The following is a 230,686-nucleotide window of genomic DNA, read 5'->3' on the forward strand; positions in this document are numbered from 1 at the left end:
ATTCACTAGCTGCTGGTTTTGAGCACCCAGCGCTAAAGTAACCAAGAAACAGGCAACCAAAACAAGAACAATAAGTATCTTCATCGTGAATCCTTCTCACTTGAACGAAAAATTGATAGTACGAAGCTAAATACAATGAGGCTTAAATTTTAATTAGAAGCACACATTAGCAATTTCAAAATAGCATTGGCTGATTATGCAAGATTTTTAGTCATCAGACCATGATCAATAGACATAAAAAAACGGCATACTATCAGTATGCCGTTTTTTTGTTCTAAACGTGGTTAACTAGCAAGTGCCAAGTTAACACGATCACGTAATTCCTTCCCAGGTTTGAAGTGAGGAACGTACTTGCCGTCCAACTCAACTTTATCACCCGTTTTTGGATTGCGACCTACACGTGGAGCACGGTAATGCAGAGAGAAGCTACCAAAGCCACGGATTTCGATACGATCGCCATCGGCAAGCGTGGTCGCCATGTGCTCAAGGATTTCCTTGATTGCATCTTCTACCTGTTTGGCAGAAAGATGTGTTTGTTGACTACATAGCCTTTCAATTAATTCAGACTTTGTCATAAACACTCCGGTTTTTAGTATGTTTCTCAATAGTATAACCGTTTAGGGAGAAAATGCTAAAACGCTTTTTCTCCCTACGCTCAATTATTCGCCTTTAGCCGCTTTGAAAGCGTCAGCCATAGCGCTACCGAAACCAGCATCGTCTTGCTTGTTCAGTGTTGCCATTGCTTCTTGCTCTTCAGCTACGTCTTTAGCACGAACAGATAGGTTGATTACGCGGTTCTTACGATCAACGCCTGTGAATTTAGCTTCAACAGAATCGCCAACAGAAAGAACTAGAGTTGCGTCTTCAACACGGTCAACAGATGCTTCAGAAGCACGTAGGTAACCTTCAACACCTTCAATTAGCTCAACAGTTGCGCCTTTAGCGTCAACAGCAGTAACAGTACCAGTAACTAGAGCACCTTTCTTGTTAACTGCAACGTAGCCATTGAATGGGTCTTCTTCGATCTGCTTAACACCTAGAGAGATGCGCTCGCGCTCAGCGTCAACAGCTAGAACTACAGCAGAGATTTCGTCGCCTTTCTTGAAGTCGCGAACTGCGTCTTCGCCTGAAACATTCCAAGAAATGTCAGATAGGTGAACAAGACCGTCGATGCCGCCTTCTAGACCGATGAAGATACCGAAGTCAGTGATAGACTTGATCTTACCAGTTACGTGATCGCCCTTAGCTTGCATTTCTGCAAATGACTGCCATGGGTTAGCTTTACACTGCTTAAGACCTAGGCTGATACGACGACGTTCTTCGTCGATATCAAGAACCATAACTTCAACTTCGTCGCCAACGTTAACAACTTTCGATGGGTGGATGTTTTTGTTAGTCCAATCCATTTCAGAAACGTGTACTAGACCTTCAACGCCTTCTTCGATTTCAACGAAGCAACCGTAGTCAGTTAGGTTAGTTACACGGCCAGAAAGCTTAGTGCTCTCTGGGTAACGCTTAGCGATAGCTACCCATGGATCTTCGCCTAGTTGCTTAAGACCTAGTGATACGCGAGTACGCTCACGGTCGAACTTAAGAACTTTAACGTTGATTTCGTCGCCAACATTAACGATTTCAGATGGGTGCTTAACGCGTTTCCAAGCCATGTCAGTGATGTGTAGAAGACCATCAACACCGCCAAGGTCAACGAACGCACCGTAGTCAGTAAGGTTCTTAACGATACCTTTAACTTCCATGCCTTCTTGTAGAGAAGCAAGAAGTTCATCACGCTCAACGCTGTTTTCTGATTCGATAACTGCGCGACGAGAAACAACTACGTTGTTACGCTTCTGGTCTAGCTTGATTACTTTGAACTCAAGCTCTTTGTTTTCTAGGTGAGCAGTGTCACGTACTGGACGAACGTCTACTAGAGAACCTGGTAGGAACGCACGGATGCCGTTAAGTTCAACTGTGAAGCCGCCTTTAACTTTACCGTTGATGATACCAACAACAGTTTCAGCATCTTCGTAAGCTTTTTCAAGCTGGATCCAAGCTTCATGACGCTTAGCTTTCTCACGAGAAAGTTTAGTCTCACCGAAACCATCTTCGATAGCATCAAGTGCTACGTCAACTTCTGCACCAACTTCGATTTCAAGTTCGCCAGCAGCGTTCTTGAATTCTTCAACTGGGATAGAAGACTCAGACTTAAGGCCTGCATCTACAAGAACGTAACCGTTCTCGATAGCTACAACAGTACCTTTAACGATAGCGCCTGGGCGTGTTTCGATTTCGTTTAGAGACTCTTCAAAGAGTAGAGCAAAAGATTCAGTCATTATTTAATCTTCAAATTGATTAACAACCATGGGTATCCTACCTCATGGGGTTGGTAGTAAAGTCAGTTATCTTCCGTGACACCGACGCCATCATACTGATCACTCAGCAGATAATTTTTCTTCAATAAAAGCCAAGGCTTGTGCCGTTACTTGCTCTATTGACATCTCAGTAGAGTCTAGCACCAAAGCATTGTCTGCGGGACGTAACGGAGCAACCGCGCGATTGCGATCACGGTAGTCACGTTCCTGAATTTCTTTCAAAAGGCGGCCAAAGTTAACATCTAACCCTTTCTGTTGCAACTGGTTCATGCGGCGATTAGCACGTTCTTCAGCGCTAGCATCAAGGAAAATCTTCACTTCAGCCTGGGGAAATACCACTGTCCCCATATCGCGACCGTCAGCCACCAATCCCGGCGCTTCGCTAAACGCACGTTGACGGCGTAATAGTGCTTCTCGTACACGCGGAAGGGCTGCAACTTTCGATGCTGCCATACCGGTCTCTTCTTTGCGAAGTTCAGCAGAAACATCTTCGCCTTCGAGAATAACCTTTACTAACTCACCTTCAGCCACGAATTGAACATCTAAGTGAGCCGCTAGCGGAACCAAAGCGTCTTCAGATTCTAATTCAACACCGTGGTGAATAGCAGCAAGTGCCAAAACGCGGTAGATGGCACCAGAATCAAGCAGTTTCCAGCCCAGTTTATCTGCCAATAGCATACACAGCGTGCCTTTTCCTGCACCACTAGGCCCATCGACAGTGATTACTGGAGCGTGAGTAGACATAGATTCTCTCCGAAGTTGTTCAAATATAAGCACGAATACCAACTTGCATCTAACTTAAACCGACAGATGGAACTGAGTATTAGCACTCTTAAACGGGGGCATATTATACGGGAAAATGATTATGATACCAATTGGTAATGGCCATCGTTCTTATAAAAAAATAAACCCGCTGGAAAGCGGGTTTATGGGGGCTGTAATTTATTGGCTTAGCAAAGCCAATTTATCAAAATAGTCGGGGAAGGTTTTCGATGTGCATTTTGGGTCATTAATTGTGACCGCCGTGTCACTTAATGCGACTAATGAAAAACACATCGCCATTCGGTGGTCATCATATGTATCGATGGCGGCATGTTGTAGTTGAGTTGGCGGTACAATCGTAATGTAATCTTCACCCTCTTCCACTTCTGCACCGACTTTACGCAGCTCTGTCGCCATTGCAGACAAGCGATCAGTTTCTTTTACGCGCCAGTTATACACATTACGGATAGATGTTGTGCCTTTGGCAAACAATGCTGCCATTGCTATGGTCATCGCGGCATCTGGAATATGGTTAAAGTCGAGATCTACGGCGTTAAGCTCATCACGGCGTGCGATAACATAGTCATCACCCCACTCAATTTCAGCGCCCATCGCCGCTAACGCATCAGCAAACTGTATATCACCTTGAATGCTCTTTTTGCCGATTCCGGTTACTTTCACTTCACCGCCTTTAATAGCAGCTGCAGCTAAGAAGTACGATGCCGAAGACGCATCACCTTCAACCAAAAACTCACCCGGCGCTTGATACGTTTGGCCGCCTTTTACCACAAATTCTTGATAATCACGGTTTTCAACCTCAACACCAAATTGCGCCATGATATGAAGCGTAATATCTATGTATGGCTTAGAGACCAAGTCTCCTTTGATGCGAATAATCGTATCGTCTTTCGCCATCGGCGCCGACATCAAAAATGCCGTTAGGAATTGGCTAGAGATAGAACCATCAATTTCGACCTCACCACCAGCAAGTCCCGTACCCTTAATATTTAATGGTGGGAAATTATCATTTTCCAAGTACGTGATTTCAGCGCCAGCACCACGCAAAGCGTCAACAAGGTGGCCAATTGGGCGTTCTTTCATGCGCGGTTCACCCGTTAATACGAACTCCCCACTGCCCAAACATAATGCAGCAGCTAACGGTCGCATTGCCGTGCCCGCGTTACCTAAAAATAGTTCTAGCGATTGTTCTGGCTTAAATGCAGCACCCAGACCGATCACTTCACACGTTGTTTTATCTTCCGATAATTGGTAGCTCACACCCAATTGGCTAAGCGCATTTAGCATGTGACGAATATCGTCACTATCAAGCAAATTGGTAAGACGCGTTGTACCTTTTGCTAACGCAGCCAATAGAAGTGCGCGATTTGATACGCTCTTTGAACCCGGTAGGTTCACTGTGCCATTAATCTTATTTATTGGCTGTAACGTTAAACTTTCCATCTGATATTTCTTAATCCTGTTTGGTCGCAGTTCAAGCAGATTAGCGAATTCTGCCTCAGTTCGCTAGTACTGAATAATGTGATCTGCCGAGGATTCTTCTTTAGTCGCTCGCTGGAATAAAAAAAGCGCCCGTAGGCGCTTTAAAAATACCTCGTATCAATTGTTATTAGTCATCGCAGCGATATAAATAAGTGCCGTCAAAATCGCAATCTAGATCGACCCAACGGCCTTCATACTTTTGTAGCGAGTTATCGTTGGCTGAATACCCCCAAATGGCACCAGCTTTAACGAAGCCTTCTAGCTCGATTTCATCATCATCACGGTCTTCACGCTCTATCTCAATGGCAATATATCGACCAGAATTACTACCGTCTAGGATGTAACGACCTTCAACTTCCACCCAGCTTGTATCTAAATTATCGTGGGTTAAGCCATCATCTAATTCAGTATTGTTATTGATTTCAATCTCGATGCCATTAATGCTAAATACACCATTTTGGTATCGAGCTTCACCTACAGCCTGAAACTCTTTCCCTGATACACCATTACCATCATCTTCAAATTCAATTTCAGTTGCTAATAGGCGATTTGATCGATGTACCATCTCTACCTCAACCCAACGACCTGATGCGAGATCCTCTCGGCGACCATCGTCGAATTCAGTATTATTGTTAACCTCAATGCGTAAACGACCATTAAGTTCGATTTGGGTTAAATTACTATTCACCCAAGAAATCACACCTTCGACTTCGGTATCGTCGTAATCACGGTCATCTTCAACATCAATTTCTGTGGCGACAAGCATATTGCCATGCATATCACCATACACTTCAACCCATGCGCTATTTGCGAGCTCATCGTCATCATCGATATCAGCACGGCTAAAATCGACTGTCACTGTGCCAATTTTGAAGGTTTGTGCTACGTTATCTAACTGAGAAACAGGCCCTTCAATTTCAACAAAACCGAGATCGGGTACTTTCTGTACTGATACAACTTCCAAAGTGCCATCAGCCAATGGGTAGGTGGTTACCATCACCCAGTCACCAATATTGATTCCAGCTAAGTCTGAAAATGTCAGGGCTACGCCATTCACTGTAAAGCTGGTGCCATTAATTGCTGTTACTTCGCCAGTCAGTGAAGGATCCAGCTTCATAGACGTGATCAGATTGTCATCAGCATCAACCTGTACACGCATACCATTCGCCACATCATTAAAAGACAATGTCACGCCATTGCGATAGGTCACAGGGGCACCTTCACTGCGCAGTGAATAGCCGTTAACTGTCATGGTCTGGTTAGTATGTGAAATTTTCGCGACTTGACCATCAAGACGACCTGTTTTGGTGTCAGGTGTTGAGTTTCCAGAACCGCCACCACAGCCAACTAGTGTCATTGCTACAACAGTAGCTAGTACCCTTTTTTTCATAATTTTCCTATGATTAATCATGCTTATTTTAAAACTGGCGATATCATATCGCTATCGCTGTGAAGCAAACGTGAAGAAATGCTGAGGGAGTCATAGATCAATTTATGAAAGTGCTAATTGTCGAAGATAACCACCACGTAGCTGAAACCATTGCTGACTATCTTGAATTAGAAGGGTACACCATTGATTGTGCTTATCACGGCTTAGCCGCCATTCAATTAGTAATAGAGAATTATTACGATGTCATTGTTATGGATATTATGATGCCTAAGGTTGACGGAATTTCTGCCGTTAGAAAAATGAGGGAAGAAGTTTTCTGTAATGCCCCTATCCTATTTTTAACAGCTAAAGATAGCCTTGAGGATAAGGTTGCGGCATTTCAGGCTGGAGGAGATGACTACCTCATTAAGCCCTTTGCCATGGAAGAGTTGTCTTTACGGTTACAAGCCCTTGCCAGCCGGGGTTGCCGAAAAGATATTGGACTCATCTGCTTTGCTGATTTAGCCATTAACCAAGCGACAGGAGAGGTACTCAGAGCAGGTAAACAACTGAAGCTTAGTCGCATCCAATTTAAAATTCTTACCCTTCTAGTCAAAAGAGCCCCTGCTATCGTAACAAGACAAGAAGTTGTTAATGCCATCTGGGGCGATGAGACACCGAGTAGCGATGCTTTGCGTAGCCACGTTTACGGCCTAAGAAGCGCCATAGACAAAGACTTTGTTGAATCAAGACTAGAGACCATTCATGGCCAAGGATATAGGCTCAAAGCCTAAAGCATACCCGAGTATTTACCGGAAAATACGTTGGAGTTTTGGCCTTCCTACTTTGGTCATGTTCACCCTCTTTTGGTCTGCTATTTATCTCGCGGAAAATGAATTAGAAATTATCAGCCTTCATCACTGGTTAGACACTGAAGCGAGCCAATATAGTCGCGACTACCAGCGATTTGGCAGTGAGGCGCAACTTCCTAATGAAAGTGAGTTCTACAGTTATTGGAGCAAAGAAAATCCACCTGAATGGCTTAAAAGCTACCAAGAGCCAGGGTTTTATGAACACCTGCTGGGCAAAGAGGATAAACACTTCATTGTAACTGACCACCCTTCTGGCGATGGCCTGTTTTATATTGTTTTCCAAGATGACGCAGACGACTACCTCGATGAATATGAAGCTCGGCTACACTTCATGACCTTTACTTTAGGCGGATTAGTCAGCCTAACAGTACTCATTTATAGCCTGTATTTCGTCAAAAGTTTATCTCGACCTTTGGAAACCATTGAGCACAAAATCCGAAGTATGCCACCTGATCAACCTGATTTCATGGTCGAAACAGAATATAAAGAAACGCGTGAAATTGAACAGGCCTTGCATGACAGCAAAACAAACATTGCGCAATATTTTCAGCGGGAGCATGACTTTAGCCGCTTTGCCTCACATGAACTTCGAACGCCAATTATGGTGATACAAGGCTCTGCGGAATTGCTTGGCAAAATCCCTAACCAGCCGCCCATCGCAACCAAAGCCATCTACCGATTGCTAAAAGCCAGTGAGGAAATGAGAGAGTTGACGGAAGCATTTCTGCTTCTAGGAAAAGAAACCATTGAAGCTCACCATTTTGGTACTTACCAACTGGAACATAGCCTTCGTCAACAACTTGATGCGATGTCGCCTATCTTTGCAAAACAAGACGCTAGTTATGATCTAATTACCGACTCACCCTATTTAGTTTTTGCACCTGAAAGTTTTATTAATATAGTTATTAATAACCTGATAAAAAATGCATTTAGCTATAGCGTGGGGGATATCCATATTCGGCTTACAGATAATCAACTTAACATCGTTAATCGCCATGACGGCAACGAAACATATAATGCGGGTTATGGCTGCGGGTTGGTCATTGTTGAGCGAATATGCGAGCGAATGGGCTGGTCATACCGTAGTGGTGACGACGGTGAAAAATTCAGTACATTGGTGATTTTTAATAACGTATAGAAAGACAAACCGCCCCTAATTAAAATGCCATGGCTAAAGCCGAACACTCAATAAGGGGCGAAAGCTTTACGCGTTTTCTTGTTCGAACTTAGACATAAATTCAACTAAGGCGTGCACACCTTCAATTGGCATCGCATTATAAATAGAAGCACGCATCCCACCGACAGCTCGGTGTCCTTTTAACGCCTTCAAACCAGTGCTGTCTGCTTGCGCTAAGAATCGGCTATCCAATTCTGGATTTTTTAGCTGGAACGGCACATTCATCAACGAGCGGTTTTCGTTATGAACATCATTGTGGTAAAAGTCGGATTGATCGATGTAGTCATACAAAACTTTCGCTTTAGCTTCATTACGTCGCTGCATTTCAGCGATGCCGCCAATGTCCTTCAACCATTTGAACACTTCACCAGCCAAGTACCAAGCAAATGTCGGCGGAGTATTAAACATCGACTCTTTATCAGCCTGTACACTATAATCTAAAATGCTTGGCACAATAGACTTCGCTTTACCTAACAGATCATCTCGTACAATCACGATAGTTAAACCCGCAGGGCCGATATTCTTTTGAGCGCCCGCATAGATCACACCGTATTTTGATACATCGATCTCGCGAGAAAGAATAGTTGAAGACATATCAGCAACGATTGGCTTCTCTGTTTCAGGAAGATCGCGAATCTCAATACCATCAATGGTTTCATTGGGACAAAAATGCACATAAGCGGCATCGTCAGAAAGTGGCCATTCTGAGGCTGGCAAAATGGCGGCTTTACCATCACGCTTACAAGTAATATCAACAGCATTTGGGGTGCAGTATTTCTTGGCCTCAGCCGTTGCACTCTCAGCCCAATAACCACCATGCATGTAATCAGCGGTGTCACTATCGCCTAAGATATTCATTGGTATCGCTGCAAACTGCGCACGAGCGCCACCATGGCAGAACAGGACATGATAATTATCAGGGATCGACATTAAATCACGTAAATCTTGCTCTGACTGCTGCGCAACTTCAATGAACGGTTTACCTCGGTGGCTCACTTCCATTACAGAAGTACCGTGATCATTCCAGTTGATCAGTTCTTGTTGTGCTTTTTTTAAAACGTCTGCCGGGATCATTGCCGGGCCAGCGCAAAAATTAAAAACCTTGTCCATGACGAGAAACCTGCTCCTGCTAGTAAACATGGGGAAGTGTAATAGAGTGCGGCCAAACGGGTTTTAAATCTTAAAACCTGATTGTGACACCGATCAAGTATTTGTTTTTACACCTTTATGACGGCGGTGGAAAGGGTTTCTTGATAAATTGTTTATTTCCGTTCTAACAGGAAAAAAAAAGCGCAGCCTAGTGGCTGCGCTCAATTTAGTTCAAACTACTACAATGCTTATTCTTCTTCAGAAGAACCTTCTGCATCAGTATCAACTGCTGGCAGTTCTGTTGTTGGTGCTACTTCACCTTCAACCACTTCGCCTTCAGCAATTTCCGCATCTTCAAGAAGCACTTCTTCAGGCTCATCGATACGCTGAAGACCAACAACTTGTTCGCCTTCTGTCGTACGGATCAAAGTTACGCCTTGCGTGTTACGGCCCACTCGACTCACTTCAGCAACACGGGTACGAACCAGCGTGCCACCGTTAGTGATCATCATGAACTCGTCGCCATCTTCAACCTGTACTGCACCAACAACGCTACCGTTACGGTCAGATACTTTGATTGATACAACACCTTGTGTTGCACGGCTCTTCGCTGGGTACTCTGCAAGCTCTGTACGCTTACCGTAACCATTTTCAGTTACAGTCAGTACATCACCTTCGTTGTGCGGCACAATTAACGATACGACTTTGTCGCCTTCCGCTAACTTCATACCACGAACACCGGCAGCTGTTCGACCCATACCACGTACCTGCTCTTCCGAGAAGCGAACCACTTTACCCGCTTCAGAGAACAACATAATTTGGTCTGTGCTATTGGTAACATCAACACCAATCAGTGAATCACCATCACGCAGATTCACGGCAATAATACCGGCACTACGAGGACGACTAAAGTCAGTCAATGGTGTTTTCTTAACTGTACCATCAGCTGTTGCCATGAAGACAAACTTGTCGGCTTCATATTCTTTCACTGGCAAGATAGCAGTAATACGTTCACCTTCTTCTAGAGGAAGAATGTTAACGATAGGCTTACCACGTGCTGTTCGGCTTGCCAACGGTAGTTGATAAACCTTCAGCCAGTACATACGGCCACGGCTTGAGAAGCACAGAATCGTATCGTGGGTATTAGCAACTAACAGACGCTCGATGTAATCTTCATCTTTCATGCGCGTTGCTGCTTTACCTTTACCACCACGACGTTGGGCTTCGTAGTCGCTCAGTACTTGATACTTCACATAACCTTCGTGAGAAAGCGTTACAACAACATCTTCTTGAGTAATCAAATCTTCAAGATCGATATCGTGGCTTGCGGCAGTAATTTCTGTACGGCGTACATCGCTAAACTGTTCTTTTGCGGCTTCAAGCTCTTCACGGATCACTTCCATCAAGCGCTCTGAACTACCCAGAATGTGCATTAGCTCAGCAATTTCTTCAAGCAGCGTCTTGTATTCACCAAGAATTTTCTCGTGCTCTAGACCTGTTAGCTTGTGAAGACGTAGGTCAAGAATTGCTTGTGCTTGCTGCTCTGTTAGGAAGTACTGGTTGTCACGGATGCCATAATGGTCTTCTAACCACTCAGGACGAGCCGCATCGGTACCAGCACGCTCTAGCATTGTTGCAACGTTACCAAGATCCCAACCGCGAGCAACTAAACCCGCTTTTGCTTCAGCAGGTGTCGGTGCACTTTTGATCAGTTCGATGATCTCATCGATATTGGCTAGTGCCAGCGCTAAACCTTCAAGAAGGTGAGCACGTTCACGCGCTTTACGAAGTTCGTAAATAGTACGGCGAGTAACCACTTCACGACGGTGGTTAACGAAACATTTCAACATCTCTTTCAGGTTGAATGTCTTCGGCTGGCCGTTATCCAGCGCCACCATGTTGATACCGAACGTCGTTTGTAGCTGAGTTTGTGCATATAGGTTATTTAGTACAACCTCACCCACAGCATCACGCTTACATTCAATAACAATACGCATGCCGTCTTTATCAGACTCATCACGTAGGGCACTGATGCCTTCAACTTTCTTGTCTTTTACTAGCTCTGCGATCTTTTCAATCAAGCGAGCTTTGTTCACTTGATACGGGATCTCGGTAACAATAATGGTTTCTTTACCCTTACTGTCAGCTTCGATATCCGCTTTAGAGCGCATGTAAACTTTACCGCGGCCAGTATGATAAGCGTCAATAATGCCTTTACGGCCGCTGATCATAGCTGCAGTCGGGAAGTCTGGGCCTGGAATGTATTCCATTAGCTGATCAATGGTGATGCTTTCATCATTGATATAAGCCAGACAGCCGTCAATCACCTCACCCAAATTATGGGGTGGGATGTTGGTTGCCATACCTACTGCAATACCCGATGAACCGTTAATTAACAAGTTCGGAATTCTAGTTGGCATTACCGCCGGAATTTGTTCTGTACCATCATAGTTAGGAACAAAATCAACCGTTTCTTTATCTAGATCAGCCAGCAATTCGTGGGCAATTTTCGACATACGTACTTCGGTATAACGCATTGCAGCGGCGGAGTCGCCATCAATCGAACCGAAGTTACCTTGACCATCAACTAACATGTAGCGAAGAGAGAAAGGTTGTGCCATACGTACGATGGTATCGTAAACCGCACTATCACCATGTGGGTGATATTTACCGATTACGTCACCAACCACACGGGCAGATTTTTTATATGCTTTATTCCAGTCATTGCCCAATACATTCATCGCGAATAAAACACGACGGTGTACCGGCTTAAGGCCATCACGCACATCAGGAAGAGCACGACCAACGATAACTGACATCGCGTAGTCGAGGTATGAGCCTTTCAGCTCCTCTTCAATGTTTACGGGCGTGATCTCTTTTGCAAGATCGCTCATGGAGCCAATATCCCTCAGGTAATTTCTGTCGTATACGTATACCAAACAGCATAACTATCGCTAATAAGGGAAGCCCTATTTAATGCGATACCTATAACGTTGGGTACCATACGTGCAAGGTGCGAAAATATAGCATATTTCAGCCTAAATAGGCACACCTTTCACACGTTATGTTGTGAGTAATTTAGCGAAATAAAGAAAAAGCTAAAAGGCAAATTTAAAAAAAACAACTCTAGCCGCTCACTTTTCATTCAACTGCGTTTTTCTAATCGTTTTACATCTGCACAAATTGCAACCAATTGTAAAAATACGACCCAGGTACTATTTATGCACTTATCTCAACATGCTGACTCTTTGCTGAATAGAAAACTGATCATTATCAATATTTGCTTCTGCAACAAGCGTAGAATCAGCTTTAGAAAAAGACGAGAACTTAGTTTTCATAAATAGTACATTTAAGTGAGGTCAATATGTTAGGCAAAGCAATCACTACAATCGGCATGTGTGTTATCGGCGGAAAATACCTTTTAATGCTCATTTTAGCCGCAGTTACTGTTTCAACTGGCGCAGTGCAGGCTGATATGATGCAATTAGCAATGATTGATCCTGTAGAGTAATCAAACATGCTAACAAGGATTGTTTAGAAGGGTCTGTTACACCCCATAAAAGCTGTCGATGTCACAGGCGAGACAGACCCTAACTCCTATTTTAAACACCGAATAAAAACCTTAACTTCCCCGCTTTATTTTAATAACCTTACCTCTCGCAATCTGCTACCTTCCTTCGCTATAATGCCCGTACCTATATGGACAATGGCTACAGAAGATGACCAAGCAGTTGAATGTCGATCCGGCAGAAATCAGTAAATTCGAAGAAATGGCCTCCCGTTGGTGGGATCTTGAAGGTGAATTTAAGCCTTTACACCAGATCAACCCCCTTCGTCTGAATTTTGTTATTGATCATGCCGATGGCCTGTTCGGCAAAAAGATACTGGACGTTGGCTGTGGTGGTGGCATTTTAGCTGAAAGTATGGCGGTTGAAGGTGCCGATGTAACTGGCCTTGATATGGGTAAAGAACCCCTAACAGTTGCCAGACTTCATGCTTTGGAGACTGGAACAAAATTAGAATATGTCCAGCGCACTGCAGAAGAGCAAGCTGAGCTCTATCCAGAGACTTACGATGTGGTTACTTGCATGGAAATGCTAGAACATGTACCAGATCCCGCCTCTGTCATAGCGGCATGCGCAAAAATGGTGAAACCAGGTGGGCATGTGTTTTTCTCTACATTAAACCGTAATATCAAGTCTTACCTTTTTGCGATTGTTGGTGCAGAGCAACTGCTTAAGCTTGTACCTAAAGGTACGCATGACCATCAAAAGTTTATCCGCCCATCCGAGCTACTTTCAATGATCGACCGAACGCCATTGCAAGATCGCCACATAACCGGTTTACACTACAACCCGTTAACGGATAAATACTGGCTAGGTAAGAACGTAGATGTAAATTACATCGTACATACTGTTAAGCCTTAAGCAATTTGAACAAGGGAGTAACCGACTCCCTTGTACACCCCCCCTACCTCGCACTACACTTATTCATATCATTAAAAGGCTCGCTCATTCCCTCATGCATCACGTATGGGGTCTGTTGTAACGTCTCTAAATCACAGCACTTTGAAGCCTTTTGAGTATGCCCCTATTCATTGCATGACAAGGATGCGTCTTATGCCCACAACAATTAAAGCAGTTCTATTTGATCTCGATGGCACTTTGCTTGATACCGCCCCTGATATGGCAGAAGCCGCCAATAAAGTATTAGCCGACTATGATCAGCCTCCTCTTTTAGAGCATCAAATACAGGCAAATACAAGCTACGGAGCAAAAGGCTTACTGACTGCTGGTTTTGGCCAAATTCCTGACTATCTTAACCCACTCGAGCTTCGACAACAGTTTCTCGATTACTACCAGCAGAACATCTGTGTATCTACTTCGTTATATCACGGTATTCCTCAGCTATTGTCTCACCTAGAACAACAGAAAATTCCATGGGGGATCATGACAAATAAGCCTACATTTCTAACCGAAATGCTGCTGCCTTTCTTTCCTGAGCTGATGCGAGCACAAACGGTTATCTGCGGCGATACTCTGAACGTGGCAAAGCCTCACCCAGCGCCATTGCTTCACGCCAGTGAAAAACTAGGCATACACCATGAAGAGTGCATATATATCGGTGATATAGAAAAAGATATGATTGCAGCGAACGCCGCCAACATGCAAGGTTATGTGGCAGGCTGGGGGTATATCGGTGAGGCACATACACCAACCGACTGGCAAGCTGAAGCGATATTAGCGCACCCAGAAGACTTAATCAGCCTCATTAATGCATAGAAGTTACAGGGCTAACTAGCCAATAAATAACCAAAAAAACACCCCTCATTAAACATGTAGAATAAGGGGTGAAAATCAAGTTTTTTTTTTATATTCTCTTTTTTTATTTTCTAAATTTTTTTTGCATTTCTCTATGATATTGTCACACTTGAGCAAATAGGTTAGTAGGTACTAACTTTGTTTTATGAATCCCCATGTTATCCACAGCCGGTTAAAAATTACCACCTTGCATTAACCCCACATCATCACTATCTTGTAACCTTATAAGCTCAACACCCCAATATATAGTGTTTGGAACAGCAAACAGAAATCGAGTTAAGATCACGTTCTTTACCAGTCTGGTTGCTTAAAGTTTCAAAAAACACTGCTATAGACGATTATCTGGGAAAAAGACCAAAAATGAATCAACAGCTCACTGTTACCAAGCGTGATGGACGCAAAGAAAGTATCGATCTGGATAAAATCCACCGAGTAATTACCTGGGCCGCAGAAGGCCTAGAGAATGTGTCGGTTTCACAGGTTGAACTAAAATCACATATTCAGTTTTATGAAGGGATCAAGACTGAAGACATCCACGAAACCATCATTAAAGCAGCGGCTGATTTAATCTCAGAAGAAACGCCAGATTATCAATATCTTGCGGCACGTCTTGCTATCTTCCACTTACGTAAAAAAGCGTATGGCCAATTCGAGCCACCAGCACTTTATACGCACGTTACCACTTTGGTAGAGACAGGTAAGTATGACCAGCACTTACTTGCAGACTATTCCAAAGAAGAATTCGAGTTGATGGACACTTACATCGACCATTGGCGTGATATGAACTTTTCTTATGCAGCCGTTAAGCAGCTAGAAGGTAAATACCTCGTACAAAACCGTGTTAGCGGTGAAATTTTTGAAAGTGCACAGTTCTTGTACATGATGATCGCGGCTTGCCTATTCGGCAAATATCCACGAGATACACGTATGAGCTACATCAAGCGTTTCTATGATGCGGTGTCTCAATTCCAAATTTCACTTCCAACGCCGATCATGTCGGGTGTTCGTACTCCTACACGTCAGTTCAGCTCGTGTGTACTCATCGAATGTGACGACAGCCTTGATTCAATCAACGCAACAGCAAGCTCTATTGTTCGCTACGTATCTCAACGTGCAGGTATTGGTATCAATGCCGGTCGTATTCGTGCATTAGGCTCAGAAATTCGCGGCGGTGAAGCATTCCATACTGGTTGTATCCCATTTTATAAGTACTTCCAAACTGCGGTTAAATGTTGTTCTCAAGGTGGTGTTCGTGGCGGTGCTGCTACGCTGTTCTACCCAATTTGGCATGGTGAAGTTGAATCACTGCTAGTACTGAAGAATAACCGTGGTGTTGAAGAAAACCGTGTTCGTCATATGGACTACGGTGTACAGATCAACAAACTCATGTATACCCGCCTAATCAAAGGCGAGAACATCAGCCTGTTCTCACCATCAGATGTTCCGGGTCTATACGATGCATTCTTTGCCGATCAAGTAGAGTTCGAGCGCTTATATACACAATATGAGCAAGACGAAAGCATCAAACGTAAAACCATTAAAGCCATTGAGCTGTTCTCTTTGCTAATGCAAGAGCGAGCTTCAACAGGTCGTATCTACATTCAAAACGTTGACCACTGCAATACACACAGCCCATTTGACCCAAGCGTTGCCCCAATTCGCCAGTCAAACCTGTGTCTTGAAATTGCATTGCCGACCAAGCCACTGAACAATGTTGAAGACGAGAATGGTGAGATTGCGCTTTGTACGCTTTCAGCCTTCAACCTGGGTGCGATTGAATCACTTGACGATCTAGAAGAACTTTCGGATCTCACAGTACGCGCACTTGATGCTCTGCTTGACTACCAAGATTACCCACTGCCAGCAGCTCGCCGTTCAACCATGAACCGTCGAACATTAGGTGTTGGTGTTATCAACTTTGCTTACTACCTTGCGAAGCACGGTGTTCGATACTCTGACGGTAGTGCTAATAACCTAACGCATGAAGCATTCGAAGCAATGCAATACTACTTGCTGAAGGCATCAGTTGGTTTGGCGAAAGAGCAAGGTGCTTGCCCTGCATTCAATGAAACAACGTATGCACAAGGTATTCTACCTATCGATACTTATAAAAAAGATATCGACAAGGTTTGTTCTGCAGAACTGCGTTACGACTGGGAAACATTGCGTGAAGAAATTAAAACGCACGGTCTTCGTAACTCTACCTTATCTGCTCTTATGCCATCAGAAACATCATCGCAAATTTCAAATGCGACTAACGGTATTGAGCCACCACGTGGCTTCGTATCAGTTAAGGCATCGAAAGACGGCATTTTGAAGCAGGTAGTACCTGAGTACAACAAATACAAAGACAACTATGAGTTACTTTGGAACATTGGCAGCAATGACGGCTACTTACAATTAGTTGGTATTATGCAAAAGTTCATCGATCAAGCCATCTCTGCGAACACCAATTACGACCCAAGCAGCCAGCCGGGTGGTAAAGTTCCGATGAAACTCTTGCTAAAAGACCTGCTTACAGCGTATAAACTCGGCGTGAAGACCTTGTACTATCACAACACCCGTGATGGTGCATCAGATAGCCAAGGCGATGTAGGCGCAGACGACTGCACAAGCTGTAAGATTTAACCAGTTTAAAATAATGGGAGCTCCGGCTCCCATTCATGTTGAGGATAAGATGGCATATAGCACTTTCTGTCAAACTAATAACGATCAACTTAAAGAGCCAATGTTCTTTGGCCAGCCTGTCAACGTTGCCCGTTATGACCAACAAAAATTTGAAATATTTGAAAAGCTGATTGAAAAGCAGCTTAGCTTTTTCTGGCGACCAGAAGAAGTCGACGTGTCTGGTGACCGTATTGATTACAACAATCTGCCAGATCATGAGCGCCATATTTTCATCAGTAACTTGAAATATCAGACGTTACTCGACTCAATTCAAGGACGTAGCCCTAACGTTGCGCTACTGCCTATCGTTTCTATTCCTGAACTAGAGACATGGATTGAAACCTGGTCGTTCTCTGAAACTATCCACTCGCGTTCTTACACTCATATCATTCGTAATATCGTGAATGATCCCGCAACAGTGTTTGACGACATTGTGGGTAACGAGCAAATCACTAAACGTGCTGGTGATATTTCAAAGTTTTATGATGAGCTTATTCAAGCGACGAATGACTACCATCGTCTTGGCGAAGGTACTCATACCATCAACGGTGAAACAGTCATCATTAGCCTTCGTGAGCTAAAGAAAAAGCTGTACCTCTGTATGATGTCGGTTAATGCCCTAGAAGCCATTCGCTTCTATGTCAGCTTTGCTTGTTCATTTGCTTTTGCTGAACGTGAACTGATGGAAGGTAATGCGAAAATCATTAAGCTTATCGCACGTGATGAAGCACTGCACCTAACCGGTACTCAGCATATTCTCAACTTGCTGCGTACTGGTCAGGATGATCCTGAAATGGCTGAGATTGCAGAAGAATGTAAGGATGAGTGCTTCCACATTTTCCGTGACGCTGCTGAGCAAGAGAAAGAATGGGCAGAATACCTATTCAAAGATGGCTCGATGATCGGCCTAAACAAAGACATTTTGTGCCAATACGTAGAATATATTTCTAACCTACGTATGGCTGCTGTGGGTCTTGAGCATGCCTACCCAGGGGCAACTCAAAACCCAATCCCGTGGATAAATTCATGGTTATCATCAGACAATGTCCAAGTTGCCCCGCAAGAAGCAGAGATCAGCTCTTACCTTGTTGGCCAAATTGACAACGATGTAAGTGCCGATGATTTGGGCGACTTCGAACTATGAGTCGAGTCACCATTAACGTTAATGGTATCGAGGTTCACGGCAATAGCCGTGAGCCTCTGCTCAACCAACTTGAAAATGCAGGTTTTCAACCAGAATACCAATGCCGTAATGGTATGTGTGGTGCTTGTCGCTGCAAGTTAACTGCTGGTGCTGTCGCCCAACAAGACAGTATGGCATTCATCGCGCCCAATGAAATTCTCGCTTGCTCTGCGATACCCAAAGCAGATGTCACGCTTGAATTTAGCTATCAACTACCTCAACAGGTACAAGATAAAACAGTTAAGAAAGCCGTCTGATCAGAAGGCTTCTTCTTCTACCTTGCTAGTCTTGCCTACCCTTCGTTTTGCTTTTCGCTAACAATATACGCTTCATCTATTCGCGTTAACGATTCATACTGACCTATTACGTCTTTTCCTGATAGCCAGCGACGCAGCATATCGAGCATAACTGTCGATAAAACATAACGGAAATCTCGGCTGGCATATTGACGCTTAGTAGTGATCACCTGTGCCCAATCACCTTCAGGGGTCGACAGAACAACAGCCACTTGGCCATCATGCAGCTTCCCTGATGCCATAATAATGCCACCTCCCGTTATGTTTTCGCCATTACAGGCATTATCACGCGCAGCGGCAGCAATGGCCAACACAGCCCCTAGCTGCTCATCTTGGGTATGCTCAACGGTCTTTTCATCACCCAAGACCCATGCTTTCTGGATGTGCGCTCTCATCTCTGGGGCATCATGCACCCAGCTCGTTAAAAAGCCACCCGTAGCTTGCTCTGCAATTGTTAGCGAATACTCGGTTTTAGTCAGCAGATTTGAAACTTCCTCAAGCAAAGGTTGCTCAATGCCAACGATGTTGTCGCCAAGTAAGTCTCTTACTTGTTCTTTAATTGCATCGGCTTCAGCGTGCTCTCGAGGGCAAAAAATCTTCACCTCAATGAACGGTAATGATGAACGGTAGCCAAATTCAAACCCATCAGGTAATGCTATATTTTGTAACGTCTGGCCTATGCCTGATTCTGATAGGCCAAAGGTATATAAGCGATGACAGTCCTTCGCTTGATCGCTGGAGAAACTGCCGATAAACCTTGGGATAATTTGCTCATGGGTCATTACTTTAAATTCACTTGGTACACCCGGCGTAAAAAAGATCCAAGCACGGTTTAGGTGCATGGCAAAGCCACACGCCGTTCCCACTGGATTATCAAGCAGCTCAGCACCTTCTGGCAGCATCGCTTGCTTGAGGTTCGTTTCAGGCATCACTCGATTAAGCTTGGCATATTTAGCCATCATTTCAGCTACCCAATATTCAGATAGCTCCAAACCGACATCAGCCGCAATTGCAGCAGCTTGGGCAGTTAAGTCATCCGTTGTTGGCCCTAGTCCACCATTCACCACCACAACATCGGCAGTCAAGCTACAGTGCTCAATCTCTTTAGCCAGCATCTCAAGTTGGTCACCTACCGTTGTGCGCCGAGTCATAGCAAAACCCTGCTCAAAGAACACACGTGATAACCAAGCGGCATTGGTGTCGGTGATATCACCGTGCAGCACTTCTTCTCCGGTACTGATCATTGCTACCTGTAACATACTTCCCTCTGTTTTTATTGGTTTTCTTATGATCTTACATACTAGTCTTATTTAATAAAGCTTTGGCACTTTTACGCGTGTCAATTATCAACACTTCATCACGTTATCATGCCTTCATTCACATAACGCCAAATCGTACATAAATATTTACAGCAAAAAACGCAAAAGTTGACAGTTCATTAGTGGCACTATAAGGTGCACACCCAGTATCAATGATTAATAAATACCTTAAAACTGGTATTTACAACGACAAATAGAGAATTAAGCATGAAAAACCACTTCGTTTACACTCCCTATCGATAGCCACAATGGCTTAATCGTGTGTAAACAATTAATTACACGCATCGATTCCGTCATTGTGGCCAAGACCTTAAAGGGAGTGACCACAGGTGTGCCTATCACCTCCCAAACATAACTACGAATTTTCTGGGAGCTACAACAACGATGTCTACAAATAAAACCTTCGGCAGTATGCTGATCATTGCTGGCACTACCATTGGTGCTGGTATGCTTGCCTTACCGCTGGCCTCTGCTGGACTCGGCTTTACCACAGCCACTATCATTATGTTTAGCATCTGGCTACTCATGACTTACACCGCCTTATTGATGCTTGAAGTACATCAATACGCAGATCAAACAGCCACGCTTAACTCTCTTGCTAACCAATTGCTTGGCCGTAAAGGACAATTTATTGCCAGCTTTGCAGTGGCTTTTTTGATGTACTCGCTTTGTGCTGCATACATTGCTGGCGGGGGAGATCAACTCAATAATAAATTGAACTACTGGATTGGGGTTGAAGTTACAGCACAGACAAGTGCTATTTTGTTCACTGTTGTTATTGCTGCAATCGTGTCTATTGGCACACATTCAGTCGATATGGTAAACCGTGCATTGTTTACTTTAAAAATCATTGCTCTAATTGTCATGCTCAGCTTACTAGTACCTAATGTCGACGGTGGCCACTTAGTCAATATGCCGGTCGAGAAAGGGTTAATTATTTCAGCATTACCGGTTGTATTTACCTCCTTTGGCTTCCACGGTAGCATCCCTTCAGTGGTTCGTTACATTGGTATGGATATTAAATCGCTACGTAAAGTAATGATCACTGGTTCTTCGTTACCGTTAGTTATTTACATCTTCTGGCAGATAGCAAGCCAAGGGGTATTGAGCCAAAGTGATTTGATGGAAAGCAGCACACTCGGCGCTTTTATCAGTACATTAAGCATCATGTTAGATAACCCAATGGTTAGCCAATCAGTCTCTATCTTTGCTGATCTTGCTCTGGCAACCTCATTTTTAGGTGTGAGCTTAGGTCTGTTTGATTTCATCTCAGATAGCTTTAAACGAGATAGTCAAAAACACGGCCGTCTACAAACTGCATTCATTACCTTCTTGCCACCACTTGGTTTTGCTTTGTTTTACCCTCAAGGCTTTATCATGGCATTGGGATTTGCAGCTATTGCACTGGTGATTCTGGCTATCTTTTTGCCCGTTGCTATGGTCACGGTTCAGCGTAAACAACGCCCAACAAATGAATCTGAATACCAAGTTTCAGGCGGTAAGCCTGCTTTAATCGCTGCAACTTCAGCTGGTGTTCTCATTATTTCAGCACAGTTTTTACAAATGGCTGGTCTTATTCCAGCAATTGGCTAAATTAGGCTTACTTTAATTATGCATTAGCTTAGGTGACTAAGCTGATGCATAATGTCTATAATTTAAACACCCTTAAACCCTTCGCTCTTAAAATCAATATTCTTCTGCTAGAAAAACGTAAATGACATTCGATAACCAAATAAAAAATAATATTGCATAAGCATTTAATTACCAGTGAAGCATTCCTATTTAAAACGACTCAACAACCACCATTGCCTGCTACATTCAATATATTACATACACTTTCTCGCCATTAATGAATAAATCTCACGATTTTTCGTTATTAATATATTTATATAACTATTTTTAAGTTAATCTTGAGCCACAATCAAAAAACTAATGTATAAGCACTGGTAATGAACCATACCTTTTCGCTTTTTGAATACCTGCAATCACCGGTTTGGGTTTTCGATTTTCAAAATAAAAAAATAATTTGGGCTAATTCAGCATCGTTACCGTTATGGGAAACATCCTGTCCGAATGAGTTATCATCACGTGACTTAAGTCTCGACATGTCGGAGGCCGTTTGTGCCACGCTTGATGGCTATCAACGTCGCTTCGAAAAAGGTGAGGTAATAAAAACGTGGTGGTATTTCTCTCCGAACAAAATTGCAAAAAAAGCATTATGTCACTTTTCTGGTATTCCGCTGGGTAATGGAAAGCTCGGTATGCTTGTTGAAGTAATATCCGAAGAATCCATCCTCCGAAAAGAGCTTGCCCAATCAAACACGACAAATTTAGCACTACTCTTTAACAAGAGTGGTGAGCTTATCAGCGCAAATGATGCATTTACTCATTCTTATGGCCCACACCTCCAAGATCTAGCCAGCTTTTTGGGTGACATACAACAATCCGACCATTGGCTCCTTAAAAGCCAAAATGGCGAGGCCATCAAAACTAAAAAGCTTTGTTGGGCAGGTAAAACCCACCACTGGTTTAATGTTGAAGGAAAATGGCTACATGAACAGCAGCGGCTATTACTTAGCCTTATTGATATCAGCCAAGAAATAGAGCAACAACATAGAGCGAAGTATAATGCCGAGCATGACTTCATGACTGGGCTACTCAATCGCCGCGGCATAACCAACGCCATTATTAATAACCTACATAATCAACAACCTTTTAGTCTGCTTTTTTTGGACATCGATGGTTTCAAACTTGTTAATGACACCTATGGTCACGCCATTGGTGACAAACTATTACGAGCCATTGCAATTCGCTTGCAAGAGGAGTTGAAGTTTAAGGGGCTACTAGCTCGCTTTGGCGGTGATGAGTTCATCATCCAAGCTGAGCATCGCAAAATTAAAGACCCAGCTCAGTTTGCGAAACAAATTATTACCGCGTTGAATCGCCCATTCCATCTAAATGAAGTGGGAGAGTTGTCTATCGGCTGCAGTATTGGTACAGCAAATTACCCGACTGATGCCAAAGATATTGAAACCTTAGTCACCCAAGCTGACATGGCGATGCATCGCGCTAAACTTCGAGGTCGTAATCGCAGCCACCACTTTTCTCCCGATATGGCCGATGCTCTCTACCGAAAGATGACATTACGCCATCACCTGACCGTCGCGTTAGAAGCCGAAGCATTCGAGCTTTACTATCAACCGATCGTTGATATGAAATCAAAAAAACTAAAAGGCTTTGAAGCACTGATCCGTTGGCATGATGAGGAGCTGGGGCAAGTCTCTCCTGGAGAGTTTATTCCACTTGCGGAAGAAACAGGGCAAATCGTCCCTCTTGGGAAATGGATCATTAAAAAAGCCTGTAAACAACTGGCAAAATGGCGCAAAAAATACAGTGAAGATTTCATTATGAGCGTCAATCTATCAAGGTCACAATTACAATCAAGCCTAGCGCCAACGATTGAGTCTTTCTTACATCGGTATCAAATCCCAGCGTCACACCTAGCCCTTGAATTAACCGAATCCACTATGCTGCAAGATTATGACGAGGCCAAGCAGTGCCTTGATGATCTTGCTTCACTGGGCCTTGAGCTTTATCTCGATGATTTTGGTACAGGCTACTCTTCGCTCTCTCAGCTTCAAGACTTGCCAATTAGCACCGTTAAACTTGACCAAAGTTTCGTGCAAGGTGAACACAAAGGCAGCCAAGCCATCATAGAAGCGACGAGGGCTATCTGTGAAAAGTTGGATTTAAAAGTGGTGGCTGAAGGCGTTGAAACCGAAGCACAACTAAGATACCTCCAACAATGCCGGTTTGACTTCTGTCAAGGGTATTACTTGGGCCGTCCAATGCCAGCATCTGAACATGAAGACAGAAACTTCAGCTTACTCAATGAAATTCCATCTATACATTGATCTGCTTGGTGCTTGATAAAGACCATGCCCCTTCCTCTGATCAATGCACATAAAACGAAAGGCCAGCAGTGAAAACGGCTGGCCTTTCATTTTTCTTGATGACGTTAGTCTTATACCAATCTGGATAAGTAATTGATCTAAGTATTACGCAGGAAAAATTGTTGTTATCAAGGCAGAGATTGCAGTAACTAGTGGTTCTAATTACAAAATCTCTAACGTAGAGAACAACGGTTTTAACCAGTAAGACTGATCAAGTACTTATGTAGGTTGGTATTACACCGTTGTTGGTGGTGAAATACCTTGCCAAATTGAAATGACACCCGCAACAGAACAAAGTACTAACAAGGCATAACGTAGCCACTCTGCTTTAATCAAGTGTTGAATACGATAGGCAAATAACGACGTTAAAACAGGCACTGGCATGATCATCATGCCATATTTAAAATGCCACCAGCTGAAGTGGCCTGTTGCAGATAATGTAATAAGTGACAGCACACAACTGAAAGCAAAGAAACCAGCAAGATTTGCCCGTAATTTACCTGCCTCGGCATGCTGTAGTACTAAAGCCATAGGTGGACCACCAATACTGGTACTCGTCCCCATCACCCCTGACACGAATCCAGCCCAGAATAACGACTTATTGGTTGGCCGAACACGTACTTTTAATAAGCTAATCGCGACAGCAAGTAATACACCAACGCCTAAGACTAACGACAGAGATTCGACCGAGATATAAAGCAACATCACCCCAGCAACAATGGTACCAGGCACTCGGCCAACAAACGCTGCCCCTAACCCTTTAAAAGATAGCATTGAGCGGTACTGCCACATATTGATTAGCGCAAGTACTAAACCAACGAGTGTTATCACCCCGGGAACAAAGCGAGGCTCAAATATGAACACAATGGGGGCTGCAACAATTGCCATCCCAAATCCGACTGTACTCTGGATAAAGCATCCAGCCGCTAATGCCAGCGCACAGTATAAGAGTGTCGTTAGTTCCATTTATTTTTTTAACTCCGCATGTATAAGTAAGTTTCTTGGGGTGATCGGCTTGTCACAAAACGTCCCGACGGTAACGCTGTAACCTGACTCTTCCATAAAGCAAGCACGGTCATAGACCAACCACATTTCAAGCGGGCGACGAAATAGCTGGCGCACAAGCTCAAGACGCTCGACCCAATAATACCGCTGCTCGCCCTGCTGCTGCCAATGTGCGAAATCAATATCGTCTGGCAGGGTGAGTGTCTTTTTCTCTGCCGCCCAATGACAAAATGCTTCAAAACCATCATTCAACAATGCTTTTTGTACATTTGGCACTGGCATATATTCTTCACTTGCGAGTACTTGCTTTTGCAAGCTATCAAAGCCCAAACGAAAACTCACTTCGATAAACCGTAAATTCCTAACCCGATTACCCGCTGTAACCGTTTCTTGCAACGGCAGGCGTAAATCATGCTTAGACAGTGCTAAGTCACTTTGCATTGCCAGAGAGGACATCGGTTGATACATCTGGCTTCGGATTAGGTGGTAACAACAAGGTGATATGCTAACCGCCTTTCCTTGCTTATTCGCCACTCGCTGCAGCAACGACACATGCAAATCGCCACACGCATGAAGCGCTACAGCATGCTGTTGAGGCTGAATAAACTGCTCACTTTCAGAAGAAAAAGCATCGCCCTGTACAAATGTCATCGGTAAGCCTAGCTTCTTCGCCGCAACAGAGCCGCTATCACACAGTGCCTGCTGCCACTCTAAACTGACAACGGGTGCCTGATGTGTTGCGCTTAACACTCGACCTAGGTACCCCTTACCAGCACACCATTCAAGCCAAGGTAATTTCAACGCAGGCAACGCACCATTGAACGCGATTAATTGTTGCCACTTTCGCCCGGGGATCCCAACATCGATACCTTTTTGGGGTACTCGCTCTGTTTGCGATAACTCATTCACCTGTGACAAACGATGAAGTAATGCCGCTTGAGGAATAAAAGGGAGCAAAGCGTTGGCTAATGCCTGTGGATCACTGAGGTAATCAGCGAGCTGCTGATCACTTAACTGACCTAACCATTGGCATAATTCAGGATGTTTTTCTTCCCATTCGGCGTAATGAACCGAAAACGGCATAAACTGCCAAAATTCACGGGTATCAGCTAAGACGGCATCTAGCTGGATAAAAAGCGGGGCAAACATGGTGTACTCTGCGAAGGTCAGACAAATCGCAGGTATTGTATACTAATACCGCATCAATGAGCAGAAAGAGACTGTTTCAATATAAGAAAGAAAAGGTGCCCAGCGGTCACCTTTCTATATGTGTTCTTTTTAAAGAATAAATGAACTATTTAACTGGCAGCTCAATATTCGCAAACATCGCTTCAATTTCAGCGTTAGTTTTTAATTCAACGGCTTGGTCAATAACACTTTTTGACAGGTGTGGAGCAAACCGCGCCATAAAGTCATACATATATGTACGCAAGAAGGTGCCTTTTTTGAAACCAATCTTAGTCGTACTTGCTTCAAAAATATGGCTCGCATCAATCGCCACCAAATCGCTGTCGATCACAGGGTCAATCGCCATGCTGGCAATAACCCCAACCCCAACCCCCAATCGGACATAAGTTTTAATCACGTCCGCATCGGTCGCAGTAAACACTATCCTTGGTGTTAAACCCGAACGGTTAAAGGCGCTATCAAGTTCAGAGCGGCCAGTAAAACCGAAGACATAAGTAACCAAAGAGTAGGCAGCTAAATCATGAATGGTAATTTCAGATTTTTGCGCGAGTGGATGATCAGCTTTTACCACAATAGAACGATTCCAGTGATAACAAGGTAACATGATCATCTCTTGATAGAGGTGCAGCGCTTCAGTAGCAATCACAAAATCAGTTGTCCCTTTCGACACTGCTTCAGCTAACTGCGATGGCGCTCCTTGATGCATATGTAGCGATACTTTCGGATAGCGGTTAATAAAACCTTGGATCACCGATGGCAGCGCATAGCGCGCTTGAGTATGGGTTGTTGCGATGTTTAAAGTACCCATTTCAGGGTGAGTATGTTCACCAGCAACTGACTTAATGCTATCAACCCGAGAAAGAATATCTCGTGAAATTTTAATTATTTCCTGCCCAGCAGGGGTCACTTTCGTCAGATGCTTACCACAACGTTCGAAGACCTGAATACCGAGTTCATCCTCTAACAAGCGTACTTGCTTACTAATACCAGGCTGTGACGTATAGAGGCTTTCAGCCGTTGAAGAAACGTTAAGGTTATGATTAACAACCTCAACGATATACCTTAATTGTTGTAATTTCATGGCACCGCCTAATTGTATAGTCCATTATATCAATGCAAGCATGTATTACATCCCGTTATAGCGCTAAATGTTCTATTTTCATAGCGTTTGTGATTAAAGACACCCACTCCATCCACTTTACATCGCATAACATTATAAATATGGAAGAAACGCATCGCCTCTGTCTTTAGTTATCAATCGCTTGCTACTTAAAGGGCGCAAAAAGCACAACAACACTATGCCCTACTTGGTAGATGGTGTATCTTATAAGGCTTAAATATAAGCACGGATGATCGATGTAACTTATGAGTATGCCACTAATCATAGGCCTAGTAAGTCTACTACTGATCTTGATTGTTGGTTACAACATCATAATTCAGTACCGACAGAAACTAGAAAGCAGTAAACAACAAGAGCTTGCACGGTTTATTGCGATTATTGACGCTACTGAAGACTTGATCGGTAATGCCCACCACCTTCCTTATAGCAAAGAGTTACTGGTTTGCTTAAACCAACGGGTACTTTCTTCGCTAGAAAGCATGTATGAAGTTGATACCTCTGATAAGTCTCTTCCACAACGCATCAAAAATGTTGGTGAACAAATCCGTCAACTGCAAGAAAACTACTCGAACGCAGATGTCGCCAGTTTTAAAGTACCAACAACCGATAAGCAAGCCATTGGCATGCTACAGTTGGTCAAGCGCCTAAAAGTTGTCATTAAAGGCGAACACAGTAAAGGCCGGATGCCCACGCAAGCCTTTGTGGCTGAGAACGCCCGTTTGGAAGGTATTCAGCTTCGGATTAACATTGAAAATGTTATCAAACGCGCCAACGATGCGCGTATTAAACGCCAACTGGGTACATCTAAACAGTTGCTGAAAAAAGGCATTGACGCACTCGCAACTAAAAACGACACCTATGCAAATCAAGCGCGCGAAAAGCTACAACAGATGTTAAACGACATTGACAATAGCCAAAGTCGTAACCATGAGCATGAACGCCAGCAGTTGATGGATAAAGAGCATGATGACATTGATGTGCTCTTTCAACCCAAACGGAAGTGGTAACTCTTCTCCACGCCGCCCAATAACCATAAAAAAGGTCACACAAGGTGACCTTTTTTATACCTACTAAATTCATAAAACCGCACAGAATCTTTAAGCGGCTAAGTCTTCACTTCGAGGCTTTTTTTCGCCACCACCATCACCTCGCCCCATTTTCCCTTGCTCACTCAGTACCTCGGCCAGCGTTGTACGGGATAAATACCCTTCAATTTCACCGTCTGCATTAATCACTGGCAATGGGTGTTTGCTGTCTAGCGTTTCAGGGATCACGGCTTCTAACAAAGCCTTTGCGTGTACTGCTGGCACATTTTCTAACATCAATGGGTCAATGGCATTGCCATAATCCTGTTCGTCCACTTCTTCCAAGCTTTGCTGTGTGATGACACCTTGATAACCATCATCACTAATGTAATAGCCGTAATCCTCTGGTGCCATGCGCATTTGTTTTATCGCCTCACCAATGGTTTCAGCTGAAATGCGCACTACCTGTGGTTTCATAACGGTTTCAACCGTTAAAGCTCTTGCCCTGTTAACATCTTTGACAAAGGCTGCTACATAATCATCAGCAGGGTTTAATAGGATATCGAAAGGCTTCCCCTGCTGAACCACTTCACCATCCCGAAGAATCGCAATTCGATCGCCAAGTCTAAGCGCTTCATCAAGATCATGGGTAATAAACACAATCGTTTTATGCAGCCTCTCTTGCAGTTCAATCAGTTGATCTTGCATCTCGCTACGAATAAGTGGATCAAGCGCTGAAAATGCTTCATCCATTAGCAAAATTTCGGCATCGGTGCATAATGCCCGAGCCAACCCAACCCGCTGCTGCTGACCACCAGAAAGACTTGCTGGATAATGACTTTGATAACCATCAAGCCCCACTGTTTCTAACCAGTACTGAGCCGTATTTTCTCGTTCGGCTTTAGCTACCCCTTGGACATGCAAACCGTAAGCAATATTCTGCAAAACTGTTCGGTGAGGCATCAATCCAAAACGCTGGAAGACCATCGACATTTTATCGCGTCGAAACTGTTGTAATGCCTTTTCATTGAGACTTACAACATCCGTACCCTCGACTTCAATCACACCTTCTGTCGGCTCAATCAAACGGTTAAAGTGACGGATAAGCGTCGATTTACCCGAGCCTGATAGCCCCATAACGACAAAAATTTCTCCAGGGTAAATATCGAGATTAATATCGCTTAGCCCGACGGTATGACCTGTAGATTGAAGGATGTCATCTTTCGATTGCCCTGCTTTTACTTTCTTCAATACGTTTTCTGAATCGGGACCGAAAACCTTAAACAAACCGCGAACACTGATCAGCGGCACGGCTGATGTTTCTTGTTCCTTTGGCTGGCTCATAAGTACTGATCTCCAAGGTGCTGCAGGGTGCCGTGGAATCATCTCGTATACAAAAAAATCACCGCAGGATGGTGCTGAGATGATTTTCCAATTGTCATTTTTGTAGGCGACCCTATATCAATATAGGGTCGTTTCTACTGAGAATGAAAACAATTACAACTCAGATAAAGCTTGTTTCACTTTTTTGGCAACTTCAGGGCTAACCCAAGCTGTCCACGTCGCTTCATTCTCATTCAAAAATTCTTCCATTGCGATTTCACCATCGGCCTGATTATCTTCCATCCATGCCAATAACTCGTTCATCTGGGCGTTAGTAAAAGATCGCGCTTCAAGATAAGCCAGCGCTTTGGGAGCACGCTTAGCGAAGGTTTCAGTCACTATGGTATCAACAGCCGATGGTGGGTACATGGTTACTTTAGGGTCAAGGCAATCAGCATTTGCGGTACAGGCTTTATAATGCTCTTCATCGATACCGGATCCAAAATCAACTTTGACCATTTTGTATTTACCTAAAATGGCTGTCGGCGCCCAATAGTACCCAAACCATGGTTCTTGACGTTCATAAGCCTTAGCAATTGAACCTGCCAATCCCGCGCCAGAGCCCGGATCAATCAAATCAAATCCAGCGTCATCTAGCTTCATTGCCCTAAATAAGTTACCTGCGGTGATTTGACAATTCCAACCGGCTGGACAGCCAAAAAATGCCGAACGATCAGGGTCTTCTGGGTGGATGAATAACTTAGCGTTTGCTTTAATACCAGTGATCGTGGCGAGTGATGGATCTTTTTCAACCATGTAATCTGGTACCCAGAACCCTTCTTCTCCACCGTCCGATAAGCTAGCACCAGCATAACGCAACCGGCCCTCTTCTACGCCGCGATCAAGTGCTGCTTTCATCGAATTGCTCCATAGCTCAGGGGCAATATCAGGCTCACCTTTCTCGATCATCGATGTACCCGTTGGCATCGTATCGCCTGGTACTAGCTCGGCATTACAACCATAACCATGTTCAAGAATAAACTTATCAACATTGGCAATTAAGGTCGCAGAGCTCCAATTCATATCTGCAATAGTGACATCGCCACATTCACTGGCATAACTGTTAAACGATGTACCAGCAATAATAAGGGCAAGCGATAACGGTTTAATCATGTCCATTCCTTTGTTATGAATTCTTTACCTAATCTGCGCGCAGCTGCGTCACAACTTATTAACAAACTCTTTAGTAGACTAAGCATCTTTTCGCTAATAAGCAAAATTAATCATCCAAGTAACAACGCCTCTTATGCCCATTAGGCATGCAAATAATTAGTGCTGTAATGATCTCGCCATCTCCCTGTAACCCAAAAGGCCATTCTCTGCCCCTGCGACTTTTTGTTATAATCAGCCCACTAACAAATCGCAGCTGCTCTTTAGGCATCGCATAAATATCAAGGCTCAACAAAAAAGCATTATGGATAGCACTCAACGCATGATCGATGAACTACTGACCCCGATTATACAATTTTTACACTGCTCAACGCCTGATGAATGGATTGCAGAAGCCACTAAACCAGAAAACTTAGTGCCACTTTTAGTCGATCACTGTAACTGTGAGCTTAAAGCCAGCCAGACTGCCATTTTTCTGATTCGAAAATACGCCGTTGATGCCAAGAGTGGCCAAGCGCTACTGGAATGGGCAAAGCCTTATGAAGACTTTGTTTATGGCAAAGTCCGCCAAACAGGTGCCTTTCATGGTAAAAAGAATGGCTTATCCGCACCATTAACACCTAAATCGGACTGTCCTTTCGGGCAAGAGCTTATCGACAAGATGGTGCGATTAATCAAAGAAGAGTTTCACCACTTTGAGCAGGTGCTTGATATCATGGCAAGTCGTGAGATCCCTTATTCAAACATGACGGCAGGACGCTATGCGAAAGGGCTCATGAAAACCGTTCGTACTCATGAGCCTGCAACCCTGATTGATAAACTGATTATCGGTGCATTCATCGAGGCGCGTTCGTGTGAGCGATTTGCCAAGCTAGCACCTTATTTAGATGATGAGTTAAAGAAGTTTTACATCTCGCTATTACGCTCAGAGGCTCGCCACTATCAGGACTACTTGAAACTCGCAGAGCAAATTGCGGGTACTGATATTTCTGACCGTATCGCACTTATAGGCCGTAAAGAAGCAGAGTTAATCAACACCCCAGACGATGCATTCCGCTTTCACAGTGGTGTACCCGCTTTAATGACAGCATAGTGATTCATATCGTTTTATTGGCTGGCAATATTTAAGCTTCGCTAAGATATAAAAAAACCGCCTTTCGGCGGTTTTTTTTATTTTTCTTCTTTTTCTTTCTTCGGCTTCTTACGCTTATCCGTAATTTCCCACTTACCGTCGATGTATAAGCCCGTCCAGCCTGAAGGTTTACCCTCAATTTCAGAACGAACATAGTTCTCTTTAGTCTTACGGCTAAATCGAACAACGGTAGGACGACCATCTGGGTCTTCCGTTGGCGCGTCAGTTAAATAAGTAAACTTCGGAGACAAACGGTCTTTGAAGCGAACTAATTCTTCAACTAACGGCGCGCGGGTTTCACGTGATTTAGGGAACGTACTTGCGGCCATGAACAAGCCAGACGCACCATCGCGTAATACAAAGTAAGCATCAGTATCTTGAGTACAAGGCAGTTCAGGTAAGTGAACTGGATCTTCCTTCGGCGGTGCAATCTCGCCACTCTTCAAGATCTTCCGTGTATTCTTACATTCTTCGTTAGTACAACCCATGTACTTACCGAATCGGCCATTTTTAAGCTCCATATCAGAACCACACTTATCACATTCGATAAGCGGTCCTTCATAACCTTTAAGCTTAAATTCACCTTTTTCGACAATGTAGCCATCACAACCTGGGTTGTTACCACAAACATGTAGCTTACGATCTTGGTCAATCAAATAAGCATCCATCGCTGTACTACATTTTGGACAACGCTTCTTCGCACGCAGTGCGGCAGTTTCCACGTCTTCCTCAAGCACATTGACGATACCGTCTTCGTCGCCCAAGTTAATGGTTGTTTTACAACGTTCTTTCGGCGGCAATGCATAACCAGAACAACCTAGGAACACGCCTGTTGATGCGGTACGAATACCCATCGGACGCTCACAGGTCGGACATTTAATATCGGTTATTACGATATTATTTGGCTTCATGCCACCTTCAGCTTCATCCAACTCGGCTTTTTCAAGCTCTGATGTAAAGTCGCTGAAGAAATTATCAAGCACGCCCTTCCAACTTGCTTCACCTTCTGCAATTTTATCGAGGTTACCTTCCATACGGGCGGTAAAATCGTAATCCATTAGGTCAGCAAAGCTTTCATCTAGGCGGTCAGAAACAATCTCACCCATTTTCTCAGCGTAGAAACGACGCTGTTCAACATGCACATAACCGCGATCTTGAATCGTCGAGATAATCGATGCATAAGTCGATGGACGACCAATGCCACGTTTCTCAAGCTCTTTAACCAAAGCAGCTTCTGTAAAGCGCGCAGGCGGCTTCGTGAAGTGTTGCTTAGGTTCGAGTGACTCAAGCTTCAAGTTATCACCAACGCTAACCAGAGGCAGTGTGGTATCTTCATTTTTACCAGATGGACGCTGAACATGTGTCCAACCAGCAAAACGCATGGTACGGCCTTTCGCTTTTAAGGTGAAATCGCCAGCTTTAACCGTGATTGTGCTCGAATCGTACTTAGCCGGTACCATCTGACATGACACAAACTGACGCCAAATTAGGTCATACAGTTTGATCGCGTCTTGGTCGACACCTTCAAGGTTTTCTGCTTTCACATCAACACTTGATGGACGGATCGCTTCGTGCGCTTCTTGTGCATTGCCCTTGCTACCGTATACATTCGGCTTGCTTGGCAAATAGTTATCACCGTACTCGTTACTGATGAAATCACGCGCTGCTTCAACGGCATCTTTTGACAAGTTCGTTGAGTCAGTACGCATGTAGGTAATATAACCCGCTTCATACAGACGTTGCGCCAAGCCCATGGTACGTTTTACACCGTAGCCAAGTCGCGTACTCGCCGCTTGTTGAAGCGTCGAGGTAATATAAGGTGCAGAAGGCTTACTGCTGGTTGGGCGGTCTTCACGGTCAATAACCTGATAAGCCGCTTTTTCCAACAATGAGTTCGCCGCCATTGCGTCGGTTTCATTTTCCGGACGGAAAGCCTTGCCTGCTTGCTGAGCAACCATCAAACGCAGCGCATCATCGCCTACGGTTTGGGTATTGGCATGAATGTCCCAGTATTCTTCTGGATCAAACGCCTTGATTTCACGCTCTCGCTCAACAATCAACTTCACCGCGACAGACTGAACACGTCCTGCGGATAAGCCTCGTGCGACTTTTTTCCAAAGTAGCGGAGACACCATGAAGCCCACAACACGGTCTAAAAAGCGACGTGCCTGCTGTGCATTGACACCATCAATGTTCAGCTCGCCCGGCTCTTCAAATGCTTGTTGAATCGCATTTTTAGTGATTTCGTTGAAAACCACTCGTTTGTAACGTGCATCATCGCCACCGATGATCTCACGAAGGTGCCACGCAATAGCTTCTCCTTCGCGGTCCAAATCAGTTGCGAGATAAACATAATCAGCATCTGCGGCTAATTTTTGAAGTTCGTTAACAACTTTTTCTTTGCCCGGCAGCACTTCGTATTGCGCTTCCCAATCGTTATAAGGGTCTACACCCATTTTACCGATTAGCGACTTACGATCTTTTTCTTTCTTGATACGTGCTTTTTCTTCCGGACTCAGACCTTTGCTCGAAGTGGCAGCAGCTTTCTTGCCTGTGCTTCGTGCACCGGTCGGCAAATCACGGACGTGACCCACGCTTGACTTTACGATGAAGTCCTTACCCAAGTACTTATTTATCGTTTTCGCCTTGGCTGGGGACTCCACAATAACGAGAGATTTACCCATAATGACTCTATTCGTCCTCGTGCTCACAAAACTAAATATAAAAAACCAATGGTCGCATGCTAAAAAATGATAACTAACATAGCAACATCAACACACCAAACTGATTAAGTAACTACTCTCTTCATCATACTCAATCTTGTTGAGGACAACGTTTTAGTAACTAGTTACGTAATGCGATTAGTCTTTACATATTGGGCTACAATCGTAGAAGGTCAACTGCTTTTTAACAAAAAGAGGTTGATTGCTCGTACCTTCCCCACTTGTTAACACTTGGTTACATCGCATTTATACAATGTACATCAGCTTGAATTACATCAGTTAAACGTACTATCTATGGTTATATAACGACGCAATTGCCTCTATATATAAGCAGCATACTATCGCGATAGTAGCTTCAAGCCCAACGGGCGGTAATCATTACCACCTCATCAACTGTTTGACTATAAAAAACCACCAATTTTGGTATCGGCTCACAGAAATTCACCTTTTCAACCATGGAATCACCCATTCTTTGAACGATTTTTAACTAACCCCTTATTCAAGCAAGGGAATTGTTATCAAGCCTCAAGTTCAATACACTATCTCCCATCAGCCTTGTGTATTGATAAGGCAACAACATAGATCCAGAGAGCATTCCATGAGCACAAAAAAGACAATATCTTGCGAAGAATTATTGATGATTGCTAACCAATTAATCCAAGATCATGACGCCTACCAAGAAGGCATGCGCGCCACCTCTGTTGAACAACGTGATGATGTGCTGGTATTCAAAGGCGAATACTTCCTTGATGACAGCGGCTTACCAACAGCAAAAACAACCGCTGTATTCAACATGTTCAAATACCTTGCCCACCAACTGTCACCAAAATTCACGTTATCATAAACAAAAAAACAGCCCCATTTTCGGGGCTGTTTTTACGCATGTAATGTTATAAATCAAACATTACATGTCGATTGTCATCGTCTCTTTACGATCACTTTCATCTTCCGGACGCTTATCTGGTGATGATGGTGGTTCACCACGACCTTTTGGATCGTCACCATATTGATTCGGCCCTTTTGTACCATCAAGTATGCCTAAATCAACAATAACAAAGATTGGCCCAATAATTGGTAGTAGGGTTAAGATAACCCACCAAGCGCTTTTATTTCGGTCATGTAACCGTTTTATATTCAACGCCAGCGAAGCCCAAAATACAAATCCAAGAATCAGCATAGATAACAGATTGAGTATCGGGTTATTCGCAACATTTTCAGGCGAACTGTAAATAAAGACGGGTAACGAAACCAATAAAACTGGCACACTATATAGCCAATAATCACGGCGTCGCATTCGGCCTTTAAATGAAAATAGAGCCCATTTCTGGTTCATTATCACACCTATACAATTGGACGCTGTCCACGACTGATCCACTTCAACAATAAGTTATCAGCAGCATCACCCGTAGCACCCGCTAGCTTTTCAGCCAACTTCTTACGTTGTACATAACGCACTTGAAGAACGTCACGATCTTTACATGCTTGTGTAATGAAATCATCACTGGTGCCGATTTCATCAACTAACCCAAGTTCCAATGCTTGCTTACCAAACCAATGTTCGCCTGTCGCGACTTTTTCAAGATCCAGATCTGGGCGGTGAACAGCAATGAAATCTTTGAACAAACCATGTGTTTCTTCAATTTCAGTTTGGAACTTTTCACGCGCCTTGTCTGAGTTTTCGCCGAACATCGTTAACGTTCGCTTAAATTCACCTGCCGTGATTTGCTCAAATTCAATATCGTTTTTCTTCAACAATTTATTGAAATTAGGTAACTGTGCAATCACCCCGATAGAGCCAACTACCGCAAATGGAGCAGAAATAATTTTATCAGCCACACACGCCATCATATAGCCGCCACTCGCAGCCACTTTATCAACTGAAATGGTAAGGCTAACCCCTGCCGCCTTCAAACGGTCAAGCTGTGATGATGCTAAGCCATAGCCGTGAACCATGCCGCCGCCCGTTTCCAAGCGTAGCAATACTTCATCACCTTCCATCGCAACAGCAAGGATAGCGGTCACTTCTTCACGTAATGAATTCACTTCACGCGCATCAAGGCTACCGTGGAAGTCTAAGACAAATAAGCGAGGATCGCGCGAATGGGATAAATCGCCTTCTTTAGCCGCTTTCTTCACTTCATTCTGGCGCAGTTTATGCTTTTCTTTTTCTGCTTTCTTGTCTGCTTTATCACGTGCTTTAAGCAACGGTTTATCAAACAAGTGAGACTCTAATTGATGTACTGTATTTTTATACTGCTCACTTAAGTCGGTAACTTCTAGTTCACCTTTGGCGCTATGATGACCCTTTAAGCTTTTAGCAATAATCAGAATACTAGCAATCGCAATCACCACCGTGGCAATTTTGGCTAGGAACAGCCCATAATCAAACAAAAAATCCAATGTTGAGTCCTCATCTTTTGGCGTTTTTACATTGTAACCAAGTTGTCACCAATCCTGCTACGCCAATCTACCTGATCACCGAAACTAATCCCCTTTCCAGTTCAATAAATTCAGCTTCAAGCAAGAAAATGAAGGGGAGTTGGGTATACTAGGGGCAGACGAAAAAACCAATAAGGAAGTTATACGTGGAATATCAAATTGCTGACAACTCTCTGAAAGATCGTGTCATCTTAGTGACTGGTGCGGGTGAAGGAATTGGCCGTCAGGCAGCTATCAGCTATGCCGCCCACGGGGCAACTGTTATTTTGCTTGGCCGTACCGTGGCGAAGCTTGAAGCCGTATATGATGACATTGAATCGTTGGGGTACAAGCAGCCTGCGATTATCCCTATGGATCTGATGGGGGCAACCAAACAAAACTACCTCGATATGGTTGAAACCATTGAAGGCCAATTCGGGCGTCTTGACGGTGTTCTGCATAATGCTGGACTACTCGGTGTACTAAGCCCATTTGACCAATTAGGTGAAGATACCTTTGATGAAGTCATGCAAGTGAACGTTAAAGCCCAGTTCTTAATGACTCAGGCGATCATGCCATTGGTGAAGAAATCACCGGATGGACGTATCATCTTTACCTCTTCAACGGTGGGTCATGAGGGACGATCTTTCTGGGGAGCTTATTCAATGTCTAAGTTTGCGACTGAAGGCATGATGCAAATCGTTGCCGATGAAATGAGCAACACTGCAGTGCGTGTCAATGCCATTAACCCAGGCGGTACTCGTACCGGGATGCGTGCAAAGGCTTTCCCCGCAGAAGATGCAAACCTACTGAAGACACCGGAAGACATTATGCCGCTTTACCTCTATTTAATGGGGCCAGCAAGCAAAGATGTCAACGGCCAATGCATTGATGCTCAACCAAAGCGCAAGCCAGGTTCTGCTAGCTAATCGCCTCATTCAGTGACGTCTTGACATAAAAAAAGCAGCCATCAGGCTGCTTTTTAACTATTCATAGAAACTAAAACTGCTTCACATTCTGTAATTACTTACGTGTACGTGGCTTAGCAGGTTTGTTCTTCAGCGGGTTACGACGGTTCGTTGCATTACCTGACGGTTTTTTGCGACGACCTGAACCAGTTGTTGTACTTTCAGCTTCGTTATTACGCGTAGAAGAACGACGGGTATCTTGTTGACGACCACCACGACGACCACGCTTACTGCCAGCTTCATCTGTCACACGTTCTTCATGACGACGAACAGCACGACGGATCTGACGAACACCACGCTTACGCTTCTGGCCTTCAACTGTCAGTTCAGTTTTCGTTTCGTGCTCAAGCTCAACCGCTTCACGAAGGTAGTTTACATCCTTCAGTTCAAGCTCCATCCAACCGCCGCGAGGCAAGTCTTTGGTTAAGAAGATGTCACCGTAACGAACACGTTTTAGTCGACTTACTGTTACGCCTTGTGAATCCCACAGACGACGAACCTCACGGTTACGACCTTCCGTTAAGACAACGTAGAAAGTATGGTTCATACCTTCGCCACCAGCGTATACCACGTCTTCAAAACGTGCCATACCATCTTCTAGCTTCACACCCTTAACAAGGTTGCGAACCATGTCTTCTGTTACTTCACCGAATACACGTACCATGTATTCACGCTCAACAGTACGACTTGGGTGCATCAGACGGTTTGCCAGTTCACCATCAGTAGTAAATAGCAATAGACCAGCGGTATTTGCATCTAGACGACCAACAGAAACCCAACGGCCTCCATTAAGACGCGGTAGACGATCGAATACAGTACGACGACCTTCAGGATCGTGACGGGTACACAGTTCGCCTTCTGGTTTGTTATAAGCCAGTACACGACAGACTTCATCAGAAGATGCTACCAAGTCAATTTTATGACCATCAATACGCAGTGTTACGCTTAGGTCGTCAAGACGATCCCCTAGCTTAGCCACTTTGCCGTCAATACTTACACGGCCGTTTTGGATCATTAATTCGATCTCACGACGAGACCCCTGACCTGAACGTGCCAATAACTTTTGTAATTTTTCACTCATCAGACAAACCTTTGTCGCCTTCACAGGCGTCGAAACATCATCACACTTTAAGCCATCTTAAAGCGACCGCGGATTATGCCAAAAGCTTAGCGTACTTACCACCTAAAAGGCGAAACAACACCAGATAATCACTAAATTCCCGCCTTTGGCATACAACTAATGGCAAATAGAATTATTCAAAGGGTGATGGGTCACCAGCGCCTACTCGCGCAATGACCATTTCATCATTGCTAAAATCAATCACGGTTGTTGGCTGCTCGCCTAAATAACCACCGTTAATAATCAAATCAACAGCGTGCTCAAGTTTATCGCGAATATCTTCAGGATCGGCTTCTGCAATATCACTCTTTGGTAATATCAATGATGTTGACATCATTGGCTCACCTAAAGCATCGAGTAATGCTAACGCGATAGCGTTGTCAGGAACACGAATACCAATAGTTTTACGTTTTGGGTTCATCAAGCGGCGAGGAACTTCTTTTGTCCCCTTGAAGATGAACGTATAAGCGCCCGGTGTATTGTTACGCAATAATCTAAAGGCGGTGTTATCAACACGGGCATACAGCGACAGCTCCGATAGATCACGGCATAGCAAAGTGAAATTATGCTTATCATCAAGGCGACGGATCTGACAAATACGCTCTAATGCCGCTTTATTTTCTAACTGACAACCTAATGCATAACCAGAATCGGTTGGGTAAACAATCACCCCACCGTCACGAATAATCGCTACAGCTTGATTGATCAGCCTAGCCTGTGGTGTTTCTGGATGAACATAAAAATACTGACTCATTTATCCTCCAATGGAAGTGATATCGGTAAACCATTATTCTGCCGATATATTCACGACTTCCCCTTCAATGCGTTTTTTCTCAACATTCCAATTCTGCCAGACCTCAGTCACACCTTTTGGTAACCATAAGTTACGTCCAAGTTCGGTCCATGGAGAGGCATAATGAAAGTCAGAGCCTTGTGAAGCAAGTAATTGATAATCTATAGCATAATCACCCAACAAACGCCTTTCTTGAGGTGATTGTTGTGGCAGTGAAACTTCCATTGCATCGCCATTTGCTTCAACAAACGATGTAAGCAAGCGTTTTATCCACTTCGCGGTCATTCCGTAGCGCCCCGGATGTGCAAGCACGGCTTGTCCACCCGCAAGGTGTATTGCTTCAACTGCTTCGGCAATGGAGCACCAATCGGGTGGAACATAGCCTGGGTTATTACGGGTCAAAAACTTCTTAAACACAGCCTGCATAGTTTTAGCGTAGCCTTGCTCGACGATCCACTGAGCAAAGTGTGAACGCGTTAACGTTGCACCATTCGCAATTGCCTTGGCCCCTTCATACGCGCCTGGCATACGGTTCTTTTCTAAACGCTCCGCAATACGTTGCGCGCGGCCTTCTCGACGCGCAAGTTGCTCTGCAATTAACTGTGTCAGCGCCGGGTGCTCAGGATCGATATTCAGACCAACAACGTGAATATCAAAGTTTCGCCAAAGTGTCGATATTTCAATACCTTTGATAAGCGTGATTGGCAAATCTTTTGCCTTGATCTCCTGCTCGGCAGCGCTAAGGCCTGCAACCGTATCATGATCGGTAATGGCCAAAATATCGACTCGACGCTCAACAGCGCGTGCAACCAGCTCTTCTGGAGACAATCGACCATCTGACGCTGTCGTGTGGCTATGTAAATCAAACAACATAAATTAAATTCTTGACTTTGAGTTCGTGAACTAGTTTACTAGTACGCAATTACTAAATACCATTACGTAATCACGTTACAGGATATTTACATGTTACAGCAAATTCAGCATCAACTCTGCGCTTTATTCTCTTGGTGGTGGCACTTCCCAACGCGGGTGGTGTGATTTGCTGTATCTACAGCCAGACAACACAAACCCGCCAATGTGCGGGTTTTTTTATACCCAGATTCAAATAACCGATTAATTTTTCGATTGAACTATCGAAAAGACAAATAAATTCAGCTCGGTGCGTTATCAGACGAAAACACTAACGCATGGGTAAAAAGGAAAGATTATGATTATCGTACTAAAGCCAAACGCGACAGAAGAGCAAGCAAAAGAAATTCTGGCTCGTATTGAAACTGCTGGCCTTAAGCCACTTTATATGCCTGGTGTTGAACGTATCGTGCTAGGTGCGCTTGGGGATGAACGTGTACTTAATCAGCTTCACCTTGATGCTTACCCGTGCGTCGAGACGGTTAAACCTATTTTAACCAAGTACAAAATGGTAAGCCGTGAAGTACAAGCTCACGATACCGTTGTTCGATTCGGTAATGCCTCAGTGGGTGGTGACAAATTTGCTGTTATCGCTGGCCCTTGTTCGGTTGAGTCTGAAGAGCAACTACTGTCAGTGGCTGAAGTCGTTAAAAAACACGGTGCTGTTGCGCTACGTGGCGGCGCTTATAAGCCGCGCACTAGCCCATATGACTTCCAAGGAATGGGCGTTGAAGGCTTGAAATTGTTACAAAAAGCAAATCAGCAACTCAATATTCCAACGGTCTCAGAAGTCATGGAAGTCAGCCAAATGGATTCAATGTGTGAATATGTTGACTGCCTACAGATTGGCGCCCGTAATATGCAAAACTACGCCTTGCTCAAAGCCGTGGGAGAAAGTAAGAAACCAGTCTTGCTCAAACGTGGACTTTCAGCCACTATCGAGGAGCTGTTACTAGCGGCGGAATATATCTACGATGCAGGAAATCCAAATATTATTCTCTGTGAGCGTGGTATCCGCACTTATGAAACAGCAACACGTAATACATTGGACTTAAATGCCGTCGCTTATTTGAAGCAACGTACCCACCTGCCAGTGGTCGTTGACCCAAGCCATGGCACAGGCGTTCGTGAATTAGTGATCCCACTTTCACGAGCAGCTGCAGCCGTTGGTGCAGATGGTATCATTGTCGAATCGCACCTTAACCCGTGTGAAGCCTTATCGGATGGTCACCAAGCACTAACCGGTCCAATGTTTGAGCAGTTGATGCAAGAGTTAAAACCGTTTGTAGAAGCGGCAGGGAGAACGCTGTGAACACTACCCCACTAGACGCTGGCGAGTTAGAACTACTGAGCCTAGACGTCCCCTATGTTGCGGACCCGACGGAGTTGTATTACTCCGTCTGTGGTGACCGACCACATAACCTATTGTTAGAGTCGGCTGAAATCGACTCTAAACAAGATCTAAAAAGCCTGATGCTCGTCGATGCCGCTGTGCGCATTGTATGTCGCGGTAAACAAGTACGCCTTGAAGCATTGACCGACAACGGCCTAAATGTACTACAGACCCTTGAAGGAAAAATGCCAACAGACATTCAGGTTTCTCGTGAAACCAAATGCCTTGTTTTGGATTTTCCATCAGCAGAACGCGCGCTTGACGAAGACAGTCGCCTGCGTCAAACCTCTTCGTTTGATGCGCTGCGTTTGATCCAGCATGCTTTTAATATTGCAGGACACCCACGCGAAGCACTCTTTTTGGGCGGGCTGTTCGCCTATGACGTAGTAGACAGTTTTGAACCACTGCCTAATGTGGCTCAAGATAATCGCTGTCCAGATTATCTTTTCTATATTGCTGAAACCTTATTGGTTATCGACCACCAGCGCCGTAAAGGAAAGCTGCAAGCAACACTGTTTGGTGGCGATGAATACACTGCCAGCTACTTCGAATTAAGCCGCCGCCTGCAACACATTAAAGAAGCCTGCCTTGAGCCTAAGCCATTGCCAGCAGCAGAGTTACTTGATAATTGTGAGCCGCAGGTAAGCGTAAGTGATGAAGACTTCTGCCAACAGGTGCTCGATCTTAAAAAGCATGTTGTCAGTGGTAATGTATTCCAAGTTGTACCTTCGCGCCAATTTACACTGCCGTGCCCATCTCCATTGGTTGCTTATAAAGAACTAAAAATCGGCAATCCAAGCCCATACATGTTCTACCTGCAAGATGCTGATTTCACCCTTTTCGGTGCATCACCTGAAAGTGCATTGAAATACTGCACCGAAAGCAACCAAATTGAAATCTATCCAATTGCAGGCACACGCCATCGCGGTAAAAATGCAGACGGTTCAATCAACCTTGACCTTGATGGCCGTATTGAACTTGAGCTGCGCAGCGACATGAAAGAAAATGCCGAGCACATGATGCTGGTTGATTTGGCGCGCAACGATGTGGCACGTATCAGCGAACCAGGGACTCGCTATGTCGCTGACTTGCTACAAGTTGACCGCTACAGCCATGTCATGCACCTTGTCTCTCGCGTGGTTGGTCAATTGCGTGGTGATTTAGATGCCCTGCATGCCTATCAGGCATGCATGAATATGGGCACATTAACTGGCGCCCCTAAGATCCGCGCAATGCAGTTAATCCGCGATGTTGAACAACGTCGTCGTGGTAGTTACGGTGGTGCCGTTGGCTACCTAACAGGGCACGGGGATATGGATACCTGTATAGTGATCCGCTCAGCCTATGTTGAGAATGGCGTAGCCAGCGTGCAAGCAGGCGCTGGCGTGGTATACGATTCGATACCTCAGGCAGAAGCTGATGAGACCCGAGGTAAAGCGCAAGCCGTTATTACCGCGATCCGCAAAGCACACACAGTGCCAAACTCGACCAAAACACTGTAAGGGAGCAAAGAAATGAACAACGCACACATTGTCCTACTCGATAACTTTGACTCTTTTACCTATAACTTGGTTGATCAGTTCCGCTCACTAGGCTTTCCGGTCACTATTTACCGTAACAGCCTAACGGTCGAGCAGATGGAACAAGCGCTAGCAGAAAAAAACAACCCTGTACTGGTACTTTCACCTGGGCCAGGCGCACCTGCGGATGCAGGCTGTATGCCCGAGCTGATCAAGCGGGTTCGAGGAAAAGTACCAATGATTGGTATTTGCCTTGGTCACCAAGCCATTGTTGAAGCCTACGGCGGTAAAGTAGCTGGTGCTGGTGATATTGTTCACGGTAAGTCTGCAATGATGAGCCATAACGGCCACACGGTATTTGGCAATTTACCAAGCCCACTGTCAATTGCTCGCTATCACTCTCTGGTTGCAAAGGAAGTACCGTCAAGCCTGCAAGTCATCGCCGATGTCGATGGTTTGGTCATGGCAGTAACCAATGACGCCGATCGTGTTTGCGGTTATCAGTTCCACCCTGAGTCGATTTTAACGACCCAAGGGGCACAGTTACTCACCAACACCTTGAACTGGGTAATGACCACCCCAGCGACAAACACTCAGGCCTGATAGCAACGAATTTTAGGGAAAAGATTATGGACGCGACCATTTATACCATTGCAGATAAACTGTATGACCAACAAGCTTTAACACAAGACGAAAGCCAAACACTGTTTGACGCAATCATCAAAGGTGACGTTGAGCCAATTTTGCTTTCCGCGGTACTCACCGCGCTGAAAATCAAAGGTGAAACACCGGCAGAGATCGCGGGTGCTGCAAAAGCGCTATTAGCCAATGCCAACCCGTTCCCGCGCCCTGACTATGACTTCGCAGACATTGTCGGGACCGGTGGTGACGGCGCCAATACCATTAATATTTCAACCACCGCAGCATTTGTTGCCGCAGCGTGTGGCATCAAAGTTGCCAAGCACGGCAACCGTGGTGTTTCCAGCAAATCTGGCTCTTCGGATCTACTGGATAAATTCGGCATCAACTTGGCAATGAAGCCAGAAACGGCACGTGAAGCACTTGACGACCTTGGGGTTTGTTTCCTCTTCGCACCGGAGTACCACGGCGGTGTCCGCCATGCGATGCCTGTGCGTCAGACCCTCAAAACCCGCACTATCTTCAATGTACTTGGGCCTCTAATTAACCCAGCACGTCCAAACATCGAACTAATGGGCGTGTATGACAAATCATTGGTTCGTCCAATTGCTGAAACCATGGCAACAATGGGTATGAAGCGTGCGGCGGTTGTACACGGTAGCGGCCTAGATGAAGTGGCGATTCACGGTGAAACCACCGTCGCTGAAATCATTGACGGTGAAATCAAAGAGTACACTCTGACGCCAGCTGATTTTGGCCTGAACACTCACCCACTTGAAGCAATTAAAGGTGGCGAGCCAGAAGAGAACCGCCAAATCATTACTGATATTCTGACAGGCAAAGGGACGGAAGCTCAAGTAGGCGCTGTCGCAGTAAATGTCGCATTACTCCTTCGCCTATTTGGTAACGAAGATCTAAAAGCAAACACACAAAAAGCCGTTGATGTGATGCAATCTGGCAAAGCTTACGAGCTTGTTGGTCAACTGGCTGCACGAGGGTAATCATGGAAACTGTTCTAGCTAAAATTGTCGACGACAAACGTATTTGGGTTGCAGAACGCAAGCAGCAGCAACCGCTTGAAACGTTCAAAGATGGCCTAACGCCTTCTGATCGTGACTTCTATCAAGCACTTTCTGGTGATAACGCAGCTTTCATTCTTGAATGTAAAAAAGCCTCACCATCGAAGGGCTTGATCCGTGATGATTTCGATTTGGATTACATCGCTCAGGTTTATAACGACCATGCCAGTGCCATTTCAGTCCTGACCGACGAGAAGTACTTCCAAGGAAACTTTGACTTTTTACCGCAAGTGCGTGGTCAAGTTAAGCAGCCAGTGCTTTGCAAAGACTTCATGATTGATACCTACCAGGTTTACCTGGCTCGTCATTACCAGGCAGATGCCATTTTGCTGATGCTTTCAGTTCTAAATGACGAAGAATATCTTGAGCTAGCAGCTGTCGCTCAGTCGCTTGATTTGGGTATTTTGACCGAAGTCAGCAACGAAGAAGAGCTTGAGCGTGCTATCAACCTGAAAGCGAAAGTTGTTGGTATTAATAATCGCAACCTGCGCGATCTAAGTATCGACCTAAATCGTACCAAAGAATTAGCCCCACGTTTGTCAGCAGATACCATCGTGATATCTGAATCTGGTATATACAACCACCAGCAAGTGCGTGATCTTTCAAGCTATGCTAACGGCTTTTTGATTGGTAGCTCAATCATGTCTGAAGACAATATTGAGCTGGCTGTTCGTCGCGTATTACTCGGTGAAAACAAAGTTTGCGGCTTAACTCGTCCGGAAGATGCTGCTGCAGTTTATCAAAATGGCGCCATTTACGGCGGCTTGATTTTTGTAGCTAAATCGCCACGTTTTGTCGACCTTGAGCAAGCACGCTTGGTAATGAGTGGAGCGCCGCTAAACTATGTAGGCGTATTCCAAAATGCCGAACTAGACACCGTTGTCGAAACGGCCAACATGCTGTCTCTTGCCGCCGTACAACTGCATGGTGATGAGAGTCCAGAATATGTTCAAGACCTAAAAACTCGCCTGTCCGCTGACTGTGAAATCTGGAAAGCTCATGGTATTACAGATACTGCACCAAGCTTTGCCAACTGGGAGCATGTCGATAAGCATCTGCTTGATACCCAAGTCGGTCAGCAATCTGGTGGCACAGGCGTGGCTTTTGATTGGAACCTGATCCCAAGTACAGATAAGCAATCAATCATGTTAGCTGGCGGCCTAAACCCTGAAAATGCCAACGAAGCTGCCCATATAGGCTGCCGAGGCCTTGATTTAAATTCTGGTGTTGAAAGCGAACCCGGTAAAAAAGACCCATCAAAATTGAAAGCGGCATTCGCGGCTATCAGAAAGTATTAAGGAATGAACACAATGAGCAAGTTAAATGCCTACTTTGGCGAATTTGGTGGTCAGTACGTCCCTCAAATTCTTGTACCAGCACTGGATCAACTAGAAGCAGCTTTCGTTGAAGCCCAACAGGACCCAAGTTTTCAGGAAGAGTTCCTAACTCTGTTAAAAGAATACGCTGGCCGTCCAACCGCTTTAACGCTATGCCAGAACCTGACAAAAGGTACCAAAACCAAATTGTACCTAAAGCGTGAAGATCTACTTCACGGCGGTGCACACAAAACCAATCAGGTACTTGGCCAAGCACTGCTTGCCAAACGAATGGGTAAAAATGAAATCATCGCTGAAACAGGTGCTGGTCAACATGGTGTTGCAACAGCACTAGCCTGTGCTCTGCTTGGTTTAAAATGTCGCGTTTATATGGGCGCAAAAGACATCGAACGCCAAAGCCCGAATGTATTCCGCATGAAGCTCATGGGCGCTGAAGTCATTCCGGTACATTCAGGTTCATCTACCCTAAAAGATGCGTGTAACGAAGCTATGCGTGACTGGTCTGCAACTTACGATAAAGCGCATTACCTACTGGGTACCGCTGCAGGTCCTCACCCGTTCCCAACTATCGTTCGTGAATTCCAGCACATCATTGGTGAAGAAACGAAAACGCAGATCCTGCAAAAAGAAGGCCGCTTACCTGATGCAGTTATTGCCTGTGTGGGTGGTGGTTCAAATGCCATTGGTATGTTCTCTGATTTCATCGACGAAACCCCTGTAGGCCTTATTGGTGTTGAGCCTGCTGGTAAGGGCTTAGATACCGACATGCACGGCGCACCACTTAAACACGGTAAACTTGGTATCTTCTTTGGTATGAAAGCACCATTGATGCAAGACGAAGACGGCCAGGTTGAAGAGTCTTACTCAATTTCAGCTGGCTTAGACTTCCCATCAGTTGGCCCTCAGCATGCTCATTTGAATGCCATTGGTCGTGCCGAATATGTCGCAGTAACAGACGATGAAGCACTAGATGCCTTCCAGTCATTGGCGCGTAACGAAGGTATTATCCCAGCATTGGAGTCAGCTCACGCCTTGGCACATGCACTGAAAATGATTGAAGAAAACCCAGAGAAAGAGCAGCTATTGGTGGTAAACCTGTCAGGCCGTGGTGATAAAGATATCTTCACTGTTCACGACATTCTAGAAGCAAAAGGAGCATTATAATGGATCGTTATCAAGCACAATTTGACCGTCTAGCGGCAAAAAAAGAAGGTGCTTTTGTCCCTTTTGTTACTATCGGTGATCCAGATCCTGAGCAATCACTAAAGATCATTGAGACATTAGTTGAAGCTGGTGCTGATGCACTAGAATTAGGCATTCCATTTTCAGATCCACTTGCCGATGGCCCAACCATTCAAGGCGCGACCATTCGTGCTCTAGAAGCAGGTACTACACCTTCAGTCTGCTTTGATATGCTTGCCACCATTCGTGCTAAGTACCCTGATATGCCAATTGGCTTGCTAATGTATGCCAACCTTGTCTTTGCTAACGGTATTGATACCTTCTATCAAAAATGTGCTGAAGCGGGCGTTGATTCGGTACTCATCGCAGATGTACCCGTTAAAGAATCTGCTGAATTCCGTGCTGCGGCAGAAAAATACGGTATCCACCCTATTTTTATTGCACCGCCGAATGCGGATGAATCAACACTCAAAACCGTGTCTCAATATGGTAGCGGTTATACCTACCTGCTATCTCGTGCTGGCGTTACAGGTGCTGAAACCAAAGCAGGTATGCCAATTAATCACCTGCTAGACAGCTTAAAAGCTAACGATGCACCACCCGCTCTGCTTGGTTTTGGTATCTCAGAACCAGCACAAGTAAAAGATGCCATTGAAGCCGGTGCTGCAGGCGCTATTTCAGGCTCTGCGGTTGTTAAAGTGATTGAAAATAGCCTTAGTGACAACGATGCAATGCTAACTAACATGCACCAGTTCATCAGTGAAATGAAAGCGGCAACACGCTTAAGCTAAGCGTATTAGCCTGTTACACGTAAAAAGCCACACTCTGTGTGGCTTTTTTTATATTCATTATCCCAACTCAAGACAAAAACTAAACTGAGATCAAAGTTCTTCCTGCCGCCTGCCCTTACAGTAGCTAACTTGTTAATGAGCCGTGTCAAATCAGCACAAACATAAGTTTCATCCTTGATTTATCATGCTTTAAAACAATGATTGAAAGTAACCCTATTTACATGTAAAAAACATTTTCACAAACTGCTGCAAAAAAAGAATTACAATTATCAGTAAAATGCAGCGGCAAACAAACATTAATAATATGCAAAACTGAGGTATCTAACGGTGTTACAAGAAAAAGGATTGTTCGGCAATATCGGCGTACAGGTCGTTATTGCTATGTGTGTGGGGACACTCGTTGGGGCAACGATGGGGCCATCAGCTAGCATCTTTGCGCCTCTCGGCAGTATATTTATCCATCTAATAAAGATGCTGGTTATTCCTCTTGTTGCCGTAGCAATCATTTCTGGCTCAGCTAGCCTTGGGAGTAGCCAGTCCGCAGGAAAAGTCGGCTTAGCGACATTGGGCTTTTTTGGCTTAACCTCCGCTGTTGCCGTCTCATTAGCTCTCTTTTTAGGTGAGATCTTTGAGCCCGGCGTCGGTGTTAACCTCGCGGGTGTTGAAGGCATGTTCTCCAATATTTATGCCAATAAGGGGGACTTACCGACTTTTTGGGCGACCCTATTGGGGATGATCCCTACCAATATTTTTCAATCACTGAACGAGGGCAACATTATACAAATTCTTGTATTTTGCATGTTCTTTGGTATTGCACTATCCAAGATTGAAAAGAAACGTCGCGACCCTGTACTTAACGGGGTGAATACCGTTGTAGATGCCATGGTTTGGATGATCAATGTGGTCATGAAAGTTGCGCCACTTGGTGTATTCGGCCTGATGGCAGATGCGGTTGGTTCATTCGGCTTCGATGCGCTAATGGTCGTATTCAAGCTCTTTATGGTATACCTCATCGCCATTTTGATTTATGGCTTTATCTTCTACCCAGCCTTAATCAAAGCCTTTAGTAAAACCTCGCCAATAAAATTCTTATCGGTGATGAAAAAACCACAAGCCGTTGCCTTGTCAACAGCCTCATCCATGGCAACCCTTCCTGTAACCATGGAAGTCTGTGAAGAAGAGCTTGGTGTTAAAAATTCAACGGCATCGTTTGTATTGCCGCTTGGCGCAACCATTAACATGAGCGGGAATGCCATCTATTATGGGCTCGTGGCTATCTTCTTTGCCCAGATATTCAACGTTGACCTGAGTCTAAGCGCCTATATCGCTATCATTATTACTTCGACGCTAGGTGCCGTTGGCCAAGCTGGTGTACCCGGGCCATCATTCCTTGTGGTTGCGGTGTTGCTGGCAGCAGGTATCCCAATTGAAGGGCTACCGCTATTATTTGCACTTGATCGTATCTTTGATATGACCCGAACTGCGCTCAATATCACGGGGGATGCTGCTTGTGCTGTCATTGTCGATAATATGACGAAAACTGATGAAGTACCGACACCAGGCGGCAATAAGACGTAAACCGGTATCCAGTAGAGTGACAATGGCTGTCTCGCCCTAAAATACGCAGACAGTTATAAAGCCAGTAGCGCCTAGTTACTGGCTTTTTAATAAACACCCCAAAACGATATGCGCTTGATATACTAAGCACTTACCAATATCAGGATACCCAGTACATGAAGCAGCTGATTGATTTTATCCCGCTCGTTATTTTCTTCATTTTGTATAAAACGCATGACATCTATGTCGCGACAGGGGCGCTAATTGTAGCAACCGCAGTGCAAATCGCCTTAACCTGGTTTCTATACAAGAAAGTGGAAAAGATGCAGGTTATTACTTTTCTGATGGTTGCCGTGTTTGGCGGGCTGACGATCTTCCTTCATGATGAAAATTTCATTAAGTGGAAGGTCACCATTGTTTATGCCATTTTTGCTTTAGGTCTCATTATCAGCCAAATGCTAGGTAAGCCACTGATAAAAGGTATGTTAGGTAAAGAAATAACATTACCCGAGTTTGCTTGGCGACGAATAAATACTGCATGGGCGCTATTTTTCATTGTTTGTGCCATTGTGAATGTCTATATTGCTTTCCGCTTACCGCTCGATGTATGGGTTAATTTCAAAGTATTTGGTCTTTTAGCACTAACTTTGATTTTCACCCTTGCCACTGGCGGCTATATTTACCACCATATGCCTAAAGAAGATTCAGAGTAGTACAGAGCCGTAACATGACATCAAAAAATAATATTCCACGCGGGCAACTATTGCTTCGCACTCTTGCAATGCCAGCCGATACCAATGCCAACGGTGATATTTTTGGTGGCTGGCTTATGTCTCAATTAGACCTTGCTGGCGGTATTCTCGCTAAAGAGATCTCCGGCGGACGTATCGTGACGGTTTCCGTTTCAAGTATCACATTTAAAAAACCCGTCAAAGTTGGTGATGTTGTATGTTGCTATGGCGAATGTACAAAGATCGGTAATAGCTCGATGAGTATCGATCTAGAAGTGTGGGTGAAACCCGTCAAAGAAGAAGCGATCGAAGACCGCTTTATGGTCTGCGATGCCACATTTAACTATGTTGCTATCGACAGCGACGGTCGCCCCCGCCCTGTCAAAAAAGTATAAAAATAAGACCCGTCGAGCAATACATTAGTATAGAACAGTGCAAAGTTCCGCAAAAAAGCCCTAACAACTAGTTAGGGCTTTTTTTTTCCTTTAAGATAACCTTTTAACGCCAGCCATAAGTGCTTAGGTCATTCGATTTTCTGCCTATTGGCCATATAAGGAGATAGCAATTCATGTGGTACGTCATTTTTTCTCAAGATGTTGAAAACAGCTTAGAGCGTCGTCTAAGTGTTCGTGACAAGCACCTTGAGCGCCTAAAAGCTTTACAAGAGCAAGGTCGATTACTCGTTGCTGGTCCAATGCCAGCCATCGATAGCGAGAACCCAGGTGAAGCAGGCTTTACAGGCTCAACGGTTATCGCTGAATTTCATTCCCTAGAAGATGCGCAAGCTTGGGCTGACGCTGATCCTTATATTGAAGCTGGTGTTTATGACAAGGTAATTGTTAAACCCTTCAAGAAAGTGCTGCCATAGCAGCCATAGAGACACACATTATGCTTAAACGAACGATGGCATGCTTAACCCTACTTTTGATGGTAGGTTGTGCTTCAAACGCTCAAGATGATGCGATAAGAGCACTCGCTGACAGCCGGGCGGCTGCAATCAATAATCGTGCACCTTACGATATGATTGATGAATATAAAATCATGAAGGCTCAAGCTCGAGAAAAGACAGTTGAAATTACTATCTTATACGGTGGTGGCGGCAAAACACCACCAACCCAAGCTGCAAAGAGTGCCGCTATAAGCTATTGCAATAGTGCAGAGCTCAGCCCACTCGTTAGTGAAGGCGTTAATTATAACATCGTGATCATGGACATGCGTGGTCGCACTATGGCTCAGGAAATTGTCCATAGTGAGTTTTGCGCTGAAATGGCGAATTAATGCAAACGGTGCTCCCTAATACCAAAAAGCCCAGCGACATCGCTGGGCGTTTTAATTTACGCTAATTCAAACAATATCGTTGCTACCCGACTACTGACGATTGAATATCAGCACTTTCAATCCACCTTCAGGATCGATGTCTTTAAATTCAGGTGGATTCTCAAGGCGCTTTTCAAAAACGAGTTCAGGTGCTTCTGCAGCCATCCCTTCTATTAGAAAGTTCGACGATACTGAAGGATCGTTGACACAAGCAACAACCTGACCATTTTCCGTCAATAACTCAGGCAAACGACGCAGAATTCTTTGGTAATCTTTCGTTAGGGCAAAGCTACCTTTCTGGAAAGACGGTGGATCGATAATAATCATGTCGTAAGGGCCTAGCTTTCGAACTTTACCCCATGATTTAAATAGCTCGTGGCCAAGAAAGCTGACTTTTTTCAAATCATGGTTATTCAGATGATGATTATCTCTGCCACGAGTCAACGCCGCTTTTGCCATATCAAGGTTTACAACGTGCTCGGCGCCACCTTCAATTGCCGCGACTGAAAAGCCGCAAGTATATGCGAACAAGTTAAGAACACGTTTCCCCTGAGCATGATCCATAACCCAATCACGGCCATAACGCATATCAAGGAATAATCCGTTATTTTGCTTACGCCCTAAATCCAACTTAAAGGTTAAACCGTTTTCAACCACATTTTGGTATTCACGATCTTCACCCCACAATAGCTCCATGGGTGAACCTTGACGATCACGATGCTGGAGCAACAGCGATTGCGCACCACTTTGTCGCCAAGTATCAGTCGTTGTTATGGTATTCAGTCGTTGATGCAGCTCAACAAGAAACGCTTCAGAGGGCTCTTTGAATAATGAAACCAACACTTGGCCTGCAAGCCAATCAACCGTTAGCTGTTCCAAGCCCGACCAACAACGGCCACGGCCATGAAATAATCGGCGCACTTCAGACGGCGGGGAAGTAAGTTCATCAAGCAGGTGTTGTTCTAGGGTAATTAGCGCACTTGTTTCCATAACTCTACGACATGAATTGAAATAAGGGCGCTATTCTATACTCAGATACCTCAAGATGCTCGTTTCAACAAAAATTAATTCGAGTTTAGGCATATTTGGAAAGGGCGTTTAAGCGACGAGCTTTAAGTCTTCTTCTTGCTGACGACACTGGGCAAGAACGACGTACTCTGCACTCATGCGTACTTGCCGCTGGCGAAGTGTTCGTTTTTTATTGATTTGTCGATTACGACGAAATGATGCCAGCCCCCAAAATCGCGTTTTATTCTTTTTTTTCTTAATTCGCATGCGGAGTGAAGCAGAGCGGGTCAGGCGCATTTTTTGATTCTCGATCTAGGGGATTCCTAGACCGATATTATATGTGATCTTCATCAATAGTGTAATTGCGATCGGTCAATTAAGCGGCAACCAAACCAGATTTAATGTCATTAAATATCCACTTCAGCTAAAAAAGCAATGTAAGAGGGTATTTCCACACATCAAAACCATATAACCTGATTACTTTATGACCTTTTTATTTTGCTTGGTATTACCGGCCAATCGAGAGTCCAAGGTTCGGACCATTGCTGCAAAGTTTGCACTGTCTCATCAATACCCCACAGCTCACCCACTGTTGGAGCACAAATAAATTGCCACAGCTCCCCCTGGTATGGAAAACGCAGCGCATAGGCATGTAAATAACCGCGATCTAAAGGTTCGCAACCGTAAATACCGTCCCCGGCAATACCAGAGCCAATACTTTTTAATGCCACACGAATTTGATGCGTTTTCCCGGTGTAGGGTTTGCACAAAAATAATCGCCGACCGTTACCTGCTGCAGTCGAGAAAAATTGAGTGACCGCAGGGTTTTCTGTACTCGATTCCAACTTCCAGCTACTTCGGCGAGAACGACTCATGTCGCCAATAATAATGCCTTGTTTTTTCTTCGGCTTTTTAGTCCCAATCGCGACATAATATTTTTCCACATCACGATTAGCAAAATTGGCAGACAATACAGCTGCAGCTTGCTTATTACGACCGAGCAACAACAAGCCAGAGGTCATCTTATCTAAACGATGTATGAGATAAAGCTGCTCGTCCCCACTCTGGTTGGCCACTTCTTGCAACAGCATGGTATCGCCGTCATCTTTGTGAACAGAAACGTTAGGGTGCTTGTTAATGACTAGGTAGTCGGGGTGAGTATGAAGGATATCGAACATAGCAATCTGGCTCCGATTTTGGAGCAAGAAGTATACCGAGTATTGTTTTTAAAGCCAGCTAAGGGCGTACTCTAACAACAAAAAAGCGAGAACCTCTACGGTTCTCGCTTTACTATTTAGAGTGACTGCTTGAAGTCAGGTTTACAGCTTCTTAGAAATTAATCCGCCGATACCGATAATCACCAAGCCCAGCACCATAATTTCACCTTTCCCGCTGTCAAAGCCGGCTTTCACACCTGCAATAGCAACGATAGCGATAGCGAAAGGAATCACGTACTTAACTAGGTTGTACCATAGGCCAAATAGTGGGAATTTAATCTCACCATCGTTAGTGATCTCTTTTTCTAGCTCACTACGGCTCAGACGCCAGCCTGCAAAGATACACACTAACATACCGCCCACAGCTAGGAAGATCTTATCAGTCAGCAAATCGAAGACATCAAAGGCACCAGTGTCGAACAACTGTGGTCCCGTACCGCCAAGAGACAGCGATGCGAACACACACAATACAGCCATTACCGCACTTGCAGAGAATACCGCCGTAGGACGCTTCATGCCTTTTTCGTCAATCAGGTATGAAACCACAACTTCAAGTAAAGAGACTGAAGATGTCAGAGCAGCAACACTTAGTGCAATAAAGAACAGTAGCGCAAGTAACAGACCAACAATACCGCCCATTTCAGCAAATAGCTGAGGAACGACAACGAAGATTAGACCTGGGCCTGCTGCTGGTTCCATGTTGAAAGCGAACATCGCTGGGAACATCGCTAGACCGGCAAGCAACGCAACACCAGTATCCATCGCTGTTACCATCGCCGTCGTTTGAACTAAGTTCTCTTTCTTCTTCAGGTAGCTACCGTATGTGATCATACAACCCATACCTAGACTTAGTGAGAAGAAAGCCTGACCTAGTGCAGCCAAGACAACGCTGCTGTCTACTTTAGAAAAATCTGGTTTAAATAGGAACTCTAGGCCAGCCGATGCGCCAGGAAGAGTAAGACCTTTAATTGCAACCAAGATTAAGATAGCAAACAGTAGAGGCATCAGGACTTTACCTGCTTTCTCGATACCGCCTGAAATACCCTTAATTACAACAAGAATGTTGAATACAAGGTATAGGCCCATCCACATCAAAGGTTGAACTGGATTAGAAATGAAGCTACCAAAGCTATCACCAATTGCTTCTGGTGTGCTTAATAGCCCAGATGAAATTTTATAGATGTATGCGATTGCCCAGCCACCAACGACTGGATAGAAGCCCATAATAAGCAGGCCGCTGACAACACCAATCACCCCGACGAATGACCAGCGACGATCCGTTGATTTAAAAGCACCTACTGCGGAAAGGCCTGTTTTACGGCCCACGGCAAATTCAGTCAGCATAACGCTGAAACCGATAAAGATAACGAACAATAGATAGATAAAGACAAAAGCACCACCACCACTCTCACCAGCTGTGTATGGGAACTTCCAAATGTTACCTAGACCTACTGCGGATCCTGCCGCGGCCATTACGAAGCCTAATCTTGACCCCCAATTCTCACGGGGTGCTGTGGTTGTATTACTATTCGCCACGTTCTCTCCAAAATATTCTGTTGTGTGTGCTTGAGATAGGCGTCAGTTATATTCTGTAAACTTTATTGTACACTTATAAAATGTGTTTTTGACGCTCTATAGGTAGCAAGTAAAACAGGTTGCGATTAGAATGTGAAGGCCATGATCATACTTTTTGATCATTAACTGCTTTTTTTCCACTTTTATCATCATATCGCTTATTTTTTACACGCCCGCATTAAGTTCCTGTTACATATGTCATACATATCAGCATAATTTTCTTTACGACGTTCAATGATCTTTCTCTGCTTTGCGCGTTATTTCGCTGGTATTCCTACCGTTTCAATGCAGAATAGGTAATAACAAAACTCAAAAAAATCATTTAAATGGAACAGTTTTACCAAGTACTTACCTGGGTCGGTGTTTTCTTCTATTGGCTAATGATTGCTGCGGTCACGATGCGTGTTGTCTTTAAGCGCCGCGTCGTAGGGGTATCATTGGCTTGGCTTATGATTATCTACATCATTCCTGTGGGTGGTGTTATGGCTTATTTGTTATTTGGCGAACTGAATCTCGGGAAAAAACGAGCAGAACGTTCAAAAGACATGTTCCAACCCTTTGCAGACTGGTTTCAGCGCCTTAATGACTGTTCTGGGCACCAACCGCATTTAATGAGCGAGCACGCTAGGCCTATCAACGATCTTTGTGAAAACCGTTTAGGTATTCCAGCATTAAGTGGGAACACACTGTCACTACAAGATTCCCCACAAAAGATCCTTCGTTCTTTCATTGATGATATCAATCAGGCTAAATCGTCCATCGACATGGAGTTTTATATCTGGCACCCAGGAGGGTTAGCCGACGAGGTTGCAAGTGCACTTGTTCTAGCCGCTAGGCGTGGTGTGAACGTAAAGATCTTATTAGATGCAGCAGGCAGCTCGCGTTTTTTCCGCTCGCATTGGCCCAAACTAATGCGGCACGCAGGAATTGATATCACTGCCGCTCTGGCTGTAAGCCCTTTAAGGATGTTTTTTCGCCGATTGGATTTACGCCAGCACCGTAAAATTGTCGTTATCGATAGCGCCATTGGTTATACCGGTTCGATGAACCTCGTTGATCCAGCATTTTTCAAAACAGATGCGGGTGTGGGTCAATGGGTTGATGTAATGGTAAGAGTAACTGGGCCAACGGTATCAGTCATGAACTGTATACAGGCATGGGATTGGGAAGTCGAAACGGGAGATCGTTACTTACCTTCCCAACCTGAGTGTTCATTGCCGAGCACCAATCAAAATATCGATATGATTCAAGTCATACCATCAGGCCCAGGGATGCCTGATGAAATCATTCACCAAGTCTTGCTACTGAGTATTTATCAAGCGAAAGAAAGTGTTGTGATTACAACCCCCTATTTCGTACCAAGTGAAAACCTACTTCACGCGTTGAAAAGTGCAGCTGAGCGCGGTGTGATTGTCGATATCATTATTCCCGATAAAAATGACTCAATTATGGTGGAATGGGCAAGCCGATCATTCTTTACTGAGCTATTAACTGCAGGGGTCAATATTCATCGTTTTCATGGCGGGTTACTGCATACAAAATCCGTTGTCATCGATCGGAACCACTGTTTAATTGGTACCGTTAACCTCGATATGCGTAGCCTCTGGCTTAATTTTGAAGTAACACTTGCTGTTGATAATTTGGAATTTACCCAACAATTAAATTGGCTCCAGCAAGAATATATTAAAGATTCGTCATTAGTGAATAAAGAGGAATGGGAAAAGCGGCATATTACCAATAAATTAATTGAACAGTTCTTTTATATGTTTAGCCCATTATTATAAATTCTGAACCACTTTTGAATACGATGRTACTAGATATATCACTAGTATCATCGCTTTATCAATAATACCGGCAAGACATTATACTTGCGATATCAGCCGCTAACGTTACTTTCCAATGCGCTTCGCTAACAAATCAAGCATTAACCTTGAGTCTGCATCTCGAATTGTGGGTAACTGGAAGCGAGCTACCCGTGTATCTTCCAGCTTCAAATTCGCAGTAATTAATGCCTCTTCAGAACCTGCTTCAGCCACGCAGTTGCCAAATGCATCCATAATGCGAGAGCCGCCCCACAACTGACTATTCCCTTCACGGGCACAGCTATTGGCCATCAATAAAGGCACACCATAGGTCATTGAAATAAAATCAGTGTTTGTCTTCCAGCCCTGCGGGTTTGAGAACTCATCAGAAACAATATCGGCTGCTGAATTAACCGGGGCAAGCATAATTGCAGGCTTATCTAACATCGCAAGATGAGGCAGTGCTGGATTCCATAGATCCGCACAAATCAGTGTATGCATAGGCCAACCACTAATGGGTTCGCACATCGTTAGATCTTGGCCTTTGCTATACCATTTCGCTTCTTCTAATCCGCCATAGTTAGGTAGATTTATCTTGCGATGCACATGCAATGGTTGTTCTTTCTTTATCAGTGCCTGTGCATTATAGAATTCACCAGCGGCCGCTTCTTCAACAAAACCAACACTCACTGTCATATTACCAGCAGCTGCTGCGAGCTCATTAAACAGCGCATCAGTCACCGGCATAGCAACGTCAAGGGTTTGCTCTTTCAAACTATACCCAGTTAGTGATAGCTCAGGAAACAGCAATAGCTCAACGCCTTGTGCATGAGCCTGTTTAATATAGCTAAGGTGCTTTTCTCGGTTCGCTGTAACATCGCCTAGCACAGGGGCAATTTGTGCGATACCGACCTTCAATTCACTTTTCATCATATTGTTACCATTAAAAAGGCCAGCTAATGCTGGCCTTTTATTATTTTAGGCTTTTATTACAGCAAGTTATTCTGCTGTAAAAACTCACGTGAGGCGCGTTCAATCGAGACACCATCAACATCAACCGTTGCATTTAATGTCGACATAATTTCATCGTCCATTAACGCAGATAATACGTTAAGCTGCTCAGCAAGTTGAGGATGCTTATCTAACGTATCCTGGCGTACAACAGGTGTTAACGCATAGTTAGGAAAGTGATTGCGGTCATCTTTTAGAACATAAAAATCAAACGCTTTAACACGCCCATCAGTCGCAAACACCATAGAGATATCAACAACGTTCTGTGAGAGAGCTTGATACACTAGGCCTGAATTCATCTTACGAAGATTATGACGAGGCAGCGTAAAGTTATAAGCTTCTAACAGAGACTTCAAGCCATCTGGACGAGCCGAGAATTCAATGTTCGTTGCAAGCTGAGCATCTTGGCCATCTTCGGTTTGAAGCCAGTCCATCATATCGGTAATTGATTCAATGCCCTTTTCTTTGGCAAAGTCCTTACGCATTGCAAGTGCATAGGTATTATTCGCCAATGACGGATTCAACCATACTAAGCCCACTTTCTGATCGAGCTCTCTTACACGCAGGTAAGTTTCTGCTGGGGTCAGCTTATCAACCACCTTATTAAAGGTCACCAAACCTGTACCGGTGTACTCCCAGTACAAGTCAATTTGGCCATTCAACTGTGCGGTACGCAACACGGTCGAACCCATGCCATCACGCTGATCAACGTCATAGCCCAGGTTAGACAAGTACTGCGCCGTCATTGAAGACATAATCAACTGCTCGGTATAACCCTTACCGCCAACAACCAGCTTGCCTGCCGCTATGACTGATGCAGAGCTGAGCAATGCAACAGTAGCCAATAAAGAAATAATGCGTTTCATTGTTGCCTCTTACTTACGATTAGGGTTAACGCCTTTACTGACGACAAAGTAAGTCAGCATGCCCAGAAGAATATCCGCAATCAGTGCTAACACTGCAGTTGGAATCGCACCAGCAAGCATCATTGGCGTATCATACAAGTCGATACCCGCAAAAATCAGTTCGCCTAAGCCTGTACCACCAATCTGGAACGCCAATGGCACCGTACCGATATTAATCGCAATTGCAGTACGCACACCTGCCATGATCACATACATCGCATTGGGCAACTCAACTTTCATCAGCTGCTGCCAAGGTGTAAGGCCGATCCCTGTTGCCGCCTCTTTAAGGTGCGCAGGAACCGAAAGTAAGCCCGTATAGGTATTACGCAAAATAGGTAAAACCGATGCAAACGCTAACGCGAAAACGGCAGGCTTATCACCTATACCTAAAAAGCTCATCGATAGTGCTAATACAGCGAGCGTCGGTACTGTTGTACCCACGTTAAAAATCTGCATCACAATATCTGCAATCTTACGGCAAGACGGACGACTTAAAATCACCCCGACCGGAATACCAATCATCACCGCAATAGAGCCCGAAATCAGGGTTAGCTTGATGTGGTGACCAGATAAATAAACAATTTCATCCCAGTAATAGATAAATTGTTCAATAAACCCAGAGGACTGCGCCCAGATTCCAAGCGTAAAGACAACCAACATCAGTAGAGCATTGATGTAAGGGCTCAGATTAATTGACTTCATCCCTTACCCCTTCGTTCGGAAGCTTGCTCCCAGGTGGTGTGTAATACCACGCTGTGAAATTTCACCACACAAACGGCCCTGATCATCAACCACGGCTAACCAGCTAATATCATGTGCAAACATTTTCGAAACAACCGCACGTAAATCCTGCTCTTGCTTCATTAGAATTGGCAGGCCATCAAAGTGATCACTACACAATCCACGCTGGCTCATAGCAACAGATTTGTTAATAACGCCCACAGGCTGATGCTGGTTATTCACCATCACAATCATGCCATGGCCGTACTCTTCCATACGCTGCTTAGCAACTTCAAGGTTATCGCTTGGCATCACTGTCGGCACATGGTTTTCCATTACCTCACCGGCTGTAGAAAGCTGCAGGCGCTTCAAGGTGCGATCGGTACCGACAAAGTCAGAAACAAAGTCAGTGGCTGGATGTGCCAGTAACTGATCTGGGCTTGAGTATTGCTCTAGCTGACCATCACGGAAAATGGCAATTTTATTCGCCATTTTCACCGCTTCATCAATATCATGTGACACGAACATGATGGTTTTTTTCAGCTCTTTGTTCATTTTCAGGAATTCTTCCTGAATGACTTCACGGTTGATTGGGTCAATAGCACCAAAAGGTTCATCCATCAAAAGGACAGGTGCATCTGCCGCTAGCGCACGTACCACACCCACACGCTGTTGCTGCCCGCCCGAAAGTTCATTCGGGTAACGCTTCATGAAAGCGTTCGGATCTAGTGCAACCATATCGAGCAAATCTTTAGCACGCTGAGTACAACGTTTTGCGTCCCATCCCATTAGTTTCGGGATAAGGGCAATATTTTCTTCAATCGTCATGTTCGGGAACAAACCGATTTGCTGGATCACATAACCAATATTACGGCGCAGCGTAACTGTATCGATACCTGTCGTATCTTCACCGTTGATCAAAACTCGGCCTGATGTTGGGGTCACCAAACGGTTAATCATTTTTAATGTTGTCGTTTTGCCACAACCAGAAGGGCCAAGTAACACACAGATTTCGCCAGTTGGAACTTCCATATTGATATGGTCGGCAGCCGTCACCACGCCCTGTGGTGTTTCGAAAATTTTTGTCAGGTTCTCAAGTTGGATCATGAAAACACCCTCTTAATTCGTAATACTTTAGCCGTGAACAACGACGCCTTTCGGTGTGAATTTCTTCTGGATTTTAGCCAGAAAAGTGTCAGCAAAAATGGCTAACAGGCTGACGGTAACCGCACCAACAATCAACTGACGCGGATCAGACTGGCTGATACCACGAGCAATGAAAGTACCGAGGCCACCAGCACCGATATAAGTTGCAATGGCCATTACACCAATGTTCATCACTACCGCCATACGAACACCCGCCATAATGACAGGAATGGCTAGCGGAATTTCAACAAGGCGTAAACGCTGCATATTGGTTAAGCCAATGCCACGAGCGGCTTCACGTAGTGCCGGGTCAACGTTAGTAATCGCGGTATAAGTGTTACGAATAATGGGTAGCTGCGAATACAACAAGACTGCAATAACTGCAGGTAAATAGCCGATCCCTTGGCCGATAATTGACAGCACGGGGATCATGATCCCAAACAATGCAATAGATGGAATCGTAATAATAATGGACGCAACATACAGCACGATATTTGCTGCACGTTGATTCTGGGTGATTGCAATACCAATAGGCACGCCAGTTAGCATCGCTAAGCCAACAGCTAAGCTAACCAATGACAAGTGCTCTACAGTACGAGAGACAATGACATCCCAGTTGTCCAGAACGAAATTGAAAATTTCCAATTTTCACTCCTGGATAATTGAGTTAAACACAGATTGTTTTCAGGTAGTCTCTTTCGCAAAACTCAAGAGACATAGATACAACCAAGGGTTGTTAATAACAGGGAGACCCTGACAGACATGACGTAAGCCATGAGTATCATTCAACGCAAAACGATTTATAGAATGACAAAAGAAGGGGCGATTCTAGTGAGTAACTGGATCGACCTCAAGGTTTTTCAACTTTTATTTTGATCTACCCCCTTAAATCTTGACTTTTTTAGCCGTATTCGACTGCTGTCTTCCTATAAACAACTACACTATATAAAAACAAATAAATAAGGTTTTTAAGATGCTGGCAACACAACTGGGACGTGTTACACTTTTAATGTCGTTATTATTTTTTCCATTATTATCACTAGCTTACACACCACCATTAACATTGTCAGGTGCAACCGCCTCTGGTGAAAAAATATCAATTACGCTTGAGCGCAGCAAACTGGAGACTTTGCCGCAAAGTAACCTATCGACTCGCTTGCCTTGGTTTGAAGGTACAGCTGAATTTGAAGGCGTACTACTGTCAGATTTGCTTAACATATATTCTCTGAGCTATAAAACCATTACAGTAACAGCATTAAATGATTATCAAGTTGATGTTTCTCAGCAATATCTTGATGAATTTAACCCTCTAATAGCTATCAAAAAAAATGGAAAATATCTAAAAGTTAGAAACTATGGCCCTTATTGGTTAGTCGCCTCAATTGATGCTTATCCGGAACTTGCTCAAACAGAGCACCTGGGGAAAATGGTGTGGCAAATAGAATTTATTGAAACGAAGCAGTAATTATTAAAATAATGCTAACTAAAAAAAAGTCTATCAGGGCAGTATTTTTTCTCGTCATCCCACTTCTGATGTTCAGCATTATCGCGGCAATAGGATCGCTAAAGCACACATCTAACATTATTGCTAAAAGCCAAAACGAAGCTATTTGGTATGTACTTCAACTTTCTAAAGAATATGCAGAGTTTAACTATCAACTACGTAGCTATCAGTCTCAACATAGTGACTATAACGATATGATGCTGCAATATGAAATTTTATGGAGTCGATTTAAAACCATACTCATTAATTCAGAGATCATCCATTTACACTCCTTCAGTGGTGCGCAACAAGAGTTGATCGAGCACTATCGTTTTATCCAATCCATAGAAAGCGATTTAATAAACTTACCTACCACTCAAAATATACAGCCAATCTTAAATACGGTTCGTCACGATTACGACGATTTAGTTATCTTTCTTAATCACAAGTTTCGACTTTCAAGTGGCGAATTAGCTAAGCAAGTTAACGCCGTAGATAAAATGGAAATATTGATTCGTTACCTATTCATTGCAACACTGCTATTTGGCATTATGATTGTTTTTATTCTTTATAGAGATTCGCGCCTTCACCACAAATTGGCAATGAATGACTCGTTAACCGGTGTTCATAATCGCTTATGGCTCAATAATAAATTAATTAGCCTAACCGAAAGTAAGACTCCGTTTACTTTTTACCTTATCGATTTAGATGGTTTTAAACAAATAAATGATACATTAGGGCATCAAGCGGGTGACGACTTATTGATAGAAATTGCAACTCGATTAACAACCCTAAACTGTAGACACTTTAAAGTGGCTCGTATGGGAGGCGATGAGTTCGCCGTCATTGATCTATGTCAGCCGAAAACAGGAAAGAAGTCATGTATTAGTACACAACTAATTAATATATTCAAACAGCCTGCCTACTATGCTGGTAAGGAGCACACGATTTCTGCCAGCATTGGTGCTAGTGAATACCCGGTCACAGCGCAAACAATACCCACGTTATTACAACAAGCTGATTTTGCTATGTACGAAGTAAAACAACAGGGAAAAAATGGCTTGCTGTATTTTACTCACCAAGCCAAACAAAAATTAAACGATCAGCTTCAATCTCACCATTAAAAAAGCGGCATTTAAGCCGCTTTTTATATACCAACGTTACTTTCAATCCCAGGTTATTGCATTACAGCGCAGCTGCAAAAATCCCCGAAATGTCTTCATGCGTTGCTTGTTTAGGGTTGGTAAAACCACATGCATCTTTTAATGCATTATCAGCAAGGATGGTAATATCTTCAGCTTTAGCACCCAGCTCGGATAAGCCAGCCGGAATACCAACGTCTTTTGATAGAATTTGGATAGCTTCCAATGCAGCTTCTGCACCTTGCTCTGGCGTCATACCTTCAACGTTTACACCCATGGCTTTTGCCACATCACTTAGGCGCTCAGGGCAAACCTGTGCATTATAACGCTGAACATGTGGCAGTAGTACCGCATTACAAACGCCGTGCGGCAAGTCGTAAAAACCACCTAACTGGTGTGCCATCGCATGAACGTAGCCTAGTGAGGCATTGTTAAATGCCATGCCCGCCATAAACTGGGCATAAGCCATTTGCTCACGCGCTTCAATGCTCTGGCCATCGTTAACTGCCGTACGTAAGTGAGCCTGAATAAGCTCAATGGCTTTAATTGCCACCGCATCGGTAATCGGTGTCGCTGCAGTAGACACATAAGCTTCAATCGCATGCGTCAGTGCATCCATACCTGTAGCAGCTGTTAGAGATGCTGGTTTGGCTAGCATCAATTCTGGATCATTTACCGACATTAGCGGCGTGGTATTTTTGTCCACAATTGCCATTTTAATATGGCGCGCTTCATCGGTAATAATACAAAAGCGCGTCATTTCTGATGCAGTACCTGCGGTGGTGTTAATAGCAATCAACGGCAGCTGAGGTTTTGCTGACTGATCAACACCTTCATAGTCACCAATCTTGCCACCATTTGAAGCGACCAGCGCAATACCTTTGGCACAATCATGTGGAGAACCGCCACCCAGTGAGATAACAAAGTCGCACTGACCTTCTTGCAACAGTGCTAAGCCTGATTCAACGTTACCTATGGTTGGGTTTGGTTGTGTCCCATCAAAAACAACAGAGTCAACATTTCGCTCAGAAAGCAAATCGGCAACTTGTTTCACCATACCAATTTGGCTAAGCACTTTATCCGTTACAATCAGTGCCTTCTTGAAACCATGTGCCTGTATAGCATCAACTGCTTCTGTTAGGCAGCCTGCACCCATTAGGTTTACTGCTGGGATAAAAAATGCGCTACTCATGATGATTTCTCCATATCTATCAAATACTAATTACTTTAACCCTCTTATCAAAATTGATGACAAACGGGTTACCTGTAATCAGTCTCTTCTCTACTTCTCGCTATGATCTAACACTGCTATCTTGTGCAGCAATTTGATCTTGCTCAATCTATGTTTTTCTCCGCGGCATTGATAAGAAGTAATTTGAGCACGATCAAATAATCAACACGTTGAGTATATATATTGTCTACCATAGGAAACATTCAGTTTCATCTAGACAATAAACCCTATTGAGAAGTGTGAGATGGCTGGCATAAAAAAACGCTGGACTATGCCAGCGCTTTCAATGTCTTAGTAAATTAATCTACGACTTATTGCTTGATCCAAGCATCCTGCCAAGCAGAACCAAAACCCGGCTCATAGTGAGCAGCTGAATCGATATTACACCAACCACCCTCAGGGAATGGACGACACTCGTAAGTGCTTCCATCACGGCCTAATACCACTGTTTCACCTGGTACATAACTACCGATCCCTTCTGGGTATTCGAAATCATAGTCACCACCACCTGAAGACTCTTTAATGGTGATCGACTGAGCAGTTATCACTTCATGCTCTGTGCTGCCTTCAGCAGCAGCTGTTACTTCAACAGTAAAGCTACCGAGCTGTGTTGTGAGAACGCTAAGCACAATATTACCATTATCAACCGTATCTGTTGCTGATGTAACTTGTTGACCATTGCTATCTAGCAGGTTCATATTGATGCTGTAATGGCCTTCAGAACTAACCGTCGCATCAATCAATGTTTTACCATCACTGCCTTGCGTATATTCTGACTTCAGACCCGTAACTTCAACCGGTGCTGGTTCAATAACATCACCGTCACGTATATCTAGCGCATATCGATAGTCAGGGTTGGTTACATACACTTTATTAGCATAGAGATCTGACTGATCATAAGTGATCACTCCTGACTGCTGCTCAATACCCACCTGAGTAATCGTTTTATGTTGCTCATTAATCAGCTGAGCAAGCTCATATGACCAAGCATGAATATCTTGATTTTGAGCGGTTATCGGCAACTTCTCTTCAACAATTTCAGAACCGTTTTCATTGAAAATACGATACAGAATATGATCGCCGACATCAGCGACTAAACCTTGCTGAACATAAGAGCCTAGCTCGCTCCATTCAGGTGGCGGCGCATCGCCTTCAAATTTAATATCACTACAGTTATAGAAACCTTCACCGCCACCATCAGTTCGTTGCCAGCGAGTAAATAACGTTGCTTCGCCTGTGCGACCTGCTGGCATGGTAATATCCATAAGGTAGAAATCATCACTTCCGATACGTACTTTTTCTATATTGCCGTACTCGGCAATCAGCTCAACATCATCCCAACCTAAACGGCTGTAAGCGGCATTATAAGATGGCTTAGATAAATAGATTTCCCAATAGCTTGGGTTATGCGGCGCGGTCGCCAAAAACTTCATTTGGATCGTTTCACCCGCTTTTAACGTTGTGCGCTGCCAATCTGCAGAAGCCACACCGATACCACTTTTCTTGGCGTCTGCGCCATAGCAAAGTTGGCCATCTGGCACGACGGCTTTAACTGCATTCTCATCACCGTGATTCATGACAATCGCTGCGTATTCATTTTTTTGTACAAATGGGTAAGTGCCTGACTCTAGGAATGTGGCGCGACACGCTGCATTAGGGATCCCGGAACCATCTGTTGGCCAGTCATACCCACCGTCTTCATAACAAAACATTTGGCGTGCTTTAGGGAAATCGGTCCAACCATGTGCACTTACCTGAAATGAAGTAATGGCAGCCATTACCGTTGCTGCACCAACTGACAAAGGTATTATTTTTTTCATTGTAAACTTCCATAATTATTGTAAGGAAGTCAACTGCCCGCAGGAAAGGTTAACCACTGCTTTTCCAGTATCTACTAATAGTTGGTTTATAGGTAACTCAATCATCCAATGACCGCATTACTATAAACATGCATTTATTATCGACTTTACTAGACATAGACGTTCAGCTGACGCCTATATTTATAGGCATTATTTTGCATTGCACAAAACAATCAGAATATATATGGAAGGATGATCTCAATTATTTTTAGTTAATTAATAAGTTATATGCATTAATGAAAGTGGCCATGATTAATTAATATAAATATTTGATAAAATCAGACTGCGTATAGGTATATCGACCCTTTTATTCCGAACGATAAACTTTATAAAATAACCTACTCTACAGATAAAGTTGGATTGCAATAATGACGGTTAAAATCACACAAATAACTTTCCAAAACAAGACCGGATCTTTTTTTATCAGGGGTAAATTAGCACCGTCTAATAATAGACTCTCACAGGGAGTAGAAAGTTCAAACTCTAATTCAGTAAAAGCCTGATAGCGGTGTGTATCCTCAGGATGGCACCCCTTTTGGACAACGAGATCAAGCCAAGGTGGTAAATCATCCCGATATACTTTCAGTGACGTATACGTTATTTTTTTATTAATACCTTTCTTAGATTCAGCAACAGGGAATACATTATAGGGGTACTTCCCAGTTAACATTTCATAGGTTATAACCACGAGCGAAAACATATCTGCTTTAAATGTCGCTTTTCGGGTAGCCAAACATTCAGGAGATATATATTTCAAATCACCAACGGGTAACTCCTCTTTTATTGGTGAACCTATTTCATTAAGTCCGTCAACTTGAGCTGCACCAAAATCAATAATTGTTATTTTATTTTTTCCATTAATGATTATATTTTCTGGCTTAAGATCACGGTGTACAATACCATTTCGCTGAAGCACTCGTAACGATTTTATTATTTCACTCACAATCACCCTTACTTTATCTAGTTCAGGTGTTGGGTTGTCATACATCCACTGCCTTAAGGTCCTTCCTTCAATATATTCACAAACGTGATATAAGAAAGAGGATGACCTTGAATGAGGGTGTATTTTCATCACACTAGAATGTTGTATTTGCTCACCAACCCAACCTTCACGAACAAATGCTTGTAAATATTGATAATCATCCTCACAGTTTATTGATGGTGTCTTTAGTACGTATGATTTACCGTCAAATAAGCTGCTAGCAAGATAAACATGACTACGTGTACCGCTATGAAGTACACGTATAATTTCGTATTGATCAATACGATTACCCACCTCCATAACAGGAGGTATCGCCCTTTTGGTCAGATCGGTAATGGTTTCTTGCAGACTCATCGTTGGCAAGTCATCAATCCGTAATAATAAACAGCTCACATTATCAGTACTACCTGCTACCAGTGCCTGTTCTATCACATCCTCAGCAAGTCGCTCTGGATCTACCCTATTTTTCCCACCAGAGATCACCGCCACAAGTTGGGTATCCGACAACCAGTCATGCACCCCGTCAGTAGTCATCAACAACCAATCTCCCTGCTCTAACTTAAGCTGTTGGAAATCAACTTCAAGGTGGTTATCCATCCCTAACGCTCGGGTAAGAAAGCGGCGAGTACCTATATGCCGCCGACAGTGATCTTGGGTTACTTGAACAAAACGTCCCGCGCGATAATGGTAGATCCGGCTATCACCAACATGGGCGATATGTGCCGTATTCGATTTGATCACCACAGCTGAAAATGTGGTGATCAAACCATTGTGGGTGAGTTGATGCTGATCGCCATGGGCAAATAACCACAGATTGAGTGCATTCAGTACTTTGGCAACAGTATGCCTAACCCCCCACGTAGTAGGAGCAGCATAATAGTCATCAATAAACTGAGTCACTGCCGTATGGCTCGCCTGCTGGCCATAGTCACTGCAGCTGACACCATCAGCAATGCAGGCAACAACGCCCTTATGTTTCAGCTCCGCCTGCCGTTTGGGGATGCTGACAGCAAATGCATCTTGGTTGGTCGCCCTAACACCAGCAACGGATTTGCCCCCCATCTGCACCTGTAAAACAGGTACCGTTGCTGCCAACTTACTTTCAGTGACTGACATAACTCCCCCTCTACATATACTCAGGCCTAGCTCTTAGCGACATCAATCATAGTGACGCTACCGTCATCATTTACCTCGGCTATTTGCCCTCTAGGCTCTTCCATCATCAATAAGGTGATGAAACCCACCACCGCTGTAGCTGCTATCACATAGAAAAAAGTGCTGTAATCCACCAATGAGAGAATTGTCAGGTAACAAACTGCTCCAACATTGCCATATGCCCCTGTCATACCTGCAATCTGTCCTGTCATGCGGCGTTTAATCAACGGTACCGTTGCAAAAACGGCACCTTCCCCTGCCTGTACAAAAAACGAACAAGCCATCGCGGCAAGTACAGCCAACCAAACCGGCCAACTACTCTCTACCTGCCCCATAAGGAAGTAACCAACAGCTAAACCTGCGGTTAAAATCAACAGCGTTGGTTTTCGACCAAACTTATCTGAAATCCAACCGCCACCTGGGCGAGACATTAAGTTCATAAAGGCATAGGCTGAAGCAACCATACCTGCCATTACGGGGGTTAATTCAAAGGTATCTGAGAAGAACAGTGGCAACATTGAAATAACCGCCAGTTCAGAGCCAAATGTCGCAAAATAGAGCACATTTAACACAGCAACCTGCTTAAATTTATAACGGTGGATTTCTGGTACCGGTTTTTCAAAGACATGTTTATTAACTTTCCAAACCTGCGTGACTTCATACAGGTACACCACAGCCAGCGCTATATTAATCCCCGCCACCATACTCTCTTCAAGCATACCAACACCGCTTGGCGATAGTTTCCAAGCCAATAAAGCCAATGCGCCATACATCGGTAGCTTCATGATTAGAAGTAAGAAGAAATCACCTTTTGATGTCACTTCCATCGCGGTCAGGTTCTTCGGCTTGAAGTAGGTCGCACCTTTCGGGGTATCGGTTACATTGGCATAAAAGACAAAGGCAAAGCCAAGACTCATTACGCCAGTGATTGCCATGGCATATCGCCAACCATCCTCGCCACCAAACATCAGTGCGACTGTCGGCAGGGTAAACGCTGCTGCCGCAGAGCCAAAATTACCCCATCCACCATAGATACCTTCAGCAGTGCCTAACTCATTATGGGGAAACCATTCAGAAACCAAACGTATACCAACAACAAAGCCTGCCCCAATGAAGCCCAAAGCAAATCGTGCAATTGCTGCTTGTACAAAATTGTCGGCAAACGCAAATACAAAGCAAGGTATCGAGCTGATAGCCAGTAAGGTGGCGTAAACAATACGTGGGCCATATTTATCCGTTAGCATGCCTATCACCACCCGAGCAGGTATCGTGAAAGCAACGTTAAGAATTAATAACGTCTTAATTTCAGCCGTTGTAAGACCCAGTGACTCCTTTACCGCTTGTAGCAAAGGTGCAAAGTTAAACCAAACGAAAAAAGTAATAAAAAAAGCAAACCAACTAAGGTGAAGAATTTTCATCTTCCCCTTAAATGAAAAAATATTGAACGAACCAGTTGATGACATTTTATGTATCCTTATATCATAATCTAACCTGTTCAATGCACTCATCATGCCACATTAATAACACACGTAAAAACAACAAGTTAAAGTGATAATTTGAGAGTACTCCGAGCAAAACACAGATAACAGCTTGGTAATGATGCAATCACGCACCAAAGTAGACCAAAATCGCAGTATAACCACAAAGTGGTATGTGTTTTTATTTGACTATCATACTGATTTACAAGTCGAATATTAATCAGAAATAAAAAAGCATGGCACAAGCCATGCTTCATATAACAAACAACCAAATACTATCATTATTGACTTAGCTGGACATCTCCATCAAAACACCTTACTGCATAGGTTTTTAAAACCACCTCTGGCGCTTCAATGCATTTTCCGGTGAGTAAACTAAAATGCTGTTTGTACAACGGAGAAGCAACAACTGTCTCTTCACCCAATGAGCCGATCATCCCCCTTGAAAGCACATTGGCGCCACCAATAGGATCGTAATTATCAACGGCATACAACGACTCTGTTCGCTCACAATAAAAAATAGCCACCTGCTTGTTATCGACTAACGCGCAGACGCCAGTATTCTTAACAAGATCTTCTTTTCGACACACGGTTTGCCACTGTTCCATCATTACCTCACACTGACTTTTCTGTAATATCAACAATCTCGATTCGCTGGCCGTTCGTAACGGTAATGTCTACAGGGCGCCGCTGACCACGTTCGAGCTCATAGGCCAAGCCCTGATCGGGACGTTCGCTATTAATAAAATGGCTAAATCGTTTGAGTTTTTCAGGAGAGGCCAAGGTTGTTTGCCACTCACACTGGTACTGGCTGATGTTATAAGCCATATCGGTTTCGAGCTCTTTTGCCAGTCCAAGTTTATCCTCAATAACCACCTGCTTAAGGTAATCCAACCCGCCTTCAAGATTTTCTAGCCACACCGAAGTACGCTGTAAGCGATCAGCCGTGCGAATGTAAAACATCAGTAGCCGATCAACATAAGCGAGTAAGGTGGCAGAATCTAAATCGCTAGCAAATAAATCAGCATGGCGTGGCCGCATACCACCGTTACCGCAAACATACAGGTTCCAGCCATTTTCAGTGGCAATAACCCCAATGTCTTTCGACTGAGCTTCAGCACACTCTCGTGTACAGCCCGACACCGCAAACTTGAGTTTATGAGGGGCGCGTAACCCTTTGTAGCGATTTTCTAGTTCAATCGCGAAGCCAACACTGTCAGCGACACCGTATCGACACCATGTACTGCCAACACAAGACTTCACCGTACGGACCGATTTGCCATAGGCATGGCCTGTCTCGAAGCCAGCATCAACCAACTTCGACCAAATCAATGGTAACTCATGCAGTTGAGCCCCAAAAAGGTCGACCCGTTGACCACCTGTTATCTTGGTGTATAAATCAAATTCTTTCGCTACCTCCCCCAGTACAATCAAGCTATCAGGCGTGATTTCACCGCCGGGAATACGAGGCACCACCGAGTAAGTACCATCTTTTTGCATATTGCCGAGATAAATATCATTGGTATCTTGCAGCTCAAGGTGGACATCATTTAGCACGTAGTCATTCCAGAATGACGCCAATATCGAACCAACTGCTGGCTTACACACATCACAACCCAACCCTGTGCCGTGGCTATCTAACAATGCATCAAAGGTTTTAATTTGTTTAATTCGAACAATATCAGCCAGCTCCTGACGTGAATATTCGAAATGTTCACAAAGGTGATTGCTGACACTCACTCCCATTGAAGCAAGCTCTGCATCCATGATCTGCTTTGCAAAGGCCGCACAGCCACCACAACCAGAGGACGCCTTGGTTACTGATTTCAGATCAGCCATGGTCTGGCAACCACTGGCAACAGCCTCTCGGATTTGTCCTTTGGTCACATCGTAACAAGAACATACCGAGGCAGTATCAGGAAGCGCCTCAACACCCGCACCGCTTGAGCTCGCGTCTTCACCCGCTAATTGTGGCAATATCAGCACTGCTGGATTCTCAGGCAACGGCATATCATTTAGTTTTATTTGCAGTAGTTGATCATAACTTTCAACATCACCCACCAGCACCGCACCAATAATTTTATCGCCTTCGGGGGAGATTATAAGACGTTTATAAACTTGCTCTATTTCGTCACTAAAGGTGTAAGACTGCGCACCTTCCGTTGAACCTTGCGCATCACCGATACTAGCAACGTCGACACCAAGTAGTTTTAATTTGGTGCTCATATCAGCCCCTTTAAAACCACCCTCTGCTTTATCAAGGCAAAACTGCTGTGCCACGACTTTTGCCATTTGGTAACCCGGAGCCACTAAACCAAAAATTCGGTTTTGCCATAATGCACACTCGCCAATGGCATAAATATCTTCAACGCTTGTTTGGCATTGGTTGTCGATAACAATGCCGCCACGCTCTCCCACTTCGATACCTGACTGGCGAGCCAATGCATCTTGTGGCCGGATCCCTGCAGAAAAGACCACCATATCGGTTTCAAGTGACGTACCATCAGCAAAGTTCATGCGATAACGGCTACTTTCACCTGCAACAATTTCTGTTGTGGCCTTTTCGGTGTGAACCGATACCCCTAAGTCTTCGATTTTCCTAGCAAGTAAAGCCCCACCTCCTTGATCAAGTTGCACCGCCATCAGCCTTGGTGCAAACTCCACGACATGGGTTTCGAGCCCCATGCACTTCAGTGCATTTGCAGCTTCTAAACCGAGTAGCCCTCCACCAACTACCACACCAACTTGGCTTTGGTTACCTGATACCTCTATCGCTTCGAGATCATCAATAGTGCGGTAGACATGGCAATGTGTTTGGTCATTACCCGGTATTGGAGGGACAAATGGGTATGAGCCCGTTGCTAAAATCAGCTTGTCGTAAGGCTCTTCACGTCCGCTTGCCGTCACAACCTGCTTGTTGTGGTGATCAACCTGCGTAACACATTCATTCAAAACATAATTAATACCGTGCTGCTGGTAATAATCCTCATCAGTCAGCGCCAAGTCCTGTGCAGACTTACCACTGAAATAGTGACTTAACTGTACCCTGTCATAGGCCAATCTTGATTCTTCTGAAAAGGTAATGATCTGAAATTGGCCATCGCTATCATGCACCAACATATCTTCTATAAATTTGTGGCCAACCATGCCATTGCCGACGACGACTATTCGCTGTTTTGCTGACAAACATTTTTCATGTTGTTGTTTACTCATCATGCGCCTTCCTTTGCTTATGCCGTCATTTTCGATTGTTGTTGCACTGACATTGCCGTCAACCATTGCAACTGCTCTGCCAGTGATACAACCTCACCAACCACTATTAACGCTGGAGATTTCACTTGATGTTCATCAACCAATGACGAGAGCATTGATAAATCACCCGTGACAAGGCGTTGCTCAGGACAACATCCATTTTCAATTAAAGCCACTGGCGTATCAGCAGCCATTCCTGCCGCGATCAAACGCGTGGTGATCAACGCCGTTTTGCTCAGCCCCATATAAAACACCAAGGTATGATCAAGTTGCGCCAGTGCCTGCCAGTTTATATCGAGGGTTTTCTCAGCGTGTGCCGTCACAAACGTACACCCTTGTGACATACCACGGTGAGTCAGCGGAATACCAGCATACGTTGTACACCCTGCCGCGGCGGTGATCCCCGGGACAACCTCCACGTCGATATCCAGCGTTTTAAGTGCCAACATTTCTTCACTGCCTCGACCAAAGATGAAACTATCACCGCCTTTCAAGCGACAAACAGATGAGCCAGCCTGTGCATACTCAATTAAGATTTGGTTTATCTCACTTTGGCTAGCACTGTGCTGCCCTTTTGCTTTGCCGACATACACAGCTTTTGCTGTGGCAGGGAACAAGGCACAAATGTCATCACTAACAAGTCGGTCATATACGATGACATCTGCTTGCTCTATCGCTTTTAGTGCCTTGAGTGTTAATAACATTGGGTCACCTGGCCCAGCACCAACAAGGCTTACTCGGCCACTTCGCTGCTTGCGTAATAAGACTGACGAAGAGGGGATTGTTAATTGAGGGGCTAGCGATGAAAATTGGCTTCGAGCTGGTAAATCAACAATCGCACTTTCATATTTTTCTGCTTTATTTGACATTTCATCCTCACTCGTACTTTCCATGTACGCTGCTATTGCTATGAAGACAGAACAGCAAAGACAGTGCCAAATCGATTACGAACGTGACACAATAGAAGCAAGTTATTGTTTTTAAATTGATTTAATTTTTTATTTTATCTTCTACTCTCATCGCTTTACTTATCCAACAATTCATACACTGCACTTAACTTGTGCAAAAATGCCGTTCATTGCACCAATCCATATCGCCAGACGATATAAAACACCACAAGACATACCCATAAAGTATTACACTCGGAGTAAATACCCACAAAGAAGCAATAATAAAGAACTTAGCTTTGCTTGATGACATTTTATCAGCGAATAAATAGTTGGCGCGGTTATTGCCGTTATCAGCAGTAAGGAAATTGACATCGAGGTAAATAACGATGAGTGACAGCACCGATAAATGGATTAAAACCACCTGCGCATACTGTGGCGTAGGCTGTGGCATAGAAGCTAAACCGAACGCTCAAGGTACGCTTGATATCAGAGGAGATACTGAGCACCCTTCAAATTATGGCAAGCTATGCACTAAAGGGCTCACGTTGGGGGAGACCGTCGGCCATCAGGGCCGTTTGCTCACCCCCTCAATACACGGCGAATCATGCCAATGGGACCAAGCTTTAGATTACGTTGCTGAGCAGTTTAACCAAGTTATCGAACAACATGGCCGGCAAGCTGTCGCTTTTTATGTCTCAGGGCAATTACTCACCGAAGATTACTATGTTGCCAATAAGCTGATGAAAGGATTCATTGGCAGCAGCAATATTGATACGAATTCAAGGCTCTGCATGTCATCGTCTGTCGCGGGCCATAAGCGAGCATTCGGTGCTGATATTGTACCCGGCTGTTATGAGGATATTGAGCAAGCTGAATTAGTGATCTTGACAGGCTCAAACCTAGCTTGGTGTCATCCGGTATTGTTTCAACGATTAAAAGCCGCCAAAGCCAAGCAAAACACCAAAGTCGTGGTTATTGACCCACGTAAAACAGCGAGTTGTGATATTGCCGACCTGCACTTACCGTTAAAGTCTGGGAGTGATGTTGCTTTATTCAATGGTTTGTTGGCCTATCTAACTAAACATCGATACCTCAACCAACAATATATAGAAGCTCACACCGAAGGCTTTGACCTCACACTGGCTACCGTGGGTGACTTTGCCGCCTTAGATCAAGTGCAAGCAGCAACAGGGTTATCAGCAAAACAGATCAATGACTTTTATCAGCTCTTTGCCCAAACCAATAAAACCGTTACCGTATACTCGCAAGGCGTGAATCAATCGACATCGGGCACCGACAAAGTCAACAGTATCATTAACTGCCACCTTGCCACAGGACGCATCGGCCAACCGGGTAGCACCCCGTTTTCAGTAACAGGCCAACCTAATGCGATGGGAGGGCGTGAAGTCGGCGGACTTGCCAATATGCTGGCAAGCCATATGGATTTTAATAATGCAGACCATCACCGTCTAATTAGCCAATTTTGGCAAACAGACACCCTTGCCCAAGCGCCAGGACGAAAGGCCATGGCAATGTTTGATGCTATCGAGCAGGGTGAAATTAAAGCGATTTGGATAATGGCAACCAACCCCGCCGTCAGCCTGCCAGATAACCAGCGAATTAATAAAATTCTTGGTGAATGTCCATTAGTCGTCGTTTCTGACTGTATGGCAGACACTGATACCCTGCGCCATGCCCACGTAAAACTGCCCGCTCAGGGCTGGAGTGAAAAGTCAGGTACCGTTACCAACTCCGAGCGGCGAATATCACGCCAACGACGTTTACTACCCACCCCAGGAGAAGGAAAACCCGATTGGTGGATCATCAGTGAAGTAGCCAAAAGAATGGGGTTTTTTAATGCATTTCATTATCAACATGAAGCTGATATTTTTAAAGAATACAGTCAATTAACTGCATTAGATAACCATGGGGAAACAGCCAGATCCCTCAACCTTGCAGGGTTGAGCCAGCTGAGTAGCAAAGAATACCATCAGCTTTCCCCCCAGCAATGGCCGGTACATAACATTAACCAAGCGACACCTCGGCTTTTGGGAGATGGTCAATTTGCAACGCCGTCAGGCAAAGCTCAGTTTATTGCTTGCCAGTTTGAGCCACCAATTGCTCAGCCAAGTGCTAGATCTCCGTTTATTCTAAATACCGGACGGGTTCGTGATCACTGGCATACAATGACACGCAGTGGATTATCACCTCGCTTATCAGAGCATACCAACGAGCCTTTTGTCATGGCTCACCCCGATGACGCAACACGTCATCAGCTTACACAAAACGGCATCGTCAAGCTAAGCAACGAATATGGCCAAGCCCACTTTCGCCTGCTCACCAGCAAAGATGTCCAACCTAATAACCTATTTGCCCCCTTTCACTGGAACGACAGCAATAGCAACATGGGAAAAGTGACGACGTTGATCGGTCCGCACACAGACCCGATATCGGGACAACCCGAGTTTAAACACACCCCCGTCGCCATCACTCCTTTTGTATCCAACAGCACAGCGATACTGGTTACACGTACCAAAATAAATACCCAAGCACTCAACGCACTACCCAATACATTTTGGACTCATCAAACCATGCACCGAGGCCACCTGTACCGTATATCTTCCAGTGCTCCCCCAGCTTGGCTAAATGAACACTTGCAGCGCTTACTCTCCCATCAAACGGAGACACTCAATCATTCGCACACCAAGCAGCAGATCATTAGCATCAATACCAGTGATGAACGACGCTTCGCCAAACTGGTGTCGGGAAAAATCGAAGCCGCTTTGATTATTTCACGTGACATACAGCAACATGATACTGAGTACCTATTCACCCTACTTGGTCGAACACTCAACGACAGCGTAGTACAGTCACTCTTCACAGGAAAAACGGACCCAAAACAGCGAGCAGGAAGAATGGTATGTGTTTGCAAAAAAGTCGGGGAAAAAGCCATCTGCCAAGCCATAAAAAATCAGCAACTAACAACAGTACAACAAGTCGGTCAAACCACCCAAGCAGGCACGGGATGTGGCAGTTGCACGGCCGAAATTCAAAACCTGCTTGAACAAAACCCAATCGTGCATACAAAAACATGACGTAGCTAGAAAATTGTATACAAAACCCAGTATTCTTTGCCTGCAAACGCCATAATAGATTTATACGTTTTATCAGGCGAAAGAGGATTTTGCATCAGCATGACAAGCCTTAATAAGTCGGTGCGAAAAAAGAATAAGCCCAAATCTCCAAATCAAACTCAAGATGACATTGTCTACTGTCACATCTTTGACGCGATTCTTGAGCAGCGGTTACCGCCCGGCACAAAATTGAATGAAGAAGCACTGGCTGAAATATTCGGTGTTAGCCGAACCATTATCCGCCGTGCTTTACTCCGCCTCTCTTTAGAGCAGGTGGTTGTTATCCGCCCAAACCGCGGTGCCATTGTGGCAGAGCCGACGATAGAAGAAGCCAAGCAAATATTTAAAGCTCGTGAAATATTAGAGCTCGCTATCACGGAATTGGCTGTAGAAAATGCAACCGCAGAGCAGATAAAAGAGTGCCGAAAATTAGTTGAGGAAGAATCTGCCGCCTACGAACAAGATGACCTAGGCCGCGGCATTCGCCTTTCTGGTGAGTTTCACCTCAAGATCGCCGAAATGGCTAACAATACACCCCTGTTAACCTTCCAGCGTAGCCTTGTCTCACAGACATCACTCCTTATCGCACAGTATGAATCTGGCCACCAATCTAATTGCTCACTCGATGAACATACTATTTTACTTGATACCATTGAGGCCGGCGATAAAGACACGGCAAATAAGCTAATGGTTGCCCACCTAAGCCATATCCGCTCAAAGCTAAACCTTGATGCAGAAGACACTTCTAACGATCTCCATGTCGTCTTCTCTAACGTGATCAAGCAAAAAAGTTAACCTCGATAAAGCCGCATTAATGCGGCTTTCTCTTTATTTTGTACACAATATTCCCCTCATTTCACCACAAAACAGTAACACACTGATAATTAACAGTTTTAAAATAATAAACCTCATACCTCCACAAAACACTTGCCAGCATATAAACCCAGACATTTAGCTATTGATAACTTTAAAACCCTAACCTAAATGTAATTAACCACAGATATAACCATCATTTTATTTAAAACCTTTCTTACTCACTTTTTTATTTATCTGACTCATTTAACACATAACCAGCAGGCCAAAAAACGCTAACCCACTGATTATAAAGGATCAGGTTAATTTCCTCACCTGCACCAATGTTGCATTTTTGTAATCAAATAGTTGACCAAAAGGTCAAATTGAATAATTATTGACCCAAAGGTCAGAAAACAATCGAATTGACAACGAGGAGGTCTCTTGATTACGTTTTTACTCAATCAGGAAATAAAACAAGAAACAGATCTGTCTCCCAATATGACAGTGCTTAACTACCTGCGAACAAAAATCAATAAAACAGGTACAAAGGAGGGCTGTGGGTCTGGTGACTGCGGTGCATGTACCGTGGTCTTGGGTGAGCTGGTCAATGGTGAATTACGCTATCGTTCCGTAAACTCTTGCCTCACGTTTGTTTCTGCTTTGCACGGTAAGCAGCTGATCACGGTTGAAGACCTACAGAACAACGATCATTCGCTGCATCCCGTTCAACAAGCTGTTGTCGATTTCCATGGCTCGCAATGTGGCTATTGCACCCCTGGCTTTATCATGTCGATGTTTGCTTTAGGAAAAAACTCACCTAACGCCAATAAAGCACAGGTCATGGAATCCTTGGCCGGTAACTTATGCCGCTGTACTGGCTACCGCCCCATTGTCGATGCGGCTCTGTCGCTTTCAACCGAAAAGCCATTACTTGATCAGTTTGCTGAATTAGAGCAGCAAACAGTTACTAAGCTTGAATCCATTGCAGACGAGCCTGCTACGTTAGCACTTGGCGATCTCTCCAGCTATTCACCCACCACTACCGATGAGCTTGCCGCTTTATTACTGGAACACCCAGAAGCTAAGCTAGTCGCTGGAGGGACAGATCTTGCCTTGGAAGTGACACAATTCCACCGTGAAATTAAAACGTTGATCAGTGTAAATTTAGTCAATGACATGAAGGTGTGTGATACCGCTGGAGATAATATTGTTATTGGTGCCAACCTGCCGATCAGCGATAGCTACAGTACACTCCACCACTACTACCCAGATTTTGGCGAACTGCTGCACCGCTTTGCATCGCTGCAAGTTCGCAATCAAGGCACCCTCGGCGGCAACATTGCCAATGCGTCTCCTATTGGCGATGCGCCGCCACTCCTTATCGCCCTTGGCGCCAGTGTTCAACTGCGCCGAGGCAATGAAACAAGAGTGCTTCCACTGGAAGATTACTTCATCAGCTATAAAGTCACCGTACAGCAGCCATCGGAGTTTGTAGAAAAAATCATTATTCCTAAACCGCAGGCGATGAATGGTCAAGCCCCAACATTTAGGGCGTATAAACTATCCAAGCGTTTAGATGATGATATTTCTGCTGTCTGTGGTGCGTTTGATATCACCATTAAGAAAGGGGTTGTGACCCATGCCTGTATCGCCTTTGGCGGAATGGCAGCGACGCCAAAACGTGCGACACATTGTGAACAACAGTTACTTGATCAACCTTGGAATCTCACCACCATAAAAGCCGCTATGGCAGCGCTTAGTGACGATTTCGAGCCGCTATCTGATTTCAGGGCTAGCAAGGAATACCGCACCCTCACTGCGGCTAATATGCTCCACCGCTATTTCATTGAACAGCAAAACACCAATAACACGATTCAAACGAGGGTAACGTCTTATGTCTAATCAACACAAAGCGGCAATGAGCCACGAAGAGATGGTTGCCATCGCTAAACAAGACCTGAAAACGGGTGTTGGTAAAAGTGTCAAACATGATAGCGCTGCAAAACAGGTTACAGGTGAAGCTGTTTACATCGATGATCGTTTAGAGTTCCCAAACCAACTTCATGTTTATGCTCGCCTTAGCACTCAGGCTCACGCGACCATAACCCATATTGACGTTACGCCATGCTACGAATTTGACGGTGTCGCGATTGCCATAACCAGCAAAGATGTACCGGGACAGCTAGATATTGGTGCGATTTTACCGGGCGACCCTCTCCTGGCTGATGGCAAAGTTGAGTACTACGGCCAACCTGTTATCGCCGTAGCGGCCAATGATTTGGAAACGGCGCGTAAAGCAGCCCATGCCGCCATTATTGAATATGCCCCTCTACCTGCAATTCTGGATGTCAAAGAGGCGCTAGCAAAAGAGCATTTTGTTACCGATAGCCACCGCCAGCAACGAGGTAATTCAGCAGAAGCCCTCTCCAAGGCTCCGCATGTGCTGGAGGGTGATATCGACATTGGTGGGCAAGAGCACTTCTACTTAGAAACCCAAGTCAGTAGCGTGATGCCGACCGAAGACGGTGGCATGATTGTCTATACCTCAACCCAAAACCCGACCGAAGTCCAAAAGTTGGTTGCCGAAGTGCTTGGCGTTCCAATGCACAAAGTTGTAATTGATATGCGCCGTATGGGTGGTGGTTTTGGCGGCAAAGAAACCCAAGCCGCTTCGCCAGCTTGCCTCTCTGCGGTTATCGCTCATCTAACTGGCCGACCAACCAAAATGCGCCTGCTGCGTAATGAAGACATGACGTCTACAGGCAAGCGCCACCCCTTTTTCAATCAATATAAGGTCGGTTTTGACGATACTGGCCGCATCTGTGGCATTGATATTACCGTATCGGGCAACTGTGGCTACTCACCAGATCTGTCGAGTTCGATTGTCGATCGCGCCATGTTCCATTCCGATAACGCCTATTACCTTGGTGACGCTACTGTAACGGGCCACCGCTGTAAAACTAATACTGCCTCGAATACGGCTTATCGAGGTTTCGGTGGCCCGCAGGGCATGATGACCATTGAACACATCATGGATGAGATAGCTCATTACCTGAAAAAAGATCCGCTAGAGGTGCGTAAGCGCAACTACTACGGTAAAGATGAACGTAATATCACCCACTATTACCAAACCGTCGAAGATAACTTTCTGCCGGAAATCACCGCTGAATTAGAAGCCAGCAGTGACTATCATAACCGCCGTAAAGAGATTGCGGCATTCAATGCCAGCAGTCCGATATTAAAGAAAGGATTGGCAATCACCCCTGTGAAATTCGGTATCTCGTTTACCGCTACCTTCTTGAACCAAGCCGGTGCGCTTATCCATATCTATACCGATGGCAGTATTCACCTTAACCACGGTGGTACAGAAATGGGCCAAGGGCTAAATATCAAAGTTGCCCAGATCGTAGCCCAAGAATTCCAAGTGGATGTTGAACGTATTCAAATTACCTCAACCAACACTGATAAAGTGCCCAATACGTCACCGACAGCGGCATCATCAGGTACTGATCTAAACGGTAAAGCGGCGCAAAATGCCGCCCTGACCATCAAGCAACGTTTAATTGAATTTGCCAGCAGCCATTTCAGTGTCAGTCCAGAAGACGTCGTTTTCAAAAATGGCATGGTTATGGTGCGAGAAAAGCTGATCCCATTCGAAGAGTTTATTCAACTGGCTTATTTCAATCAGGTCTCGCTCTCGAGCACAGGGTTTTACCGCACCCCAAAAATCTACTACGACCACCAGCAAGCCAAAGGCCGCCCATTCTATTACTTTGCCTACGGAGCCTCATGCTCAGAAGTCATTATCGATACCCTAACTGGCGAGTATAAAATTCTACGGGCAGATATTCTTCATGATGTCGGTGCATCACTCAACCCGGCGATTGATATCGGCCAAATTGAAGGCGGCTTTATCCAAGGCGTTGGCTGGCTGACAACTGAAGAGCTGATCTGGAATGAACAGGGCCGCCTAATGACCAATGGGCCTGCCAGCTACAAAATTCCGGCCATTGCCGACATGCCGATAGATTTTCGAACCCATTTACTGCAAAACCGCAGTAACCCTGAAGACACCGTCTTTAACTCTAAAGCCGTGGGCGAACCACCATTCATGCTGGGCATGTCGGTTTGGAGTGCCTTGAAAGACGCTATTGCTTCAGTTGCTGAAGACGGGACTATCCCCAAACTGGACACCCCTGCTACTCCAGAGCGTGTACTGATGGCAATACAAGCAGTACAGCCCTCTTTTCACCAAGCCAAAGATCATCACAAGATCACCGAGCAGGCCGAGTAAGCATTAAGGAGTTGACGATGTTCAATGACAACTGGATACACGAGCTGGCAAAACTCGAAGAAAAAGGCGAAGCCTGTGTCATGGTCACGGTACTGGAAGACAAAGGCTCGGTACCTCGCGATGCTGGCACCAAGATGCTGGTGACACGAGACACACTTATCGCCACTATCGGTGGTGGCCACTTAGAACATTTAGCCACTCAAATGGCACGAGAAATGCTGCTGATTGGTGATCGCCATCTGAAAGTCGAGCAATTCAACCTTGGTGCGCGCTTAGGGCAATGTTGCGGTGGCTCAGCGACCCTAAGTTTCGAGCCGATAGGCCAACAGCAAAACCACCTTGTCCTGTTTGGTGCCGGCCATGTGGCAAAAGCGTTATTGCATATTGTCTCTACCTTGCCTTTCAAGGTAACGTGGATAGACGAGCGGGAAAACGAATTCCCCGAGCAGCTGCCAATGGGCGTAACCAAGTTAGTGTCTGATGATCCGGTTGGCGAAATACGCCACATGCCGGCAAACAGCTACTACTTGGTAATGACCCATAACCATCAGCTGGATTTCGAATTGACTCGCGCCATTTTAGATAAAGGCGACAGTGCCTACTTCGGCATGATTGGTTCACTCACCAAGCGCAAGAAGTTTGATTACCGCCTGAGCCAACGTGGCTATGACCAAACGGCAATTAACACCATGACTTGCCCTATCGGTATTGCATCGGTAAAAGGCAAGCACCCCGCAGAGATTGCCGTTTCAGTGGCGGGCGAGTTGATTGCTCATTATCAGGGTGAAACGATAGAGCAAAAACGCCCTAGCCAAACAAGTCGTCATGAGAACAGTCAACCAACGGATGAAGTTGATCCCGTACACAGTGAGTACACAAGGAACAAACAATGACAGCACAACGCAAGGCTTACCGATCTGCTATTTTGCATAGCATTGCTGATCCCAAAGATGTCGGGCTTGAGCACTCATACCAGTATTTTGAAGACGGTATCATGGTGGTAGAAGATGGCCACGTTATCGATATCGGTAATGCCGATGAGGTATTGGCACGGCTACCACAAGCGGTAACCGTGGAGACCTTTGACAATAAGCTGATCACCTCTGGCTTTATCGACACCCATATCCATTACCCGCAAACAGGCATGATTGCCTCTTACGGTGAGCAGTTGCTCGATTGGCTGGAAAACTATACCTTCCCAGAAGAACTACGATTTAAAAACCCGATTTATGCTCAGCAAGTTGCCTCCTTGTTTTTAAACGAGCTGGCCAGCAACGGAACCACCACCGCACTGGTGTTTGGTACGGTACATAAGGAGTCGGTTGATGTGTTTTTCCAAGAAGCAGAAAAACGCAACCTGCGGATGATTGCAGGTAAAGTATTGATGGATCGCAATGCGCCAGACTACCTGACCGATACACCAGAATCCGGTTATCACGACTCGAAAGCATTAATCGAACGCTGGCACAACCGTGGCCGATTGCTTTATGCCGTTACACCACGCTTTGCCCCGACCAGTACCGACGAGCAGTTAGCAACTGTAGGCAGACTGCTAAAAGAATACCCTGACGTATACATGCACACGCATTTATCGGAAAACAAAAAAGAGATTGAATGGGTACTCGATTTATTCCCAGAGCGGGAAAACTACCTCGATGTCTATGATCATTACGGTATGTTGCATGATCGCTCCGTCTTCGCCCACGGTATTCACCTGTCAGACTGCGAATGCCAAAGGTTGTCTGATACCGGCTCTGCGATTGCATTCTGTCCGACCTCAAACTTGTTCTTAGGCTCAGGACTGTTCAACCTACCGAGACTGGAAAAATTCAAGGTCAATGTTGGTATGGGCACCGATGTCGGCGCAGGCACCAGCTTTTCAATGCTACAAACCATGAGTGAAGCCTACAAAGTTATGCAGCTTCAGCAAGAGAAGCTTCACCCCGTCAAGTCACTGTTTCTGGCGACCCTTGGTGGTGCTAAAGCCCTGCGCTTAGATGACAAAATTGGCAACCTTGCCGTCGGGAAAGAAGCTGATTTCGTCGTGCTTGATTTGCATGCCACCCAGCTAATGCGGTTTAGGATGAAACAAGCTAAGACCCTTGAAGAGAAACTATTCGTACTCATGAGCCTTGGGGATGACCGTACAGTTTGCCAAACCTATATCTATGGTGAAAAGGCATACGACATTAAAGGTAATGACGGCACCCAAGGCAATAACAACATTCACCAACTTGCAGGCTAAGCAGGAGACCCCGGATATGGCAAATAACAAAAACCCGCAAACTAGAATCACGACTGTATTGCAACGCATGACCGATCTCGTCGAGGCCGACCCTCGTTATGCCGAGCTGTTTGCCCCTGAGCTAAATAGTCTACTCGATGGTGTAAAGGACGGTGAGGGCTTTGGCCTACACGGTGAGCTTGACCCGCGTGGCGATGCCCGTCTTGGCCAGTTCAGCCTTGAGCATGTCGCTGGAGTTGATGATGACTGCCCTCATGGCACGCCAACCACTCATGATTGCGAACTACGTATCCAGCATGGTGTTTGTTCTGGCTGTGGCCGACAAACTATTTACCCTCGGTAGGCTATTTCAAACGAAATAGCAGACTGAAAGGCACCACTAACCCTAGCAATATCCTTTAAATCGTTTTGTTTGTGTTTGACATTACCCCAGTGAAAGCTGGGGATTTTTTTCGTCTTCCGTCGGTGTACATAATCGCAAGCTTTGCTGTAACCAATGGGTAAAGTTCAACTCCAACTCATCACCAGATCCCTGCTGACTCAGTAAGATGTAATCATGCCCAGATAAAACAAAACCGAATGGCGCAATTAAATTTCCGCGTTTTAAATCATCAACGACAAGCGGATACGCACCTATCGCCGCCCCTAGCCCATCAACCACAGCCTGAAAGCAGAAGTAAAAATGCGCAAAGGTTTGATGACTATTGCCACTTAGGGCCTGACCACCAACACTACCTGACCAGTCATCCCAAGCTTGCGGTCTTGTTTGGCTGTGTAAAAGCTTCACTTTTGTTAAATCGTGCTTTATCTGCTCCCAATAGTCCGGAGCAAACACAGGGCCAACCCATTCCTCAACAAGTTTTGTCTTTCTATAATCATGTTGCAGCTTAAAATCATCACGCCGAATGGCTAACGACAATCCCGTCGACCCTAATGTGACAGGACCACCAGCCGTTGACAGCCTGACATCTGTCCCTGACTGTTCATGAAACGCCGATAAACGCGGCATCAACCAACGCATTGTTAACGTTGGCTCGCAAGAGACCTCCAAACATTGTTTCTTCAGCTGATTGAGCTTATCAACCCCCATTTCTAAGGTTTGGAATGCTTGCTCTGTATAGCCTTTTAATAATTGGCCTTCTTGAGTTAAGTACAGGTTCCGCCCTTGCTTATAAAACAAAGATTGAGATAAGTAGCTTTCAAGGGTCTTTATTTGTTTACTTACCGCACCATGGGTGATGTTTAATTTAATAGCAGCTTCACTAAAGCTCTGCGATGTTGCTGCTATATGGAATACATGAAAGGCTTTCAAATGTCTCACGCGTGACTTTTCCTCACAGGTTGCTAGATTTTATTTCGATTATAGCCACCATTATAAACGCATACAATGAGCCCTAATTACACATAACATATCGAATATGAGGTACATATGGAGCTTTTAAGTCTTGCTATCTTTGGCATCCTAATTGTAATCAGTCCAGGGGCTGATTTCGTTTTAGTCTTAAAAAACAGTCTTAATCAAGGCAGAAAAGCTGGCGTTTGGACAGCAATAGGCATTAGCTTGGCTATTTGTGTGCACATTAGTTATTCACTATTAGGAATAAGCTACTTAATCTCACAGAATGCGGCACTGTTCGCCTCGATTAAATATGCAGGCGCTGCGTATTTGATCTTCATCGGAATTAAAGGCCTCATTAGTGATAGTGCTGAGGTTGAGCTATCGGCAGGGGAGGAAAATAACGTAAGTGCACCTCAATTTTTAATGCAAGGTTTTTTATGTAATGTACTCAATCCAAAAACAATGCTCTTTTTCCTCAGCATCTTCAGTCAGCTTATTTCCCCTGATATGGATGAAAACAGCACGGCATTATTATATGGGGGGTATATGATCATTGTGCATGCCCTTTGGTTCAGTCTCGTGGCGATACTATTTACATCAAAAGCGCTCCAATCGCCGTTGTTCAGAATGAAGAAAAGACTCAATCAAGCTTGCGGAGCAGGGTTAATTACGTTTGGCTCTTTACTTGCTATCAAGTCTTAAAAGATAACAACTAAAAACGTTAATATTTAAGGATTGATAGCGACCCAAGCCTTCGGTGACATACCTGTTTTCTTGCGAAACGCGCGGGCGAAGCCGGAGGTATTGCTATATCCAACTTCTATTGCAACATAGCTGATAGGCATGCCTTTTTTCAGCATGCTTTGGGCGATGGTCATTTTCCAACCAAGAATATAATCACCAGGGGGCACGCCCAAGACTTGGCGGAAAGTTTCAATAAACGTAGTGCGCGACATTGCTGCTTGCCGAGCAAGTTCAGGCACTGTTCGTGTTATCTCTGGTTGCTGGTGGATCAGCAATAGCACAGGCGCAAGTTTGGGGTGACTTAAGCCTGCAAGCATACCTTGGGTAACAACGTTTTGCGCGACCAACTCCCTAAATAACATCACTATCAGCACTTCAGTTAGCCTGTCCATGACTAGAGCTCGCCCGTGCCGACTATCGTGAACCTCTTCGAATAAGCTACTCACAACCCCCGCCAAGCTAGGGCAGCGCGACAGCGGTAATAAAACCATTTCGGGTAATGCGCTGGCTATTGGGCTATGCCTGCCTGCACCATAGCTCACCTCCGCACAAACCACTTCGGCATGGTCATCTTGGTTGGCATGTAAGCGGTGACCTGTTGGCTTAGGGAACAACAGTAAGCTCGGCTCGGTTAATACCAACTTCTGCCCAGCTCTTTGTACGGTCAGCGTACCGGTCTTGAGTAGGTGTAAATGACCCACCGCGTTATGGTTTTTCTCAAATTGAGAGATGCCACACAACTGCCCCGAATAAAACACCCCGGCAGAAACTGAAAATCGACTCAATACCTCTGACAGCGGATCCATGCCGTTACCTCGTACGATTGGTATAAAAAAGCGGATGATAATATCTCAAACGTTCAATATTCACGTCTAAATTATAGTCATTGCCAACCGGTAACTCGAAAACGGAGATTCATAATGAGTATGTTCATGCAATTCATTCGTCTTACAGTCGCTATCGCGCTGTTAAGCATTTCGACGATAACCTTTAGTGCGGATGTGGGTATAAGTACCGATAGTAACGACATCGCGATTAAAGGTTACGATCCTGTCGCCTACTTCACCGACAACAAGGCGGTTAAGGGAGATCCGTCACTGACCGCCACCTATCAAAACGCGATTTACCAATTTAGCAGTACCGATAATCGTGATGCATTCAAAAAGGCCCCCGAAAAATATGTCCCCCAATATGGTGGTTATTGCGCCTTTGGTGTGGCAATGGGCAAGAAGTTTGAAACTGATCCCAATGCATGGAAATTGGTCGATGGAAAACTGTATTTGAACCTTGATAAAAGTGTTCAGAAACGTTGGTTAGAGAATGTCTCAGGTTATATCTATTCAGCCAATACCAACTGGGTCACTATCAAAGCCGTTGATGCTGAAAAACTGTAAAAAAGAAAACCCCAGCCACTTTCGTGGCTGGGGGTGCACAGATTTGATGCAATAGAGATTGTTACAACGGATAGAACATTTTTTACTGAATAATGGCACCTTGCTCAACCCAATCACCGATCAATTGACGCTCGGCATCGGTCATCTGTGTTAGGTTACCAAGCGGCATTACCTTGGTCTGTACAGATTGCGCCATAATCCTCGGTACATTCACCTTAATTTCATCAGCAGTGTCTAAAATCACCCCGCCAGGAGCAGTCTGGAATGCTGCATGAGTTGGCGTAGCTGAGTGGCATACACTACAACGTTCTTGGATAACCGTATTGACTGACGCAAACGCAATACCATTACTGCTACTTGTCGCTGCAATATCACCCGCAGCACCTTCAGTAGAATGACTCGCCGCTGGTGCATTTGCGTCTACGGGCGCTGATACCGTGGCTGGCGCCGAAGAACGGTTCATATTAGGTGACGTTACAAAAGCAAGTGTGATCATGCCAAATGCTGCGACAGGTAATGCCCAAGCAAACTTTTGGCTACCATGACGGGTATTAAAGTAATGGCGGATCAAGATACTGAACACAGCTAGCCCAGCCAAAATTAACCAGTTGTATTGTGAGCCATAAGTACTTGGAAAGTGGTTACTGATCATTATGAACAGTACTGGTAGCGTCAGGTAGTTATTATGACGAGAGCGTAGTAAACCTTTTGCAGGCAATGCCGGATCTGGTTCGCGCTTTTCTTCGATTGCCTTCACCAAATTGCGCTGTGCTGGCATGATAACCCGAAAGACATTACCCACCATAATAGTACCAATAATGGCACCAACATGGATGTATGCGCCACGCCCACTAAAGACTTGCGTTAGACCATAAGCCGTCCCCACTAAAGCCAAGAACAGGATGATCCCTAGTAGTAGCGGTGTCTTGCCTAATGGCGAGTTACATAACAGATCATACACAAACCACCCTGCCACTAACGAACCAATGCCTAAAGCAATCGCGGTTGTTGGTTCAATACCTGAGCCTGGGGCTATCAAGTAAATCTCGGCATTAAGGTAGTAAACGACACCCAATAAGCACACGCCTGAGATCCATGTGAAGTAAGCTTCCCATTTAAACCAGTGTAAATGCTCTGGCATTTCTGGCGGCGCAAGCTTGTACTTTTCAAGGTGATAAATACCGCCACCATGAATAGCCCATAAATCACCAGATAGACCGGTTTTTGGGTTGACCCGGTTAAGGTTATTTTCCAACCAAACAAAATAAAATGATGCACCGATCCATGCTACCCCCACAACCATGTGAACCCAGCGAATCGCTAAATTCAACCATTCCGTCATATGTGGATCCATAATTAACTCCTTTTTATGGCACCTTGATTGCTCTCTGGCTTATCAAGATGCAGCTGATACGAGACGCTGATCCCCCTGCTGCGTTAGCGCATCTATGGCTAACTCTAGCTTCACATCATCACTGAAAAACACCTCATCGCAATTGTTGCCAGGGCCTGCCCTATCAACAATGAGGAACTGATCTTTATCCGTTAAAGTCAGCACAGGATGATGCCACACCCCCTTGTGGTAATTGACACCTTGCCTACCATTACTGAGGAAAGCCCGTAATTGAGTTGGGTCTGGCGTGTCACCTTTAGGGGCAACAAGGATCAGGTACGGATTGCCAAGCAGCGGGATAAAAGCCTGTGAGCCTAGTGGATGACGCTCCATCATCTTGACAGGTAACGGGTATTCCAGCGGTGTCGCTTGGAAAATACTGATGATTGGTTCTCCACCACCTTCAGTGACATCAACATCTGCCATTCTGTGGTAACGACGGGTTGAACCGTTGTTAATCATGAAGTATTCACTCTCGTCTTTGTCAATCACATCACCAAATGGCGCAAACGCCTCTCGAGTTAGCGGCTCAATGGTGAGCTGACGGGCTGATAGGCTCATTTTATCCTTCTCCTTGGTCATACATAATTTCAAGCACTCGCAGATAAGTAACGTTTTATCAACGTATTGCCGTGATAGTCGTCTCTCCTTGTGACTTACATATCCCGGAGGCGGAACAAAGCGATCTTATTGATCTCTTCTATCGCGGTTGCAAACTCAGTTTCACTATCATTGCCTAATCGCACCTCGAAGGAGTCAAGGATTTGGTAACGATTGGCCCCTTTCACTGCCATGATGAAAGGAAAATTGAAACGCTCTTTGTAACTATTATTAAAATCCGTAAATTGCGTAAACTCATCAGCAGAGCATTGGTCTATACCTGCTCCTGCTTGTTCTGACGTTGACGCGGCGGTTAGCTCGCCGTTAACCGCCGCTCTTCCTGCTAAATCAGGGTGAGCATTGATCAGGGCCAGCTGCTTCTCTTTACTGGCTGCAATCAGTATGGTGGCCATTTTTTTATGCAAAGACTCAATCTGATTATCATCTGGGACAAGCCCATCATCAAAGGTAGCCTCTGCCACCCAAGGGCTGTGCTCATATATGTCAGCAAATTGGCTGACAAACGCATCACGTGACAAAGTAGCAGGGCGACAGGTTTGAAATTCAGCCATTTTAATATTCCTTCATGCTTGGGTGTGGATGGTGTTCATGCCAGTGTTTGGCAATATCAATACGGCGGCATAGCCATACTTCATCATGTTGTTTCACGTAATCAAGAAAGCGCTTCAGTGACGCAATGCGACCCGGCTTACCAATCAAGCGGCAATGTAGCCCTACCGACATCATCTTCGGCGCGGTTTCACCTTCTTCATACAAGGTATCAAATGTATCTTTCAGGTACTGGAAAAATTGCTCGCCAGAATTGAAACCTTGTGCGGTCGCAAAGCGCATGTCGTTCACGTCGAGGGTATACGGGATCACCAATTGTGGTTTATCACCTTCCTCGTGCCAATAGGGCAAATCATCGTCATAAGCGTCAGAGTCATAAAGGAAGCCACCTTCTTCTGCGACTAACTGGCGGGTATTTGGCCCGGTACGCCCAGTGTACCAACCTAATGGACGCTCTCCCGTTAGCTTAGTGATAATTTCAATCGCTTTTGCCATATGGTCGCGCTCTTCCGACTTATCCATATACTGATAGTCAATCCAACGATAACCATGGCTACAAATTTCATGCTTAGCTTCCACCATGGCTTTTGCAACATCAGGATGACGCTCAAGTGCCATCGCCACGGCAAAAATCGTTAGTGGGATATCATATTGCTCAAACAAACGCAGTAAGCGCCACACCCCTGCTCGACTACCATACTCATAAATAGACTCCATGCTCATGTGGCGAACACCCGCCAAAGATTGTGCACCCGGCATTTCAGACAAAAAGGCTTCTGACTCATCGTCTCCATGCAACACGCAACGTTCGCCACCTTCTTCATAATTTAAGACAAATGAAACGGCAACTCTGGCATTGCCCGGCCATTGAGGATGCGGTGGCACTTTTCCATAGCCAATGAGGTTTCGTGGATAATCGTTGCTCATTGAAGACTCCTTGATCAATACGCTGCTCAAATAATTTAGACTGCGCTCACATGTGTGTTTTACCTGTCGAGGCGCTCTTTTAATTAAGTTGTACCACAAATTGTATACAATCCAAATCTAAAATGTAAATTTTTTGTGTATTTTTTTACCACCCTCTAATACATTGGCTACATACCTGCTTTAACAACAGTTAAGCGCCAGTATCAGTAAAAAACCCGCACTAAAAAAGAAACCGTCAGCAACATAATTGCAACAACTTGCTTTACATAATGATAGGATTGTGTACATAGTTAGTAGTGTAGAAAAACAATTTGTGTACGACGTGACATTCGTCAACTTGCTTAGTGCTTAATAAGGAGAGCGCAATCGCGCAAATGAATATGGGACAATTAACAACGCATGTATTAGATACGGCCCATGGCCTGCCTGGCGCAGAAATACCGGTCGAACTCTATCGCCTTGATGGCAACACTACTGAGTTGCTTAACTCGGTTTATACCAATGCCGATGGCCGCACAGACACGCCAATGCTGGCTGGCAACGATTTTAAAACAGGGAAATATCAACTCATCTTCCATACAGCTGATTATTTCAAACAACAAGGTGTCGCACTGCCGGAGCACCCATTTCTTGATGATGTAGTGATACGTTTCAGCATTGCTGACACCAATGAACACTATCACGTCCCGTTACTTGTCTCTCCGTTTAGCTTTTCAACCTATCGTGGAAGCTAAATAACCATCAATGACAAGCCTATGATAGGCGACGTCATAACAGAATGATAAAGCAGCGAATAACCTATACAAAAATAATTACAACCTCATTCGCTGTGCAACAAACTAATGAATTCAAACACAAAAATAAACGATAACGACAATAAGTGAATTCAACCAGGACGGTAAGAGGAACTTTTTCATGAGTGACATGAAAGCGGAAGTGCTCAATAAAGATATGGGATCACCATCCCTTTTAGAACGTTTGTTTCAGCTCAAAGCACATGGAACAAGCATTAAGAATGAAGTCATTGGGGGTGTAACAACCTTTGCAACCATGGCTTATATTATTTTTGTTAACCCAAATATCATGGCATCTTCGGGGATGGATCCCGGTGCCGTTTTTGTCGCAACCTGTATTGGTGCAGCCCTTGGCACCTTGCTTATGGGCTTATTTGCTAACTGGCCGGTAGGTCTTGCGCCTGGTATGGGGCTAAACGCCTTCTTTGCTTTCACCGTTGTTGGCGAAATGGGCTACAACTGGGAAGTGGCACTAGGGGCAGTATTTATTTCTGGTTTGTTATTTGTTGGTATGAGTTTTTATAAGGTCAGGGAATGGATCATCGAAAGTATTCCCGAGAGCCTTCGTTATGCCATGACAGCAGGGGTGGGCTTGTTCCTAGGGCTTATAGGGCTTAAAACCGCGGGGATTGTGGTTGAAAACCCAGCCACGCTCGTATCACTCGGCGACTTTACCCAACCACATGCCTTATTAGCCGCTATCTGTTTTCTGATCATTGCCGTTCTGAGTGAACGTAAAGTGTTTGGCGCAGTATTGATTGGCATCATTAGTGTCACTCTAATTGGCCTAATGCTGGGGCTGGTTGAGTACAATGGTGTATTCTCTGCGCCACCAAGTATCGCACCAACATTGTTCGCAATGGACATCGTTGGTGCACTCAATCTATCAATGGTGAGCGTGATACTGGCCTTTTTGTTCGTCAACATGTTCGATACTGCAGGCACGTTGATGGGAGTCGCCGAACGCGCCAACCTTATCAATAAAGATACTGGGAAAATCAAAGGACTCAGCAAAGCGCTGAAAGCCGATAGTATCGCCAGCGTAGCTGGGGCTTGCGTTGGCTGTCCGCCAGTGACCAGTTATGTCGAGAGTGCTTCTGGTGTTGCTGCTGGAGGTCGTACAGGCCTGTCAGCCGTGGTGATTTCCCTGCTTTTTGTTGCCGCTATTTTCCTTTCGCCACTTGCTGGCATGATCCCTGCTTATGCTACTTCAGGCGCGCTAATTTATGTCGCGTTTGTAATGATGGGTAGCATGCAGCACGTTAACTGGAAAGACTTTACTGATTCAGCACCCGCCGCTATTACTGCTTTAATGATGCCACTGACATTCTCTATCGCCAACGGTATCGCACTCGGTTTTATTACTTATACCGTTCTAAAACTGGCTACTGGTAAAACCAAAGATGTCTCAATCAGCATGTATGTGCTGACGGCTATTTTTGTCGCCAAGTTAGTTTATATCGGTTAATTCGCTCACCGCCAGTCAATGTCGACTGGCGGTAGCTGCTCCACCATAGTTACATACACTCACCCTACGCAGTTTGTAGAAGTTTAATTCCGTTAAATAAAACGGTAGAGGACAACCAATGAAACTTCTCTATACCCTTAACGAAAAACCGCCGCACGGCCTAACTTTTTTACTGGCGTTACAACACATGCTTGCCTCCATTGGCGGCATCGTCGCCGTGCCACTGATTGTCGGTACGTCTATCGGCTTACCAACAGAAGAAATTGTCTCACTGATAAATGCAGCCCTACTGGCCTCCGGTATTGTCACTATTGCTCAGTGCGTCGGGATTGGCCCAGTCGGGATCAGGCTGCCCATTGTGATGGGTTCAAGCTTCGCTTTTCTCGGGGTCTGTATTTCCGTGGGGAAGGACGGAGGAATGAGCAGCATCATGGGCGGTGCCCTCGTCGGCTCATTTTTCGTTATCGCTGCTAGCTTTTTTATGGATAAGATCCGTAAGTTATTCCCGACGGTTGTCAGTGGTGTCGTCGTAACCTTAATCGGTTTAACTATCTTACCCGTAGCAATGAACTGGGTCGGTGATGCGCCAGCTGTTAGCGAAGAATTTGCCACCCTGCCCAAACTCTTTTTAGCCCTCATTTCACTCGGGATCGTGATTGCGGTATCGGTTTACTGTAAAGGTGCAGTCGCAGCCTCTGCAATAGTTATTGGCCTTGCCGGCGGCTACTTGGTTGCGCTGTCTCTTGGCATGGTCGACCTCGAACAAATCAGTAAAGCCCAATGGTTTAGTGGCCCAGAGCCATTCAAATACGGATTTACATTTTCTGCCGGTGCCATCATCAGTATGAGCTTGGTGTATATCGTTATTGTTGCCGAGGCGACAGGTGACTTTATGGCACTGGGTAATAACTGCCAAACCAAAGTTTCGGGTGAAGATTTAAAACGCGGGCTATTAGGTGATGGTATTGGTAGCACCTTAGCAGCCTGTCTAACCGCTATGCCATTAGCGTCTTTTAGCCAAAATGTCGGCATCGTCGGGATCACTGGGGTTGCAAGCCGCTTCGTGGTCGCTGTAACAGGTGGTCTGTTAATTTTAGGCGGTCTATTTCCGAAACTCGCGGCACTGGCTGTCACTATCCCTAAGCCTGTATTAGGTGGGGTTGGTTTTGTTATGTTCGGTATGATTGCTTATGCTGGTATCCGTATGCTGGTGAAAGCCGCCGATACCAAACGTAATGCCTTGGTTATTTGCGTCGGTCTTGCCTCGGGTCTTGCGGTGACATTCGAGCCTCGCCTTATCCAACACTTACCGCATGATATTGCCAACTTCCTGCATTCAGGGATCACCACAGGTACTATTGTGACTGCCTTGCTGCACCAGATTCTACCAAAATCGACAGCTAAAGAAGTCGAAGAGGCCAGAGCACAAGAACAAATGATGCACGACGAGTCGGATGAGTTAGCTGATGAGCCACAAGCTAGCAAAGAAGCACCATTACAAGTACAGCAAGAGCGCTAAATTTCACTCATTTCGCTAGATAGCCTAATTTACCAAGGCTATCTTGTTTATTCACCAAAGGCATGATGCCACCTTAAAAAGACCCTCTTCCCTGAAAAGGCTGAGATGGCTAAGGACTATTATGAATGCAAACCCTATGGCTTAAGAACCCATTAGCAATATATACCGGGACACATTACGACGCCAATGGCGGTGTAGTGGTACGGGGAAATACCGTTATAGAACTTGTTGCTAACGGACAGAGCCCTCATCACCCAATTGATGCGGTCATTGATGCAAGCCAGCACGTTATCACCCCAGGCCTGATCAATGCTCACCACCACTTCTATCAAACCCTGACTCGCGCCTACCCTGACGCGTTAAATAAAGAGTTATTCAACTGGCTACAGAGCCTGTATCCCGTTTGGGCTGGCCTTGATGAAGACATGATGAGTGTCGCCACTGAGTTGGCATTAGTTGAAATGATGATGTCAGGCTGTACCACCGCATCGGATCATCATTATCTGATCCCTACAGGATTAGAGCATGCAATAGACCTGCAAGTCGAAGCCGCTCAAAAGTTAGGGATAAGAGCGATATTTACCCGAGGCTCGATGAGTTTGGGCGAAGATGATGGTGGACTCCCCCCTCGCCATACCATTCAAACCGAAGACGCCATAGTCGATGATAGCTTGCGATTGATCCGCAGCTACCACCAGCGTGATGCAGGCGCGATGACACAAATTGCCCTCGCGCCCTGTTCGCCGTTTTCTGTCACCACCGAGCTAATGAAAGAAACCGCCTACATCGCCAAACAAGAAAACGTCATGATGCACACCCACTTGTGTGAAACCATTGACGAGGAAGACTTCTGCCTCGAGCGATTTGGCTACCGCCCAGTCGACTACCTTGAAGAGGTTGGTTGGCTCAACAACAGGACTTGGCTTGCCCACGGTATTCATTTTAATGATGAAGAAATCCAACGCTTAGGCAAGGCGAATATTGGGATCAGCCACTGCCCGACATCCAACATGATGCTGGCTTCTGGAATTTGCCGTAACAATGAGCTAGAAGCAGCTGGCGTGAGCATCGGACTGGGTGTCGATGGCTCAGCCTCCAACGATGGTTCGAACATGATTGCCGAAGTGAGGATGGCGATGTATTTGCAACGCTTGCGTTATGGCTCGGCTAATGTGAGTCATTTTGATGCGCTGCGTTGGGCGACGGCTGGATCAGCCAAAGCCATGGGACGGGACGATATTGGGACGCTGGCCGTCGGTAAGCAAGCTGATATCGCGATGTTTAAATTAGATGATATCCGCTTCTCTGGCTCGCATGATCCGCTTGCGGCTCTGCTGTTATGTGGTGCACAGCAAGCCGATAGAGTCATGATCAATGGCCAGTGGCGAGTTCATGATGGCCAAGTTATTGGTGTTGATATCGACCAGTTATTAACTCGTCACCGAAAAGCGGCAATGCGTCTAGCGGAAAAAGCTCAAGCTTTACGCTAACACTTCGAGAATCCCCGATAATGAAACCAGCCAAGCCCCTATAAAGTGAACCACATTTTCTAGGCGGCTTGGTTGCTATAATAATGTCCGATTATGAGCTAGCCGTAGCAGCTAACGTCTTCAGTCCCTGCCAGAACTGGTTAACGGATGAACGGCTGGCATCTTTTGAGCGATAGCAAAAAATATCGAGAGGAATGACCAAGTCAACATGTTCAGGGAATGCTTGAACTAATACGCCTTGTGCTAACTCATTCTCAACGGCATGCATGGGTGCCCATGTCACACCAAAACGATTAACCGCCATTTTAATAAGAGACTCGGTCAACGTGGTTTCAAATACCTGCTGAAGCGGTAAGCGATGTTTTTCAATTAACGGTGACACCACATTATGAAGAAACGTATGCTCTGAATATGCCAAGTAAGGATAAGGATCGGCAGCAGAGTGTGTGGCTAATAATGCTGGAGAAATGACCGGAATGATCTTCTCCTTGAACACTAATTGTTTCTCAACTTTGTCTTCAAGCAAGACCGATGGTTTCATTCCTATGCTGTTATACGCAAACAGAATGTCACAGGAGTCATCCAGCAAAGTTTGAAAATGATTATCGACGCCTTGCACTGATGGATTAATCGCAAGGTTGAGGCCATCAAAACTCGTCCCCGCCTGACGAAATAAAATTGGCAGGAGGTTAACCGCAAAAGAATGCAGGCTAACAATGCGCACAGTATTATCGGTTTTCAATGACATCTGTGCGAAATCCTCTTTCGTCACTTTAATCATGTCTAATAGGTTTTCCACATAAGGAACAAACTTCTCACCGTGCTCAGTTAACCGGATGGGATAAGAGGTTCGGTCGAACAATGGCACACCAACCCATAGCTCCAATGCTTGTATTCTACGACTAAAAGCCGACTGAGTGACATTCCTAGCTTTTGCCGCTGCGCCAAAATTACTCAGTTCCATCAAACATATAAAGTCATCTAACCATTTAAAATCCACACATTACCTCTACCGTCTTCCTACCTATGATCTGAATGAATAGTTTCATGCGAAATCAGCAACCGATATCAAATTACACCCATAGAGCACATGGTTATACTCGTTTGCATTATTACAAAACTTACCAATAGTTGGTACTGCTTGGCAGCGTACCTTCACCCTACAAAAACAAAAGGCCATTGCATGTTTACACTACTCAAAAACGCTGAGCTTTATTCTCCAATGCCTATCGGCAAGGTGGATGTTTTATTATCACAAGGCAAGATTCTGGCAATTGAGTCATCGTTGCAAGTCGCTGGACTTAAACATGTGACTACTATCGATTGCAGCGGGAAGATTGTGACCCCCGGACTTATTGATCAACATATTCACCTAACCGGCGGGGGTGGTGAAGCAGGGTTTGCGAGCCGCACACCACAAGTTACATTAAGTAAACTGATCCAGGCTGGTACCACTACCGTTATTGGAGTGCTTGGAACTGATGGCATATCCCGATCACCTCGCGATCTCTACGCTAAAGCATCAGCACTGCGTGAGGAAGGGTTAAGTGCCTACATGCACACGGGCTCTTACGAGGTGCCGACTAAAACGATTACAGGTTCGATTCGTGACGATATAGCATTCATCCCTGCCGTACTTGGCGTAAAGGTCGCGCTCGCTGATCACCGCTGCTCGTTCCCAAGTACGCATGAGCTTGCCCGAATTGTTTCAGACATCCGTATTGCAGGTATGCTATCGGGCAAACGCGGTGTGCTACACATGCACATGGGCGGGTTAGATAACCCTTTTGCTCAAATTAATGAGCTGCTTGAAATGGGACTACCAATTCACCACTTCTCACCTACCCATGTCGCTCGTACCGAGAGTCTGTATAAGGATGCAATGAGCTTCGCCCGCAAAGGAGGGTTCATTGATATCACCTCTGGTGGTAGCCGTTTTGTAGCACCGGAGCAGGCAGCCAAACTGGCATTAGAAAGCGGTGTCGACGCCCGTCGCATTACCATTAGTACCGATGGTAACGGCAGTATCCCGACTTTTGATGACAATAATGAACTCACAGGCATGGCTGCTGCAGATGTTGATAGTAACCTGCTACTGCTACCAAAACTCATCAACAACGGTATTTCACCCGAGCAAGCTATCGCCATGCTAACAGCCAACGTGGCTGACTCACTTGGTATCGCAAAAGGTCGAGCTGAAATTGGTGCCGATGCAGATCTGTGTATTTTCAATCCTGACTTTACACTCGAAAGTGTTGTCGCCCGAGGAAAGCCCGTGCTGCTTAACGGCGAATTACAAGTAACGGGTAACTTTGAGTAATAAAATATTAGAAGCCTGAAGTGTCACTTCAGGCTTCCACCATCAAGGCTGGTTGATGAAAAAACATCGCTATCACTATCAAGAGGTTCTACGACTGCTGTAACCAGTACTAACGAAGCTGGCAACCATTGATCACAAACTGAGTCAAAAAGGTCGCGGCCTCTTCAAAATCGCGATCATCCAGCTTCTCTTTCTTCATCACATTGCAAATTTGCCAGCTAAAATCCGCATAAGTCTGGGTCGCCGCCCAAATGGTAAACATAAGGTGATGAGCCGGTAGCTGAGCCATATACCCTTTTTCTGACCAATAAGTAAATTTACCCATGATCATTTCTGATTGCTTCAGTAGCTCACTGGCAATATCTTCAGGTAAATAATTGGCGCCTGACATGACTTCATTAGCAAACACTTTTGAAGCAAGTGGGTGATCACGAGAAATCCGAAGTTTGGTCTTAATATATTCGGTCAGTGCTTCTGCTGGGTCATTAAGCTGCTCTATGGGCTGAGAGGCTTCGAGAAGCGGCTGTATTACGGTATCAAGTACCGCACGATAGAGGTTATCTTTGGCACTGAAGTAATAAAACACATTTGGTTTGGGAATATCTGCCGCTTTGGCAATGTCAGCCATTTTTGTCGCAGCATAGCCTTGTTCGGCAAACAAGCGACAGGCCACTTCGATAATACGCTCTTGGTTCTTTTGTCTGATCCGTGACATGGCCTTTCTCCCTGGCACTTAGGTACCGCATTATGGTAGTCGATATATTGAAGGGGTTAAAGCGATGAAACACACTAGGAATAACGAAAGCCAGAGTTGTGACTGACGCCATGAAACAGGTGCAATAAACAAAGAGATGGGCTAAAGGATCCCGAAGCTATACAAAAGCGCCTGTCAGGGTGAAAGTAGGTCCCAAGGATACGAAGAACACCTACCTTCAAACTCTTGTTGCTTCGGGAACGCGTAGGAAAGGAGACAAAAAATACGCGTTTTATTAATGTTTAATGACTTACCCCACGCTTAGCAGTATGAGGTAAGGTATACGTACCAACCTAGTCACTACCTATTCTTCACGAATAGAATGCTCAGCCAGTTTTTCAATCGCTTTGATCATCGCAGAATGATCCCAATCAGAACCACCTTGTTCGGCACAATCATCCAGCAACTCTTTTGCCTTTATAGTGTTTGGTAAACTAACACCCAGAACCTCTGCTCCGCTAATCGCCAGATTCAAGTCTTTCTGGTGAAGTGCAATTTTAAACCCAGGGTCAAACGTCCCTTTGATCATACGGTCGCCGTGTACTTCAAGAATTTTCGAGCTGGCAAAACCACCCAGTAACGCTTCACGAACACGCGCTGGATTCGCCCCCGCTTTTGACGCGAACACCAAGGCTTCAGACACCGCTTCAATATTCAATGCAACGATGATTTGGTTGGCCACTTTACACGTTTGCCCTGCACCATTATCACCCACTAACGTAATATTCTGGCCCATGATTTCAAACAGTGGTTTTGCTTGGTCAAAGTCGCTCTGACTACCACCAACCATGATACTCAAGCTGCCATTCACCGCACCCACTTCACCACCAGAAACAGGGGCATCTAAGTAGCCAGCACCACTTTCTTTGATACGCGCCGCGAACTGCTTGGTTTCAATCGGTGATATCGAACTCATATCAATCACCAATTTTCCTTGTGCTCCCCCACTTGCAAGCCCAGCCTCAACCCCATTGTCACCAAATAACACATCCTCAACTTGTGGCGTGTTAGGTACCATTAAGATCACCACATCAGCTTGCTCAGTGGCAGCCTGTACCGATGGAAATGTTTTTCCTCCCGCAGCCACAAGATCTTGCGGAGCCTCATTAAAATGTGTTGAAAACAGCAGCTGATGGCCTGCTTTTTGTAGGTTTGCCGCCATTGGCTTACCCATAATACCTGTTCCGATAAATGCAATAGTACTCATGATGCTTTCCTTAACATTAGTTGTATTCTTCTAGCCAGCGAAGACCTGCAAGCGTGGTCGTTTTCGGTTTATATTCACAGCCAACCCAGCCCTGATAACCGATGCTATCGAGGTGCTGTAAAACAAACGAATAGTTAATTTCACCGGTGCCCGGCTCGTGGCGACCTGGATTGTCAGCTAGCTGGACATGGCGGATCTGTGCGAGGTTGTTACTTAGCGTCTGCGCTAAGTCACCTTCCATGATCTGCATATGGTAGATGTCGTATTGCACCTGAATATTGCCACTGCCTGTTTGCTCAATAATCGCTAAAGCTTGCTGGGTATTTGTCAGGAAGAACCCCGGTATATCACGGGTATTAATCGCTTCAATGATGAGCTTAATACCTGCCTTTTCAAGCTCTCCTGCGGCATAACGTAAATTACTGATAAATGTCGTTTCAGCTTGTTCAGCACTGACGCCTGTCGGCACAATGCCAGCTAAACAGTTGAGCTGATCACACTCCAATGCCTTGGCATATTCAATGGCCATTGCCACGCCAGATTTAAACTCCTCAACACGGGCAGGATCAACAGCAATACCTCGGTCACCCTGCTCCCAATCGCCAGCTGGCAGGTTAAATAGCACTTGCTTAAGGCCATTTTCGCTTAGCTTGTTTTTTAAGGTTTGCTGCTCAAATGCATAAGGAAACAGGTATTCAACCCCTTGAAAGCCAGCCTTTGCGGCGACGTCAAAACGTTCAAGAAAATCGAACTCGGTAAACAACATGGATAAATTAGCGGCGAACTTTGGCATTGTTAAATCCCTTAATCTATTTTGCCTAGCAGCGGTTGCCCGCTGCTGCTTATCTAACGTTTTATTGGTTAAATGTGATCGCAGTTGGTGCGTCATCAACACCTTCAGCTAGCGGCTCAAATTCGTTCACGCCATCAATTTCAACCCCCATTGAAATATTGGTGACACGCTCAAGCATCAGCTCTACCACGACTGGCACTTGGTGTTTCGCCATCAGTACTTTGGCTTCTTCAAAAGCAACGGCAATATTTTCTGGGTCAGTAACACGAATAGCCTTACAGCCTAGTCCTTCGACAACGGTGACATGGTCAACGCCATAACCTTCTAGCTCTGGGGCATTTTGGTTATCGAAAGCAAGCTGTACACAGTAATCAATATCAAACTGACGCTGGGCCTGGCGGATCAACCCTAGGTATGAGTTGTTCACCACAACATGAATATAAGGCAGGTTAAACTGTGCACCTACTGCTAGTTCTTCAATCATGAACTGGAAATCATAATCACCCGAGATAGCTACAATCGGACGATGGGGATCGGCGACACGAGTACCAAGAGCAGCAGGGATAGTCCAGCCTAACGGTCCAGCCTGTCCACAGTTGATCCAATGGCGGGGCTTATAAACATGCAGAAACTGTGCAGCCGCAATCTGTGAAAGACCGATGGTGCTGACATAACAAGTGTCTTCACCAAATGCTTTGTTCATTTCTTCATAAACTCGCATTGGCTTCATCGGCACTTGATCAAAGTGCGTCTTACGCAGCATGGTAGCCTTACGATGCTGACACTCACCCACCCACTGTGAGCGATCTTGCAACTTACCGGCCTGCTGCCACTCTTTAGCCACTTCAACCAGTAGCTCTAGCGCTGCTTTAGCATCAGATACAATGCCAAGATCAGGGCAGAACACCCGACCAATTTGGGTTGGTTCAATATCAATATGAACGAACTTGCGCCCTTCGGTATAGACATCAACCGAGCCGGTATGGCGGTTAGCCCAACGGTTACCGACACCAAAAACAAAATCAGAGTTCAGTAATGTGGCATTACCATAACGGTGTGCGGTCTGTAGCCCGACCATACCAGCCATCAACTCATGGTTATCTGGTATAGAGCCCCATCCCATTAAGGTAGGGATCACTGGTATACCCGTAATTTCAGCAAACTGCTGTAATAGCTCCGATGCCCCAGCATTAATCACACCACCACCAGATACAATCACCGGAGCCGCAGACTCATTCAGCATGGTCAGTGCTTTTTCTATCTGCTGACGACTTGCTTTCGGCTTATAAGGTTCAAGCGGTTCGTAACTATCGATGTCAAATTCAATTTCTGCCAACTGGACATCAAGCGGCAAATCAATCAAGACAGGACCTGGTCGACCAGAACGCATAAGGTGAAACGCTTGCTGGAAAGCTCGTGGAACTTGGGCAGGCTCCAACACCGTTGTAGCCCACTTGGTCACAGGTTTAGCAATAGTTTCAATATCAACGGCTTGGAAGTCTTCTTTATGTAACCGTGCCCGTGGCGCTTGGCCTGTAATACATAAAATCGGAATCGAGTCTGCAGACGCTGAATACAACCCAGTGATCATATCGGTACCAGCAGGACCTGAAGTACCAATACAAACCCCGATATTCCCTTGAGTCGTGCGGGTATAGCCTTCAGCCATATGTGAGGCACCTTCCACGTGGCGAGCCAATACATGGTCGATCCCACCCAGCTTTTTCATTGCTGCATACATCGGGTTAATTGCGGCTCCAGGTACACCGAACGCAATATCTACTCCTTCTTTCCTTAGTACTTCTACCGCAGCTTCAATAGCTTTCATTCTTGCCATACACGACTCCAATTTCAAGATTGTATACAATTTACACCATGATTGTATTCTATGCAGTGAACGATGATTTAGGCAAGCAATACGCAACAGTTTTTTAACATGACGGACTGACGAAAGCAAAAAGCTCAACATTTATCGTTAAAATACAATAAAATACAAACTGGTACGATGAGGTAAAAGTTAATCACAAAAAATAACATTGAAAAACAAATGTTAAATACTCTTTGCAAGCACGTGGATATCAGGATATAAAACAAATAAACAACAACATTTTGTACACAACAAACGACAATTATTGTTTCAAAGGAGACGACACAATGATTACAGACGATTTAGAGATTGAAAAACACACAAGATGTATAGAGCTTATTGGTCAAACAGATGATGAAGGGTACGAAGAGATCCTATCACCTGATGCACTTAACTTCTTAGACGCCATTGTCACTAGATTCAACACACGCCGTAATGAGCTGCTCGCACTGCGGTCACAACGCCAACAGCGTTTTGATCAAGGTGAGCTGCCCGGCTTCCGAGCTGACACGCAATCGATACGGGAAGATAAAAGCTGGTCTGTCGCACCTATTCCTCTCGCATTACAAGATCGCCGTGTTGAGATTACCGGTCCCATCGAACGTAAGATGGTGATTAATGCCTTGAATTCTGGCGCAAAGGTTTTCATGTGCTGCTTTGAAGATGCATCAGCACCAACTTGGGAAAACATGGTTGATGGTCAAATTAACCTACGTGATGCCAATAACCGTACCATTAGTTATACCGACCTGAAAAAAGGTAAGCATTACAGCTTAAACAAAGATCCGGCGTTATTAATTGCCCGTCCACGCGGAATCCACTTGCCAGAAGCACACATACAAATTGATGGTCAGCCTATTGCGGGCTGTTTGATGGATTTTGCGCTGTATTTCTTTCACAACTACAAAGCTCGCCAGGCACAAGGCATTGGTGTTTATTACTACATTCCAAAATTAGAATGTATGGAAGAGGCACAATGGTGGGATGATGTATTCAGCTTTACGGAAAACTACTTTAAGGTGCCGACGGGCACAATTAAAGCCACCGTACTGATCGAAACCCTACCCGCCGTTTTCCAGATGGATGAAATGCTTTACGCCATGCGTGAGCATATTGTTGCCATGAACTGTGGCCGCTGGGACTATATATTCAGCTACATAAAAACACTGAAAAATCACAAGGATCGAATCCTTCCCGATCGCCACGGTGTTGGTATGGATCAACCTTTCCTTACCGCATACAGTCAGCTATTAATCAAAACATGTCACCAACGTGGTGCACTCGCGATGGGGGGCATGTCTGCCTTTATTCCCAATAAAAATCCGGAAGTTATGGCACAAGTCATGACAAAAGTTGTGGAAGATAAGCAACGTGAATCAGGTAATGGCCATGATGGTACTTGGGTAGCCCACCCCGGCCTTGTGAACACAGCAATGGAAATTTTCGACAATCACCTTTCAGGTAAAACCAATCAGCTTGACTTCCAGAGCCCGACGGAAGAGATCACTGCAGATATGTTGCTATCGCCATGTGACGGTAGCCGCGATGAAGCTGGTGTACGTAAGAATATCCGTATTGCGCTTTACTACATTGAGGCATGGATCCAAGGCTACGGCTGCGTACCGATTTACGGCTTGATGGAAGATGCAGCCACAGCTGAAATTTCACGCGCCAGCATATGGCAATGGATCCACCATGGTGTAGAGCTCGATGATGGCCAGACATTTACAGCCCCATTATTCAGACAATGGCTCAATGAGGAACTTGAGACAATCCGCTCGGAAGTTGGTGATGAGCGCTACAACAAAGGACGTTTTGAGGAAACCGCTCAAATGTTTGATGAGCTTTCAACCGCCGAAGAGTTTGCCGCTTTCTTAACATTGCCAAGTTATAGCTTGCTTACCGAAGGCAGCTTTAACCGCAAAAACGAATAATTTACCCATCGCCAGTTTGGTCGATGAACAGTCAGGAGAAATTGATGGTTAATTTAACACTTCAGCAAGCGCTGACTATTACGCAAGGCACGTTCAATGCAGGAAAAGCGCAACAAAGCGCCCCACTCACAGTCGCTGTACTCGATAGTGGTGGTAAGCTTATTTCGCTTCAGCGACAAGACGGTTCTAGTATGATGCGACCAGATATAGCAGTAGCGAAAGCTTGGGGTGCACTCGCACTCGGCTGCTCATCCCGACAACTGGCAAGAGACGCAGACAACAGGCCAGCCTTTATCAGTGCAGTCAATGTACTGGCAAATGGCAACATGGTACCTGTTCCTGGTGGCCTGCTTATTAAAGATGCTGATGAAATGGTACTCGGTGCGGTAGGCGTCAGCGGTGATCTCTCCGATCTAGACGAACGCTGCGCACTTCAAGGTATTGATCACGCAGAACTGTATTGCAGTGAAGAAACACTTTAAGTACCAGTAGAATAATACCCAAGCTGCTGCCTTTATGGTTAGCAGCTTGGTATTTCATCCTCCGAATTCTAATCCGGACACACAATCACACCGAGCTGTTCCAATAATTGCTCTTGCTGCCAGGCACAAATCTTCACGCCACTAATATCAACCTTGCGAGGATCCAACCCCGTTAATTCTGCATTACTCAAGTTACAATCTTGCATTCGAAACTGCCCCCAACAATCAGCAGAGAATTCTCCTCGGCTTAAATCAGAGCCCTTTAAAGAAGCACCTTGTAGATTCGTACCTATCCATTTATTTTCAAACAGATCACATTTCTCTATACACAGCCTTTCAAAGTTTGCGTACGACAAGTTACAGCCCGTGATATAAGCAGAACAGAAATACATACGGTTGCTCACTTGGTTTGAAAAAATAGCTTGCTGGAAGTTGGCCCCTTTTAAATCGCAGTTTCTAAACTCCACACCGAAACATTTAGCGCCAGAAAAATTAGACATCGCTAGCTGGCAGTTTTTGAAGGAGGCATCGCGTAAATCACTATAACCAAAGTAACAGCCTTCTATTGCGCCTCGCTCTATAAAAATACAATCAACAAACTGAGCATCTCTTAGATTTGTACGACTGAAATTGCACCGATAAAACTTACAGCGATTAAAATATGCTTCGCTTAAATCTTGATTAGAGTAATCAACGTAATGATATTCTTCATAGTCTTTTGGCATAAATAGTCCTCGTGCTTAATAAATCGAAGACTATCATTTACCTAGCAGATCACAACAAAAACAAAACCTTTAAAAACAAACATTTAAAATTGCCCAAATCGCCAATCTAAGCCACCTAAATAGCACCCTAAGCGACTTTCTAACCAACAATCGCAACCGCAGTCGAATAAAATAGTTTTAATTATTTAGTTACCCTCGCGAGCACTGGGCATATAACAAGCAACTCAGATAAATAACCTTATACCTGCCATTAAATACACATGAAAAAATGGATGAATAGTCGAGAGATAGCAACAAAACACATAGGTTAAAAAGGAAGCTTTAAAGCACTTTCAGTGGCAACGCTGCCTCGCTTCGCTGAAGCTTGAGTTCTATATACCCAGACGCAAAAAAGCCGCTGATCAATCAGCGGCTTCTTCTAATACGGCGAAGCTGTTTTGGTACAGCAGGATTTTCAAATCCCTTTTGCTATGGCTAAAACGACGAAAGCCCAGTATTTCTGCCGGGACGCGCAGTCTGGACTATCTAAATGTGGCGGAGCTGTTTTGGTATAGCAGGATTTTCAAATCCCTTTTGCTTCGGCTAAAACGACGAAAGCCCAGCATTTCTGCCGGGACGCGCAGTCTGGGCTCTCTAAATGTGGCGGAGCTGTTCTGGTATAGCAGGATTTACAAATCCATTTTGCGACGGCTAAAACGACGAAAGCCCAGCATTTCTGCTGGGCTCTCTAAATGTGGCGGAGAGATAGGGATTTGAACCCTAGGAGGGTCGCCCCTCGCCTGATTTCAAGTCAGGTGCTTTCGGCCACTCAGCCATCTCTCCTAAATTTTATATCTCAAAAAGAGATATGGCGGTGAGGGAGGGATTCGAACCCTCGATACGTTGCCGTATACACACTTTCCAGGCGTGCTCCTTCAGCCACTCGGACACCTCACCACATTGTTGTTTGACGCTGTGCGTCTCAACGGCGGCTAATGTAATAATTTAACGAACTTGGGTCAAGGGGTTTTCATAAAATATTGTTTAAGTGATGAGGATTGGATCAAATTGTTCCATTCTCAGCCAATCTTTTGTTTTTATTCACTGCTAGACTAATTGAAAGCTATCGTTTTGTATTTTGGTTATTTTTGGTGAGCTATGAGAGATTGGTTACGACTCCTTATTATTCTTTGTACGACAGTTTACAGTTCTACGCTTTTTGCTGTCGAAGAAGCTTATGCCGCTCGTGAAGCGGCCTTAACCAACAAAATAGAGCAACTCAAAACACAGGGGAACACCCCTGAAATTATCAAAGAATTAGATATTTTACTAAAAGCACAAAACCAGCTCGATAAAACCCAAGACTTTGAACAACAGACGCTGTCTTACCGCCAGTTGGTCTCAGAGTTTCCTGAACGTACCAGTGCATTAAAAAAGCAAATCAATTCATTCTCCATGACCGAATTCCCTAACTTTTCCGAGCTTAATCAAGGTGAACTCAACAAGGAAATCAGCCAACAAGATAATACCCTTAAACAACTTGAACAAATTAGAAGCAACAGTAAAAACGAACTTCAAAGTATCGAGAAAGGCATTGATGATTTCTCATTCGACTCAGAACAACTACGCGTTCAAATTCAGAAAGAAGAAAATGCACTTAAACAAATACAGAACCAACCTAATACTGATAATTTGCAGCTAATCCACCAGATCTCACACCAGTACTTTGTTAGTCATCTTTATCTTATCGAGGCCCAACAACTGAGTGCAGGAAACCGACGAACACTGGTTAAACAAAATATCCAACTGACTAACCTTGAAATTGATGCGCGGCAGGCTTATCGCAATAATTTACAGCGAGAGCTTTCTCGTCGCTTAAGAGACGAAGCAGAAGATTCAAGTGATGAAAATAACCAATTCCAAAGTGATACCAGTGATCTGCCATCTCAAATCAGGCAACTAACCAATAATAATAAACGGTACCTCTCTGCGCTTTCTTCGATCTCGACCAGCAATGAGCAAGTACAGCAACAGCTGCAAAGTACTACGGATCAAATCCGCGTTGTTGAAAAAACCGCAGATGACCTCAACACCATGGCCGAATGGTTAAAGCTTAGCCCCGCTTTTAGTGAAAATTTACGTACACGTATCAATCGTTTACCGGCAAATCCACCCATAATTTCTCTCGATAAAGATATTGCACAAAATCAAATTAATAAGTATGAATACCAACAAAGAAATGACTTGCTAAAAGAGCGAGTGAATACGGCAGCAACAGCTAATTTAACGCCAGAGCAACAGTTACAAGAAAAAGCACTAATAGAAGCTAATCTGATTCTACTGGATAAACTTATCGATAATACCGATACTCTAATCTATCAACAGGCAACATTAAAAGTCTCTTATGAACGATTAAATAACACGCTTAACCAACTAAAAAACCAAGCAAAAAAACAACTTTTTTGGGCTCCTGACACCAATCCATTAAGCCTCAACCTTGTTAATGCAACATGGGAAAAGCTCAAGTGGTTCTTTTCTCCTTTTCAATGGGTCAGCTTTCTTAAATTCCCAAGCTCTATTGAAAAAATGCCGCTGATTATTTCATCAAGTGTCATCGTCATCATTATATTCGGTTTAAGCTGGATCCGTGGACACTGGAAAAAATACCTTAACGAAACAAGCCAACGAATTGGCAAAGTTACCAGAGATAAATTCCTGTTTAGTTTCAACAATGTATTTTTCTCATTCTGTCTCGCTTGGCCGATCCCGTTCATCGTTGCACTCATCGGCCTTATCCTAAGCGCCGCTTGGCAGTACCCCTTTGTGCACCATTTTGGTCAATCGCTTTCCCTGCCAATGGCCTTAGTCATGTACTGCTTTATGCGCGAGCTTGTACGAACTAATGGCTTATTGAGCAGCCACTTTGGTTGGTCGGAAGATCTTATATCGCGCTCTTTTTCACACTATCAGCACTTACTCTGGATTTATCTACCAATGATGGTTATCCAGAACTTTGCTCAACTCTATAGTGATATCGACGTCAATGCCACTCTCGGTCGCCTCGCCTTTGTGATCAGTAATATTTCAGTCAGTTATTTCCTTTGGCGTTTATGCCAAGAAAAGCTGCCAATGACTTATGCCGACCTACCTGAAGGTAAAGCGCGAATTGGCCATCACCTATTTTGGTGGACGTTAATTTTAATACCACAAGGATTAAATTACACCGCGCTTAAAGGCTACCTCAGTTCATCACAATCGGTAATGGATAAGCTTGAAGTCTCTGCTGTTATAGGGGTAATTACATTATTGATTTACTACCTCATCAAACGCCTGATGCTATTGCAAAAAAGACGACTTGCATTTGAACGAGCTAAAGCCAAGCGACAAGAAATTATCGCGCAACGGATCGCAGAGCTTGAAGAGGAAAAAGAGGACAGCTATAGCAGCAGTGAAATGCAAATTGATGTTGATGAACCCGAAGTCGATCTTGATAAAATCAGTGCCCAATCGCTTCGTTTATTACGTTCATTGTTATTATTGATTTACTTATTCTGTGTCTCATTCGTCTGGGCTGATTTCTACCAAGCTATTTCATACCTTGGTGATATTACATTATGGGATGTCACCAATACCATTGATGGTATCGACGAGCTCAGTTCAATCTCTTTGAAAAATCTATTATTGGCATTTTTAGCGTTTTGGCTAACCGCAATATTGACTCGAGATTTACCTGGGGCAATGGAGCTATTAATTTTACAACATTTAGACCTTTCCCCAGGGACTGGGTACGCGATTACTTCACTAACACGCTACATTGCCATTTTTCTCGGTATTATTATTGGTTCAGGGCTCATAGGCTTCGATTGGTCGCGTATGCAATGGCTAGTCGCTGCTTTGGGTGTTGGGATAGGCTTTGGAATGCAAGAGATCTTCGCCAACTTCATCTCAGGCTTGATCATCTTATTTGAAAAACCGATCCGCATCGGCGATACCGTGACGATTCGTAACCTCACAGGTGTAGTTGCGAAAATACAAACCCGTGCAACAACGATCGTGGATTGGGATAGAAAAGAAGTTATCGTGCCAAATAAAGCTTTTGTTACCGAGCAATTTATTAACTGGTCACTGTCTGATCCAATTACGCGTGTAACCTTATCAATCAGCGTTAAATATGTTGCTGACAGCGATTTAGTGACGAAACTTTTGTTTGAAGCGGCTGAAGAATGCGAGCTGGTTCTGGATAACCCTGCCCCCGAGGTGTTTTTCTTAACGCTCACCGCTGATAGTCAAAATTTTGAAGTACGAGCCTATGCAGCGGAAACCGCTCACCGCCTAACCTTAACTCATGATCTACATAATCGAATAAAGCAAAAATTCAATCATCATGGGATAGAAATCGCACATCCACAATTAGAGATAGAGATGAAAAAGAGACAAAGCGCACCTCGACGCCATTTCTATACCCCGAAATACAAATAAACCTCTAAAAAGAGGTTTATTTTAAATCGTTTCATATTACTGAGTTAGTACTATTTACTATCTCGACCTTCAGCCAGTTTGTTTTGCATTTGGATGTAGCTACCTAAATGCATCGACGCAGGTTTACCACGAAGGATGTATGGGATCTCGGTTTCAGTTTTCGCTTTACTTACAGGACGCATTCTTACATAAAGCGTTCCTAGCATATTTTTTGCGACAGCTTGGCAGCAACGATCGACAAATGAGAAAAAACGGCCAAAAACGCCAATCTTTACCCATAAGACGAATTGACTTAATCCAAACATAGCTGCTAGCGACCAATGTACTTCAATCATTCTACATACTCCCCTTACAGGTTTTCTCATCTGTGTGAGATAACAGGCTAAATAAACTAAGTAGTAATATGCCTATAAAAGTATTACGAAGAAGCCTGTGCCTGTAACTGAATTTAACCTGAATTGAATGCTAAACCCCTCAAACCGCCATTTTTGAGAACAAAGATTGCACGTATGACAGCCTCGATAATAAGGAACAAGATTGCAACACACACGCAAACAATAAAGCTAAGTCATTGATATTAGATCAGCAGCATTAAAATTACGCACGAATAAAATAACAAAATAACAACAACCAATACCACAATGAAGCGTAATATTGATGCAAATCAATATTATCAGTTTTAAACATTAATCACAGATGGTTATAAGAATTTACAAATAGAAATAGAAATATTAAGAGTTTTTACTACAAATAGAAGCACAATCGTGCAATTTAAAAGCAAAAAGCCCCAGCTAAAATAATCAGCTAGGGCTTAGTAAGAAATGTCTAACAGCTTGATATTCTCTTTACTTATAAAGAGTGGTTATTACGCTTGCTGGTAGTAACCCGGAACGCGGAACATACGGCGGCACATTTCAAGAAATTGACCATAAACAACACCTAGTGCACCTGAAACTACGGCATTACTTGCAACAGCAGTCATAATTTGATCGGTACCAGCGCCAACAACAAAAAGAATTGCGGCATATACTGGAGATTGAAAAAGTACATAAGCAATCATGTCAGAGACCGCTTTCATCCAACCGTTGCCAGATAGGCGCATCCCTTGGCGAATCACTAAATCACGAAACACGCCATAAGGCCAAGCTATCGCAATGTTCACGGGAATTGATAATGTTCGTGAAGCAAGAGATTGCTCAAACGTCATGCCTGAAATAAAAATCTCAATCAACATACCTGTAATAAAACTAAAAATTACCATTGCAAATGTATCAGCAGCAGCACTTCTTACGTTGAATTGCCCTTTAACAGACATGATGAGACCTCAAAAACTAGTATATATAACCATTGAAATTAGCTTAACCAGACCCTTACACTGGAATGTGAAGGTGTAAGCAGTTGATGTGCGTATTAGAACAGACTTTATTTAGAATTACACACCAAAGATCTTATATGTTTGTAAGTTTACTACTAATTTAAGGTAACTCTTTGGCATGATTTACTACGCAGGCAGCACTGACGTGCTACACGCGGTAAGTTCCCCCTCTCCTAGGCATCAAAAAAAGCATTTAAGTGATGACTATCTGCATCATTAGTTCGAGTTATCTGTATATTTACTACGGTATGGTAGAAGAGTGTTAATAGGGTGCTGAAACTTATACTTTTCAGGTATCAATAATTCGAAGTTTTTCACTTAACGCGACCAATCATAGGTGGTTGATAAATAAGCGATAAAAATAAGGTTTATTTTTGCTTATTGCGCGACTTTGTTTTTAATCACCATCTGGAAAATCACCTCGCCATAATAACCACTTAATCGATAAGTTTTCACTCATTTATACCCACTTAAACCTGAATTAGTGGGTTATTGTAAATATAATCATTTATAAGGTCACAACCTCTACGCACAAAAAAACCCAGCTAGTTAGCTGGGCTTCTGTGTTTCACCGTCAATCGCTATTATTAGCGCTCAATAATCGAAAGATTCTCTGGTGCAATACGATGGGTCCCTTCAATGTAATCCCCATGCATTCCGTTCGATAATGTGTATTCGACGAAAGATGCTGCCTGAACCGCTAGTTCCGTAGCCGCTGAATCGACAGAGCTATAATCGGCGTTTCCTTCAGATTCAGAGGTCGTTAGTGTACCAGCACCAATATTATGGGTTCCGGTTAAAAAGCGCGTATACGAACGATCCGTACTATTCAGCGTATTCTTCAGACCATATACTTCTTCCAATGGTGTGGCACCTGCCAATGGAAACTCCGTAGTATTCAGCGAGTAATAAGGCTTAAATGCAGAACCGTTAAAACACCCCATATCTTGACTAGAGACTTGACCAACCGATTCCGATGCAGACTTACAGACTTCATACATCGTTGGCGCCGTATGCTCAACTTTTATTGGCACCGTTTGATCTGCGGTTGTGAAGTAATTACCTGCAATGTTTTGTAGCTCTGGCTGCTCTGAAATACTCCCTGTTACCGAGAAAGATAAAATAGGTGTATCTGATAACTCGTCGCCGTAGTTCAGAGGATCTACTGTATCGACAACAGCCTGCATCAAGTACTGGAACTCGCTGAAGTATGCTTTAGCCATTTCATCTGACGCAGTTTTATAATCAGCAGGATTAAGCTCAGCATATTGACGAACGGCTTCAACACCCTCTAAGCCAAGTTCAGTGGCCATACGGGCATGAAATTCTGGCATAGCTTTAATTGAAGGAGGCACTTCACTGTGGCCGAGCCATACTGAGTTCATTAAGATCCCGCCAATACCACCACCTGGGTTAGCGAGAATGCTGCCTTTTAGCGCTAAGTCACTCTGTGCAACAACACCGCTGAAGCTAGCCCCCGCAATAGCTCCCATAGAATGCCCCATAACAAAGACATTATTCGTATCAAAACTATCTACGGTCTCAATACCTGCATCTTGATAAGTAAGGCCTCCCTCAAGTGAAGAACGAAGGTTTATCAAGTCTGCAATACTTTGCCGTAAATTATCACGTGACGTTAAAAGTGCATCGGCTTTTAAAAAGTTCTTCACATCCGCCTGTTCATGGCCACTAAATAGCCCACGTAAAGATTGGCTGACGTTTACTTCATAGCTACCATCATTATCAAAGTCGACCGCACGAGTATTGTGCAGTGGATGATCAATAGCAATAACTGCATATCCCTGGTTAGCAAGTTCTGCTTGAACGAAGCTATCGAGCAGTAGCATGCCACCATTACCAAATTCTTTGGCTGCAGTAATACCATGAGCAAACAAAACAACAGGCCAACCACTGTTTGGTTTAGGCGTGCGATCTGGGTTCGGCAGTACAACCTGAACATTCAATTGCTGCTTAGCTTGAGATTCAGGGAGCCATGGGTCAAACCGACCGCCAGAACCTTTTATTTGCCATGAACTATATAGAGGCTGACAGCTCTCTCGAGTATAACGATAGCTCTCAAAGTAGCTCTCATTATCATCAACATTAATGCCGTCAGTTTTAAACCAAAAACGAGCATTAGCTTGATTATTACTATCCACCACACAGTTGGATGCGCCCATCGCAGTTGAATCAGATAAATAATATGGCAGCTCTACTGTGGCTTGTAATTTACGTACACATTCAACCATTAACCCGTCGCCAAACGAACTATCGCAGAAATTCGGGTCGATAGTCGGATTCTCGATAATGCCGCCAACAATACCGCCAACAATTTTATCTAACACTTCTGGTGGCAAACCTGCACCAACCAAATGCTCTTCTGGAATATCATTAGATTGCAATCCATGACTATCTGATTCTGGTTTTGCAGCCAAATTCGCTAACACCGAGCCAATCGACTGTGTTTTAACCCCCGCGATATAAAATGTATTTTCAGGTTTTATATCTTCAAGCGCTAATTGAATAAATAAACCATCAATTTGGGCTTTATAAGCAGAGAGTAATGGATCTAACGGTTCAGAGAACAACAATTCATTGAAAGCCGTTGACGGTTTAACCGCATCACCACTGGTGCTTTGCAAACCATTAGATACAACAAAAATTAGCTGTGTTTCAGCTTCAAAAGGGCGTAAAGGCAAGACTTGTAGATGATTAAAGTCTGTCACCTGCACGGTAAAATCTCTACCGTACTTTAATTCACCATAGCCGCTGAAAGGAAAAGAGCGCTCTACAAATAGGCGTATATTGCCTTCAAAGCTATTTTTATCTAACTGAGAAACATCGCCTGTCATCGCCAGTGAAAACGGTGCTGTGGTAGACCAACCATCCAAGTCTTCTAACGAGCATTTAGTAGCGTTTTCTATCGCGCTTTCAGCTGCTGCACCATCATTCGTTGCACCACAGCCAAAGATAATGAGCTTATCATCGGTACTATCAATTGCATCTTCTCCAATGAAATACAGATCATTTGGCATCGGGATATTCGTATCATTGGCGATTAATTTGGTATTTTCCATCCCGAATGAAAACTGTAAGTTAGCAGGTGCTAGTGTTTTTCCATCACTGCTGTCTGAAGAATTACAAGCTGCTAAGGCACCCGCCGTTAAAGCAACGACCATGGCTTTAGATATTTGATTTAGTTTCATCATTTTCTCTCTGTTCATACTCTGCTCTCAGCGCAGAGCAAAGTATTACTGGAAGGAGTACGAATACTGCAGGGCGTATATCATGGCGGTACTGGTCGTGGTTTTGAAAAAGAGTCCCTCTTCTTCAATAATGTCACCCGTTTCACCCTCAAGGTAAGTTAAACCAAGATCAAGTTGGTGTGAGCCACGGTAATAGGACAGACCTGCGGAATACCAAATACGGTCAGAGTCAGGGATACTGGCAGTAACATGCTGGTCGGTTGGCGTTTCATCGTAGGCAATACCAGAACGAACGGTCCAATTGCGATTAATCTGATAGGTCGCACCAACTGAGTAACGGTTTGAGTCTTTCCACTCTTCCGCTTTTTGCAGACAAACTTTATCGCCCTCACCTGCTGTGCTGCACTCATCGCCCTTTGAGGTTGCCTTAATTTCTTGGAAGCTGCTCCAGCCGATATGAACCCAGCTATAATGAACCGCAAACTTATTGGTGAGCTGGTGATAGCCAGAAAGCTCCATAATAGAGGGTAAACTCAGTGTTAGCTCACCATCGGCACCTTCAACATAATCAAACAAGCCGTTACTGGTATTCATTTGAACGCCGCTGAATTCACCATCCATTTGAATGTCAGAAGCCCCCGTATAAGCAAAGCCCCAACGGTGGTTATTATTCAGCTGATATAGTGCCCCCAGCTTATAACCAAAACCGATACCGTTGCCTTCTAGGTTGGCAAACACATTGGTATCACCACCTGTGACCAGCTCTGCAATCGGTGAAAAACGATTAAGTTCAGCATGAGCTAATAAAATACTCGCACTGGCGCCAAGCGATAGCTGATCTGTCACTTCATAGGCAATGCTTGAATTCAAGTTAATGACTGTTACAGAGGTATCACCGGCTATTACACCAAAGTCTTCGTTCACTTCATCGCTGTATTCAGACGCAAGGCCAAAGTCAGCATAAGAGCCTACACCGACAGATAATTTGTCATTGACTCGGTGAGTTAAGAAGAAATTCGGCACAAAAGCCGGTGGCGCAGCTTCACTTTCAAATGCATCAACAGTCGTGCCTTTACTGAATTCAATTTGGATGTCCGGATCGATATAAGCAATACCAGCACTAACGTTAGTTCCCTGCAGTAAGCTTATCGATGCTGGGTTACGGGCTAGCGTCGCTGCATTGTCAGCAATCGCAGCTTCACCAGCAAATGCCCTACCCAAACCTGAGCCGGAGTGCTCAGCAATTTGAAAGCCTGCAGCCGATGTATAGCCACTCCAAAGCCCTAAACAACTTAGCGCCACTACTACTTGCTTTTTCTTCATGTATTTCCGCCTCTTGCTAGCCTTTTTTGTTTTTGGGTAGCGTATTAGCTCGCGTTGCGAGTCATTCGTTATGGCGGCAATTTACAGAACGTTATTCTATATATCAAATATTCAACGACAAAATTGTTAAGTGGAAAATTCTAAAAACACTAACTAAGTAATTGTTTTTACTATGGTAGTGTTAATACAATCGCCACGATAGAGCTTTTACTCCACTGCAACACAATGAAATCAAATGATTATTTAAAATGGCGTACGGTTTGTTTTTTAAGAAAATAATGAAAAATAAAAAAGGGGGGGATAGGTAATTTTTGCTTGAAGAAATTCAAAACATAAATGCTAGATAGTAAAAAACCGCCCTATAGGCGGTTTTTAAAATATGGCGGTGAGTGAGGGATTCGAACCCTCGATACGTTGCCGTATACACGCTTTCCAGGCGTGCTCCTTCAGCCACTCGGACAACTCACCAAATTGTAGGTTGAAACTTAAGATTTCAACAAGGCGTGTAATATAAGGTGGTAATGATAAACAGTCAATCATAAACAAGCAGGTTTGTCTTAAATGTTCATATTTATATCAACTAGCTAGATTCCTCTTCCAGCACTAACACCCTTGATACCAGCCTGTTACAATAACGCTAAACGAAAACAGTAATAGTTGCCGCTAACTGCCACTATTGAGTGATCCTATTATCCTGAGAGAGTCCTATGTCTTCATCTTTACGTGAGTTGCTAAATAATCCGCAACTGGCTGAGCAACTGCTTTCTGAAGCCCAAACCAATGGCTTTGTTGTTGCAATGGCTGCTGCTCCGCATTTAATTAACCCTAGCGAGTGGCTCGCTTTCATGTGGGGTGGAGAAGAAAACTCACCATTCACAAGCCAAGAAGATCTTGAAGCGTACGCTAACGCGATCATCAATCTATGGAATGAAAGCCGAGAAGCCCTATTAACCGGTACATGGCAGTGGCCAGAAGGCTGTACACTCGACGATAAAGAGATTGTCTCAGCAGCAACGCGTGAATTCTCTGAAGGCCTACTACAAGGCTGGCAGTTAGCACGTGACGACTGGGATACAATCATGCCAGAGGATAGCGAAGACAATGCCCTGTTAGGGGGTGTATTGCTTTGTTTCAGCCTGCTTTATGATCCAGAGAACGCGATGGAAGCATTGTCTCAAGAAGGCGCTGATGGGTTGGCACAATTCGAAGAGATTCATACGTCAGTGCCAACCATGCTAGCGGGCTTAACGCTACGCGCACATGCAATCGTTGAAGAAGCATAATACCTCGCGATAATCGCACAAAAAGCAAAAAGGCGACCTGAGGTCGCCTTTTTCATATATCAATTAGGGTGTAACCGTAAGTGACTACTTCTGTTGCAGCTGTGCCGCAAAATCCAGCATACGATTAAGTGGGATCAATGATTTAACCCGCAATGCTTCATCAACAAAAATTTCATGCTGCTCACCACCAACACGCAAACTTTGCTCAATCGCTTTCAGGCCATTCATTGCCATCCACGGGCAGTGTGCGCAGCTACGGCAAGTCGCGCCAGCACCCGCCGTTGGTGCTTCAATAAGCTCTTTGCCTGGCACCATTTGCTGCATTTTAAAGAAAATGCCTTTATCTGTTGCCACAATTAGCTGCTGGTTCGGTAGTTCTTTCGCCGCTTTAATCAGTTGGCTGGTAGAGCCAACAGCATCAGCCAGTGCAACAACACTCGCAGGTGACTCTGGATGCACCAAAATAGCCGCATCTGGATAAACATTTTTCATGTCACGCAGCGCTTTGGCCGAGAATTCATCATGTACGATGCACTCACCCTGCCACAACAACATGTCAGCACCCGTTTGTTTTTGAATGTAAGAACCTAAATGGCGGTCTGGCCCCCAAATGATATCTTTACCTTCACTATCAAGGTGCTCAACAATCTCTAATGCAATACTTGAAGTTACAACCCAATCAGCACGGGCTTTAACTGCCGCGGAAGTATTTGCGTATACCACAACCATATGATCAGGGTGTGCATCGCAGAATTCGGAGAATTTATCAGCAGGGCAACCAAGATCGAGCGAGCACTCAGCCTCTAATGTTGGCATCAAAACATGCTTTTCTGGTGTCAATATTTTTGCTGATTCACCCATGAATCGCACCCCACAGATCACCAGAGTCTGTGCTGGGTGTTGGTTACCAAATTTCGCCATTTCAAGCGAATCACCAACAAAACCACCAGTCTCTTCTGCCAATGCCTGAATTTCAGGATCGGTATAGTAGTGGGCGACAAGCACTGCGTTCTTTTCCGCAAGCAATGCTTTTATTTTAGCTTTATACGTCTGCTGTTCATCGACAGTCAGCGGGGTCGGCTTAGGTGGAAACGGGTAAACCATTTCTGAAGGGTCAAATGTTAGGCTCATGGCTCAATTGCTCTGTCTGCTGTCCTTATACCAATCCGGTCATTATACACTGCAAACTCATTAAGATGCACGGATCAAAAAAGGCCAGAAAACTGGCCTTTTTAAGTACCTCAACAGAGGTGCAGGAATTCAAATACTTGAATTAGATCAGAGCTGCTTCAAATTGTTTGCTGCTTGTCGCGAACTCGTTGAATCAGGGTAGCTAGATATCACCTCTTGGTAATACTTCTTCGCTTCCTCTGTTTTCTTACTACGCTCAGCAATAATGCCCAACTTCAACAAGGCATCTGCTCGCTTGTTGGAATCGCTAAAGCTTGCTACAGCTTTAAACTGCTCGTCGGCTTCAGGTAATTGGCTTTGAGTAAAGAAAAGTTGCCCTAGCCAGTAATGTGCATTTGGCTTATAGGCAGACTCAGGGTACGTGGTGAGAAACCCTTTAAATGCAGTAATTGCTCCCGTGTAATCTTTTTCTTTTAAGATCAAGTTAACGGCAGACTCGTAAGCTTCGTTTTCACTTAAATTACTGGAGTAGGTTTCAGACGATTTGCTTTCTTCTGCAGGCGTAGCTGCAGACTTCGCTTGCGGTTGGCGACTGAGCGCATCCACGTCACGATACAGTTCACGCTGACGTTCTAGCATTTGACTAAGGTCATGGCTATTACGTTCAACAATGCCGCGTAATTCATCCATTTCGGTTGACAGCTGATCCAACTGTCGCTGCATACCCAGCTGCACTTGGTTGCGAGCCTCAATCATCCTTTCCAGACGTTCTAGGCTACCGCCCTGCGCACTGTTACCACTTAATTCAGTAACAGGAGCAGGTGCGGCGACCACATGGGTCGCCGCACCAACCAGCAACGTTAATGCGATAGAGCGCATTGTGTTACTGTTCATAATGTTAACCTTCGATTAGTAAACAAGAACCGAACGACGGTTCTTCGCATAATCAGCTTCAGTGTGGCCAAGTACTAGTGGCTTTTCTTCACCGTAGCTAACTAGTGAGATTTGGCTAGCTGAAACACCCAGAGTCTGAAGGTACGTTGCTACAGCATTTGCACGGCGTTCACCCAGTGCAATGTTGTACTCAGGCGTACCGCGCTCATCAGCATGACCTTCAACAATTACTTTTACAGCTGTGTTATCACGTAGGTAATCTGCGTGTGCTGTTAGCATCTCTTGATAGTCTGGTTGAATCTCAGAGTTATCAAATTTGAAGTAAATTGTTTGCTCTTGACGTAGCTCTTGGCTGCGTAGCTCTTGCTCAGAAAGTGCTGCAGAACCTGAGTCAACAGGTGTTGCAACTGTTGTTGACTGCTCAGTTGCTGTACCAGTATTTGTTTCAGAAGCCGCAGAACTATCAGTGCTTTCGCTCGAACTACATGCCGCAAGAGTAAACATTGGCAGCGCAATTGCCAGTCCCTTTAAAACTTTATTCAGTTGCATTTCTTTTTTCCTTTTTTATATCTAAATGCTCGAATTTACAGGAATGGTCCCCAAGCTGGAGCCCTCACCCGACCGTTCGTTGCAGGTAACCTTGCTTTGAATCGTCCATCAATCGACACTAATGACAGCTCGTTCGATTTATTATTCACTGAGCTGTAAATCACCATGCCGCCGTTTGGCGCAATACTTGGTGATTCGTCCAAAAATGTCTTTGTTAAAATCTGTACAGCACCGGTTTTTAAATCTTGCTTCGCAATGTTATAACCAGCATCAGACCGATGAACCATCACCAAAAACTTCCCATCTGGTGTCAATTGACCACCTAGATTCTGACTTCCTTGCCACGTAAGGCGCTTAGTCGAACCATCAGCTAAATTTACTCGATATATCTGTGGTTTACCACCTCTGTCTGAGGTGAAAATCATCGAGTCGCCAGAGGGATCCCAAAATGCTTCAGTATTATTAGCTCGGCCTCGAGTAATCTGCGTCAGCTCTTTAGTTTCTAGGTCTTTAATATAAACCTGTAAACTACCGCTCTTTGACAAGACCATCGCTAGTTTTTTACCATCAGGCGAGAAGCGAGGGCTACCATTGTGGCGAGGATATGAGGTCACCAATTCGCGAGTGCCCTTATAAATATCCATAATAAACAGCTGGGCTTGTTGGTTCTCAAAGCTCACATAAGCCAATTTACTGCCATCAGGCGACCACGCGGGTGACATCAATGGTTGCTGAGATTGCAGCACTAATTGGGCATTGTATCCGTCGTAGTCAGCCACTCGTAATTGATATGGATATTGGGATTTATCATCAATCACTACATACGCAATACGCGTTAGGAAAGCCCCTTTTTCACCAGTCAGCTTTTCATAAACCCTATCAGAAATACGGTGCGAAAATTGGCGTAAACGCGCTTCTTTTACCGTTGCTCGGCTATTGATTAGCAGATGATCTTTCGTTAGTACTAGCTCACCATTTTCAAGCCCACGGCTCTCACCACTGGTTAACTGTCCACGTACCAAATCAATAAGCTGGTAGTGAATAACGTAGTTACCATCGGCATTTAAACTAACTTTCCCTGTAACCAGCGCATCAACACCAAGCGATGTCCATGCGTTATAGTTAACTTGCTCTTCACCGTATGGGGTTTGTGGCATCTTGCTCGTTGCCACTGGCGAAAACTTACCGCTTCGACGTAAATCAGAAGCAACAACTGCCGATATATCAGTCGGCATTTTGCCTTCACCTTCCCATTGGAAAGGCACTACCCCAATCGGTCGTGCAGAATCAATACCTTCAGTAATGACCAATTCCAATTCAGCTTGTGCTACTTGGCTAAAACTCAGAAGAGCAATACACAAGCCCATTAACCAACGTTTCATAACAACTCCTTCATCATTGTGGGCTTACAATCAACCGAATACCGCGCAACCTTTCGATTACTGCAGGGTCTTCTGGCATCGGGAACTGGCTAACTTTTACCACCGCCGCTTTCGCTGCTCGGCATAAGTTACGATCACCTTCTTCTTCAGAGGCATCAAGTACCAATCCGTTCGCTGATAAGCGCATACGTATCACACACTCTTTACCAATAAAGCTACGCTCTACTAATAAATTTTGTTGGATCATCTGAGTATAGATAGCGCCATAGCGCTGGGTTTCATCAGCAACAAATTGTCCCCTCGCTCCACCACGCTGTTCAGTTTCAGCCTCAAGCCCAGCAAACATATCGTTCAATGCTGCTTCTTGTTGCCGTTGAGCCTCGCGTGCAACCTCGGCTTTACGCTCCGCTTCCTTACGTGCAGCTTCAGCCTGTCGGGCTTCTGCTTCGGCTTTTTTCTTCGCTGCTACCTGAGCTTGGCGTTCTTCTTCCGCTCGCTTCGCTTCGGCTTCAGCCTTACGCTTGGCGGCTTCGGCTTGACGCTGTTGCTCAACTTGCTTCTTCCGCTCAGCTTCTGCTTGGCGGGCTGCTTCTTGCTTTGCTTTACGCTCTGCTTCCGCTGCAGCAGCTTGTTGGCGAGCAACACGAGCCGCTTCATCGGCTTTACGTTTTTCATTATCAGCCTTGCGCTTTGCTTCCGCGGCACGCTCTCTTTCGACTGCAATACGTTTACGCTCTTCTTCTGCATCTCGCGCGGCTTTTTCAGCCTTTAACTTATCCGCTTTTAGCTGGCGTAACCGTTGCTCTTCGTTTTGACGCTGCTGTTCTAGTGCTGCTGCTTGCTGCTCTAATCGCTTTAAGCGATCTTGTTCAGCTTGCTTTGCCGCTTCTCGTTGCTGGCGGATACGCTGAGCTTGTTGATTTACCAACGCCGGATCAACAACTACCGCTTTGATAATGTTGCCCGCCGGTTCGGGTTTTGTCATAACGAAATCCGAACCCCACAACAGCATTGCGACCAGTAAACCATGCATAAGTAACGAAATAATGACGGCGGCACTGTAGTCGTTCTTCTTCATCCTACCCGCCTATTTACTGTTCCAGAGGCTCAGTCATCAAGCCAACAGATCCAACACCAGCCTGATTTAGCGCATCGAGCGTCTCAATAATATATGAGTACGGTGCACGAGCATCCCCACCCACAAGTACGGTGGATTCAGGGTTGAGCTGCAATTCAGCACGTACTCGCGTCAGTAGATCATTAAGCCCAAGCCCACGGATCATATCCTGATCATCGACACTCAAACCAAGATTGCCATCTTGACTCACCTCCACAATGATCGGTGGCTTATCGCTATTTTCACCGATCAATTCAGCAGCCGTCTGGGCTGTCGCGGTGGCCGGAAGATCGACATCGACCCCTTGGGTAATAAATGGCGCGGTGACCATAAAGACGATCAGCAATACAAACATCACGTCAATATAAGGTACAACATTGATCTCACAAGTTATTTTACGCTTTTTGCGTTGATAGGCCATGCAATTTACTCCTGGTGAGCAGCAAACGCCTGGCGGTGCAAGATGCTAGAAAACTCTTCCATAAACGTTGCATAATCGTGCTCAAGCTTTGACACTTGATTTGTCAGCTTGTTGAAAAACATAACGGCAGGGATCGCGGCAAACAAACCGATAGCCGTTGCAATCAATGATTCAGCAATACCCGGAGCAACCATTTGTAACGTCGCTTGCTTTACCGCACCAAGTGCGATGAAGGCGTGCATGATCCCCCACACTGTCCCAAACAAGCCGATATACGGGCTAATTGAACCGACGGTCGCCAAAAATGGCAGGCTAGTTTCAAGCTCTTCCACTTCGCGCGATAAGGCAACACGCATAGCACGCCCCGTGCCTTCCATGACCGCTTCTGGCGCCTTGCCATTGTTGCGATGCAGACGAGCAAACTCTTTAAAGCCCGCATGAAAAATTTGTTCTGTACCCGTTAGGCTATCTTTACGAGCCTGAACTTCTTGGTAAAGTTGCGATAGGTCGACACCAGACCAAAACCGATCTTCAAAACGCTCCACATTCGTCTTTGCCTGCGATAGTACTTGAGAGCGCTTGATAATCATGGCCCAAGATGCAACAGACATGCCCACCAAAATAAGCACGACAACCTTACCTAGCAGGCTCGCCTGCAGAAATAGGTCTAAAATCGAAAGTTCAGCGTTCACTTAGATATCTCCGACATAATTTTTTCTGGAATCTTAATAGGTTTCAGGGTATCAGGATGCACACAGGCTACCTGAATCAGTGCTTTACACAATATCAGCCCCTCATTGTTAACTAAAACCTGACAGAACTCGATAGAGGCACGACGTATATTATTCGTCCATGTCTTTACAACTAATTGTTCGTCCAGCTTGGCACCTTTGAAGTAGTCAATCTCTATATGACGAATAACAAAGCTGGCTTTAGAAGCAAATAGGTCGTTAAGACTGACACCATAACTTCTGAAGAGTTCAGTTCTGGCTCGTTCAAAAAACTTAATGTAGTTGGCATGATAAACAAGCCCACCTACATCCGTATCTTCGTAATAAACCGTTATTGGCCATTCAAAGGCATTGTCTTCGGTCATGATTTCCTACGTTGTCGTGGCTACCTACTTAGAATCAATCATGCAGGTATCTACAGTTTGTGGCTTACTATACCTAAATTGCTTATCAGAATGGAATTATCCTGTGACGAACACTTACAAAACATTCAATTTTTTGACGTCTCGGTCACTTAATCCCGCTCATGAATAAATCATGGTATGAATAGTTCATCATTCTTTGACTGATTTTTAGTCACCTAAAAAAAGCCCAGTGCATGGCTGCACTGGGCTTTTTCAATTTTTAACTTATTACTTAGTCATAATAGCCACTGCTATCAACCTAAGCGAAGCCACATAATATAAAGCAAAATTGGCAATGATAAATACGGGGTAAAAAATACCTGCCAGTACCAACGGTGCGGGACAAACCCAACGCCGAAGACCATTGCTGCACATGATGCCCATATCAAGGCTGGCGAGATCACAGGTCCAAATCCGCCAATCGCCTGAGCAAAGAGTGTAGGTTCCCAAATCACCAGCCCAGCTGTAGCCAATGACATCATTAATGCCAACAACCGCAGTAGAGTGAAATCTACCCACTGATGAACACGCTTCACCCAGAGATTGAGATTACTCACCGGTCTCTTTATCCATATTTTCTGTCGCTTCTAGCCACAACGCGTTAATGATACCGAACGAGCAAGCAAGCAGCACACCCAGGATCCAAGCGAAATACCACATAGTCAGTCTCCTTAGTACAGTGAGTTCTTGTTGTCTTCGATATATTTGGTATCAAGGCGACCAAACATTTTGTAGTAACACCATGATGTGTAACCCAGAACGATTGGTACCATTACCGCAGCAACACCAGTCATGATGTTCAGTGTTAGCTCAGATGAGGTTGCATCCCACATCGTTAAGCTGTGTGCTGGTACAAGGCTTGATGGCATTACGAACGGGAATAATGCAAAACCCGCAGTTAAAATCACACCAGTCATTGTTAGGCTTGAGGTAACAAATGCCAATGCACAACGGTTAGCACGTGACAGTAGTAACGTCAGAAGAGGCATAAATACCGCTAGAGCAGGCGCAATCCACAATAGTGGGTAAGCATCGAAGTTATTAAATAACGCACCAGACTGACGAATGACTTCTTTCGTTAGTGGATTTGAAGGTGCATCCTTAATGATTTCCGAAGTAATTACGTAACCTTCAATGCTCTGAGCCCAGATACCAGCAATCGCAAAACACGCTGCAGTCGCGACAGAGGTGATCATCGCAACACGACGAGCACGCTCACGAAGAGCGTCAGTGGTTTTCATTTGCAAATAAGCAGCACCTTGGGTCGTTATCATTAAGATACTGACGATGCCACATAATAATGCAAACGGGTTAAGCAAACCAAAGAATGATCCTTTGTAGGTCGGGACCAAAAACTCACTTAATTCAAACGGTACGCCCTGAAGTAAATTACCGAACGCAACACCAAAGATAACGGGTGGAACAAAGCTACCAACAAAGATCGCTTTATCCCATGATTCACGCCACTGTGGGTTTTCAATTTTAGAACGGTAGTCAAAGCCAATTGGACGTAACCAAAGTGCCGCTAGCGTTATGATCATTGCAAAATAAAAGCCGGAAAATGCCGTCGCATAAACCAGAGGCCAAGCTGCAAATAGCGCACCACCAGCAGTGATAAGCCATACTTGGTTACCATCCCAGTGCGGGGCGATTGAGTTGATCATTACTCGTCGTTCAGAGTCTGTCTTACCGATAACGCGAGACAGCACACCAACACCCATATCAAACCCATCGGTCACAGCGAAGCCGATGCATAACACACCGATCAACACCCACCAGATGAATCGCAATACTTCATATTCAAACATTGCTCAGTACTCCCTGCTTATACTTCAACTTGACGCGAAACTGCATTCTGTGCTGAATCGTTCTGTTCAAAATGGTAGCGGCCTGTTTTCAAGCTGCTTGGACCTAGACGAGTAAACTTGATCATCAGGTACATCTCAGCAACTAGGAACGCTGTGTAAAGAGCAATAATTGCAATTAATGAGGTAATAACATCTGACGGTTGAAGATGTGAAACGGCCATCGACACCGGTAAGATTTCACCAACTGCCCATGGTTGACGTCCATACTCAGCGACAAACCAACCAGCTTCGATAGCAATCCACGGCAGCGGTAAACCGTATAATGCTGCTTTCAGAACCCATTTGTTTTCAGTGATCTTATGACGGCAAGACTGAATAAATGCAGCACCAATAATACCAAGCATAATAAAGCCACAAGCAACCATGATACGGAAGCTCCAGAACAACGGCCATACTGTTGGGATTGAGTCATCAGCAGCTTGTGAAATGTGCTCATCGGTTGCATCAACAACATTGTCAGCATATGGCTTAACCAAGTAGCCATAGCCTAAATCGTGTTTCACCGCGTCAAATGCTGCAATGTTTTCTGGCGTTCGTTCACCAGCACGTAGTTTTTCGAGTAAACCATAAGCAACCATACCGTTACGGATACGTACTTCGTGCTCGTCTTTCAGATCACGTAAGCCAGTCACTTCAGTATCGATAGAACGGGTAGCGATAATGCCCATTAAGTATGGGATTTTAATCGCGTAATCGGTTTCCATCGTTTCCTGGTTCGGGATACCAAACAGCGTGAAAGCGGCTGGTGCTTCTTCTGTATGCCACTCTGCTTCAATCGCCGCTAGCTTAGTTTTCTGAACATCACCTAGCTCATACCCTGATTCATCACCAAGTACGATTACAGATAAAATAGATGCAATACCGAATGCAGCTGCAATCGCAAATGAACGACGAGCAAACGCAATATCACGGCCTTTTAGGATGTAGTACGAACTGATAGACAGAACGAACATCGCACCTGTTACGTAACCTGATGCAACAGTGTGAACAAATTTCACCTGCGCAACTGGGTTAAGAACAACTTCCGCAAAACTTACCATTTCCATGCGCATGGTTTCGAAGTTGAACTCTGCACCAACAGGGTTCTGCATCCAACCATTCGCGACCAGAATCCATAGCGCCGAGAAGTTAGAACCAAGAGCAACTAACCAAGTGACAGTAAGGTGCTGACGCTTAGATAGACGATCCCAGCCAAAGAAGAATAGGCCAACTAAGGTAGATTCAAGGAAGAAGGCAACAAGTGCTTCGATAGCCAAAGGCGCACCGAAAATATCACCAACGTAGTGAGAGTAGTAAGCCCAGTTAGTACCGAACTGAAACTCCATGGTAAGACCCGTGGACACACCAAGGGCAAAGTTGATCGCAAAAAGCTTACCCCAGAACTTGGTCATGTCCTTGTAGATTTGCTTTCCGGTCATTACGTAAACTGACTCCATAATGGCAAGCAAAAATGCAAGACCAAGAGTCAAAGGGACGAACAAAAAGTGGAACATCGCAGTTAATGCGAACTGTAACCGCGATAGTTCGACGATATCAGTGAACATTGAGAACTCCTTTTTTCGCCAGGCTGAATGGCGACAGTACAACAACAAGTGTACCGATGGTTGGGCGTAGCAAAGTAGCTAACATAACCGCAATTATTCACCTTCCTGGTTGCTCGTTAGTTATAAAATAACGGCATCCTTGATATGTTGCGATCCTGTACCAAATTAGTTAATTTGTTGTTAAGCTACAGCTAATAAAGTCATTGCTAATATTACTTACATTCGTGATTGGTCTCAATGAATTTATCGCACAATTTTCCTTGACGAATATCAAGAAATATCGCTCAAAATTTAACCGACTGCCGTTTAGTTGATTTAGATCAAGCAAACACGCTCTCAAAATAACAACCAGAATTGCTAGTAAACTCAAGGTTTATCATAACTTTCAGCGTCAGATTCATGCCCTTTCACATTCTGTTTTAAAACGTCATATATCATCAATACTGACCTTAGAAAAAAGACAGAATCAACTTGTGACTCAGCTCATACATCAATAATGAAACCGATAAATAAGCCTGATTTAATGGGCTATATAAAGATCCCACCCACGCCAATCACATTAGTTAATCTAATCCAAATGGATAATAATAATCTCTTTTTTCATTAGGCAAAACGCCTATAATCAGCCGCAGAAACAAATTATGCCACCCAGACAATAAAAGTCGCCTTTTGCGTGGACTGTATGCTGTTTCCCCACAATTGATAATTTTAGATGAGGAAGTAGTTATGGCTCGTTTTATTGAGAAAGTAATTGCGTTATATCAGCCAAGTTTTACAGAGATGTACCAGAATCACGGCTAGAAAACGCTCACTAAACAAGCGCCATTCTGCCTGCACGCTTGCATTCACCGAGCAATTCCGGTTTAACCCCTCTGTTATTTGTCATATAAATGTAAATTTAACACGGTGACATGTATCAAATTGCAAGCAAAGATAGTACATAACAAAAAGCGAGGCCAACTGGCCTCGCTTTTTGTTACATTATGCATACATCTTTTAGCTGTCGAAATTGTTACTTTGACTCTGGAATATCTAAGCCAAAGTGCAAATAGGCACGATGAGTGGCAATCCGCCCACGTGGCGTACGCTGAAGGTAGCCTTGCTGAATGAGGTATGGCTCCAGTACATCTTCGATGGTATCTTTTTCTTCACCGATTGCCGCAGCAAGGTTATCGAGCCCCACAGGGCCTCCCATAAACTTGTCTATAATTGCCATCAGCAACTTACGGTCCATATAATCAAAACCGCTACTATCCACATCTAACATATCAAGTGCTTTACTCGCAATATCAGGGCAGATATGACCATCGCCTTTTACTTCAGCATAGTCACGCACACGGCGTAATAATCGGTTCGCGATGCGAGGCGTACCACGCGCCCGCATGGCGATTTCCATTGCACCTTGAGGCTCCATCGATAAATTGAGGCAATTTGCACTCCGTTTAACAATGTCTTTAAGGTCATCCACTTTATAATACTCAAGGCGCTGAGTGATACCGAAGCGATCACGCAGTGGCGACGTTAACGAGCCTGCGCGGGTTGTTGCACCAATTAAAGTAAACGGCGGAAGATCTATCTTAATTGAACGAGCCGCAGGCCCTTCACCAATCATAATATCTAACTGGTAGTCTTCCATTGCCGGATACAAGACCTCTTCAACCTGTGGGCTTAAGCGGTGGATCTCATCAATAAATAAGACATCATTTTCTTCAAGGTTAGTCAGCAACGCAGCTAAATCACCCGCTTTTTCAAGAACTGGACCTGATGTTGTACGAATACTTACGCCCATTTCATTGGCAACAATATTAGCCAATGTTGTCTTACCTAAACCTGGAGGACCAAAGATCAATAAATGATCCAAAGCCTCATCACGTAACTTTGCTGCTTGTATGAATATTTCCATTTGGCCGCGAACATGGTCTTGGCCTTGATAGTCATCTAGCAGTTTAGGGCGAATCGCGCGGTCAATGACATCTTCTTCACGGGTGGTAGGAAAGTCATTAGCAACCAGTCGGTCAGCTTCAATCATAATGGCCTACCTTTAGACCATCGAACGCAGTGCATCACGAATAATCGCTTCACTTGTCATGTCTGGTTGAACAACTTGTGCAACCACTTTTGATGCTTGCTGTGGCTTATAACCAAGTGCAACCAATGCACTTACAGCTTCATCTTCCGCACGCGCAGCAGAAACAGTATCTTGTACTGGTGCATTTGAAGCGGCAGTATCAAGCGCAGGGGTAAACAAATCGCCTTCGCCCCACCCTTTAAGCCGGTCTTTCATTTCAACCACTAAACGTTCTGCCGTTTTCTTTCCGACACCCGGAATTTTAACCAAGGTCGTGATATCTTCGTTTTCAACACTTAGTACAAACTGACTTGCCGTCATAGCTGACAAGATAGCCAACCCTAACTTAGGTCCCACACCGTTAGCTTTAATCACTTCGCGAAAGAGCTCTCGCTCGCTCTTTTTATTAAAACCATATAAAAGTTGAGCATCTTCACGCACAACAAAATGAATAGAGAGTACGGCTTCTTGGCCAACTTCCGGCAATTCGTAAAAACAGCTCATTGGCATTTGGACTTCATAGCCAATGCCACCGACTTCAATCAGGACTTCAGGCGGTTGTTTTTCGATTATGGTTCCACGTAGTCGGCCTATCACAGCAACTTCTCTTTATTGATTCACAAAATAGGCTTTAGGATAGTAAAGAGCTGGATATATATCCAGCTCTTTTTACCCATCATTGTGTATTAGGACTATCTCTCACCAACTGCACTATTTAGGCTTGAAGCCACTCCTTTAAGGTTCTCAACTTGCTTGGCAAGCTGAGCCCCCTGCTGGGCAACAGAATCTGATACTTGGCTGGTTTCAACAACACCACTTGCCACCGCACTACTGGCAACATTTAATTCTTTCAGTGACTCGACCTGATGCCCCATCGTATCAGCAAGTTGGGCGACATCATTGGAGATAATACTGACCTGTTCGATAATACCTGACAACTCACTCGCGGTTGCCTCTATAATCGCTTTTCCCTGCTCCACCTCTTTGCGGCTTGTTTCAAGTAACGCACGGATCTCTATCGCTGAGCGGTTACTTTTTGCAGACAGCTCCCTTACTTGATCAGCCACTACAGCAAAGCCACGCCCTTGATCACCTGCACGAGCCGCTTCAATGGCTGCATTCAATGCTAATAAATTCGTTTGCTCCGCAACAGACGTAATCAAATCAGCGACTGACATAATTTCGGCATTACTATTTAGAATTCGAGCAATGGCATCAGTCGATGCATATAATGACGCAGAACTTGTTTCCGCCTGACGGTGAATAGTACTGCTTCGAGATTTTAGTTCCGTGACAAATTTATCTGACTCATCGATACCGACAGTGAGCTGCTGTACTTGCTGATTCATTTGTTCAGCAGCACTTGCTTGTGAGTCACAATTTAAATTTAAACCGCTAACTTGCTGGTGAAGCGTTTGAGATTGCAGCTCCAAACTATTTGCAGCTTCGGTTAATTGGCTAGCATTCGCAGTGGCTTGTTGCAGCACCATACTTAAATGTTGTTCACCTTCACTGGCCTTTGTCGCAATGTTTTGACTGGTTTGGCGAGCAGTTTCGGCTGCGAGAATCGCACTTTGCCGCTGACGAACGGTATAGGCCTGCGCAACACCAATAACTATCAATGGCATCATAATACCGGACCAAACATCAAGCTGCTCTGCCGTTGCCGTTAATTCAATAAGTGGGAAGTCATACCCTGATAAGGCTTTATCAATCATCCATCCGGTTGTGACAACCACAATAACGGTCCATATCCCTGCCATGATAGGCCTTGCCGCAAGAAAGAATGCCACCACGAGTAAAGGCATCCAAAAAGCTTGGGTCGAGGCGACTATGCCGCCGCTTTGATAGACGATATTGAAGGCATGCACCACCATCCCTAAAAAACCAATATTAAGCGCTGCTTCAGGTGCACGGAATAGACGCAATACCAATCCAGCGAGCAATTCACAACCAATAAGGAAGACTGAAGTCATTATTAGTAAATGATGTCCGTAGTTCGACCATTTGATTAAGCTATAAAGTCCGACAAATAATGAAAGTAGAGTAAAGAAAAGGAGGGTGTCCACATAACGCGTATCTTCCTCTTGCCAGTTATGTGAAGTCGGCAAGAATAATGCCCGCCATATTGCAAATGGGGTCATGAAATATGTTCCTTATATTATAGTTGTATGACCTCTGACCAATATATGCCACTAAACAATATATTAACAAACAAAAAAAGCAGCCGATGGCTGCTTTTTGATCTGAATCTCATTCTAATAAATCACATAATAACGGGTGTAATTTATTGTTATTGCTAAATTAACGATAACGGCCGCGCTTCGCTCCCCGAGCTTGCCCTGCCATCGCAATTAATGTTTTATGTGTATGTGCATGGCAAATTGCAATTGCTAGCGCATCTGCAGCATCAGCTTGTGGCTTACCTGGCAGTTTAAGGACTGAACAAACCATATGTTGCACTTGCGCTTTATCAGCCCCGCCCGAACCAACCACTGCTTGCTTAATCGAACGCGCTGCATATTCACTGACCGGTAAATCGGCATTGACGGCAGCAACAATAGCGCTACCTCGTGCTTGGCCTAGCTTAAGTGCCGAGCTGGCATTCTTACCCATAAATACTTCTTCGATGGCAAATGCATCGGGTTGAAACTGGGTAATGACTTCGGATACACCGGCATAAATTTGCTTAAGTCGACCCGGGATATCATCAACAGAGGTACGGATACAACCACTACCGAGATATTCAAGATGACGCCCAACTTGTCGTATTACACCGTAGCCGGTGATCCGCGAGCCGGGGTCGATCCCTAAAATGACTGACATTCAGTCATGCTCCTTCATCAGGAGACTGCGAGACAATGTAACCCAGACGATTACAGTTGCTCTGCAACCTCATCAGAAATTTCACCATTATGGTAAACTTCCTGCACATCATCCAAATCTTCTAGCGCATCAATCAGACGCAGTAATTTGGGTGCTGTTTCAACATCAAGTTCAGCTTTCGTTGAAGGCACTAACGTTACTTCCGCGTTCTGTGCTTCAAACCCAGCCGCGTCTAGCGCATCCTTAACTACGCCAAAATCAGATGGCGTAGTGAACACGTCAATAGAACCATCGTCATTGGTTTCTACATCATCAGCACCGCCCTCTAGCGCTGCTTCCATAATTGCGTCTTCGTCTAAGCCTGCCGCGTAAGAGATCACGCCTTTCTTATCAAACAAGTAGTTTACGCTACCATCCGTACCCAAGTTACCATTGGCTTTTGAGAATGCATGGCGAACACCTGATACGGTACGGTTGCGGTTGTCGGTCATACATTCAACCATAACCGCAGTGCCTGCTGGGCCGTAACCTTCATAGATCACGGTCTCCATATTATCGTCACCCTCACCACCAGCACCACGGCTGACAGCGCGGTTTACGGTATCACGGGTCATATTGTTTGATAATGCTTTATCAATTGCAGCGCGCAAGCGCGGATTGTTATCAGGCTCAGCACCGCCCTCTTTAGCGGCAACAACAATCTCACGGATTAATTTCGTGAAAATTTTACCGCGTTTCGCATCCTGTGCGGCTTTACGGTGTTTGATATTGGCAAATTTACTGTGACCAGCCATTTCATTCTCCGGATTTAATTGAGCTATCAATTGCTCAAGTTTCACACTATGTAGGGTATATACATTAGAAACAAAAACTGGCCTTTCGGCCAGTTTGTTTTCAGTGCAATTTATTATTCTTGCTCTGCGTCGTCTTTCTTCGCGAGCGCCACTGCAATCGCCAGTTCTTCTAGCGATGCTGGGTTAGCCAAGCTCGGTGCATTCGTCAGAAGACATGAAGCCGCTGTTGTTTTCGGGAACGCAATAACATCACGAATGTTATCAGTACCACATAGCAGCATCACCAAACGGTCTAAACCAAATGCTAGACCCGCATGCGGTGGCGTACCAAACTTCAGTGCGTCAAGTAGGAAGCCAAACTTCGCTTTTTGCTCGTCTTCTTCAATACCCAGAATGCTAAACACTGTCGACTGCATTTCTGCATTGTGAATACGAACAGAACCGCCGCCCACTTCATAGCCGTTGATAACCATATCATAAGCATTTGAGTTTGCCGCTGCAGGGTTAGCCGCTAGCTCTTCAGGTGATACACCTAAAGGCGAAGTGAATGGGTGGTGCATTGCATGCAGGTTACCTTCATCATCTTCTTCAAACATTGGGAAGTCGATTACCCAAAGTGGCGCCCAAGCGCTTGTGTCCGTAAGCTCTAGATCATTACCCACTTTCAGACGAAGTGCGCCCATCGCTTCTTCAACAACACGCTTTTTGTCTGCGCCGAATAGAATGATATCGCCAGATTCCGCTTGAGTACGATCAAGCAGCTGTGCAACAACGTCTGCATTTAGGAACTTAGCTACTGGAGATTGAACACCCTCGAAGCCTGCTTCACGGTCGTTCACTTTCATCCATGCCAAGCCTTTCGCACCGTAGATACCAACAAACTTGGTGTACTCGTCGATTTGCTTACGCGTTAGTTTTGCGCCACCCGGAACACGGATAACAGCAACACGGCCTTTTTCATCATTCGCAGGACCAGAGAATACTTTGAAATCCACGTCTTTCAGAATATCAGCAACATCCACAAGCTCTAGCGGGTTACGTAGATCAGGCTTGTCTGAACCGTAACGGTTCATCGCTTCTGCAAATGGCATAATCGGGAATGTGCCTAGATCTACGTTTAGTAGCTCTTTCCACATTTCAGTGATCATACTTTCAGTCATTCCACGTACTTGCTCAGCAGACATGAACGATGTTTCGATATCGATCTGTGTGAATTCTGGCTGGCGATCAGCACGTAAATCTTCATCACGGAAACACTTAACGATCTGGTAGTAACGGTCAAAACCAGACATCATCAGCAATTGCTTAAATAGCTGTGGTGATTGTGGCAGTGCGTAGAAGCTACCTTTATGAACGCGGCTTGGTACTAAGTAATCACGTGCACCTTCTGGTGTCGCTTTCGTCAGTACTGGCGTTTCAATATCAAGGAACTCGTTAGTGTCTAGGAAACGACGAACAAAGCTTGATGCTTTTGCACGTAGCTTAATACGGTCGCTCATTTCTGGACGACGAAGATCTAGGTAACGGTACTTTAGGCGCTGCTCTTCAGAGTTTTTCTGGTTGAAGTCAAGCGGTAACACGTCAGAGCGGTTGATGATTTCTAGGCCACTAGCCAGAATTTCAACTTCGCCCGTCGCCATGTCTTTGTTCACTTGGCTTTCAGGACGAACACGTACTTCACCCGTTAGACGGATACAGAATTCGTTGCGCAGTTGGTTGGCGATTTCGAATACTTCTTTCATATCCGGATCAACAACTACCTGAACAATACCTTCACGATCTCGCATATCAACAAAGATAAGACCGCCTAAATCACGGCGACGATTAACCCAGCCGCATAACTCTACTGTTTGCCCTGCTAGGGACTTGTTCAGGTGACCACAATATTGGGTGCGCATATGAAATTCCCGATCTGTTTACTAACATTCCTAAATACATGGCAGGCTAGCAACCTTTAACCATGTACCGGCTGAATCCTTCTCGGCCAATTTGGTTAAACTTCACGCAATACGGTGAGTTAACAGGTGCCGAGAGACAAAAATAACGAGGTATTATATACCCAAGTACGCCTAACATGAACCTTGCATCTTGAAGTAACTATCTTGAAGTGGTCATCTCGAGGTAACTTTGATCCCCGTAAAAACTCACTGTAGGTAAAATCCGGCCTCGAAATCAACTTAATTTCCCCACGGTTACTGGCAAACGTTGACCGAGCACGAATAAAATATGCAAAATAGCCCCAAAGTTAAAAGCTTCTGGTTAATAGGCACTTAATTCAACGTATTCGTATATAGCAGGAACTAACCGATGGATAAGACAACTTCCACAAACCAGCTTGATAAGAAGATTAAGAAGCAAAAGCTCGGTTTTATGATCACCCTTTGTTGCTCTTTACTCCTCGCAGCACTGACCGTATTACGTTATGCCAGTGGTGTTAATGCTTGGTGGATCACTGGCGCCGCTTGTATTTTGTGTACTGTAGCCCTTAAATTTAGCCACTCGTCTTGGCAGAAAAGCATTAACCTGAAACAGTCGAAGGTTAAAAAATAATGGGAATCAATAAATTCATTTCAAGCAGGTAATGGCAATGACAATACCTTTACCCCGTCCAATTTTACTTGGTTTGACCATGTGGTCTCACAGTCACTGGCAGCAAACGTTATATGGCCGTGGATGTAAGTCTGGTGATCGGCTCGCGAAATACGCTGAGGTATTCCATACTGTCGAGGGCAATACAACCTTCTATGCTACCCCAGCGATCCGAACGACTACAAAGTGGAATGATGCCACCCCGGATGATTTCAGTTTTACTTTCAAGCTGCCACAAGCGATTACCCATCAAAATAAACTGATGCATTGCGATCAGCTGCTTGCTGATTTTTTCACCGTGATGTCCCCTGTCACCCATAAAGTCGGGTTGTGGAAAATTCAGTTGCCGGCACAATTTGGTCCAAGTTCACTGCCTGCTCTCGAGAAGTTCCTGCAACGGCTGCCTAAACATTTTCCTGTTGGCGTCGAAGTTAGACACGCCGCCTTTTTTGCCAAAGGGGAAGAAGAAAAAGCGCTGAATCGCCTACTGGTCGAACATAACGTCAACCGCATTATTATGGATAGCCGACCTGTTTTTGCTGCGCCACCAACCACCCCGGCAGTGATTGATGCTCACCAGAAAAAACCCCATGTGCCAGTACATGCTATTGCCACAGCCAATCACCCAATGATCCGTTTTATTGGCCACCCCGACGAGGTAAGTAATGACGCTTTTTTTGAAAATTGGCTTAACCGATTACCCAAATGGCTAGATGAAGGCAAGCAGCCCTATTTGTTCATTCATACCCCAGATAACAATCATGCCCCTGAGCTCGCTGTTCGGCTTTACCGCCAATTACAGCAAAAAGTTACCTCAAGGTTACTTCCTGATGTTGAGCTACCAACACAAACGCCAAGCCCACAGTTCAAGTTGATCTAACTGAATTACCAGTGACAGCACACAACAAAAACTGCAGATAAAAAAGCGCTTCACCACGCATGGTGAAGCGCTATATACAATATGTCGTTATTACTGAAGCATTTGACCGTTGTACTCCCCAGTCAGGGTTTCCAAGTAGGCGGTAATTTTGCTGATTTCAGTGTCAGTTAACCGAACCCCAACCTGATAATAAGCCATCTTATCAACAGCCTTTTCGAGTGTCGCAACACTACCATCGTGGAAATAAGGTGCAGTCAGGGCAATATTACGCAGTGTTGGCACTTTGAATCGGTGCATATCACCAGGGTTACCCGTTACATTGTATCGACCAAAATCAACATCAGTGACGTTGCCTCGATTGGCAAAATAGTCATTCTTTAATCCCATAACTTCGAAACCTTGGCCACCCATCGCTTCACCAACATGGCAATTGGCACATTTATACTGTTTAAATAGTGCATAACCATCTTGCTCTGTGGCATCCAGTGCCAAAACGTCCCCACGCAAGAATTGGTCAAAACGACTGTTCGGTGTCACCAACGTTCTTTCAAACTCAGCAATGGCATCGGTAATGGTGTGCTCTGTAATTCCTTCGTCATAGATAGCAGCAAACGCTTCAATCATTTCCTCATCATCCATCAACTTATCTGAAATTTGATGCCATGAATCAGACGCCATCTCTAGTGCGTTCAATGGTGGGCCGCCAGCCTGCTCTTGCAAGTCAGCAGCTCGGCCATCCCAGAACTGGTGTGTATTGAATGCCGAGTTAAATACTGTTGGCGCATTAATTGGGCCTATCGCATTATTAACACCCAGCGAAGTCGTCAGGCGATCGACACCACCCGTTTCTAATGAGTGGCAACTTGCACAAGAAACCGTATTATCACCAGATAAACGCGTATCATGAAAAAGTTTATCGCCTAATTCAACTTTCGCGCTATCAACCTCAAACACCGTGCGAATGGGTTGAACAGCGTCATACTTAAACTCTTTTGCAATATTCACTTGGTTATGATGACGAAGACGCTCCTCCTTTACCCAACGCGTAAGTGTCGTCGTTTCTTCTGCGGAAAGTTTCGAACGCCAGTGCATCGCGAGATAAAGTGCTGGTGGCATGCTGCCATCATCAAGTACCGATTCCAACTTCGCCAGCTCAAGCTCTGAAACTCGCTCTCCGGCGTTCACCTGCTCCATCATCGCTTCAATGTTGAAGTGACGCATACCCACTTCAACATCTTTATCCATCAATTGTTTAGCTACGGGAAGTTGACCATAAAAAGGCATGTCACTATCACTGGTATGACAGTACGAACAGCCATTATTATTCAAAATAGCAAAAGCTTCAGTTGATAGTTCACTGATTGTCTGTGCCTGCGCATGGGCTGCGCGACTTTCACTCAAACGCTGATCATAATGATCGACGACCGCCACTGTTGCAAAATAGGCGACCACACCAAGACCGACAACAACCTTAAATTTATTCACGACCTAATCTCCCCATAGAATTTAAGGAAAAGGTAAAGATCTGCTATAAATCTATCCAATTGAAAAAAGTGGACGCTGCCATTGAAAAATACGATAAAACAACTGGTTAACAGTCTTAGTATTGACCGTGCCAATTAATAAGCGGAATCTTACTTTATTGATAAGCACCTCATCACATACTCGCAACATATGTTTTGTTACAAATATAAAGATACATAACCTTGTTCAGACACCGTTACCATTCAGAAACTATTATTTATCGAAGAAAATCTATAAAGACAAATGCCCTCATTTTCTCTACAATACGCGACCTTTCAGGGTGATGGATCACCTTTGGTTAAAGATAAACAAATAGTGCTTTGAGCACGGTTATCTATTAACCCGATATGTTGGATCCCAGTTCTTTTTATAGATAAGAGGTTCGTGAGAATGGCAAGTCACGACAATATTTTTGCAGCGCCCATCGAAAAAATGGGTGACTTCACGTTTGATGAACGTGTCGCTGAAGTGTTTCCAGATATGATCCAGCGTTCAGTGCCGGGTTATAGCAATATTATTTCTGCGATTGGTATGCTTGCCGAGCGCTTTGCCAAACCTCACTCTAAAATTTATGATCTGGGTTGCTCTCTGGGGGCCGCAACGCTGTCGATGCGTCGCCATATCAACCAAGAAGGGTGTGAAATCATCGCTGTCGATAATTCAGCAGCGATGGTTGAGCGTTGCCGCTTACACATTAACGCATATCGCTCTGATACGCCGGTCTCGGTTATAGAGGCGGATATTCGTGACATCGACATTCAAGATGCATCCGTTGTTGTACTGAACTTCACTTTACAGTTTCTTGTTCCTGAAGATCGCCAGTCACTACTAGAGAAAATCTATGCAGGATTACGTCCTGGGGGCATCTTGATCTTGTCCGAGAAATATATTTTTGACGATGAGCGCTCTAACGAACTGCTTATCGACTTACACCACGACTTCAAACGAGCCAATGGCTACAGCGAGTTAGAAATCAGCCAAAAACGAAGCGCCATCGAAAATGTGATGCGCCCTGATAGCATTGATACCCACAAACAACGCTTTGCAAGCATTGGCTTCAGTAGTTCTGAAGTATGGTTCCAGTGCTTTAACTTTGGCTCTATGTTCGCGATTAAATAAGGTTACCTGTTGTTTATGTTTAGTTTTTCTGAATTCTACCAACTTCTCGCTCAACACGAGACACTTCGCCCTTGGCTAAACACGTTGCCAAAACAGCTAAGTGATTGGGAGTCTGAAGCGCATGGTGATATGAACCGTTGGATGCGCGCCCTGAAAAAATTCCCAACAGATAAGCCTGATATCATCGATATCAAAAAGGAAGTCAGCGTTTGCAATGACGGTGGCATCGCCGATGGTGAGCAAAAGCGCCTTGAAAGCTTATTGCGCCTTCTTCACCCGTGGCGTAAAGGGCCTTATAACGTTCATGGCATTCACATTGATACCGAATGGCGCTCTGACTGGAAATGGGACCGTGTTCTACCTCACATTTCCCCATTAAAAGGGCGTAGTGTTTTAGATGTTGGCTGTGGTAACGGTTACCATATGTGGCGAATGCTTGGTGAAGGTGCTGCACTGACCGTCGGTATCGACCCATCAAATTTATTCTTGATTCAATTTGAAGCCATTAAGCGTCTTATGGGTCAAGATAACCGTGCCTTCTTATTGCCTTTAGGTATTGAAGACTTACCTGAGCTTAAAGCCTTCGATACTGTATTTAGCATGGGCGTGCTGTACCACCGTCGTTCACCGCTTGATCATATCATCCAGTTAAAAAACCAACTGCGTAAAGATGGTGAAGTTATTCTGGAAACATTGGTCATTGATGGTGATGAAAACGCGGTCTTAGTACCGACACATCGTTATGCCCAAATGCACAATGTATACTTCTTCCCTTCTGCAAAAGCGCTAAAAGTATGGATGGAGAAATGTGGCTTTGTTGATGTGAAAATTGTCGACGAATGTGTCACGAGTATCAACGAACAGCGCTCAACGGAGTGGATGACAAACAATTCATTACCTGAATATTTGGATCCAAATGATCCAACTAAAACTATTGAAGGATACCCAGCACCGAAACGTGCCGTGCTAATTGCTCGAAATCCTGACTAAGTACTGACAAGGGGGTGCTGTTAGCATCCCTTTTTCTACGATAAAATATTGCCGACTATAGAAAAATAATTCCTTCCGGGAGACATAATGCTTCGCCGCTATGTGCCATTACTTACCCTAGCTATCCTTTCTGGTTGCACCCTAACACCGCAACAAGATCAAGAAAAAACCATGCTTGCCATCAATACGATGGAAGATCGCGTTAATTTCCAACTTGCAACTATGATTAAGCAAATAGATGAGCAAAATGAATATATTGCAAATCTGGAAAAAGAACTATCATCAATATCAAAGGAAATGACTGTCAGCAATGCTAATTCGCTGGCCTTAGCGCCTCTTCAAATTGAGGAAGAAGAGCCAATCGCGGTTGAAGCAGTTAACGTCAACACACGTGTTGCCCATGGTAAAGTAATTTTAGGTGAAGAAGAGTGGGTCTGGATTGACTCAATGACAGCATTCTTTAAAGCACGAATTGATACAGGCGCCACAACTTCATCACTGAGTGCAACGGATATTCAGATATTCGAACGTGATGGTAAAAAATGGGCGCGCTTCAGTTTAAATCACACCTCTGATGAAACGGCTGAAAAAGCTGAAGTTGTTGAAGCCCCCGTTATCCGCTGGGTTAAGATTCGACAAGTCAATGCCAGTGAAGCCGTTCGCCGCCCTGTTATTGAAGCGTGGGTAAAATTGGGCGATCTTCACGAAAAAGCACAATTTACCTTGGCAGATCGCAGTCAAATGACCTATCCAGTATTATTAGGTCGTGAATTTTTCAAAGACATCGCATTAGTTGATGTCGGTAAAAAATTCGTTCAAGGAATGAATGAACAGCAAGTACAAAAAAACTAATAACAATTTGATGAGGATGTCATGACGTCAAGAATTCCGTTTTACTTTTTAATCACCCTGCTAGTCATTGCGGGTACTGCTCTAAGCATGTACCGCCATGATATTTATGGCGTGCCGTGGACGCCAGGTGAAGAGCGTGCAATGTGGGAGCTCGAATCCCGTATTGAATTTGATGCTATTGGTGACCCAGTCAAAGTTTCGATGGCGGCACCGGAAACTCAGCAAGGGTTCACTCAAATAGATGAAAGCACCTCATCGCCAGGTTATGGCGTAGCGCTCATTGACACCGATAAAGGCCGCCGTGCTGAATGGTCCATCAGACAGGCCAGCGGTAAACAAATTTTATATTACAAAACTCAGATGTTAGTCGATGATCAGGCTAGCTTTAAAGAACAACCGCCAAAAGGCGATACTGTCGCGGTTAGCTTGGATAACCCTCAACAAACCGCAGCAACCGCCCTATTGGATCAAGCCCGCAACCTTTCCGCAGATAACACCACCCTAACCCGTGAGCTCATTAAACAGTTTAACGACCGCAACAACCAAAATGCATCGTTATTGCTAAATAACCTCAGTCGTGAAAATGCCATAATTAATCTTCTCTCCCTGGAAAGCATTCACGCCCGAATTGTGGGGGGTCTACAACTAGAAGATGGTCGCCGTCGTCAAAGTATCACTCCAATGGTTGAGGTTTGGGACGGCCAACTTTGGCAGCTTTTTGACCTTCAAACCGGTCAAGAAGGCAAACCTGATAATATTTTATTATGGAATCAGCAAGGGCATTCGCTACTTGATGTCATCGGTGGCCGTAACTCTAATATCAGCTTCTCTATTATTGCCCAAGATATTACGCCACAACAAGCAACCCGCGAAAAGGTACAGGCAGAAGACTTACTCAACTTCTCGATCCATAGCCTACCGGTTGAAGAACAAGCAATGTTCAAAACCATTATGCTGGTTCCTATTGGTGCGCTGATTGTCGTGTTCCTACGGATCATTATCGGCTTAAAAACCTCGGGAACCTTTATGCCGGTGCTTATTGCTGTGGCATTTGTACAAACCCAGCTTATTACCGGTATCCTCGGCTTCTTACTCATTGTCGGCACCGGTTTGGTTATTCGTAGCTATCTATCGAAACTGAACCTATTGCTGGTAGCCCGAATATCCGCGGTGATCATAACAGTCATCATGATCATCTCGGTGTTTACCGTTGTCGCCTTTAAGATTGGCTTGGTTGAAGGGCTTTCTATTACGTTCTTCCCAATGATCATTCTTTCTTGGACCATTGAACGTATGTCGATTCTTTGGGAAGAAGAAGGGGCAAAAGAAGTGTTAATCCAAGGTGGTGGCTCATTACTTACCGCTATATTGGTTTATCTTGCAATGACTAACCCGTTGGTTCGTCACCTAACTTTCAATTTCATCGGTATTCAGCTGATTATTCTCGCGTTAATTTTAATGCTTGGTAATTACACCGGCTACCGATTAAGTGAACTTCGCCGCTTTAAACCGCTTGTGGAGGACTAACGATGTCACTGTTGTCACAGTTTACCTCTCCATTCAAGCTACGCGATCGCGGCATTATGGGGATGAACCAACGTAATCACAGCTATATTGGCCGATACAATGACCGTAGCCTTTACCCACTGGTTGATGACAAGCTAAAAACCAAGCTCATCGCTAAACAAGCCGGTGCGACAGTACCTGAATTGATTGGTGTCATCGACAGCCAAGTGTACGTAAAACGCGTTCACGATATGGTGAAGAACTGGCCTGGTTTTGTCATAAAACCTGCTCAGGGATCGGGTGGCAAAGGCATCTTAGTTATCATTCGCCATAAAGATGGTGTTTATGTCAAACCATCTGGTGCTGAGATCAACAAGCAAGATGTTGAGCGTCACATTACCAATACCTTAGCGGGCTTGTTCTCGCTAGGTGGTAAAAACGATGTTGCGATGGTTGAGAACCTCATCCAATTTGATGATGTCTTCGATGGTTTTAGTTATGAAGGTGTGCCTGATGTGCGAGTGATCGTATTTAAAGGCTACCCTGTCATGGCAATGATGCGTTGTTCAACATCCGCTTCAGATGGCAAAGCGAACTTGCACCAAGGTGCTGTTGGCGTTGGTATTGATATTGCGACAGGAAAGGCGGTTCGTGCGGTGCAGTTTGATCAGCCAATTGAACATCACCCTGATACCGACCGCTTACTGAGTGAGCTCGCGGTACCTGATTGGCACAAGCTCTTAGCCCTTGCATCAAGTGCATGGGAAATGACAGGCCTAGGCTACATGGGTACCGATATGGTACTCGATAAAGTCTACGGTCCCATGGTGCTTGAACTCAATGCGAGACCAGGGTTGGCTATTCAAACGGCTAACGGTGCAGGCTTATTACCTCGCCTTCGGCATATTGAAAATTTGGGTGTTCCCGCTAAACCACCGACACCTGAAGAGCGTGTTGCCTACGCTGCAGATCAATTTGGCATAAAACCTACATTCTAAGCTGCAAGGTTATCAATAACTAAGCAAAGATATGGTATGCAAATATAAAGCCTTGGCATTTTTGACCAAGGCTTTTTTATAACTGTTTTTTGTGGCAATAATACCCATGGAGATCGCTGGAATTACTCACCGTCAAGGAACTCACCATGGCAGAAACACCTTTGAACCACCTGTTTGAACAACTCGTCGATAGAACCCAAAGCAACAGTATCAAGTGGAATAAATACAAAGGGCAAGATATCTTGCCGATGTGGATAGCGGACAGTGACTTCAAAGTACCAGAGGCCATAACGGCGGCACTACATCAACATGTCGACCATGGGGTCTTTGGCTACGGCAGTGCCCCTGAAACGCTCACCGCATTGTTAGTCGAGCGTATGGCTGAACTTTACCAATGGCATATCGAGCCAGAATGGATCGTGTATTTACCGGGGCTGGTTTGCGGGATCAACTTGGCTGTGCGCTCACAGACCTCGCCTGAGCAAAGTGTATTATGCCCAAGTCCTATTTATCCTCCCTTCAAATCATCCATAAAGCTTGCTAACCGACAGCTTTCAACTCTCCCGGTTAACCTTGAGCAGCAGCGCTGGTTGATGTCGCTTGATGATGATGCTGCAACCCCAAACTCAACCTTAATGCTCTTTTGTAACCCATTAAACCCAGGTGGCACGGTTTACAGTAAAGATGAGCTTGAGTCAGTCTTGGCTTTTGCCGAGAAACATGATCTTACCGTGTGTTCTGATGAAATCCATAGCGACCTCATCCTTGACCCAAACTGCAAGCACATTCCATTTGCAAGTCTAAATGACAGTGCAGCTAATCGTTCAATCACCCTGATAGCACCCAGTAAAACCTTCAATATCGCGGGTCTCGGTGCTTCAATGGCAATAATTCCGAACCCGAAAATACGTCGACAGTTTATCAAGACCAAGGCGGGCATTGTCCCCGATGTGAATGTGTTGGCTTATACGGCAGCAGAGGCCGCCTATGCACACGGTCAACCCTGGTTAGATAATCAACTCGCTTTCTTACAGGATCATAAGGCGAAGCTCGAGGATGCCATCAATAGCATGCCCTATTTAACACTCCACCCAATTGAAGGGACTTATCTCGCATGGATCGACGCCTCTCAGCTGCCGGTACCTTCTCCCTTTAAATTTTTTGAACAGGCTGGTATCGGGCTTTCTCCAGGTGCTGATTTCGGGAATTCAAAATTTGTCCGTCTCAATTTTGCCTGCCGCACCGAGATACTTGATGAAGCTTTGCACAGAATGCGTGTAGCAATCGCCTCACTTGAAAAATAAACCTTTTTTCACTAAAGAAATTCAAACTCGCACCGATATACCTCTAAGTAGCAAACTCTTTGCTATTTTAATTTCGGTGCGATTGAATGCAGATCCATACATTAGACAAAGCACAGCTGATAAGCGAAGTGCAGCTAGGTACACACCTCAACCATGCGGTTGAAGGTGGGCGCCGTGCTGACTTTGGATTAATGCTTGCGATGTTATCGCCCGACTACCTTGAAACAACCCCCGTTGATGCACTGCCGAAGCCCGGAAAAACAGAGTCAGAACTTCGCGCTTATTTTGAGCTGCAAGACCCACAACCTTTGACCACCTCTGAACACTGTTATGAGAATGGCGCGCGACAAGCCCAACTATTTCAAGACAGTGGCTTGGCAGATGTACGTTTACTGCAAGGCCTACAGCCAACAGCCCTTACCTTTCCACCGCAAGGGACTAAAGGCATGCCAGAAGAGATTTACCACAACCTCTCAGGACATGAACGTCGTCTTTTACCTCCGAAAGAAGACGCAACCATTCAAGCATCACCGCAAGATTTATACCTATCACTGATTCAAGCAAAACGCTTTGCTGAGATGCACCAAAACTAGCGTGCCGCCAACTTAGCCCTCAAAGCATTAGATCGTGAATATGTATAATTAATTACCTAAACAAACCAAATGCAACCAATTGCACTTAAATCTATCCTTCATCACAAAATCGTTCATTTCGTGACCACCCTCATAGCTTTGTTATCAAGACCCCGCACTACGATCACAGTTCACTAACATTTAAAAACAGACAACGGCACTTTGGGCGCATTTTCACAGTTATGTTACTGATAACGCCGTAATGTTAGGTTAATTATTTGTAAGTAGGTTGATTCAACCTTAGTGCTGAATACTCGACTAAAGCTAAACTTCAGCCAAATTGAGATAGGAAGAGTTATGAATATTGCTCAATCAGTCATACTCATTACTGCTGCAGGCAGCCCTTTAGGCAAGGCAATTTCACTTCACTTTGCCTCTTTAGGAGCGAAGCTTGCATTGGTTGATGTACGTCAGTATGAACTACAGCAAACGCTGAAAGCTTGCCAGGCGATTGGGGCACAGTGTCAATCTTATCTTATTGCCGATCAATCAGAGCCTTCTATCGCCACCATGATAGGTAACGTTCATCAACACTATGGTCAAATTGATGTGCTCACCAACTGCTGGCTAGGGGCTGAACTACCATCACTACTAAGCCCGTCAGCCGTTGATCAGTTCAGTCGCTCAATGGCAGAAGAAGCAACGTCATTTTTCACTTTTGGCAAGCAAACGGCCCACTACATGCGTGAGCACGAATGCCGAGGAGTCATCATTAACTTGGCAGTTAATGAGGGCAACTCACAAAACATGCTCAATTCTGGCTCTAAAGCGATGGTTTCCGGCTTAACCCAAAGCTGGGCCAAAGAGTTAGCGGAGTTCAATATTCGTGTCGGTGGCGTTGTCCCATTGACGATTAATTGTCCATCGTGTCAATCAGAGCACAACAGCAATGTCGTAAGTTTACCGATGCAGTATGAAATCGTAAGAAGTGCAGAATACATCGTTGCTAACGACTACTTCAACGGCAGAATGATTGAAGCAGAGGTCAGTTAACCTACTGGTTATGTAAGCTGAACCTCTACGATGAAATGACTCTGATGTTGTTTAACCAATAAATACAGATATAAAAAAGCCCGCCAAAGTGGCGGGCTAAATAATAACTGCATTATGCGCTAGCAATAATGATGATTAAGCTTCAGCTTTCTCTTTCTTTGCTTTAGCTGCTGGTTTTTCAGCAATTGGCTCAGATTTCTTGATTACTGTTGTACCTTCGAACGTTTCACCTTCAACGTATGCTTTACCGTAGTAAGCCGCTGTTAGTACGTCTTTCAACTCACTGATTAGTGGGTAGCGAGGGTTTGCACCTGTACACTGGTCATCAAACGCTTCAACAGAAAGGTCATCTAGCTTCGCTAGGAAGTCAGCTTCAGGAACACCTGCTGCCTGGATAGACAGTGGGATATCTAGGTCGCCTTTCAGCTCTTCTAGCCATGTTAGAAGACGCTCAATCTTCTGTGCAGTGCGGTCGCCAGCTTGTGACAGACCCAAATGGTCAGCAACTTCAGCATAACGACGACGAGCCTGAGGGCTAGCATACTGAGAGAATGCTGTTTGTTTCGTTGGGTTATCATTTGCGTTGTAACGAACAACGTTAGAGATTAATAGTGCATTCGCCAAACCATGTGGAATGTGGAATTCAGCACCAATCTTGTGCGCCATTGAGTGACAAACACCTAGGAAGGCATTCGCAAACGCGATACCAGCGATAGTCGCGGCGTTATGTACTTTCTCACGTGCGATTGGGTCATTTGCACCATTCGCATAGCTTGAAGGTAGGTATTCTTTCAGCATCTTAAGTGCTTGCAATGCCTGACCGTCAGAGTATTCGTTCGCTAGAACAGATACGTAAGCTTCTAGTGCGTGCGTTACTGCATCGTAGCCACCGAAAGCCGTTAGCGACTTAGGCATGTTCATTACCAAGTTCGCATCAACGATGGCCATTTGTGGTGTTAGTTCGTAGTCTGCAAGTGGGTACTTAGCACCAGTCTTGTCGTCAGTAACAACAGCGAAAGGTGTAACTTCAGAACCTGTACCAGATGTAGTCGTGATACATACAAGCTCAGCTTTCTTACCCATTTTCGGGAACTTGTAGATACGCTTACGGATATCCATAAAGCGCATTGCTAGTTCTTCGAAGTGTGTTTCTGGGTGCTCGTACATTACCCACATGATCTTCGCAGCATCCATTGGTGAACCACCACCAAGAGCAAGAATGACGTCAGGCTGGAAGCTCTTCATCGCTTCTGCACCTTTTTCAACAACAGAAAGCGTTGGATCCGCTTCGACATCGAAGAAGGTTTGAACTTCAATACCTTGAGCTTTAAGTAATGATACTACTTCGTCAGCATAACCGTTATTGAATAGGAAGCGGTCAGTTACAAGGAATGCACGCTTCTTATCTTCTAAATCACTTAATGCGATTGGAAGGCTGCCACGGCGGAAGTAAATTGATTTAGGTAGTTTATGCCACAACATATTTTCAGCTCGCTTCGCTACTGTCTTCTTGTTGATAAGGTGCTTAGGACCCACGTTCTCAGAGATAGAGTTACCACCCCATGAACCACAACCAAGAGTTAGAGAAGGCGCTACGTTGAAGTTGTAAAGATCACCGATACCACCGTGAGTCGTTGGGATGTTTACAAGAATACGTGCAGTTTTTAGTTTGTCGCCAAAGTAACGGATACGGTCTGCGTTAACATCTTGGTTTGTGTATAAGCCAGATGTGTGACCGATACCGCCAAGTTCAACCATTTTAACCGCTTGTTCTACAGCGTTCTCAAAAGAAGACGCGCGGAACATACCTAGAGTTGGAGACAGTTTCTCGTGTGCGAATTCGTCTTCAACACACACTTCTACGCCTTCACCGATTAGGATCTTCGTATTTGCAGGCACTTTAACACCTGCCATATCAGCAATCTTAGTTGCAGGCTGACCAACGATATCTGCGTTTAGGTTACCGTTGATAAGCAGCACTTTACGTACTTTTTCTGCTTCAGACTTAGTCAGCACGTAACCGTTGTGAGAAGCAAAACGCTCTTTCACTTCGTCGTACACTTCATCCATAACGATAACAGCCTGCTCAGAAGCACAAACTACACCGTTATCGAATGTTTTAGACATAAGCACAGAGGCTACAGCACGCTTAATGTCAGCAGTTTCGTCAATAACTACTGGCACGTTACCCGCACCAACACCGATAGCAGGTTTACCTGAAGAGTAAGCCGCTTTAACCATACCTGGACCACCCGTCGCAAGAATAAGGTTAATGTCATCGTGCTTCATTAGCGCATTTGAAAGCTCAACAGATGGCTGGTCGATCCAACCGATGATATCTTTTGGTGCACCTGCGGCAATAGCAGCATCCAGTACCAATTTCGCAGCATCATTTGTTGAGTTTTTAGCGCGAGGGTGTGGCGAGAAGATAATTGCGTTACGTGTTTTAAGGGAGATTAGTGATTTGAAGATTGCAGTAGATGTTGGGTTAGTTGTCGGTACGATACCGCAAATGATACCTACTGGTTCTGCGATAGTCATGGTGCCGAACTCTTCGTTCTCTTCCAAAATACCGCAAGTTGGTTCGTCTTTGTATTTGTTGTAGATAAATTCTGAAGCGAAGTGGTTTTTGATAACCTTATCTTCAACAATACCCATACCAGATTCTGCTACAGCTTGTTGAGCTAGAGGAATACGCGCGTTATTCGCAGCAAGAGAAGCTGCACGGAAGATTTTATCAACCTGCTCTTGAGAAAAAGTAGAAAACTCTTTCTGAGCAGCTTTGACGCGGGCAACCATTGCATCTAGTTCAGCCATATTTGTTACAGGCATAGTTAACTCCTAACTTAATATTGAAAACTTTTTAGTAAGGATATGTCTTACATCCTTGGGGGGTTATCACAGCGTCTTGCTTACAAATCGATAACACACATACTTAGTAAATCGCTTTCAAAACTGATTATATTATTTCACGCTGTGAAAATAATTGATTTAGATCACTTGTAACCATTTAGGATTACACTTTGTCAAAATTTGATCTCAACCACTCTAAACCAATAACTTAAAAGGTGACTATGAGACCTTATCGGTTGAAAAACGACCTTTTGCATTTTTTAGTAGCATTACGCTGCGTTACATATTACGTAATAATTCTACATAAACGATCATACCTAAACTTATTCGTGATCATTATCACGTTATCAAACCTTTGCAAGAATGATTTGTTTCACCTTTGTAGCACAAAACTTACCCACTAAGGGTAGCCGTAAAAAGTAGCCGTTCACAGGACAGTAACAACACATTTATAAATTACTTAAAATAACGGGGGATATAACTATTTTTAATTGGTACTCAGCAATCGTTTGGCTTAAAGTATCGCCGATCAATAACTCATCACTGTATTACTCGAAAGTTTGCCCTATGGATCGACACGCTTTTCGCCTGCCTTTCTTTCTGCAAACCAACAACGGTTGCCTATACTGATGGGTGTTGAGTAACGAAGCCTGCTTCTTTATATACTTCAATTAGAATACTAAAAATGCAAACACTCGAACTTGCCATTTTTCTGCAATTTTTTGTCGGCTTAATTGCTGCCGTTAACCCAATCGGCATTATGCCCATTTTCGTTTCGCTTACCGCTCACATGAGTAAAGAAGAACGAAATAAAACGGCTTATACTGCCAATATTGCCGTTACTATTATCCTGACGGTTTCATTGCTAGCAGGCCAGTTTCTACTGGACATGTTTAGTATCTCGCTGGATTCATTCCGTGTTGCGGGTGGATTGCTACTACTGACTATCGCCTTCTCAATGATGAGCGGTAAGTTGGGTGAAGATAAACAGAATAAACAAGAAAAGTCGGAATCAATTAGTCGAGAGCAAATCGGCGTTGTGCCTCTTGCCATGCCACTAATGGCAGGCCCTGGTGCAATCAGTTCTACGATTGTTTACGGCTCGCGTTATCCGAGTGTTACCAATACACTCGGTATCGCCGCCACCATTGTGATATTTGCTTTCAGCTGTTGGCTACTTTTTAGGGCCGCACCCATTATTGTTCGCTTCTTAGGACAAACAGGAATCAACGTGATCACGCGTATTATGGGCTTAATTTTGGCTGCATTAGGTATTGAATTTATCGCCAATGGTCTGCGGGCATTATTCCCCGGCCTCGCATAACTGTCGGCTCAGTTAAGCTTAATATAGAGGGGCAAGGCTGCTTGCCTCTTGTAAATTCTCTCCTCATTACGACCTCTCACTTCATAGTTTTACCATTTGCTTATATCCTTAGTAATTATCACCTAAGAAACAAGGCACTATGGTTACTCTCAATCGGCGTCAGAAAATTTACCAAGTTATTTTCGGCACCCAAACCAAAGCAGGACAGCGCTTTGATGTTGCACTGATTATCGCAATCCTCTGCTCTGAACTGGTTCTAATTCTGTCATCGGTTAGCAGTATAGAAACCCACTATCCAACGGTACTTTTCGCTCTTGAGTGGCTCTTTACAATTCTATTTACCATTGAATACTTGTTTCGCCTCTACTGCTCTCCTAAGCCATGGGCCTATGCTCGTAGCTTTTATGGCATCATCGATTTAATCGCCATACTACCTAGCTACCTTGCTTTCCTCTTCCCTGGGTCAAATTACCTTTTAATTGTTCGCTTGATCAGGGTAATGCGGATATTCCGGATATTGAAGCTCGCACGCTTTCTAAGAGATTCTAATATTCTGTTGCGTTCGTTATTGATGGCTCAGCGGAAAATACTCGTTTTCTTCAGTACCGTCGCTATTCTCGTGACAGTATTAGGATCATTGCTTTACGTAATTGAAGGGCCAGACAATGGCTTCACCAGTATTCCTACCAGCATTTATTGGGCTATCGTCACCATAACAACGGTCGGTTATGGCGATATCGTACCGCAAACGGATCTGGGTAAAACGTTAGCGTCTATCACCATGTTACTTGGGTATTCTATTCTTGCCGTGCCAACCGGGATCATTACAGCAGAATTGAGCCAAGAAATGAAAACACAGCGTGATCTCATTCGCTGTATGAATTGTTCAACCAGTGGTCATGAAGAAGATGCCGATTATTGCCGTAAATGTGGGACTGAATTGCCGGAAAAAATATAATTCCTCATTCACAATAACAGGTATTAAAAAGCCGGAGTAAAAACTCCGGCTCTTAGAAAGCTAATTTAACGATTACACAATGACTTACTTACGACGCCAAGTCGTACCTTGTGGGCCATCTTCTAAGATGATCCCCATCGCAAGTAGCTTGTCACGCGCATCATCGGCAGCGGCCCAATCTTTGGCAGCACGTGCATCAAGGCGCTGTTGGATCAACGCTTCAATTTCAGCGACATCATCATCTTCACCAGCGCCACCTTGAAGGAAAGCTTCTGGTTCTTGTGCAAGTAAGCCAAGAATATCAGCCAGTTCACGAAGACGTGCGCCCAATGCTGAAGCCGCAGCTACGTCATCTGTTTTTAGACGGTTAGTTTCACGCGCCATATCAAACAGTACTGAGTATGCTTCCGGCGTGTTGAAGTCATCATCCATTGCTTCTTTAAAGCGAGCAACAAACTCTTCACCACCAGCAGCTTCAACTGATAGATCTAAACCACGTAATGACGTGTAAAGACGCTCAAGTGCAGATCGCGCCTGCTTAAGGTTATCTTCGCTGTAGTTCAGCTGGCTACGGTAGTGACCAGACATTAGGAAATAACGAACAGTTTCAGCATCAAAATGGCCAAGCACATCACGAATAGTGAAGAAGTTACCTAAAGACTTAGACATCTTTTCACGGTCAACCATGACCATACCACTGTGCATCCAAGTATTCACATACTGAGAGCCCGTCGCACAGCACGATTGCGCAATTTCGTTTTCATGGTGCGGGAACTGAAGATCTGAACCACCACCATGGATATCAAAGTGATCACCCAAAATTGCTGAGTTCATCGCTGAACACTCAATGTGCCAACCCGGACGACCAGCGCCCCATGGTGATTCCCATGTTGGCTCACCCGGCTTCGACATTTTCCACAGTACGAAATCAAGTGGACTACGTTTCGCCGTTTCAATATCAACACGTGCACCCGCTTGAAGCTGGTCAAGATCTTGCTTAGACAAGCGACCATATTCTTCAAACTTGCTCACTTCGAACATGACATCGCCGTTACTCGCAACGTATGCAAAGCCACGCTCAATCAAACGCTCACACATCGTAATAATTTCAGCAATGAATTCTGTCGCTCGTGGTTCGATATCAGGACGCTTCATGCCTAGCGCATCAAAGTCTGTGTGCATTTCACCGATCAAACGTTCAGTCAAAGAATCACAGCTTTCACCATTTTCAGCTGCACGCTTGATGATCTTATCGTCGATATCGGTAATATTACGTACGAACGTTAAGTCGTAACCAGAGTAGCGTAGGTAACGAGAAACCACATCAAAAGAAACAAAAGTACGACCGTGACCGATGTGACATAAATCGTAGATGGTAACCCCACAGACGTACATGCCTACTTTACCAGGCTGGATGGGTTGGAATGCCTCTTTCTGTCTTGTAAGTGAGTTATAGATCTTCAACATGTCTCTTCGGTACTCATTTTGGGGGGTTACGGTATAAGGAGGTAATTACACCTTTATTGGCTGTTTAAGGCAAGGAAAAATGCCTTTCTAACGAATTATGACTGCGTAAAGAATGCAGACCGGCCACATATTCGACCATCAATCCTTCCCTTTAGATCCATGCCAACTAAACATCCATCATCTATAGTTAGGCAAAAGGCTAAGTTTTCACCTATTTAAGCCTCAGAACGCTATCAACACGAGTTAATATTGACGCTCAAACCGAGTAAGATAGAATCCAAGACTTAAAGCAACGTACATCCATTAAAGGACAATCTCATGGTAACGCTTCACACTACTTTTGGTGACATCAAAATTCAGCTTAACACAGAAAAAGCGCCTGAAACGTGTGCAAACTTCCTGCAATACTGTCGTGAAGATTTCTACAACGGCACTATCTTCCACCGTGTAATCGACGGCTTCATGGTTCAGGGCGGCGGTATGGCGTCTGGCATGGAAGAAAAAGAGACGCGTGCTCCAATCAAAAATGAAGCAAGCAATGGCCTAAGCAACAAAGTAGGTACATTGGCAATGGCTCGCACAATGGAACCGCATTCTGCAAGCTCTCAGTTCTTCATCAACGTGAACGACAACAAGTTCCTAGACTTCAAATCAGAGACGCCTGATGGTTGGGGGTACTGTGTGTTTGCAGAAGTTGTTGAAGGTATGGACGTAGTAAACAAAATCAAAGCTGTTTCTACTGGCAACTGGGGTTATGTACACCAAGACGTGCCTGTTGAAGATATTGTTATCAACAGCGTAACTATCGAAGAGTAATTATTCACAAAGGGTGGCCTCTGTGTCACCCTTCATTCCTATGACAACTCTTTTTATTTCAGATCTGCACCTAAGTGCTGATCGTCCAGATATTACCGCTTGCTTCCTTCAGTTTATGCAGCAAGAAACCCGAGGCATTGATGCACTCTATGTACTTGGTGATTTGTTCGAAATGTGGATTGGCGATGATGACGACTCCCCTTTTCACCAACAAATCAAACACGCCTTCAAGCAATTAACTGATAGCGGTGTACCTTGTTACTTCATTCATGGCAACCGAGACTTTCTAGTTGGTAAGCGTTTTAGCCAAGAGACAGGTGTGCAACTTCTGCCTGAGCATACGGTTGTCGACCTGTATGGACAGCCGACCCTACTCTTACACGGAGATACATTGTGTACCCTAGACGAAGGCTATCAACGCTATCGAAAAAAAGTACACAATCGTATTATTCAATGGTTGTTCTTTCGTTTACCTCTACGCTATCGCCAGCAAATCGGCAATAAAATGCGTAGCGGAAGTAGTGAAAACAACCAGATGAAAAGCCTCAGCATCATGGATGTTACTGCTGAAGAAGTTGAGAAGGTTATGCTCGATAACAGTGTTCAACAAATGATCCACGGGCACACTCACCGCCCCGCAATCCACCAACTTCAAGTAGCAGGGCTTCCCGCTGAACGGATCGTATTAGGTGACTGGTATGATCATGGCTCAGTATTAGTGTATTCCGCTGACGGCTATCAACTTGAAACACGCGACTTCCAGCTAAACGGCACGAATAAATAGCAAAAAGGTACGCATTGCGTACCTTTTTCATAATAATTGCCTGATGGCCTAGGACTCTGCCAACTGTTGCGAGACCACGCTTTTCTCTTTGAGCCATGAGCGATACATGGTAATAGAGGTATATAACACCACCCCGATTACTAACCAAGCCAGCAAATGCATATCTAGCGATTTAACCAAATACGCCGCGATCACTACACCGATAGGACCCGTAATTGCCACCACTAGTGCCGCGCGGCTATTGATCCGGTTCATACGAATAAAGCCACCAGCAGAGAAAAAGCTTAAGAAAGCACATGAGCACATCATAATAGGAAACGCAGCCAGCGGGTGCATGCCCAGCAAGTAGACCAAAGTCATACATGGTGCATATAAGCCAATGCCGACTGTCATCAATGCCCCGAACAAGAAGTTACCAACGACCGCAACGGCCAACTTCCAGCCCGATAAACCTAACGCCATACCACCCAACGGGAATAACTCTAGCTGACCGGCCAGCATCAGACTGGCAACCACGAGCAAAGCCCCTGCCATCACAATCCGGATTAACTGACGATCCCAGCTCGACACCAAACGAGCACCCACTGTCGCACCTAAGCATGCAGCGACCACCATTGAAACCAAAGTCATAGGATCAACGTCGACTGCTGTTAGGAAAATCAGAGATTGTATGACTGTGGCCAACACTGCCTGACAATTCAATGTGCCGGGCAGTAGCTTGTCATCAACCAATTTAAATTGTTTATAACCAGCCGTTTTAATGGCAAAACTACCGACACCAAGGGTGTCACAAAAATTGGCAAAGCCACCAATAAGTCCAATAGGGAGAATTTTAGTTTGAGCTTCCTGCTTTCGGTTTTTGCGCCATGCCATTAATAACATAGTCACAAACACACCAGCACCTACAAGCAATCCCGCTTGTATGACCATAAATACAGTCATGAATCATTTATAATTTTAGCGAACGAAGTACCATTATTTATCAATATGATAAATAATTCCATGTTCTAAATCAGTTGTACTTGCTCTTACATAAGTAACACTGTTTATATGTGCAAATATCTGTAATACTAATACCAATTGTTCAGACATCTATTTGTATGAATAACAGCATACAATTTTATCTGATCGTTTCTATTTGATACTTTTTCATGAAATCATATCTTGCTCGCCAACCAGTGATGAACAGGGACAAGGAAACCATTGGCTACGAATTATTATTTCGGGATGGCCCAAATAACGCCTTCCCCAATATTGCCGATGAACAAGCGACTAACCGCTTACTAGCGGATAACTTCCTGTCTTCGAGTACAACAGATATTACCGCAGGCCGAAAAGCGTTTGTAAATTTTCCTTACACCAGCCTTGTTAACCGCACCCCACTCCTGTTTAAAAAACAATGTTTCATTATTGAAGTCCTGGAAACGTGCGAGCCGACGGATGAATTACTAGAAGCGATCATTGAATTAAACCAAAAAGGGTACACCTTAGCCCTTGATGATTTTGTTCCTTCACCGCAGTGGAACCGTTTTCTGCCCTATGTTCATATCATCAAATTCGATATTCGAATTACGCCGATCGAAAAAGCTAGTTTTTTCATTCAATTTCACAAAAAAAGTAAACTGATATTTCTGGCAGAAAAAGTTGAAACCCAAGCGGAGTTTCAACAATGCTACGATGTGGGGTTCCACCTTTTCCAAGGTTACTTTTTTAGTAAGCCAGAAATGGTGCGTCGTAAAACATTGTCACCTTCGGCACTAACGACACTACGGTTATACAAAGAGATAAGTCAACATAACGTTGATTTCGATAAAATAGAAAAGATTATTGCAACCGATGTATCGCTTTCATACAAGTTACTCCATCATGTTAATAACATAACCTACACCCGTGCAAAGCCAATATCTTCATTCAAACAAGCCTTGGTATACCTCGGAGAAGAAAAGCTCAGGCGTTTTATTATGTTTGTGGCAACATCGCATGCCACTGAAGATAAGCCAGCCTCTTTATATAGCCTATCGATACAACGAGCACGCTTTTGTGAACGCCTCTCGCAGCACCTTGAGCCGAAGATAAGCCGTAATCACGCCTTTTTAACCGGATTATTTTCGCTACTAGATTCAATGCTAGATCAACCTATTGAAGTATTGATAGAACAACTGCCTCTGGAAGCAATTGTTCGTCAAGCGCTCGTGTACCAACAAGGTAAACTCGGCTGTTTATTGCGCTTAGCAATCGCCTATGACAATGCTGACTGGCAAAAAATCAAACTTATTTGTCAATCATTGAACCTCAGTGAATCTATCGTTGCAGAACTGTACTTAGAGTCCTTAAAATGGGCGACTATTTTTGAGCGAACAGTAACCGAGTAAACCATGGCCCAGCAAAGTTTGTTATGTCCCTGCGGCAGTCAACGCTCTCTCGCAGAGTGCTGTCAACCTATCCATCAAAATCCAGCGAATGCCCAACACCCAGAGCAACTAATGCGCTCACGATACAGCGCACATGTACTCGGCCTTGTTGATTATGTCGTTGCTACTTATCACCCAAGTTGTGAAGCAGAGCAGCACCGAGACGCAATAGCAGATTCGGTACATAGTGAATGGCTTGGTCTTGAAATAATCAGCAGTGAAATTGCCAATTCTGGCGAAGGTTTCGTCGAATTCAAAGCGTACTACCGTGACGGAGAAAACGAATACTGCCTTCAAGAACGCTCGCGATTTTTACAAGAAGACAATAATGGTCAGCGTCAATGGTATTATATTGATGGCGAATACCCTGAACCAGCTTCCACATCAGAAGTAGACAGTCGCCCGGCAGTTAACGAAAAAGTCGGTCGCAATGACCCTTGCCCATGCGGTAGTGGTAAAAAACACAAAAAGTGTTGCGGCTAATCCTCGTTAAAGCTCCCTGCCTTACCTTTGCTAAGGTAGGGTATGGCTCCTTTATATAGGCTCCCCCCCCCATCAAAACGTCGATCTTTCCCCCAAAAATCACATTTTAGATCAAACTYTACTCAACCTTTTCCTTCGTTTGCCGACTAAATAGTGACCAGCACTTTTATTCTGAAACGATGATGATGAGGTAATGACATGATAAACCCTAATAACAATCTCCCACTGTCTGCCCAGAAACAATTAAAAAAAGTCACCCAAGCATCACCTATCAGCGAGCGAAAACAAAAAGTTGAGCCAAAAGCTGAACCAGAAAATGAAGAACAAAAACAGCAGCCCAAAAAACGGCCGCCTAAAGGCCTGCTAGATATCTATGTGTAAACGGCAAAGGGCTTCACTCGAATAATGCTAACAGCTTGTAACGAGCACTTATTTAATAGCCTTGAACCACATTAAAAACCATGGCAGATAAGGCTAACTTTTGAACTAAATACGATAAATCCAGATATGAATTCATAAGCCTCGAAGAAATTTAATAAATCCGTAAAAATACCATTGCAAAATAAAACCAGCTTCGTTAATGTGATTAACAAGCAAGCGTTAATAAAGATTTAGACAGAGTACATATTTATGCGTATCCCAATGGTTAACCTACATCACCATCATCATCCTGATTAGTCTTTCGGGAGGATACGCCTCGCTCTGGAAGACGCAAAATTCTCTTCCAGCGGTCAGCGAAAAATAAAATTCAGACCCCCGGAAGAGCAATCTTCCGGGGGTTTTTCAATTTTAAGCTCAACATCGAGTATAGGGATTTATACAATGCAGACACAACGACTTCGAATTGCAATTCAAAAGAAAGGACGCTTAAGTAAAGAGTGCCAAAATCTACTCAAGCGCTGTGGCGTAAAATTCAATATGGTGGGCGAGCGTTTAGTCGTTCACGCCGAAAACATGCCTATCGACCTACTCCTGGTACGAGATGATGATATTCCAGGTTTGATCATGGATGGTGTGGTTGACCTTGGGGTTATCGGCGAAAATGAGCTTGAAGAAGTCGGTTTGGAACGTATTGCCCGTGGTGAACCCGCAGAATATACGAAGTTGCGACGTCTAGATTTTGGTGGTTGCCGCCTGTCTATTGCTGTCGATAAAGATACTGACTACAACGGTCCACAAGATCTACAAGGTAAGCGTATTGCAACGACTTACCCGCAGCTTGTTAAGCGTTACATGGATGATCTAGGCGTAGAGTTTAGCACTTGTATGCTCAATGGTTCAGTTGAAGTCGCTCCGCGTGCTGGCTTGGCCGATGCGATTTGTGATTTGGTTTCAACCGGTGCAACACTTGAAGCAAATGGCTTAAAAGAAGCCGAGGTGATTCTGCGTTCGAAAGCGGTATTAATTCAACGTACTGGTGAATTCTCTCCAGATAAGCAAGCGCTTATCGATCGCCTTTTAACCCGGATGCAAGGTGTTATTCAAGCGAAAGAATCGAAGTACATCATGCTACACGCGCCAACAGATCGCCTTGAGCAAATCAAAGACCTCTTACCTGGCGCAGAAGATCCAACCGTAATGCCACTGTCACAAGATAAAACTCGCGTAGCCATTCACTTAGTGAGCTCAGAAAACCTATTTTGGGAAACCATGGAACAACTTAAAGAGTTTGGTGCTAGCTCCATTCTTGTTCTACCAATTGAAAAAATGATGGAGTAAGCCATGAAAACGGTTGTATGGCAATCACTCAGCGAAAGCCAACAAGAAAGCCTGCTTGAACGCCCCGCTATTACTGAAGGGGCTAACATCACAGCGATTGTTGCCAATGTGATTAACGATGTTCGTCAACGTGGCGACCAAGCTTTGCTTGAGCTAACTGAGAAGTTTGATGGGGTAAAGCCTGACTCAATTAAAGTCAGTCAAGAGGAAGTATCTGCAGCATCGGCACGTTTAACGAGCACGATGAAGCAGGCGCTCCAGCAGGCTTATCAGAATATTGCGACATTTCACAAAGCACAAAAGCAGCCAACGCTACGCGTTGAAACTCAGCCAGGGGTTGTGTGTGAGCAAGTCACTCGCCCTATTAACTCTGTGGGTCTATATATTCCAGGCGGCAGTGCACCATTACCATCAACCGTATTAATGTTAGGCGTACCAGCACAAATTGCAGGTTGTCGTGAAGTTGTTCTTTGTTCACCACCACCGATTGCCGATGAAATACTGTATGTGGCCGAACTATGTGGCATTACTGAAATCTACAATGTTGGCGGCTCACAAGCGGTTGCTGCAATGGCTTACGGTACAGAAACCGTCGCTAAAGTAGATAAGATTTTTGGCCCAGGTAATGCTTTCGTCACCGAGGCAAAGCGCCAAGTCAGCAATGACTTTCGAGGTGCGGCTATAGACATGCCAGCAGGTCCTTCAGAAGTATTAGTCATCGCAGACAGTACAGCAGACCCCGACTTCATCGCTGCAGACTTACTTAGCCAAGCCGAGCACGGACCTGATTCTCAAGTGGTACTTGTAACACCGGACCCGAGTATTGCCGATCGCACCGCTGATGCTATTCAACAACAACTTAAACAATTATCACGTGCCGACATTGCCCGTGAAGCACTGGGCTCAAGTATTCTAATCATTGCTGATAGTCTCACCCAGTGTGTGTCAATTTCGAACCACTATGGTCCTGAGCACCTCATTGTGCAGACACGTAACCCTCGAGAGTTAGTATCGCAATTAGACAACGCGGGTTCGATTTTTCTGGGTAATTGGTCACCAGAATCGGTCGGCGATTACGCTTCAGGTACAAACCACGTACTACCGACATACGGCTATACCCGTACCTATTCTAGTCTTGGCTTAGCTGATTTTTCTAAGCGTATGACGGTACAAGAACTTTCAGCCAGTGGCTTAAGTGAATTAGCCCCAACAGTTGTCACTATTGCCGAAGCTGAAGGCCTTGATGCACATAAGCGAGCAGTCACCATTCGTATGGAAAAATTGGCCGCACAAGCTGACAAACAAGCTAATTAAGGGATATACGATGAGTATTGAACAACTCGCAAGAAAAACAATACGAGAACTCACGCCTTATCAGTCAGCTCGACGATTAGGCGGAAGCGGCGATATCTGGCTAAATGCCAACGAGTCTCCTTTTGTGAACGAATACAATATCAAATGTGAACGCCTTAATCGCTATAGCACATGCCAGCCGAATGAGTTAATAGAAGCCTATGCTGACTACGCAAATGTTCGTCCAGAGCAGATACTCACTTCGCGTGGTGCCGATGAAGGTATCGAACTGCTAATCCGCGCTTTCTGTGAACCAAACCAAGACAGTATTATTTATTGTCCTCCTACGTATGGCATGTATGCCATAAGTGCAGAAACCTTTGATGTAAAAACCAAAACTGTCCCGCTTACCAGTGAGTGGCAACTTGATCTTAATGCTATTCAAGCCAACTTAGATAACACCAAGCTGGTTTTTGTCTGTAGTCCCAATAACCCAACAGGCAACCTAATTAACCGTAATGATATCGAAGCCCTACTCGATATGACGGCGAATAAAGCACTGGTTGTGGTTGATGAAGCGTATATCGATTTCTGCCTAGAAGCGACGACAGCCAATTTACTCGACAGCTATCCTAACCTCGTGATTTTACGAACGTTATCAAAGGCATTTGCACTTGCAGGGCTTCGTTGCGGCTTTACGCTTGCGAACCAAGACGTAATAGAGTTGCTGCTCAAGGTTATTGCCCCTTACCCCGTGCCTGTTCCCGTAGCAGATATCGCAGTACAGGCACTGTCACCAGCAGGCAAGGCAAAAACCAAATTCCAAGTACTGGATATCAGTGCCAACCGTGCATATTTGCAAGCCGGTCTCGGCATGCTCGAAGGCGTCACCGTTTATGAAGGCTACGGCAACTATCTACTAGTGAAATTCCTCGATGCCGATGCCTTATTCAACGCACTGTGGAATCACGGTATTATTCTGCGCCGTTCACCAATTGAAAACTGCATTCGCATCAGTGTCGGCAACCGTGACGAATGCGAAAAGACGCTGGCCTTTATTCGCGAGCAGCTAGGAAAGAATTAAGTATTAAGGACGTACATTGTGAGCAAGCAAAACATTTTATTTATTGATCGTGACGGTACACTGATTGTTGAGCCACCAGTCGATTTTCAAGTTGACCGTCTTGATAAGCTAAAGCTAGAGCCTTTTGTTATCCCAGCCCTACTGCAACTGCAAGATGCTGGCTATAAACTGGTAATGGTAACCAACCAAGATGGTCTTGGTACCGACAGCTACCCGCAGGCTGATTTTGATGCCCCGCATGACATGATGATGGAGATCTTTGAGTCTCAAGGCGTCAAATTCGACGATGTATTGATCTGCCCGCACTTCGAAGAAGACAACTGCAGTTGCCGAAAACCCAAACTGGGTATGGTGAAAGATTACTTGCAGCAAGGCAAAGTCAACTTTGAAACCTCAGCAGTGATTGGTGATCGCCAAACAGATCTTCAATTAGCAGAAAATATGGCTATTCGAGGTATTCAATACAATCCTGAGACGCTAGGCTGGCAGCAGATCGTTAAAGATCTTACCACTCGCCCTCGGATCGCAGAAGTTGTGCGTACAACCAAAGAGACCGACATCCGGGTTAAAGTAAACCTTGATGAATCTGGCGGCAACCGTATTGAAACTGGCCTTGGTTTCTTCGACCACATGTTAGATCAAATTGCCACTCACGGCGGTTTCCGTATGGAGCTAACGGTTGATGGTGACTTGCACATTGACGATCACCACAGTGTGGAAGATGCCGCATTGGCATTAGGGGAAGCCCTAAAACGTGCGCTAGGAGATAAACGCGGCATCGGTCGCTTTGGCTTTAGCCTGCCGATGGATGAATGCCTAGCACAATGTGCATTAGATTTATCTGGACGCCCTTATTTGAAGTTTGATGCGCAGTTCAGCCGCGAACAAGTTGGTGATTTATCAACAGAAATGGTATCGCACTTCTTCCGCTCACTCACTGACACACTAGCGTGTACACTGCACCTCTCCTCAGACGGCAACAATGATCACCACATTGTTGAGAGCTTATTCAAAGCCTTTGGCCGCACGTTACGTCAAGCTATTCGGGTTGAAGGTAATGAGCTACCAAGCAGCAAGGGAGTGTTGTAATGAGTACCACAAACCAACAGGTTGTGATCATTGATACCGGCTGTGCCAATGTCTCTTCTGTTCGCTTCGCAATCGAGCGACTTGGTTATGCCGTCACGGTCAGCAAAGACTCAACGGTTGTACTGGCTGCTGATAAGCTGTTTCTTCCCGGTGTGGGAACAGCAAGTGAAGCGATGAAAAACCTCGAGGAGCGTGATCTGATCAACCTGGTAAAACAGGTTGATAAACCACTGTTGGGCATTTGTCTCGGTATGCAGTTACTCGGCCAGCTATCTGAAGAGCAAGGCCAAAATGGGACTGAACTTGTATCATGCCTTGGTCTATGTGATGCGCCTGTGAAAAAAATGGAGGTCGGTGAATTACCGCTACCTCACATGGGTTGGAACACTATCACGCCAGAAGCAGATCACCCGCTATTTAAAGATATACCTGCGGGCAGTTATTTCTACTTTGTTCACAGCTACGCCATGCCTGTCTTTAATATGGAAAATAGCCAAACCAATGGCGGCCGTACTATCGCCCGCAGTGATTATGGCAACGCCTTCACCGCTGCAGTGCAGAGCGGTAATTACTTTGGCGTGCAGTTTCACCCTGAACGTTCAAGCAAAGCAGGCTCACAGCTGATTCAGAATTTTCTTGAAATGTAAGGACACCAAAAGGATTTGTTATGATTATTCCCGCGCTAGATTTAATTGAAGGTCAGGTTGTCCGCCTGTTTCAAGGTGACTATGGCAAGGTAACCGAATATAAGGTCGACCCAGCCGAGCAATTTAATCTCTATCATCAAGCTGGTGCAAACTGGCTTCACCTTGTCGACCTTACTGGTGCCAAAGATACTTCAGCTCGTCAGCTTAATTTAATTCAGCAGCTACTTGCCAGCACACCAGCCAATATTCAAATTGGTGGTGGTGTTCGCACCGAGCAAGACGTCGCAGATCTGCTCAATGCTGGCGCACAACGTGTCGTGATCGGCTCCACGGCGGTTAAACAGCCTGAGCTTGTTAAAGGCTGGATGGAAAAATATGGTCCTGAGCACATCGTGCTAGCACTGGATGTCAACATTGATGCTAACGGCAATCGTAAAGTCGCAGTATCTGGTTGGCAGGAAGATTCAGGAGTGACGATTGAAGCACTACTGGACGATTTTCTTAAAGTCGGATTGAAGCACGTGCTGTGCACCGACATTTCACGCGACGGTACACTGGAAGGGTCAAATGTAGAGCTGTACATCGATCTGTGTCAGCAATACCCACAGGTACAGTTCCAGTCATCCGGTGGCATTGGCTCGCTAGATGATATTGCAGCCCTAAAAGGCTCTGGTGTGGCAGGGGTCATTGTTGGTCGGGCGCTATTGGACGGTAAATTTACTGCAGAGCAAGCTTTTACTTGCTGGAATGGATAAGGAGTAACACCATGCTAGCAAGACGTATTATTCCCTGCCTTGATGTCCGTGACGGTCAAGTCGTGAAAGGCGTACAATTTCGTAACCATGAAATAATCGGTGATATTGTACCTCTCGCCAAACGCTATGCCGAAGAAGGTGCCGATGAGTTAGTATTCTATGATATTACCGCCTCGAGCGATGGTCGCGTAGTAGATAAAAGTTGGGTCGCCCGTGTCGCAGAGGTAATCGATATCCCATTCTGTGTCGCAGGCGGGATCAAGTCAGCTGAAGACGCGAGCCGTATTTTGCAGTTTGGCGCCGACAAGGTATCAATCAACTCACCGGCACTGGCCAATCCTGAACTCATCACCCAGCTTGCTGATAAGTTTGGTGTGCAGTGCATTGTTGTTGGTATCGACTCCTACTTCGATGCCGATACAGGTAGATATCAAGTCTACCAATTTACTGGTGACGAAAGCCGTACCAAAGCAACACGTTGGGAAACCCGTGATTGGGTTGAAGAAGTTCAGCGTCGTGGCGCAGGTGAAATTGTACTAAATATGATGAACCAAGACGGCGTTCGTAATGGCTATGACCTTACCCAACTGAATATGGTGCGCGATGTTTGCCATGTGCCACTTATTGCCTCGGGTGGCGCTGGTGAAATGGTGCACTTTGCCGATGCCTTCAACAAAGCGAATGTTGATGGCGCATTAGCAGCTTCAGTATTCCATAAACAAATCATTAATATCAATGAACTTAAGCAATACCTGAAACAGCAAGATGTGGAGATCCGACTATGAGCCTAACAAGCAGTATTAATTGGGATAAAGTAGACGGATTAGTCCCTGCTATTGTCCAAGACAACACCAGTGGCCAAGTCTTAATGCTTGGTTACATGAATGACGAAGCGCTGAATAAAACCCTTGAAACCAAGCAAGTTACATTCTGGTCGCGTACCAAAGAACGCCTTTGGACGAAAGGGGAAACCTCTGGCAATGTGCTGCAACTAAAAAGCATTAAGCTCGATTGCGATCAAGACACATTACTCGTGCAAGTTGACCCTATAGGTCCAACTTGCCACTTAAACACTACGACCTGTTTTGATGGCGATACTGCGCAAGAAGGCGAAGCACAACAGCCAGCCTTGGTGTTCCTTCATCAACTTGAACAAGTCTTATCTGCTCGTAAAGGTGCAGATCCTGACTCTTCATACACCGCAAGCCTTTATGCCCGCGGTACCAAACGTATTTCGCAAAAGGTGGGCGAAGAAGGCGTTGAAGTCGCGCTTGCGGCAACGTCGGGTGACAAGGCGGAGTTAGTTAACGAATCAGCAGATCTGATTTATCACCTTGTTGTCTTGCTACAAGATCAAGGGCTATCGTTGGCGGACATCACGAAGCGTTTAGAAGAAAGACACAACAAAGCATAACGCTTGCTGTCCACTTCACGAACAAAACAACCTTATGAGTATAAACAGCCAAGAGAGTGACTATTGGCTGTTTTTCTTCCCAACATCAGCGTCTAACTTTGGTGCGATAAAGAGAATAAGACAGCGCTAAAAACAAACAGAAGCTCGCTGGAACATACAACGCATAAAACTGAAGGTAATTAAAGGAGTAGGCCCCAAGCGCACCGCCAGAAATAAAGCCCAAGATAATTAACAGAAACAGTAACGCCTTTCTTTTATCAAATGTCTCACCCCTTATTTTTGCGCCAAGCATAATGCCTAAATCGGTAAATATTCCCGTCACATGCGTGGTTCGAATGACGGCACCGCTATATTTGGTCGCGAGTGCATTTTGTAGTCCACAAGCCGCAGAAGCCCAATATAGCCCACCAAAAGAGTTTTTAGTTAACAAATAAGCGGCACAAAAAAGAAAAATGGCTTCTAACGTCAGTACACCGCTGTAATTACGACTTAACTTTAGTGTGCCACCATGTAGAAAGTAGCCTGATATTGCAGAGCCAATAAGAAAACTAAATATGATCGCAAATAAATAAAATACATCACTCATTGAAGAGTTTACAAACCCAGTACCTACCAATGTCGCTGTACCGGATAAGTGTGAAACTGATTGATGCTGGAAACCCAATAACCCTGCAGCATTAATAAAACCAGCAACCAATGCGAGTACGAAAGCCCCAGACTCGACCCAACGGGGTAATTTAGATATCACGATATTCCTTAGATGTCAGGCCTCGTTTAGCGATATAGAGATGGCTAAATTTAGAGCGTGAGAAAAAGTGGGCTATCTTAAATCTGTTCAAGTAACTTGTTAAGTAATAATTATTGAGCGTAATACCCCCCAAAAACATCACTTCGGATAACTATGCGCTATTCTCCGGATAAAACATCAGCTTACCCGCATATGCATATTTATGAGTAATTTTACATGGCAAAATCAGAAAACTAAGATTAAGAAAAGTGGGAGAATTTACGAGGGAATAAATAAACAAGCCTCACGATTGTAAGGCTTATTTGTTTAAATAAGTGAACAAAACAAAAATGTAAGTGAACGGCTTACATTACATTCATCATTATTTTATTAACGACCGAGTGCTTCTTTGTAGTGTTTGCGACACACTGAGACATAGCGATCATTACCACCAATCTCAACTTGATCACCATCGGCAATTGCACGGCCAGTTTCATCTTGGCGGATCACCATATTTGCTTTGCGACCACAATGACAAATGGTTTTTAACTCAACCAACTTATCTGCCCAAGCCAGCAAGTAGCGGCTTCCTTCAAACAACTCACCACGGAAATCACTGCGTAAGCCATAACACAACACAGGAATATGGAGCTTATCGACGACTTCAGTTAATTGATATACCTGCTCTTTGGTTAAGAATTGGCATTCATCGATTAAAACACAGTCTATCTTTTGTGCATGCTGAATATCTTGAAGGCGTGCATACAAGTCATCAGCTGAGTTAAATAATTCAGCTTCTTCTTGCAAGCCAATACGTGAGCTAACTTTACCTTTGCCAAAACGATCGTCGATAGAGGCAGTAAAAATGACAGGTGTCATTCCACGCTCGCGATAGTTAAAAGAAGACTGTAACAGTGTGGTTGACTTACCCGCATTCATTGCAGAGTAATAGAAATACATCTGGGCCATTAAGCTTCCCTAGTCATACGATTGGTGCATAAAAACTGCCGAGATGCTACAGAAAAGCCATAGAAATTGAAAGGAGCAAGCGCAAGAGTCAGCACATTTCTTACAATTTTCATAGCGTTCTACTACTCATGCCGGCCAGTCATTAAGCAGCGCTTTACGGCGAGCGATTGTAGTTATTCACCCTAAGCCGTAACCATAAAAAAAGCCTGCAAAACGCAGGCTTTTCATTAACAATGTGGTTTAAGCCATTAAGCTTTCGCTGTCGCAACTTGTGGGCGACGCGACAACCAAGATAACGCTACACACGCTAAGATAAAGGCGAGTGTTGCTGTCATAAAGGCCACAGCAAGTGAACCTGTAAAGCCTAACACTAAGAAACCAATCGACGATACAACAGCCACAGACAACGCATAAGGTAGCTGAGTAGATACGTGATCGATATGGTGACAACGCGCGCCCGTCGACGACAAGATAGTCGTATCAGAAATCGGAGAACAGTGGTCACCAAAAACTGAACCTGCTAGTACTGCGCCCAGCATTGGTAACATAAGCATAATGTCGGTTGCCGCTGCTAAGTCACCTGCGATTGGCAGCATAATACCGAACGTACCCCATGACGTACCGGTAGAAAATGCCATAAAGCCAGCAAGCATAAATAAGATAACAGGTAGGAACATTGGGTTAATGCTACCTTCAACCAAGGTTGATAGGTATTTACCTGTTGCCATATCACTGATCACGCTACCAATACACCACGCAAACAATAAGATCAGAATCGCACCAAACATTGACTTAGCACCAATCCACAATGTTACAGCAACATCTGAAGCAGGAAGGCGCTGACGCAGCACTGGAATAAGGGCAGCAATAAATCCGATAGTACCACCATAAACAAGTGACATGCCTACATCGGTATTTTCAAAAGCGCCAAGAAGGTTAAATGCCAAACCATCAGCTGCAAGTGCTTGGTATCCTGTAAAGATCATAAAGAAGAAAGTGGCAAGGATAAGAGCAACAATTGGCATAACCAAATCAGCAACACGGCCATTTTGGCTTTCTTCAATTTCTAGTTCGTCATTTAAGTCTTTAGCACGCTTGTCTTCATCACCTTCATCGAAGCCACGGCAATGACTCGCATCTAGCTCATGCTTTCTCATTGGGCCCACATCAATCTGGAACCAAGCCACAACAAACACCATGATCAATGCAAAAACAGCATAAAAGTTCATCGGAGCCAACTGAACAAACGCGCCTAATGGCGTATATTCAGTCACACCATGTGATGCCAGAATGCCGCCAATCAGCGTAATAATGTATGCCCCCCAGCTTGATGCCGGCATTAGCACACACATTGGTGCAGCAGTTGAATCCAAAATATAAGCAAGCTTTGCACGTGAAACGTAATAGCGATCTGTTACTGGGCGTGAAATAGAGCCAACAGCTAAACTATTGAAGTAATCATCAACAAAAATGAAGACACCTAAGAATGCGGCTAATAACTTCGCACCACGCTTACTTTTAATTTTAGTCTGCGCCCACTCAGCAAATGCTCGTGTACCGCCAGAAAGCGTTAGCAAGGCTGTCGTCATTCCTAATAATACCAAGAACGCAACAATGCTCATATTCCAGCTGTTAATAGCACCGTCATCGATAAATAGCCCGAATGCCGTCGTGCCAATATAACTAGCTGTGTTTCCAATAGAAAAGTCTGTCAGCAAGAATGCACCAAGCACTACGCCGACACCCAAAGACACTAAGACGCGTCGGGTTAAAATCGCAAGAGCCAATGCTACCAAAGGTGGTAACAACGACATTGAGGAATGTGAAAAATCTACAATATTCATGATCTCTACTACAACCGATCCTGGTTGGAGATCTACTGTTGGCACGACTTCATGTCGTGATTAAGAGAGTGTAAGGAAGAGAAGTTACCCTTTTCCGACTCCACAGTAGCGCTCCATAGTTAATGTAATTATATACTATGGCAGTGCTGTCCCTATTCGGTGACAACCCCAGCAAACAAAGTTCGATAGCCTTATTTACTTCGGCATTAGCTCCTTTCATAAACCCTCATCGGAATCACCTCCGGTTTATTACTTATAGATAATGCGCCTCTACCCTTAGTCAAGGAATGGTTGATTCTACGGAATAGAAATCCGATTGCAACAACTTAACGTGAAAAAATTAACAGAAATAGTGAATAGTCTTGCTGCCATGGTTAAAAAAGACACAATACCCAAGTGAGCTTAAAGATAATTTAAAACAYGCCCATTTAATATGAAACAAATGGCAAATATAGTCACAAAAAAAGCCTTTTACTGAAGAATCTGACTGTAAATACCCATTACAATTTATTACAAATGAGAATTCTCCCCGCTAAATACAAAAAAAACAAATCAAGAATACATTTTTTATTTGTCATTCACTGACTAAAAGTATTATTATTGCAATTATAGAATTGTCACTGCTATTATTATTTTTATAGTTTTAGACCAACAGGAAATAAAAAAATGTCTGATGCAATGAAAGCACTATTAAACCTTCGTAGTCTTCGCGCACTTTCTCGTGAATATTCTCTAGAACAACTTCAGGAAGCACTAGAAAAGCTTCAAACAGTTGTTAGTGAGCGTGAAGAATCTGAAGCTGAAGAAATCGCGAAAGAAAAAGAACGTACAGAGAAACTAGCTCAATACCGTGAAATGCTTCTAGCAGACGGTATCGATCCAGAAGAATTACTTTCTAGCCTAAATAAATCACCAAAAGCAAAACGAGCTCAACGCCCAGCTAAATATAAGTTCATCGATGAAAACGGTGAAGAAAAAACGTGGACTGGCCAAGGCCGCACACCAAGCGCATTGAAAAAAGCACTTGATGAAGGTAAATCTCTAGAAGATTTCGAACTTTAATAACTTTACTCTTGTTGTTAAATTCTAATGAAAACCCAGTTTAAAACTGGGTTTTTTTGTTTCTAACTCAYTCAATAACAAACCTTTACTACCAGTAAGGTACATTGGTAAACTCATTCACAGTATCAATTGCTTGCCTTTTTACCCTGTTTTTTATTTCTTACACATTGTTATATTCCTTTATCACACTCAGTTATTTCCGTTTATATATATAGACAAATATATTCACGAAGAATAACCTTTCCTGACACGTCATTGCGCGGCTGGTATAAAAAACCAGACAATGAAGTCTGGTTTAGTCTGCTATGTAATTGCTGCGTATTGTTAGCGTATCTGATCCGCTAAGTGACTCACCGCTAGAGCAAAATAGTGAGAGCGATTCCACTTGAGTAACGACTGATAATTACCATATACCAAATATGCCCTACCTTGAGCATCATCTGGTTGAATAAGCCAGGCGTCTATATCAACTTGAGGTAATGCTTGCCCATTAAGGCGTCTAACACCTTGCTGCTGCCAATCTGAAAGGGAGCGTCCCTTCTCTTTATCTGCACCTAATGCATCACGGTTAATAGTATTTGGAATGCTAACTTGGCGTCCCCAAGTATAATCATCATTCCAACCGGCCTGCTTTAAGTAATTAGCGGCAGAGGCAAAAACATCAGCTTCTGTTTGCCAAATATCAACCTTCCCATCGTTATTACCGTCAACGGCATAAGATAAAAATGAGGTTGGCATAAACTGTGGCTGCCCCATTGCACCCGCCCATGAACCTTTCATATTTTCTGGGCTGATATGTTTAGCATCTAATATTTCTAATGCCGCCATAACTTGGGTACGGAAGAAGGACTCTCTACGTCCTTCATACGCTAATGTTGATAAAGCTTCAATAACATTATAATTTCCCATTAAGCGACCGAAATTACTTTCGACCCCCCAAAGGGCAACAATAAACCGTGGTTGAACACCATATTGTGCTCCAATCCGGTCAAGTGTTGTTTTATGCTTTTGATAAAGATCATTAGCTTGTTTTATTTTCCAATCAGGTACCGCTCTTGGGATATATTCATCTAACGTTAATTTTCGTTCAGGTTGGTTTTGATCCGCTTTTACAGCGCGCTCAATAAAAGTAATTCCATCAAAAGCAGAATTGATAATTGGCTCTGAAATTCCTTTTTCTTTAGCTTCTGCTTTTAGCCCTTCAACATACTTGTCGAAGCCATCATCCGCAGCCATTGCTGCAGATGAAAATCCTATTCCTAGGGCCACTAAGGCCGATATCAATCGCTTTTGCATACATTTACCTTTATGTATTTTTTGCTGCTTTCTCAGCTTTATACTCTTCTAGCAAATTCGTTATAGGAGGCGGCACTTGCAGGTAATAACCCGTACCACCCAACGCTGCCTTTACCTTCTCTATATCAGCTTGAGCTAACTTCCGCTCACCTTCAAGTTTCAACACCATCACAAACTGAGGTATACCAAAGGCCGCCATCAACTCTTTTGGTACCGCAGTAAAATCATCTTTCTTATTAATGTACAAATATGTACCGTCTTTCTTCGGGCTTTTATAAATAGAACACAACATACGAATCAAACCTATTCGTTATAATGACTCATCATTCAGACCACAATATCAAAGAATCATTCCCTTCCTAAGGGCAATCTTCCATTTGGATGAGACGGTTGTCTGAATTTCCAACGCAAAAGCAAGGATAGCTTGCTGATATACGCTTGGGAATATAACATGCTAAGTACCTAGAGATAACGTACCCGAACGGCTAATTTAGCGACAGTCGTCCTACTTATATGGCAAAGACAGCAGAATTTAAAGGAGGGTCATTCACCCTCTCCGCCCTCCACCTAGTGGACAGCGACATAGAAAAAGCAGCCGACTTTTTAAAAAAGAAGGTAGAACAAGCACCTAATTTTTTTGCTGCCGCACCTGTCGTTATTGATATCAGTCAAGCAGGTAACAGCATCGACTTTTCACGGTTGAAAGAAAGTGTGCAACTTGCAGGTATGATCCCTGTTGGCATCAGCGGCTGTAAAGGTGCTGATCGGCAAGAGGCGGCTAAAAGTGCCGGTTTTGCCATCATGAATGCTGCCAAACAGGCGAATGTCGCTGAACCTATGATGGAGCCAACAAGAATAATCCGAAATCCGGTACGTTCTGGCCAACAAATTTATGCAAAAAATTGTGATTTAGTGGTTATGAATCATGTTAGCGCTGGCGCTGAAATTATCGCTGACGGCTGTATTCATATTTACGGTACATTGCGTGGGCGTGCAATTGCAGGGGCAAACGGCCAACAACAGGCCACAATTTTTTGTAAAAACGTCCAATCAGAACTAATCTCCATAGCTGGTAACTACTGGTTAAGCGATAAAATTCAGGACGAATTCTGGGGTAAAGGTGTCGTTATCTCACTTGCTGAAAATAATTTAAACATAGAGCATTTGGCTCTATAACGTTTGATAAGGAATTAAAGATGGCACGTATTATCGTTGTTACCTCTGGTAAAGGCGGCGTGGGTAAAACAACCTCTAGTGCAGCGATTGCATCGGGTCTTGCTCTATCGGGCAAAAAAACAGCGGTGATCGATTTTGATATCGGCCTGCGTAATCTCGACCTGATCATGGGCTGTGAACGCCGTGTTGTATATGACTTTGTTAATGTGATTAACGGTGAAGCAAACCTTAATCAAGCACTGATCAAAGACAAGCGTGTAGACAATCTTTTTGTCCTGCCAGCTTCTCAGACTCGCGATAAAGATGCATTGAGTAGAGAAGGCGTGGAGCGTGTCTTTAGTGATATGGCTGAGATGGGCTTTGAGTTCATTATTTGTGACTCGCCTGCAGGCATCGAAACCGGCGCACTCATGGCGTTGTACTTCGCAGATGAAGCGATTGTCACCACGAACCCTGAAGTCTCCTCTGTACGTGATTCTGACCGTATTCTCGGTATTCTTGACTCTAAATCTCGTCGTGCAGAAAATGCCGAAGCGCCAGTGAAAACGCACCTATTACTGACACGCTATAACCCAGCACGTGTCACCTTAGGTGAAATGCTAAGCGTATCGGATGTAGAAGAAATTCTCCATATTCCTCTGTTAGGTGTTATCCCTGAGAGTCAGGCGGTCTTAAATGCATCAAACAAAGGCGAACCCGTTATTTTCGATAAAGAATCTGACGCTGGCATAGCATATGAAGATACTGTTGCTCGCCTACTTGGAGAAGAACGCCCATTCCGTTTTCTCGATGAAGAAAAGAAAGGCTTCCTAAAACGTCTATTTGGAGGGTAATGAACTATGGCTTTGCTAGAATTCTTCCGTCCCAAAAAAACAACAACTGCAAGCTTGGCAAAAGAGCGTTTGCAAATTATTGTTGCGGAGCGCCGTTCAAGTGATCAAGGCACACCGAGCTATTTACCTCAGTTGAAAAAAGACATTTTGGACGTGATCCGAAAATACGTTGAAATCAACCCTGAGCAAGTAACAGTCAACTTAGATCATAAAGAAGAAGACTTATCAGTGCTAGAACTGAACGTAACGCTCCCAGACGAAGATAAATGATCTGACCAAGCGCTACACTAAAAATATAAAGCCCTCACTGCTTGCTATTCGTTACTCGTCATAACATAGCAGTGAGGGCTTTTTGCCAAATGCCCGAAGCTCAAGCTTATTTGTCTAGCAGAGGTAACACTTTCTCTTCAAATAATGCCTTACGCCACGTTTTAAGCATATCAGGCAAGTCATCTTGTGGACGCTGCTGCTTCCACGCCCAAGAGATAAGCTGATTAATTTGTTTTTTCGATGCTAAAAACTCTGGCATTAAACCCGTTTCAGATTCAACGCGAGTCACAACATCTTTTAGCGTTTTCACCTTTTGCTTATAACCAGTTAAATCGACCAAGCGAACAATTTTGTCTGGGTATTGTTCTGGCAACATATCTTCTGCGTCATAAACCATTTTTAATAAACGAGTACCGTGGCGCTGCACTTCCATCGGCTCAAAACCTTCACTACCCATTACAGCTTTAGATTTAATGTTGTAACGAGCAAGCTTCCACAGGTTGAGTTCTTTAACAACAAAGTTCAACGCTAAATCACGCTTGCGAGCTTCCAATAATCGCCATCTTGCCACTTTCTGCAAAACAGCCAATTGCTTAGGATTGAGTTGCCATGCATTTTTGATATCAAGGTAGGCTTTATCAGGATCAACAGTTTTGATGCGCTTTAACATCAGCCCCGCGCACTCTTGCTCTAGTGCTTCAGACCAGCCCTTTTCTTCCACCAGCGGTAGTAGCTTTTGATATAGCGGCATCAAGTAGTATACGTCAGCAGCGGCGTAGTCTAATTGCTTATCGGTTAGGGGACGAGCCATCCAATTGGTGCGCGCTTCGCCTTTATCAAGCTCGACACCAAGGAAGTCTTTCACTAACGTTCCAAAGCCAGCAGAGACACCATAACCTAAGAAAGATGCCATCACTTGTGTATCGATCATCGGCACAGGTAGGCAGCCCGCATAATGCTGGAAGACCTCTAAGTCTTCACCGCAAGCATGTAGCACTTTAATGACAGACTGATCACGCAGCAAATCCCACAGCGGTGTCATGTCTTCGATCTCAAGTGGATCGATTAATGACAGTAATTCACCATCGAATAACTGAATTAAACCCAGCTTTGGATACAAAGTACGGGTTCGAACAAACTCGGTATCAAGCATTACCGCGGTTTGGTTTCGAGCATGCAAGCACACAGTTTCCAAACGGGTTGTACTTGTGATTATTTCAAAATTCACTATCAAATCACCAATAAAATGCCGGCGTATAGCCGGCATTAGAATATGTAAACAATACGCTAAGCCTTAGGCTTTTTGTTGTTGCTTTTCAGACTCTTCACGCAAAACACGGCGCAAGATTTTACCTACATTCGTTTTCGGTAGTTCATCATGGAACTCAACAATTTTCGGGATTTTATAACCCGTTAAGTGCTCACGACAATGGTCGAGTAGTTCTTCACGTGTAAGACTTTGATCGCGCTTCACGATACAAACCTTAACCACTTCACCTGAAATTTCATGCGGCTGGCCAATCGCTGCAACTTCTAACACTTTACTGTTAAGCGCAACAACGTCTTCAATTTCATTCGGATAGACATTAAAACCAGAGACCAAAATCATGTCTTTTTTACGGTCAACGATATGCAAGAAACCTTCATCATCGAAACGTACAACATCACCAGTAGACAACCAACCATCATCCGTCAATACTTCTTTGGTTGCTTCAGGGCGTTGCCAGTAGCCTTGCATAACCTGTGGGCCACGAACCTGCAGCTCGCCCACCTGATCATTAGCTAATACTTGTCCTTCGTCATCAACAATTCGTACCTCTGTTGATGGAACAGGTAAACCAATAGAGCCATTATAGTCTACTAGATCATAAGGGTATGCCGCGACAAGTGGAGAACACTCAGTCAGACCATAACCCTCAAGCAAATAGTTATTCGTGGTTTCTTTCCACTTTTCAGCAACAGCACGTTGCACCGCCATACCACCACCAACAGACAAGCGAAGGTTGCTGAAGTCGATTTCATGGAAATCTTCATTATTCACAAGTGCATTGAATAAGGTGTTAACACCCGTGATCGCAGTAAACGGATAACGTTGCAGCTCTTTCACAAACGTTGGAATATCACGCGGGTTAGTGATCAGTAGATTTCGACCACCCATTTCAACAAATAGTAAGCAGTTTACGGTCAACGCAAAAACATGGTAGAGCGGCAATGCGGTCACAATCAGCTCACGGCCTTCGGTCAGCACTGGTGCATACGCACCTTTCGCTTGCATGACGTTCGCCAACATATTGCGATGCGTTAAAATAGCCCCTTTTGCTACACCTGTTGTACCACCGGTGTACTGAAGAAAGGCAGTATCCTCACCAGACATAAACGGCTTAACATATTGCATACGGCGGCCTTTTTTAAGCGCCATACGCATCGAGGTAGCATGCGGTAAATGATACTTAGGTACCATCTTTTTGATGTACTTCACCACAAAGTTTACCACTGTACGCTTTGGACGAGACAGCTGATCACCAAGGCTAGTCAACACAACATGTTGAACATTGGTGTTCTTAACCACCGTTTCTAACGTATGAGCAAAGTTTGAGACAATGACAATGGCTTTCGCGCCAGAATCATTTAACTGATGCTCCAACTCTCGCGGGGTGTACAACGGGTTAACGTTAACCACAACACAGCCAGCACGTAAAATACCAAACAACGCAATTGGGTATTGCAGTAGGTTTGGCATCATTACTGCGACACGATCGCCTTTTTGCAGTTTAAGTTCATTTTGCAGATAAGCAGCAAATGCACGGCTACGCTCTTCCAATTTACGGAATGTCATAACCTGCCCCATGTTAATGAAGGCAGTCTGATCAGCATATTTTTGTACTGATTGTTCAAACATTTCAACTAACGACGGGTACTGATCAGGGTTTATTTCTGCCGGTACATCTTCCGGATAGCGGTTAAGCCACACCTTATCCACTTTGCACTCTCCTCATTTTTATTGGTGACACGCCACCACTATGCTATAGGGTATATAAGTCATCTAATTACGACATACTACAGCACGTTTACTGAATAATTAGCACCTAACAATTATACTAGGGCGTTAAATTGTGAACTAAACAGAGTAATCTGCTGGATCACTGCTCGCGGGCTTTCAAGGTGACAATGATGTCCACCATCCACCTCATGCTGGATCATATTTTGCCAATTCACTTGCTCAAACGGGTCAAGTTTCAGCTGGCGATAGCCTTGACGGCCTATGATTGATAATACGGGGCATGCCACTGAAGCTACCATCGCTAAAGCGTGATCTTCTGCCATACGGTAGAGAGAGTCACAGCGTAGCCGATTATCATGCCGCCAGTACCAACGACCATCTTTTTGGTAAGTGGCCCTTTGTACTAACGGATAAAGTTGTTCTGATGTCAGGTTGTTAATATTACAGCGCAAATCCAATGCCTGTTCAAAAGACGCCATTGACCGCTTTTGTCTATGTGTTTCTCGTTCACGAAAACGCTGGCGACTGAGCAAGCCCTGCCTCAAACGCTGGGGAGCCAAGCTAGCACCTTCACTCAACGGAGCAAGACCTTCAATAAGGATCAGTCCCTGCACTTTTTCGCTAAATGCTGCGGCATAACACACCGCAACTAGCGCACCCAGAGAGTGCCCTAAAATAAATACGGGGCTTTCTGATAACAAATCGACCACTTGGTTTAGATCATCAGCATAATCAACAAAATGATAGTAATTGTCGTTCGATCTAGCTTCAGACAAACCGTGACCGGGCCAATCAAGTGCAATTAAGCGATAGCTTTCGGCTAATGATGTAAACAACGGCGAAAAGCTCGCTGCGTTATCTTGCCAGCCATGAAGCAACAACATAATTGGTTTATCGGTAGGAATAGCCTGCAATGGCATAGCCATGCTCACGACCTGCTGTGGGTACTCAAATGAACACAAACCTTCAAGCTTGGTGGCAGGTAAATGAAATTGAATACGCTGCATATATTGGCTCATTTACTGTGTTACTCGCTCCCGGACTTCACCGCGTGATAGGCCGTAACCCAGTTGATTCACTGGGCAGCGAGTACCAATGCAATTGTTAAAGCGGTCGAAGTCATCAAACCAAATTTCTTGTTTTACTTGCCACAGCTGGTTGCCAGTTACGTCAATGACAGGGAATTGATAAGCAAATTGCCCCACAGTACCCTGCTCTTCGCCTGCAACCTTGCCAGCAACAGAAATTAACTTGCCCATGCTGTACTCAAGTGGCTCTAGGAAACCATCAACATAAGCAACAAAGCGGTGTTGTGGCTTTGCGTTCAATTTCGGCTTGCCATCTTTGCCGATAGGTAACGCCACAATTTCTAAGCGTGTACGTTCCGTACCATTACTAATTGCAGCAATAATGCCGCCTAAACGTACTTCATGGCCTATATTTGCTTCAAGTTCACTCTTCAATACGCTTACATCGGTGACTGGTGTCTCCGTTGTCGTATGGAGGCTTGGCGGCAACGAGGCGCAGCCTACCATAAAGGCCGTAACCAGCCCAAGAAATAGCGTTCTAAACATCAGAAACTCCAATATAAGTGGTGAATATCCAAACAACTTAACGTAAGTACTCAATTGGCTTAAACATAGAGATCGACACCGACCATCGCAGACAATTCATCTTTTCGTTGTTGGTGCATAACCCCCATGTAAGATGCCATTGCATCGCGGTTCTTACCTTCAGGCTGATCATACTGAATACGAGAGTGGGCATCTTGAATTAATTCAGGATCGCGAACGCTTTGAGCAACGGCTTGCGCCACCACGGTCGGCTGGGAGGTAATGGATGCCGATGATGGAGTTGCTTTCGCCTTCGGTTGGGGCTGGATTGTTACGGGTAAGCGCTGAATAGAAACCATAGAAACTGTCCAGTTAGCCTAGTTAAGTTTCATCAAGGCCACGCCATGTCGATGACGCAGCCTTGCTCGTATTTTTATTGCGGCCGTTTATTCACGTCCTGGCAATTTCTTCCATGTCACGGTATCACGTACATAAACGGGGCTGGCGTCTTCTGCTGCCACCGCCTCACCGCGGGCTAATGCGTACCGAGCTAAATGCACCATATCCGCTGAATCTGGATACAAAATAGAACCTTTTACTTGCACTGCGTGTAACTGTGCTAACAATTCAGCATAGCTATCCCAGCCTGTACCAGCCGTGAACCAAGTACCGTTTTCGGCTTGGAATTGGTCGACTAAGATCTCTGGTTTAACAACAATTTCCCGATCTTTACACTGCCAATCACCGTCTGCTTGACGAATATACTGTCCCCAGTATATTTCACCCATACGGGCATCAATGGCAGTTAAGACTTGCTCGGCTTGGTGAGTACGATAAGTGCCTTGAGCCATGGCTGCAAGCGTTGAAACCCCAAGCATGGGTAAGTCAGCGCCAAACGCAAGCCCTTGAGCAATGCCAATTCCGATACGTACACCCGTAAAGCTACCTGGGCCACGACCAAATGCCAATGCATCCAGTTGGCTGAGGCTTACACCACCATCAGCTAAGACGGCATCAACCATAGGTAAAATCTTAGTAGTATGCTCACGCGGGGCATACTCACAGCGAGAAATAATGTCGTCACCGACCATAAGGGCAACGGAACAGTTTTCAGTTGCAGTATCGACTGCAAGAATTTTGGTGCTCATTCAAGCCTCTGAATGCTGGTCTTCATGGTTAACTGGCACTGTAGTAGTGCCATTCACCGAAGACAAAAATTGGCCAACGCTTTCCACATCGCGAGTACGTGGAATAGGCGGTAGACTTCGTAAAAATACTGCGCCATAAGGGCGAGTAACCAAACGGTTATCACAAATCACTAATACACCTTTATCTTTTTTATCTCGAATCAGGCGGCCAACCCCTTGTTTAAGGGTTATCACGGCATCAGGGATTTGCACTTGCGAAAAAGGATCGCCACCACGTAAGCGGCAATCCTCTATTCGAGCTTTCAGCAACGGATCATCCGGTGCCGTAAACGGTAATTTGTCGATAATAACACAGCTTAAGGCCTGTCCTCTAACATCAACCCCTTCCCAAAAGGCTCCCGTAGCAACTAGCAAAGCGTTACCACGCTCAAGGTATTCGGCTAATAGCTTCTGCTTTGTTGTTTCGCCTTGGACTAAAACCGGTAAATCGAGCCTTGCGCGGAAACCTTCTGCTAAGTCTCTGACCATTTGGTGTGATGTACACAAGAAGAAACAACGACCATTATTTTCTTCAATTAACGGTGAGAGCATATCCACCAAGCGATCTGCAATCCCCGTGCTGTTAGGCTCAGGCAAAAAGCGAGGTACACAGAGCAGGGCCTGCTCCGCATAATCAAAAGGGCTCTCTAAGGAAAACTGTTGCTTTGGTGTTAAGCCAAGCCGCTGACTAAAGTGGCTAAAGTCGTCATTTACCGCGAGTGTCGCAGAGGTGAAAATCCATGCTCCACCCTGCTGTTCCATTTGTTCATGGAACTTCTCTGCGACCGATAGCGGTGTAATATTCAGACTAAAATGACGAGGGGTACATTCATACCAATACGAATAACCCGTTATGGAAGTATCACACACACGCTTCAAACGCGCTTTTAATAACGTTGCCCGTTCAAAAGCTGTATCCAGTAACTGGCTTCGGCCTAACGCAAGTTTTAACACTTCATGCGTTAAATCTAATGCGTCCGTCAAACGGGTGATCTCACGCTGAATCGCGGGGCTAGTGATCACTTCTCGCCAATTACCGCGAAAACCAGGGTCACCCAGTACAATACGCATATCAGCCGCCGCTTGTGATAAGCGATCAGCCGTTTTTTGCAACTGCCTCATATCTTTGGCTTCAGTGCGATAGCCAATTTCAACGTCTTTTGCCAGCTCTTGAATTTGGCGGCTCGACAAACTTTGGCCAAAATACTGGCTCGCAATATCAGGCATTTGATGAGCTTCATCAAAAATAAAGACTTCAGCCTCGGGGATCAGCTCACCAAACCCCGTTTCTTTAATGGCCAAGTCAGCCAGAAATAGGTGATGGTTAACCACCACGACATCCGACTCCATCGCTTGACGCCGGGCTCTGACCACGAAGCATTCTTCATAAGATGGGCACTCTCGCCCAATACAGTTATCATTGCTTGAGGTGATCATCGGGATCACTGGGCTATCTTCTGCAATAATTTCACACTCACCTAAATCGCCGCTCTTAGTCGATGATGACCAAGTGCGTACCTGAACCAACTGGCTCAATAATTTAGGATCGGAATGTATACCGTGGCTCTCCGTGATTTGTCGACTCATTCGATCGAGACACAAATAGTTAGAGCGACCTTTTAGCAATGACACGCGCCCGGTAAAGCCCAGTGCATCTGTCATTAACGGTAAATCACGATGAAACAATTGCTCTTGCAGGTTCTTTGAACCTGTTGAAATAATGGTTTTCTTACCGCTAACCAAGGCCGGCACCAAGTAGGCGAACGTTTTACCCGTTCCTGTTCCCGCTTCAACCACCAGCTGATCTTCTGCTTTTATCGCATCGGCGACAGCCTGAGCCATGTCGATTTGAGGCTGACGAGCTTGGAATCCGGGAATGGCTTTATCGAGTGCGCCACCTGAAGCAAAAAATTTAGCTATCATCGCAATATGAACATTGGTTATTTATACAGTAAGACAGCTGCCCATTATGCCAACTATACACAGTGCCGACCACGACTAATTCAAACAGCACCGCCCAACTCGCAATTCCCATTGACTCAACAAGGCACAAGTTACTGATTTAACCTATCGCCAGCCAGTAACTTGTGCTTGCCGCTAGTCGCCTATTTTTCCATGACAATGTCATCTTGGGTGGAATCAACAATAGCAAGCAGCTCTTGTTGTTCTTGCTCTGGTACTTCATATTTATCAAAGACCCCTTTAAGCAACACCACCATATGTTGCCACTCTGCAACCGAAATATTTAAGTGGCTATGTGACTCTTTCATTGCACGGCCATGGTACTGACAAGGGCCCCCTGTTGCCTGACAGACCATGCTGGTAACGTGATATTTTAAATAAGCGGCGGGTATATTTTTGCGCGCATCATCAATCGCAGGGTTCGCATTCAACGTGTCATCGACCACCATGACATCAATAAAATCACTCACAACCGCAGTAATCGGTGCCAAACCACCTAAGCGGTTATATAACGATGTTGGATCATCTGCCGCCTTTGTTTCGGCAACAGCTGTATTCATCAAAGTAAATGAAACTAATAAACTAAAAAGTAATACTCGTTTTCGCAGAAGGCCTAACATAGGTCGATCCTCATTAATGTCATTATCACCATGCATTAAATCCATTAACTCAATACGTTTTTCTTTGACCCTGAAAACAATCCCATGTAAATAAAAGAAAGGATTTCCTCTATTTTAGTGCAAGGAACAGCATGGATAAGAAAACTCTCCTGACAGATTGCCCAGACGCAATGGGCCTGATCTCGAAAATCACCAATATTTGCTACAAGCATCAGCTCAATATTGTGCATAACAATGAATTTGTTGATCACTCCCATAACCGTTTTTTTATGCGCACAGAGCTTGAAGGGTATTTCAACGACGAAACCTTCCTGTTTGATCTCGATCGTGCTTTACCAGAAAGCAGCCACCGCCGACTCGTTGGCCCCGAGCGTAAACGCGTCGTGATAATGGTGACCAAAGAGGCACATTGCCTTGGCGATATCTTGGTTAAAGCATTTGATGGGACATTAGACATTGATATTACGGCGATTGTGGGTAACTACGATCACCTAGCCAAGCTTGCAAAAAACTTTGATATCCCCTTCCACTACGTTAGTCATGAAGGGATAAGCCGAGAGGAACATGAAGCGCGCTTACTCGATGCAGTGGGTCAATATGATCCTGATTATGTCGTTTTGGCAAAGTACATGCGAATTCTAACCCCGCACTTTGTTGCTCAATTCCCCCATAAAATCATCAATATTCATCACAGCTTCTTACCGGCCTTTATTGGGGCGAAGCCATATCAACAAGCTTTTGAACGTGGTGTGAAGATTATCGGCGCCACGGCCCACTTTGTGACCAACGATCTTGATGAAGGCCCAATCATTACGCAAAACGTCATCCCTATCGATCATAACTTCAGTGCCACTGATATGGCACGAGCAGGGCGTGATGTCGAAAAATCGGTACTCAGTAAAGCGCTTGGGCTAGTACTTGATGACAAAGTCTTTGTTCACGGAAACCGCACAGTAATCCTTTAGGCCTGAGCGTGATGATAAAAAGCGAAAGACCGAGCTTTCGCTTTTCTCTTTAGCAATACCAGTAACCATTTCGGTAATCGTTATGCCTGCTCACTCTCAATAACGGCTTTTAACGAACAAGGGTGTAGCTTGATACATACCCCGCCTTTTTTGAATGCATAAGTTGGGTTTGCTAAGCGCTCATGCTCCCCCGATGGGCAACTGGCCTTCACTTTTATGCCTTTATCGTCGAGTGTATTCCACGAAGCTTTAAGATCTGGAAACGTTTCATCCAATACCACTTTCAATGCATCGGTACTGGCAGCCTTAGCAGACACAACAAACTCAACATGCTCCCACCCTTCTTGCGGATAAGCTTTATCGCCAGGATAAGGCAACTCTAGCGCCTCAATCGTCCAGTTTTTAACCGTTATCGGCGTGTGAAAGCCTATAACAATAATTGGCCGGCCATTAATTTCATTATTTGACCATTCTTCACCATAGGATAACCAAGCCTGGTGTAGTTGCTCCGCGGTTTCCCAATCATTAACACGCAGTGCAATATGGTCAGCTTGATGGTTTTCTAGTGATAGGCCTATTTCACTCGCAAGTAGCTCAATTTTAGCCATGAAAGTCGGTAATTGTTCCAGCATCTGGGCTGGCAACAAACCTTTTTGCTCAAGCGTCTGCATGTTTTTTCTCCAATATTGTTCTCATGAAGCAGAAAGCCTTTTATATCAAAAATAAACCACTTAAACGCCCCATTGTTTCGAACGCATAATTATCCATAGTTTTCATCTTGATGAAAGTACGAGCTACGCCAGTACAGGCCTTGTGGCATCTTGACTCGTGCATAATTTTCATTCGCTTAGGAATGTAAAAAAAAAATCGCCAACATTCGCCTTTTCACCTTGCCAAACGCCCTAAATTTGTGGGTATTATTAGGGTAATGCAACCAGCGTATTCAAGATGCCCCCCTCGACGCCTTTGAGGTGGCTCCGTCAAAAATACTCACGTTAACTAAAACCCCTTTGGTGCTATCTTTATAAACCAGAGAACGTGATTATTTTTGACGGCAATTACACTTGAATACGATGACGTTTTTGCCTCGCTAATATTTATTGGCGTTACGAATGATTTAAAGGATAAGCGTGTGAACATTCAAGCACTAATTAACGACAAAGTCTCCCAGGCTCTAGAAGCTGCAGGAGCACCTGCGGGTAGCCCTGCTGCTGTTCGCCAGTCTGCGAAAGCTCAGTTTGGTGATTACCAAGCTAACGGTGTCATGGGCGTAGCCAAAAAAATTGGTACTAACCCTCGTGAGTTCGCACAAAAAGTTATCGAACAGCTAGACCTTGATGGTATTGCTGAAAAAGTTGAAATTGCAGGCCCTGGCTTCATCAACATTTTCCTAAGCAAAACTTGGCTTGCCGAGCAAGGTGAAAAAGCACTTGCTGATGTACGCCTTGGTGTCGCTAAAGAAGAGCAACAAACCATTGTTGTCGATTACTCTGCACCAAACGTAGCAAAAGAAATGCACGTTGGTCACCTACGTTCAACCATTATCGGTGATGCTGTTGTACGTACTCTTGAGCACCTAGGCCACAAGGTTATCCGTGCCAACCATATCGGTGACTGGGGTACACAGTTTGGTATGCTTATCGCAAACCTTGAACGTGTTCAGAAAGAATCTGGCGAAGTTTCAATGGAGCTATCAGATCTAGAAGCCTTCTACCGTGAATCTAAAAAGCTATACGACGAAGACGAAGAGTTCGCAGCGCGCGCTCGTGGCTACGTGGTTAAGCTGCAGGGCGGTGACGAGTACTGCGCTGAAATGTGGAAAAAGCTTGTTGACGTTACGATGATCCAAAACCAGCGTAACTACGACCGCCTAAACGTATCACTAACACGTGATGACGTTATGGGTGAGTCAATGTACAACGACATGCTGCCAACTATCGTTGCTGATCTTAAAGAAAAAGGCCTAGCGGTTGAAAGTGACGGCGCTCAGGTTGTTTTCCTTAATGAGTACAAGAACAAAGACGGCGAGCCTATGGGTGTTATCATCCAGAAGCGTGACGGTGGTTTCTTGTACACCACGACTGATATTGCTTGTGCAAAATACCGCTATGAGCAGCTTGGCGCCGATCGTGTACTTTACTTCATCGACTCACGTCAGCACCAACACCTGATGCAAGCATGGACAATTGTTCGTAAAGCAGACTACATTCCAGAAAGCATGAGCCTAGAGCACCACGCATTCGGTATGATGCTAGGTAAAGATGGTCGCCCATTTAAGACACGTGCCGGTGGTACAGTCCGCCTTGCCGATCTACTTGATGAGTCAGAAATTCGTGCCGCGAAGCTAATCGAAGAGAAAAACCCTGATCTAGATGCTGCAGAGAAAGCGAAAATCGCAAGCACTGTAGCAATGGCTGCTGTGAAGTATGCAGATCTGTCTAAGCACCGCACAACAGACTACATCTTCGATTGGGATAACATGCTAGCGTTTGAAGGTAACACAGCACCGTACATGCAATATGCATATACCCGTGTTGCTTCTATCTTTAAGCGTGCTGACGTTAAGCTGGCTGATCTTACTCACCCAGTTGTTATCACCGATGAAAAAGAACAAGCACTACTGTCGACGCTTCTTCAATTCGAAGAATCTATTCTTGCAGTCGCTCGTGAAGGTCAACCACACCTGATGTGTACTTACCTGTTTGAATTGGCAGGTAAATTCTCTAGTTTCTACGAAGCTTGCCCAATTCTAAATGCTGAAGAAGACGTGAAACAGAGCCGTCTAAAATTAGCACTATTAACAGCAAATACAATCAAGCAGGGTCTTGACCTTCTAGGTATCGAAACCCTAGAGCGTATGTAAGCAAATTAAAGCTTTAATTTATAATTAAATCACTAATATTTAAAAGCCTTCTAGGGTATTCTTAGAAGGCTTTTTATTTTTTTAAGACATTTTTATCAAAACAAAAGCGACTGGAGTAAAGTCATATTTGAGAACCAAAAAAATTAAACTTAAGACTTATTCCTGTGAGTACACAACATAAAAACAATAATATTAATATTGTGCCAACCTAACTAACAATTTTAATTCCATATCAGTTGGCACTGCATTAGCAAAACCAGTCAGCCCTCTTAGTAGGCGCGCTGGCTAACTTATAATGGAATATGGTTATGAGTAATGACAACTTTGCCGAATCAACAGAGACGCTCAAAAAAGCGGTTCCTCTAATGATTAAGCACAAAGTACCAACAACACCGACTAATTATGCGCTTTGGTATACCTATACATCTCAGCAGATGCCGCAATTAAACCTCGCGCTAGAACAAGGAATTAAAGAACTAGGGCACTGTACCCCTACTCTGTGTGATACCGTTTACCAAGAACACCTTGCCAGTGAAACTGACAAAGATATTACCCAGTTAAAACTGAGCCTGACCGCGATGGCGCAAGAATTATCACATAGCATGATAGAAACACTGTCTGAGACTGAAAGCTTTCAGCATGTCTTAGAAAGCACTTTTTCTAAGCTCGAAAACATTAATAAAGACGGCCTTTCAATTGAAGAAACAATTGCTCTGGTAAAAGGGTTAATCGCTGAATCACGCCAAATTCGTCAGTCTACCGGTTCATTCAAGGGGCAATTAAATTCGGCACAACAAGAGATCACTACTCTTCGAGAGGCTTTGAAAAAAAGTCAGATATTGGTCAATGAAGATGCACTAACCGGGATCAGTAACCGCCGAGCGTTTGATCGTGATATCGAAAGCTACCACCAAAGCCAAATTCCGTTCAGCTTAATCATGCTTGATATCGATCACTTTAAGGAATTTAATGACAACTTTAGCCACATTCTCGGCGACCAAGTACTAAAAGCGGTTGCTCGTCGCCTAGTTGCTTGCTGCCAAGACTACGCCAAAGCCTATCGTTACGGAGGAGAAGAGTTTGTGGTATTGCTGCCTTACAAATCACTTTCTTCAGCGCGCCAACAAGCCGAAACGATGCGTAAAACAATAGAGCGTATCTCTGTTCTCGATAAACGTTCAGGCGAAAAAATCAATACAATTACGGCTTCGTTTGGCATTGCTTGCCATTTAAACAACGAAAATAGTCGCCAAATTATTGAGCAGGCCGATCATTACCTCAACCAAGCAAAGCAACTAGGTCGAAATCGCGTACTGCCTCTTAATGGATAAGTGCATTTCAGCTTGATAATGCAAGCAGACATACCAATCGAAATAAAGACACATTGCTTTATCTCGATTGGTACACGCGCTATTCCCACTTTTTTCAGTAACGCTACTGTCCGAAGCGCTGTCCGCCACTATGTAGCCATGTAAGCTCTTCTTGTGTGGAAAGACGACCATAAACAGAGTTTCGGTGTGGAAAACGGCCGAACCGTTTCACGACATCATGATGACTAACGGCGTACTGATAAAAGCCTTCAAATACCATCGCATGGGCTGGTGATACTGACTGGCGTAAGCGGTCAAAACGAAAAACGCATTCTTCCTGATCTTCGATCGCTTCTGAGTGCTCTAGTGGTAAATACAAGAATACTCGCTCTATTGGGCTAAGCTGAGCATCTTGGTTTTGTGCTAATCCACGTTTACAAATCGCAAGCGCTAAAGAATCATAACGAAAAGCAGCACTCAAACCTCGGTAAATATTGCGCGTAAACTGATCCAATAATATCACCAAAGCCAGTGTTCCTCGTGGTGAGTCCGACCAATGTCCAAGCTCTCCAAGCCCCGCTCGACTCACTAACCCTTGAAAACGACTGGCAATTAATTGGTCAGTATCTTGCCCCCCTTGAAACCACAGGGCATTTCGGTCTGTTGCTGTTACTTCTTCTTGTAACTCTCCAAACCAAAAATCCAGTACTTCTTGATATTCAGCCACCATGCACCCACTCCTACCTTCATATCGCAATAATAATAAAATGCTCATACGCGCGACTCATGCGTACTAGAAGTAACGTCGAGTGTACGCATAAGCCATTACTCTTGTTATGTTTTCACACTACTTGACTAATGACAGTGCTGTTCCTTATCGTTATCCTAACCTACTCATTCGCGAGAATGATGCGATAAAACGTCAGCATGTGAGCAGCGCAATACATTTAAGGAATATCATAATGCAATTTACACTCCATTCGAGATTAGCAGCAGATACCAACGTGCTGGGCAATTTACCTTTATGCCAAGTTTTGCTCTCGAAAGAAGCACTTGGACCATGGTTAATCTTAGTTCCACGTAAATATAACCTCACAGAGATCCATCATTTACCAGAAGATGAACAATTCCAATTAATGCGCGAGTCGAGCGCTATCGCTCAGCTACTTGAACAAGACTATCAAGCCGACAAGATAAATGTTGGTGCACTGGGTAACCTAGTTCCACAATTACATGTCCACCATATCGCACGTTTCAAAAATGACATCGCGTGGCCTGGTCCGGTATGGGGGAACACCGACGGTACACAGCGTAGTAATGACGTACAGCAAGCCTTAGTCGATGAGCTTCGTGACGAACTTAGCCAAATTAATGGCTTCGTTCCCCAATAGCGGCAATAAAAAAGGCAACCCCACGGTTGCCTTTTACATACGACTATCCAATCACAAATTGGTAAGTATCAGCCTCGCATAACAGTAATAGGAAGCTCATTACTCTTTAGGCAGCGATACCAAATCTCTTTTGCCGTTTGGCAACAACCATCACTATCACAGCCTACCAGCTCTTGACCCACCTTGCCCTTACGTATCCAAACATCAAGCATGGCTTCTACGCCGTCTTCTGACAGACCAAAATGGATAGCTAACGTTTTACGGCTAACACGGTGGTGTTGCTCAATATACTGCTTTAGCTGCTGTAAGATCATAACGCTACTAAGCCCTGCTCTTGTTTATAATTACCTTGGCGTTTGAAGATAATCAGCAAGGCTGCATTTATGGCCGTAAATAACGCAATCCATAACATGCTAGACACTGGGTGGTCCGTAAAATGCGCGATTTGGTAGTAATAGGTGGCAACGGTATACGCCAATAACATCGTCCAACTGGCAATGAATAACGAAAACTTTTGACCAAATTCACGAACATAGGCGCCCATCGCAGCTGCACATGGGGTATAGAGTAAGATGAAAATCAAATACGCCATTGCCGCCGCTGAACTAACAAATTTCGCTTGGATATTACCAAAAATAGACGCATCAACTTCTTGTTCTTCCGCTACTGCATCCGTATCACTGAGTTCGCCGACATCAATACCAAGCGGATCAGAGTAACTTAAACCACTCAAGTTATCAGCAATACTACCTACAGCTTCTTGTAGGCTCGCCAGCAAGTTGTACTCTTCACCACCGTCATCTGTTGAAGGGGCATACAAGCTGTTCAATGTACCAACCACGGCCTCTTTGGCAAAAATACCGGTAATAATCCCCACAGTTGCAGGCCAGTTATCTTCTTTTATACCAATAGGAGCAAGTACTGGTGTTACAACCTGTGCCGCTTTTGATAGCACAGAGTTGGCTGAGTCTTCATTACCAAATGAACCATCAGTCCCCATCGAGTTGAAGAAACTCAATATCGCGACAACCACGACAATGGTTTTACCCGCACCTAATACAAAACGTTTAAGCTTCTGCCATGTTTTGATGCCCACATTACGCATGGTTGGTAGCTCGTAATCTGGCATCTCCATGATAAAGCTGTCACTACTACCAGGGTAGATAGTATGACGAAGTACCAAACCAGTAAGTACTGCGGCTGCAATGCCTAACAGGTACAGTCCAAATACCACATTCTGTCCATTTTCAGGGAAAAATGCCGCGGCAAATAAAGCATAAACTGGCAGACGTGCGCCACAAGACATAAACGGTGCCATTGCAGCTGCTAACTTACGTTCACGTTCTTGCTCTAGCGTACGGGTTGCCATAATGGCTGGTACATTACAGCCAAAACCGAGCACTAACGGTACAAAGGCTTTACCCGGCAAGCCAACTTTCTGCATGACTTTGTCTAAAACAAAGGCAGCACGAGCCATATAACCTGAGCTTTCCAGCACTGCAAGAAACAAGTAAAGACAAGCAATAACAGGAATGAAGGTTGCGACAGTTTGTATACCACCGCCAATGCCATCTGCGATAACCGTAACGAGCCAAACCGGTAAATGATCATCCAATAGGTAATGGCCGCCATCAACAAGCAACGCACCCACACTAATATCGAAAAAGTCGATAAATGCACTACCGATATTTATAGAGAACATAAACATCAAATACATAACAACAAAAAAGAACGGAATACCAAATGCGCGGTGCAAAAGTACCTGATCTATCTTGTCGCTCACGCTGCGGCTTAGTTTACCTTCTTGGCGGCGTACTTTTTGGCATACATGGTATAAGTGGCTATATCGTGTGTCGGCGACTTGAATATCTGGGTCAAGATCAACCTGTAATTTATTACGCACATTACAAGCTGCGGCTTTGTGTTCTTCCGATAAAGTGTTAATGATTAAAGTGTCATTTTCGAGAACACGAATCGCTTGGGCGCGAGCTTTAAGTTTCTCATTAGAGAAAAATGGCTCAAGTTCAGTCACCGCTTGTTCAAATTGCTGGCCATAATCAAGTGCAATATCGCTTATAGCAATGCCTTGTGCCAACATCTTATGTAGCTTGGTTTTAAATGCAGAGACTTGTTTAATATTGTTCGCTGACAAACTCATTACTGGACAACCCAGCACTTTTTCAAGCAGCTTAACGTCCAATACCTGACGCTGTCGTTCAAGTACATCCATCTTATTCAGTACCACGACCATGGGGCGGCCAAGCTCGCGTAACTGCAATGTCATATATAAGCTACGTTCTAAGCAAGAAGCATCAACAACATTAATAATGACATCAGTCGGTGTTGTTAGAATAGCCCGGGAAGCAATCGCTTCATCTAAACTGTTTTCATCATTCGCGCTATCTAAGCTATAAATACCGGGTAGATCTGTTAAGGCAAATGAATCGCCGGCACAGTCATAACGCCCTGTTTTCTTTTCTACGGTTACGCCAGCCCAGTTGCCAACCTGCTGTTTAGCGCCAGTTAAGCCATTGAATAATGTCGTTTTACCACTGTTAGGGTTACCAACAGTCAGAATATTGTATTCCATTATTGGATCTCCACCTCGATACTATCAGCAAGCTGCTTACGTAAGGCAAGATCAACACCTCGTACACGTATCTGCAATGGGTCCCCTAGTGGTGCTACACGCACAACACTTACAGGCGTATTGGGTAAAACGCCCATAACCATCAATTTTTTACGCGTAGCCGCAGGTAGCATCGACATTCCAGTCACGATGCCTTTGGCTCCACACGACAATTCAGATAGCTTCATACTAAATCGCAACCTTAAATAAGAATAGTTTTCATTTTTATCATTGTTACAGATTGAAACATAATTAAGGTTGTTTTAAATCAATAAAAGACACTCATTTTTGAGTTTATTGATTTCATTTATGAGGATCATCCAATTATGTGGCATATCATTAGGTTATGGCCTATTTTTCAGCATTAATAGGTAATGCAAAGCCAATTGCTATAGGGCTTATTTCGGTGGGTAATTTTCGATTTCAATGGATCTGCAGCATTATAAGATGCCAGAGTGTCCGAAGTATGGTCGGTAAGACCATACCCCGTTGTTTATAGCGTGTGCAGTTTACGCCTTCTTAGTCTTTATTCGACGCCCCTAGAACACTGGGCATATTGTTTGGGGGTTTGACCTATTCGGGCTTTAAATTGTGCGCTGAAGTCAGATGGGTCGTTAAATCCACATGAGAGTGCAACGTCTGAAACTTGATCCCCTTGTTTTAACATCATCGCAGCCTGATCAAGCCTAAACTGAGCAATATAATCGTTAAACGCAATACCATACTCTTGCTTAAACTTACGTTGAAACTGGCGTTCAGAGCTATCAAAGGCTTTAGCTGCTGACGCAATACTAAAATCGGGGTGGTGGAAGCATGTAGAAACTAACGTCTTTACTTCCTCTTTCCAGCTATTTGCATCTTTCACAATAACATGCTGAGAATGTACTGGAAGTGGCAGTAATTGCGATACCTGTGCTAGTACCAACTCAGGCGTTAGCGGTTTTATCAGAGCGCCATCAACCCAGTTACTGTCACTTTCAGTATCACCGTCGACTAATAAAACAAATTTCGGTACATGATTAATATCAGGTTCGTCGACTAAACGCTGTTTTAGTGCTTCACCCCCAAGCCCTGGTAAAACCGCCTCAATAATCAGCAAGTCAGGAAAGTGCTCATAGGCCATCATGAGCGCCTCATAACCATCAGAGGCGAAAAGCACGTTATAATCTTGCTCCATTAACTCCCTCAGGCAAACTCGCACATGGGGATCTTCAGAAGCAATCAACACACGTGGCATCGGCGTATAGTACTCTTGCTGATCACCAGTGGGCTTCACCACACTCTGGGCTCGATGATGCACAGGGAACCGCAGGATAAATTCACTACCAACGCCCTGGTAGCTAATAACTGAAATATCACCGCCATACAGCTCCACCAGTTGTTTAACAGTGCTGAGCCCTAAGCCAAAACCAGCTTTCGGATTTAATTCTGGCTCTTCCTGATAGTAGCTTTCAAAAAGATGGGCTTTTGTCTCTTCCGACATGCCTTTACCAGTATCACTGACTGAAATAACCAACTGCTTATGTAGCTCTCTGACTGCAACCGTGATGCACCCTTTATCGCCAGTATACTTAAGCGCATTAGACAGTAAATTACCCAGCATGATCTCTAGGTGGTATGGCGCCATATAAACACTCAACCCTTCCGTTTCATCTTCCAGGCATACGACGATCTGTTTTTCTTCCGCTTCCACTTGCCAGCTCATGCAAGAAGCCTGAATAATTGGGCTCACAAGCTGCTCACAAGATTTTTCTGGCTCTACCAGTGCTAATGTATCACGTGACAAAATTTGCTCAGCGACGTGCAACGAGTGTGTAATGTTCTTTTCTGTGGCATCCAATTTATCATCGTCGATAAACGGGGATTCTTGTCGAATGTTTGATAACAAACTCAGTGAAAGGCGTAATGGAGTGCGTAACTCGTGCGATAACTGGGCCATTATATTTTGGCGGATAGACAAAATACGCTGTAATTGCACATTGCTTGCATTAAGTTGCTTCTTCTGTAACTCAATTTTGCCGGTTTTCCGAAATACCGCCTGTTTTAGCTGCATATTTTGGTCTTTAAATGCCCGGGCTCGCCAAGTTAAAAACAACAAAATACAAACAATAACCAGCACAATAGCGAGTGTTATTAAGCCAACCGATAAAAACCACGGCCGTTCAACATTGAAGGCGTATTGCAAAACCTCACCAGTATCGCTTCCTATACGATCAATTTTTGCCTCAAGTACAAACTCACCTGGCGGAAGCGAATCGATCAACAAAGAGCTACCGTCGATCTGCAGCCAATTTGATGGCTCCTTGTTGTCTTTTATCAACCGATACGATAATGCTGGTCTACCGTAAAAAGGCATGGTACTGAATTCAAAATTAATCGAAGTACCGTAGTGAAGTGTTAGAGTGTCACCTGTTGCACCTGCAAGCTGACGTAAGTCATTATCAGTTTTGACTTCACTCAAGGTTAACTGAAGATTTGACTCGTGACTTGCCAGTATCTTATCTGGGGCAACTTCCAGTACCCCTTCCCTGCCACCAAAAATCAATTTACCACTAGCACCTCGAATACATGCTTGTGAATAGAACTCACTGGCAATGATCCCTTCAGGAGACTTAAAGTGACGTTTAATATTGCCTGTAAACGAAAAGTAAGAGAGCCCTTTACTGCTCGTCACCCATAAACCATTGTTGTCGCCAACGATACAATAAGGGTTAGCGCGGACACCTGATAGCGCAACACCTTGGAATGACAAAGGCTTGAGTGTTTGTGAATACTGTAAACTATGATTATTCACTACCCACAGCTGCCCAATTCTATCTTCATAGATATCGAGTACGCCGCCCTCTTTCGTCGTCCCACTCTCTAAATAGAGCCGGCCTGCTTCAAAAAGATATAAACCATAATCAGTACCAACCCAAATTTGATATTCGCTGTCTTCAAAAACGGTCGTGACTTGCTCATCCCCTCTAGGGTCACGTAGCCAATGGCTGCCAAACGATACCCACTCGTTACTATCAGGCCAATATCGATATAAACGCGAAGTCATCCCAATCCAAACCGAACCAAAATGATCAACCATTAAACTAACGACTTCACTTTGTTGGAAGTGATCTGGTATGGCTAATGCCTTCCATGTGTCAGTTTGACGAGAAAAAACCTCTACTCCGTGCTCTGTGGCTAACCAGAGCTGATCTCGCCTTGAGGCTACCTGATTTACTTTGCCCAATGCAGGTTGATGCTGAACGATTTTCAAAAATGCGGATAATTCGAATAAACCATTATCGGTTGCCAACCAAGTACGTCCATCACTGGTTTGTTCGATATCATTAATTTGTGCAGCAGGTAACGACCCTTCACCATAACGTAAACGCTTCATTAGTGCCGTTGTTGGGGGTAAATAATTGACCCCGTTATTTGTTGCGATCCATAGTGAGCCATTCTCATCTCGCAACATCGCATGAATACGGTTGCCTTCCAGTGCATACATATCATGCACTGAAGATTGATAATGTGCGATAGCGTTAGTCTCTTGATCAAGAACGTACAACCCGCTTTTACTACCAACCCATAACCCATACTCAGTTTGTACAATAGAAGAAACTGATTGACTGTCACTACGCTTTAAATCGACTTTCCGAGCTTCACGAGTAAGAAAGAGACCATTCAAGGTACCAAACCAAAGCTGCTGCTGATCATCTTGATAAATCGCAGTAACATCATGTTCAGGAAGTAATAAGTCTGAAACTATTTTATCCTGCCTATATTCATACACCCCTTTCGCCAGTGCGACAAAAATAGAGTCACCCGCTGAATATAAGCCTGATAGTTTTAAGGGCCGCGGAAAAGAAGTGAAGTCAGGAATTTGCGAGCGCTGCTGTAGGCGGTAAAGCCCTCGCCTATTAGCAAATAAAGCCGCGCCATCACTTTCAACCACATACTCCATAGGTACTTGGCTAATATTGAGCTTATATAGTGCCGTTTTTGCCGGGGAATAATAAAAAGCATCGCTATCTTTAACTAACCATAAACCGTTATTAATCATAACGGCATCGGTAACACCCGTAAGTTCATTTCCAGCTTGATCAATTGCAGGTTTCAGTTGTCGGCCATCATAGAAAATAAGCGCACCATGAACATCGACAAACCACAGCCCGCCATGGGTGTTTTTTATGATTTTCTTGGCTGCAATCAAGCTTCCCGCTTCCTGATGCGGTAGTGGGTAAAACAAGTGGTTAGAGGCCGTTGCTACCATTGAAAAAAAGCAAGTAATCAATATAACGCAACAAAGAATGATCCGCTGTCTAACCATGACATTTAAAGGGGCAACCACAAACCTTAACCTACAATCTGATATATATGCTTATTATGCTACATCATAATAGTGAATATAAGATCATATTTATAAAATGTGGCTTAGTACATAAAAAGCGTACCGGAGTACGCTTTTTATTTCTTTTTCTTTTGACGACAATCAGTATTACTTATTAGCAATAATTAATCACCATCATGAATATTTACTTAAGACACTGAATAAAGCTCTGTCCCATTTCACGTAGAAACTTTGTATAACCACCCGTTGCATCACTAATATTTGTCGCCATTGGATCTAAAGTACCTATATTGACATCAGTACCATTGATCACACTATTAATAACGGCAGGTGAAAATTGTGGCTCACTAAACACACATGTTGCATGCGCATCTTTTAGCGATTTCCGAATTGAAACCAACGTTCTTGCACCAGGTCGGCGATCAGGTTCAACCGTAAAATGACCGAGATTATTTAAACCAAACTGTTCTTCAAAATAGCCGTAACCATCATGGAATACAAAATAGCCCTTATTAAGAACTGGCTTTAATTCAGCTTCAAGCTCTACCATTGTTGCCGTAATTTCTGCCGAGAAACGGATAAGGTTTGCTTCATATTCTGCCTGGTGATCTGGGTCCAGCTCAATAAGTTTCTGCGTGATCACGCCTGAAGCTTGAATAACCTGCTGTGGACCTAACCATAAGTGCGGATCGATCCCCTCATGGCTATGCCCTTCGTGACCATCACTGCCATGGTCGTGTCCTTCGTGACTACTAGATTCGTCATGATGTCCGTGACCTTCATGACCTTCATGACCTTCATGACCTTCATGACCTTCATGACCTTCATGACCTTCATGACCTTCATGACCTTCATGACCTTCATGACCTTCATGACCTCAGGCCCAGCCCAGATAACTAAATCGGCCTCATTTAATTTTTTGGCATCTGAAGGACGTAATGCATAATCATGCGGGGAAGCACCAACAGGCAATAAGGTCGAGCTAGTTGTCACACCAGCCGTTAACTCTTGCACTACCATGTTAAGGGGCTTGACTGTCGTGACAATGTTTAACTCTTGTGCCTGAGCATATGACGATAAAAGCAGTCCAATAGAACTGCAAGAAAACAAAAAACGGCGCATAATGGGGTCCCGAAATAATTCTTGATTACAACACTAGAATGAAATGTTATATTATAACATATCACTTTGGCAAACATCTTAAGCAAAGAAATTATGACAACCTTAGTTGAATTACAGGCTGTGACCGTGACGTTCTCCGATCGTCATGTCCTTGACCAAGTATCACTCAAGCTAGAACGTGGACAAATCACAACCTTGATTGGTCCTAATGGTGCAGGTAAATCGACTCTCGTCAAAGTCATTACCGGCCTAAGAAAGCCAAGCGCGGGTAAAATTATTCGCCCAAAGGGTCTTCGTCTTGGCTATGTACCGCAAAAGCTCGAGCTTAATAGCTCACTGCCGCTGAATGTAGATCGCTTTATGCGTTTAGCCGGCCGTTACAAAGAGTCAGATCGAATTCATGCGCTTGAACTCGTTAATGGTAAGCACCTACACCATAGTAATATGCACTCGCTGTCTGGCGGTGAAATGCAACGAGTGCTGTTAGCACGTGCACTTTTACAAAAACCCGATCTGTTAGTGTTAGATGAGCCAGTGCAAGGCGTCGATGTAAACGGTCAACTCGAGCTTTATAGTTTAATACAATCGCTACGTGATAAGCTGAATTGCGCAATCTTAATGGTCTCGCATGACCTTCATTTAGTGATGGCAAAAACCGACCATGTGATCTGTCTACACCATCACATTTGCTGTTCGGGTGAACCCGAGTCTATTACTCGCCACCCCAATTATGTGGCACTTTTTGGCCAACAACAAAGCGAGCAGTTGGCTTTATACCAACATCACCATAATCACGAGCATGACTTATCTGGTAGTCCAATAGGCCCTTGCCAGCACAATCATACAGAACAACAAGAGAACCAAAATGCTTGAGTTACTTCTACCAGCTCTCATCGCTGGTATTGGCATTGCCATATTAGCAGGGCCTTTAGGTTCTTTCGTGGTATGGCGTAAAATGGCCTACTTTGGTGATACGCTCTCACACGCGTCATTATTGGGTATCGCACTCGGTTTTTTATTTAATATAAACTTAAACCTTGCACTTATTATCTGCTGTTTGACACTGGCCGTTATCTTAGTCAGCTTGCAAAAACAAAAGTATGTCGCAACAGATACCTTACTGGGTATTTTAGCGCATAGCGCATTATCGTTGGGGCTTGTTGCCATCAGCTTCCTCGACAACGTCCGTATCGATCTAATGTCTTATTTGTTTGGTGATTTACTTGCTGTAACGACCAACGACTTATATTGGATTTATGGTGGCGGCATGATTGTGTTAGGCCTTCTAGTTACCTTATGGCGCCCATTACTCTCTTCAACAATCAATGAAGATCTTGCGCAAGTAGAAGGAATTAATGTCGATTTAATGCGACTATTGCTGATGCTAATGGTTGGCTTGGTTATTGCCGTCGCAATGAAGTTTGTTGGGGCGTTGATCATAACCTCATTACTGATAATACCTGCCGCGACAGCAAGACGCTTTGCTCCTAGTCCAGAGATCATGGCTGGACTCGCGTCTATCATTGGGTCAATTTCCGTCATGATTGGCCTTGCTATGTCATGGCACTACGATACCCCTGCAGGCCCTTCCGTCGTGGTCGCAGCCGCAGGCTTATTCATGCTCAGTCAATTAAAGCGTACTGAAGCCTAACCATTTTTATTATCAATGCCTGCTAATTTAGCAGGCATGGTTAATTGAATAAGCTTCGATGCCTACTGTTGCAGGTACTTTTAACTTGCATGGCCACACTTGTACTTTTTGACGGCGGTAAATAATCGAGTAAGCATTGAAAATAGCCCTGATCTTTTTCCGACAACATAAAGTTATCAATATAGAGCCGATGGCAAGCATTGGTCATCAAATTAGCCGCAGTACCATTTTCTGCTAAAGAAACATGTTCAAGAATACAGTCTTCGTATGCCGGTTTATCTTCATCCGCCATTACTGGCAGCACCGTAAACCAACCGAATATAAATAGTATACCGCACCATTTCATTCGTATCTCCTACCGCTAGGCTCATAAATTCCGCACGAAAAAAAGTCCTTCGCACCTAATAAGTGTACTGACTAACGATTGAACATGCCCTGAATCTCCGTCACTGTGCCACAATACCTTCATAAAAAAACCCGCCAATGGCGGGTTTTTATGTTTGCAACGAGGGTAGCTAGAAGCTTACCAACCCGTTACTTCACGTAGTGCTTTACCGATGTCAGCAAGGCTCTTCACGGTTTTCACACCAGCTGATTCCAATGCCTGGAATTTATCTTCAGCCGTACCTTTACCGCCAGAGATAATCGCACCAGCGTGGCCCATACGCTTACCTGGAGGCGCCGTAACACCAGCGATGTAAGAAACAACAGGCTTAGTGACATTTTCTTTAATGTAGGCTGCCGCTTCTTCTTCCGCTGTCCCACCAATTTCACCGATCATAACAATCGCTTCAGTCGCTGGATCTTTTTCGAACAGCTCAAGCACGTCGATAAAGTTAGAACCCGGGATTGGGTCTCCGCCAATACCAACACAAGTTGACTGGCCGAAACCTTCATCCGTTGTCTGCTTAACAGCTTCATAAGTCAACGTACCAGAACGAGATACGATGCCAACCTTACCCGCTTTATGAATGTGGCCAGGCATGATGCCGATCTTACACTCATCAGGTGTAATAACACCTGGGCAGTTAGGGCCAATCATACGTGCGCCTGATTCATCAAGACGCACTTTAACATCAAGCATATCCAATGTAGGGATGCCTTCAGTAATCGTTACAATCAGTTCAATTCCGGCATCAATTGCTTCAAGAATTGCATCTTTACAGAATGGAGCAGGTACGTAGATAACCGTTGCAGTCGCGCCCGTTGCCTCTACTGCATCACGTACAGTATTGAACACAGGTAGACCAAGGTGTGTTGTACCGCCTTTGCCTGGCGATACGCCGCCAACCATCTGTGTTCCGTAGTCAATCGCTTGCTCTGAGTGGAAAGTCCCCTGACCACCCGTGAAGCCCTGACAGATAACTTTGGTATCTTTATTAATTAGTACTGACATTATTTGCCCTCCGCTGCAGCAACTACTTTTTCCGCTGCTTCAGTTAGGGAAGTCGCAGCAATAATATTCAGGCCACTTTTTGCTAGAGTTTCAGCGCCAAGTACCGCGTTGTTACCTTCTAGTCGAACAACAACTGGCACTTCAACACCAACTTCTTCAACTGCGCCGATAATACCTTCTGCAATAAGATCACAGCGTACGATACCGCCAAAAATGTTAACCAGTACGGCTTTCACATTGGTATCAGATAGAATGATCTTAAATGCTTCAGTTACACGCTCTTTGGTTGCACCACCGCCAACATCAAGGAAGTTAGCAGGCTGGCCACCGTGCAGGTTAACGATATCCATCGTACCCATAGCAAGACCAGCACCGTTCACCATACAACCAATGCTGCCATCAAGCGCAACATAGTTTAGCTCCCACTGTGCAGCATGTGCTTCACGCTCATCTTCCTGCGAAGGATCGTGCATTTCACGCAGTTTTGGCTGACGGTACATTGCGTTTGAATCAATGTTGATTTTACCATCTAGGCACAGCAGGTTATCATCACCGGTAATAACCAATGGGTTGATTTCAAGCAAAGCCAAATCATAGTCAGCAAACATGTTGCCAAGACCTAGGAATATTTTGGTGAATTGCTTAATTTGGTCGCCTTTCAGGCCAAGCTTGAATGCAAGCTCACGACCTTGGTATGGCTGAGGGCCAACCAATGGATCAATCGCAGCTTTATGAATTAGCTCTGGCGTTTCTTCGGCAATTTTTTCAATATCCACACCACCTTCGGTTGATGCCATGAAAACAATGCGTCGGGTGCCACGGTCAACAACCGCACCAAGGTACAGCTCATTTGCAATGTTCGATGCTTCTTCAACCAAGATTTTAGTCACTGGCTGACCATTTGCATCTGTTTGATAAGTCACTAAGTTTTTACCCAACCATTTTTGGGCAAACTCTTTAAGACCTTCTTTATTATCGTGTAGCTCAACACCACCCGCTTTACCACGTCCACCTGCGTGAACCTGACATTTAATTACCCACTTATCACCACCAATCTTACTGGCAGCTTCAGCAGCTTCCTGGGGGGTATCGCAAGCATAACCTTCTGGAACTGGCAGACCGTACTCAGCGAACAGCTGTTTCGCCTGATATTCATGCAAATTCATGATGTTCTATCCGTTTTCATATCCCTAGCGGGACTTGTTATATCCATATGAAATACTCTTGGGTATTTCTTCGTTAATCACTCACCGTGAATATAAGCCGGACGTCGAGCCTGCCCGGCTTCACAATCAGTGTTATACGTCTAGTAATAGACGTGTTGGGTCTTCTAAAAGTTCTTTAATTGTTACCAAATAGCCCACTGACTCTTTTCCATCCACTAAGCGGTGGTCATAAGACAGTGCTAGGTACATCATTGGTAAAATTTCAACTTTGCCATCAACTGCCATTGGGCGGTCAGCAATTTTATGCATGCCCAAAATCGCAGCTTGTGGTGGGTTGATAATTGGCGTCGACATCAGTGAGCCGAATACGCCGCCGTTAGTGATAGTAAAGTTACCACCAATTAACTCATCAACGGTTAACTTGCCATCACGGCCTTTAATCGCTAGTTCGCGAATGCCTTTTTCGATTTCAGCAAGGCTTAGCTTGTCGCAATCACGCAGCACAGGTGTTACCAAACCACGTGGTGTCGAAACCGCAATGCTAACATCGAAGAAGTTATGATAAACAATGTCATCACCATCAATAGACGCATTAACTTCTGGGTAGCGTTTTAGCGCTTCAACAACCGCTTTCACATAAAAAGACATAAAGCCTAAGCGAATCCCATGGCGCTCTTCAAAAATGTCTTTGTACTGTTTACGAAGATCCATGATTGGCTTCATGTTTACTTCGTTAAATGTGGTTAGCATCGCCGTGCTGTTTTTCGCTTCAAGCAGACGCTCAGCGACACGCTTACGTAGGCGGGTCATTGGTACACGTTTCTCACTACGATGAGCAAGAGGTGCTTCCACTTTAGTTTCAACAGCAGGTGCTGCTGGTGCTTGTGTTGATTTGCCCTCTTTAACAAAAGCTTCAACGTCTTCACGAGTAATGCGGCCGCCAACACCTGTGCCTTTCACATCAGATGCTTTAATACTGTGCTCGCCAAGCAAGCGACGTACTGTTGGGCTAAGCGCTTCATTCGTCTCTTCACCTAACGCTGCTGTGTTGCGCTTGTTCGGTGATGATTCCGCTTCTGCTGGTACATCTTTTGTTGGTTCGCCCGCTACCGCTCCAGCTTTGATCTTACCAATAAGCTGTTTAGTTAAAACGGTTGTACCCTCGCCTTCTAGAATAGCTTCTAGAACACCATCTTCTGGTGCTGGAACTTCCAGCACAACTTTATCAGTTTCGATATCAACCAGAACTTCATCACGTGTTACTGCGTCGCCTGGCTGCTTATGCCAAGTCGCTACTGTCGCATCTGCAACTGATTCAGGTAAATCGGGAACCAGAATTTCGATCGTCATATCGGCTTTGTCCTTTTTGTTCCAGTTCTTATTAGTCTGTAGTTAATGCGCTTTCAATTAGCGCTTTTTGCTGTTTCAGGTGTACCGACATGTAGCCTACAGCCGGTGATGCAGAAGCCGGACGGCCTGCATATTCCAACTGAGCTCCGACCGGTAACGCAGAACGGAAGTTATGCTGGCTTGAGTACCATGCACCTTGGTTCTGCGGTTCTTCCTGACACCACACGAAGTCATTAACATGTTGATAATCTGCCAAGGCAGCTTCAACATCTTCTTTAGGGAATGGGTATAGCTGCTCTATACGAACGATAGCAACATCTGTCTGTTCGTTTTTGCGACGCTGTTCAAGAAGATCAAAATAAACCTTACCAGAACAGAATACGACACGCTTCACCTGCTTTGGATCTAAGTCGTCAACTTCCGGAATTGCTGGCTGGAAATTACCATTCGCTAGCTCATCCAGTGTTGATGTACAAAGTGGGTGGCGCAGTAATGACTTCGGCGACATTACAATCAATGGACGACGCATTGGGCGTACCACCTGGCGGCGCAGCATGTGGTAAACCTGTGCTGGCGTTGATGGGATAACCACCTGCATATTTTGTTCAGCACATAATTGTAAGTAACGCTCTAGTCGCGCCGATGAGTGTTCAGGGCCTTGACCTTCATAACCATGTGGCAGCAGCATGGTTAAACCACACATACGACCCCACTTCTGCTCACCTGAGCTAATGAACTGGTCAATAACAACCTGTGCCCCATTGGCAAAATCACCAAACTGCGCTTCCCATACAGTCAAGCCACCTGGTTCGGCTGTCGCATAACCATATTCAAAGGCTAATACAGCTTCTTCAGACAAAACAGAATCAAAGACTTGGAAAACACCTTGCTTATCATGAATATTCGATAATGGAATATACGTGCTGGCATCTGCCTGATTATGCAAAACAGCATGGCGGTGGAAGAACGTACCACGACCAGAATCTTGACCCGTTATGCGAATTCGATGACCTTCATCAACGACGGTTGCATAGGCTAGATTTTCAGCCATACCCCAATCAATGGCTTTGTCGCCATTCGCCATTGCAAGGCGGTCGTTGTATAACTTTTGTACACGGCTTTGCAGTGTATGGCTTTCAGGGAACTGGCACAGGCGGTGTGCCAAATCTTGTAGGCGAGTCTCGTCAATCTTACTTGGCCAATCGACAGTCCAATCATGACCAATATAGGGTTCCCAATCAACTGAGTGCAGTTTCATTGGACGCCATTCTTTAACGACACATTCACCACGGTCAAGCGCATCACGATATTCATTAATCAATGATGTAGCCGTTTCTAGATCCACTGTATTGTGATCAGTTAGATTATCGGCATAAATCTTACGCGGTGTTGGGTGCTTTTTGATTTTCTGATACATCAATGGCTGCGTTGCGTTTGGCTCATCGGCCTCGTTATGGCCGTGGCGGCGATAACATACCAAATCAATCACAACATCACGCTTAAAGGCATTACGATAATCAAGCGCAATACGCGTAACAAAAGCAACCGCTTCTGGGTCGTCAGCATTCACATGGAAAATTGGTGCCTGCACCATTTTCGCAATATCAGTACAGTACTGTGTCGAGCGCATATCATGCGGATTCGATGTGGTGAAACCAATTTGGTTATTCACTACAATTCGAACTGTTCCGCCAACACGGTAGCCACGAGACTGAGACATGTTGAATGTTTCAGCGACAACACCTTGACCAGCAACGGCTGAGTCACCGTGAATCGTAATTGGCAGTACCTGTGAACCATCACTATCACCAAGGCGGTCTTGACGAGCACGAACCGAGCCCACAACCACTGGGTTTACAATCTCAAGGTGCGATGGGTTGAATGCCAAAACAAGGTGAACATCGCCACCAGGAGTTTCAAAGTCAGCAGAGAAGCCTTGGTGATACTTCACATCACCCGTACCCCATGTGTCATCATGCTTACCGGCGAACTCATCAAATAAGTCCTGCGGCTTTTTACCAAGCACGTTAACCAACATGTTCAAACGGCCACGGTGAGCCATACCGACTACCACTTCACGTACACCATTGGTACCTGCGTAGCGGATTAGCTCTTTGACCATTGGGATCATGGCATCGCCACCTTCCAAAGAGAAACGTTTTGCACCTGGGAATTTAGCGCCAAGATAGCGCTCAAGACCTTCTGCAGCCGTTAGCTCGTCTAGAAAGGTAAGCTTTTCTTCTTTGGTAAATGCGCCTTGCCCAACAACAGATTCAAGGCGGTGCTGAAGCCAACGCTTTTCCTCTGTATCAGTAATATGCATGTACTCTGCACCGATCGAACCACAATAGGTTTTCTTCAATGCGTCATAAAGTTCAGATAACTTCATGGTCTCTTGCCCAATGGCAAAAGAGCCCACGTTAAATGTCTCGTTAAAGTCATCTGCTGTTAGATTATGGAATTCAGGGTCGAGATCAGGTACTCGCTCCCGCTGCCATAGGCCTAACGGATCTAAGTTTGCATTTTGGTGCCCGCGGAAACGGTATGCATTAATTAACTGCAGTACCTTAACCTGCTTGGCATCGACATCTGGATCGCTGACGGAAGCACTTAGATGGGTTGTTTCTTTAGCCAAACGCCGGAAATAATCACGAACACGTGAATGCGGCTGCTCAACAACCGTTTCATTCACAACAGGCAGATCACCGAATACGTGACGCCATTTTTCGTCAACTAAGTCTGGGTCGCTAAGATACAACTCGTAGAGATCCTCTACATAAGTTGCATTGGCGCCAGCCAGGTGTGAAGACTCAAGCCATGCCTTCATAACGCCGTTCTGCATTGTTTTCCCTTAACCACTAGTTATCGCCATTTACACCGGTCTCAATGCCGGGCTTAAAGCTGACTCCAGAGAGCGAATCATAGAGTCAGCATATCGATAATTCTGTTGAATTAGACTGCTCGTTTCAGCAGCATCGTTTTGATATGACCAATCGCTTTCGTCGGATTTAATCCTTTAGGACAAACATTTACACAGTTCATGATGCCATGGCAACGAAAAACACTAAAAGCGTCGTCGAGATCAGATAATCGTTCATCTGTTGCAGTATCACGACTATCAATTAGCCAACGATAAGCCGCGAGCAATCCAGCTGGTCCGATGAATTTATCTGGATTCCACCAGAAAGATGGGCATGATGTCGAACAACATGCACACATAATACATTCATAAAGGCCATCAAGATGAGCACGCTCTTCAGGTGATTGTAAGTTCTCGCGCGCAGGTGGTAGTGCACCGTCATCAACCAAAAACGGCTTCACTTTCGCGTAGTTGGTATAGAACTGATCCATATCGATAATCAAGTCACGGATCACGGGTAAACCAGGAAGTGGACGGATCACAATCGACTTTTCATCAGTCAAGGCTGATAGCGGTGTAATACATGCAAGGCCGTTTTTGCCATTCATGTTAATACCATCAGAACCACATACACCTTCACGGCATGAACGACGGAATGACAACGTTGGATCTTGTTCTTTCAACAAGATCAGTGCATCAAGCACCATCATGTCGGAGCCTTCAGGCACATCAAGGGTGTAGCCCTTCATATGCGGCGCGTTATCAACATCAGGGTTATAACGGTAAATTGAAAAATTCAGTTTCATTATTCGATCCTCCCCTTAGTAAGTACGCGCTTTTGGTGGAAACGCTTCACGATGAACGGGTGCCATATTTACACCACGCTTAGACATTGTTTCTGTCTCAGGGTTATAAACAGAGTGGCATAACCAATTCGCATCATCACGCTCAGGGAAGTCAAAACGAGCATGCGCTCCGCGACTTTCTGTACGGTAGTTTGCCGCAACAGCTGTGGCAAAAGCGGTTTCCATTAAATTTTCAAGCTCTAAACATTCAACACGCTGGGTATTGAATTCTGTCGATTTATCTGAAAGGTATGCATTTTTAAGACGTTCACGAATAACTTTAAGCTCTTCTAAGCCTTTCGCCATTGCATCGCCTTCACGGAATACCGAGAAATTATTTTGCATACATTGCTGTAGATCTTTACGAATTTGAGCAGGGTCTTCACCGCCAGTACTGTTTTCCCAACGGTTATAGCGCTCAAGAGACGCTTCAATGTCTGCTTCTGTAGCAGGTTTAGCTTCAGCTTGTTTCTTCAGTGTTTCACCTAAGTGAAGGCCAGTTGCACGACCGAATACCACTAAATCAAGTAGCGAATTGCCACCTAAACGGTTCGCGCCGTGTACTGAGACAGAGGCAATTTCACCACAGGCAAATAGGCCTTGAATCTCAACATCAGCACCACTGTCATCTTGCTTAATTGCTTGACCCGAAACTTGAGTTGGTACACCGCCCATCATGTAGTGACAGGTAGGAATAACTGGAATAGGTTCTTTTACTGGATCAACATGAGCAAAAGTACGAGACAGTTCACAAACACCAGGTAGGCGCGATTCAAGAACATCTTTACCAAGGTGATCAAGTTTTAGCTTGATATGAGGGCCCCAAGGACCATCACAACCACGCCCCTCGCGAATTTCGACCATCATGGAGCGAGCAACAACATCACGGCCTGCTAGATCTTTCGCATTCGGCGCGTAACGTTCCATAAAACGCTCACCGTCTTTGTTGAGAAGGTAACCACCTTCACCACGGCAGCCCTCAGTAACCAAGACACCCGCACCAGCAATGCCGGTTGGGTGGAATTGCCACATTTCAATGTCTTGCATTGGAACGCCAGCACGAATTGCCATGCCAACACCATCACCAGTATTGATATGTGCATTGGTTGTTGATGCATAAATACGACCCGCACCACCAGTGGCAAGAATGGTTGCTTTCGATTTAAAGTAACAAACTTCACCGGTTTCCATGCAAAGAGCAGTACATCCTAAGATTGCACCGTCTTCGTTTTTAACCAGATCAAGTGCATACCACTCAGAGAAAATCGTCGTTTTATGTTTGATATTCTGCTGGTACAGCGTATGAAGCAATGCATGGCCAGTACGGTCGGCTGCAGCAGCAGTACGTGCAGCTTGCTCACCACCGAAGTTCTTCGATTGGCCACCAAATGGACGTTGATAAATGGTGCCATTATCAAAACGAGAAAACGGCAAACCCATTTTTTCTAATTCAATAACAGATTCTGGGCCGTTCTTACACATATATTCGATAGCGTCTTGGTCACCGATATAATCAGAGCCTTTTACGGTATCGTACATATGCTGTTCCCAGTGATCATCGTGCGCATTACCAAGGGCAACGGTAATCCCCCCTTGTGCAGACACGGTATGAGAACGAGTTGGGAATACTTTAGACAGCAACGCACATTTAAGGCCTTGCTCAGAAATTTGTAGTGCAGCGCGCATTCCAGCACCACCAGCACCGATTACTACGGCATCAAACTCTCGAACTGCAATGCTCACTTACGCACCCCACACAATAAAGAAACCAGAAAATAGGTAAACCAAAAGAACAGCGACGACACCAAACTGAAGACCTGCACGTAAAGCGGCAGATTTAATGTAATCAGTTAATACCTGCCATAAACCAATCCAGGCGTGGATCAAAATAGACAGTAGTGCCAGCATGGTGAATACCTTGGTACTCAACTTACCCCAGAAGGCAGTCCATGTTTCAAACGTTAGATCTGGCCCGAAAGCCAAAAAACCAACTAAATAAATTGTGTAAAAAGTGAGGATGATTGCAGTTGCACGGATCAGGATAAAATCATGAACGCCGTTACGACCAACTGTTGATACGTTGTTTACCATACTAAGACTCCTGCGAAGACTGAAAGCACAGCGACAATCGCGAAGCTGACTTTCGCGCTTGCAATGCCGGATTCCATTTCTTCAAAATATCCCATATCCATGATCAAATGACGCACACCAACCACTATGTGGTAGAACAACGCGGTCAAAATGCCCCAAAGTACAAACTTCGCAAAAAAGCTATTGACAATGCTGGCAGCACTGGCGAAACCTTCAGGGGAGGATAAAGAGATACTTAGTAGCCAGAGCAAGATGGCTACAGCAACAAAAGTGATCACGCCGGAAACGCGATGTATGATCGACGCTATCGCTGTTAGGGGAAAGCGAATCGTCTGTAGGTCGAGATTGACAGGTCTTGGCTTATTTACTTTCACGGTGATTGCCCACTCAGCTCCATTGAAGCAATTTTATAGTTATAACTCTCCGATCCTGCTTTAAACCAACAAAAACAATAACATTTACGCAACCCATCGTTGCGCTTTTGTGTGACTATTTTTGTAAAACACAGTTAAACCTAACTTACTAAATTTCTTGATAACTTAAGCATTTGTGTCTGGCGGCGGCAGAACCAGAGACCTGTCGCGAGTATACCCCCCGCAACAATCAATTACAAAGCTCGCAACATGACCTCTAACACAGTTTCGGAAATTTGCATTTTTTTAACCAAAGTTATTAACAATGCCACACAAAAGAACCACAAAAATTGACTTTCCCTCGTACGAAAGGTACAACAATCGTACATCCGCCTTGGATTAGGATTATAAAAACAAAGGAGATTGTTATGGCAGACAAGAAAGCTACTCTTCATATTGAAGGGGAAGCACCCGTCGAACTGTCGATTCTCGGGGGCACTGAAGGGCCAGAAGTAATAGATGTACGTAAGCTTGGTGCTAACGGTTATTTTACATTCGACCCGGGTTTTCTAGCCACTGCATCATGTGAATCTCAAATTACCTATATTGATGGTGATAAGGGTATTCTGCTTCACCGCGGTTACCCAATTGACCAATTGGCCAATAATGCTGACTATTTAGAAGTTTGTTATATTCTTCTATATGGTGAGGTTCCGACTCGTGAGCAATATGAGACATTCCGTACTACGGTAACTCGTCACACGATGGTTCATGAGCAAATTTCGAGCTTCTTCCATGGTTTCCGCCGTGACGCTCACCCTATGGCTGTCATGTGTGGAGTAGTTGGCGCGCTCGCAGCGTTCTATCACGACTCGTTAGATATCAATAACGATACCCACCGTGAAATCACAGCGTTCCGCCTGCTATCCAAAATGCCAACGCTTGCATCGATGTGTTACAAATACTCAATCGGCCAGCCATTTATTTTCCCTCGTAACGACTTAGACTATGCTGAAAACTTTCTACACATGATGTTTGCAACGCCATGTGAAGAGTATACCGTCAGCCCTGTTGTAGCCCGTGCGATGGATAAAATCTTTACGTTACATGCTGACCACGAGCAAAATGCCTCGACTTCTACTGTTCGACTTGCAGGTTCATCGGGCGCGAACCCATTTGCCTGTATTGCTGCTGGTATCGCTTCACTTTGGGGCCCTGCCCACGGCGGTGCTAACGAAGCTTGTCTGAAGATGCTAGAAGAAATTGGCAGCGTTGATAAGATCCCTGAGTATGTTGAACGTGCTAAAGATAAAGACGACCCATTCCGCCTAATGGGCTTTGGTCACCGTGTTTATAAGAACTACGACCCACGTGCAACCGTGATGCGTGAAGCGTGCCATGATGTACTTAAAGAGCTGGATATTAAAGATCCGCTGCTTGATGTTGCCATGGAGCTGGAGCGTATTGCACTTTCCGATGAATATTTCGTTGAGAAAAAACTCTACCCGAACGTCGATTTCTACTCAGGTATTATTCTGAAGGCAATCGGTATTCCAGTATCAATGTTTACCGTTATTTTCGCGATGTCTCGCACTATCGGTTGGATTGCACACTGGAACGAAATGCATAATGACCCGACGAATCGTATTGGTCGCCCTCGTCAGTTGTACACGGGTTACAACCAGCGTGATTTCAGCCCTCTTCATGAGCGTGAATAGCAATTTACTAAATTGCGTAAATAAACAAGACACGTAAATAAGTAAGAAAGCCACCTTCGAAAGAAGGTGGCTTTTTTTTCAATACTTACCCCGTCACGCTACTAAAAACCAGTCACTTTTGATAATAAAAAAGGGCCATAAAGGCCCTTTTCTTTACTTATCATACAAAGATTAAACTAGCTTAGTCTTTGTTAGCTCTTTAATACCAGACAGAATAAATGTAGGTAGTGAAGCTGCAATGAACACGGTAAATAGGTGCCCTGCTGTTAGCGCTTCAGTGCTAAAGATAAACTGGCCAACACCGGTGTAGATAACACCTAGAGACAACGTTGCAGACAACGCTACCGCACCTAACAAGTACTTGTTGGTGAATGGGTTCTTGCGGAACAGCGTAGTGAACGTACGTGAATCAAAGATGTGCCATAGCTGGCAGAACACTAGCATTGCAAACGCCATCGTCTGTGCGTAGTTAGCGCTTAGGCCAGCGTTGACTGCCCAGTTGAATGCCATGAAGCTCATGCCACCTTGAGCCAAACCACGTACCACAATACGTGTACCTAAGTGATCGCTGAAGAAGCTTTCGTTACGCTTACGCGGCTTACGCTCCATCAAGTCTTTCTCTTCTGGGTCAACACCAAGTGCTAGTGCTGGTAAACCATCAGATACTAAGTTAATCCAAAGGATCATCAGTGGTGTCAGTGGTAATGCCACTTCAGGGCCCATGAATAGGAAGGCAAACAGAATTACTGATACTTCACCAACGTTTGCGGTTAGTGCCTGACGGATAAACTTACGCAGGTTATCAAAGATCTGACGACCTTGACGAACGGCCTTAACAATGGTGCTAAAGTTATCATCCAGAAGGATCAAGTCGCCTGAATCTTTAGCAACCGACGTGCCCGTAATACCCATAGCAACACCAATGTCAGCACGGCGTAGCGCTGGCGCATCGTTCACACCATCACCAGTCATCGCAGCGACTTCATTGTTGTGTTGTTGAGCCTGTACAATACGCAGCTTATGTTCTGGTGATACACGGGCAAATACTGCAACGTTTGGACAAATACGACGTAGTTCTTCATCGTCCATATCATCAAGTTGGGTACCCGTAACAACTAAATCTTCTTCGCTACGAATAATACCAATTTCGCGTGCAATCGCTGCTGCTGTAAGAGCATGGTCACCTGTGATCATTACCGTACGAACACCTGCGTCAAAACAGCTATCAACCGCGGCACGTACTTCTGGGCGAGGTGGATCCATGATGCCGTACAGGCCAAGAATCGTCACATCTTGCTCAAGTTCGCTAGGGTCACGCTGTAGGTCATCTTCCGATAACTCTCGGAAACCAACAGCGAGTGTACGTAGAGCCTGATGAGCAAAGTCTTGAATCGCCGCTTCATAGTTCGCAACTAACTGTTCTGATGGGTTAGCAGCTACAGCCAGGTTGCCTTCTGCTACCGCTGGCTGGTGAGCAACGACATCACCGTTAACCATAAAGCCTGAAGCATTACGTAATACAACATCTGGCGCACCCTTAATCGCTAGGAAATGCTTACCGTCAGGGCCTTTAACAATAACCGATGCCATTTTACGTGTAGAGTCAAACGGGAATTTCTCAATGATTGAGTAGCCGCCCGTTGAAAGCATTTCAGTCTGCTGTAGACCAGCCTTCGCCGCAGCGACAATCAATGCCCCCTCAGTTGGGTTACCACGTACAGATGACTTATCGCCATTTTGAATATACTCAGCATCATTACATAGTGTCGCAACGACCAAGCCTTGCATCATTTCAGGGCTATCTTTCACATCTGTGCTGTGTGAAAGAGGCTTAAATTCACCTTTAGGAGAGAAACCTTTACCGCTCACTTCCCAGTTTCGACCAGATGCATCGTAGGCTTTCATTACCTGCATTTGGTTCTGAGTCAGCGTACCTGTCTTATCTGAACAGATAACAGTTGTTGAACCAAGAGTTTCAATCGCAGCCAGCTGCTTAGCGAGAGCATTGCTCTTCACCATCTTCGTTGAACCCATGGTTAGAACGATAGTAACAACAGTTGGTAGACCTTCAGGAATTGCTGCTACAGATAGTGAAATACCTGTGTTCAGAATTTCAAGCCATGGCATGCCATGGTATAGACCGATAACACATACAACCGCTACTACACCTAGTGCAACAATCATTAGCGTTTTGGCAATCAAATCCATACGCTCTTGCATTGGGGTCTTGGTTTCTTCGGTATTCGCCATCATGTCCGCGATATGGCCAACCTCAGTCTGCATACCAGTGCCAATAACAATGCCGACACCTGTACCACCTGTCACAATCGTGGTCATGAAGCCCATGTTAACCTGATCGCCCAAGCTAATATGACCATCTTCCAGCGTTTTACTTGTCTTATCGACAGGCTCAGATTCACCGGTCAGTGCGGCCTCGTCAATCGATAGACGGTTAGATTCAATAATACGAACGTCAGCCGCTAAGATGTCACCCGTGCTAATCTTTAGCACATCACCAGGAACAATCTCACGTGCTGGAATATCCACCCACTCACCATTACGACGTACCTGCGCCATAGGTGCTGCCATGTCACGTAGTGCTTCCATTCCTTTCTGAGCTTTAAACTCCTGCCAGAAAGCAATAACTACGTTAATCACAATAATGACGGCAATCGCCACAGCATCAATTAAGTGACCAGTGAAGAAAGAAACAATCGCACCAACGGCTAGAATAAAAATCAATGGATTTTTGAATTGGTGAGTCAGCAGTTCTAGCGCAGACTTACCGGCTTGTTCTTGAAGCTCATTTGTGCCGTGTTGCTCTGTGCGCTTATTAACTTCCGCAGTGTCCAACCCTTTTTCAGCTGACGTTTCCATTATGGAAATCGTGCTGTCAACCGTTTCGGTAAACCACTTTTTTGTCATGGGGAATCTCCAATAAATAAATCAGCCAACACCAGTTAAATATTTACTGGTAAAAAATATCGGCTGACATAGATCGAGTTAAATTAATGTCTCGTTATTAATGGCAAATCATTACCTGTAATTTTTTACATCCCTGAATAAAGACTGAATAAACAATTCAAGGTATATCAAACGAGTTAATTTAAATTATCGGATTGATTCATGGTTGTAATTATATTTCGAACTCGAGACCGTAATTCAGGCCCATCTTTTGACGAAAGTCAAAAAACCGACCGAAAGCACATTAAAAACCTGTAAAAAAATGAAAGATTATATTAATTAGACCCAGATCTAACAGAATCAACACCTCCATATTTTCGATGTATGTAATTTTACAACACAAAATAAAAGGCTCGGCATTAGAAATGGCGAGCCTTTTATTATTCTATATAGCTGAATCAGACCTAAACAGGGTTATCAATATCGATAAAATTAATATCTAAATCATATTTTATTGCTAAATATTCACCTAACGCTTTAATGCCATAACGCTCTGTTGCATGGTGTCCTGCACTATAATAATGAATACCTAATTCTCGGGAAATATGAACTGTTCTTTCGGAAATCTCACCAGAAATAAAAGCATCCAGTCCTTTTTGTGCTGCTAATTCAATATAATCTTGGCCACCACCAGTACACCAACCCACCGTTTTAATTTCTTTCGGAGAATTATCACCAATATGTAACGGCTCTCGATGTAGTGTAATTGCAAGTCGCGCGGCTAGCTCATCACCAGTTAGTGGCTGCTCTAGTTGACCATAAATAGCAACAGAGTTAGGGTTGCCGTCTTCCAGCCCGCCAAGCACTTCTATACCTAATAATTTGGCCAATTGTGCGTTATTACCGAGTTCAGGGTGAACATCCAACGGTAAGTGATAAGCATATAAGTTAATACCATTTTCAATCAATGCTTTAATACGTCGAAACTTCATACCACGGATCTCAGCGGGTTCACCTTTCCAAAAAAAGCCGTGATGAACCAATATCGCGTCTGCTTTTTCTGCAATTGCATGGTCAATCAGTGCCTGACACGCAGTAACGCCTGTAATGATTTTTTTTACTTCTACGTTACCTTCAACCTGAAGACCGTTCGGGCAATAATCTTTAATTAAATGAGGACTTAGCAACTTGTTGAGTTCAGACTCAAGCTTAATATTATTCATATTTTTTATTCCTTCTTTAGCCGCATGCTTAAGCAACCTCAAGATAGCGTATTTTTGAGTGTCATAATGACTCACCGACACTCTATCTGTTTTCTATATTCTATCTCGAAAATCAGGCATTAAAAAAGCTGCATGTGTGCAGCTTTTTACGCATATACGTGGTATCCATGTGACTAAAGCACAATTAACCTAGTATAGTTCTTCTACAGCATGTTCACTTTCGATAAGCCAAACGGGCTTATCGCTGGTTTTCAGCCACATTCGATGTAAGTAGCTATAGAGTTTTGAGCGAGTATACATGGAAGTAAAAATCATTATGGGAAAAGTACTCACGCCAGCAACGACCACAAAGGTACGGCGTAGTAAAATGTACGATGTTGAATAATGTTTATACATATCGCCCTCTCCAATCATTTAGTAATCTTACTTATAGTAAGGATAATGATTAGAGTAAACACCCTAAGTTATAGCTCAGTACTTAACAAGATAAGCCTTGCATCAGCCTACACACGATAAAATGGTATCTATGTCTCTGAAATACAACACCGCGCCTATTGAAGAATTTATGAATAATAGCGCTCAAGCGATTTTGCAGCTCCCCCCGCTACTTGCTGGCCATGAATTAATTGCCGATCAAACTTGGTTCGATGCCTTTCGCATTCACGCGGTGCTTCCACCAGCACAAGAATATAGAGGTAACCATCGGCTTGGCTTCTTTTATCAGTGGCTTTGGCAACAGCTGATTACTCACCATCCGCACTACACGCTTATTGCTGAAGAGCTGCAGCTAACGCACAATAAACAAACCTTAGGGGCGATTGATTTTATTGTCAGAAATGAACTAACAGGGCAGCTTGAACATTGGGAGGTGGCAATTAAGTTTTATCTGGCTTTTGAGCAATCTTGGCCTGGGCCCAATGCCCGCGATAATCTTGATAAGAAAGCCGAACGAATGTTGGCACACCAACTTTCGATGTCACAGCATTCAGCTTATGAGAACCAATTTTCCTCTCAATACGGTACGCCACAAGTACACCGCCTCATAATGCAAGGCCGATTATTCTACCCTTGCCAACAGGATTATTCCGGCTCATCCATCACGCTGAACCCCAATGCTGCTAGCGGCCTTTGGTGCTATTGTTCACAAGCGTACAAGTTCAACTTACGAAGCATCTCGAAACCACAGTGGATAGCCCCTCCAACCTTTGATCAAGTTGAACATCACGACCAACTATTAAACGTCAGCCACCCAACAATGGCTATCGCGCCCGATAATCAAATCTGGTTTGTGATGCCAGAGTGCTGGCCTAATACTGGCGAATAAGCCAGCAAACGTCAGCATAAAATTGCAGAGATAAAAAAACGCCCGACATGCGGGCGTTTTTAATCGTAAGAAAAAGCTAACCAGCTTAGATGCCTGCGTCAGCAAATACCTTACTCACAATTTCCTGTGCTTCTTTTTCGATAAGTGCAAGGTGCTCTTTACCTTTAAAGCTTTCACAGTAAATTTTATAAATATCTTCAGTACCTGATGGGCGAGCTGCAAACCAACCGTTTTCAGTGGTTACTTTCAGGCCACCAATTGCCGCACCGTTACCCGACGCATGAGTCAGGCGCGCAGTAATCGTTTCACCCGCTAGCGTTTCAGCGGCAACCATTTCGGGAGACAATTTGCTAAGTACTGCTTTTTGCTCACCATTCGCTACAGCTTGAATACGGTTATACTCTGATGCGCCATGCTTAGCCGCCAGCTCATCATAGTATTGTTGCGGGTTCTTACCCGTAACAGCCGTAATTTCAGCGGCTAACAGACATAAAAGGATACCGTCTTTATCTGTTGACCATGGTGTACCATTCAGTCGTAAGAAAGATGCACCAGCACTCTCTTCACCACCAAAGCCCAGCTCACCGCTGTATAGACCATCAACAAACCATTTGAAGCCAACAGGCACTTCGCAAAGTTCTCGGCCTAGATCAGCAACAACACGGTCGATCAACGCACTTGAAACCAATGTCTTACCAACGGCAACATCCTGACCCCAGTCTGGACGGTGGCGATATAGGTAATCAATACAAACCGCTAAGAAGTGGTTAGGGTTCATTAGTCCAGCAGGCGTCACGATACCATGGCGGTCATAATCTGGGTCGTTACCGAACGCTAAGTCATACTTGTCTTTATGCGCAAGCAAGCCTGCCATCGCATAAGGTGATGAACAGTCCATACGCACTGCGCCATCTTTATCTAATGACATAAAGCGGAATGACGGATCGATAAACTCGTTCACCAACGTCAGGTCAAGATTGTAATATTGACCAATTTGACGCCAGTATTCGATACCAGAACCACCCAGTGGATCAACACCGATTTTCAGGTTTGCTTTCTGAATCGCAGCCATGTCGACAACATTAACAAGATCATCAACGTACGGAGCAACCAAATCATGCTCTTCAACAAAGTCGCTAGCAAAGGCATCTGCAATTGAAACACGCTTAACATCAACTAAACCAGCAGCAATGATTTCATTGGCGCGGGTTTCGATAGCTGTTGTTAAAGCACCTTCAGCAGGACCACCATGGACAGGGTTATATTTAATACCGCCATCTTGAGGTGGATTATGTGAAGGCGTAATAACGATACCGTCTGCTTTCGCATCATTAGCTTCGTTATGGCAAAGGATCGCGTGAGAAATACCCGGTGTTGGCGTATAACCGCGATCTTTTTGGATAACGACCTGAACACCATTAGCAACCAGTACTTCTAGTGTTGAGGTAAAAGCTGGCTCAGATAATGCGTGGGTATCTTTACCCAAAAATAGCGGGCCAGTTACCCCATTAGCAGTGCGTACTTCGGCAACAGCTTGAGCAATTGCCCAAATATGGTGCTGATTGAAGGTGCCTTTGTCGGCAGTACCGCGATGACCAGATGTGCCAAATGCCACTTTCTGCTGCGGGTTTTGAGCACTTGGCTCAATCAGGAAATAATTCGCCACCAACGCAGGAATATTGTGCATATCTTCTTGCTGAGCTTGCTGCCCAGCGCGAGGATGAATCGCCATTAAACTTATCCTTGTAAGACAAATAGGCATAATGCCTGTTAAATTTCACCGCAAACTTTTTCAACGATATCTGCACCGAAGTTCATTTTACCCATCAGTTGCTCAACCATCTGACGTTTGCGATCAGTATTAGTATTCGTGATCACCCAGAATGGCGTTTCTGGGATCGATTTTGGCTTGGTCGTTTTGCCGCTTGCTAATAGTGTTTCCTCACTTTCAGCAAAATAGACACGAGTACGGCCTTTAATGGCCGCAGCTTCGGCAAAACCCTGCGGATCGATATGATAAAGCGAGGATAAAACCAGCATAAATCGACCAATCGCTTTTTCCTGAGCAGCAAACTCATCAGAGATCAGCAGACTGCGCATTTCTTTAACGCGATCAGTCTGGGCTACATTACCAGCATCTTTGCTAACCACGATCCCCTTAGGACGAACAGGCATAACGGCCTCTGGCTGCACAGCAATCGCGTCTTGATCTGGCATCATAAGCAATCGGCGTAAGATATCAGATGCGCTCTCGCCAATATGTTGCGTTTGGCTAGCGATGTAACGATATAGCTCTTCGTCTACCTCAATAGTCTTCATCGTAGTGTTCATTATCGTTCCGTTTAAAAATCACCGTGAGATTATAACGTGATCCGAGGTTATACTCTACGGTAAAGCGTTAACAACAAGAGAAAATAGTCTGTGAATCTTCATTACCAAGTGAATGGCGAAGGAAGCGCGATCATCTTGATCCATGGTTTGTTTGGCAGTGCCGACAATTTAGGCCTACTCGCCAGATCGTTGAAAGATAAATATAAAGTGATCAGTGTTGATCTACGTAACCATGGCCGTTCACCACATAGCCCTCATTTTACCTACCGTGAAATGGCCGCAGATGTTTTGAGTGTGATTGATGAACTCAACATCGAGCAATTTTCAGTTATTGGTCATTCTATGGGCGGGAAAGTCGCTATGGCGCTGACAGAAATAGCTGGCAATCGATTAGAGCAGCTTCTCGTCCTCGATATGGCCCCTATTCATTACCATGTTCATCGCCATCAAAATGTTTTCGCGGGCTTACGCGAAGTGGCTAAACACACTGTCAGTAAGCGCAGTGAAGCGGAAAGCTATCTGGCAATGCATGTAGTAGAACCTGGCGTACGTCAGTTCCTGCTTAAATCATTCGCCAAGCAAGATAACGGAGAGTATGGCTGGCGTTTTAATGTCGAAGGGCTTATCGCGAACTACGATACGATTATGGGTTGGCAAGACGTGCCGACTTATCATGGTAAAACATTATTTATTAAAGGGCAGAATTCTGACTACATCTTGCCTGAGCATCGAGAAGCGATAAACCGTCAATTTCCGAGTGCAAAAGCACATATGGTCGCGAATACTGGACACTGGCTGCACGCAGAAAAACCAGAGACCGTAAATCGTATCATTTTGAACTTCTTACAAGCCGCTTAGCCGTTAACAGGTGGCTACTGTCTGTGGTATAGTTCGCGCCAAGCTCAACATTAGCAATGATCAGGTAAGGAGACATTAATGTTGTATGAGCATATGGACTTGCTTGAATCCATTGGTTTGGACTTACTATTTGCTGCCATTTTTTTCTTTATTGGTATGGCCATTAAAGATGTGCTGAAGCAAGGTAATGTACCACCTTTTGGACGCAAAATTGTCTGGTTAGTCCTATTTTTAGGCTGTACTGGCTTCATTACTAAAGGTCTTATCCAGCTTAGCTGGGAAGGGGCTGGCATCGGTTAACGTTGAGATAATAAATTTAACCAATGGTGGGTTTTGATCATTAAATCGCATAGACTCGTAGATCGAAATAGTTATCATTGGCTATCAGGCATAGCGCCTAGCAACGAATAATGTACCTCGTTAGCAGTCAGGCTAACGGTCAACAATTAATACGGGTAATTTCTACTATGGCGAGTGTAGGACTCTTCTTTGGTAGCGACACTGGTAATACAGAAGCAGTCGCTAAAATGATCCAGAAGCAACTAGGTAAAAACTTAGTTGAAGTTAAAGATATCGCGAAAAGCAGCAAAGAAGATATCGACAATTTTGATCTTCTACTACTGGGTATCCCAACATGGTACTACGGTGAAGCACAGTGTGATTGGGATGACTTCTTCCCTGAGTTAGAGAACATCGATTTCTCTACCAAGCTAGTTGCTATCTTCGGCTGTGGCGATCAGGAAGACTACGCTGAGTACTTCTGTGATGCGATGGGTACAGTACGTGACATCATTGAAGGCCGTGGTGCAACCATTGTTGGCCACTTCCCAACAGAAGGCTTTGAATTTGAAGCATCTAAAGCACTAGTTGATGAAAATAATTTCATCGGCCTATGTGTTGATGAAGATCGTCAGCCTGAATTGACCGAAGAACGCGTTACCCAGTGGGTTAAGCAAATTTTTGATGAAATGTGCCTAGCTGAACTAGCAGATTAATTTCACCGAATAACCAAAAACGCCAGAGCTCTGCTCTGGCGTTTTTTTATCTGCAATCTACCTAACACTATGACTATGATGTTAATTCCTCTTGTTTGAGATTATCAGCTTCCGCTCGGTACCCTGGTTTCTTCCTGACATAAAGCGTACGCTTCACTTCAGATACAATCTCACCATCTGCATTTTTTACTTGTACACAAAACTCAGGGAAGTACTTCTCACCTGCCACTGTAGCCTGAAGAATCTCATTTAAACAGCTATCACTTATTATAAAATCAGCATACAAGTCACTATTGCCCGGCTTGATAAAACTGATTTCAGCATGCTTATCCCAGACATAATATTGCCGGCCTAACAACCCAATCAGCATCAAGGCATAAACAGGGTCTGTGAGTGAAAAGATACTGCCGCCATATTGAGTTCGATTAGCATTTTTATTCCACCATCTTAACTTAAGCTTTATCCGTACGCTTTTAAAGTCATTAGAAATACGAATGATACTGATTCCTGATCCCCAAAAGGGAGGCCATAAATTCAGAGCCAGCCTGACGATGGCTGGTTTATAGAAACGATACATAGCGTCTAACCTTCAAACTGGTACGATGAGACAAATATTACTCCCCTAAAATCGAAATGTACATTTTGACAACAAACTAACAACAAAAAGAAAAGTTAGATATCAGCAAGATTGACCCGCTTTGAGGTTTATTGTTACCTTGTGGTCACTTATAATAAGTAAAGAAGAGAAAGACTACCGCATCATGTTGATGTGGATAGCCAATAGGAAACTCGAATGTCAGATAATAATCATGCACTCAAGCAAGCAGGCCTTAAGGTTACACTTCCACGTCTGAAAATTTTGGAAGTATTACAGCAACCTGACTGCCAACATATCAGTGCTGAAGACTTGTATAAAAAATTAATCGATATTGGTGAAGAAATTGGTCTGGCAACGGTTTACCGAGTTTTAAACCAATTTGATGATGCTGGCATTGTGACTCGTCATCACTTCGAAGGTGGTAAATCTGTTTTCGAACTGGCTACGCAACATCACCATGATCACTTAGTGTGTTTGGATTGCGGCAAAGTAATTGAATTTTCTGATGATGTTATCGAAGAACGTCAAAAAGAAATTGCTTCAAGCTTTAATGTTCGCCTGACAAACCACAGCTTATACCTCTACGGTCACTGTATTGAAGGTAACTGTTCAGAAGACGAAACCCTTCATAACCCACGATAATTAATTCGCTATTATAAAAATATAAAAGCTAAGCGCTCAACACTTAGCCACTTAAGAATGATTATCCAGATATAAAAAAACCAGCCACATGGCTGGTTTTTTATTCGCAAAAATCCGCAAATTAATCGCCGATTTTAGCCCATGTATCACGAAGACCAACAGTACGGTTGAATACCAGTTTCTCAGCAGAAGAATCTTTGCTGTCGGTACAGAAGTAACCTGTACGCTCAAACTGGAGTGCCTTCTCAGCTTCAGCAGAAACCAAAGATGGTTCAACAAAGCCGTTCATCACTGTCAGTGACTCAGGGTTAATCACGGATACAAAGTCATCCGCAGCCCCTGGGTTCGGAATCGTAAACAAGCGGTCATACAAACGAATTTCAGCAGGAAGACCTTGCGTTGCTGAAACCCAATGAATTACGCCTTTTACTTTACGGCCATCAGCCGGATTTTGACCCAACGTTTCGTTATCGTAAGTACAGAAGATAGTTGTAATGTTACCTTCTTCGTCTTTTTCGATACGCTCAGCTTTAATGACATAAGCACCACGTAAACGTACTTCTTTACCCAGAACCAAACGCTTATATTTCTTGTTTGCTTCTTCACGGAAATCTTCACGCTCGATGTAGACTTCACGAGTAAACGGTACAGTACGGCTGCCCATTTCTGGCTTGTTCGGATGATTAGCGACTTCAAGCATTTCCGCTTCACCATCAAAGTTTTCAATAACAACTTTGATCGGATCAAGAACAGCCATCGCACGTGGTGCGTTTTCGTTCAAATCATCACGGATGCATGACTCTAGAGAGCTCATTTCAATGGTGTTGTCTTGCTTAGTCACACCAATGCGCTTACAGAATTCACGAATAGACGCAGAGGTGAAACCACGACGACGCAGACCAGAAATCGTCGGCATACGTGGATCATCCCACCCTGATACCAAATTGTCAGTAACAAGCTGGTTAAGCTTACGTTTTGACATTACAGTATATTCAAGGTTTAAACGGCTGAACTCATACTGACGTGGCTGACAATCAATCGTAATATTGTCCAGTACCCAATCATACAGACGGCGGTTGTCCATAAATTCCAATGTACAGATAGAGTGTGTAATACCCTCTAGCGCATCAGAAATACAATGGGTGAAATCGTACATCGGGTAGATGCACCATTTGTCACCAGTCTGGTGGTGAGTCGCAAAACGTACACGGTAAATAACCGGATCACGCAAAACCATAAATGGTGATGCCATGTCGATTTTAGCGCGCAGGCTCATTTTGCCTTCTTCGATTTCGCCGTTCTTCATTTTGTCGAACAGCTCAAGGTTTTCTTCTACGCTGCGATCGCGATATGGGCTGTGCTTACCAGCTTCGGTAAGTGTGCCACGGTACTCACGCATTTGCTCTGGACTTAGCTCATCAACATACGCTAAGCCTTTATTAATTAATTCAATAGCAAACCCGTGTAGCTTATCGAAGTAGTTCGATGAATAACAAATCTCATCGCTCCACTCAAAGCCTAACCAGTTAACATCGTTCTTAATAGACTCAACGTATTCGATGTCTTCTTTCTCAGGGTTTGTATCATCAAAACGCAGATTACATTGACCCTGATAGTCCTGAGCAATACCGAAGTTCAAACAAATAGATTTCGCATGGCCGATATGCAGGTAGCCATTCGGCTCCGGCGGGAATCGGGTATGTACGCTTGTATGTTTGCCACTCGCTAAATCCGCATCAATAATTTGGCGGATAAAGTTTGTTGGACGAGCTTCAGATTCACTCATCAATTACACCTCGTGTGCTTACAGGATTTTTGAACCCCCTATGATCCATAATTATGGGGGCCGACTCAACAAATAGTATGCATTGTTTGTCGATATGTATAAAAAAAACCCGCAATAAGCGGGGAATTAAAATAGTGAGCCAAAATATAAGGCCCAATAACAACATTCCACATAGAAACCCATCATAGAAATAGAGTTTCTAAAGGTTAGATGGGCAGTATAGATGACATAAAAAAGGCTCCCTAACAATCTAGAGAGCCGATTAAATGGCCGTGCAGTTACTTAACGGTGGTCACTCGACTCGCTCGATCACCTGTTGCAGATACAGAACGGATCTCGACGTTTCCACTTACACTCGGTTTTTGTTCATCAAAATATGTTATCCAGTTTTCACCGCCATCAACGGAGTATTGAAGCTCAACACCAGGGAACTGAACATTCATTGCCAGCTTGCCACCCTCAATTTTCGCGCCTGGAACAGGTAAGCGGTAATCAATACCTGATTTCTCTAATTTAGCGAGTTCACGCTGACCGAGTACATTGGCAAATCGGTTCCAATCTTGAGTCAGCAACTCATCATTAACCAAGTTAGTCTGCTGCGAATATTCCACACCTGCCTTGTAGTCGTTTTCCCAATCCGCTCGGTGCCAAGCTCGCTCTGCCGCTGCTAATACGCGTGGGAACACCATGTATTCATATTGCTCGTCGGTGCGAACAGTTTCAGACCATAACTGAGCGGACAAACCATAGAATGGCTGTGCTTCGATTTCACCTTCAGCAGTAAAACCATTGCCATCGCGATCTAACGAGGTTTCCGCGTTTTGTGGCATATTTTCAGGTGCAAAGGTGAACATCTTACGCGTATCCGTTGCACGAGTTGCCCAGTAGTAACCACGCTCTTTGGCGTCCACTTCATAAGGGAAGTCCATGTACATATAATCTGGGTTAGAAACAATCACGTCATAACCGTTCGCTGCCCACTCATACACAGTGGCACTTCCACCCCAGTACAGAACATCCCAGAAGTTAACGCGGGTGTTTTCTGTCGCAAAAGCCTGCGCGCCTTCGCTGTACTTTAGGCCATCTTCCCATGCTTGGAAATTAGGGATCCCTTTCTCTGCAACAATCTTCGAGACTTCTTCTGCCATATAGCTTGGTAAGTGCGCGAAATCGCTAACGGTACCATCAGCAATTAATGCCTGACACTGCGGAGATTGAGCAAATGGTATGTCTTGAGCCGATAGATCTATCGTACCTTTCCAGTTTACTTTTTCTTCTGCATTGATATCTTGAAAACCAGCACCCAGTTTAATATTTTTCGCTTCATCGCCACCAAAGTGCCAAGTTGTTAATGGCACGCCCGCTTCTTGGTGCATTGCTGCTACTTCAGAAATGACCTTGTCAATAAAGTGAGTGGAAGAGTCAAGACATGGATTGATAAAGCTCTGCTTATCGTAGAACTGAACCGTTGTGACATTTGACGTATCTTCCGCATCCATCAAGCGATATTCGTTAGCTTCTGCTTCTTTACCTTCCGCCATAAGACGATCGTAGCGAGCTTCCATTGAAACTACCGCAGCACGGGCGTGTGCTGGCATATCGATTTCTGGGATCACTTCAATTTCACGTGCTTTCGCATATTTCAGGATCTCGACATAGTCCGTTTTGCTAAAGTAGCCAGAACCGAAGTTGTCTGTTGTTGGGCCAGAGCCTAACTGAGGCAATAGACAGCTCTTCTCTTCCAAGTCAAAACAGCGGTTTGAACCAATGTCAGTGAGCTCTGGCAGACCAGGGATTTCAAGACGCCAGCCTTCATCATCAGTCAGGTGAAGGTGCAGTTTGTTCATCTTGTACGCTGCCATTTGATCTAGCGTTGCAAGAATCGCCTCTTTAGAGTGGAAGTTACGGGCAACGTCAACCATTATGCCGCGGTATTCAAAACGAGGCACATCGTTAATAACGACCTCTGGTAGAGACTGAGCATTCTGGCTGTCGACCAAACCAAAAATCGATTGTACGGCGTAGAAAGCACCAGCATTATCGAAGGCTTTAATGGTAATGCCGCTTGGCTGAATACTTAACTCATAAGCACCAGACTTCGCAAAATCTCCTGTAAAATCAGCTGAAGTAATATCAATACTGACAGGCAGATCACCACGTACATCGACATTCACGATACCAGCTCGATCTTCGATAGCCGTGAATTGCGCCGCATCAAACACATCTTTGGGTAAGTTCAGACCACCAGCGATACTCACTGTTCCTTCGCCGATTTCAACTGACATTGGCGTTGGTAACAGTGTCGTTGTTACATCTTGTGTGTCAATGTCTGCGTTTTTTTCAAAACGAGTAATCGCAGTTGCCATTACATTATTGTCATCTGGCGTACGCTTTAAATTATTGCCTTCCAGCCCAGTTACAAATGATCCGATATCTTCTGTATTAAGAGATGCAATCATTTTCGGCTTTGCATTTGGTGCAGCAACAAACGCTCCTGGCATAAAGTCTGTTTCAAATAGCTGCCAGAATTCACTAATCAGTGGCAGTACCACTTCTTCACCTGCCGCAAAACCATCAAACTTGTCCGTTGGTTCTAGCTTATGTAGGTCACCTGTTACACGGGTGATCTTAAACTCGTCACTATCAATATCTAGAATCAAACGGATACTGTGGAAATAAATAGCCCAATCGCTAGATTCAATGGCTTCACCTTGGTTAACAAGCGTCATGTTCACTTTGTTACATGATGCAAACTCAGCGCCTAGTTCTTGACAGCCAAGGCCTTCGTTTGCCCCATGATTTGTTAATACCGCATATTGAATATCAAGGTTGTTTGCTAGTGAATTAACCACTTGTTGTTCCGAAGACGGTGTGATCGAACACCCTGCTAACCCGGCCAATACAGATACTGCAATTAAGTTTCTTTTTAACATCTCTACATACCCATCAAATCATATTATTAACTGAAACAAGAAAGGGCTCGTTTCTTAATACAGACAAATATATTGAGTTATTTATCAGCGTCAATTTAGTCGCTAGCAAAAGTGATCCACTTCAAATCTAAAAACCACAAAACAATAAAACATCATTTAAATCATAATGATACGAAAACGTCATTTTCGTTTAATTTTAAATTGACGTTTTTTTTGTGCTTGAGTGCACAAAAACATGGAGCCATTGTTCACTCCTCACTCTAATAATTATGCTGATTTTTATTTTGATGCTTTTTTTATAAATCAGACAAAAGTAATGTGAACAAGATCACATATAATAACGTCAAAGTAGCTCGGTAAATTGGTTTTGACGGAGTTCAAACCCGATGAAAAAGCGTTAGATTGGGTCATTTTATTGATTTTGGGCTCTTTATTTGCGAGTAAAAAAAGGAAATAGCGTTAATTACAACTGGCTCACCCATCAATATACCTCATACTTTTCAGTAGTTTAATCTCAACCATGACAACAAAAGTGCTCCTATAAAGCTTTGCTCACGCAGGTAAATATCAAACCGGAATTGCCTTCAGCAACATTGCCTTTGAAATGACAGCGTAAGCTTGAGGTCATCACCGGAAAAGTAATTGGCATTAAGGTGATGCACGACACGAACAGCCTATAAGGTGTTTAGCTTCAACCTCAGGAGTCACGCAGAAGAGTGTCACCAGACAACGTTATGGATGTTCCGCGTACGACAATAGCGGCACCGATAAAGAGTCGCGCGCGATATTGTAAGATGATGAGGTTGCTAGGTGAGTAACGTAACAAGAGGCTGAAAACGCAACTATATAATCGCTATTCAAAGGATTGTTAATGCAAGGCAAGGCAAGGCAAGGCAAAAGTATTTCAGAGGACGGTTGGATCTATTGCGACTAAAAAAAACGGCCTCCAAATGGAGGCCGATTATTCGAGTTAATTACTACAGGCGTAATTACTTCATCTTATGATGGTTACTTCGTAATTGAAGGCATTTTTTTCATTTCGCCAGCAACGATTTCAGCCAGTGGGCCAAGAATAACCTGTAGGTTGTTTGAACCTAGTTTAACCACACCCATAGCGCCAAGAGCTTTTAGTTGCTTCTCGTCAGCTAGGCTGCTGTCTTTTAGTGTCAAACGTAAACGAGTGATACATGCATCAATGTTCTCTAGGTTTTCGTGGCCACCAAGAGCTTTAACATATTGCTGAGCTAGCTCGCCAGTTTCTTTAGAACCTTGAACTGCACCTTCTTCTACATCATCGTCTTCACGGCCTGGTGTTTTCAGGTTGAACTTAACGATTACAGCACGGAAGATGAAGTAGTAAAGCGCGAAGAATACGAAGCCCTGAACGATTAGCATGTACCAGTTAACAGCTAGTGGGTTACGTGTAGATAGAACCATATCTACAAGACCTGCTGAGAAGCCGAAGCCTGCAATCCACTGCATTGATGCTGCGATGTATACAGAGATACCCGCTAGCACTGCGTGAACAACGTATAGGCCAGGTGCTAGGAACATGAATGCAAATTCTAGCGGCTCTGTAACACCGGTGAAGAATGATGCGAAACCAGCTGCAATCATGATTGAAGCAACTTTTTCTTTATTCTTCGCTTTAGCCGTGTGGTACATCGCAAGAGCAGCACCAGGTAGACCAAACATCATGATTGGGAAGAAACCAGCTTGGTACATACCTGTAACACCGACAGTTGCTGTACCTTCAGCGATTGATTTCGCGCCACCAAGGAAGTTAGGGATATCGTTAATACCTGCTACGTCAAACCAGAATACTGAGTTTAGAGCGTGGTGAAGACCAACAGGGATTAGTAGACGGTTAAAGAATGCGTAAAGACCAGCACCCACTTCACCCATACCTTGAATGCTTTCACCGAAGTTTACTAGACCACCGTATACAGCAGGCCAGATGTACATAAGGATGAAGGCAATCAGAATACCAGCAAAAGACGTTAGGATAGGTACTAGGCGCTTACCAGAGAAGAACGCCAATGCTTTGTGCAGTTCAACTGTTGAGAAACGGTTATAGATTTCAGCTGAAACAATACCCACAAGGATACCAACAAACTGGTTGCTGATTTTACCAAATGCAGCCGGTACTGCGCTTGGGTCTATACCTTGGATTTGTGCAACTGATCCAGGAGAAAGTAATGTTGTAACAACTAAGAAGCCAACGAAACCAGCAAGTGCTGCTGCACCATCTTTATCTTTCGACATACCGTAAGCAACACCGATTGCAAACAGTACAGACATGTTATCAATAATTGCGGCACCAGCTTTAATCAAAAAAGCTGCAAGTGCACTGTTTGCACCCCAACCATTTGGATCAATCCAGTAACCAATACCCATTAAAATTGCTGCGGCAGGCAGAGTGGCGACTGGCACCATCAATGCTTTACCTACTTTTTGAAAATATCCAAGAATGTTCACCCTTAGTTCCCCCTATGGTTGTCTTAGATGTAAAACTGATAACTTATTTTGGTTATCCGATTAAGTTACCTGCAGTTTAAGAAATTAATTTCGCCCCGCAAATTAAAACGTCATCATTTGTGATCTTTGTCACCTGTATAACCAATAATAAGGCGATTTTGCTAGCTCGATCATAAAACTTATTTTATTATCCAAAACAAAGGCGTGAACACGCTAAGATTTTATCGATATTTAAACTTGGAATGAGGTGTCACC

200 protein-coding genes, 3 tRNA genes, 1 pseudogene, 1 riboswitch and 2 other annotated features (1 of these 207 only partly in view) are annotated in these 230,686 nt (G+C 44.5%); of the genes and pseudogenes, 88 read left to right on the forward strand and 116 right to left on the reverse strand.

Translation table 11 applies throughout. The features are described from left to right. The 6 genes from L4D09_RS01110 to L4D09_RS01135 all read right to left on the reverse strand — a co-directional run. Window positions 1–84 carry the 5' end (the start) of a LapA family protein gene (locus L4D09_RS01110; protein WP_428455643.1) on the reverse strand. The gene continues 201 nt to the left of window position 1, outside the view, so 84 of the gene's 285 nt are visible here — the first part of the coding sequence; it begins with the start codon at window positions 82–84; the stop codon falls past the left edge of the window. Window positions 85–284: 200 nt separating this feature from the next. Then, the gene (ihfB, locus tag L4D09_RS01115; protein WP_428448146.1) at window positions 285–575 is read right to left on the reverse strand and encodes an integration host factor subunit beta; all 291 of its coding nucleotides are present in this window, start codon (window positions 573–575) and stop codon (window positions 285–287) included. A gap of 84 nt (window positions 576–659) precedes the next feature. Next, window positions 660–2,330: a 30S ribosomal protein S1 gene (rpsA, locus tag L4D09_RS01120; protein ID WP_428455644.1), complete on the reverse strand. Its 1,671-nt coding sequence runs from the start codon at window positions 2,328–2,330 to the stop codon at window positions 660–662. Between the two features lie 99 nt (window positions 2,331–2,429). Then, window positions 2,430–3,113, reverse strand: coding sequence for a (d)CMP kinase (gene cmk, locus L4D09_RS01125; RefSeq protein WP_428455645.1), 684 nt, complete (start codon window positions 3,111–3,113; stop codon window positions 2,430–2,432). Window positions 3,114–3,311: 198 nt separating this feature from the next. Then, window positions 3,312–4,592, reverse strand: a complete 1,281-nt coding sequence (aroA, locus tag L4D09_RS01130; RefSeq protein WP_428455646.1) for a 3-phosphoshikimate 1-carboxyvinyltransferase — start codon at window positions 4,590–4,592, stop codon at window positions 3,312–3,314. A 166-nt stretch (window positions 4,593–4,758) separates the two neighbouring features. Continuing rightward, on the reverse strand, window positions 4,759–6,021 hold the full coding sequence (locus tag L4D09_RS01135) for a DUF5666 domain-containing protein (RefSeq protein WP_428455647.1): 1,263 nt from the start codon (window positions 6,019–6,021) through the stop codon (window positions 4,759–4,761). Between the two features lie 104 nt (window positions 6,022–6,125). Between L4D09_RS01135 and L4D09_RS01140 the strand changes: the two genes are divergently transcribed. Together L4D09_RS01140 and L4D09_RS01145 are read left to right on the forward strand one after the other, a co-directional pair. Beyond that, on the forward strand, window positions 6,126–6,794 hold the full coding sequence (locus L4D09_RS01140; protein ID WP_428455648.1) for a response regulator transcription factor: 669 nt from the start codon (window positions 6,126–6,128) through the stop codon (window positions 6,792–6,794). Continuing rightward, window positions 6,766–8,010 (forward strand): sensor histidine kinase, encoded by a 1,245-nt coding sequence (locus tag L4D09_RS01145; RefSeq protein WP_428455649.1) that lies wholly within the window; start codon window positions 6,766–6,768, stop codon window positions 8,008–8,010. Before L4D09_RS01140 ends, L4D09_RS01145 begins: the two co-directional genes overlap by 29 nt. A 66-nt stretch (window positions 8,011–8,076) precedes the next feature. Here L4D09_RS01145 and serC read toward each other — a convergent pair whose 3' ends face one another. Further along, on the reverse strand, window positions 8,077–9,159 hold the full coding sequence (gene serC / locus L4D09_RS01150; protein WP_428455650.1) for a 3-phosphoserine/phosphohydroxythreonine transaminase: 1,083 nt from the start codon (window positions 9,157–9,159) through the stop codon (window positions 8,077–8,079). Between the two features lie 227 nt (window positions 9,160–9,386). Further along, window positions 9,387–12,032 carry a DNA topoisomerase (ATP-hydrolyzing) subunit A gene (gene gyrA / locus L4D09_RS01155; protein WP_428455651.1) on the reverse strand — a complete coding sequence of 882 codons (2,646 nt, stop codon included), beginning with the start codon at window positions 12,030–12,032 and terminating at the stop codon, window positions 9,387–9,389. A gap of 470 nt (window positions 12,033–12,502) precedes the next feature. Between gyrA and L4D09_RS01160 the strand changes: the two genes are divergently transcribed. The 6 genes from L4D09_RS01160 (at window position 12,503) to L4D09_RS01185 (ending at window position 18,566) form a co-directional block, all read left to right on the forward strand. Next, entirely contained in the window at window positions 12,503–12,649 is a 147-nt protein-coding gene (locus L4D09_RS01160; protein WP_428455652.1) for a hypothetical protein, read from the forward strand. Between the two features lie 208 nt (window positions 12,650–12,857). Further along, window positions 12,858–13,565 carry a bifunctional 2-polyprenyl-6-hydroxyphenol methylase/3-demethylubiquinol 3-O-methyltransferase UbiG gene (gene ubiG / locus L4D09_RS01165; RefSeq protein ID WP_428455653.1) on the forward strand — a complete coding sequence of 236 codons (708 nt, stop codon included), beginning with the start codon at window positions 12,858–12,860 and terminating at the stop codon, window positions 13,563–13,565. Between the two features lie 192 nt (window positions 13,566–13,757). Then, entirely contained in the window at window positions 13,758–14,420 is a 663-nt protein-coding gene (locus L4D09_RS01170; protein ID WP_428455654.1) for an HAD family hydrolase, read from the forward strand. A gap of 399 nt (window positions 14,421–14,819) precedes the next feature. Continuing rightward, a complete protein-coding gene (gene nrdA, locus L4D09_RS01175) occupies window positions 14,820–17,087 on the forward strand; it encodes a class 1a ribonucleoside-diphosphate reductase subunit alpha (RefSeq protein ID WP_428455655.1) in 2,268 nt (755 codons plus the stop codon). 49 nt (window positions 17,088–17,136) lie between these two features. Further along, the gene (gene nrdB / locus L4D09_RS01180; RefSeq protein ID WP_428455656.1) at window positions 17,137–18,270 is read left to right on the forward strand and encodes a class Ia ribonucleoside-diphosphate reductase subunit beta; all 1,134 of its coding nucleotides are present in this window, start codon (window positions 17,137–17,139) and stop codon (window positions 18,268–18,270) included. After that, the gene (locus L4D09_RS01185; RefSeq protein WP_428455657.1) at window positions 18,267–18,566 is read left to right on the forward strand and encodes a 2Fe-2S iron-sulfur cluster-binding protein; all 300 of its coding nucleotides are present in this window, start codon (window positions 18,267–18,269) and stop codon (window positions 18,564–18,566) included. Before nrdB ends, L4D09_RS01185 begins: the two co-directional genes overlap by 4 nt. A gap of 35 nt (window positions 18,567–18,601) precedes the next feature. On the opposite strand, the gene L4D09_RS01190 is transcribed toward L4D09_RS01185, so the two are convergent. Then, window positions 18,602–19,864, reverse strand: coding sequence for a CinA family nicotinamide mononucleotide deamidase-related protein (locus L4D09_RS01190; protein WP_428455658.1), 1,263 nt, complete (start codon window positions 19,862–19,864; stop codon window positions 18,602–18,604). A gap of 444 nt (window positions 19,865–20,308) precedes the next feature. Between L4D09_RS01190 and tyrP the strand changes: the two genes are divergently transcribed. Together tyrP and L4D09_RS01200 are read left to right on the forward strand one after the other, a co-directional pair. Further along, the gene (gene tyrP, locus L4D09_RS01195; RefSeq protein WP_428455659.1) at window positions 20,309–21,517 is read left to right on the forward strand and encodes a tyrosine transporter TyrP; all 1,209 of its coding nucleotides are present in this window, start codon (window positions 20,309–20,311) and stop codon (window positions 21,515–21,517) included. Window positions 21,518–21,873: 356 nt separating this feature from the next. Continuing rightward, complete coding sequence (locus L4D09_RS01200) at window positions 21,874–23,838, forward strand: putative bifunctional diguanylate cyclase/phosphodiesterase (RefSeq protein ID WP_428455660.1); 1,965 nt, start codon at window positions 21,874–21,876, stop codon at window positions 23,836–23,838. Window positions 23,839–24,111: 273 nt separating this feature from the next. Here the strand turns inward: L4D09_RS01200 and L4D09_RS01205 are convergent, their stop codons facing one another. The 3 genes from L4D09_RS01205 to cysB all read right to left on the reverse strand — a co-directional run bounded on the left by L4D09_RS01205 (window position 24,112) and on the right by cysB (window position 27,151). Then, window positions 24,112–24,843, reverse strand: a complete 732-nt coding sequence (locus L4D09_RS01205) for a sulfite exporter TauE/SafE family protein (RefSeq protein ID WP_428455661.1) — start codon at window positions 24,841–24,843, stop codon at window positions 24,112–24,114. Then, a complete protein-coding gene (locus L4D09_RS01210; protein WP_428455662.1) occupies window positions 24,844–26,031 on the reverse strand; it encodes a methyltransferase in 1,188 nt (395 codons plus the stop codon). Window positions 26,032–26,176: 145 nt separating this feature from the next. Further along, window positions 26,177–27,151, reverse strand: coding sequence for an HTH-type transcriptional regulator CysB (gene cysB, locus L4D09_RS01215; protein ID WP_428455663.1), 975 nt, complete (start codon window positions 27,149–27,151; stop codon window positions 26,177–26,179). A 284-nt stretch (window positions 27,152–27,435) separates the two neighbouring features. On the opposite strand from cysB, the gene L4D09_RS01220 reads away from it, so the two are divergent. Continuing rightward, window positions 27,436–28,197 carry a DNA repair protein gene (locus tag L4D09_RS01220; protein ID WP_428455664.1) on the forward strand — a complete coding sequence of 254 codons (762 nt, stop codon included), beginning with the start codon at window positions 27,436–27,438 and terminating at the stop codon, window positions 28,195–28,197. Between the two features lie 90 nt (window positions 28,198–28,287). Here L4D09_RS01220 and L4D09_RS01225 read toward each other — a convergent pair whose 3' ends face one another. Both L4D09_RS01225 and L4D09_RS01230 read right to left on the reverse strand, forming a co-directional pair. Beyond that, the gene (locus L4D09_RS01225; protein WP_428455665.1) at window positions 28,288–29,559 is read right to left on the reverse strand and encodes a quaternary amine ABC transporter ATP-binding protein; all 1,272 of its coding nucleotides are present in this window, start codon (window positions 29,557–29,559) and stop codon (window positions 28,288–28,290) included. 153 nt (window positions 29,560–29,712) lie between these two features. After that, window positions 29,713–30,711, reverse strand: a complete 999-nt coding sequence (locus L4D09_RS01230) for an ABC transporter substrate-binding protein (protein ID WP_428455666.1) — start codon at window positions 30,709–30,711, stop codon at window positions 29,713–29,715. A gap of 301 nt (window positions 30,712–31,012) precedes the next feature. Between L4D09_RS01230 and miaE the strand changes: the two genes are divergently transcribed. After that, entirely contained in the window at window positions 31,013–31,801 is a 789-nt protein-coding gene (gene miaE, locus L4D09_RS01235) for a tRNA isopentenyl-2-thiomethyl-A-37 hydroxylase MiaE (RefSeq protein ID WP_428455667.1), read from the forward strand. 77 nt (window positions 31,802–31,878) lie between these two features. Here miaE and topA read toward each other — a convergent pair whose 3' ends face one another. Then, complete coding sequence (gene topA / locus L4D09_RS01240; RefSeq protein WP_428455668.1) at window positions 31,879–34,524, reverse strand: type I DNA topoisomerase; 2,646 nt, start codon at window positions 34,522–34,524, stop codon at window positions 31,879–31,881. Window positions 34,525–35,161: 637 nt separating this feature from the next. On the opposite strand from topA, the gene L4D09_RS01245 reads away from it, so the two are divergent. Continuing rightward, a complete protein-coding gene (locus L4D09_RS01245; RefSeq protein WP_428455669.1) occupies window positions 35,162–35,407 on the forward strand; it encodes a YciN family protein in 246 nt (81 codons plus the stop codon). A gap of 60 nt (window positions 35,408–35,467) precedes the next feature. On the opposite strand, the gene L4D09_RS01250 is transcribed toward L4D09_RS01245, so the two are convergent. Both L4D09_RS01250 and sohB read right to left on the reverse strand, forming a co-directional pair. Next, window positions 35,468–35,896, reverse strand: a complete 429-nt coding sequence (locus L4D09_RS01250; protein WP_428455670.1) for a DUF805 domain-containing protein — start codon at window positions 35,894–35,896, stop codon at window positions 35,468–35,470. Window positions 35,897–35,904: 8 nt separating this feature from the next. Continuing rightward, window positions 35,905–36,963, reverse strand: coding sequence for a protease SohB (gene sohB, locus L4D09_RS01255; RefSeq protein WP_428455671.1), 1,059 nt, complete (start codon window positions 36,961–36,963; stop codon window positions 35,905–35,907). Between the two features lie 185 nt (window positions 36,964–37,148). Between sohB and L4D09_RS01260 the strand changes: the two genes are divergently transcribed. Then, window positions 37,149–37,910 carry a YciK family oxidoreductase gene (locus tag L4D09_RS01260; RefSeq protein ID WP_428455672.1) on the forward strand — a complete coding sequence of 254 codons (762 nt, stop codon included), beginning with the start codon at window positions 37,149–37,151 and terminating at the stop codon, window positions 37,908–37,910. A 94-nt stretch (window positions 37,911–38,004) separates the two neighbouring features. Here the strand turns inward: L4D09_RS01260 and rluB are convergent, their stop codons facing one another. The 3 genes from rluB to rnm all read right to left on the reverse strand — a co-directional run bounded on the left by rluB (window position 38,005) and on the right by rnm (window position 40,735). Continuing rightward, on the reverse strand, window positions 38,005–39,030 hold the full coding sequence (gene rluB / locus L4D09_RS01265) for a 23S rRNA pseudouridine(2605) synthase RluB (protein WP_428455673.1): 1,026 nt from the start codon (window positions 39,028–39,030) through the stop codon (window positions 38,005–38,007). A gap of 172 nt (window positions 39,031–39,202) precedes the next feature. Continuing rightward, window positions 39,203–39,823, reverse strand: coding sequence for an L-threonylcarbamoyladenylate synthase (locus L4D09_RS01270; protein WP_428455674.1), 621 nt, complete (start codon window positions 39,821–39,823; stop codon window positions 39,203–39,205). 33 nt (window positions 39,824–39,856) lie between these two features. Continuing rightward, window positions 39,857–40,735, reverse strand: coding sequence for an RNase RNM (rnm, locus tag L4D09_RS01275; protein ID WP_428455675.1), 879 nt, complete (start codon window positions 40,733–40,735; stop codon window positions 39,857–39,859). Between the two features lie 126 nt (window positions 40,736–40,861). Continuing rightward, window positions 40,862–40,955, forward strand: a sequence feature (Trp leader region). A gap of 114 nt (window positions 40,956–41,069) precedes the next feature. Here rnm and L4D09_RS01280 point away from each other — a divergent pair. The 12 genes from L4D09_RS01280 (at window position 41,070) to gspS2 (ending at window position 52,278) form a co-directional block, all read left to right on the forward strand. Further along, complete coding sequence (locus L4D09_RS01280) at window positions 41,070–42,083, forward strand: bifunctional 3-deoxy-7-phosphoheptulonate synthase/chorismate mutase (protein WP_428455676.1); 1,014 nt, start codon at window positions 41,070–41,072, stop codon at window positions 42,081–42,083. Then, window positions 42,080–43,666, forward strand: coding sequence for an anthranilate synthase component 1 (locus tag L4D09_RS01285; RefSeq protein WP_428455677.1), 1,587 nt, complete (start codon window positions 42,080–42,082; stop codon window positions 43,664–43,666). The genes L4D09_RS01280 and L4D09_RS01285 overlap by 4 nt, the downstream gene beginning before the upstream one ends. 12 nt (window positions 43,667–43,678) lie before the next feature. Next, window positions 43,679–44,287, forward strand: a complete 609-nt coding sequence (locus tag L4D09_RS01290; RefSeq protein WP_428455678.1) for an aminodeoxychorismate/anthranilate synthase component II — start codon at window positions 43,679–43,681, stop codon at window positions 44,285–44,287. A gap of 26 nt (window positions 44,288–44,313) precedes the next feature. Continuing rightward, window positions 44,314–45,324 carry an anthranilate phosphoribosyltransferase gene (gene trpD / locus L4D09_RS01295; protein WP_428455679.1) on the forward strand — a complete coding sequence of 337 codons (1,011 nt, stop codon included), beginning with the start codon at window positions 44,314–44,316 and terminating at the stop codon, window positions 45,322–45,324. 2 nt (window positions 45,325–45,326) lie between these two features. After that, window positions 45,327–46,700, forward strand: a complete 1,374-nt coding sequence (gene trpCF / locus L4D09_RS01300) for a bifunctional indole-3-glycerol-phosphate synthase TrpC/phosphoribosylanthranilate isomerase TrpF (protein WP_428455680.1) — start codon at window positions 45,327–45,329, stop codon at window positions 46,698–46,700. Between the two features lie 12 nt (window positions 46,701–46,712). Beyond that, window positions 46,713–47,903 carry a tryptophan synthase subunit beta gene (gene trpB / locus L4D09_RS01305; protein ID WP_428455681.1) on the forward strand — a complete coding sequence of 397 codons (1,191 nt, stop codon included), beginning with the start codon at window positions 46,713–46,715 and terminating at the stop codon, window positions 47,901–47,903. Beyond that, on the forward strand, window positions 47,903–48,712 hold the full coding sequence (gene trpA, locus L4D09_RS01310; protein ID WP_428455682.1) for a tryptophan synthase subunit alpha: 810 nt from the start codon (window positions 47,903–47,905) through the stop codon (window positions 48,710–48,712). The genes trpB and trpA overlap by 1 nt, the downstream gene beginning before the upstream one ends. A gap of 312 nt (window positions 48,713–49,024) precedes the next feature. Beyond that, window positions 49,025–50,290 (forward strand): dicarboxylate/amino acid:cation symporter, encoded by a 1,266-nt coding sequence (locus L4D09_RS01315; protein WP_428455903.1) that lies wholly within the window; start codon window positions 49,025–49,027, stop codon window positions 50,288–50,290. Between the two features lie 155 nt (window positions 50,291–50,445). Next, window positions 50,446–50,982, forward strand: a complete 537-nt coding sequence (locus tag L4D09_RS01320) for a septation protein A (protein ID WP_428455683.1) — start codon at window positions 50,446–50,448, stop codon at window positions 50,980–50,982. Between the two features lie 14 nt (window positions 50,983–50,996). Next, entirely contained in the window at window positions 50,997–51,395 is a 399-nt protein-coding gene (gene yciA, locus L4D09_RS01325; protein ID WP_428455684.1) for an acyl-CoA thioester hydrolase YciA, read from the forward strand. Window positions 51,396–51,568: 173 nt separating this feature from the next. Beyond that, window positions 51,569–51,868 carry a YciI family protein gene (locus L4D09_RS01330; RefSeq protein ID WP_428455685.1) on the forward strand — a complete coding sequence of 100 codons (300 nt, stop codon included), beginning with the start codon at window positions 51,569–51,571 and terminating at the stop codon, window positions 51,866–51,868. 20 nt (window positions 51,869–51,888) lie between these two features. Next, a complete protein-coding gene (gene gspS2 / locus L4D09_RS01335; protein ID WP_428455686.1) occupies window positions 51,889–52,278 on the forward strand; it encodes a type II secretion system pilot lipoprotein GspS-beta in 390 nt (129 codons plus the stop codon). 90 nt (window positions 52,279–52,368) lie between these two features. Here gspS2 and L4D09_RS01340 read toward each other — a convergent pair whose 3' ends face one another. From L4D09_RS01340 to L4D09_RS01355, 4 genes are all read right to left on the reverse strand, one after another. Next, window positions 52,369–53,307: a class I SAM-dependent methyltransferase gene (locus L4D09_RS01340; protein WP_428455687.1), complete on the reverse strand. Its 939-nt coding sequence runs from the start codon at window positions 53,305–53,307 to the stop codon at window positions 52,369–52,371. Between the two features lie 108 nt (window positions 53,308–53,415). Further along, window positions 53,416–53,622 carry a hypothetical protein gene (locus L4D09_RS01345; protein WP_428455688.1) on the reverse strand — a complete coding sequence of 69 codons (207 nt, stop codon included), beginning with the start codon at window positions 53,620–53,622 and terminating at the stop codon, window positions 53,416–53,418. A 185-nt stretch (window positions 53,623–53,807) separates the two neighbouring features. Beyond that, the gene (locus tag L4D09_RS01350) at window positions 53,808–54,503 is read right to left on the reverse strand and encodes a TIGR01621 family pseudouridine synthase (protein ID WP_428455689.1); all 696 of its coding nucleotides are present in this window, start codon (window positions 54,501–54,503) and stop codon (window positions 53,808–53,810) included. 141 nt (window positions 54,504–54,644) lie between these two features. Then, entirely contained in the window at window positions 54,645–56,078 is a 1,434-nt protein-coding gene (locus tag L4D09_RS01355) for a sodium-dependent transporter (RefSeq protein WP_428455690.1), read from the reverse strand. Window positions 56,079–56,443: 365 nt separating this feature from the next. On the opposite strand from L4D09_RS01355, the gene cls reads away from it, so the two are divergent. Next, the gene (gene cls, locus L4D09_RS01360) at window positions 56,444–57,901 is read left to right on the forward strand and encodes a cardiolipin synthase (protein ID WP_428455691.1); all 1,458 of its coding nucleotides are present in this window, start codon (window positions 56,444–56,446) and stop codon (window positions 57,899–57,901) included. 105 nt (window positions 57,902–58,006) lie between these two features. Here the strand turns inward: cls and L4D09_RS01365 are convergent, their stop codons facing one another. From L4D09_RS01365 to L4D09_RS01385, 5 genes are read right to left on the reverse strand one after another with little or no spacing between them, the layout of a single operon-like run. Beyond that, window positions 58,007–58,852, reverse strand: coding sequence for a nitrilase-related carbon-nitrogen hydrolase (locus tag L4D09_RS01365; protein WP_428455692.1), 846 nt, complete (start codon window positions 58,850–58,852; stop codon window positions 58,007–58,009). 56 nt (window positions 58,853–58,908) lie between these two features. Further along, the gene (locus tag L4D09_RS01370; protein WP_428455693.1) at window positions 58,909–59,796 is read right to left on the reverse strand and encodes a glycine betaine ABC transporter substrate-binding protein; all 888 of its coding nucleotides are present in this window, start codon (window positions 59,794–59,796) and stop codon (window positions 58,909–58,911) included. Between the two features lie 9 nt (window positions 59,797–59,805). Next, window positions 59,806–60,537, reverse strand: a complete 732-nt coding sequence (locus tag L4D09_RS01375; protein ID WP_428455694.1) for an ABC transporter permease — start codon at window positions 60,535–60,537, stop codon at window positions 59,806–59,808. A gap of 3 nt (window positions 60,538–60,540) precedes the next feature. After that, complete coding sequence (locus L4D09_RS01380; RefSeq protein ID WP_428455695.1) at window positions 60,541–61,662, reverse strand: ABC transporter ATP-binding protein; 1,122 nt, start codon at window positions 61,660–61,662, stop codon at window positions 60,541–60,543. Window positions 61,663–61,689: 27 nt separating this feature from the next. Further along, window positions 61,690–62,346, reverse strand: coding sequence for an ABC transporter permease (locus L4D09_RS01385; RefSeq protein ID WP_428455696.1), 657 nt, complete (start codon window positions 62,344–62,346; stop codon window positions 61,690–61,692). 328 nt (window positions 62,347–62,674) lie between these two features. Here L4D09_RS01385 and L4D09_RS01390 point away from each other — a divergent pair, with 328 nt between their 5' ends. Both L4D09_RS01390 and L4D09_RS01395 read left to right on the forward strand, forming a co-directional pair. Next, window positions 62,675–63,166 (forward strand): putative pterin-binding protein, encoded by a 492-nt coding sequence (locus tag L4D09_RS01390; RefSeq protein WP_428455697.1) that lies wholly within the window; start codon window positions 62,675–62,677, stop codon window positions 63,164–63,166. Between the two features lie 11 nt (window positions 63,167–63,177). Then, window positions 63,178–64,308: a diguanylate cyclase domain-containing protein gene (locus tag L4D09_RS01395; protein ID WP_428455698.1), complete on the forward strand. Its 1,131-nt coding sequence runs from the start codon at window positions 63,178–63,180 to the stop codon at window positions 64,306–64,308. 61 nt (window positions 64,309–64,369) lie between these two features. Here the strand turns inward: L4D09_RS01395 and yiaY are convergent, their stop codons facing one another. The 7 genes from yiaY to cobA form a co-directional block, all read right to left on the reverse strand. Continuing rightward, entirely contained in the window at window positions 64,370–65,518 is a 1,149-nt protein-coding gene (gene yiaY / locus L4D09_RS01400) for an L-threonine dehydrogenase (protein WP_428455699.1), read from the reverse strand. A 350-nt stretch (window positions 65,519–65,868) separates the two neighbouring features. Beyond that, a complete protein-coding gene (locus L4D09_RS01405) occupies window positions 65,869–67,377 on the reverse strand; it encodes a lytic polysaccharide monooxygenase (RefSeq protein ID WP_428455700.1) in 1,509 nt (502 codons plus the stop codon). 382 nt (window positions 67,378–67,759) lie between these two features. Continuing rightward, entirely contained in the window at window positions 67,760–69,514 is a 1,755-nt protein-coding gene (locus L4D09_RS01410; RefSeq protein ID WP_428455701.1) for a bifunctional protein-serine/threonine kinase/phosphatase, read from the reverse strand. A gap of 26 nt (window positions 69,515–69,540) precedes the next feature. Next, a complete protein-coding gene (locus L4D09_RS01415; RefSeq protein ID WP_428455702.1) occupies window positions 69,541–71,016 on the reverse strand; it encodes a NarK family nitrate/nitrite MFS transporter in 1,476 nt (491 codons plus the stop codon). A gap of 296 nt (window positions 71,017–71,312) precedes the next feature. Continuing rightward, entirely contained in the window at window positions 71,313–71,639 is a 327-nt protein-coding gene (nirD, locus tag L4D09_RS01420) for a nitrite reductase small subunit NirD (protein WP_428455703.1), read from the reverse strand. 7 nt (window positions 71,640–71,646) lie between these two features. Beyond that, on the reverse strand, window positions 71,647–74,244 hold the full coding sequence (gene nirB, locus L4D09_RS01425) for a nitrite reductase large subunit NirB (protein WP_428455904.1): 2,598 nt from the start codon (window positions 74,242–74,244) through the stop codon (window positions 71,647–71,649). Window positions 74,245–74,261: 17 nt separating this feature from the next. Next, entirely contained in the window at window positions 74,262–75,152 is an 891-nt protein-coding gene (cobA, locus tag L4D09_RS01430) for a uroporphyrinogen-III C-methyltransferase (RefSeq protein ID WP_428455704.1), read from the reverse strand. A gap of 407 nt (window positions 75,153–75,559) precedes the next feature. Between cobA and L4D09_RS01435 the strand changes: the two genes are divergently transcribed. The 7 genes from L4D09_RS01435 (at window position 75,560) to L4D09_RS01465 (ending at window position 85,984) form a co-directional block, all read left to right on the forward strand. Beyond that, window positions 75,560–78,268, forward strand: coding sequence for a molybdopterin-dependent oxidoreductase (locus tag L4D09_RS01435; RefSeq protein WP_428455705.1), 2,709 nt, complete (start codon window positions 75,560–75,562; stop codon window positions 78,266–78,268). A 99-nt stretch (window positions 78,269–78,367) separates the two neighbouring features. After that, complete coding sequence (locus L4D09_RS01440; RefSeq protein WP_428455706.1) at window positions 78,368–79,102, forward strand: GntR family transcriptional regulator; 735 nt, start codon at window positions 78,368–78,370, stop codon at window positions 79,100–79,102. 441 nt (window positions 79,103–79,543) lie between these two features. Next, a complete protein-coding gene (gene xdhA, locus L4D09_RS01445; protein WP_428455707.1) occupies window positions 79,544–81,004 on the forward strand; it encodes a xanthine dehydrogenase small subunit in 1,461 nt (486 codons plus the stop codon). Further along, on the forward strand, window positions 80,997–83,396 hold the full coding sequence (gene xdhB / locus L4D09_RS01450) for a xanthine dehydrogenase molybdopterin binding subunit (protein WP_428455708.1): 2,400 nt from the start codon (window positions 80,997–80,999) through the stop codon (window positions 83,394–83,396). Before xdhA ends, xdhB begins: the two co-directional genes overlap by 8 nt. 17 nt (window positions 83,397–83,413) lie before the next feature. Beyond that, window positions 83,414–84,289, forward strand: coding sequence for a xanthine dehydrogenase accessory protein XdhC (gene xdhC / locus L4D09_RS01455; protein WP_428455709.1), 876 nt, complete (start codon window positions 83,414–83,416; stop codon window positions 84,287–84,289). After that, window positions 84,286–85,641 (forward strand): guanine deaminase, encoded by a 1,356-nt coding sequence (gene guaD / locus L4D09_RS01460; protein WP_428455710.1) that lies wholly within the window; start codon window positions 84,286–84,288, stop codon window positions 85,639–85,641. The genes xdhC and guaD overlap by 4 nt, the downstream gene beginning before the upstream one ends. Before the next feature lie 16 nt (window positions 85,642–85,657). Continuing rightward, complete coding sequence (locus tag L4D09_RS01465) at window positions 85,658–85,984, forward strand: hypothetical protein (RefSeq protein WP_428455711.1); 327 nt, start codon at window positions 85,658–85,660, stop codon at window positions 85,982–85,984. 81 nt (window positions 85,985–86,065) lie between these two features. On the opposite strand, the gene L4D09_RS01470 is transcribed toward L4D09_RS01465, so the two are convergent. Next, complete coding sequence (locus L4D09_RS01470) at window positions 86,066–86,962, reverse strand: LysR family transcriptional regulator (protein ID WP_428455712.1); 897 nt, start codon at window positions 86,960–86,962, stop codon at window positions 86,066–86,068. A gap of 108 nt (window positions 86,963–87,070) precedes the next feature. Here L4D09_RS01470 and L4D09_RS01475 point away from each other — a divergent pair, with 108 nt between their 5' ends. Beyond that, entirely contained in the window at window positions 87,071–87,682 is a 612-nt protein-coding gene (locus L4D09_RS01475; protein ID WP_428455713.1) for a LysE family translocator, read from the forward strand. Window positions 87,683–87,708: 26 nt separating this feature from the next. On the opposite strand, the gene L4D09_RS01480 is transcribed toward L4D09_RS01475, so the two are convergent. Next, complete coding sequence (locus L4D09_RS01480) at window positions 87,709–88,530, reverse strand: helix-turn-helix domain-containing protein (protein WP_428455714.1); 822 nt, start codon at window positions 88,528–88,530, stop codon at window positions 87,709–87,711. A gap of 114 nt (window positions 88,531–88,644) precedes the next feature. On the opposite strand from L4D09_RS01480, the gene L4D09_RS01485 reads away from it, so the two are divergent. Next, complete coding sequence (locus tag L4D09_RS01485; protein WP_428455715.1) at window positions 88,645–89,118, forward strand: YHS domain-containing (seleno)protein; 474 nt, start codon at window positions 88,645–88,647, stop codon at window positions 89,116–89,118. Window positions 89,119–89,200: 82 nt separating this feature from the next. Here L4D09_RS01485 and L4D09_RS01490 read toward each other — a convergent pair whose 3' ends face one another. The 4 genes from L4D09_RS01490 to puuE all read right to left on the reverse strand — a co-directional run bounded on the left by L4D09_RS01490 (window position 89,201) and on the right by puuE (window position 92,608). Then, complete coding sequence (locus tag L4D09_RS01490) at window positions 89,201–90,472, reverse strand: urate hydroxylase PuuD (RefSeq protein WP_428455716.1); 1,272 nt, start codon at window positions 90,470–90,472, stop codon at window positions 89,201–89,203. A gap of 42 nt (window positions 90,473–90,514) precedes the next feature. After that, on the reverse strand, window positions 90,515–91,072 hold the full coding sequence (locus tag L4D09_RS01495) for an ureidoglycolate lyase (protein WP_428455717.1): 558 nt from the start codon (window positions 91,070–91,072) through the stop codon (window positions 90,515–90,517). Window positions 91,073–91,167: 95 nt separating this feature from the next. Continuing rightward, on the reverse strand, window positions 91,168–91,683 hold the full coding sequence (gene uraD / locus L4D09_RS01500; RefSeq protein WP_428455718.1) for a 2-oxo-4-hydroxy-4-carboxy-5-ureidoimidazoline decarboxylase: 516 nt from the start codon (window positions 91,681–91,683) through the stop codon (window positions 91,168–91,170). 1 nt (window position 91,684) lies between these two features. After that, window positions 91,685–92,608 carry an allantoinase PuuE gene (gene puuE / locus L4D09_RS01505; RefSeq protein ID WP_428455719.1) on the reverse strand — a complete coding sequence of 308 codons (924 nt, stop codon included), beginning with the start codon at window positions 92,606–92,608 and terminating at the stop codon, window positions 91,685–91,687. 380 nt (window positions 92,609–92,988) lie between these two features. Here puuE and uraH point away from each other — a divergent pair, with 380 nt between their 5' ends. The 4 genes from uraH (at window position 92,989) to L4D09_RS01525 (ending at window position 97,879) form a co-directional block, all read left to right on the forward strand. Beyond that, window positions 92,989–93,342 carry a hydroxyisourate hydrolase gene (gene uraH / locus L4D09_RS01510; protein WP_428455720.1) on the forward strand — a complete coding sequence of 118 codons (354 nt, stop codon included), beginning with the start codon at window positions 92,989–92,991 and terminating at the stop codon, window positions 93,340–93,342. 181 nt (window positions 93,343–93,523) lie between these two features. Beyond that, a complete protein-coding gene (locus L4D09_RS01515) occupies window positions 93,524–94,870 on the forward strand; it encodes an NCS2 family permease (protein WP_428455721.1) in 1,347 nt (448 codons plus the stop codon). 118 nt (window positions 94,871–94,988) lie between these two features. Then, entirely contained in the window at window positions 94,989–96,389 is a 1,401-nt protein-coding gene (locus L4D09_RS01520; protein ID WP_428455722.1) for a nucleobase:cation symporter-2 family protein, read from the forward strand. A 125-nt stretch (window positions 96,390–96,514) separates the two neighbouring features. Then, complete coding sequence (locus L4D09_RS01525; protein WP_428455723.1) at window positions 96,515–97,879, forward strand: 8-oxoguanine deaminase; 1,365 nt, start codon at window positions 96,515–96,517, stop codon at window positions 97,877–97,879. A gap of 91 nt (window positions 97,880–97,970) precedes the next feature. Here L4D09_RS01525 and L4D09_RS01530 read toward each other — a convergent pair whose 3' ends face one another. Continuing rightward, entirely contained in the window at window positions 97,971–98,879 is a 909-nt protein-coding gene (locus L4D09_RS01530) for a LysR substrate-binding domain-containing protein (RefSeq protein ID WP_428455724.1), read from the reverse strand. A 183-nt stretch (window positions 98,880–99,062) separates the two neighbouring features. Between L4D09_RS01530 and iadA the strand changes: the two genes are divergently transcribed. Next, window positions 99,063–100,199, forward strand: coding sequence for a beta-aspartyl-peptidase (iadA, locus tag L4D09_RS01535; RefSeq protein WP_428455725.1), 1,137 nt, complete (start codon window positions 99,063–99,065; stop codon window positions 100,197–100,199). 109 nt (window positions 100,200–100,308) lie between these two features. On the opposite strand, the gene L4D09_RS01540 is transcribed toward iadA, so the two are convergent. The 4 genes from L4D09_RS01540 to gcl form a co-directional block, all read right to left on the reverse strand. Then, entirely contained in the window at window positions 100,309–100,914 is a 606-nt protein-coding gene (locus tag L4D09_RS01540) for a TetR/AcrR family transcriptional regulator (protein ID WP_428455726.1), read from the reverse strand. Window positions 100,915–101,257: 343 nt separating this feature from the next. Next, window positions 101,258–102,160 carry a 2-hydroxy-3-oxopropionate reductase gene (locus L4D09_RS01545; protein WP_428455727.1) on the reverse strand — a complete coding sequence of 301 codons (903 nt, stop codon included), beginning with the start codon at window positions 102,158–102,160 and terminating at the stop codon, window positions 101,258–101,260. Window positions 102,161–102,176: 16 nt separating this feature from the next. Continuing rightward, window positions 102,177–102,953, reverse strand: a complete 777-nt coding sequence (gene hyi, locus L4D09_RS01550; protein WP_428455728.1) for a hydroxypyruvate isomerase — start codon at window positions 102,951–102,953, stop codon at window positions 102,177–102,179. A 61-nt stretch (window positions 102,954–103,014) separates the two neighbouring features. Further along, complete coding sequence (gcl, locus tag L4D09_RS01555; protein ID WP_428455729.1) at window positions 103,015–104,790, reverse strand: glyoxylate carboligase; 1,776 nt, start codon at window positions 104,788–104,790, stop codon at window positions 103,015–103,017. A gap of 317 nt (window positions 104,791–105,107) precedes the next feature. Between gcl and aceB the strand changes: the two genes are divergently transcribed. Together aceB and L4D09_RS01565 are read left to right on the forward strand one after the other, a co-directional pair. Continuing rightward, a complete protein-coding gene (gene aceB, locus L4D09_RS01560; protein ID WP_428455730.1) occupies window positions 105,108–106,754 on the forward strand; it encodes a malate synthase A in 1,647 nt (548 codons plus the stop codon). A gap of 44 nt (window positions 106,755–106,798) precedes the next feature. Further along, on the forward strand, window positions 106,799–107,236 hold the full coding sequence (locus tag L4D09_RS01565; RefSeq protein WP_428455731.1) for a GlcG/HbpS family heme-binding protein: 438 nt from the start codon (window positions 106,799–106,801) through the stop codon (window positions 107,234–107,236). 68 nt (window positions 107,237–107,304) lie between these two features. Here the strand turns inward: L4D09_RS01565 and L4D09_RS01570 are convergent, their stop codons facing one another. The 3 genes from L4D09_RS01570 to L4D09_RS01580 form a co-directional block, all read right to left on the reverse strand. Continuing rightward, entirely contained in the window at window positions 107,305–107,961 is a 657-nt protein-coding gene (locus L4D09_RS01570; protein ID WP_428455732.1) for a Qnr family pentapeptide repeat protein, read from the reverse strand. Between the two features lie 734 nt (window positions 107,962–108,695). Beyond that, window positions 108,696–108,783: transfer RNA gene (locus tag L4D09_RS01575), tRNA-Ser, on the reverse strand. A gap of 26 nt (window positions 108,784–108,809) precedes the next feature. Continuing rightward, window positions 108,810–108,897: transfer RNA gene (locus L4D09_RS01580), tRNA-Ser, on the reverse strand. Between the two features lie 201 nt (window positions 108,898–109,098). Between L4D09_RS01580 and mscM the strand changes: the two genes are divergently transcribed. Further along, a complete protein-coding gene (mscM, locus tag L4D09_RS01585) occupies window positions 109,099–112,419 on the forward strand; it encodes a miniconductance mechanosensitive channel MscM (RefSeq protein WP_428455733.1) in 3,321 nt (1,106 codons plus the stop codon). 50 nt (window positions 112,420–112,469) lie between these two features. On the opposite strand, the gene L4D09_RS01590 is transcribed toward mscM, so the two are convergent. The 5 genes from L4D09_RS01590 to L4D09_RS01610 form a co-directional block, all read right to left on the reverse strand. Beyond that, entirely contained in the window at window positions 112,470–112,754 is a 285-nt protein-coding gene (locus tag L4D09_RS01590; RefSeq protein ID WP_428455734.1) for a hypothetical protein, read from the reverse strand. Window positions 112,755–113,284: 530 nt separating this feature from the next. After that, window positions 113,285–113,734, reverse strand: a complete 450-nt coding sequence (locus L4D09_RS01595) for an L-alanine exporter AlaE (protein WP_428455735.1) — start codon at window positions 113,732–113,734, stop codon at window positions 113,285–113,287. 647 nt (window positions 113,735–114,381) lie between these two features. Further along, window positions 114,382–117,003 carry an alpha/beta fold hydrolase gene (locus L4D09_RS01600; RefSeq protein ID WP_428455736.1) on the reverse strand — a complete coding sequence of 874 codons (2,622 nt, stop codon included), beginning with the start codon at window positions 117,001–117,003 and terminating at the stop codon, window positions 114,382–114,384. A gap of 42 nt (window positions 117,004–117,045) precedes the next feature. Beyond that, window positions 117,046–118,323 (reverse strand): OmpP1/FadL family transporter, encoded by a 1,278-nt coding sequence (locus L4D09_RS01605; protein ID WP_428455737.1) that lies wholly within the window; start codon window positions 118,321–118,323, stop codon window positions 117,046–117,048. A 380-nt stretch (window positions 118,324–118,703) separates the two neighbouring features. Continuing rightward, window positions 118,704–118,791, reverse strand: a tRNA-Ser gene (locus L4D09_RS01610). Between the two features lie 239 nt (window positions 118,792–119,030). On the opposite strand from L4D09_RS01610, the gene L4D09_RS01615 reads away from it, so the two are divergent. Then, complete coding sequence (locus L4D09_RS01615; protein ID WP_428455738.1) at window positions 119,031–119,606, forward strand: UPF0149 family protein; 576 nt, start codon at window positions 119,031–119,033, stop codon at window positions 119,604–119,606. An 84-nt stretch (window positions 119,607–119,690) separates the two neighbouring features. Here the strand turns inward: L4D09_RS01615 and nadA are convergent, their stop codons facing one another. The 18 genes from nadA to aspS form a co-directional block, all read right to left on the reverse strand. Further along, window positions 119,691–120,737, reverse strand: a complete 1,047-nt coding sequence (gene nadA, locus L4D09_RS01620) for a quinolinate synthase NadA (protein ID WP_428455739.1) — start codon at window positions 120,735–120,737, stop codon at window positions 119,691–119,693. Window positions 120,738–120,884: 147 nt separating this feature from the next. Beyond that, window positions 120,885–121,631 (reverse strand): tol-pal system protein YbgF, encoded by a 747-nt coding sequence (gene ybgF / locus L4D09_RS01625; protein ID WP_428455740.1) that lies wholly within the window; start codon window positions 121,629–121,631, stop codon window positions 120,885–120,887. A gap of 15 nt (window positions 121,632–121,646) precedes the next feature. Beyond that, window positions 121,647–122,180, reverse strand: a complete 534-nt coding sequence (gene pal / locus L4D09_RS01630; protein ID WP_428455741.1) for a peptidoglycan-associated lipoprotein Pal — start codon at window positions 122,178–122,180, stop codon at window positions 121,647–121,649. Window positions 122,181–122,215: 35 nt separating this feature from the next. Beyond that, entirely contained in the window at window positions 122,216–123,562 is a 1,347-nt protein-coding gene (gene tolB / locus L4D09_RS01635) for a Tol-Pal system beta propeller repeat protein TolB (RefSeq protein WP_428455742.1), read from the reverse strand. 13 nt (window positions 123,563–123,575) lie between these two features. Next, window positions 123,576–124,640 (reverse strand): cell envelope integrity protein TolA, encoded by a 1,065-nt coding sequence (tolA, locus tag L4D09_RS01640; protein ID WP_428455743.1) that lies wholly within the window; start codon window positions 124,638–124,640, stop codon window positions 123,576–123,578. 13 nt (window positions 124,641–124,653) lie between these two features. Next, entirely contained in the window at window positions 124,654–125,100 is a 447-nt protein-coding gene (locus tag L4D09_RS01645; RefSeq protein WP_428455744.1) for an ExbD/TolR family protein, read from the reverse strand. 5 nt (window positions 125,101–125,105) lie between these two features. Further along, a complete protein-coding gene (gene tolQ, locus L4D09_RS01650) occupies window positions 125,106–125,792 on the reverse strand; it encodes a protein TolQ (protein WP_428455745.1) in 687 nt (228 codons plus the stop codon). Next, entirely contained in the window at window positions 125,789–126,196 is a 408-nt protein-coding gene (gene ybgC, locus L4D09_RS01655; protein WP_428455746.1) for a tol-pal system-associated acyl-CoA thioesterase, read from the reverse strand. Before ybgC ends, tolQ begins: the two co-directional genes overlap by 4 nt. Before the next feature lie 293 nt (window positions 126,197–126,489). Next, entirely contained in the window at window positions 126,490–126,792 is a 303-nt protein-coding gene (ybgE, locus tag L4D09_RS01660; protein ID WP_428455747.1) for a cyd operon protein YbgE, read from the reverse strand. Continuing rightward, window positions 126,785–126,895: a cytochrome bd-I oxidase subunit CydX gene (gene cydX, locus L4D09_RS01665; protein ID WP_428455748.1), complete on the reverse strand. Its 111-nt coding sequence runs from the start codon at window positions 126,893–126,895 to the stop codon at window positions 126,785–126,787. Before cydX ends, ybgE begins: the two co-directional genes overlap by 8 nt. Before the next feature lie 11 nt (window positions 126,896–126,906). Then, on the reverse strand, window positions 126,907–128,043 hold the full coding sequence (cydB, locus tag L4D09_RS01670; protein WP_428455749.1) for a cytochrome d ubiquinol oxidase subunit II: 1,137 nt from the start codon (window positions 128,041–128,043) through the stop codon (window positions 126,907–126,909). A gap of 17 nt (window positions 128,044–128,060) precedes the next feature. Continuing rightward, on the reverse strand, window positions 128,061–129,647 hold the full coding sequence (gene cydA / locus L4D09_RS01675) for a cytochrome ubiquinol oxidase subunit I (protein WP_428455750.1): 1,587 nt from the start codon (window positions 129,645–129,647) through the stop codon (window positions 128,061–128,063). A 1,012-nt stretch (window positions 129,648–130,659) separates the two neighbouring features. Further along, window positions 130,660–131,676: a Holliday junction branch migration DNA helicase RuvB gene (gene ruvB, locus L4D09_RS01680; RefSeq protein WP_428455751.1), complete on the reverse strand. Its 1,017-nt coding sequence runs from the start codon at window positions 131,674–131,676 to the stop codon at window positions 130,660–130,662. 12 nt (window positions 131,677–131,688) lie between these two features. Beyond that, entirely contained in the window at window positions 131,689–132,312 is a 624-nt protein-coding gene (gene ruvA, locus L4D09_RS01685; RefSeq protein WP_428455752.1) for a Holliday junction branch migration protein RuvA, read from the reverse strand. 95 nt (window positions 132,313–132,407) lie between these two features. Further along, window positions 132,408–133,859 carry a methyl-accepting chemotaxis protein gene (locus L4D09_RS01690; RefSeq protein ID WP_428455753.1) on the reverse strand — a complete coding sequence of 484 codons (1,452 nt, stop codon included), beginning with the start codon at window positions 133,857–133,859 and terminating at the stop codon, window positions 132,408–132,410. Window positions 133,860–134,019: 160 nt separating this feature from the next. Continuing rightward, a complete protein-coding gene (gene ruvC / locus L4D09_RS01695; RefSeq protein WP_428455754.1) occupies window positions 134,020–134,541 on the reverse strand; it encodes a crossover junction endodeoxyribonuclease RuvC in 522 nt (173 codons plus the stop codon). Window positions 134,542–134,591: 50 nt separating this feature from the next. Next, window positions 134,592–135,335 carry a YebC/PmpR family DNA-binding transcriptional regulator gene (locus L4D09_RS01700; RefSeq protein WP_428455755.1) on the reverse strand — a complete coding sequence of 248 codons (744 nt, stop codon included), beginning with the start codon at window positions 135,333–135,335 and terminating at the stop codon, window positions 134,592–134,594. A 113-nt stretch (window positions 135,336–135,448) separates the two neighbouring features. Next, a complete protein-coding gene (aspS, locus tag L4D09_RS01705) occupies window positions 135,449–137,233 on the reverse strand; it encodes an aspartate--tRNA ligase (RefSeq protein ID WP_428455756.1) in 1,785 nt (594 codons plus the stop codon). Between the two features lie 409 nt (window positions 137,234–137,642). Here aspS and L4D09_RS01710 point away from each other — a divergent pair, with 409 nt between their 5' ends. Next, the gene (locus L4D09_RS01710; RefSeq protein WP_428455757.1) at window positions 137,643–137,885 is read left to right on the forward strand and encodes a hypothetical protein; all 243 of its coding nucleotides are present in this window, start codon (window positions 137,643–137,645) and stop codon (window positions 137,883–137,885) included. A 37-nt stretch (window positions 137,886–137,922) separates the two neighbouring features. Further along, the gene (locus L4D09_RS01715; protein ID WP_428455758.1) at window positions 137,923–138,804 is read left to right on the forward strand and encodes a DUF72 domain-containing protein; all 882 of its coding nucleotides are present in this window, start codon (window positions 137,923–137,925) and stop codon (window positions 138,802–138,804) included. A gap of 90 nt (window positions 138,805–138,894) precedes the next feature. Here the strand turns inward: L4D09_RS01715 and L4D09_RS01720 are convergent, their stop codons facing one another. Beyond that, complete coding sequence (locus tag L4D09_RS01720; protein WP_428455759.1) at window positions 138,895–140,289, reverse strand: cytochrome-c peroxidase; 1,395 nt, start codon at window positions 140,287–140,289, stop codon at window positions 138,895–138,897. Between the two features lie 429 nt (window positions 140,290–140,718). On the opposite strand from L4D09_RS01720, the gene cmoA reads away from it, so the two are divergent. The 8 genes from cmoA (at window position 140,719) to L4D09_RS01760 (ending at window position 148,722) form a co-directional block, all read left to right on the forward strand. Then, window positions 140,719–141,447 (forward strand): carboxy-S-adenosyl-L-methionine synthase CmoA, encoded by a 729-nt coding sequence (cmoA, locus tag L4D09_RS01725; RefSeq protein ID WP_428455760.1) that lies wholly within the window; start codon window positions 140,719–140,721, stop codon window positions 141,445–141,447. Window positions 141,448–141,462: 15 nt separating this feature from the next. Continuing rightward, window positions 141,463–142,437, forward strand: coding sequence for a tRNA 5-methoxyuridine(34)/uridine 5-oxyacetic acid(34) synthase CmoB (gene cmoB, locus L4D09_RS01730; protein WP_428455761.1), 975 nt, complete (start codon window positions 141,463–141,465; stop codon window positions 142,435–142,437). Between the two features lie 87 nt (window positions 142,438–142,524). Continuing rightward, window positions 142,525–143,289, forward strand: a complete 765-nt coding sequence (locus tag L4D09_RS01735; RefSeq protein ID WP_428455762.1) for an ATP-dependent zinc protease family protein — start codon at window positions 142,525–142,527, stop codon at window positions 143,287–143,289. Between the two features lie 21 nt (window positions 143,290–143,310). Continuing rightward, window positions 143,311–144,816 (forward strand): inactive transglutaminase family protein, encoded by a 1,506-nt coding sequence (locus L4D09_RS01740; RefSeq protein ID WP_428455763.1) that lies wholly within the window; start codon window positions 143,311–143,313, stop codon window positions 144,814–144,816. Window positions 144,817–144,824: 8 nt separating this feature from the next. Continuing rightward, a complete protein-coding gene (locus L4D09_RS01745; RefSeq protein WP_428455905.1) occupies window positions 144,825–145,793 on the forward strand; it encodes an alpha-L-glutamate ligase-like protein in 969 nt (322 codons plus the stop codon). Between the two features lie 146 nt (window positions 145,794–145,939). Beyond that, window positions 145,940–147,097, forward strand: coding sequence for a MalY/PatB family protein (locus L4D09_RS01750; RefSeq protein ID WP_428455764.1), 1,158 nt, complete (start codon window positions 145,940–145,942; stop codon window positions 147,095–147,097). A gap of 86 nt (window positions 147,098–147,183) precedes the next feature. Continuing rightward, window positions 147,184–147,690 carry a VC2046/SO_2500 family protein gene (locus tag L4D09_RS01755; protein ID WP_428455765.1) on the forward strand — a complete coding sequence of 169 codons (507 nt, stop codon included), beginning with the start codon at window positions 147,184–147,186 and terminating at the stop codon, window positions 147,688–147,690. A 336-nt stretch (window positions 147,691–148,026) separates the two neighbouring features. Next, window positions 148,027–148,722, forward strand: coding sequence for an SDR family oxidoreductase (locus tag L4D09_RS01760; RefSeq protein WP_428455766.1), 696 nt, complete (start codon window positions 148,027–148,029; stop codon window positions 148,720–148,722). Window positions 148,723–148,857: 135 nt separating this feature from the next. Here L4D09_RS01760 and adhE read toward each other — a convergent pair whose 3' ends face one another. Beyond that, the gene (adhE, locus tag L4D09_RS01765; RefSeq protein ID WP_428455767.1) at window positions 148,858–151,554 is read right to left on the reverse strand and encodes a bifunctional acetaldehyde-CoA/alcohol dehydrogenase; all 2,697 of its coding nucleotides are present in this window, start codon (window positions 151,552–151,554) and stop codon (window positions 148,858–148,860) included. A gap of 706 nt (window positions 151,555–152,260) precedes the next feature. Between adhE and L4D09_RS01770 the strand changes: the two genes are divergently transcribed. Further along, on the forward strand, window positions 152,261–152,899 hold the full coding sequence (locus L4D09_RS01770; protein ID WP_428455768.1) for a YchE family NAAT transporter: 639 nt from the start codon (window positions 152,261–152,263) through the stop codon (window positions 152,897–152,899). A 139-nt stretch (window positions 152,900–153,038) separates the two neighbouring features. Further along, the gene (locus tag L4D09_RS01775; protein WP_428455769.1) at window positions 153,039–153,857 is read left to right on the forward strand and encodes an ion transporter; all 819 of its coding nucleotides are present in this window, start codon (window positions 153,039–153,041) and stop codon (window positions 153,855–153,857) included. 84 nt (window positions 153,858–153,941) lie between these two features. Here the strand turns inward: L4D09_RS01775 and cysS are convergent, their stop codons facing one another. Next, window positions 153,942–155,324, reverse strand: coding sequence for a cysteine--tRNA ligase (gene cysS / locus L4D09_RS01780; protein ID WP_428455770.1), 1,383 nt, complete (start codon window positions 155,322–155,324; stop codon window positions 153,942–153,944). A 318-nt stretch (window positions 155,325–155,642) separates the two neighbouring features. Here cysS and L4D09_RS01785 point away from each other — a divergent pair, with 318 nt between their 5' ends. After that, on the forward strand, window positions 155,643–156,140 hold the full coding sequence (locus tag L4D09_RS01785; RefSeq protein ID WP_428455771.1) for a peptidylprolyl isomerase: 498 nt from the start codon (window positions 155,643–155,645) through the stop codon (window positions 156,138–156,140). Window positions 156,141–156,180: 40 nt separating this feature from the next. Then, window positions 156,181–156,924 carry a UDP-2,3-diacylglucosamine diphosphatase gene (gene lpxH, locus L4D09_RS01790; RefSeq protein ID WP_428455906.1) on the forward strand — a complete coding sequence of 248 codons (744 nt, stop codon included), beginning with the start codon at window positions 156,181–156,183 and terminating at the stop codon, window positions 156,922–156,924. 48 nt (window positions 156,925–156,972) lie between these two features. Here lpxH and L4D09_RS01795 read toward each other — a convergent pair whose 3' ends face one another. Next, entirely contained in the window at window positions 156,973–157,866 is an 894-nt protein-coding gene (locus L4D09_RS01795) for a sulfite exporter TauE/SafE family protein (protein WP_428455772.1), read from the reverse strand. A gap of 209 nt (window positions 157,867–158,075) precedes the next feature. Here L4D09_RS01795 and L4D09_RS01800 point away from each other — a divergent pair, with 209 nt between their 5' ends. The 11 genes from L4D09_RS01800 (at window position 158,076) to hisIE (ending at window position 167,819) form a co-directional block, all read left to right on the forward strand. Further along, window positions 158,076–159,296: an EAL and HDOD domain-containing protein gene (locus L4D09_RS01800; RefSeq protein WP_428455773.1), complete on the forward strand. Its 1,221-nt coding sequence runs from the start codon at window positions 158,076–158,078 to the stop codon at window positions 159,294–159,296. 3 nt (window positions 159,297–159,299) lie between these two features. Beyond that, the gene (locus L4D09_RS01805) at window positions 159,300–159,818 is read left to right on the forward strand and encodes a YchJ family metal-binding protein (protein ID WP_428455774.1); all 519 of its coding nucleotides are present in this window, start codon (window positions 159,300–159,302) and stop codon (window positions 159,816–159,818) included. A 198-nt stretch (window positions 159,819–160,016) separates the two neighbouring features. Continuing rightward, on the forward strand, window positions 160,017–160,199 hold the full coding sequence (locus L4D09_RS01810; RefSeq protein ID WP_428455775.1) for a hypothetical protein: 183 nt from the start codon (window positions 160,017–160,019) through the stop codon (window positions 160,197–160,199). A 272-nt stretch (window positions 160,200–160,471) separates the two neighbouring features. Next, window positions 160,472–160,606: a sequence feature (His leader region), on the forward strand. 34 nt (window positions 160,607–160,640) lie between these two features. Continuing rightward, a complete protein-coding gene (hisG, locus tag L4D09_RS01815) occupies window positions 160,641–161,537 on the forward strand; it encodes an ATP phosphoribosyltransferase (protein WP_428455776.1) in 897 nt (298 codons plus the stop codon). A 3-nt stretch (window positions 161,538–161,540) separates the two neighbouring features. Continuing rightward, window positions 161,541–162,851, forward strand: a complete 1,311-nt coding sequence (gene hisD, locus L4D09_RS01820) for a histidinol dehydrogenase (protein ID WP_428455777.1) — start codon at window positions 161,541–161,543, stop codon at window positions 162,849–162,851. 10 nt (window positions 162,852–162,861) lie between these two features. Continuing rightward, window positions 162,862–163,914 (forward strand): histidinol-phosphate transaminase, encoded by a 1,053-nt coding sequence (gene hisC, locus L4D09_RS01825; RefSeq protein WP_428455778.1) that lies wholly within the window; start codon window positions 162,862–162,864, stop codon window positions 163,912–163,914. Between the two features lie 18 nt (window positions 163,915–163,932). Continuing rightward, window positions 163,933–165,003, forward strand: coding sequence for a bifunctional histidinol-phosphatase/imidazoleglycerol-phosphate dehydratase HisB (gene hisB, locus L4D09_RS01830; protein WP_428455779.1), 1,071 nt, complete (start codon window positions 163,933–163,935; stop codon window positions 165,001–165,003). Continuing rightward, a complete protein-coding gene (gene hisH, locus L4D09_RS01835) occupies window positions 165,003–165,650 on the forward strand; it encodes an imidazole glycerol phosphate synthase subunit HisH (protein ID WP_428455780.1) in 648 nt (215 codons plus the stop codon). The genes hisB and hisH overlap by 1 nt, the downstream gene beginning before the upstream one ends. Window positions 165,651–165,670: 20 nt before the next feature. Continuing rightward, window positions 165,671–166,405 carry a 1-(5-phosphoribosyl)-5-[(5-phosphoribosylamino)methylideneamino]imidazole-4-carboxamide isomerase gene (hisA, locus tag L4D09_RS01840; RefSeq protein ID WP_428455781.1) on the forward strand — a complete coding sequence of 245 codons (735 nt, stop codon included), beginning with the start codon at window positions 165,671–165,673 and terminating at the stop codon, window positions 166,403–166,405. 11 nt (window positions 166,406–166,416) lie between these two features. After that, window positions 166,417–167,190: an imidazole glycerol phosphate synthase subunit HisF gene (gene hisF / locus L4D09_RS01845; protein ID WP_428455782.1), complete on the forward strand. Its 774-nt coding sequence runs from the start codon at window positions 166,417–166,419 to the stop codon at window positions 167,188–167,190. Continuing rightward, on the forward strand, window positions 167,187–167,819 hold the full coding sequence (gene hisIE / locus L4D09_RS01850) for a bifunctional phosphoribosyl-AMP cyclohydrolase/phosphoribosyl-ATP diphosphatase HisIE (protein ID WP_428455783.1): 633 nt from the start codon (window positions 167,187–167,189) through the stop codon (window positions 167,817–167,819). Before hisF ends, hisIE begins: the two co-directional genes overlap by 4 nt. Before the next feature lie 85 nt (window positions 167,820–167,904). On the opposite strand, the gene L4D09_RS01855 is transcribed toward hisIE, so the two are convergent. From L4D09_RS01855 to L4D09_RS01865, 3 genes are all read right to left on the reverse strand, one after another. Continuing rightward, window positions 167,905–168,567 (reverse strand): YoaK family protein, encoded by a 663-nt coding sequence (locus L4D09_RS01855; RefSeq protein ID WP_428455784.1) that lies wholly within the window; start codon window positions 168,565–168,567, stop codon window positions 167,905–167,907. Between the two features lie 369 nt (window positions 168,568–168,936). Continuing rightward, window positions 168,937–169,515, reverse strand: a complete 579-nt coding sequence (locus L4D09_RS01860) for a thymidine kinase (protein WP_428455785.1) — start codon at window positions 169,513–169,515, stop codon at window positions 168,937–168,939. Between the two features lie 248 nt (window positions 169,516–169,763). Then, window positions 169,764–171,359: a Na+/H+ antiporter NhaC family protein gene (locus L4D09_RS01865; protein WP_428455786.1), complete on the reverse strand. Its 1,596-nt coding sequence runs from the start codon at window positions 171,357–171,359 to the stop codon at window positions 169,764–169,766. A gap of 98 nt (window positions 171,360–171,457) precedes the next feature. Next, window positions 171,458–171,640: riboswitch (Lysine riboswitch) on the reverse strand. Window positions 171,641–172,025: 385 nt separating this feature from the next. Between L4D09_RS01865 and L4D09_RS01870 the strand changes: the two genes are divergently transcribed. Further along, window positions 172,026–172,421 (forward strand): H-NS family histone-like protein, encoded by a 396-nt coding sequence (locus L4D09_RS01870; protein ID WP_428455787.1) that lies wholly within the window; start codon window positions 172,026–172,028, stop codon window positions 172,419–172,421. 324 nt (window positions 172,422–172,745) lie between these two features. Here L4D09_RS01870 and L4D09_RS01875 read toward each other — a convergent pair whose 3' ends face one another. Both L4D09_RS01875 and L4D09_RS01880 read right to left on the reverse strand, forming a co-directional pair. Beyond that, window positions 172,746–173,717, reverse strand: a complete 972-nt coding sequence (locus L4D09_RS01875; RefSeq protein ID WP_428455788.1) for a lytic murein transglycosylase — start codon at window positions 173,715–173,717, stop codon at window positions 172,746–172,748. 10 nt (window positions 173,718–173,727) lie between these two features. After that, the gene (locus tag L4D09_RS01880) at window positions 173,728–174,009 is read right to left on the reverse strand and encodes a YcgL domain-containing protein (protein WP_428455789.1); all 282 of its coding nucleotides are present in this window, start codon (window positions 174,007–174,009) and stop codon (window positions 173,728–173,730) included. 221 nt (window positions 174,010–174,230) lie between these two features. Here L4D09_RS01880 and minC point away from each other — a divergent pair, with 221 nt between their 5' ends. Genes minC through minE form a run of 3 tightly spaced genes read left to right on the forward strand, consistent with a single transcriptional unit; the run spans window position 174,231 to window position 175,996 of the window. Next, window positions 174,231–174,893 carry a septum site-determining protein MinC gene (minC, locus tag L4D09_RS01885; RefSeq protein ID WP_428455790.1) on the forward strand — a complete coding sequence of 221 codons (663 nt, stop codon included), beginning with the start codon at window positions 174,231–174,233 and terminating at the stop codon, window positions 174,891–174,893. A gap of 20 nt (window positions 174,894–174,913) precedes the next feature. After that, complete coding sequence (gene minD / locus L4D09_RS01890) at window positions 174,914–175,726, forward strand: septum site-determining protein MinD (RefSeq protein WP_428455791.1); 813 nt, start codon at window positions 174,914–174,916, stop codon at window positions 175,724–175,726. A gap of 6 nt (window positions 175,727–175,732) precedes the next feature. Further along, window positions 175,733–175,996 (forward strand): cell division topological specificity factor MinE, encoded by a 264-nt coding sequence (gene minE, locus L4D09_RS01895; RefSeq protein ID WP_428455792.1) that lies wholly within the window; start codon window positions 175,733–175,735, stop codon window positions 175,994–175,996. Window positions 175,997–176,102: 106 nt separating this feature from the next. Here minE and rnd read toward each other — a convergent pair whose 3' ends face one another. The 8 genes from rnd to L4D09_RS01935 all read right to left on the reverse strand — a co-directional run bounded on the left by rnd (window position 176,103) and on the right by L4D09_RS01935 (window position 184,319). Continuing rightward, complete coding sequence (rnd, locus tag L4D09_RS01900) at window positions 176,103–177,224, reverse strand: ribonuclease D (protein WP_428455793.1); 1,122 nt, start codon at window positions 177,222–177,224, stop codon at window positions 176,103–176,105. A gap of 66 nt (window positions 177,225–177,290) precedes the next feature. Further along, window positions 177,291–178,976, reverse strand: a complete 1,686-nt coding sequence (gene fadD / locus L4D09_RS01905; protein ID WP_428455794.1) for a long-chain-fatty-acid--CoA ligase FadD — start codon at window positions 178,974–178,976, stop codon at window positions 177,291–177,293. Between the two features lie 113 nt (window positions 178,977–179,089). Then, entirely contained in the window at window positions 179,090–180,004 is a 915-nt protein-coding gene (locus L4D09_RS01910; protein ID WP_428455795.1) for an alpha/beta fold hydrolase, read from the reverse strand. Between the two features lie 12 nt (window positions 180,005–180,016). After that, a complete protein-coding gene (locus L4D09_RS01915; protein ID WP_428455796.1) occupies window positions 180,017–180,571 on the reverse strand; it encodes a Slp family lipoprotein in 555 nt (184 codons plus the stop codon). 59 nt (window positions 180,572–180,630) lie between these two features. Beyond that, entirely contained in the window at window positions 180,631–180,909 is a 279-nt protein-coding gene (locus tag L4D09_RS01920; protein WP_428455797.1) for a hypothetical protein, read from the reverse strand. An 87-nt stretch (window positions 180,910–180,996) separates the two neighbouring features. Next, complete coding sequence (gene tsaB, locus L4D09_RS01925) at window positions 180,997–181,698, reverse strand: tRNA (adenosine(37)-N6)-threonylcarbamoyltransferase complex dimerization subunit type 1 TsaB (protein ID WP_428455798.1); 702 nt, start codon at window positions 181,696–181,698, stop codon at window positions 180,997–180,999. After that, on the reverse strand, window positions 181,699–183,660 hold the full coding sequence (gene yoaA / locus L4D09_RS01930; RefSeq protein WP_428455799.1) for a DNA repair helicase YoaA: 1,962 nt from the start codon (window positions 183,658–183,660) through the stop codon (window positions 181,699–181,701). A 182-nt stretch (window positions 183,661–183,842) separates the two neighbouring features. Continuing rightward, on the reverse strand, window positions 183,843–184,319 hold the full coding sequence (locus tag L4D09_RS01935) for a group I truncated hemoglobin (protein WP_428455800.1): 477 nt from the start codon (window positions 184,317–184,319) through the stop codon (window positions 183,843–183,845). Window positions 184,320–184,450: 131 nt separating this feature from the next. Here L4D09_RS01935 and purU point away from each other — a divergent pair, with 131 nt between their 5' ends. Next, entirely contained in the window at window positions 184,451–185,284 is an 834-nt protein-coding gene (gene purU / locus L4D09_RS01940) for a formyltetrahydrofolate deformylase (protein ID WP_428455801.1), read from the forward strand. Window positions 185,285–185,364: 80 nt separating this feature from the next. Here the strand turns inward: purU and L4D09_RS01945 are convergent, their stop codons facing one another. Next, window positions 185,365–185,955: a VOC family protein gene (locus L4D09_RS01945; RefSeq protein ID WP_428455802.1), complete on the reverse strand. Its 591-nt coding sequence runs from the start codon at window positions 185,953–185,955 to the stop codon at window positions 185,365–185,367. Between the two features lie 461 nt (window positions 185,956–186,416). Here L4D09_RS01945 and argS point away from each other — a divergent pair, with 461 nt between their 5' ends. Continuing rightward, window positions 186,417–188,147, forward strand: a complete 1,731-nt coding sequence (argS, locus tag L4D09_RS01950; RefSeq protein ID WP_428455803.1) for an arginine--tRNA ligase — start codon at window positions 186,417–186,419, stop codon at window positions 188,145–188,147. 308 nt (window positions 188,148–188,455) lie between these two features. Continuing rightward, a complete protein-coding gene (locus L4D09_RS01955) occupies window positions 188,456–189,478 on the forward strand; it encodes a GGDEF domain-containing protein (RefSeq protein ID WP_428455804.1) in 1,023 nt (340 codons plus the stop codon). Window positions 189,479–189,581: 103 nt separating this feature from the next. Here the strand turns inward: L4D09_RS01955 and L4D09_RS01960 are convergent, their stop codons facing one another. After that, complete coding sequence (locus L4D09_RS01960) at window positions 189,582–190,187, reverse strand: DUF924 family protein (RefSeq protein ID WP_428455805.1); 606 nt, start codon at window positions 190,185–190,187, stop codon at window positions 189,582–189,584. 232 nt (window positions 190,188–190,419) lie between these two features. On the opposite strand from L4D09_RS01960, the gene L4D09_RS01965 reads away from it, so the two are divergent. Beyond that, window positions 190,420–190,848 carry an HIT domain-containing protein gene (locus L4D09_RS01965; RefSeq protein ID WP_428455806.1) on the forward strand — a complete coding sequence of 143 codons (429 nt, stop codon included), beginning with the start codon at window positions 190,420–190,422 and terminating at the stop codon, window positions 190,846–190,848. A gap of 68 nt (window positions 190,849–190,916) precedes the next feature. Here L4D09_RS01965 and L4D09_RS01970 read toward each other — a convergent pair whose 3' ends face one another. The 6 genes and pseudogenes from L4D09_RS01970 to L4D09_RS01995 all read right to left on the reverse strand — a co-directional run bounded on the left by L4D09_RS01970 (window position 190,917) and on the right by L4D09_RS01995 (window position 198,929). Further along, a complete protein-coding gene (locus tag L4D09_RS01970) occupies window positions 190,917–191,162 on the reverse strand; it encodes a FeoC-like transcriptional regulator (RefSeq protein ID WP_428455807.1) in 246 nt (81 codons plus the stop codon). Further along, window positions 191,159–193,438 (reverse strand): Fe(2+) transporter permease subunit FeoB, encoded by a 2,280-nt coding sequence (gene feoB, locus L4D09_RS01975; protein ID WP_428455808.1) that lies wholly within the window; start codon window positions 193,436–193,438, stop codon window positions 191,159–191,161. The genes L4D09_RS01970 and feoB overlap by 4 nt, the downstream gene beginning before the upstream one ends. Next, window positions 193,438–193,665: a FeoA family protein gene (locus L4D09_RS01980; RefSeq protein WP_428455809.1), complete on the reverse strand. Its 228-nt coding sequence runs from the start codon at window positions 193,663–193,665 to the stop codon at window positions 193,438–193,440. The genes feoB and L4D09_RS01980 overlap by 1 nt, the downstream gene beginning before the upstream one ends. Window positions 193,666–194,003: 338 nt before the next feature. Continuing rightward, a complete protein-coding gene (locus L4D09_RS01985; RefSeq protein WP_428455810.1) occupies window positions 194,004–197,807 on the reverse strand; it encodes a two-component regulator propeller domain-containing protein in 3,804 nt (1,267 codons plus the stop codon). A 184-nt stretch (window positions 197,808–197,991) separates the two neighbouring features. Next, window positions 197,992–198,516 (reverse strand): annotated as a pseudogene (locus tag L4D09_RS01990) (zinc ABC transporter substrate-binding protein); the annotation flags it as partial. Then, complete coding sequence (locus L4D09_RS01995; protein ID WP_428455811.1) at window positions 198,480–198,929, reverse strand: metal ABC transporter solute-binding protein, Zn/Mn family; 450 nt, start codon at window positions 198,927–198,929, stop codon at window positions 198,480–198,482. The pseudogene L4D09_RS01990 and the gene L4D09_RS01995, both read right to left, overlap by 37 nt. A 93-nt stretch (window positions 198,930–199,022) precedes the next feature. On the opposite strand from L4D09_RS01995, the gene znuC reads away from it, so the two are divergent. Together znuC and znuB are read left to right on the forward strand one after the other, a co-directional pair. Further along, window positions 199,023–199,802 (forward strand): zinc ABC transporter ATP-binding protein ZnuC, encoded by a 780-nt coding sequence (znuC, locus tag L4D09_RS02000; protein ID WP_428455812.1) that lies wholly within the window; start codon window positions 199,023–199,025, stop codon window positions 199,800–199,802. Then, window positions 199,795–200,580: a zinc ABC transporter permease subunit ZnuB gene (gene znuB, locus L4D09_RS02005; RefSeq protein WP_428455813.1), complete on the forward strand. Its 786-nt coding sequence runs from the start codon at window positions 199,795–199,797 to the stop codon at window positions 200,578–200,580. Before znuC ends, znuB begins: the two co-directional genes overlap by 8 nt. A 40-nt stretch (window positions 200,581–200,620) precedes the next feature. Here znuB and L4D09_RS02010 read toward each other — a convergent pair whose 3' ends face one another. From L4D09_RS02010 to sdhC, 9 genes are all read right to left on the reverse strand, one after another. Next, window positions 200,621–200,926 (reverse strand): VF_A0006 family four-cysteine protein, encoded by a 306-nt coding sequence (locus L4D09_RS02010; RefSeq protein ID WP_428455814.1) that lies wholly within the window; start codon window positions 200,924–200,926, stop codon window positions 200,621–200,623. A 177-nt stretch (window positions 200,927–201,103) separates the two neighbouring features. Continuing rightward, window positions 201,104–201,976, reverse strand: coding sequence for a succinate--CoA ligase subunit alpha (sucD, locus tag L4D09_RS02015; RefSeq protein ID WP_428455815.1), 873 nt, complete (start codon window positions 201,974–201,976; stop codon window positions 201,104–201,106). Further along, a complete protein-coding gene (gene sucC, locus L4D09_RS02020) occupies window positions 201,976–203,142 on the reverse strand; it encodes an ADP-forming succinate--CoA ligase subunit beta (protein WP_428455816.1) in 1,167 nt (388 codons plus the stop codon). The genes sucD and sucC overlap by 1 nt, the downstream gene beginning before the upstream one ends. Window positions 203,143–203,274: 132 nt before the next feature. Further along, a complete protein-coding gene (gene odhB / locus L4D09_RS02025) occupies window positions 203,275–204,492 on the reverse strand; it encodes a 2-oxoglutarate dehydrogenase complex dihydrolipoyllysine-residue succinyltransferase (RefSeq protein WP_428455817.1) in 1,218 nt (405 codons plus the stop codon). Between the two features lie 31 nt (window positions 204,493–204,523). After that, window positions 204,524–207,334 carry a 2-oxoglutarate dehydrogenase E1 component gene (gene sucA / locus L4D09_RS02030; protein WP_428455818.1) on the reverse strand — a complete coding sequence of 937 codons (2,811 nt, stop codon included), beginning with the start codon at window positions 207,332–207,334 and terminating at the stop codon, window positions 204,524–204,526. 110 nt (window positions 207,335–207,444) lie between these two features. Further along, the gene (locus L4D09_RS02035; protein WP_428455819.1) at window positions 207,445–208,158 is read right to left on the reverse strand and encodes a succinate dehydrogenase iron-sulfur subunit; all 714 of its coding nucleotides are present in this window, start codon (window positions 208,156–208,158) and stop codon (window positions 207,445–207,447) included. A gap of 15 nt (window positions 208,159–208,173) precedes the next feature. Next, window positions 208,174–209,940: a succinate dehydrogenase flavoprotein subunit gene (sdhA, locus tag L4D09_RS02040; RefSeq protein WP_428455820.1), complete on the reverse strand. Its 1,767-nt coding sequence runs from the start codon at window positions 209,938–209,940 to the stop codon at window positions 208,174–208,176. Further along, the gene (gene sdhD, locus L4D09_RS02045) at window positions 209,941–210,288 is read right to left on the reverse strand and encodes a succinate dehydrogenase, hydrophobic membrane anchor protein (RefSeq protein ID WP_428455821.1); all 348 of its coding nucleotides are present in this window, start codon (window positions 210,286–210,288) and stop codon (window positions 209,941–209,943) included. It abuts the gene before it with no gap. Next, complete coding sequence (gene sdhC / locus L4D09_RS02050) at window positions 210,282–210,662, reverse strand: succinate dehydrogenase cytochrome b556 subunit (RefSeq protein ID WP_428455822.1); 381 nt, start codon at window positions 210,660–210,662, stop codon at window positions 210,282–210,284. Before sdhC ends, sdhD begins: the two co-directional genes overlap by 7 nt. A gap of 407 nt (window positions 210,663–211,069) precedes the next feature. Between sdhC and L4D09_RS02055 the strand changes: the two genes are divergently transcribed. Further along, window positions 211,070–212,359 carry a citrate synthase gene (locus tag L4D09_RS02055; RefSeq protein ID WP_428455823.1) on the forward strand — a complete coding sequence of 430 codons (1,290 nt, stop codon included), beginning with the start codon at window positions 211,070–211,072 and terminating at the stop codon, window positions 212,357–212,359. Window positions 212,360–212,530: 171 nt separating this feature from the next. On the opposite strand, the gene L4D09_RS02060 is transcribed toward L4D09_RS02055, so the two are convergent. The 3 genes from L4D09_RS02060 to L4D09_RS02070 form a co-directional block, all read right to left on the reverse strand. Further along, a complete protein-coding gene (locus L4D09_RS02060) occupies window positions 212,531–215,284 on the reverse strand; it encodes a cation-translocating P-type ATPase (protein WP_428455824.1) in 2,754 nt (917 codons plus the stop codon). A 443-nt stretch (window positions 215,285–215,727) separates the two neighbouring features. Continuing rightward, complete coding sequence (locus L4D09_RS02065; RefSeq protein WP_428455825.1) at window positions 215,728–216,486, reverse strand: Nif3-like dinuclear metal center hexameric protein; 759 nt, start codon at window positions 216,484–216,486, stop codon at window positions 215,728–215,730. 189 nt (window positions 216,487–216,675) lie between these two features. After that, entirely contained in the window at window positions 216,676–216,882 is a 207-nt protein-coding gene (locus tag L4D09_RS02070; RefSeq protein ID WP_428455826.1) for a DUF2517 family protein, read from the reverse strand. A 169-nt stretch (window positions 216,883–217,051) separates the two neighbouring features. Here L4D09_RS02070 and L4D09_RS02075 point away from each other — a divergent pair, with 169 nt between their 5' ends. Continuing rightward, window positions 217,052–217,810 carry a DUF1853 family protein gene (locus tag L4D09_RS02075; protein WP_428455827.1) on the forward strand — a complete coding sequence of 253 codons (759 nt, stop codon included), beginning with the start codon at window positions 217,052–217,054 and terminating at the stop codon, window positions 217,808–217,810. An 85-nt stretch (window positions 217,811–217,895) separates the two neighbouring features. Here the strand turns inward: L4D09_RS02075 and pgm are convergent, their stop codons facing one another. Both pgm and seqA read right to left on the reverse strand, forming a co-directional pair. Continuing rightward, on the reverse strand, window positions 217,896–219,542 hold the full coding sequence (gene pgm, locus L4D09_RS02080) for a phosphoglucomutase (alpha-D-glucose-1,6-bisphosphate-dependent) (RefSeq protein ID WP_428455828.1): 1,647 nt from the start codon (window positions 219,540–219,542) through the stop codon (window positions 217,896–217,898). Window positions 219,543–219,580: 38 nt separating this feature from the next. Further along, complete coding sequence (gene seqA / locus L4D09_RS02085; RefSeq protein ID WP_428455907.1) at window positions 219,581–220,129, reverse strand: replication initiation negative regulator SeqA; 549 nt, start codon at window positions 220,127–220,129, stop codon at window positions 219,581–219,583. A gap of 102 nt (window positions 220,130–220,231) precedes the next feature. Between seqA and L4D09_RS02090 the strand changes: the two genes are divergently transcribed. From L4D09_RS02090 to fldA, 3 genes are all read left to right on the forward strand, one after another. Next, window positions 220,232–220,999 (forward strand): alpha/beta fold hydrolase, encoded by a 768-nt coding sequence (locus L4D09_RS02090; protein WP_428455829.1) that lies wholly within the window; start codon window positions 220,232–220,234, stop codon window positions 220,997–220,999. 78 nt (window positions 221,000–221,077) lie between these two features. After that, on the forward strand, window positions 221,078–221,299 hold the full coding sequence (locus L4D09_RS02095) for a DUF2788 domain-containing protein (RefSeq protein WP_428455830.1): 222 nt from the start codon (window positions 221,078–221,080) through the stop codon (window positions 221,297–221,299). A 167-nt stretch (window positions 221,300–221,466) separates the two neighbouring features. Continuing rightward, entirely contained in the window at window positions 221,467–221,994 is a 528-nt protein-coding gene (gene fldA, locus L4D09_RS02100; RefSeq protein WP_428455908.1) for a flavodoxin FldA, read from the forward strand. 73 nt (window positions 221,995–222,067) lie between these two features. On the opposite strand, the gene L4D09_RS02105 is transcribed toward fldA, so the two are convergent. After that, window positions 222,068–222,571 carry a DUF4442 domain-containing protein gene (locus tag L4D09_RS02105; RefSeq protein WP_428455831.1) on the reverse strand — a complete coding sequence of 168 codons (504 nt, stop codon included), beginning with the start codon at window positions 222,569–222,571 and terminating at the stop codon, window positions 222,068–222,070. A gap of 216 nt (window positions 222,572–222,787) precedes the next feature. Between L4D09_RS02105 and fur the strand changes: the two genes are divergently transcribed. Next, entirely contained in the window at window positions 222,788–223,234 is a 447-nt protein-coding gene (fur, locus tag L4D09_RS02110; protein ID WP_428455832.1) for a ferric iron uptake transcriptional regulator, read from the forward strand. Between the two features lie 121 nt (window positions 223,235–223,355). On the opposite strand, the gene glnS is transcribed toward fur, so the two are convergent. The 3 genes from glnS to nagE all read right to left on the reverse strand — a co-directional run bounded on the left by glnS (window position 223,356) and on the right by nagE (window position 230,431). Continuing rightward, a complete protein-coding gene (gene glnS, locus L4D09_RS02115) occupies window positions 223,356–225,020 on the reverse strand; it encodes a glutamine--tRNA ligase (protein WP_428455833.1) in 1,665 nt (554 codons plus the stop codon). Between the two features lie 278 nt (window positions 225,021–225,298). Then, a complete protein-coding gene (locus L4D09_RS02120) occupies window positions 225,299–227,953 on the reverse strand; it encodes a beta-N-acetylhexosaminidase (protein ID WP_428455834.1) in 2,655 nt (884 codons plus the stop codon). A 1,008-nt stretch (window positions 227,954–228,961) separates the two neighbouring features. After that, a complete protein-coding gene (gene nagE, locus L4D09_RS02125; protein WP_428455835.1) occupies window positions 228,962–230,431 on the reverse strand; it encodes an N-acetylglucosamine-specific PTS transporter subunit IIBC in 1,470 nt (489 codons plus the stop codon). Window positions 230,432–230,686 lie beyond the last annotated feature (255 nt).

The organism is Photobacterium makurazakiensis, assembly GCF_050336715.1.
GTDB classification, from domain to species: domain Bacteria; phylum Pseudomonadota; class Gammaproteobacteria; order Enterobacterales; family Vibrionaceae; genus Photobacterium; species Photobacterium makurazakiensis.

Excerpts from the sequence above, each read along its gene's own strand:
- yciA (WP_428455684.1), top strand. The coding sequence starts at position 50,997 with ATGACATCAAAAAATAATATTCCACGCGGGCAACTATTGCTTCGCACT.
- L4D09_RS01220 (WP_428455664.1), top strand. The coding sequence starts at position 27,436 with ATGAGTATGCCACTAATCATAGGCCTAGTAAGTCTACTACTGATCTTG.
- L4D09_RS01700 (WP_428455755.1), bottom strand. The coding sequence starts at position 135,335 with ATGGCTGGTCACAGTAAATTTGCCAATATCAAACACCGTAAAGCCGCA.
- rluB (WP_428455673.1), bottom strand. The coding sequence starts at position 39,030 with ATGAGTGAAAAATTACAAAAGTTATTGGCACGTTCAGGTCAGGGGTCT.
- glnS (WP_428455833.1), bottom strand. The coding sequence starts at position 225,020 with ATGAGTGAATCTGAAGCTCGTCCAACAAACTTTATCCGCCAAATTATT.
- L4D09_RS01280 (WP_428455676.1), top strand. The coding sequence starts at position 41,070 with ATGATTATCGTACTAAAGCCAAACGCGACAGAAGAGCAAGCAAAAGAA.
- ubiG (WP_428455653.1), top strand. The coding sequence starts at position 12,858 with ATGACCAAGCAGTTGAATGTCGATCCGGCAGAAATCAGTAAATTCGAA.
- serC (WP_428455650.1), bottom strand. The coding sequence starts at position 9,159 with ATGGACAAGGTTTTTAATTTTTGCGCTGGCCCGGCAATGATCCCGGCA.
- L4D09_RS01200 (WP_428455660.1), top strand. The coding sequence starts at position 21,874 with ATGAACCATACCTTTTCGCTTTTTGAATACCTGCAATCACCGGTTTGG.
- tolB (WP_428455742.1), bottom strand. The coding sequence starts at position 123,562 with ATGAAACGTTGGTTAATGGGCTTGTGTATTGCTCTTCTGAGTTTTAGC.
- rpsA (WP_428455644.1), bottom strand. The coding sequence starts at position 2,330 with ATGACTGAATCTTTTGCTCTACTCTTTGAAGAGTCTCTAAACGAAATC.
- L4D09_RS01340 (WP_428455687.1), bottom strand. The coding sequence starts at position 53,307 with ATGGAAACAAGTGCGCTAATTACCCTAGAACAACACCTGCTTGATGAA.
- L4D09_RS01320 (WP_428455683.1), top strand. The coding sequence starts at position 50,446 with ATGAAGCAGCTGATTGATTTTATCCCGCTCGTTATTTTCTTCATTTTG.
- L4D09_RS01230 (WP_428455666.1), bottom strand. The coding sequence starts at position 30,711 with ATGATTAAACCGTTATCGCTTGCCCTTATTATTGCTGGTACATCGTTT.
- L4D09_RS01245 (WP_428455669.1), top strand. The coding sequence starts at position 35,162 with ATGAGCACAAAAAAGACAATATCTTGCGAAGAATTATTGATGATTGCT.
- L4D09_RS01870 (WP_428455787.1), top strand. The coding sequence starts at position 172,026 with ATGTCTGATGCAATGAAAGCACTATTAAACCTTCGTAGTCTTCGCGCA.
- znuB (WP_428455813.1), top strand. The coding sequence starts at position 199,795 with ATGCTTGAGTTACTTCTACCAGCTCTCATCGCTGGTATTGGCATTGCC.
- L4D09_RS01465 (WP_428455711.1), top strand. The coding sequence starts at position 85,658 with ATGGCAAATAACAAAAACCCGCAAACTAGAATCACGACTGTATTGCAA.
- L4D09_RS01415 (WP_428455702.1), bottom strand. The coding sequence starts at position 71,016 with ATGTCATCAACTGGTTCGTTCAATATTTTTTCATTTAAGGGGAAGATG.
- ruvC (WP_428455754.1), bottom strand. The coding sequence starts at position 134,541 with ATGTCAGTCATTTTAGGGATCGACCCCGGCTCGCGGATCACCGGCTAC.
- L4D09_RS01270 (WP_428455674.1), bottom strand. The coding sequence starts at position 39,823 with ATGAGTCAGTATTTTTATGTTCATCCAGAAACACCACAGGCTAGGCTG.
- L4D09_RS01810 (WP_428455775.1), top strand. The coding sequence starts at position 160,017 with ATGATAAACCCTAATAACAATCTCCCACTGTCTGCCCAGAAACAATTA.
- hisG (WP_428455776.1), top strand. The coding sequence starts at position 160,641 with ATGCAGACACAACGACTTCGAATTGCAATTCAAAAGAAAGGACGCTTA.
- L4D09_RS01775 (WP_428455769.1), top strand. The coding sequence starts at position 153,039 with ATGGTTACTCTCAATCGGCGTCAGAAAATTTACCAAGTTATTTTCGGC.
- L4D09_RS01795 (WP_428455772.1), bottom strand. The coding sequence starts at position 157,866 with ATGACTGTATTTATGGTCATACAAGCGGGATTGCTTGTAGGTGCTGGT.
- L4D09_RS01965 (WP_428455806.1), top strand. The coding sequence starts at position 190,420 with ATGCAATTTACACTCCATTCGAGATTAGCAGCAGATACCAACGTGCTG.
- L4D09_RS01190 (WP_428455658.1), bottom strand. The coding sequence starts at position 19,864 with ATGTTACAGGTAGCAATGATCAGTACCGGAGAAGAAGTGCTGCACGGT.
- L4D09_RS01645 (WP_428455744.1), bottom strand. The coding sequence starts at position 125,100 with ATGGCCTATCAACGCAAAAAGCGTAAAATAACTTGTGAGATCAATGTT.
- L4D09_RS01920 (WP_428455797.1), bottom strand. The coding sequence starts at position 180,909 with ATGGTTTCTATTCAGCGCTTACCCGTAACAATCCAGCCCCAACCGAAG.
- trpB (WP_428455681.1), top strand. The coding sequence starts at position 46,713 with ATGAGCAAGTTAAATGCCTACTTTGGCGAATTTGGTGGTCAGTACGTC.
- L4D09_RS01805 (WP_428455774.1), top strand. The coding sequence starts at position 159,300 with ATGGCCCAGCAAAGTTTGTTATGTCCCTGCGGCAGTCAACGCTCTCTC.
- L4D09_RS01160 (WP_428455652.1), top strand. The coding sequence starts at position 12,503 with ATGTTAGGCAAAGCAATCACTACAATCGGCATGTGTGTTATCGGCGGA.
- L4D09_RS01615 (WP_428455738.1), top strand. The coding sequence starts at position 119,031 with ATGTCTTCATCTTTACGTGAGTTGCTAAATAATCCGCAACTGGCTGAG.
- L4D09_RS01490 (WP_428455716.1), bottom strand. The coding sequence starts at position 90,472 with ATGGATCCACATATGACGGAATGGTTGAATTTAGCGATTCGCTGGGTT.
- sdhD (WP_428455821.1), bottom strand. The coding sequence starts at position 210,288 with ATGGTAAACAACGTATCAACAGTTGGTCGTAACGGCGTTCATGATTTT.
- L4D09_RS02120 (WP_428455834.1), bottom strand. The coding sequence starts at position 227,953 with ATGTTAAAAAGAAACTTAATTGCAGTATCTGTATTGGCCGGGTTAGCA.
- adhE (WP_428455767.1), bottom strand. The coding sequence starts at position 151,554 with ATGCCTGTAACAAATATGGCTGAACTAGATGCAATGGTTGCCCGCGTC.
- sucC (WP_428455816.1), bottom strand. The coding sequence starts at position 203,142 with ATGAATTTGCATGAATATCAGGCGAAACAGCTGTTCGCTGAGTACGGT.
- guaD (WP_428455710.1), top strand. The coding sequence starts at position 84,286 with ATGACAGCACAACGCAAGGCTTACCGATCTGCTATTTTGCATAGCATT.
- uraD (WP_428455718.1), bottom strand. The coding sequence starts at position 91,683 with ATGGCTGAATTTCAAACCTGTCGCCCTGCTACTTTGTCACGTGATGCG.
- L4D09_RS01205 (WP_428455661.1), bottom strand. The coding sequence starts at position 24,843 with ATGGAACTAACGACACTCTTATACTGTGCGCTGGCATTAGCGGCTGGA.
- cydB (WP_428455749.1), bottom strand. The coding sequence starts at position 128,043 with ATGTTTGAATATGAAGTATTGCGATTCATCTGGTGGGTGTTGATCGGT.
- L4D09_RS01600 (WP_428455736.1), bottom strand. The coding sequence starts at position 117,003 with ATGATGAAACTAAATCAAATATCTAAAGCCATGGTCGTTGCTTTAACG.
- L4D09_RS01540 (WP_428455726.1), bottom strand. The coding sequence starts at position 100,914 with ATGTCACGGATCAGACAAAAGAACCAAGAGCGTATTATCGAAGTGGCC.
- L4D09_RS01995 (WP_428455811.1), bottom strand. The coding sequence starts at position 198,929 with ATGCGCCGTTTTTTGTTTTCTTGCAGTTCTATTGGACTGCTTTTATCG.
- hisF (WP_428455782.1), top strand. The coding sequence starts at position 166,417 with ATGCTAGCAAGACGTATTATTCCCTGCCTTGATGTCCGTGACGGTCAA.
- L4D09_RS01735 (WP_428455762.1), top strand. The coding sequence starts at position 142,525 with ATGCTTCGCCGCTATGTGCCATTACTTACCCTAGCTATCCTTTCTGGT.
- L4D09_RS01760 (WP_428455766.1), top strand. The coding sequence starts at position 148,027 with ATGAATATTGCTCAATCAGTCATACTCATTACTGCTGCAGGCAGCCCT.
- mscM (WP_428455733.1), top strand. The coding sequence starts at position 109,099 with ATGAGAGATTGGTTACGACTCCTTATTATTCTTTGTACGACAGTTTAC.
- L4D09_RS01345 (WP_428455688.1), bottom strand. The coding sequence starts at position 53,622 with ATGCGCCTGACCCGCTCTGCTTCACTCCGCATGCGAATTAAGAAAAAA.
- trpD (WP_428455679.1), top strand. The coding sequence starts at position 44,314 with ATGGACGCGACCATTTATACCATTGCAGATAAACTGTATGACCAACAA.
- rnm (WP_428455675.1), bottom strand. The coding sequence starts at position 40,735 with ATGTTGTTTGATTTACATAGCCACACGACAGCGTCAGATGGTCGATTG.
- nirB (WP_428455904.1), bottom strand. The coding sequence starts at position 74,244 with ATGAGTAAACAACAACATGAAAAATGTTTGTCAGCAAAACAGCGAATA.
- topA (WP_428455668.1), bottom strand. The coding sequence starts at position 34,524 with ATGGGTAAATCTCTCGTTATTGTGGAGTCCCCAGCCAAGGCGAAAACG.
- sucA (WP_428455818.1), bottom strand. The coding sequence starts at position 207,334 with ATGCAGAACGGCGTTATGAAGGCATGGCTTGAGTCTTCACACCTGGCT.
- L4D09_RS01565 (WP_428455731.1), top strand. The coding sequence starts at position 106,799 with ATGGTTAATTTAACACTTCAGCAAGCGCTGACTATTACGCAAGGCACG.
- gspS2 (WP_428455686.1), top strand. The coding sequence starts at position 51,889 with ATGCTTAAACGAACGATGGCATGCTTAACCCTACTTTTGATGGTAGGT.
- ruvB (WP_428455751.1), bottom strand. The coding sequence starts at position 131,676 with ATGATTGAAGCTGACCGACTGGTTGCTAATGACTTTCCTACCACCCGT.
- L4D09_RS01690 (WP_428455753.1), bottom strand. The coding sequence starts at position 133,859 with ATGACCCCATTTGCAATATGGCGGGCATTATTCTTGCCGACTTCACAT.
- cobA (WP_428455704.1), bottom strand. The coding sequence starts at position 75,152 with ATGTCAAATAAAGCAGAAAAATATGAAAGTGCGATTGTTGATTTACCA.
- L4D09_RS01145 (WP_428455649.1), top strand. The coding sequence starts at position 6,766 with ATGGCCAAGGATATAGGCTCAAAGCCTAAAGCATACCCGAGTATTTAC.
- hisIE (WP_428455783.1), top strand. The coding sequence starts at position 167,187 with ATGAGCCTAACAAGCAGTATTAATTGGGATAAAGTAGACGGATTAGTC.
- L4D09_RS02060 (WP_428455824.1), bottom strand. The coding sequence starts at position 215,284 with ATGACAAAAAAGTGGTTTACCGAAACGGTTGACAGCACGATTTCCATA.
- L4D09_RS01350 (WP_428455689.1), bottom strand. The coding sequence starts at position 54,503 with ATGTTCGATATCCTTCATACTCACCCCGACTACCTAGTCATTAACAAG.
- yoaA (WP_428455799.1), bottom strand. The coding sequence starts at position 183,660 with ATGATAGCTAAATTTTTTGCTTCAGGTGGCGCACTCGATAAAGCCATT.
- cydA (WP_428455750.1), bottom strand. The coding sequence starts at position 129,647 with ATGTTCACTGATATCGTCGAACTATCGCGGTTACAGTTCGCATTAACT.
- L4D09_RS01495 (WP_428455717.1), bottom strand. The coding sequence starts at position 91,072 with ATGAGCCTATCAGCCCGTCAGCTCACCATTGAGCCGCTAACTCGAGAG.
- puuE (WP_428455719.1), bottom strand. The coding sequence starts at position 92,608 with ATGAGCAACGATTATCCACGAAACCTCATTGGCTATGGAAAAGTGCCA.
- L4D09_RS01380 (WP_428455695.1), bottom strand. The coding sequence starts at position 61,662 with ATGATCCAACTTGAGAACCTGACAAAAATTTTCGAAACACCACAGGGC.
- feoB (WP_428455808.1), bottom strand. The coding sequence starts at position 193,438 with ATGGAATACAATATTCTGACTGTTGGTAACCCTAACAGTGGTAAAACG.
- L4D09_RS01485 (WP_428455715.1), top strand. The coding sequence starts at position 88,645 with ATGAGTATGTTCATGCAATTCATTCGTCTTACAGTCGCTATCGCGCTG.
- L4D09_RS01140 (WP_428455648.1), top strand. The coding sequence starts at position 6,126 with ATGAAAGTGCTAATTGTCGAAGATAACCACCACGTAGCTGAAACCATT.
- L4D09_RS02010 (WP_428455814.1), bottom strand. The coding sequence starts at position 200,926 with ATGAAATGGTGCGGTATACTATTTATATTCGGTTGGTTTACGGTGCTG.
- L4D09_RS01970 (WP_428455807.1), bottom strand. The coding sequence starts at position 191,162 with ATGATCTTACAGCAGCTAAAGCAGTATATTGAGCAACACCACCGTGTT.
- L4D09_RS01960 (WP_428455805.1), bottom strand. The coding sequence starts at position 190,187 with ATGGTGGCTGAATATCAAGAAGTACTGGATTTTTGGTTTGGAGAGTTA.
- L4D09_RS02065 (WP_428455825.1), bottom strand. The coding sequence starts at position 216,486 with ATGAATAATATTAAGCTTGAGTCTGAACTCAACAAGTTGCTAAGTCCT.
- hisA (WP_428455781.1), top strand. The coding sequence starts at position 165,671 with ATGATTATTCCCGCGCTAGATTTAATTGAAGGTCAGGTTGTCCGCCTG.
- L4D09_RS01210 (WP_428455662.1), bottom strand. The coding sequence starts at position 26,031 with ATGTTTGCCCCGCTTTTTATCCAGCTAGATGCCGTCTTAGCTGATACC.
- L4D09_RS01250 (WP_428455670.1), bottom strand. The coding sequence starts at position 35,896 with ATGAACCAGAAATGGGCTCTATTTTCATTTAAAGGCCGAATGCGACGC.
- pal (WP_428455741.1), bottom strand. The coding sequence starts at position 122,180 with ATGCAACTGAATAAAGTTTTAAAGGGACTGGCAATTGCGCTGCCAATG.
- L4D09_RS01410 (WP_428455701.1), bottom strand. The coding sequence starts at position 69,514 with ATGTCAGTCACTGAAAGTAAGTTGGCAGCAACGGTACCTGTTTTACAG.
- L4D09_RS01480 (WP_428455714.1), bottom strand. The coding sequence starts at position 88,530 with ATGGATCCGCTGTCAGAGGTATTGAGTCGATTTTCAGTTTCTGCCGGG.
- xdhB (WP_428455708.1), top strand. The coding sequence starts at position 80,997 with ATGTCTAATCAACACAAAGCGGCAATGAGCCACGAAGAGATGGTTGCC.
- L4D09_RS01405 (WP_428455700.1), bottom strand. The coding sequence starts at position 67,377 with ATGAAAAAAATAATACCTTTGTCAGTTGGTGCAGCAACGGTAATGGCT.
- gcl (WP_428455729.1), bottom strand. The coding sequence starts at position 104,790 with ATGGCAAGAATGAAAGCTATTGAAGCTGCGGTAGAAGTACTAAGGAAA.
- L4D09_RS01515 (WP_428455721.1), top strand. The coding sequence starts at position 93,524 with ATGAGTGACATGAAAGCGGAAGTGCTCAATAAAGATATGGGATCACCA.
- L4D09_RS01865 (WP_428455786.1), bottom strand. The coding sequence starts at position 171,359 with ATGAATATTGTAGATTTTTCACATTCCTCAATGTCGTTGTTACCACCT.
- L4D09_RS01740 (WP_428455763.1), top strand. The coding sequence starts at position 143,311 with ATGACGTCAAGAATTCCGTTTTACTTTTTAATCACCCTGCTAGTCATT.
- hyi (WP_428455728.1), bottom strand. The coding sequence starts at position 102,953 with ATGCCAAAGTTCGCCGCTAATTTATCCATGTTGTTTACCGAGTTCGAT.
- L4D09_RS01915 (WP_428455796.1), bottom strand. The coding sequence starts at position 180,571 with ATGTTTAGAACGCTATTTCTTGGGCTGGTTACGGCCTTTATGGTAGGC.
- L4D09_RS01955 (WP_428455804.1), top strand. The coding sequence starts at position 188,456 with ATGAGTAATGACAACTTTGCCGAATCAACAGAGACGCTCAAAAAAGCG.
- L4D09_RS01910 (WP_428455795.1), bottom strand. The coding sequence starts at position 180,004 with ATGCAGCGTATTCAATTTCATTTACCTGCCACCAAGCTTGAAGGTTTG.
- nrdB (WP_428455656.1), top strand. The coding sequence starts at position 17,137 with ATGGCATATAGCACTTTCTGTCAAACTAATAACGATCAACTTAAAGAG.
- L4D09_RS02095 (WP_428455830.1), top strand. The coding sequence starts at position 221,078 with ATGTTGTATGAGCATATGGACTTGCTTGAATCCATTGGTTTGGACTTA.
- L4D09_RS01545 (WP_428455727.1), bottom strand. The coding sequence starts at position 102,160 with ATGAGTACTATTGCATTTATCGGAACAGGTATTATGGGTAAGCCAATG.
- L4D09_RS01945 (WP_428455802.1), bottom strand. The coding sequence starts at position 185,955 with ATGCAGACGCTTGAGCAAAAAGGTTTGTTGCCAGCCCAGATGCTGGAA.
- tsaB (WP_428455798.1), bottom strand. The coding sequence starts at position 181,698 with ATGAGCACCAAAATTCTTGCAGTCGATACTGCAACTGAAAACTGTTCC.
- miaE (WP_428455667.1), top strand. The coding sequence starts at position 31,013 with ATGGATAGCACTCAACGCATGATCGATGAACTACTGACCCCGATTATA.
- tyrP (WP_428455659.1), top strand. The coding sequence starts at position 20,309 with ATGTCTACAAATAAAACCTTCGGCAGTATGCTGATCATTGCTGGCACT.
- L4D09_RS01755 (WP_428455765.1), top strand. The coding sequence starts at position 147,184 with ATGCAGATCCATACATTAGACAAAGCACAGCTGATAAGCGAAGTGCAG.
- L4D09_RS01570 (WP_428455732.1), bottom strand. The coding sequence starts at position 107,961 with ATGCCAAAAGACTATGAAGAATATCATTACGTTGATTACTCTAATCAA.
- hisD (WP_428455777.1), top strand. The coding sequence starts at position 161,541 with ATGAAAACGGTTGTATGGCAATCACTCAGCGAAAGCCAACAAGAAAGC.
- L4D09_RS01440 (WP_428455706.1), top strand. The coding sequence starts at position 78,368 with ATGACAAGCCTTAATAAGTCGGTGCGAAAAAAGAATAAGCCCAAATCT.
- fur (WP_428455832.1), top strand. The coding sequence starts at position 222,788 with ATGTCAGATAATAATCATGCACTCAAGCAAGCAGGCCTTAAGGTTACA.
- minD (WP_428455791.1), top strand. The coding sequence starts at position 174,914 with ATGGCACGTATTATCGTTGTTACCTCTGGTAAAGGCGGCGTGGGTAAA.
- L4D09_RS01860 (WP_428455785.1), bottom strand. The coding sequence starts at position 169,515 with ATGGCCCAGATGTATTTCTATTACTCTGCAATGAATGCGGGTAAGTCA.
- L4D09_RS01330 (WP_428455685.1), top strand. The coding sequence starts at position 51,569 with ATGTGGTACGTCATTTTTTCTCAAGATGTTGAAAACAGCTTAGAGCGT.
- L4D09_RS01520 (WP_428455722.1), top strand. The coding sequence starts at position 94,989 with ATGAAACTTCTCTATACCCTTAACGAAAAACCGCCGCACGGCCTAACT.
- L4D09_RS01750 (WP_428455764.1), top strand. The coding sequence starts at position 145,940 with ATGGCAGAAACACCTTTGAACCACCTGTTTGAACAACTCGTCGATAGA.
- L4D09_RS01525 (WP_428455723.1), top strand. The coding sequence starts at position 96,515 with ATGCAAACCCTATGGCTTAAGAACCCATTAGCAATATATACCGGGACA.
- hisC (WP_428455778.1), top strand. The coding sequence starts at position 162,862 with ATGAGTATTGAACAACTCGCAAGAAAAACAATACGAGAACTCACGCCT.
- cydX (WP_428455748.1), bottom strand. The coding sequence starts at position 126,895 with ATGTGGTATTTCGCTTGGATCCTGGGTGTGCTGCTTGCTTGCTCGTTC.
- L4D09_RS01475 (WP_428455713.1), top strand. The coding sequence starts at position 87,071 with ATGGAGCTTTTAAGTCTTGCTATCTTTGGCATCCTAATTGTAATCAGT.
- trpCF (WP_428455680.1), top strand. The coding sequence starts at position 45,327 with ATGGAAACTGTTCTAGCTAAAATTGTCGACGACAAACGTATTTGGGTT.
- seqA (WP_428455907.1), bottom strand. The coding sequence starts at position 220,129 with ATGAAGACTATTGAGGTAGACGAAGAGCTATATCGTTACATCGCTAGC.
- cmoB (WP_428455761.1), top strand. The coding sequence starts at position 141,463 with ATGTTTAGTTTTTCTGAATTCTACCAACTTCTCGCTCAACACGAGACA.
- L4D09_RS02070 (WP_428455826.1), bottom strand. The coding sequence starts at position 216,882 with ATGTATAAACATTATTCAACATCGTACATTTTACTACGCCGTACCTTT.
- L4D09_RS02055 (WP_428455823.1), top strand. The coding sequence starts at position 211,070 with ATGGCAGACAAGAAAGCTACTCTTCATATTGAAGGGGAAGCACCCGTC.
- L4D09_RS01170 (WP_428455654.1), top strand. The coding sequence starts at position 13,758 with ATGCCCACAACAATTAAAGCAGTTCTATTTGATCTCGATGGCACTTTG.
- iadA (WP_428455725.1), top strand. The coding sequence starts at position 99,063 with ATGTTTACACTACTCAAAAACGCTGAGCTTTATTCTCCAATGCCTATC.
- L4D09_RS01785 (WP_428455771.1), top strand. The coding sequence starts at position 155,643 with ATGGTAACGCTTCACACTACTTTTGGTGACATCAAAATTCAGCTTAAC.
- lpxH (WP_428455906.1), top strand. The coding sequence starts at position 156,181 with ATGACAACTCTTTTTATTTCAGATCTGCACCTAAGTGCTGATCGTCCA.
- L4D09_RS02075 (WP_428455827.1), top strand. The coding sequence starts at position 217,052 with ATGAATAATAGCGCTCAAGCGATTTTGCAGCTCCCCCCGCTACTTGCT.
- uraH (WP_428455720.1), top strand. The coding sequence starts at position 92,989 with ATGGGACAATTAACAACGCATGTATTAGATACGGCCCATGGCCTGCCT.
- sucD (WP_428455815.1), bottom strand. The coding sequence starts at position 201,976 with ATGTCAGTACTAATTAATAAAGATACCAAAGTTATCTGTCAGGGCTTC.
- L4D09_RS01710 (WP_428455757.1), top strand. The coding sequence starts at position 137,643 with ATGGATAAGACAACTTCCACAAACCAGCTTGATAAGAAGATTAAGAAG.
- cysS (WP_428455770.1), bottom strand. The coding sequence starts at position 155,324 with ATGTTGAAGATCTATAACTCACTTACAAGACAGAAAGAGGCATTCCAA.
- tolA (WP_428455743.1), bottom strand. The coding sequence starts at position 124,640 with ATGAAGAAGAACGACTACAGTGCCGCCGTCATTATTTCGTTACTTATG.
- L4D09_RS01225 (WP_428455665.1), bottom strand. The coding sequence starts at position 29,559 with ATGAGCCAGCCAAAGGAACAAGAAACATCAGCCGTGCCGCTGATCAGT.
- L4D09_RS01980 (WP_428455809.1), bottom strand. The coding sequence starts at position 193,665 with ATGAAGCTATCTGAATTGTCGTGTGGAGCCAAAGGCATCGTGACTGGA.
- cmk (WP_428455645.1), bottom strand. The coding sequence starts at position 3,113 with ATGTCTACTCACGCTCCAGTAATCACTGTCGATGGGCCTAGTGGTGCA.
- ybgC (WP_428455746.1), bottom strand. The coding sequence starts at position 126,196 with ATGACCGAAGACAATGCCTTTGAATGGCCAATAACGGTTTATTACGAA.
- L4D09_RS01135 (WP_428455647.1), bottom strand. The coding sequence starts at position 6,021 with ATGAAAAAAAGGGTACTAGCTACTGTTGTAGCAATGACACTAGTTGGC.
- L4D09_RS01290 (WP_428455678.1), top strand. The coding sequence starts at position 43,679 with ATGAACAACGCACACATTGTCCTACTCGATAACTTTGACTCTTTTACC.
- L4D09_RS01390 (WP_428455697.1), top strand. The coding sequence starts at position 62,675 with ATGCTGGCAACACAACTGGGACGTGTTACACTTTTAATGTCGTTATTA.
- cmoA (WP_428455760.1), top strand. The coding sequence starts at position 140,719 with ATGGCAAGTCACGACAATATTTTTGCAGCGCCCATCGAAAAAATGGGT.
- L4D09_RS01880 (WP_428455789.1), bottom strand. The coding sequence starts at position 174,009 with ATGTTGTGTTCTATTTATAAAAGCCCGAAGAAAGACGGTACATATTTG.
- L4D09_RS02035 (WP_428455819.1), bottom strand. The coding sequence starts at position 208,158 with ATGAAACTGAATTTTTCAATTTACCGTTATAACCCTGATGTTGATAAC.
- L4D09_RS01590 (WP_428455734.1), bottom strand. The coding sequence starts at position 112,754 with ATGATTGAAGTACATTGGTCGCTAGCAGCTATGTTTGGATTAAGTCAA.
- L4D09_RS01770 (WP_428455768.1), top strand. The coding sequence starts at position 152,261 with ATGCAAACACTCGAACTTGCCATTTTTCTGCAATTTTTTGTCGGCTTA.
- fldA (WP_428455908.1), top strand. The coding sequence starts at position 221,467 with ATGGCGAGTGTAGGACTCTTCTTTGGTAGCGACACTGGTAATACAGAA.
- L4D09_RS01185 (WP_428455657.1), top strand. The coding sequence starts at position 18,267 with ATGAGTCGAGTCACCATTAACGTTAATGGTATCGAGGTTCACGGCAAT.
- purU (WP_428455801.1), top strand. The coding sequence starts at position 184,451 with ATGGATAAGAAAACTCTCCTGACAGATTGCCCAGACGCAATGGGCCTG.
- znuC (WP_428455812.1), top strand. The coding sequence starts at position 199,023 with ATGACAACCTTAGTTGAATTACAGGCTGTGACCGTGACGTTCTCCGAT.
- pgm (WP_428455828.1), bottom strand. The coding sequence starts at position 219,542 with ATGGCGATTCATCCTCGCGCTGGGCAGCAAGCTCAGCAAGAAGATATG.
- L4D09_RS01370 (WP_428455693.1), bottom strand. The coding sequence starts at position 59,796 with ATGAAACGCATTATTTCTTTATTGGCTACTGTTGCATTGCTCAGCTCT.
- L4D09_RS01375 (WP_428455694.1), bottom strand. The coding sequence starts at position 60,537 with ATGAAGTCAATTAATCTGAGCCCTTACATCAATGCTCTACTGATGTTG.
- L4D09_RS01800 (WP_428455773.1), top strand. The coding sequence starts at position 158,076 with ATGAAATCATATCTTGCTCGCCAACCAGTGATGAACAGGGACAAGGAA.
- nadA (WP_428455739.1), bottom strand. The coding sequence starts at position 120,737 with ATGAGCCTAACATTTGACCCTTCAGAAATGGTTTACCCGTTTCCACCT.
- trpA (WP_428455682.1), top strand. The coding sequence starts at position 47,903 with ATGGATCGTTATCAAGCACAATTTGACCGTCTAGCGGCAAAAAAAGAA.
- L4D09_RS01935 (WP_428455800.1), bottom strand. The coding sequence starts at position 184,319 with ATGTTAGGCCTTCTGCGAAAACGAGTATTACTTTTTAGTTTATTAGTT.
- cls (WP_428455691.1), top strand. The coding sequence starts at position 56,444 with ATGGAACAGTTTTACCAAGTACTTACCTGGGTCGGTGTTTTCTTCTAT.
- L4D09_RS01435 (WP_428455705.1), top strand. The coding sequence starts at position 75,560 with ATGAGTGACAGCACCGATAAATGGATTAAAACCACCTGCGCATACTGT.
- xdhC (WP_428455709.1), top strand. The coding sequence starts at position 83,414 with ATGTTCAATGACAACTGGATACACGAGCTGGCAAAACTCGAAGAAAAA.
- ybgF (WP_428455740.1), bottom strand. The coding sequence starts at position 121,631 with ATGAACAGTAACACAATGCGCTCTATCGCATTAACGTTGCTGGTTGGT.
- cysB (WP_428455663.1), bottom strand. The coding sequence starts at position 27,151 with ATGAAATTACAACAATTAAGGTATATCGTTGAGGTTGTTAATCATAAC.
- L4D09_RS01875 (WP_428455788.1), bottom strand. The coding sequence starts at position 173,717 with ATGCAAAAGCGATTGATATCGGCCTTAGTGGCCCTAGGAATAGGATTT.
- L4D09_RS01395 (WP_428455698.1), top strand. The coding sequence starts at position 63,178 with ATGCTAACTAAAAAAAAGTCTATCAGGGCAGTATTTTTTCTCGTCATC.
- odhB (WP_428455817.1), bottom strand. The coding sequence starts at position 204,492 with ATGACGATCGAAATTCTGGTTCCCGATTTACCTGAATCAGTTGCAGAT.
- L4D09_RS01595 (WP_428455735.1), bottom strand. The coding sequence starts at position 113,734 with ATGTCTGTTAAAGGGCAATTCAACGTAAGAAGTGCTGCTGCTGATACA.
- ihfB (WP_428448146.1), bottom strand. The coding sequence starts at position 575 with ATGACAAAGTCTGAATTAATTGAAAGGCTATGTAGTCAACAAACACAT.
- L4D09_RS02105 (WP_428455831.1), bottom strand. The coding sequence starts at position 222,571 with ATGTATCGTTTCTATAAACCAGCCATCGTCAGGCTGGCTCTGAATTTA.
- nrdA (WP_428455655.1), top strand. The coding sequence starts at position 14,820 with ATGAATCAACAGCTCACTGTTACCAAGCGTGATGGACGCAAAGAAAGT.
- yiaY (WP_428455699.1), bottom strand. The coding sequence starts at position 65,518 with ATGAGTAGCGCATTTTTTATCCCAGCAGTAAACCTAATGGGTGCAGGC.
- nirD (WP_428455703.1), bottom strand. The coding sequence starts at position 71,639 with ATGGAACAGTGGCAAACCGTGTGTCGAAAAGAAGATCTTGTTAAGAAT.
- minE (WP_428455792.1), top strand. The coding sequence starts at position 175,733 with ATGGCTTTGCTAGAATTCTTCCGTCCCAAAAAAACAACAACTGCAAGC.
- L4D09_RS01605 (WP_428455737.1), bottom strand. The coding sequence starts at position 118,323 with ATGAAGAAAAAGCAAGTAGTAGTGGCGCTAAGTTGTTTAGGGCTTTGG.
- aceB (WP_428455730.1), top strand. The coding sequence starts at position 105,108 with ATGATTACAGACGATTTAGAGATTGAAAAACACACAAGATGTATAGAG.
- hisH (WP_428455780.1), top strand. The coding sequence starts at position 165,003 with ATGAGTACCACAAACCAACAGGTTGTGATCATTGATACCGGCTGTGCC.
- aspS (WP_428455756.1), bottom strand. The coding sequence starts at position 137,233 with ATGCGCACCCAATATTGTGGTCACCTGAACAAGTCCCTAGCAGGGCAA.
- aroA (WP_428455646.1), bottom strand. The coding sequence starts at position 4,592 with ATGGAAAGTTTAACGTTACAGCCAATAAATAAGATTAATGGCACAGTG.
- L4D09_RS01365 (WP_428455692.1), bottom strand. The coding sequence starts at position 58,852 with ATGATGAAAAGTGAATTGAAGGTCGGTATCGCACAAATTGCCCCTGTG.
- L4D09_RS01715 (WP_428455758.1), top strand. The coding sequence starts at position 137,923 with ATGACAATACCTTTACCCCGTCCAATTTTACTTGGTTTGACCATGTGG.
- minC (WP_428455790.1), top strand. The coding sequence starts at position 174,231 with ATGGCAAAGACAGCAGAATTTAAAGGAGGGTCATTCACCCTCTCCGCC.
- gyrA (WP_428455651.1), bottom strand. The coding sequence starts at position 12,032 with ATGAGCGATCTTGCAAAAGAGATCACGCCCGTAAACATTGAAGAGGAG.